Annotated in this window: 197 protein-coding genes, 24 tRNA genes and 4 pseudogenes (2 of these 225 running past the window's edge); 96 read left to right on the top strand and 129 right to left on the bottom strand. The window is 72.7% G+C overall.

Annotated features, from left to right (window positions below; genetic code table 11):
* On the top strand, positions 1 to 672 hold the 3' portion of the coding sequence (locus O7600_RS28220) for a transposase (RefSeq protein WP_281591389.1). Its footprint begins 225 nt before the window's first position; the window shows 672 of its 897 coding nt (coding positions 226-897); its start codon lies beyond the left edge, outside the window; the stop codon is at positions 670 to 672.
* 133 nt (positions 673 to 805) lie between these two features.
* Here the strand turns inward: O7600_RS28220 and O7600_RS28215 are convergent, their stop codons facing one another.
* The gene (locus tag O7600_RS28215) at positions 806 to 1,567 is read right to left on the bottom strand and encodes a hypothetical protein (RefSeq protein WP_281591388.1); all 762 of its coding nucleotides are present in this window, start codon (positions 1,565 to 1,567) and stop codon (positions 806 to 808) included.
* Between the two features lie 476 nt (positions 1,568 to 2,043).
* On the opposite strand from O7600_RS28215, the gene O7600_RS28210 reads away from it, so the two are divergent.
* The 3 genes from O7600_RS28210 to O7600_RS28200 all read left to right on the top strand — a co-directional run bounded on the left by O7600_RS28210 (position 2,044) and on the right by O7600_RS28200 (position 4,858).
* On the top strand, positions 2,044 to 2,505 hold the full coding sequence (locus tag O7600_RS28210) for a DUF5984 family protein (RefSeq protein WP_281591387.1): 462 nt from the start codon (positions 2,044 to 2,046) through the stop codon (positions 2,503 to 2,505).
* Between the two features lie 214 nt (positions 2,506 to 2,719).
* Positions 2,720 to 3,550: a M23 family metallopeptidase gene (locus O7600_RS28205; protein ID WP_281591386.1), complete on the top strand. Its 831-nt coding sequence runs from the start codon at positions 2,720 to 2,722 to the stop codon at positions 3,548 to 3,550.
* A gap of 126 nt (positions 3,551 to 3,676) precedes the next feature.
* On the top strand, positions 3,677 to 4,858 hold the full coding sequence (locus O7600_RS28200; RefSeq protein WP_281591385.1) for a low temperature requirement protein A: 1,182 nt from the start codon (positions 3,677 to 3,679) through the stop codon (positions 4,856 to 4,858).
* A 97-nt stretch (positions 4,859 to 4,955) separates the two neighbouring features.
* Here O7600_RS28200 and O7600_RS28195 read toward each other — a convergent pair.
* The 29 genes from O7600_RS28195 to O7600_RS28055 form a co-directional block, all read right to left on the bottom strand.
* Positions 4,956 to 5,039, bottom strand: a tRNA-Tyr gene (locus O7600_RS28195).
* A 15-nt stretch (positions 5,040 to 5,054) separates the two neighbouring features.
* A tRNA-Val gene (locus tag O7600_RS28190) sits at positions 5,055 to 5,126 on the bottom strand.
* A 14-nt stretch (positions 5,127 to 5,140) separates the two neighbouring features.
* Positions 5,141 to 5,214 (bottom strand) — tRNA-Asn (locus O7600_RS28185).
* Position 5,215: 1 nt separating this feature from the next.
* A tRNA-Glu gene (locus tag O7600_RS28180) sits at positions 5,216 to 5,289 on the bottom strand.
* Positions 5,290 to 5,295: 6 nt separating this feature from the next.
* Positions 5,296 to 5,367 (bottom strand) — tRNA-Val (locus O7600_RS28175).
* A gap of 70 nt (positions 5,368 to 5,437) precedes the next feature.
* Positions 5,438 to 5,509 (bottom strand) — tRNA-Lys (locus O7600_RS28170).
* Between the two features lie 47 nt (positions 5,510 to 5,556).
* Positions 5,557 to 5,629: transfer RNA gene (locus O7600_RS28165), tRNA-Arg, on the bottom strand.
* A gap of 1 nt (position 5,630) precedes the next feature.
* Positions 5,631 to 5,707 (bottom strand) — tRNA-Ile (locus O7600_RS28160).
* A 27-nt stretch (positions 5,708 to 5,734) separates the two neighbouring features.
* A tRNA-Asp gene (locus O7600_RS28155) sits at positions 5,735 to 5,806 on the bottom strand.
* 1 nt (position 5,807) lies between these two features.
* Positions 5,808 to 5,884: transfer RNA gene (locus O7600_RS28150), tRNA-Ala, on the bottom strand.
* Positions 5,885 to 5,889: 5 nt separating this feature from the next.
* A tRNA-Leu gene (locus tag O7600_RS28145) sits at positions 5,890 to 5,963 on the bottom strand.
* Between the two features lie 10 nt (positions 5,964 to 5,973).
* Positions 5,974 to 6,047 (bottom strand) — tRNA-Met (locus tag O7600_RS28140).
* Between the two features lies 1 nt (position 6,048).
* A tRNA-Leu gene (locus O7600_RS28135) sits at positions 6,049 to 6,124 on the bottom strand.
* A 6-nt stretch (positions 6,125 to 6,130) separates the two neighbouring features.
* A tRNA-Gln gene (locus O7600_RS28130) sits at positions 6,131 to 6,202 on the bottom strand.
* A gap of 54 nt (positions 6,203 to 6,256) precedes the next feature.
* Positions 6,257 to 6,329: transfer RNA gene (locus O7600_RS28125), tRNA-Gly, on the bottom strand.
* A gap of 15 nt (positions 6,330 to 6,344) precedes the next feature.
* Positions 6,345 to 6,417, bottom strand: a tRNA-Glu gene (locus tag O7600_RS28120).
* Positions 6,418 to 6,458: 41 nt separating this feature from the next.
* Positions 6,459 to 6,531, bottom strand: a tRNA-Ala gene (locus tag O7600_RS28115).
* Between the two features lie 184 nt (positions 6,532 to 6,715).
* Positions 6,716 to 6,788: transfer RNA gene (locus O7600_RS28110), tRNA-Trp, on the bottom strand.
* A 73-nt stretch (positions 6,789 to 6,861) separates the two neighbouring features.
* Positions 6,862 to 6,993: a hypothetical protein gene (locus O7600_RS28105; RefSeq protein ID WP_281591384.1), complete on the bottom strand. Its 132-nt coding sequence runs from the start codon at positions 6,991 to 6,993 to the stop codon at positions 6,862 to 6,864.
* Positions 6,994 to 7,085: 92 nt separating this feature from the next.
* A complete protein-coding gene (locus tag O7600_RS28100; RefSeq protein WP_281591383.1) occupies positions 7,086 to 8,678 on the bottom strand; it encodes a nucleotidyl transferase AbiEii/AbiGii toxin family protein in 1,593 nt (530 codons plus the stop codon).
* Positions 8,679 to 8,737: 59 nt separating this feature from the next.
* Entirely contained in the window at positions 8,738 to 9,319 is a 582-nt protein-coding gene (locus tag O7600_RS28095) for a dihydrofolate reductase family protein (RefSeq protein WP_281591382.1), read from the bottom strand.
* A gap of 69 nt (positions 9,320 to 9,388) precedes the next feature.
* Entirely contained in the window at positions 9,389 to 10,228 is an 840-nt protein-coding gene (locus O7600_RS28090; protein WP_281591381.1) for a helix-turn-helix domain-containing protein, read from the bottom strand.
* An 85-nt stretch (positions 10,229 to 10,313) separates the two neighbouring features.
* Positions 10,314 to 11,339, bottom strand: a complete 1,026-nt coding sequence (locus O7600_RS28085; RefSeq protein ID WP_281591380.1) for a hypothetical protein — start codon at positions 11,337 to 11,339, stop codon at positions 10,314 to 10,316.
* 50 nt (positions 11,340 to 11,389) lie between these two features.
* Complete coding sequence (locus O7600_RS28080; protein ID WP_281591379.1) at positions 11,390 to 11,899, bottom strand: DUF664 domain-containing protein; 510 nt, start codon at positions 11,897 to 11,899, stop codon at positions 11,390 to 11,392.
* Between the two features lie 78 nt (positions 11,900 to 11,977).
* On the bottom strand, positions 11,978 to 12,151 hold the full coding sequence (locus tag O7600_RS28075; RefSeq protein WP_281591378.1) for a hypothetical protein: 174 nt from the start codon (positions 12,149 to 12,151) through the stop codon (positions 11,978 to 11,980).
* A complete protein-coding gene (locus O7600_RS28070; protein WP_174526179.1) occupies positions 12,148 to 12,366 on the bottom strand; it encodes a hypothetical protein in 219 nt (72 codons plus the stop codon). The genes O7600_RS28075 and O7600_RS28070 overlap by 4 nt, the downstream gene beginning before the upstream one ends.
* 434 nt (positions 12,367 to 12,800) lie before the next feature.
* Entirely contained in the window at positions 12,801 to 14,012 is a 1,212-nt protein-coding gene (locus O7600_RS28065; protein ID WP_281591377.1) for a helix-turn-helix transcriptional regulator, read from the bottom strand.
* A gap of 250 nt (positions 14,013 to 14,262) precedes the next feature.
* Positions 14,263 to 14,391 carry a GNAT family N-acetyltransferase gene (locus O7600_RS28060; RefSeq protein WP_281591376.1) on the bottom strand — a complete coding sequence of 43 codons (129 nt, stop codon included), beginning with the start codon at positions 14,389 to 14,391 and terminating at the stop codon, positions 14,263 to 14,265.
* An 84-nt stretch (positions 14,392 to 14,475) separates the two neighbouring features.
* A complete protein-coding gene (locus O7600_RS28055) occupies positions 14,476 to 14,832 on the bottom strand; it encodes a hypothetical protein (protein WP_281591375.1) in 357 nt (118 codons plus the stop codon).
* 14 nt (positions 14,833 to 14,846) lie between these two features.
* Between O7600_RS28055 and O7600_RS28050 the strand changes: the two genes are divergently transcribed.
* Entirely contained in the window at positions 14,847 to 15,695 is an 849-nt protein-coding gene (locus O7600_RS28050) for a hypothetical protein (RefSeq protein ID WP_281591374.1), read from the top strand.
* 83 nt (positions 15,696 to 15,778) lie between these two features.
* Here O7600_RS28050 and O7600_RS28045 read toward each other — a convergent pair whose 3' ends face one another.
* Together O7600_RS28045 and O7600_RS28040 are read right to left on the bottom strand one after the other, a co-directional pair.
* Positions 15,779 to 20,230, bottom strand: coding sequence for a hypothetical protein (locus tag O7600_RS28045; RefSeq protein WP_281591373.1), 4,452 nt, complete (start codon positions 20,228 to 20,230; stop codon positions 15,779 to 15,781).
* Positions 20,227 to 20,649, bottom strand: coding sequence for a hypothetical protein (locus O7600_RS28040; protein ID WP_281591372.1), 423 nt, complete (start codon positions 20,647 to 20,649; stop codon positions 20,227 to 20,229). Before O7600_RS28040 ends, O7600_RS28045 begins: the two co-directional genes overlap by 4 nt.
* A gap of 201 nt (positions 20,650 to 20,850) precedes the next feature.
* On the opposite strand from O7600_RS28040, the gene O7600_RS28035 reads away from it, so the two are divergent.
* From O7600_RS28035 to O7600_RS28015, 5 genes are all read left to right on the top strand, one after another.
* Positions 20,851 to 23,121: a glycoside hydrolase family 44 protein gene (locus tag O7600_RS28035; RefSeq protein ID WP_281591371.1), complete on the top strand. Its 2,271-nt coding sequence runs from the start codon at positions 20,851 to 20,853 to the stop codon at positions 23,119 to 23,121.
* A gap of 169 nt (positions 23,122 to 23,290) precedes the next feature.
* Positions 23,291 to 23,731, top strand: a complete 441-nt coding sequence (locus tag O7600_RS28030) for an SgcJ/EcaC family oxidoreductase (protein WP_281591370.1) — start codon at positions 23,291 to 23,293, stop codon at positions 23,729 to 23,731.
* Between the two features lie 133 nt (positions 23,732 to 23,864).
* Positions 23,865 to 24,749: a methyltransferase domain-containing protein gene (locus tag O7600_RS28025; protein ID WP_281591369.1), complete on the top strand. Its 885-nt coding sequence runs from the start codon at positions 23,865 to 23,867 to the stop codon at positions 24,747 to 24,749.
* Between the two features lie 37 nt (positions 24,750 to 24,786).
* Positions 24,787 to 25,710, top strand: coding sequence for an AEC family transporter (locus O7600_RS28020; RefSeq protein WP_281591368.1), 924 nt, complete (start codon positions 24,787 to 24,789; stop codon positions 25,708 to 25,710).
* Between the two features lie 135 nt (positions 25,711 to 25,845).
* Complete coding sequence (locus O7600_RS28015; protein WP_281591367.1) at positions 25,846 to 27,306, top strand: hypothetical protein; 1,461 nt, start codon at positions 25,846 to 25,848, stop codon at positions 27,304 to 27,306.
* Positions 27,307 to 27,571: 265 nt separating this feature from the next.
* Here O7600_RS28015 and O7600_RS28010 read toward each other — a convergent pair whose 3' ends face one another.
* Positions 27,572 to 28,111 (bottom strand): DinB family protein, encoded by a 540-nt coding sequence (locus O7600_RS28010; protein ID WP_253866601.1) that lies wholly within the window; start codon positions 28,109 to 28,111, stop codon positions 27,572 to 27,574.
* A gap of 229 nt (positions 28,112 to 28,340) precedes the next feature.
* Complete coding sequence (locus O7600_RS28005; RefSeq protein WP_281591366.1) at positions 28,341 to 28,697, bottom strand: nuclear transport factor 2 family protein; 357 nt, start codon at positions 28,695 to 28,697, stop codon at positions 28,341 to 28,343.
* A 225-nt stretch (positions 28,698 to 28,922) separates the two neighbouring features.
* Here O7600_RS28005 and O7600_RS28000 point away from each other — a divergent pair, with 225 nt between their 5' ends.
* Positions 28,923 to 30,026 carry an FUSC family protein gene (locus O7600_RS28000; protein WP_281591364.1) on the top strand — a complete coding sequence of 368 codons (1,104 nt, stop codon included), beginning with the start codon at positions 28,923 to 28,925 and terminating at the stop codon, positions 30,024 to 30,026.
* 49 nt (positions 30,027 to 30,075) lie between these two features.
* Here the strand turns inward: O7600_RS28000 and O7600_RS27995 are convergent, their stop codons facing one another.
* The 3 genes and pseudogenes from O7600_RS27995 to O7600_RS27985 all read right to left on the bottom strand — a co-directional run bounded on the left by O7600_RS27995 (position 30,076) and on the right by O7600_RS27985 (position 32,334).
* The gene (locus O7600_RS27995) at positions 30,076 to 31,047 is read right to left on the bottom strand and encodes an ABC transporter permease subunit (protein WP_281591363.1); all 972 of its coding nucleotides are present in this window, start codon (positions 31,045 to 31,047) and stop codon (positions 30,076 to 30,078) included.
* Positions 31,044 to 31,942 (bottom strand): annotated as a pseudogene (locus O7600_RS27990) (ABC transporter ATP-binding protein). Before O7600_RS27990 ends, O7600_RS27995 begins: the two are co-directional and overlap by 4 nt.
* Positions 31,939 to 32,334 (bottom strand): GntR family transcriptional regulator, encoded by a 396-nt coding sequence (locus O7600_RS27985; RefSeq protein ID WP_281591362.1) that lies wholly within the window; start codon positions 32,332 to 32,334, stop codon positions 31,939 to 31,941. Before O7600_RS27985 ends, O7600_RS27990 begins: the two are co-directional and overlap by 4 nt.
* A gap of 247 nt (positions 32,335 to 32,581) precedes the next feature.
* Here O7600_RS27985 and O7600_RS27980 point away from each other — a divergent pair, with 247 nt between their 5' ends.
* Entirely contained in the window at positions 32,582 to 33,145 is a 564-nt protein-coding gene (locus O7600_RS27980) for an NYN domain-containing protein (RefSeq protein ID WP_281591361.1), read from the top strand.
* A 29-nt stretch (positions 33,146 to 33,174) separates the two neighbouring features.
* Here O7600_RS27980 and O7600_RS27975 read toward each other — a convergent pair whose 3' ends face one another.
* Positions 33,175 to 33,501 carry a TraR/DksA C4-type zinc finger protein gene (locus tag O7600_RS27975; RefSeq protein WP_091579045.1) on the bottom strand — a complete coding sequence of 109 codons (327 nt, stop codon included), beginning with the start codon at positions 33,499 to 33,501 and terminating at the stop codon, positions 33,175 to 33,177.
* Between the two features lie 9 nt (positions 33,502 to 33,510).
* A complete protein-coding gene (locus tag O7600_RS27970) occupies positions 33,511 to 34,491 on the bottom strand; it encodes a YafY family protein (RefSeq protein WP_281594291.1) in 981 nt (326 codons plus the stop codon).
* A gap of 56 nt (positions 34,492 to 34,547) precedes the next feature.
* Between O7600_RS27970 and O7600_RS27965 the strand changes: the two genes are divergently transcribed.
* On the top strand, positions 34,548 to 35,288 hold the full coding sequence (locus tag O7600_RS27965) for an alpha/beta fold hydrolase (protein ID WP_281591360.1): 741 nt from the start codon (positions 34,548 to 34,550) through the stop codon (positions 35,286 to 35,288).
* Positions 35,289 to 35,372: 84 nt separating this feature from the next.
* Here the strand turns inward: O7600_RS27965 and O7600_RS27960 are convergent, their stop codons facing one another.
* From O7600_RS27960 to O7600_RS27950, 3 genes are read right to left on the bottom strand one after another with little or no spacing between them, the layout of a single operon-like run.
* On the bottom strand, positions 35,373 to 35,462 hold the full coding sequence (locus tag O7600_RS27960) for a limonene-1,2-epoxide hydrolase family protein (RefSeq protein WP_281591359.1): 90 nt from the start codon (positions 35,460 to 35,462) through the stop codon (positions 35,373 to 35,375).
* Positions 35,463 to 35,467: 5 nt separating this feature from the next.
* Positions 35,468 to 35,584, bottom strand: a complete 117-nt coding sequence (locus O7600_RS27955) for a nuclear transport factor 2 family protein (RefSeq protein ID WP_281591358.1) — start codon at positions 35,582 to 35,584, stop codon at positions 35,468 to 35,470.
* Positions 35,585 to 35,595: 11 nt separating this feature from the next.
* On the bottom strand, positions 35,596 to 36,699 hold the full coding sequence (locus O7600_RS27950) for an aldo/keto reductase (RefSeq protein ID WP_281591357.1): 1,104 nt from the start codon (positions 36,697 to 36,699) through the stop codon (positions 35,596 to 35,598).
* A 130-nt stretch (positions 36,700 to 36,829) separates the two neighbouring features.
* On the opposite strand from O7600_RS27950, the gene O7600_RS27945 reads away from it, so the two are divergent.
* On the top strand, positions 36,830 to 37,435 hold the full coding sequence (locus O7600_RS27945) for a TetR/AcrR family transcriptional regulator (RefSeq protein ID WP_281591356.1): 606 nt from the start codon (positions 36,830 to 36,832) through the stop codon (positions 37,433 to 37,435).
* A 746-nt stretch (positions 37,436 to 38,181) separates the two neighbouring features.
* Here O7600_RS27945 and O7600_RS27940 read toward each other — a convergent pair.
* Positions 38,182 to 44,697, bottom strand: a complete 6,516-nt coding sequence (locus O7600_RS27940; RefSeq protein ID WP_281591355.1) for an RHS repeat-associated core domain-containing protein — start codon at positions 44,695 to 44,697, stop codon at positions 38,182 to 38,184.
* A gap of 266 nt (positions 44,698 to 44,963) precedes the next feature.
* On the opposite strand from O7600_RS27940, the gene O7600_RS27935 reads away from it, so the two are divergent.
* Positions 44,964 to 49,400: an FG-GAP-like repeat-containing protein gene (locus tag O7600_RS27935; protein WP_281591354.1), complete on the top strand. Its 4,437-nt coding sequence runs from the start codon at positions 44,964 to 44,966 to the stop codon at positions 49,398 to 49,400.
* Positions 49,401 to 49,855: 455 nt separating this feature from the next.
* On the opposite strand, the gene O7600_RS27930 is transcribed toward O7600_RS27935, so the two are convergent.
* Positions 49,856 to 50,011 carry a hypothetical protein gene (locus O7600_RS27930; protein WP_281591353.1) on the bottom strand — a complete coding sequence of 52 codons (156 nt, stop codon included), beginning with the start codon at positions 50,009 to 50,011 and terminating at the stop codon, positions 49,856 to 49,858.
* Between the two features lie 1,787 nt (positions 50,012 to 51,798).
* Between O7600_RS27930 and O7600_RS27925 the strand changes: the two genes are divergently transcribed.
* From O7600_RS27925 to O7600_RS27915, 3 genes and pseudogenes are all read left to right on the top strand, one after another.
* Complete coding sequence (locus tag O7600_RS27925) at positions 51,799 to 52,116, top strand: hypothetical protein (protein ID WP_281591352.1); 318 nt, start codon at positions 51,799 to 51,801, stop codon at positions 52,114 to 52,116.
* 635 nt (positions 52,117 to 52,751) lie between these two features.
* Positions 52,752 to 52,994, top strand: a pseudogene (locus O7600_RS27920) (tyrosine-type recombinase/integrase); the annotation flags it as partial.
* A 745-nt stretch (positions 52,995 to 53,739) separates the two neighbouring features.
* On the top strand, positions 53,740 to 54,000 hold the full coding sequence (locus O7600_RS27915) for a hypothetical protein (protein ID WP_281591351.1): 261 nt from the start codon (positions 53,740 to 53,742) through the stop codon (positions 53,998 to 54,000).
* 48 nt (positions 54,001 to 54,048) lie between these two features.
* Here the strand turns inward: O7600_RS27915 and O7600_RS27910 are convergent, their stop codons facing one another.
* Complete coding sequence (locus O7600_RS27910) at positions 54,049 to 54,885, bottom strand: hypothetical protein (RefSeq protein WP_281591350.1); 837 nt, start codon at positions 54,883 to 54,885, stop codon at positions 54,049 to 54,051.
* Between the two features lie 265 nt (positions 54,886 to 55,150).
* Between O7600_RS27910 and O7600_RS27905 the strand changes: the two genes are divergently transcribed.
* Positions 55,151 to 55,444: a transposase gene (locus tag O7600_RS27905; RefSeq protein ID WP_013289120.1), complete on the top strand. Its 294-nt coding sequence runs from the start codon at positions 55,151 to 55,153 to the stop codon at positions 55,442 to 55,444.
* A gap of 11 nt (positions 55,445 to 55,455) precedes the next feature.
* Positions 55,456 to 56,355 carry an IS3 family transposase gene (locus tag O7600_RS27900; RefSeq protein ID WP_281590201.1) on the top strand — a complete coding sequence of 300 codons (900 nt, stop codon included), beginning with the start codon at positions 55,456 to 55,458 and terminating at the stop codon, positions 56,353 to 56,355.
* Between the two features lie 3 nt (positions 56,356 to 56,358).
* Here the strand turns inward: O7600_RS27900 and O7600_RS27895 are convergent, their stop codons facing one another.
* Positions 56,359 to 57,459, bottom strand: a complete 1,101-nt coding sequence (locus tag O7600_RS27895; protein WP_281594290.1) for an IS30 family transposase — start codon at positions 57,457 to 57,459, stop codon at positions 56,359 to 56,361.
* A gap of 307 nt (positions 57,460 to 57,766) precedes the next feature.
* Complete coding sequence (locus O7600_RS27890; RefSeq protein ID WP_281591349.1) at positions 57,767 to 58,966, bottom strand: helix-turn-helix domain-containing protein; 1,200 nt, start codon at positions 58,964 to 58,966, stop codon at positions 57,767 to 57,769.
* Positions 58,967 to 59,273: 307 nt separating this feature from the next.
* Between O7600_RS27890 and O7600_RS27885 the strand changes: the two genes are divergently transcribed.
* Both O7600_RS27885 and O7600_RS27880 read left to right on the top strand, forming a co-directional pair.
* Complete coding sequence (locus O7600_RS27885) at positions 59,274 to 60,023, top strand: XRE family transcriptional regulator (protein WP_281591348.1); 750 nt, start codon at positions 59,274 to 59,276, stop codon at positions 60,021 to 60,023.
* A gap of 199 nt (positions 60,024 to 60,222) precedes the next feature.
* Positions 60,223 to 60,645 carry a hypothetical protein gene (locus O7600_RS27880; protein ID WP_281591347.1) on the top strand — a complete coding sequence of 141 codons (423 nt, stop codon included), beginning with the start codon at positions 60,223 to 60,225 and terminating at the stop codon, positions 60,643 to 60,645.
* A gap of 202 nt (positions 60,646 to 60,847) precedes the next feature.
* Here O7600_RS27880 and O7600_RS27875 read toward each other — a convergent pair whose 3' ends face one another.
* Entirely contained in the window at positions 60,848 to 61,645 is a 798-nt protein-coding gene (locus O7600_RS27875) for a hypothetical protein (protein ID WP_281591346.1), read from the bottom strand.
* A gap of 149 nt (positions 61,646 to 61,794) precedes the next feature.
* A complete protein-coding gene (locus O7600_RS27870) occupies positions 61,795 to 62,481 on the bottom strand; it encodes a hypothetical protein (RefSeq protein ID WP_281591345.1) in 687 nt (228 codons plus the stop codon).
* Positions 62,482 to 62,622: 141 nt separating this feature from the next.
* Between O7600_RS27870 and O7600_RS27865 the strand changes: the two genes are divergently transcribed.
* The gene (locus O7600_RS27865; RefSeq protein ID WP_281591344.1) at positions 62,623 to 63,102 is read left to right on the top strand and encodes a hypothetical protein; all 480 of its coding nucleotides are present in this window, start codon (positions 62,623 to 62,625) and stop codon (positions 63,100 to 63,102) included.
* 149 nt (positions 63,103 to 63,251) lie between these two features.
* Here O7600_RS27865 and O7600_RS27860 read toward each other — a convergent pair whose 3' ends face one another.
* Both O7600_RS27860 and O7600_RS27855 read right to left on the bottom strand, forming a co-directional pair.
* Complete coding sequence (locus tag O7600_RS27860; RefSeq protein WP_281591343.1) at positions 63,252 to 63,668, bottom strand: carboxymuconolactone decarboxylase family protein; 417 nt, start codon at positions 63,666 to 63,668, stop codon at positions 63,252 to 63,254.
* A 192-nt stretch (positions 63,669 to 63,860) separates the two neighbouring features.
* Complete coding sequence (locus O7600_RS27855; RefSeq protein ID WP_281591342.1) at positions 63,861 to 64,229, bottom strand: cyclic-phosphate processing receiver domain-containing protein; 369 nt, start codon at positions 64,227 to 64,229, stop codon at positions 63,861 to 63,863.
* A 566-nt stretch (positions 64,230 to 64,795) separates the two neighbouring features.
* Here O7600_RS27855 and O7600_RS27850 point away from each other — a divergent pair.
* The 3 genes and pseudogenes from O7600_RS27850 to O7600_RS27840 all read left to right on the top strand — a co-directional run.
* Positions 64,796 to 66,352 carry a replication initiator gene (locus O7600_RS27850; RefSeq protein WP_281594289.1) on the top strand — a complete coding sequence of 519 codons (1,557 nt, stop codon included), beginning with the start codon at positions 64,796 to 64,798 and terminating at the stop codon, positions 66,350 to 66,352.
* Positions 66,349 to 66,489, top strand: a pseudogene (locus O7600_RS27845) (DNA-binding protein); the annotation flags it as partial. The gene O7600_RS27850 and the pseudogene O7600_RS27845, both read left to right, overlap by 4 nt.
* A pseudogene (locus O7600_RS27840) lies at positions 66,472 to 66,675 on the top strand (site-specific integrase); the annotation flags it as partial. The pseudogenes O7600_RS27845 and O7600_RS27840, both read left to right, overlap by 18 nt.
* Before the next feature lie 78 nt (positions 66,676 to 66,753).
* Here O7600_RS27840 and O7600_RS27835 read toward each other — a convergent pair.
* Together O7600_RS27835 and O7600_RS27830 are read right to left on the bottom strand one after the other, a co-directional pair.
* Positions 66,754 to 66,825 (bottom strand) — tRNA-Val (locus O7600_RS27835).
* A 50-nt stretch (positions 66,826 to 66,875) separates the two neighbouring features.
* Entirely contained in the window at positions 66,876 to 67,406 is a 531-nt protein-coding gene (locus O7600_RS27830) for a TIGR02611 family protein (RefSeq protein ID WP_172967823.1), read from the bottom strand.
* 273 nt (positions 67,407 to 67,679) lie between these two features.
* On the opposite strand from O7600_RS27830, the gene O7600_RS27825 reads away from it, so the two are divergent.
* A complete protein-coding gene (locus tag O7600_RS27825) occupies positions 67,680 to 68,111 on the top strand; it encodes an SsgA family sporulation/cell division regulator (RefSeq protein ID WP_053653619.1) in 432 nt (143 codons plus the stop codon).
* Between the two features lie 84 nt (positions 68,112 to 68,195).
* On the opposite strand, the gene O7600_RS27820 is transcribed toward O7600_RS27825, so the two are convergent.
* Entirely contained in the window at positions 68,196 to 68,972 is a 777-nt protein-coding gene (locus O7600_RS27820) for a glucose 1-dehydrogenase (protein ID WP_281591340.1), read from the bottom strand.
* 157 nt (positions 68,973 to 69,129) lie between these two features.
* On the opposite strand from O7600_RS27820, the gene O7600_RS27815 reads away from it, so the two are divergent.
* From O7600_RS27815 to O7600_RS27800, 4 genes are all read left to right on the top strand, one after another.
* Positions 69,130 to 70,047, top strand: a complete 918-nt coding sequence (locus O7600_RS27815) for an AraC family transcriptional regulator (RefSeq protein WP_099161880.1) — start codon at positions 69,130 to 69,132, stop codon at positions 70,045 to 70,047.
* Between the two features lie 7 nt (positions 70,048 to 70,054).
* Positions 70,055 to 70,510 carry an Rrf2 family transcriptional regulator gene (locus tag O7600_RS27810; protein WP_098745685.1) on the top strand — a complete coding sequence of 152 codons (456 nt, stop codon included), beginning with the start codon at positions 70,055 to 70,057 and terminating at the stop codon, positions 70,508 to 70,510.
* A gap of 234 nt (positions 70,511 to 70,744) precedes the next feature.
* Positions 70,745 to 70,918, top strand: coding sequence for a DUF4236 domain-containing protein (locus tag O7600_RS27805; protein WP_064498970.1), 174 nt, complete (start codon positions 70,745 to 70,747; stop codon positions 70,916 to 70,918).
* 120 nt (positions 70,919 to 71,038) lie between these two features.
* The gene (locus O7600_RS27800) at positions 71,039 to 71,557 is read left to right on the top strand and encodes a potassium channel family protein (protein WP_281591339.1); all 519 of its coding nucleotides are present in this window, start codon (positions 71,039 to 71,041) and stop codon (positions 71,555 to 71,557) included.
* On the opposite strand, the gene O7600_RS27795 is transcribed toward O7600_RS27800, so the two are convergent.
* Positions 71,523 to 72,419: a hypothetical protein gene (locus O7600_RS27795; protein WP_281591338.1), complete on the bottom strand. Its 897-nt coding sequence runs from the start codon at positions 72,417 to 72,419 to the stop codon at positions 71,523 to 71,525. The two genes, O7600_RS27800 and O7600_RS27795, sit on opposite strands and share 35 nt — an antisense overlap.
* 48 nt (positions 72,420 to 72,467) lie before the next feature.
* Entirely contained in the window at positions 72,468 to 72,989 is a 522-nt protein-coding gene (locus tag O7600_RS27790; protein WP_091579101.1) for a VOC family protein, read from the bottom strand.
* A 50-nt stretch (positions 72,990 to 73,039) separates the two neighbouring features.
* Here O7600_RS27790 and O7600_RS27785 point away from each other — a divergent pair, with 50 nt between their 5' ends.
* Complete coding sequence (locus O7600_RS27785; protein WP_281594288.1) at positions 73,040 to 73,510, top strand: MarR family transcriptional regulator; 471 nt, start codon at positions 73,040 to 73,042, stop codon at positions 73,508 to 73,510.
* Between the two features lie 48 nt (positions 73,511 to 73,558).
* Entirely contained in the window at positions 73,559 to 75,115 is a 1,557-nt protein-coding gene (locus O7600_RS27780) for a tetratricopeptide repeat protein (protein WP_281591337.1), read from the top strand.
* A gap of 4 nt (positions 75,116 to 75,119) precedes the next feature.
* On the opposite strand, the gene O7600_RS27775 is transcribed toward O7600_RS27780, so the two are convergent.
* On the bottom strand, positions 75,120 to 76,511 hold the full coding sequence (locus O7600_RS27775) for a HAMP domain-containing sensor histidine kinase (RefSeq protein ID WP_281591336.1): 1,392 nt from the start codon (positions 76,509 to 76,511) through the stop codon (positions 75,120 to 75,122).
* A complete protein-coding gene (locus O7600_RS27770) occupies positions 76,508 to 77,164 on the bottom strand; it encodes a response regulator transcription factor (RefSeq protein ID WP_091579106.1) in 657 nt (218 codons plus the stop codon). Before O7600_RS27770 ends, O7600_RS27775 begins: the two co-directional genes overlap by 4 nt.
* 95 nt (positions 77,165 to 77,259) lie before the next feature.
* Between O7600_RS27770 and O7600_RS27765 the strand changes: the two genes are divergently transcribed.
* Together O7600_RS27765 and O7600_RS27760 are read left to right on the top strand one after the other, a co-directional pair.
* Positions 77,260 to 78,402, top strand: coding sequence for a sigma-E factor regulatory protein RseB domain-containing protein (locus tag O7600_RS27765; protein WP_281591335.1), 1,143 nt, complete (start codon positions 77,260 to 77,262; stop codon positions 78,400 to 78,402).
* A 172-nt stretch (positions 78,403 to 78,574) separates the two neighbouring features.
* The gene (locus O7600_RS27760; protein ID WP_281594287.1) at positions 78,575 to 80,860 is read left to right on the top strand and encodes an AAA family ATPase; all 2,286 of its coding nucleotides are present in this window, start codon (positions 78,575 to 78,577) and stop codon (positions 80,858 to 80,860) included.
* Between the two features lie 55 nt (positions 80,861 to 80,915).
* Here O7600_RS27760 and O7600_RS27755 read toward each other — a convergent pair whose 3' ends face one another.
* The gene (locus O7600_RS27755; RefSeq protein ID WP_281591334.1) at positions 80,916 to 81,338 is read right to left on the bottom strand and encodes a hypothetical protein; all 423 of its coding nucleotides are present in this window, start codon (positions 81,336 to 81,338) and stop codon (positions 80,916 to 80,918) included.
* Between the two features lie 276 nt (positions 81,339 to 81,614).
* Between O7600_RS27755 and O7600_RS27750 the strand changes: the two genes are divergently transcribed.
* Positions 81,615 to 81,992, top strand: coding sequence for a hypothetical protein (locus O7600_RS27750; RefSeq protein ID WP_281591333.1), 378 nt, complete (start codon positions 81,615 to 81,617; stop codon positions 81,990 to 81,992).
* Positions 81,993 to 82,057: 65 nt separating this feature from the next.
* Here O7600_RS27750 and O7600_RS27745 read toward each other — a convergent pair whose 3' ends face one another.
* The 7 genes from O7600_RS27745 to O7600_RS27715 form a co-directional block, all read right to left on the bottom strand.
* Positions 82,058 to 83,026 carry a sporulation protein gene (locus tag O7600_RS27745; protein ID WP_281591332.1) on the bottom strand — a complete coding sequence of 323 codons (969 nt, stop codon included), beginning with the start codon at positions 83,024 to 83,026 and terminating at the stop codon, positions 82,058 to 82,060.
* A 159-nt stretch (positions 83,027 to 83,185) separates the two neighbouring features.
* A complete protein-coding gene (locus O7600_RS27740; RefSeq protein WP_281591331.1) occupies positions 83,186 to 84,076 on the bottom strand; it encodes a lysylphosphatidylglycerol synthase domain-containing protein in 891 nt (296 codons plus the stop codon).
* The gene (locus tag O7600_RS27735) at positions 84,073 to 85,209 is read right to left on the bottom strand and encodes an endonuclease/exonuclease/phosphatase family protein (protein WP_281591330.1); all 1,137 of its coding nucleotides are present in this window, start codon (positions 85,207 to 85,209) and stop codon (positions 84,073 to 84,075) included. The genes O7600_RS27740 and O7600_RS27735 overlap by 4 nt, the downstream gene beginning before the upstream one ends.
* Positions 85,206 to 86,240, bottom strand: coding sequence for a glycosyltransferase family 2 protein (locus O7600_RS27730; protein WP_281591329.1), 1,035 nt, complete (start codon positions 86,238 to 86,240; stop codon positions 85,206 to 85,208). Before O7600_RS27730 ends, O7600_RS27735 begins: the two co-directional genes overlap by 4 nt.
* Before the next feature lie 4 nt (positions 86,241 to 86,244).
* Positions 86,245 to 87,237, bottom strand: a complete 993-nt coding sequence (locus tag O7600_RS27725) for a UbiA prenyltransferase family protein (RefSeq protein ID WP_281591328.1) — start codon at positions 87,235 to 87,237, stop codon at positions 86,245 to 86,247.
* A gap of 34 nt (positions 87,238 to 87,271) precedes the next feature.
* Positions 87,272 to 88,312 carry an NAD-dependent epimerase/dehydratase family protein gene (locus O7600_RS27720; protein WP_281591327.1) on the bottom strand — a complete coding sequence of 347 codons (1,041 nt, stop codon included), beginning with the start codon at positions 88,310 to 88,312 and terminating at the stop codon, positions 87,272 to 87,274.
* Entirely contained in the window at positions 88,306 to 89,628 is a 1,323-nt protein-coding gene (locus tag O7600_RS27715; RefSeq protein ID WP_281594286.1) for an aminotransferase class III-fold pyridoxal phosphate-dependent enzyme, read from the bottom strand. Before O7600_RS27715 ends, O7600_RS27720 begins: the two co-directional genes overlap by 7 nt.
* Before the next feature lie 360 nt (positions 89,629 to 89,988).
* Here O7600_RS27715 and O7600_RS27710 point away from each other — a divergent pair, with 360 nt between their 5' ends.
* From O7600_RS27710 to O7600_RS27700, 3 genes are all read left to right on the top strand, one after another.
* Positions 89,989 to 90,741: an AfsR/SARP family transcriptional regulator gene (locus tag O7600_RS27710; protein WP_281591326.1), complete on the top strand. Its 753-nt coding sequence runs from the start codon at positions 89,989 to 89,991 to the stop codon at positions 90,739 to 90,741.
* A gap of 153 nt (positions 90,742 to 90,894) precedes the next feature.
* The gene (locus O7600_RS27705) at positions 90,895 to 91,287 is read left to right on the top strand and encodes a YciI family protein (protein WP_281594285.1); all 393 of its coding nucleotides are present in this window, start codon (positions 90,895 to 90,897) and stop codon (positions 91,285 to 91,287) included.
* A gap of 2 nt (positions 91,288 to 91,289) precedes the next feature.
* On the top strand, positions 91,290 to 92,546 hold the full coding sequence (locus O7600_RS27700; protein ID WP_281594284.1) for a sigma-70 family RNA polymerase sigma factor: 1,257 nt from the start codon (positions 91,290 to 91,292) through the stop codon (positions 92,544 to 92,546).
* 30 nt (positions 92,547 to 92,576) lie between these two features.
* Here the strand turns inward: O7600_RS27700 and O7600_RS27695 are convergent, their stop codons facing one another.
* The gene (locus tag O7600_RS27695) at positions 92,577 to 93,110 is read right to left on the bottom strand and encodes a hypothetical protein (protein ID WP_281591325.1); all 534 of its coding nucleotides are present in this window, start codon (positions 93,108 to 93,110) and stop codon (positions 92,577 to 92,579) included.
* A gap of 332 nt (positions 93,111 to 93,442) precedes the next feature.
* A complete protein-coding gene (locus tag O7600_RS27690; protein WP_281591324.1) occupies positions 93,443 to 94,831 on the bottom strand; it encodes a cellulase family glycosylhydrolase in 1,389 nt (462 codons plus the stop codon).
* A 363-nt stretch (positions 94,832 to 95,194) separates the two neighbouring features.
* Here O7600_RS27690 and O7600_RS27685 point away from each other — a divergent pair, with 363 nt between their 5' ends.
* Complete coding sequence (locus O7600_RS27685) at positions 95,195 to 96,157, top strand: TIGR03557 family F420-dependent LLM class oxidoreductase (RefSeq protein WP_281591323.1); 963 nt, start codon at positions 95,195 to 95,197, stop codon at positions 96,155 to 96,157.
* 222 nt (positions 96,158 to 96,379) lie between these two features.
* Positions 96,380 to 97,015, top strand: a complete 636-nt coding sequence (locus O7600_RS27680) for a GAP family protein (protein ID WP_281591322.1) — start codon at positions 96,380 to 96,382, stop codon at positions 97,013 to 97,015.
* Here the strand turns inward: O7600_RS27680 and O7600_RS27675 are convergent.
* The 6 genes from O7600_RS27675 to O7600_RS27650 form a co-directional block, all read right to left on the bottom strand.
* Entirely contained in the window at positions 97,012 to 97,806 is a 795-nt protein-coding gene (locus O7600_RS27675) for an endonuclease/exonuclease/phosphatase family protein (RefSeq protein ID WP_281591321.1), read from the bottom strand. The genes O7600_RS27680 and O7600_RS27675 overlap by 4 nt on opposite strands.
* A 4-nt stretch (positions 97,807 to 97,810) precedes the next feature.
* A complete protein-coding gene (locus O7600_RS27670) occupies positions 97,811 to 99,301 on the bottom strand; it encodes a phosphatase PAP2 family protein (RefSeq protein ID WP_281591320.1) in 1,491 nt (496 codons plus the stop codon).
* 77 nt (positions 99,302 to 99,378) lie between these two features.
* Positions 99,379 to 100,380: a YihY/virulence factor BrkB family protein gene (locus O7600_RS27665; RefSeq protein ID WP_281591319.1), complete on the bottom strand. Its 1,002-nt coding sequence runs from the start codon at positions 100,378 to 100,380 to the stop codon at positions 99,379 to 99,381.
* The gene (locus tag O7600_RS27660; RefSeq protein ID WP_281591318.1) at positions 100,373 to 101,380 is read right to left on the bottom strand and encodes a diacylglycerol kinase family protein; all 1,008 of its coding nucleotides are present in this window, start codon (positions 101,378 to 101,380) and stop codon (positions 100,373 to 100,375) included. Before O7600_RS27660 ends, O7600_RS27665 begins: the two co-directional genes overlap by 8 nt.
* 91 nt (positions 101,381 to 101,471) lie before the next feature.
* Positions 101,472 to 102,047, bottom strand: coding sequence for a Clp protease N-terminal domain-containing protein (locus O7600_RS27655; RefSeq protein ID WP_281594283.1), 576 nt, complete (start codon positions 102,045 to 102,047; stop codon positions 101,472 to 101,474).
* Positions 102,047 to 102,283, bottom strand: a complete 237-nt coding sequence (locus O7600_RS27650; protein ID WP_073836364.1) for an HTH domain-containing protein — start codon at positions 102,281 to 102,283, stop codon at positions 102,047 to 102,049. The genes O7600_RS27655 and O7600_RS27650 overlap by 1 nt, the downstream gene beginning before the upstream one ends.
* A 104-nt stretch (positions 102,284 to 102,387) precedes the next feature.
* Between O7600_RS27650 and O7600_RS27645 the strand changes: the two genes are divergently transcribed.
* The 6 genes from O7600_RS27645 (at position 102,388) to O7600_RS27620 (ending at position 108,934) form a co-directional block, all read left to right on the top strand.
* On the top strand, positions 102,388 to 103,188 hold the full coding sequence (locus tag O7600_RS27645) for a PP2C family serine/threonine-protein phosphatase (RefSeq protein ID WP_098745718.1): 801 nt from the start codon (positions 102,388 to 102,390) through the stop codon (positions 103,186 to 103,188).
* 67 nt (positions 103,189 to 103,255) lie between these two features.
* Entirely contained in the window at positions 103,256 to 103,822 is a 567-nt protein-coding gene (locus O7600_RS27640) for a TetR/AcrR family transcriptional regulator (RefSeq protein WP_281591317.1), read from the top strand.
* Positions 103,819 to 104,643 carry an oxidoreductase gene (locus O7600_RS27635; protein WP_281591316.1) on the top strand — a complete coding sequence of 275 codons (825 nt, stop codon included), beginning with the start codon at positions 103,819 to 103,821 and terminating at the stop codon, positions 104,641 to 104,643. Before O7600_RS27640 ends, O7600_RS27635 begins: the two co-directional genes overlap by 4 nt.
* A gap of 66 nt (positions 104,644 to 104,709) precedes the next feature.
* Positions 104,710 to 105,540: a universal stress protein gene (locus O7600_RS27630; protein WP_281591314.1), complete on the top strand. Its 831-nt coding sequence runs from the start codon at positions 104,710 to 104,712 to the stop codon at positions 105,538 to 105,540.
* 128 nt (positions 105,541 to 105,668) lie between these two features.
* Entirely contained in the window at positions 105,669 to 108,071 is a 2,403-nt protein-coding gene (locus O7600_RS27625) for a phosphoketolase family protein (protein ID WP_281591313.1), read from the top strand.
* On the top strand, positions 108,068 to 108,934 hold the full coding sequence (locus tag O7600_RS27620; RefSeq protein WP_281591312.1) for a universal stress protein: 867 nt from the start codon (positions 108,068 to 108,070) through the stop codon (positions 108,932 to 108,934). Before O7600_RS27625 ends, O7600_RS27620 begins: the two co-directional genes overlap by 4 nt.
* Positions 108,935 to 109,134: 200 nt before the next feature.
* Here the strand turns inward: O7600_RS27620 and O7600_RS27610 are convergent, their stop codons facing one another.
* Positions 109,135 to 111,483 (bottom strand): heavy metal translocating P-type ATPase, encoded by a 2,349-nt coding sequence (locus O7600_RS27610; protein WP_348651363.1) that lies wholly within the window; start codon positions 111,481 to 111,483, stop codon positions 109,135 to 109,137.
* 170 nt (positions 111,484 to 111,653) lie between these two features.
* On the opposite strand from O7600_RS27610, the gene O7600_RS27605 reads away from it, so the two are divergent.
* Together O7600_RS27605 and O7600_RS27600 are read left to right on the top strand one after the other, a co-directional pair.
* Entirely contained in the window at positions 111,654 to 112,664 is a 1,011-nt protein-coding gene (locus tag O7600_RS27605) for a nitroreductase (RefSeq protein ID WP_281591311.1), read from the top strand.
* A 93-nt stretch (positions 112,665 to 112,757) separates the two neighbouring features.
* The gene (locus tag O7600_RS27600) at positions 112,758 to 114,425 is read left to right on the top strand and encodes a GAF domain-containing sensor histidine kinase (protein WP_281594282.1); all 1,668 of its coding nucleotides are present in this window, start codon (positions 112,758 to 112,760) and stop codon (positions 114,423 to 114,425) included.
* Positions 114,426 to 114,431: 6 nt separating this feature from the next.
* Here O7600_RS27600 and O7600_RS27595 read toward each other — a convergent pair whose 3' ends face one another.
* Positions 114,432 to 115,070, bottom strand: a complete 639-nt coding sequence (locus O7600_RS27595) for a response regulator transcription factor (protein ID WP_091096280.1) — start codon at positions 115,068 to 115,070, stop codon at positions 114,432 to 114,434.
* Positions 115,071 to 115,253: 183 nt separating this feature from the next.
* On the opposite strand from O7600_RS27595, the gene O7600_RS27590 reads away from it, so the two are divergent.
* The 3 genes from O7600_RS27590 (at position 115,254) to O7600_RS27580 (ending at position 120,289) form a co-directional block, all read left to right on the top strand.
* Positions 115,254 to 116,228, top strand: a complete 975-nt coding sequence (locus O7600_RS27590; RefSeq protein WP_091579194.1) for a nitroreductase family protein — start codon at positions 115,254 to 115,256, stop codon at positions 116,226 to 116,228.
* Positions 116,229 to 116,284: 56 nt separating this feature from the next.
* Positions 116,285 to 119,221, top strand: coding sequence for a BTAD domain-containing putative transcriptional regulator (locus O7600_RS27585; RefSeq protein WP_281591310.1), 2,937 nt, complete (start codon positions 116,285 to 116,287; stop codon positions 119,219 to 119,221).
* Between the two features lie 66 nt (positions 119,222 to 119,287).
* Positions 119,288 to 120,289, top strand: a complete 1,002-nt coding sequence (locus tag O7600_RS27580; RefSeq protein ID WP_281591309.1) for a hypothetical protein — start codon at positions 119,288 to 119,290, stop codon at positions 120,287 to 120,289.
* A 160-nt stretch (positions 120,290 to 120,449) separates the two neighbouring features.
* On the opposite strand, the gene O7600_RS27575 is transcribed toward O7600_RS27580, so the two are convergent.
* On the bottom strand, positions 120,450 to 121,451 hold the full coding sequence (locus O7600_RS27575) for an NAD-dependent epimerase/dehydratase family protein (protein ID WP_281591308.1): 1,002 nt from the start codon (positions 121,449 to 121,451) through the stop codon (positions 120,450 to 120,452).
* Between the two features lie 997 nt (positions 121,452 to 122,448).
* Here O7600_RS27575 and O7600_RS27570 point away from each other — a divergent pair.
* Positions 122,449 to 123,000, top strand: a complete 552-nt coding sequence (locus O7600_RS27570) for a hypothetical protein (protein WP_281591307.1) — start codon at positions 122,449 to 122,451, stop codon at positions 122,998 to 123,000.
* Between the two features lie 58 nt (positions 123,001 to 123,058).
* Here the strand turns inward: O7600_RS27570 and O7600_RS27565 are convergent, their stop codons facing one another.
* The 3 genes from O7600_RS27565 to O7600_RS27555 all read right to left on the bottom strand — a co-directional run bounded on the left by O7600_RS27565 (position 123,059) and on the right by O7600_RS27555 (position 125,035).
* Positions 123,059 to 124,705 carry a PKD domain-containing protein gene (locus O7600_RS27565; protein ID WP_281591306.1) on the bottom strand — a complete coding sequence of 549 codons (1,647 nt, stop codon included), beginning with the start codon at positions 124,703 to 124,705 and terminating at the stop codon, positions 123,059 to 123,061.
* Positions 124,706 to 124,878: 173 nt separating this feature from the next.
* Positions 124,879 to 124,950: transfer RNA gene (locus O7600_RS27560), tRNA-Val, on the bottom strand.
* A gap of 12 nt (positions 124,951 to 124,962) precedes the next feature.
* Positions 124,963 to 125,035, bottom strand: a tRNA-Gly gene (locus tag O7600_RS27555).
* 147 nt (positions 125,036 to 125,182) lie between these two features.
* Here O7600_RS27555 and O7600_RS27550 point away from each other — a divergent pair.
* Positions 125,183 to 125,425 carry a DUF6458 family protein gene (locus O7600_RS27550; RefSeq protein ID WP_281591305.1) on the top strand — a complete coding sequence of 81 codons (243 nt, stop codon included), beginning with the start codon at positions 125,183 to 125,185 and terminating at the stop codon, positions 125,423 to 125,425.
* An 86-nt stretch (positions 125,426 to 125,511) separates the two neighbouring features.
* Here O7600_RS27550 and O7600_RS27545 read toward each other — a convergent pair whose 3' ends face one another.
* Positions 125,512 to 126,330 carry an isocitrate lyase/phosphoenolpyruvate mutase family protein gene (locus tag O7600_RS27545; protein ID WP_281591304.1) on the bottom strand — a complete coding sequence of 273 codons (819 nt, stop codon included), beginning with the start codon at positions 126,328 to 126,330 and terminating at the stop codon, positions 125,512 to 125,514.
* A 70-nt stretch (positions 126,331 to 126,400) separates the two neighbouring features.
* Here O7600_RS27545 and O7600_RS27540 point away from each other — a divergent pair, with 70 nt between their 5' ends.
* The gene (locus tag O7600_RS27540; protein WP_281591303.1) at positions 126,401 to 127,381 is read left to right on the top strand and encodes a helix-turn-helix domain-containing protein; all 981 of its coding nucleotides are present in this window, start codon (positions 126,401 to 126,403) and stop codon (positions 127,379 to 127,381) included.
* A 49-nt stretch (positions 127,382 to 127,430) separates the two neighbouring features.
* Here the strand turns inward: O7600_RS27540 and O7600_RS27535 are convergent.
* The 3 genes from O7600_RS27535 to O7600_RS27525 all read right to left on the bottom strand — a co-directional run bounded on the left by O7600_RS27535 (position 127,431) and on the right by O7600_RS27525 (position 127,696).
* Positions 127,431 to 127,505: transfer RNA gene (locus O7600_RS27535), tRNA-Val, on the bottom strand.
* 13 nt (positions 127,506 to 127,518) lie between these two features.
* Positions 127,519 to 127,589: transfer RNA gene (locus tag O7600_RS27530), tRNA-Cys, on the bottom strand.
* A gap of 34 nt (positions 127,590 to 127,623) precedes the next feature.
* Positions 127,624 to 127,696: transfer RNA gene (locus tag O7600_RS27525), tRNA-Gly, on the bottom strand.
* Between the two features lie 276 nt (positions 127,697 to 127,972).
* Here O7600_RS27525 and O7600_RS27520 point away from each other — a divergent pair.
* The gene (locus O7600_RS27520; protein ID WP_281591302.1) at positions 127,973 to 128,575 is read left to right on the top strand and encodes a TetR/AcrR family transcriptional regulator; all 603 of its coding nucleotides are present in this window, start codon (positions 127,973 to 127,975) and stop codon (positions 128,573 to 128,575) included.
* A 76-nt stretch (positions 128,576 to 128,651) separates the two neighbouring features.
* On the opposite strand, the gene O7600_RS27515 is transcribed toward O7600_RS27520, so the two are convergent.
* A complete protein-coding gene (locus tag O7600_RS27515) occupies positions 128,652 to 129,842 on the bottom strand; it encodes an alkane 1-monooxygenase (protein WP_281591301.1) in 1,191 nt (396 codons plus the stop codon).
* A 282-nt stretch (positions 129,843 to 130,124) separates the two neighbouring features.
* Here O7600_RS27515 and O7600_RS27510 point away from each other — a divergent pair, with 282 nt between their 5' ends.
* Positions 130,125 to 131,483: a glycosyltransferase family 2 protein gene (locus tag O7600_RS27510; RefSeq protein WP_281591300.1), complete on the top strand. Its 1,359-nt coding sequence runs from the start codon at positions 130,125 to 130,127 to the stop codon at positions 131,481 to 131,483.
* A 6-nt stretch (positions 131,484 to 131,489) separates the two neighbouring features.
* Here the strand turns inward: O7600_RS27510 and O7600_RS27505 are convergent, their stop codons facing one another.
* Positions 131,490 to 132,332, bottom strand: coding sequence for a hypothetical protein (locus tag O7600_RS27505; protein ID WP_281591299.1), 843 nt, complete (start codon positions 132,330 to 132,332; stop codon positions 131,490 to 131,492).
* A 189-nt stretch (positions 132,333 to 132,521) separates the two neighbouring features.
* Between O7600_RS27505 and O7600_RS27500 the strand changes: the two genes are divergently transcribed.
* Both O7600_RS27500 and O7600_RS27495 read left to right on the top strand, forming a co-directional pair.
* The gene (locus O7600_RS27500; RefSeq protein ID WP_281591298.1) at positions 132,522 to 133,190 is read left to right on the top strand and encodes a 50S ribosomal protein L11 methyltransferase; all 669 of its coding nucleotides are present in this window, start codon (positions 132,522 to 132,524) and stop codon (positions 133,188 to 133,190) included.
* Positions 133,191 to 133,199: 9 nt separating this feature from the next.
* Entirely contained in the window at positions 133,200 to 134,363 is a 1,164-nt protein-coding gene (locus tag O7600_RS27495; RefSeq protein ID WP_281591297.1) for a cytochrome P450, read from the top strand.
* A 90-nt stretch (positions 134,364 to 134,453) separates the two neighbouring features.
* Here the strand turns inward: O7600_RS27495 and bioD are convergent, their stop codons facing one another.
* Complete coding sequence (bioD, locus tag O7600_RS27490; RefSeq protein ID WP_091579249.1) at positions 134,454 to 135,179, bottom strand: dethiobiotin synthase; 726 nt, start codon at positions 135,177 to 135,179, stop codon at positions 134,454 to 134,456.
* Positions 135,176 to 136,321 carry an 8-amino-7-oxononanoate synthase gene (locus O7600_RS27485; RefSeq protein ID WP_281591296.1) on the bottom strand — a complete coding sequence of 382 codons (1,146 nt, stop codon included), beginning with the start codon at positions 136,319 to 136,321 and terminating at the stop codon, positions 135,176 to 135,178. The genes bioD and O7600_RS27485 overlap by 4 nt, the downstream gene beginning before the upstream one ends.
* A 144-nt stretch (positions 136,322 to 136,465) precedes the next feature.
* Between O7600_RS27485 and bioB the strand changes: the two genes are divergently transcribed.
* The 3 genes from bioB to O7600_RS27470 are packed head-to-tail and all read left to right on the top strand — an operon-like array spanning position 136,466 to position 138,194.
* On the top strand, positions 136,466 to 137,461 hold the full coding sequence (gene bioB, locus O7600_RS27480) for a biotin synthase BioB (RefSeq protein ID WP_281591295.1): 996 nt from the start codon (positions 136,466 to 136,468) through the stop codon (positions 137,459 to 137,461).
* 7 nt (positions 137,462 to 137,468) lie between these two features.
* Positions 137,469 to 137,684: a hypothetical protein gene (locus O7600_RS27475; protein WP_281591294.1), complete on the top strand. Its 216-nt coding sequence runs from the start codon at positions 137,469 to 137,471 to the stop codon at positions 137,682 to 137,684.
* 3 nt (positions 137,685 to 137,687) lie between these two features.
* Positions 137,688 to 138,194: a GNAT family protein gene (locus tag O7600_RS27470; RefSeq protein ID WP_281591293.1), complete on the top strand. Its 507-nt coding sequence runs from the start codon at positions 137,688 to 137,690 to the stop codon at positions 138,192 to 138,194.
* A 77-nt stretch (positions 138,195 to 138,271) separates the two neighbouring features.
* On the opposite strand, the gene O7600_RS27465 is transcribed toward O7600_RS27470, so the two are convergent.
* Both O7600_RS27465 and O7600_RS27460 read right to left on the bottom strand, forming a co-directional pair.
* Positions 138,272 to 140,713, bottom strand: coding sequence for a non-reducing end alpha-L-arabinofuranosidase family hydrolase (locus tag O7600_RS27465; protein ID WP_281591292.1), 2,442 nt, complete (start codon positions 140,711 to 140,713; stop codon positions 138,272 to 138,274).
* A gap of 231 nt (positions 140,714 to 140,944) precedes the next feature.
* Entirely contained in the window at positions 140,945 to 143,812 is a 2,868-nt protein-coding gene (locus tag O7600_RS27460; protein WP_281591291.1) for a glycoside hydrolase family 9 protein, read from the bottom strand.
* 431 nt (positions 143,813 to 144,243) lie between these two features.
* Here O7600_RS27460 and O7600_RS27455 point away from each other — a divergent pair, with 431 nt between their 5' ends.
* Positions 144,244 to 145,809 carry an aldehyde dehydrogenase family protein gene (locus O7600_RS27455; RefSeq protein WP_281591290.1) on the top strand — a complete coding sequence of 522 codons (1,566 nt, stop codon included), beginning with the start codon at positions 144,244 to 144,246 and terminating at the stop codon, positions 145,807 to 145,809.
* A 178-nt stretch (positions 145,810 to 145,987) separates the two neighbouring features.
* Here O7600_RS27455 and O7600_RS27450 read toward each other — a convergent pair whose 3' ends face one another.
* Together O7600_RS27450 and O7600_RS27445 are read right to left on the bottom strand one after the other, a co-directional pair.
* Positions 145,988 to 147,130: a GNAT family N-acetyltransferase gene (locus tag O7600_RS27450; RefSeq protein ID WP_281591289.1), complete on the bottom strand. Its 1,143-nt coding sequence runs from the start codon at positions 147,128 to 147,130 to the stop codon at positions 145,988 to 145,990.
* A gap of 80 nt (positions 147,131 to 147,210) precedes the next feature.
* Positions 147,211 to 147,915 carry an amino acid-binding protein gene (locus O7600_RS27445; protein WP_281591288.1) on the bottom strand — a complete coding sequence of 235 codons (705 nt, stop codon included), beginning with the start codon at positions 147,913 to 147,915 and terminating at the stop codon, positions 147,211 to 147,213.
* Positions 147,916 to 148,065: 150 nt separating this feature from the next.
* Between O7600_RS27445 and O7600_RS27440 the strand changes: the two genes are divergently transcribed.
* Together O7600_RS27440 and O7600_RS27435 are read left to right on the top strand one after the other, a co-directional pair.
* Entirely contained in the window at positions 148,066 to 149,139 is a 1,074-nt protein-coding gene (locus tag O7600_RS27440) for a phosphotransferase family protein (RefSeq protein ID WP_281591287.1), read from the top strand.
* Positions 149,140 to 150,351, top strand: a complete 1,212-nt coding sequence (locus tag O7600_RS27435) for an acyl-CoA dehydrogenase family protein (RefSeq protein WP_281591286.1) — start codon at positions 149,140 to 149,142, stop codon at positions 150,349 to 150,351.
* A gap of 30 nt (positions 150,352 to 150,381) precedes the next feature.
* Here O7600_RS27435 and O7600_RS27430 read toward each other — a convergent pair whose 3' ends face one another.
* From O7600_RS27430 to O7600_RS27405, 6 genes are all read right to left on the bottom strand, one after another.
* Positions 150,382 to 151,428, bottom strand: coding sequence for a LacI family DNA-binding transcriptional regulator (locus O7600_RS27430; protein WP_281591285.1), 1,047 nt, complete (start codon positions 151,426 to 151,428; stop codon positions 150,382 to 150,384).
* Between the two features lie 83 nt (positions 151,429 to 151,511).
* Entirely contained in the window at positions 151,512 to 152,945 is a 1,434-nt protein-coding gene (locus O7600_RS27425) for a GH1 family beta-glucosidase (protein ID WP_281591284.1), read from the bottom strand.
* Positions 152,942 to 153,838: a carbohydrate ABC transporter permease gene (locus O7600_RS27420; RefSeq protein ID WP_099161935.1), complete on the bottom strand. Its 897-nt coding sequence runs from the start codon at positions 153,836 to 153,838 to the stop codon at positions 152,942 to 152,944. The genes O7600_RS27425 and O7600_RS27420 overlap by 4 nt, the downstream gene beginning before the upstream one ends.
* A gap of 9 nt (positions 153,839 to 153,847) precedes the next feature.
* The gene (locus O7600_RS27415; protein ID WP_099161936.1) at positions 153,848 to 154,828 is read right to left on the bottom strand and encodes a sugar ABC transporter permease; all 981 of its coding nucleotides are present in this window, start codon (positions 154,826 to 154,828) and stop codon (positions 153,848 to 153,850) included.
* A 121-nt stretch (positions 154,829 to 154,949) separates the two neighbouring features.
* Positions 154,950 to 156,269: an extracellular solute-binding protein gene (locus O7600_RS27410; RefSeq protein WP_281591283.1), complete on the bottom strand. Its 1,320-nt coding sequence runs from the start codon at positions 156,267 to 156,269 to the stop codon at positions 154,950 to 154,952.
* A 212-nt stretch (positions 156,270 to 156,481) separates the two neighbouring features.
* The gene (locus O7600_RS27405) at positions 156,482 to 157,027 is read right to left on the bottom strand and encodes a plasmid pRiA4b ORF-3 family protein (RefSeq protein WP_281591282.1); all 546 of its coding nucleotides are present in this window, start codon (positions 157,025 to 157,027) and stop codon (positions 156,482 to 156,484) included.
* Between the two features lie 150 nt (positions 157,028 to 157,177).
* Between O7600_RS27405 and O7600_RS27400 the strand changes: the two genes are divergently transcribed.
* The 10 genes from O7600_RS27400 (at position 157,178) to O7600_RS27355 (ending at position 168,940) form a co-directional block, all read left to right on the top strand.
* Complete coding sequence (locus O7600_RS27400) at positions 157,178 to 157,963, top strand: pyrimidine reductase family protein (protein ID WP_281591281.1); 786 nt, start codon at positions 157,178 to 157,180, stop codon at positions 157,961 to 157,963.
* A 274-nt stretch (positions 157,964 to 158,237) separates the two neighbouring features.
* Positions 158,238 to 159,986: an ATP-binding protein gene (locus O7600_RS27395; RefSeq protein WP_091579317.1), complete on the top strand. Its 1,749-nt coding sequence runs from the start codon at positions 158,238 to 158,240 to the stop codon at positions 159,984 to 159,986.
* A 12-nt stretch (positions 159,987 to 159,998) separates the two neighbouring features.
* A complete protein-coding gene (locus O7600_RS27390) occupies positions 159,999 to 161,147 on the top strand; it encodes an exonuclease SbcCD subunit D (protein WP_281591280.1) in 1,149 nt (382 codons plus the stop codon).
* Entirely contained in the window at positions 161,147 to 163,621 is a 2,475-nt protein-coding gene (locus O7600_RS27385; RefSeq protein ID WP_281591279.1) for an SMC family ATPase, read from the top strand. The genes O7600_RS27390 and O7600_RS27385 overlap by 1 nt, the downstream gene beginning before the upstream one ends.
* Positions 163,618 to 164,580: a hypothetical protein gene (locus O7600_RS27380; protein ID WP_281591278.1), complete on the top strand. Its 963-nt coding sequence runs from the start codon at positions 163,618 to 163,620 to the stop codon at positions 164,578 to 164,580. The genes O7600_RS27385 and O7600_RS27380 overlap by 4 nt, the downstream gene beginning before the upstream one ends.
* Positions 164,580 to 165,437 carry a fused MFS/spermidine synthase gene (locus O7600_RS27375; protein WP_281591277.1) on the top strand — a complete coding sequence of 286 codons (858 nt, stop codon included), beginning with the start codon at positions 164,580 to 164,582 and terminating at the stop codon, positions 165,435 to 165,437. Before O7600_RS27380 ends, O7600_RS27375 begins: the two co-directional genes overlap by 1 nt.
* An 82-nt stretch (positions 165,438 to 165,519) precedes the next feature.
* Positions 165,520 to 166,221, top strand: coding sequence for a sigma-70 family RNA polymerase sigma factor (locus tag O7600_RS27370; RefSeq protein WP_091579334.1), 702 nt, complete (start codon positions 165,520 to 165,522; stop codon positions 166,219 to 166,221).
* Entirely contained in the window at positions 166,218 to 167,000 is a 783-nt protein-coding gene (locus O7600_RS27365; RefSeq protein WP_281591276.1) for a zf-HC2 domain-containing protein, read from the top strand. Before O7600_RS27370 ends, O7600_RS27365 begins: the two co-directional genes overlap by 4 nt.
* Before the next feature lie 202 nt (positions 167,001 to 167,202).
* Complete coding sequence (locus O7600_RS27360; RefSeq protein ID WP_281591275.1) at positions 167,203 to 167,856, top strand: hypothetical protein; 654 nt, start codon at positions 167,203 to 167,205, stop codon at positions 167,854 to 167,856.
* A gap of 169 nt (positions 167,857 to 168,025) precedes the next feature.
* Positions 168,026 to 168,940, top strand: a complete 915-nt coding sequence (locus O7600_RS27355; RefSeq protein ID WP_091579346.1) for a DNA-3-methyladenine glycosylase — start codon at positions 168,026 to 168,028, stop codon at positions 168,938 to 168,940.
* A gap of 4 nt (positions 168,941 to 168,944) precedes the next feature.
* Here O7600_RS27355 and O7600_RS27350 read toward each other — a convergent pair whose 3' ends face one another.
* Entirely contained in the window at positions 168,945 to 169,451 is a 507-nt protein-coding gene (locus tag O7600_RS27350) for a DUF1990 domain-containing protein (RefSeq protein ID WP_281591274.1), read from the bottom strand.
* A 48-nt stretch (positions 169,452 to 169,499) separates the two neighbouring features.
* Here O7600_RS27350 and O7600_RS27345 point away from each other — a divergent pair, with 48 nt between their 5' ends.
* On the top strand, positions 169,500 to 169,985 hold the full coding sequence (locus O7600_RS27345; protein ID WP_281591273.1) for a GNAT family N-acetyltransferase: 486 nt from the start codon (positions 169,500 to 169,502) through the stop codon (positions 169,983 to 169,985).
* On the opposite strand, the gene O7600_RS27340 is transcribed toward O7600_RS27345, so the two are convergent.
* Together O7600_RS27340 and O7600_RS27335 are read right to left on the bottom strand one after the other, a co-directional pair.
* A complete protein-coding gene (locus tag O7600_RS27340) occupies positions 169,960 to 170,382 on the bottom strand; it encodes an SRPBCC family protein (protein WP_281591272.1) in 423 nt (140 codons plus the stop codon). The genes O7600_RS27345 and O7600_RS27340 overlap by 26 nt on opposite strands.
* Before the next feature lie 112 nt (positions 170,383 to 170,494).
* Positions 170,495 to 170,707, bottom strand: a complete 213-nt coding sequence (locus O7600_RS27335) for a hypothetical protein (RefSeq protein WP_281591271.1) — start codon at positions 170,705 to 170,707, stop codon at positions 170,495 to 170,497.
* Between the two features lie 135 nt (positions 170,708 to 170,842).
* On the opposite strand from O7600_RS27335, the gene O7600_RS27330 reads away from it, so the two are divergent.
* Positions 170,843 to 171,955: an ATP-dependent DNA ligase gene (locus tag O7600_RS27330; protein WP_281591270.1), complete on the top strand. Its 1,113-nt coding sequence runs from the start codon at positions 170,843 to 170,845 to the stop codon at positions 171,953 to 171,955.
* A 34-nt stretch (positions 171,956 to 171,989) separates the two neighbouring features.
* Positions 171,990 to 173,579 carry an alpha/beta hydrolase gene (locus O7600_RS27325; protein WP_281591269.1) on the top strand — a complete coding sequence of 530 codons (1,590 nt, stop codon included), beginning with the start codon at positions 171,990 to 171,992 and terminating at the stop codon, positions 173,577 to 173,579.
* A gap of 60 nt (positions 173,580 to 173,639) precedes the next feature.
* Here O7600_RS27325 and O7600_RS27320 read toward each other — a convergent pair whose 3' ends face one another.
* Positions 173,640 to 174,092 (bottom strand): potassium channel family protein, encoded by a 453-nt coding sequence (locus O7600_RS27320; protein ID WP_281591268.1) that lies wholly within the window; start codon positions 174,090 to 174,092, stop codon positions 173,640 to 173,642.
* A 71-nt stretch (positions 174,093 to 174,163) separates the two neighbouring features.
* Here O7600_RS27320 and O7600_RS27315 point away from each other — a divergent pair, with 71 nt between their 5' ends.
* Positions 174,164 to 174,616 carry a GNAT family N-acetyltransferase gene (locus O7600_RS27315; RefSeq protein WP_281591267.1) on the top strand — a complete coding sequence of 151 codons (453 nt, stop codon included), beginning with the start codon at positions 174,164 to 174,166 and terminating at the stop codon, positions 174,614 to 174,616.
* Positions 174,617 to 174,634: 18 nt separating this feature from the next.
* Here the strand turns inward: O7600_RS27315 and O7600_RS27310 are convergent, their stop codons facing one another.
* The 7 genes from O7600_RS27310 to ligD all read right to left on the bottom strand — a co-directional run bounded on the left by O7600_RS27310 (position 174,635) and on the right by ligD (position 185,288).
* Positions 174,635 to 175,348, bottom strand: coding sequence for an ABC transporter ATP-binding protein (locus O7600_RS27310; RefSeq protein ID WP_281591266.1), 714 nt, complete (start codon positions 175,346 to 175,348; stop codon positions 174,635 to 174,637).
* On the bottom strand, positions 175,348 to 176,340 hold the full coding sequence (locus O7600_RS27305) for an ABC transporter ATP-binding protein (protein WP_281591265.1): 993 nt from the start codon (positions 176,338 to 176,340) through the stop codon (positions 175,348 to 175,350). The genes O7600_RS27310 and O7600_RS27305 overlap by 1 nt, the downstream gene beginning before the upstream one ends.
* A complete protein-coding gene (locus tag O7600_RS27300) occupies positions 176,340 to 179,054 on the bottom strand; it encodes an FtsX-like permease family protein (RefSeq protein WP_281591264.1) in 2,715 nt (904 codons plus the stop codon). Before O7600_RS27300 ends, O7600_RS27305 begins: the two co-directional genes overlap by 1 nt.
* Positions 179,055 to 179,094: 40 nt before the next feature.
* Positions 179,095 to 182,256: an ABC transporter permease gene (locus O7600_RS27295; protein WP_281591263.1), complete on the bottom strand. Its 3,162-nt coding sequence runs from the start codon at positions 182,254 to 182,256 to the stop codon at positions 179,095 to 179,097.
* A 163-nt stretch (positions 182,257 to 182,419) separates the two neighbouring features.
* Complete coding sequence (locus O7600_RS27290; protein ID WP_281591262.1) at positions 182,420 to 183,112, bottom strand: DUF559 domain-containing protein; 693 nt, start codon at positions 183,110 to 183,112, stop codon at positions 182,420 to 182,422.
* Between the two features lie 370 nt (positions 183,113 to 183,482).
* On the bottom strand, positions 183,483 to 184,232 hold the full coding sequence (locus tag O7600_RS27285; protein ID WP_281591261.1) for a hypothetical protein: 750 nt from the start codon (positions 184,230 to 184,232) through the stop codon (positions 183,483 to 183,485).
* Between the two features lie 27 nt (positions 184,233 to 184,259).
* A complete protein-coding gene (gene ligD / locus O7600_RS27280; protein WP_281591260.1) occupies positions 184,260 to 185,288 on the bottom strand; it encodes a non-homologous end-joining DNA ligase in 1,029 nt (342 codons plus the stop codon).
* 47 nt (positions 185,289 to 185,335) lie between these two features.
* On the opposite strand from ligD, the gene msrB reads away from it, so the two are divergent.
* Positions 185,336 to 185,746 (top strand): peptide-methionine (R)-S-oxide reductase MsrB, encoded by a 411-nt coding sequence (gene msrB, locus O7600_RS27275; protein WP_281591259.1) that lies wholly within the window; start codon positions 185,336 to 185,338, stop codon positions 185,744 to 185,746.
* Positions 185,747 to 185,752: 6 nt separating this feature from the next.
* On the opposite strand, the gene O7600_RS27270 is transcribed toward msrB, so the two are convergent.
* On the bottom strand, positions 185,753 to 186,028 hold the full coding sequence (locus O7600_RS27270) for an isoamylase early set domain-containing protein (RefSeq protein WP_091579420.1): 276 nt from the start codon (positions 186,026 to 186,028) through the stop codon (positions 185,753 to 185,755).
* 153 nt (positions 186,029 to 186,181) lie between these two features.
* Between O7600_RS27270 and O7600_RS27265 the strand changes: the two genes are divergently transcribed.
* The 5 genes from O7600_RS27265 to O7600_RS27245 all read left to right on the top strand — a co-directional run bounded on the left by O7600_RS27265 (position 186,182) and on the right by O7600_RS27245 (position 189,694).
* Positions 186,182 to 186,442, top strand: a complete 261-nt coding sequence (locus O7600_RS27265; protein ID WP_091579424.1) for a Prokaryotic metallothionein — start codon at positions 186,182 to 186,184, stop codon at positions 186,440 to 186,442.
* A 58-nt stretch (positions 186,443 to 186,500) separates the two neighbouring features.
* A complete protein-coding gene (locus O7600_RS27260; RefSeq protein WP_281591258.1) occupies positions 186,501 to 187,079 on the top strand; it encodes a redoxin domain-containing protein in 579 nt (192 codons plus the stop codon).
* A 1-nt stretch (position 187,080) separates the two neighbouring features.
* Complete coding sequence (locus tag O7600_RS27255) at positions 187,081 to 188,004, top strand: cytochrome c biogenesis protein CcdA (RefSeq protein ID WP_281591257.1); 924 nt, start codon at positions 187,081 to 187,083, stop codon at positions 188,002 to 188,004.
* 9 nt (positions 188,005 to 188,013) lie between these two features.
* Complete coding sequence (locus tag O7600_RS27250) at positions 188,014 to 188,460, top strand: GNAT family N-acetyltransferase (RefSeq protein ID WP_281591256.1); 447 nt, start codon at positions 188,014 to 188,016, stop codon at positions 188,458 to 188,460.
* Positions 188,461 to 188,575: 115 nt separating this feature from the next.
* The gene (locus O7600_RS27245) at positions 188,576 to 189,694 is read left to right on the top strand and encodes a lytic polysaccharide monooxygenase (RefSeq protein ID WP_281591255.1); all 1,119 of its coding nucleotides are present in this window, start codon (positions 188,576 to 188,578) and stop codon (positions 189,692 to 189,694) included.
* Positions 189,695 to 189,786: 92 nt separating this feature from the next.
* Here the strand turns inward: O7600_RS27245 and hemQ are convergent, their stop codons facing one another.
* The 3 genes from hemQ to hemE are packed head-to-tail and all read right to left on the bottom strand — an operon-like array spanning position 189,787 to position 192,991.
* Complete coding sequence (gene hemQ / locus O7600_RS27240; protein WP_174531047.1) at positions 189,787 to 190,488, bottom strand: hydrogen peroxide-dependent heme synthase; 702 nt, start codon at positions 190,486 to 190,488, stop codon at positions 189,787 to 189,789.
* Positions 190,485 to 191,891 carry a protoporphyrinogen oxidase gene (gene hemG, locus O7600_RS27235; RefSeq protein ID WP_281591254.1) on the bottom strand — a complete coding sequence of 469 codons (1,407 nt, stop codon included), beginning with the start codon at positions 191,889 to 191,891 and terminating at the stop codon, positions 190,485 to 190,487. The genes hemQ and hemG overlap by 4 nt, the downstream gene beginning before the upstream one ends.
* Before the next feature lie 8 nt (positions 191,892 to 191,899).
* Positions 191,900 to 192,991: a uroporphyrinogen decarboxylase gene (gene hemE / locus O7600_RS27230; protein WP_281591253.1), complete on the bottom strand. Its 1,092-nt coding sequence runs from the start codon at positions 192,989 to 192,991 to the stop codon at positions 191,900 to 191,902.
* A gap of 173 nt (positions 192,992 to 193,164) precedes the next feature.
* On the opposite strand from hemE, the gene O7600_RS27225 reads away from it, so the two are divergent.
* The gene (locus O7600_RS27225; RefSeq protein WP_091579455.1) at positions 193,165 to 193,731 is read left to right on the top strand and encodes a DUF3000 domain-containing protein; all 567 of its coding nucleotides are present in this window, start codon (positions 193,165 to 193,167) and stop codon (positions 193,729 to 193,731) included.
* A gap of 78 nt (positions 193,732 to 193,809) precedes the next feature.
* Here the strand turns inward: O7600_RS27225 and O7600_RS27220 are convergent, their stop codons facing one another.
* Together O7600_RS27220 and O7600_RS27215 are read right to left on the bottom strand one after the other, a co-directional pair.
* Entirely contained in the window at positions 193,810 to 194,613 is an 804-nt protein-coding gene (locus O7600_RS27220; protein ID WP_281591252.1) for a hypothetical protein, read from the bottom strand.
* A 52-nt stretch (positions 194,614 to 194,665) separates the two neighbouring features.
* Positions 194,666 to 196,099, bottom strand: a complete 1,434-nt coding sequence (locus O7600_RS27215; RefSeq protein WP_281591251.1) for a trypsin-like peptidase domain-containing protein — start codon at positions 196,097 to 196,099, stop codon at positions 194,666 to 194,668.
* Between the two features lie 234 nt (positions 196,100 to 196,333).
* On the opposite strand from O7600_RS27215, the gene O7600_RS27210 reads away from it, so the two are divergent.
* The 4 genes from O7600_RS27210 (at position 196,334) to O7600_RS27195 (ending at position 201,995) form a co-directional block, all read left to right on the top strand.
* Positions 196,334 to 197,656 (top strand): ribonuclease D, encoded by a 1,323-nt coding sequence (locus tag O7600_RS27210; RefSeq protein WP_281591250.1) that lies wholly within the window; start codon positions 196,334 to 196,336, stop codon positions 197,654 to 197,656.
* Between the two features lie 118 nt (positions 197,657 to 197,774).
* Positions 197,775 to 198,968 (top strand): thiolase family protein, encoded by a 1,194-nt coding sequence (locus O7600_RS27205; RefSeq protein ID WP_281591249.1) that lies wholly within the window; start codon positions 197,775 to 197,777, stop codon positions 198,966 to 198,968.
* Positions 198,965 to 201,022: a 3-hydroxyacyl-CoA dehydrogenase NAD-binding domain-containing protein gene (locus tag O7600_RS27200; RefSeq protein ID WP_281591248.1), complete on the top strand. Its 2,058-nt coding sequence runs from the start codon at positions 198,965 to 198,967 to the stop codon at positions 201,020 to 201,022. The genes O7600_RS27205 and O7600_RS27200 overlap by 4 nt, the downstream gene beginning before the upstream one ends.
* A gap of 184 nt (positions 201,023 to 201,206) precedes the next feature.
* Positions 201,207 to 201,995 carry a hypothetical protein gene (locus O7600_RS27195; RefSeq protein WP_281591247.1) on the top strand — a complete coding sequence of 263 codons (789 nt, stop codon included), beginning with the start codon at positions 201,207 to 201,209 and terminating at the stop codon, positions 201,993 to 201,995.
* Positions 201,996 to 202,050: 55 nt separating this feature from the next.
* On the opposite strand, the gene O7600_RS27190 is transcribed toward O7600_RS27195, so the two are convergent.
* The 4 genes from O7600_RS27190 to O7600_RS27175 all read right to left on the bottom strand — a co-directional run bounded on the left by O7600_RS27190 (position 202,051) and on the right by O7600_RS27175 (position 207,237).
* Positions 202,051 to 202,437 (bottom strand): VOC family protein, encoded by a 387-nt coding sequence (locus O7600_RS27190; RefSeq protein ID WP_281591246.1) that lies wholly within the window; start codon positions 202,435 to 202,437, stop codon positions 202,051 to 202,053.
* Between the two features lie 227 nt (positions 202,438 to 202,664).
* Positions 202,665 to 205,205 carry a malectin domain-containing carbohydrate-binding protein gene (locus tag O7600_RS27185; RefSeq protein ID WP_281591245.1) on the bottom strand — a complete coding sequence of 847 codons (2,541 nt, stop codon included), beginning with the start codon at positions 205,203 to 205,205 and terminating at the stop codon, positions 202,665 to 202,667.
* Between the two features lie 207 nt (positions 205,206 to 205,412).
* Entirely contained in the window at positions 205,413 to 206,570 is a 1,158-nt protein-coding gene (locus O7600_RS27180; RefSeq protein ID WP_281591244.1) for a HAMP domain-containing sensor histidine kinase, read from the bottom strand.
* Position 206,571: 1 nt separating this feature from the next.
* Positions 206,572 to 207,237, bottom strand: a complete 666-nt coding sequence (locus tag O7600_RS27175) for a response regulator transcription factor (protein ID WP_099161975.1) — start codon at positions 207,235 to 207,237, stop codon at positions 206,572 to 206,574.
* A gap of 158 nt (positions 207,238 to 207,395) precedes the next feature.
* On the opposite strand from O7600_RS27175, the gene O7600_RS27170 reads away from it, so the two are divergent.
* Positions 207,396 to 208,589: a C39 family peptidase gene (locus tag O7600_RS27170; RefSeq protein ID WP_281591243.1), complete on the top strand. Its 1,194-nt coding sequence runs from the start codon at positions 207,396 to 207,398 to the stop codon at positions 208,587 to 208,589.
* Here the strand turns inward: O7600_RS27170 and O7600_RS27165 are convergent, their stop codons facing one another.
* Both O7600_RS27165 and O7600_RS27160 read right to left on the bottom strand, forming a co-directional pair.
* A complete protein-coding gene (locus tag O7600_RS27165; protein WP_281591242.1) occupies positions 208,590 to 209,882 on the bottom strand; it encodes a PQQ-binding-like beta-propeller repeat protein in 1,293 nt (430 codons plus the stop codon). It abuts the gene before it with no gap.
* Entirely contained in the window at positions 209,879 to 211,126 is a 1,248-nt protein-coding gene (locus tag O7600_RS27160; RefSeq protein ID WP_281591241.1) for a PQQ-binding-like beta-propeller repeat protein, read from the bottom strand. The genes O7600_RS27165 and O7600_RS27160 overlap by 4 nt, the downstream gene beginning before the upstream one ends.
* A 91-nt stretch (positions 211,127 to 211,217) precedes the next feature.
* Between O7600_RS27160 and O7600_RS27155 the strand changes: the two genes are divergently transcribed.
* Positions 211,218 to 213,071, top strand: coding sequence for a hypothetical protein (locus tag O7600_RS27155; protein WP_281594281.1), 1,854 nt, complete (start codon positions 211,218 to 211,220; stop codon positions 213,069 to 213,071).
* Positions 213,072 to 213,167: 96 nt separating this feature from the next.
* Here the strand turns inward: O7600_RS27155 and O7600_RS27150 are convergent, their stop codons facing one another.
* Together O7600_RS27150 and O7600_RS27145 are read right to left on the bottom strand one after the other, a co-directional pair.
* Entirely contained in the window at positions 213,168 to 214,955 is a 1,788-nt protein-coding gene (locus O7600_RS27150) for a hypothetical protein (RefSeq protein WP_348651362.1), read from the bottom strand.
* A complete protein-coding gene (locus O7600_RS27145; protein ID WP_281594280.1) occupies positions 214,913 to 216,682 on the bottom strand; it encodes a hypothetical protein in 1,770 nt (589 codons plus the stop codon). Before O7600_RS27145 ends, O7600_RS27150 begins: the two co-directional genes overlap by 43 nt.
* 297 nt (positions 216,683 to 216,979) lie before the next feature.
* On the opposite strand from O7600_RS27145, the gene O7600_RS27140 reads away from it, so the two are divergent.
* Together O7600_RS27140 and uppS are read left to right on the top strand one after the other, a co-directional pair.
* Positions 216,980 to 218,173, top strand: a complete 1,194-nt coding sequence (locus O7600_RS27140) for a hypothetical protein (protein WP_281591239.1) — start codon at positions 216,980 to 216,982, stop codon at positions 218,171 to 218,173.
* A gap of 31 nt (positions 218,174 to 218,204) precedes the next feature.
* Positions 218,205 to 219,017: a polyprenyl diphosphate synthase gene (gene uppS, locus O7600_RS27135; protein WP_281591238.1), complete on the top strand. Its 813-nt coding sequence runs from the start codon at positions 218,205 to 218,207 to the stop codon at positions 219,015 to 219,017.
* Positions 219,018 to 219,333: 316 nt separating this feature from the next.
* On the opposite strand, the gene O7600_RS27130 is transcribed toward uppS, so the two are convergent.
* The 5 genes from O7600_RS27130 to O7600_RS27110 all read right to left on the bottom strand — a co-directional run bounded on the left by O7600_RS27130 (position 219,334) and on the right by O7600_RS27110 (position 226,456).
* Positions 219,334 to 219,831: an N-acetyltransferase gene (locus O7600_RS27130; RefSeq protein ID WP_281591237.1), complete on the bottom strand. Its 498-nt coding sequence runs from the start codon at positions 219,829 to 219,831 to the stop codon at positions 219,334 to 219,336.
* A gap of 95 nt (positions 219,832 to 219,926) precedes the next feature.
* A complete protein-coding gene (dxs, locus tag O7600_RS27125) occupies positions 219,927 to 221,873 on the bottom strand; it encodes a 1-deoxy-D-xylulose-5-phosphate synthase (RefSeq protein WP_091579513.1) in 1,947 nt (648 codons plus the stop codon).
* 48 nt (positions 221,874 to 221,921) lie between these two features.
* A complete protein-coding gene (locus O7600_RS27120) occupies positions 221,922 to 223,064 on the bottom strand; it encodes an anhydro-N-acetylmuramic acid kinase (RefSeq protein ID WP_281591236.1) in 1,143 nt (380 codons plus the stop codon).
* Positions 223,065 to 223,127: 63 nt separating this feature from the next.
* Entirely contained in the window at positions 223,128 to 224,366 is a 1,239-nt protein-coding gene (locus O7600_RS27115; protein ID WP_281591235.1) for a TRAM domain-containing protein, read from the bottom strand.
* Positions 224,367 to 224,395: 29 nt separating this feature from the next.
* Positions 224,396 to 226,456 carry an APC family permease gene (locus O7600_RS27110; protein ID WP_281591234.1) on the bottom strand — a complete coding sequence of 687 codons (2,061 nt, stop codon included), beginning with the start codon at positions 226,454 to 226,456 and terminating at the stop codon, positions 224,396 to 224,398.
* 158 nt (positions 226,457 to 226,614) lie between these two features.
* Here O7600_RS27110 and O7600_RS27105 point away from each other — a divergent pair, with 158 nt between their 5' ends.
* On the top strand, positions 226,615 to 227,280 hold the full coding sequence (locus tag O7600_RS27105; RefSeq protein WP_091579521.1) for a TrkA family potassium uptake protein: 666 nt from the start codon (positions 226,615 to 226,617) through the stop codon (positions 227,278 to 227,280).
* A gap of 3 nt (positions 227,281 to 227,283) precedes the next feature.
* Entirely contained in the window at positions 227,284 to 227,973 is a 690-nt protein-coding gene (locus O7600_RS27100; RefSeq protein WP_174530510.1) for a TrkA family potassium uptake protein, read from the top strand.
* 15 nt (positions 227,974 to 227,988) lie between these two features.
* Here the strand turns inward: O7600_RS27100 and O7600_RS27095 are convergent, their stop codons facing one another.
* Positions 227,989 to 228,561 carry the 3' portion of a DUF3159 domain-containing protein gene (locus O7600_RS27095; protein WP_281591233.1) on the bottom strand. The gene runs 108 nt beyond the window's last position, so the window shows 573 of its 681 coding nt (coding positions 109-681); the start codon falls outside the window, past its right edge; it ends in the stop codon at positions 227,989 to 227,991.

Genomic DNA, 228,561 nt, shown 5'->3' with positions numbered 1-228,561 from the left:
CTGCGTCTGGCCATGCCCCACGAGGCATTGGCCCTGCTCTACGGCGTGGACCGCTCCACCGTGTCCACCGCGGTCCGCCAGATCCGGCCGCCGCTGGCCAACCGAGGCTTCGCCACCCCGTCCGGACAACGACTGCACACCCTGGCCGACGTCTTGGCCTACGCCGCCGCCGAAGGACTCACCGTCCGCTTGGACGGCACCGAGATCCAGGTCCGCCGGCCCAAGGCCAACCGGCCCGGCCGGCGGGTGTTCGTATCCGGCAAGAAGAAACAGAACACGATCAAAGCCACCGTCGCCTCCGACGCACACGGCCGGCCGCTCTGGGCTGGCGCCATCCGCCCAGGCCGCCAGCATGACCAAACCGCCGTGCGTACCGAAGGCATCGACGACCTCCTCGACGCCTACCCCGGCGTGCAGTACCTGGTTGACGACGGCTACCGCGGCCTCGCCCGCCCCACCACCAAAACCGAAAAGGACGCACCGCCCAACGAGATCGCCGCCTACGAGGCCGTCCGCAAAGCCCAGTCCTCACAACGCATCCCCGCCGAACACGCCATCGCCGCGATCAAATGGTGGCGCACCCTGCAACGCTTCACCGGCCGCCGCGACGCCCTACCCGAAACCATCCGCGCCGTCACCAGCCTGGCGAGCGACCGCGCCGCCACCCGATGAACCCACCACAGCACCCACCTCAATTGATGCCCCGGTCGTTATGTCTTGCCGGGCCTGTACCCGCGAACCCATGGGAACCGGCACCCATTCTCGTGGCAGCTCTTCGCCCGGGTTGACGGCCGCCGCTGTACTGTCAATCCCCCGCCAACGGCGTCTGCTGCCGCAGCGCTCTGCGGAAGTGCACTGCCAGGAGCAGGCCGCTGACGATGATCACCGACCAGACCACCGTTAGGGCCGGTACTTCGAACCGGTCCTGGCGGTCGGTCCCGTACAGGACGGAGACGATGACCAGTGAGCCAACAACAGCTATGAAACTACCTCTGAACAGCCACCGGATGGCCCGCTCGATCCTGGACGGCCCTGCGACCACGGCAGCGACGGGCAGTAGGGCGGCGCCCATCATGAGGTACCCAAGGTCTTCAAGCGCGATAAACACGCCGTTGGAGTTGTACTGCGTGAGCATGCTCCAGCCGTCGGTGTGTCCCTTGACGAGACTCGGCTGCATGACGGTTACCTGAAGAAAGTAGTCAGTGAGCAGCACCGTCGACGCTGGGACGGCCAGTGCCAGTCCGATCAGGCTGAAGACCTTCCTGCTTGCGGGCGCGAGTTGGTGCAGGCAAGCGATGAGAGCGACGAACAGCAGCGCCAGCAGCATCGCCGGATACATCCACAGGTAATCCTTGGGGAAGCGCCCGGCCACGACATCGTCAGTGAACGGGTAGGTGACACATGAACCAGGGCAGTGAGGACCGGAGATGGGCACGGCCGTCAGGGCCAGCCCGAAACTGACCGCCGTTGTCACTGCAATGAGAACGGCCACCCAGAACCCGAGGCGGTAGGCAGCGCTATCGACGGGGCCAGCGTCGGCGTCATGGATCGCGGTGGATATCATCACCGTGCGGTTCCCCTTTTCAGCGCGGGAGTCGCTGTATGCGGAGCATCACTGGGACTCCAGGCTCCCGGCAGGCGGGCCGGGCCAGCCATCCCGAGCCCGGCGCTGAGGCTGGCCGGGGCCTGTGTGTGCCACGCCAGGATGGGACGTCCGCAGTCATCATCCTGCCGGTTCTCCACGTCTGCTCTGCTCCGCGTCATCGTCGCTGTCCGTGGTGGGACGGCAAAACACAGTAGATCACCGCCACACTGCCTGCGGCAGAGACCATCGGCCTCCGCGCAAGGGCCGGATGTCCCCCCAGACCTTGAACCTGCCGAGCGTGAGCGCCGGGTCCTCGATGTACTCACTGCGAAGGCATCCCCTGTCGTACACACGAGTACGGACACGGGCCGCCAGCCGTCCACAGGACCACAGACAGTGCGGGGTTCCACACTCCACTGCCCGCCAACCCGAAACCCCAGGACAGCCGTGCAGGCGACTTGCGCGACCACCTGTTGGACGACTGCCCACCGCGCCGCCACCCGCTGAACCCACCACCAACACCCACCTCAATTGGTCCCCTGGTCGTTTGGCGTACCACGCGGGGCGACGGCGACGAGATCACCGTGGACTGGCGGCACGAGGACGACGGCGAGATCGGCTTCACCGCCGGGCCCGCGGTTCGACTCCGCTTCCCGACCACGGCGTACCTCGAGGCCGTGCGCGCCCTCGACCGCGAGCTGATGGACGCCACGGGGCAACGGGTCGAGGAGCTGGAACGCCGCGGCGGGCTACCGGGCGTGGACCTCAATCTCGTCCAGTTGAGGCGGGAGCACGAGGACCGGCGGCGTTGGCTCTCCCGGAACCTCGACCGCCTGGCGACGACTGACTGGGCCGTTGTCCGCCACGGCGCCCACTTGCTGCTCGGTCACGGTCGACGCACCGACACCCGAACGGGCTAGAGGCCGGTCGCTGATGGTCAACTCGGGCCAACGAACCCACGGCGCAGGTCGAGCTCGCACATGTCCACGCCCTCGTAGCGGAACAGCAGGCCGCCGCAGACGGGCCGGACGCCCGAGGGCAGCGTCAGCGTTCCGCATAGGTGACCGTGCTCGCGGAGGGGCCGGAGCGCGAAGGACTCTTGCCCTTTGCCGCGGCCGGACCTACCTTCCATTGATGATCCTCAGTGCAGAGCCGGGTCACGACCCGCCTCGGGGCGTTGGCTCCGGCCACCTGCGCCCCGAGGACCTCGGCGGCATCGCCTACCTGCGCGGGCTGTCGAGACGGGGCTTCCTCACCGGCGCCGCGTTGGCGGCGTCCGGGGTGTCGGCCGCCTTCGTCCTGCTGCCCGACTCCGCTCGGGCCGCCGGCAGCTACCTGCGGCCCTGCGGCGATGTGCGGATATCGAGCTCGTGGCAGGACCACCGGAACCGGACGCCGCCCTCGGGGGAGCCGGGCACCGACTACGCGGTCGGCACCGACACTCCCGTCCGGGCCGCGGCGACCGGCACGATCCGCCTGGTGAAGACCGACACCTCCACGGCGACCGGGCGCGTCGTGGGGATGGCCCACGACGACGGCAACTACACCCGGCATCTGCACCTGTCGACGATCGCCGTCTCCCCCGGCCAACGCGTGTCGCGCGGCCAGACGATCGCCTACTCCGGCGCCTCGGCCAACGGCAGCGACTCCGGTGTCGGACCGCACGTGCACACCAGTCTCTGGCTGAACACCGGCAGCCCGACGAACTTCGGCGCGACGGTGGATTTCGAGAACCACGTCGGCGACGCCGCCAACCCGAGTTCCCCCGACCAGGAGGTAGATGACGTGTTCATCGCGAATGTGCGAGGCAACTGGTACCTCGTCGTCCCCCAGGGCACCGCCAAGCCACGGGCAGTGGTCCTCGGTGGCGACAGCAACGCCGCCGCCTCCGGCCTTCCCGTCCTGAACTTCACCTGGGATCCGTCGATCAACGCGCTGCGGGCGGCGGTCGACGGCATCGGCTGACGCCGCCCGGCACGTCACGGAAGCCACCGCCCTACCGCACCCGACCCGTCGGGAGGCCCGCAGCAGCCGCTGCCGCATGTCAGAATGCCCCCAAACCTGGAGCAGAGCTGCAGAACGGGCGAGCCGATGACGACAGGCAGGGCGGCCGAGCTGCTGCGCAGACCCGGAGGTCCGCAGCGGGCCACATTCCTGGAACTCTTCTTCGACCTGGTGTTCGTGCTCGCGCTCGCCCTGCTCTCCCGCAGCCTGGCCGAGGATCTCGGATGGAGCGGCGCCTTCCGGGCACTGGTGCTGTTGGGCGCCATGTGGTGGGTCTGGTCGAGCACCGCGTGGCTGACCGACCGGACCGACCCGCAACGACCGGTCATCCAGGCGCTGGTCATCACGACCATGGTCGGCAGCCTGGTCATGGCGGCCGCGGTCCCCGAGGCGTTCGGCGACACCGGCCTGATCTTCGCGGGCGCCTACGTCGCCGTCCAGCTCAGCCGCGGGATCGTCCTCACCGCCGTTCTGCGCGGCCACGAGCTGCAACGCAACGCCATGCGCGGGCTGTTCTGGTACGGCCTGTCGGCGCTGCCGTGGATCGCGGGGGCGCTGGTGCACGGTACGGCGCGGGGCGCGCTGTGGGCACTCGCGGTGGTCCTCGACCACACGGCCGGCAGAATCGGCTTCCCCACCCCCGGCGCGGGGCGTATCCCCGGCCGTGACCTCGTCATCTCCGGCGAGCACCTGTCCGAGCGCTACCGGCAGTTCTTCATCATCGCTCTCGGCGAACTGATCCTGGTCACCGGACTGGCGCTGAACGGCAGCGGCTTCGCACCCGCCGGGGCTGCCGCGTTCGCCGTGTCGATCACCACCACCGTGCTGCTGTGGCGGATCTACATCTACCGCGCCGGCGAGGTCCTGGCGGAGGCGATCGTCGCGTCCGCCGACCCGGTCCGCCTCGCCCGGTCGGCGTCCTACACCCACCTGACCATGGTGGCCGGCGTGGTCGTCACCGCCGTCGGCGGCGAACTCGTCATCGCGCATCCGCTGGGACACACTCCACCGGCCTGGATCGCCGTCCTCCTCGGCGGACCCGCGCTGTACCTGGCCGGGCGCGCCCGCTTCGAACACGCGGTGTTCGGCCGGGTGTCCCGGTCCCGACCGATCGGCGTGCTCGCGCTGGCCGTCCTGGCGCCGGCGATGCTCCTCGTGCCGCCGGTCGTGGTCGCGGCCGCCGCCGCCGTCGTGCTGACCGGGATCGCCCTGTCCGACGCGCACCGTGCCCGCGGACTACCACCCGAGCCGCCGTCACCGCCGGACTAGCCATCGGCGTCGGATACGGCGCTTCGGCCGCTCGTCGCGGAGGCGGCGCGTCGCTACGCCAACAGTGGATGGCCGGGTGGAAGCACCCGCAAAGGCGTGGGAGCGGAGAGATTCGAACTCACTCAGCGCGAACGCACCGGCTTTACAGGCCGGCCCACCTCACCGTCGGTGGCGCGCTCCCTCGGCCGAAGGCCGGTGCCCGCGGAAGGTGTCGAACCTCCGACCCCCTGGATGTGAACCAGGTGCTCTTCCGTTGAGCTACGCGGGCGTACCCCTCCATCGCTCCGGCGACTGGACTCGAACCAGTACCTGTACGGATCAACAATCCGCTGCCCTACCGTTTGGGCGACGCCGGAATGGTCGCGCGTGCGGGACTCGAACCCGCTTCACCAGCGTGAAAGGCTGGGGGCCTACCCATGACCGAACGCGCGTCCGTGTGCCCCGAGCTGGTGTCGAACCAGCGGCCTTCGGCTTGTCGAGCCGACGCTCCCCCGCTGAGCTACCGGGGCGAGGCGGGATTCGAAACCCGCGATGTCGGGCCCACGACCGACAGCTGGGGCGGCCTGGACCACGACTTCGTGCCTCCGGGGAATTCCGACATCCCGACCCGCCGGTTAAGAGCCGGCTGCTCTTCCTCTGAGCTACGGAGGCGTGCGGTGAGGGAGGGAGTCGAACCCCAGAGGCCTCGTCTCGATGCGTGCCCCCGGCGCGATTCGAACGCGCGACCCCTGGATTCGTAATCCAGTGCTCTGTCCGCTGAGCCACGGGGGCATGGTGTCGTCGGGCGGGCTCGAACCGCCGACCCCCTCCTCATCAGGGAAGCGCTCTGACCAGCTGAGCTACGACGACCTGGCGGCTCGGCCACCTCTCCGTGCGCGCCCCGTGCCGGGATCGAACCGGCGACCCTCCGCTCGACAGGCGGATGCTCTCCCACTGAGCCAACGGGACCTGGTGGAGTCGGGCGGAGTCGAACCGCCGGCCTCTTCGGTGCGAACGAAGCGCTGCTACCACCTGAGCTACGACCCCATGCGTACCCGGAGCGCGATTCGAACGCGCACTGTCCCCGTCCTGAACGGGGTGCCTCCTGCCGTTGGGCTACCCGGGCATGTACTGCGTGCCGACGCCCGGCCTCGAACCGGGGGCCTCTCCGTCATGAGCGGAGCGCTTTGGCCAGCTGAGCTACGTCGGCGTGGTGCCCTCGGCGCGAGTCGAACGCGCACTGGCGACGTCCTCAACGTCGGGCCTCTGCCGTTGGGCTACGAGGGCGTGGCGCTCCCGGGCCAGGATTCGAACCCAGCTCTCCGCATCCAGAGTGCGGCGTCTTGCCGACTAGACGACCCGGGAAGGGTGGCCGGCGGGTCGCGGTCCCGCCGGCCGGTTTCGGCGCTGCTTTCTGCGAGCGGCCGGCGGGCATCGAACCCGCTTTTTCGGTTTGGAAGACCGACGTGTCCGCCGAGTTCACCACGACCGCGTGGCATGTTCTGCGTAGGCCGTACGGGACTCGAACCCGTAACCGTCCGGCTGAGAACCGGATGAGCTGCCAATTGCTCCAACGGCCCGTGAAAGCACCCTCCCCGGTTGCCGGGAGGGCTTCCGATCGTGGAGAAGAGGGGAATCGAACCCCTGACCTCCGCCCTGCCGAGGCGGCGCTCTACCAGCTGAGCTACAACCCCATGGTCCGGGACCAGCGAGTCGAACGCTGTTTCTCCCGCTCCCGAAGCGGGCGGGTTACCGTCTCCCTCGTCCCGGAGGGTATTGCCCCCGGCCGGCCCGTGCGGGCGCCGGTCGGGGTCTTTCCATGCCATCCACTGTGGAGTTGAGAACCAACGACGCCTCCGGCCGCGGCCGGGACGAAAGCAGGGGCGACAGGATTCGAACCTGCGGCCTTCGGTTTTGGAGACCGGTGCTCTACCAGTTGAGCTACGCCCCTATGCGGTTGCCCGGGTAACGAAAAAGCCGCCCTGTCCCGGTCGGGGTGGGCGGCTTGTCAGCTTTCGCTGGCGCTATTCGCGCCGCCACCCCGGCTTCCAGTTCTGCTCGCTCGCGCACAGATCGTGGGCTCGCCCGATCGCACGCAGCACGACACCGCCGCGCGGCATGAGCCGCGTGGTTTCGGTGGAGGCGTACTGCTGCACGGGGAACTCCCTGGTTCGATCCGGTTGACCTTGCCGTTTTACGGTAAGGCCGACGTCCGCGGAAGGCAAAGGATATTCCGGAGCGATGCTCATCAACCTCGTGGGGCGTGCGACGCTCGGTCCAGGGCGATGGCCAGGCGGCGTCTCCATGCCTCGGCGTCGCTGGTGACATCGGGATACTCGTCGACGAAGTTGTCCCAGTCGACGTCCCAGGCGAGCACGGAATCGGCCGTGAAGTCGTCGGCTTCGGCCCCGAGTTCCGGCCGCAACAGGTCGCGTACGAGTTCGAGGTCCACTGCGGTGTGCTCGGCGAGCAGCACGGCGTCGTAGAGATCCTTTCCCTGCGGGTACATGTCGGTGGCGAGCCACATGAGTTTCCACGCCAACGACATCTCGGCACTCGCCGCCCTCAGGGGGCGGTCGACGCCGTCGAGCCGGATCGTGGTGGGTTGCAGGGGAAGGTGTTCGTTGAAGACGAAGTCGACCTGCACTGATGCGGTCAGGCCGGCGTCGGTGACGCACGGGAGGACCAGGCGTCGTCCGTCGGCGCGTTCGTAGGTCCAGATGTCGCTCGTCTGCACGTGGTCCGGGTCGAGGCCGGCGCCCGGCCGGGCACGCAGGGCGGCAAGGATGCCGGCGAGCATGGCCTCGGCCTCGACGCTCTGGGCGCTCATCGAGGGTGGGGTCACCACGAAGTCGACGTCGCCCGGCTCCCGGGCGGCGGGTCCGAACCATGCGGACATCGTGACGCTGCCCCGCAGGACCAGGTGGGCCGCCCACGGTGTGTCAGCGATGACGTTGAGCATGTGTCGCATCGCGGTACGACGGGCGGCGTACCACCGTCGACCCGCATCGGGATCGGTGAAGACCGGTTCGCCCGCGCGGTAGGCGTTGCCGTACTGCTTCAGGGCGGGGTCGAACGCGGCCCGTTGCCGTAGGCCGGGCCGGACCGGCAACGGCTGGTAGGTGTCGGGATAGCCAGGGGTGCCGGCGGGCGCCGAGCGCATCCTCTCTTCCCTGGCCAGATGCGATGCGCTTGGCCGGGACTGCGTCAGCCAGCCGGCGTCGAGTTCGGTCCGGTCGTCGAACACGACGTACTCCTGCTCGACGGCGAGCACTTCCCAGCCGGAGCCCCGCAGGGCCGCGATGAGAGCATCCAACCGGGCCCGGGCGCTGTCCCGCCCGATCCGGTGGCACCGCTGGGTGACGAACCGCTCCTGACGTCCGTCGTCGCGTGCGCGGCGGGCGTTGCGGGACAGCCGCGCGCCGTGCTGCTCGGCCACCGCGGTCACTGCCACCAACGTAGGAACGCCTGCGGGAAGCAGTAGCTTGACGTGGTGTTCGAAATACCGCTCAGCGGGCTGCGCGAGCGCCTGCTCGTCGGTGACCGGAACGCCGGCGGACCACGGGGCGGCCTCGATCTTCGTCCGCACGATGTGCAGACCGGCTGCCCGCAGCCGTGTCCTCCACCGCTCGGCGGCATCACGCTGCTGGTGCAGAGAACCCGAGCCCACGAGAGTGATCATCGGCTGGGACGCGACGCGGCCCCGGTCCAGCAGGACATGCGTGTACTTCAGCCCGTGGTGCTCGGCGAAGTCCGCCAGCTTGCCGGCGTCTCCCTCGTAGGCGGTGAGGTGGACCTCGAAGTCCCCACTGACGTCGCTGGTGAGACCCGGTTCGGACACGCCGTCACGGTACGCGCACGCCTGCCGTGGCGGCCATCAGGATCCACCCGATCGGGTCGTCAGCGGCGGACCCGGTAGCGCAGGTGAAGCACCCGGCTGCCCTGGACCACCTCGTCCGGCCCTTCCAACAGGTGCTGCGCGTCGACCGACCCGAAGAAGCGTTTACCCGACCCGAACACGACGGGTACGACGTCCATGCGTACCTCGTCGACCAGGCCCGCGGCCAGCACCTGTCCACCGACGTCACCGGCGGCGACCTCGACCGTGCGCTCCCCCGCCAGCTCCTGCGCCTTGGCCACGGCCGCCTCCACGCCGTCGACGAAGTGGAACGGCGCGTCGGGGTCCCAGCCCTCGGGCGCCGGCCGGTGCGTCACGACGACCACGTGGTCGATCCCGCCCGGAGGCTTCCCGTCCCAGCCGTCCGTCAGGTCGAAGACGTGCCGGCCGACGACCGTCACCCCGATCCGGTCCCAGTACGGCCGGGTGTAGTCGTAGGACGTCTGGGACACCGTCAGCCCGCCGCCGGCGTCCAACGGGACGTCACCACTGGTCAGCCACTCGAACAGCGGCCCGGGCTGGTCGTTCTCGTCCGCGACGAAGCCGTCGACCGACACCGAGCTGTACATGACCACTGTGCCCACGGGGGTCTCCTCTGCTCGGGGACGGACGCCTCAAACTAACGTGTCGTGGGCTGCCGCTCTTGTAGGAAATCAATCGGCCGGCAGCGGCCAGCCGTCCAGCACGTGACCGGGATGTTCGCGCAGGAACCGCCGCCGGACCTCGACGTACCGGGTCGGCGTGAGCCCGGTGAACGCCCGGAACTCGTGGCCGAAGTGGGCCTGGTCGAAGTAGCCGGCGCGACCGGCGAGGTCGCCCCAGTCGACCGGTTCGGCGGGGTCGATCGAGAACACGGCGGTGGCGAAACGGTGGGCGCGGGCCAGCCGCTTCGGCGTGACGCCGACGAGGTGCTTGAACCGCTGCGCCAGATGGGTGCTGCTGACCCCGGCTGCCACGCTCAGGTCGCCGATGGCGACCGCTCCGCCGGCCGCCGCGATGACGCCGCTCGTCCGGCTTACCAGCCCCAGCCCGGCGGTTTCGCCCAGCCGTCGCGTCAGCTCCTCCTCGAGCAGCGTCAGCATCTGCTGCGGCCCGGCCGCCGTGGCCAGCCGGTCTCGCAGTTCCGCGACGGCGGGCCGGCCCCAGACCTGCTCGATCGTCACCGGCCGGTCGCACAGCTCGACGGCGGGCATCGGCAGGAACGGCGCCAACCCCCACGGCTTGACGTGCGCGCCGACGGATCGGGTCCGCGGTGGGTAGCTGAACTCCAGCGCCCGGGTGGGCGTGGTGACCACGCAGCCGTCGGCGTACTCGGCCGTGTCGATGTCGGCGCCGGCGCGGATGCGGAACGGCGCCCCGAGGTTGACGATGAGCAAAGCCGCCGGCATCGGCGGCAGCGTCAGCCGGGCGTACGGCGGCGCACCCTCCAGGTAGTAGAGGTCGTCGATCAGCTCGTCCAGCGGCGGTCGCGGCACTCGGGACACGTACTCCACGCCCACAGCATCGCCGACATCGCGCGCCGTGGCGGTCCAGCCGCGCCGCCGCCGGGGCACGTCGTCGGGGGCCGCGTTCGGTGGTTCACGCCTCGGCGAGGGTGACCCGGACGGCGAGCAGGTCCCCGGCGGCGTCGCGATCGACCTGGACCGGGAAGACCCCGTCACCCCAGCTGGTCATCGCGAACAGGATCTGCGCGTCGCCGAGGGTCAGGGTCCCGCTCTCCGTGTCGCTGGCCCGCACCTGGCGCATCACCTCCCAGTGGTGCGAGTGCGGCCGGAAGTCCACCGCCAGCTTGCGACCGGGCTCGGCGTCGCGCCAGGCCTGCACGGTCGTCGCCCGCCGCAGGGCCGAGCGCAGCGGCAGGTCCGTCCAGCCGTAGCTCCCCTCGTCACCCGGTGCGGCCAGCGGTTCGGCGGTGAACTCCCGGGCCGCCGTCGGGGCGTCGACACCCCAGAACGCGACGTCGGCGAGACCGTCCAACGGCTCCTCGTGGCGCCACGACGCGAGTGCGTCGGCGTCGGCGAAGGCCAGCCGAGCCGCGTCGACACCCACCATGCCTGCGTCGACCGTGGTGGCGACGGGCGCGTCACGGACCCGGACGATGATCTGGGACCAGCCGTCCCACGGCCCGTCGGACCGTTCCGCCCGCACCGGGACGGTCCCGGCGGGAAGACCGTCCACCGCCACCGCGGGCATCCCGAAGACCCGGAAACCCGGTTGGCGTTCCTCCGCGCACCGCCGCGCCCGCTCCCGGTGCGGCACCTGCTGGTGCGCGCGCTCCACCGCAGCCGTCCACCCGTGCTCCCGGCAGTGATCGCCGAACCGTTGCGCCCACCCGTCGCCGTGTGAGGCGGGAATGTCGTAGTGGTACCGCCCGGGCCGTACCGGGAACGACGCCCCCGCCGGCTCGGCGTCCGCGCCGACCACCGCGTAGTCGGCGGACCCGGCGACCTCAGCGAGCAGGTCCGGATCCTCGAATCCCAGACCGCGCGGGTCGAGCTCGTTCGGCGGTCTGCTTCCCGACCACATGCCCAGCATGCCGCCGTCGATGATGACGAGTTGGCCGGACGGGCACCGAACCTCGCCGAGCGTGACGATCTCTCCCATGGCGCGGCAGTCTATGCAGCCGCCGGCACGAGCAGGGGCGACTGAGCGCGCTACTCGCCGACCGGCCCACCGGCGAGCTCGGCTACGACGTCGAGGTGCCCGAGGTGACGGGCGTACTCCTGCACGAGGTGGAACAACACGCGTTCCAACGTCGCCGGCGCCGCGCCGTCCCACCTCGGACCGGGAGCCCCCACCGTCGTCAGGTCGTTGCTCGCGACCACGGCGGCGGTGCGCGCTCCCTGGGCACGGAGCGACGCCGTCAGGCTGTCGCGTGTCTCGTCGGGCGCCACGTACCACCGGTCCCCGCGCCGGTCGCCCCAGGGTTCGGCGATCTGGTTGCCCTCGAATCCCCACTCGATCCAGCGAAGCTCGACGTAGCGCAGGTGTTTGAGCAGTTCGAGGGGGGTCCACCCGGAGGGAAGCCGGCTGCGCCGCACCTCGTCGTCGGGTAGGGCGTACACCTTGGACAGGAGGGTCTCCCGGAAGAAGTCCAGGTATCCCAGGAAGACCTCGTCGCGTCCCGATGCGGGAGTCGTCGGTGAGGGGAAGGGCAACGCCATGTCGCCATTGTCCGCCTGCCGCGCCTCCGGTGTCGGCGGGGCCGTAGATGATCACGCTCGTGGCGGCTTCTGCTGGTGTCAGACAAGCCGCTGGATGCGTACTCTCGGCCGCTCGTTGCGGAGGTGGCCGTGCTTGTGCTGGCGTACCTGCTCGTCCCAGACCTCCTGGTCGTAGTCCGGGTCCGGCGGGATCCACCGGTGCGAGCCGTCGCTGTAGTGGAACCGCTCGTCGCCGGCCCGCAGGATGCTCACCGCAGCCACCCCAGGAAGCGGCGGTGCAGCAGCCCGGCCGGCACCCAGTGCAGGTCCTCCGCCGCCCGGGCCAACTGCGCACCCATGTACAACGCCAGCGACACCCGCGCGCCCGCGAACTCCGCCCGCAGCTCCCGCCGCCGCGTCTCGCACGGCCAGGGAGCCGCGCACCCACCACAACTCCACACCGGCAGCACCGGACCGTGGGTGCTCACCCGCGACCTGCGAGCAGGGTCGCGGTGAGCAACCGCGCCTGCCGGCTGGTCATCTCCAGGTCCCGCAGGTGTACGCGCAGGATGCGCTGCTCCTGACCCCTCACCGCTCCTCCCCCGGCCAGTGCGCGGCACCGATCGGAACGCGGTGCCGGACCCGGCACGGCAGTTCGGCGCCACAGCGGCACACCCACCGCCACCGCCGCCACGACCACGCCGGCCGATGCCGCCGCGCGAGAGTCAACGCCGTTGCCGAGAGGTACTCGTCGTACGAGACGCGCCGCACGTAGCCTCCCCGTCGTCACGAGGGCGGCCCTCCGTCCTCGAAGCTGAGAGGGACGCGGCGACCAGGCGACACCCGCACCGCCCGCCGCATCCCGTGAGCAGCAAGCTACGGTGTGTGGCGGGGCGGAACGGGTAGGGTTCGTACCCCTGTGTCAGGACAGGAGCCCGACCTTTACTGCGAGGTCGCGGGCCTCGTCGCGGGTGGGGCGCGGGCCGTCGAGCAGGTCCACGGTGATTTGGCGGGCGTACCCGTTGAAGCGAATCGTCTCCGGGGCCGACTCGTACGCCCGCCGCAGCGTCGCGACGGCCGTCTCCCGGTCGCCCTTGCCGTAGTGCGCCCGCGCGATTTCGATGAGGTGGCGAGCCCGTCGCGGCCGTGACGGGATGGCCGACGAGTCATGGCGGCGGGCCTGCCGCACCGCCTCGCCTGACTTCTGCAGCTCCACCGCGACCGTCACCGCGTGAGCGCCCATGATGACCCGGGAGAACGAGGTCTGCGGCTGGTAGAACTCCTGCGGCAGGCGTTGCGCCACGCCGTCGGCGCGATCCCAGTACCGCCAGGCCCGACCCTCCTCGCCGGCACGGGCGGCGGTGTAGGCCGCCTCGAAGTTCAGCGCCCCCCACAGAGCCAGCAGGTTCGTGTTCCCGTCGGCGATGCGCGGCTCCAGGGCCGACAGGACGTCCAGCGTCACCGCCGTCGCGGTGTCCCAGTCCCCGGCGTCCCGATGCACCTGGCACAGGAACCACCCCGCGACAGCCAACGCCTCCGGGTCGCCGGACTCCTGCGCCGCCACCATCGACCGGTCCGCGACCCGCCACAGCAACTCGGCAGCGGGCTGGTAGGCGAGGAACATCTGCGTCAGCCCGAATGTCTCCGCCACCAGGGCCTGCGCCTGCCGACGCTCTTCCCCCTCGTACGCCAGGGCGGCGCGCTGCACGTCGCGCAGCAGCCCCGGCAGCAACCCGCCCAGCACCGTACGGTGATCGGACGCCTGGTGGCGGGCCCGCCATGCCGTCGCAAGCCGGTCCCGCAGGCTCGTCAACGACTCCGCGGACGTCTCGCCGGAGAGCACGAAGCGGTTCACCGCGTCCCGAACGGAGGCCAACGCCGGATGCTCCGGCCCGTTGACCACGGCGGACCGGTCGCTCAACTCACCGGCCAGCACCGACACCTCGACCTTCAGGGCGCGCGCAATGCGATCCAGCATGTGGATGCGAGGCGGCAGGATGCGATCGGTCTCCACCGCCTTGACCCACTCGGCGCTGCGGCCCACCAGGCCGCCGAGCACCGCGCGGGTCTTCCCGGACCGCTCCCGGTAGACCTTCAACCGCTGCCCGAAGGTCAGTTCCGGCATGGATTCCATCCTGAACCTCCTCGTGGCGCGGACGCGCCATCGGCACCTGGGCGCCGTCCACCAACGCTACCGAGCAGCCCGTGCTCCCATAACCCCTCACACGCCGTCGCGGGCGTCCGATCCGGTCAGCTCGGCCGGCGCTCGACGCCGTATCCGTCCGCCATCGGAGCGCGACGCCTCGACTTACAGGTCCATCGCGCACCCGGACCCGGCGGCCGGTGTCCGGCTGCACCGTCTCTCGCTCCAGCGACATGCCCAGCTAGACCATCACCCGCGCGGACGCCTCGTTGCCGACGACGTGAATGCTGACCAGTCGCCGCACGTCCAGCTCGGCACGCGTGTGGGCGACCACGGCCCGAGCGGCCTGCGTGGCCAGGCCCCGGCGCACGCGGCAGTCTGGTCGGTGCCGGCGATGGCGGCTCCCCCCACTGTGACCGGACCACCGATTCGCGGGCGGGCCGACCGGCCGGTGTCAGTGGCGCCTATGGGGGGCGTCGATGATGTCGGGGCGCAGCAGATGGCCGAACCCGGCGCGGTCGAGGCGGCCGACCAGGCCGTCACGGTCGGTGCGCAGCGCGGCGGCGGAGGCGTCCAGGTCCCAGTCGGTCGCGGCGAGCTGGGACAGCAGATGTCCCCAGCGGGTCTGCGCGGCCGACAGGCGGAACGTCTTGAGGTAGGCCGTCCGGCCGTCCTCGTCGGTGATGGTCTCGCCGATGTGGTTCTCGGCGTCCGGGTGGAAGGCGGGCAGGAACCGGGACAGGGTGAACCGGCCCATCCGGCGTACCGGGGTGACGGTTTGACCCTCCGCGTTCAGCAGCCCGTCGCCCATGACCGCGTGCTGGGTTGCGCGAGGCGCACCGGCTGACCGGTGAACGCATCGCCCTGCTGCCGGAGTTGTCGCGTGACGACCCGTCCGCCGGTGTGGAGATCGTGGACGCCGTGCACATGGCGGCGACCTGGGCGATCGCCGCCGGGGATCTGCCGACCGCGCTGGTCGCCGCCGAACGCATCCACCAGGACGACCTGGTCAGCAACCATCCTTACGCCTCGGCGAGCAAGCTGATCCCGGCTCTCGTGTTGACGGGGCAGTTCAACGAGGCGCTGCGGCACAGCGAGGCGATGTGGGCGGGTTGGTGTCGGGCGGGCCGCCCGCCCGCCCCCTGGCTGTGGCTCGCCGTCCTGACCACCGCGCTCGCGTGCGGCCTGCTCGGCGACGGTGAGCGCTTCGGCCGGTGGCGGGCTCGGGCATTGGAGGTGACCGGCCTCGCCGCCCCCGAGCAGGTGCCGAACTTCGTCGCGTTCCGGGCCTTCGTGGACGCCCGGGTAGCCGTGCACACGCCGAGGCCACACGATGCCACGACGCTGGTCGAGCGCGTCTTCGGCAACGACTCGCTGGGCCGGTACGGGCCGTACGCCCGCGCTGCCGTGGCCGAACTCGCGGTGGTCGCCGGGCTGCCCGACGCGGCCGACCGCCTCGCCGAGGCCGCGCCGGCCGGCGCCGAGAACGACTGGGCCGCGGCCTGCCTGCGGCGGACCGCCGGCCGGCTGCACCAGGACGAGGACGCGCTCGCCGCCGCCGTCCGGGACTGGGAACGCATCGACGCCAGGTTCGAACGCGCCTGCACCCTGGTGCTGTTGCCCGGGCGGGCAGCCGACGGACGGGCGGAACTGGTCGAACTGACCCGGCGGTGACGGCCGTACGCCGTTCTCCGCGTCGAGCGGATCCGCGTCTACGGTGGCCGACACCCCGTTCAGCGCCGGAAGGGCTGGGTCAATCAGCCGCAGGGCGCCTCGTACGGCAGCCCCGGCACGTACGTCGACCACTCAGCCCGGCTGATGCGGTCACCGATCCCGTCGCACAGGCCCGGGGCGACCCGGTCGGCGTCGAGGTCCCACAGGTTGGTGGTCATGCCCGAGGTCACCACGGCGAGGGTGGCGCCGTCGGGGCTGAACCCGACGTTGTCGGCTGACGTCCCGGCCCCCACGCCGTACTGGAAGGTCGGGGTGCTGGCGTCGGTGAAGTCCCAGACCGCCAACCATTCCGGACTGGAGTATGGCTGCCCGGAGTAGTCGGGGAAGGCGACCGTCCGACCGTCCGGGCTGATCGCCAACCGGTTGGGGTTGCTGCCCGTCCTGCGGAGCGTGCTCCGCGGTTCGTCACCCAGGCCGTCCCTGCTCACCGGCCAGGCGCGCAGCGTACCCATGCCGTCCCCGACGAGGAGCAGGCGCCCGTCCGGGCGGAACACCCCGTTGGAGATCGAGGAGCCGGCGGTGAGCATCAGCCGGTCCCGGGGGGCGGGACGGCGGGAGTCGGCGAGGTCCCACAGCGTCGCCGACTCCGAGGCGAATGTGGCGAGCCACCGTCCGTCCGGGGCGAAGGCGAGGTTCCACGCCTCGACGGGCAGCACCGCGTACCGGTGGGGACGACGAGGGTCCGAGATGTCGTAAAGCTTCACCGTCGGCGGAGGTGTGCCCTTGGGCCGGTATTCCGAGTTGTCGGCGACCGCCAGTGTGCGCCCGTCCGGGCTGACGGCGAGGGCGATCGCTCCCAGGCTGAGACCGCCCACCTCGGACAGCGACACCTCCAGGTCGTCGGTGCGGCGCAGCCGGACCCGCAGGCCCTCGTCCGCCGGCTCGGCGACGGCCAGGAGCGTCCCGTCGGGACTGAACGTGACGCCGCTCACGGCGCCGAAGCCCCGGGGGTCGTTGGTGGCCCGGCGGATTCGTGGCGTGCGCCGGTCGGTGAGGTCCCACACCTGGGTGCCCACTCCGGCGATCGCCAGCAGGGGCGGGCCGACCGGGTTGAATGCCAGGTTGACGCCGAAGCCGTATGGGGCCAGCGGCATGCTGGCAAGGGCACCCGGCCGCCAGACGTTGGCCGTCGACCACAACTCGACCCCGTTGGCACCCGCGTGCAGGACCTTGTCCGACCGGCTGAGATAGGCCACCGACTGCCCCTTGTGTCCGATCAGCCGTGCGGCGTCGACGAGCTCGCCATCGACGTTCTTGGCCGGGTCGGGCTCGATGAACCGCCAGAGCTGCACCTCACCTCCGCAGCCGACGGCCAGCATCGCGGCGTCCGCGCGGAAGGCCAGTCCCTTGATGTCGCCGCAGATGAACCGCGTTCTGCTCTCGGTGACGGGTCGGGGCCTACGGGCGTCGTCCAACGCCCACACCCGGATCTGCTCCCGGCCGCTGCCGCAGCAGATCATGGCCAGATAGCGGCCGGTCCCGTCGAAGGCGAGCCGGTCCCGCCACTCCGGGCCGGCACCGAACGTCCGTTCGGACGGGACCCGGTCGAGGGGAGTGCCGGCGAGCGTGGTCAACGGGCGCACCCGAGCCGGGTCGGTCAGGTCCCACAGCGTCACCCTGCCGTCGCCGGTGACGGTGGCGAGCAACCGTCCGTTCGGCGCGAACGCCGCCGACTCGATCCAGGTCTTGTGCTTCGGAAAGCCCGGCAGCGGGCGCGGCGCCTCGGCGGCGCGGACGTCCCAGGCCCGGATCGTGCCCGCCGAGGTGCCGACCACGAGGATCTGCGCGTCGGGACTGAAGGCCACCGTGTTGACCGGTTCGTCGGCCAAGGGCAGCACGGCCGCCGGCCGCGTCCGGGTCGGGCCGTCCACGACCCAGAGCCGGACCTGGTGGCCGTCGCCGGTGTCCGGGTCGCGATCGTCCTCCGGCCGGACGGCGGCAGCGAGAAGGTTACCGCTGCGGGTCAGGGCGATCGGGCCGCTGCGGACGTCGGGAATGGCGCCTCGCCCGCCGGAGCGCAGGTCGCGCAGGGCGATGGCGTTGCCGGTGCTGATGGCGAGCAACCGCTCGCCGGCATCCACGGCAAGGTCGACAGCGGGCGCGCCGGCGTTGTAGACGCCGGGCAGTTGTTGTGCCGTGAAGACGGCCGCGGCGCCGACCCGCGGGTCCACGCGGTGGGCGACCAGACCGAGTTGCCGGGCAAGGCCGGGCTGGCTGCTGCGCAACGCTTCCACCTCGGTGGTCAACAGCCGGGCCAGCGCCACGTCGCGTTCCCGTACCGCCTGCCGTTGAAAGGTGAGGGCTCCGATGCCACCAGTGGTGGTGAGCAGCAGCAACACCACCAGGGTCGCCAGGACCGCTCGGACGCGCCGGGCGCGGCGGCGCTCCTGCCGTTCGGCGGCGGCGAGGAAGTCTGCGGACTCCGGCTCCAGGCTCGGCAGCAGGCCGGTACCGGCCGCCCGATCGCGCACCCCGGCCAGCTGGTTGCCCCGGTAGAGCAGCGACGGGTCCCGGCCGCCGCCCACCCAGCGGGCCGCATCAGCGGCGAGCTGCTGGCTGGTGCGGAGCCAGTCCCGGTCGGCGTCGATCCACCGGCCGAGCAGCGGCCAGGCGTGCAGCAGGGCCTCGTGGCTGAGCCGTACGGTGTCCCGGTCGACGGTGACCAGCCGGGCCCGGGTGAGTTGGTCGAGGGCTCGCTGGGCGGCCTGTTCGTCAGATGCGGCGCGGAGCAGGACGACGCGGTCGGTGGGCCGGGCGGTGTCCGCCGTCTCGTCACCGACCTGGACCAGGCGGGGCAGCATCCGCCGCGCGGCTGCCTGCGCGGCGGGGTCGAGCTGTGCGTACGTCTCGTCGGCGGTGCTGGCGACCGCCTGGGCGATACCTCCGGTCGCTCGGTAGCCGACGACGGTCATCCTGCTTCCCGACCGCCGCCGCCAGGTAGCCCAGAGGGCATGCGCGAGCAGCGGCAGGGCCCCTGCCGGAGGGCGGGCGAAACCCCCGGCGCCCAGCTCGTGCAGCATGAGGTCGGCGAGTCCGTCGTCCTGGATCAGCCCGACGGCGGCGGCGGGCCGCTCGATCGCCGCGCGCAACTCGTCGGTGCTCATGGGTTCCACCAGGAACTGGTTCTCGCGCAGCGCGGCCGCGAGGTGCGGATGTTCGGCCGCACGGCCGTAGAAGTCGGCGCGCAGGGCGAGCACCACTAGAGAGTGGACCGCGAGGGCAGCGAGCGCCCCCAGGAAGACGTGCTGCTCGGTCTCGTCGGGGCAGAGGGTGAAGAGTTCCTCGAGTTGGTCGACGACGACGACGAGCCGTGCGCCTGGCCGGTCGGCGAGCAGGTCGACGGCCAGCTCGGCGGCCTGCGCCGGGTCGGCCCGGAGCCGTTCCGCCGTTCCGGTGCTGCCGGCGGCGCCGAGGCGGGCGACCAGCCGCTCCACGGGTTGGTCACCGGGGGTGAGGACGATCGACGGCCAGGAGGCGGCCTGACGCAGTGGTGGCGCGCCGGTGTGCAGTGCGGCGAGCAGTCCGGCATGCAGCAGCGAGGTCTTACCCGTGCCGGAGGCGCCGACGAGCACAAGCGGCTGGCATTCGTCCACCGACTCGGCCGCGGCCGTCAGCAACCGGGCGGTCGCCTCCTCACGACCGTAGAAGAGCGGGGCCTCGTCTACGGAGAACGCCTCCAGGCTGGGATACGGGCAGGGTCCGGCCGCCGGCGGTTCCTCCTCCCGCGCCACCGTCTCGGGTTGCGCCACGTTGGCGGCGATGAGCAGGTCACCGGAGCGGCCGGCCGCCTGCCGCTGGGGCAGTGGCGCCTGTCGTGCCCGCAGCGTGCGAAACAGGTAGTCGTAGACGTCGTCAAGGCGCAGCTGCGCCGGTCCCCGCGGGTCTCCCTGGTCGAGCAGTTCCATCAGGGCGCCGCTGAAGGTCGTGTAGGTGGCGTCCGCCGGCGCGAGGGCGAGCCTCTCGGCCGAGGTCATCAGGTAGACACCCTGGGCTGCGGGCATCGTGAACGTCGGCGCCTGTGCCGGCCGGCTGCCGTGTACGTCCGCACGGCCGGAGAAGCAACAGTCGAGTACCACTACCACCGAGGTGGCCGCGCAGTCCGTCACCACCTCGCGGATCGCGCCCACCGGCAGCGCCTGGTGGGCGGTCAGGCCGGGGGTCAGTCGGTCGGTGTCGGTCGCCGCCAGGTGCAACTCCCCGTGGGGACCGATCAGGCCGTGCCCCACGTAGTAGATCACCAGGACCGTGGTGGCGGCTGATGCCGTCTCGGCGATGGCGGTGGCCATGGCGTAGGAGGTCGGCGGGTCCAGAACCATGCGGACGAGCTCGGGCTGCACGCCGCAGCGTGTGACCAGGCTGTCCCGCAGCGCCGGCAGGGTGCGGGCCACGGCGGGCACCGAGTTCAACAGGGGCCCGCGATGGGTGGCGGTGCCGAGCAGCAGGACCCGAACGCCGTCACCGGTCAGGTCTGTCACCGGTGTGTTTCATGGGCATCGATGGTCGACACCTGGGCCCGACTCTCCGGGGCACGCTCGTCGAGCAGCGCCGTCAAGGCCTCGAACTGGGCACGCAGTGCGACGCCGTCGAGACTGCGGACCCGCGTCGCGGACAGCTCGACGGACGAGCCGTCCGATCTGGTCAGCTTGACGGTGACGTCGCTGCGTCGCTCACGGAGCCACGACAACAGGCTGCCGGCGACGACCGTGGCGACACCGCCGGGTGCGAGGATCAACACCAACGCCTCGATCAGGGAGCCCAGGGTGCCGGGCACCGGTGGACGCTCGACAGCGTCCACCCTCCCCCGCAGCTCGCCCTCGGCTCGAAGCCAGTGCTGCAAAGACCGTAGCTCGTCGTCGACGGCCTGCCCAGACAGACCGACCACTTCCACCCGCATGCGCCAGCACCCCCGCCGTCAGGCACCCGGACATCCGAGATCCTACCGTGACGCCTCAGCTACCAGAAGTACGCGAGCGGCGGGAACCCGGTCGAATCGACGCGCATGCAGGGTCCCGCATTGACTCGGGACCGGGAAGGCGCAAGCCTATGGAAGCGCTCCCATCGTCGAGCTTCTATTCGCGTGAGGGAAGGAATGCTCGTGCGTCCCACCACCGCACTGCTCCCGGTCGTGCTGGCCACGGCCCTCGGCGGCCTGGCCCTGCCGGAACCCGCCCTGGCCGCGGCCGGCCCGGCGCTGGCCGTCGACACCACCGCCGACCGGCACCCGATCAGTCCGTACGTCTACGGCATGAACTTCGCCGACGAGGCCCTCGCCCGGGAGCTGCGGCTGCCGGTGCACCGGTACGGCGGCAACGCCACCACGCGCTACAACTTCCGCAACGACACCACCAACCGGGCCTCGGACTGGTACTTCGAGAACATCCCGAACGACAACCCGAGTCCGGCCGATCTGCCGAAGGGCTCGGAGACCGACCGGTTCGTGCAGCGGAACAAGGCCACCGGCGCCGCCACGGTCATGACGGTGCCGATGCTCGGGTGGATCGCCAAGGACCGGGCGAAGGCGTGCGGCTTCAGCGTGGCCACGTACGGTCCGCAGCAGTCCACCGACCCGTGGGCGCCGGACTGCGGCAACGGCAGGAAGCCCGACGGGAGCCTGGTCACCGGCAACGACCCGGAGGACACCAGCGTCGCGGTCGGTCCGGAGTACGCGACCGACTTCGTCAACCACCTCAAGGGGCAGTTCGGCGCCGCCGCCGACGGCGGCGTCCAGTTCTACAACCTGGACAACGAGCCGGACCTGTGGCACTCCACCCACCGCGACGTCCGCCCGACGGGCCTGGGCTACGACGAGCTGCGTGACCGCACCTACGCGTACGCCGCCGCGATCAAGGCCGCCGACCCCGGCGCGAAGACGCTCGGTCCCGTCGGCTGGGGCCTGAACTCGATCTTCTACTCGGGGCTGGACCAGGACACCTGCTCGCGCACCGGATGCTGGTCGAACCCGCCGGACAGGGCCGCGCACGGCGGCCAGGACCTCGGCCCGTGGTACCTGGACCGGATGCGCGAGTACGAGCAGCAGCACGGCACCCGGGTCCTCGACTACTTCGACGTGCACCTCTACCCGCAGCAGTCGGGTGTGTTCGGTGACGCGGCGGGCGACGCCGACACCCAGGCGCTGCGGCTGCGCTCGACCCGCCAGCTCTGGGATCCGACGTACACCGACGAGAGCTGGATCAACCAGCCGGTCCGCTTCATCCCCCGGATGCGGGAACTGGTCGACCAGCACTACCCGGGCACGAAGATCGCGATGACCGAGTACAACTGGGGCGGCCACGGGTCGCTCAACGGCGCGCTCGCCCAGGCCGACGTGCTCGGCATCTTCGGCCGCGAAGGGCTCGACCTGGCCACCCTCTGGACCGCGCCCGAGGCCGACCAGCCGGTGGCCAACGCCTTCCGCATCTACCGCGACTACGACGGCAAGGGCGGCGCGTTCGGTGAGACCTCCGTCAGGGCGACCAGCTCCGACCAGGGCAAGCTGGCCGTGTACGCCGCCGAGCGCACCGCCGACAAGGCGCTGACCCTGGTCGTGGTCAACAAGACCGGCGACGACCTCACCAGCCCGCTCACGCTCACCGGTGTCTCCGCCGACACCGTCCAGGTCTACCGCTACAGCGAGGCGAACCTCGCGGGCGTCGTCCGGGAGGCCGACCAGCCGGTGACCGCCGGCGGCCTCACCGGCACCTTCCCGGCCAACTCGATCACCCACCTGGTGCTGCCGCGCGGTACCACGCCCGGCGACACCACGGCGCCGACCGCCCCCGGCAGGCCGACCGCCGGCACGGTCACCGCCGACAGCGTCGCCCTGACCTGGACGCCGTCCACCGACGACACCGGCGTGACCGGCTACGACGTGCACCGGGTTGACGCCACCGGCACGGTGAAGGTGGGCAGCGCCACCGGCACCTCGTACACCGTGGGCGGGTTGACCCCGGACACCTCGTACACCTTCGCGGTCACCGCGCGTGACGCGGCGGGCAACGTCTCGACGGCCTCGCCCGGCCTGACCGTGCGGACCGCGCCCACCGCCCCGACCGGCCGCTGCGCGGTCGGCTGGACGGCGAACAGCTGGCCCGGCGGCTTCACCGCCACGGTCACCATCAAGAACACCGGCACCACCGCCATCGACGGCTGGAAACTCGCGTTCGACTTCCCCACCGCCGGCCAGAAGATCGGCCAGGGCTGGTCGGCCACCTGGAAGCAGGACGGGACCAGCGTCACCGCGGAGAGCATGACCTGGAACGGCAGGCTCGCCCCCGGCGCCACCACCAGTATCGGCGTCAACGGCACGTGGAGCGGCACCAATCCGGCGCCGTCCGCCTTCACCCTCAACGGTCAGCGCTGCGGCTGACCTGAGGCGACTCTGCTCCGCCGGCCGGACCGGCGGAGCAGAGTCGGACAGGTCCAGCTCCCCGGCCGCGAGTGCGCCGGGAGCGGCCGGCGGAGATCGGCATCGACTACTGCGTCCACGATCGCGTGAACCGCGTTAGCGCCGCTCACGGCCGGGGTAGGACAGGTCAATGACGACCGACCAGGCGAAGCAGGAGCTGCGGGAGCTGATCGAGGAGCGCGTGGCGGCAGTGGCGCGCCGCGATGCCGAGGCGCTTGCCGCCCAGCAGGCCGCGGACGTGCTGGCCTTCAACGTCCTGCCCCCGCTGCGACTACGGGGCGCCGACCAGGTGGCACCCCAGACCCGGGGGTGGTTCGACGCATACGCCAGCGGCCCGGGCTACGAGGTCCGGGACCTCCAGGTCGACGCCGACGGCGACCTCGGCTACTGCGCCTTCCTCTACCACGTCACCGGACGGTTGCGGTCGGGCATGGACGTCTCCATGTGGGTACGCGCCACGCTCGTGTGCCGCAGGCGCGACGGGCGGTGGGTCGTCGTCCACGACCACGAGTCGATTCCGTGGGACCCGGAGACAGGCCAGGGTTTGTCCGGCCTCGATCCCGACGCGTGACGACGCGACCGGCGCCCTGTCATCGGCACAACCGCCAGGTCGCGGTGGAGACCCATCAGACCTGTACACCACGCCCGGCCAGCCGGGTGGGCACGGGCCGGTGCGACACGCGGTCCGGCACTATCGTGACCCGATGACGACCGACAGGTGGACGAGGTGGCTGTTGGCGCGGCGAGACGGCGGCGACGCCAGCCTGCGCGCCCGGCACGCCACCGACCTCGCCGGGTTCCGCGACGGCGTTCTGGACCGGGCCGACCTGAAGCCCGACGACGTCCTCCTCGACGTCGGATGTGGGACCGGACTGATCGGGTTCGGCGCGCTCGACCGTCTCGGTCCGGACGGCCGGGTCATCTTCAGCGACGTCTCGCCGGACCTGCTCGACCAGTGCCGAGGGACCGCCGACGGCGATGAGCGGTGCAGCTTCGTCCAAGCCCCGGCCGAGGACCTCGCCGACATCGCCGACGCCTCCGTCGACGTCGTCACCACCCGGTCGGTGCTCATCTACTCCGGCCGTAAGGCCACCGCGTTCGCGGAATTCTTCCGAGTGCTGCGCCCGGGCGGAAGGCTCTCCCTCTTCGAGCCGATCAACCGCTTCGCGCTTGAGCACCGCCCGGAGGATCTGTTCGGCTGGGGTGGCACGCCGGTCGACGACCTGGTGGCCAAGGTCAGCGACATCTACCGGGGCCGGACCGAAGCGGCCGAGCGGCCGATGGTCGACTTCGACGAACGCGACCTCGTCGTCTGGGCGCAGGCCGCGGGTTTCGAGGCGATCGACCTGGAATACCGCGCCCAGCTCGACGTACCCGCCGAGCCGATCAGCGACTGGGAGGCGCTCAAGCGGACGGCCCCCAACCCCCTGGCCCCCACGTACGGCGAGGCCATTGCCGCCGCGCTGACCGGCGACGAGCACGAGCGCCTCGACGCGTGCATGACCGCCCTGGCGGCGGCCGGCACGCCGACGCGGCGCACGGCGGCCACGGCGTTCCTCCGCGCACGGCGTCCCGACCGGAACCGCTGAGACATCTCACGTGTCGCGCGCCCGACGGTGACGCCACATGAGCCTGGTGTCGGCGTTCGTACCGATCTGGGTCCTCACCGCGATCGGCTGGGCGGCCTGTCGGTGGGGCCTGCTGGGCGAGGCGGCGGCGGTGGTGCTCGGCCGCTTCGTGTTCCACCTGGCGATGCCGTCCGCCCTGTTCCTGGCCCTGTCCCGCATGCCGCTCTCCGGGTTCGCCAACCGCTCGCTGCTCGCTTTCGCGGTGAGCACGGCCGCGGTCGTCGGGCTGGGGTGGGTCGGCGCGAGCCGGCTGTTCGATCGCGCGCCCGGCGAACGGCCGATCTGGGGCATGGCCGCCGGGTACGTGAACTCGGCGAACCTCGGCATCCCGATCGCCACGCAGGTTGTCGGCAGCGTGTCGTTCCTGGCGGAGGTGGTGCTGCTGCAGGTGCTGGTCGTGACGCCGGTGATCCTGGTCGTCCTGGACCGGCACAGCGACCCGGCCGGGCGGGTACGGGTCCGTCGTATCGCCTCCCTGCCGGTACGCAACCCGGTGATCCTGGCATCGCTGCTCGGCGTCGTGTGCTCGGCTGCCGACCTGCGCCTGCCGTCGGCGGCCGACGCGTCGCTCACCCTGCTGTCGGGCGCCGCGGTCCCGGCCGCCCTGGTCGCGCTCGGCGCGTCGCTGCACCGCCCGGCCGCGAGCCGAGCCGAGCCGGCCGAACCGGCCGAGCTGGCCGTGATCACCGCGCTGAAGCTCGTCGCCCAGCCGGTCATCGCGTACGCGGCCGGACTGGCCCTGCACCTGTCCGCGCCGCAGATGCTCGCCGTCGTGGTGTGCGCCGGCCTGCCGACGGCGCAGAACACGTTCATCTACAGCCAGGAGTACGGCGTCGGCGAGGCGGTGGCCAACCGGGCGGTGGTGGTGACCACGACGCTGTCGCTCGTCACCCTGGCCGCGGCGGCGTCACTGCTCGGATAGGTCCGTCAGCAGCCGTCCCGACGACGGAACCGACCCGACCGTGGCGACCGCCTTGCCCCGCGCCGGCCGGGACGGCAGGCTTGGCAGATGTCCGCGGGGAGGGCACACCGTCGTCTGCCGACCCTCCGGCGCACCGTGACGCACCCCGCTGTCTGGTCGGTGCCGGCGATGGCGCTGCTGGTGTTCGTGGCGATGCCGTTCAACGACGGGTTCTACAGTTTCTGGGTCAACTACGACGCGCAGGGTGACGCACAGCAGCATGAGCTGCTCCACACCACGCGCATCTTCCGATACACCTCCGGCGTCCTGTGTGGGCAGGCGTTGGCGTTACTGGCCGGCGCCGCCCTCGCCGTCCGGAACACGCAGGCGAGGGCGCTGGCGGCGGCGATCCCGCTCGCGGTGCTCCTGGCCGGGGTGGCCGTCGTGGTCGCGTACCCGCTCGCCCGGGGTCGCGAGGGCATCTTCTTCGCGACCGGGGCGCTCGACGAACCGGTCCTGGTGCGGGTCCTCCTGAGCGAGGTGGCCGCGTACCCGCTCTACGCCGCCGCCGGCGTCGGCCTCGGCACGCTGCTCGGGGGGCGCCTGCGGCGACCCGCGGCGCGCTGGCCGCTCGTGCTCCTGTTCCTGCTCGGCTGGTTCGTCGCCACCCTGACCGGGCTGCTGCAGGACGACCGGTTCGAGGCGCCGTCCGGGCTGTTGTGGGTCGTCCCGCCGATCGCGGCCGGCACGGCAGTCGCGTTGGCCGGACTGTCGACGGATGTCTGGGCCGTACCGCCCGTGGCGGTGGGCGACTGGGGGCGCGGCGCCGGCGCCGCGCTGCTGGTGAGCGCCGCCGCGTACGCCCTGGGGTTGAACCTGTTCGCCCGGGTCCGAACAGGGCCACGAGGTCGGCAGGCGGGGACGGTACTCTGCGGCCTCGTGAACGCCTTGCTGCGACGGTTCGTCGAGCTCGTCGAAGCCGACCTGACAGCCGCCGGCTTCGTCCGCCGAGGGCTGGTCTTCCGGCATTTCCACCCAGAGGGCAACGGGATTGCGCTCGACATCCAACGCACCGCCACGCTGGGGGGTGAGGTCGAGTTCTTCATCAATGTCGGGGTGCTGCTCGCACCGCACCTGCGGTACCTCTTCGGAAAGGACGATCCGCTCCGCGACGCGACACCGCACCACGGCGTCTGGCGTCATCGCCTGGTGGCGACCGACGACGGCGCGGCGATGCCCGACCACAGGTTCTCGCTGTCCGCCCAAGCCGACGTGGAACGTGCCGCCGCCGTCGTGCGGACCTGGCTGGCGCGGAACCTGCCCCGCATGGAGAGCTGGCTGGGCGACGTCGAGGCGATGCTCGCCGCCATCGAGGAGGACCGCGAACGAGCCGCCCAGGCCCGCGCCGAGCAACTCGCCTCCGGCCGGTGGCGGGCCGGCCGTTGGCCGGACGGGACGTGGAGCGGCGCCGTCATCCGCGCCTACGCGCACGCCGAACGCGGCGACGTGGAGGCAGTCGCGGCCGAGACCGCGAGCTGGCGCGTCGGCGGCCCCGACTCGTTGGCCGCCGACGCGCTGGCGATCGCCCACCGGCGTCGTGCCGATCGGCAGGGATGACCGTCGACGTCGGATGCGGGACCGCCCGCCGACGGCGATGATCCGTGCAGCTTCATTCAGGCGCCGCCCGAGGACCCTGCCGGCGTCACCCCGCATCCACCGTCGAGCGGCGATCGCGGTACGGGCGGACGCCTGTCAGTCGCGACGGCCGTCGCTCAGGTGCAGGTCGGCGGCGTGACGATGCTCGATTCTGCTTCACCGCCGTTCCTCGCGGTGAGGTCGCACCCGGACGGCGCTCCTTTCGCTGACCCACCGCCCCGATGGGTCACAGGCCGGTTCGCCCATCGATGCACTCGCGCAGAAGGTCGGCGTGGCCAGCGTGCCGCGCATACTCCTCGATCACATGAAGAAGTACGTCGCGCGTGGCGTGGCTGCCACCGTCGGCCGGTACCTCGCGGCCCAGGTCGGCCTCCTCAAGGGCGTCGAGCCATTCATCCGCCTTGGCGATCTCGGCCTTCCAGGTGGCGAAGGCGTCCTTCACCACCGCCGGGTCGGGGTCCGCGCCCCCGAAGTCCCAGTCTGGGTCGTCCTCGTGCTGGTAGAGGCACGGTGCGTCGGTCCGCCCTTGCAGCACACGCTGGAACCAGTGGTTCTCCATCTGAGCCAGATGGCGGACCAGGCCGAGCAAGCTCAGGGTGCTGGGCGGCACCGAGCGTCGACCGAGCTGCTCGGCGTCCAGTCCGTCGCACTTCATCTCTATGGTGAGACGGTAGTTGCCGAGGTACTCCCGGTAGGTCGCCTTCTCGCCGACGGGCTCACCGAAAGTCCTGGGATCGTCCCCGGGGGCGGTCCACAGTTTACTCACGGCGCCACCCCATCGTGAGCGGACCGCACCGGTCAAGCGAGTTGCGGTGCACCAACCTCGACAGCCGTTGAAGGAACCGATCGCCGCTCGCTCATCGCTGGAAGCGGCCTCGTCGTGCCGCGTGCGCCGGCGGAGCTTGATACTTCCTTCTGGAGGAAACACAGCAAAACATGATTCGCTGCCCAGTGAGGGCAACGCCGTGGCCACACCGAGGACCCGCCGAACAGGCTCACCGGACCGGGGCGAGGGTGGCGGCCAACACCCGCCAGTTGCCGTCCTCACGCACCCACAGCCGGGTGTAGAGCAGCCGCGCGGACACCACGGCACCGCCCTGAACCGCATCGACCACAGCGACCGTGCGGGTTACTCCGGTCTCACCGTCTTCCTGGACGTCGAGCGACTCCTCCACCAGGTTGGTGATGCGCAGGGCCCCCGAGCGGTAGCTCTCCAGGTCATCGTCCTTCGAGAAGATCGACCCGTCCGGTCCCGCAGCCACGACCCGGGGGTGTAGGAGCGCGTCGAGGGAATCGACATCGCCGCCGCGCTGAGCGGCTTGCAGCTGCCGTTCCGCAGCATGGAGACCCATCCACCGATCCTCTCCAGCGCCCCGCACCGGGACAAGGGGGTTCGCTCGCGGCAGAACGCCACCGCAACATGATCAAACACGGCGCGTTCGCCACCACGACGTGCGCGGCCGGTCGGCCGCCCGCCACCTGAGCGATTGAGCAGGTCACGGGCGGGGTAGTGGGCTTCCTCGCAGAAGATCGATCGGCGGCCGGTCCCGGTCCGCCCGGCGAGAGGACCACCACCGGTGCGGACATGGGGGCGCGGCGCCGTCGCGCGGTTGCGGGGCGACGGGATGACCGTGGTCGAGCTGACCAGCGCCGCGGTGGTCGCCTGGATCGTGGCGGCGGTGGTGATCCGGCACCCTGACCCGTTCTTCGCCCCGACCGCCGCGCTCGTCGTGCTCGGCGAGTCCCGCGGGCGACGGCTGCGGCAGACCGTCGAGATCCTGCTCGCCGTGGCCGCCGCCGTGCTCGCCGCGGAGCTGCTGGTGTACGCGCTGGGCCCCGGCACCGGCACGGTCCTGCTGGTGCTGGTGCTGACCACCACGACGCTCGTGGTCATCGGGGCCCGCCGTGCCCTGGTCGTGCAGGCCAGCGTCTCGGCCATGTACCTGGTCGTGGTCGCCGCGCCCAGCGGGACGCTGATGCCGTTCCGCTTCGTCGACGCGCTCATCGGCGGCGCGGTGGCGCTGGCCGCCAGCCAGGTGATGGCCGCCCGTGACCCGCTGGAGCCGCTGGTGGCGCAGGCCCGGCGCAGCTACACCGACCTGGCCGACCTGCTCGACCAGGTGAACGCGGCGCTGCGCAGCTGCGACGAGGACGCCGCCCGGGACGCGCTGGACCAGGCCCGGCAGGTGGACGACTGCGTCGCCCACCTGCAGTCCGCCGTGCTCGCCACCGGCGAGACGCTGCGGCTGGGACTGCGCCGCCGGCACCTGGGCAAGCTCGTCGAGGTGGAGGCGACGCTGCGGCAGCTCGACTACGCCGCCCGCAACATCCGGGTGCTGGCCCGGGCCGGCGTGACCCTGACCCGCCGGCACACCGCCACACCGCCGGAGCTGGCCGCCGCGATCAGCGCGCTGACCGCCGCCGTACGGTCGGCCGGGGAGGCTCTGGCCCGCGACCTCAGCGGCGCCGACGCGGACCGGCACGCGCAGCAGGCCGACGCGGCGGCCCTGGAGGCGGTCCGGATCGCCGCGGGCCTGCTGCGGACGGACCCGCCGCTGCCGGTCACCATGATCGTCGGACAGATCCGGGCAACCGCGATCGACCTGCTGCGCGGCGTCGGCCACGACGACACGACGGTGCTGGACCGGGTGGACGAGGCGCTCGGTCTGAGCCGGGCCTGACGCCCGGACGCTGGGTCAGGCTTCCCCGGAGCGATCCTCGGTGAGGGCACTAGACCATGCGGCGCCGCACCCGCCACGCCACCACCCCGATCAGGACCGCCGCGACGGCGACGAACAGGGCCGCCTCGATGAGCTGGAACGTCCAGAACCGGTCGGCCGGGTGGTAGACCCCGAACTGCTGGATGCCCCGCTCGTGCAGGAACTGGTTGAGGTTGGTGCCGGCCCGGTCGGCGGCGCCCTCCAGTTCGGCGTACTCGGTGCCGCTCAGCCTGCGCCCGGTCGCGTCCGCGTAGCCGTGGTCGATGGTCCAGTCGGCGAAGCTCGGCAGGTGCCCCGCCTGGTCCGCCGCGCCGCCGGCGGGGACCGGCTCCATGCTGGTCAGCGGCGTGGCGTACGCGGGACGGGCCAGCAGCGCCACCGACATCCGGGCGGCGAGGAACGCCCCGAACGCGACGCCGAACGCGGGCAGGCTGCGCCGCAGGATCGCCCCGGCGGCGGTGGCGACGCCGAACGCGAACAGCGCGTACGCCACCGGGACGAGTCCCTCCAGGTCGAAGGCGTCGTACTGGAACCGTCCTTCCCACGCGTCGAACGGCTGACGGAACCAGGTGAGCACCGCGGTGAACATCCCGGTGATCGTGACGGTGACGCCGGCCAGTGCCGCGAGCTTGGCCGCCAGCCAGCGCATCCGCGGGACGGCCTGCGTCCAGGCGAGCTGCCAGGTGCCGTCCTCCAGTTCGCGCGCGAGCAGCGGCGCGCCGAGGAACGCACCGATGACGACGGGGACCAGGTAGAAGGCGGCCAGGAGGTTCTCGACGTAGCCGTACTCCTCGTCGAGCCGGCGGAAGGACGCCGCGCAGGCGTCGTTGCCACCGACCTGTCCCGCACAGCGGGCGGCACCGCCGGGGAACAGGTCGTGGGCCTGCGTCCCGAGCACGAGCAGGGCGACGCCGAACACGCCGGCGAGCAGACCCAGGACGCAGACCTCGGTCCGGTGCTGGCGCCAGATCAACCACGTCACGCCGCCACCCCCGACGTGACCGCGGCGCTCGGCTCGGCCGGCCGGCGCAGGTACGCCAGCACGAGGTCCTCCAGCGCGACCGGTCGGGCCTGCCACCCCGGCGCGGCCGGGAGCCCGCCGTCGCGTACCAGCAGGGTGGTGTGCCGGTCGCTGTGGACGGCCTCCACGACGGCCCCGGCCCGGTCGAGGTCGGTGGCCGTGCGCGGGCCGACGAGCAGCCGGTGCTCGGCGAGGAGGGTGTCGATGTCACCGGTGAGGGTGACCCGGCCCTGGTTGAGCACGACCAGGTGGTCGCAGACGCGCTCCAGCTCGTGCACGACGTGGGAGGAGAACAGGACGGTCACCCCGCCTTCGGCCACCGCGCCCATGAGGACCTGGAGGAACTCGTGCCGGGCCAGCGGGTCGAGGCTGGCCACCGGCTCGTCGAGGACGAGCAGGTCCGGGCGCTTCGCCAGGGCCAGGGCCAACGCGACCTGGGCCTGCTGCCCGCCGGAGAGCGTGCCGGCCCGGCGGTCGAGCGGGATGCCCAGCTTCGCCAGCCGGCGCTCGGCCAGCCCCTGGTCGAACCGCAGGTTGCAGGCCCGGCCGAAGCGAAGCAGCTCGGCGACGGTGAAGCGCTTGTACAGCGGATGGTCCTGGGCCAGGAACCCGACCCGGGACAGCGTCTGCGGGGTCTGGCGGTGACGTCGTGGCCGAGGACCTCCACCGTGCCGGTGCTCGGCGCCAGCAACCCGACGACCAGGCGCAGCAGCGTGGTCTTGCCCGCGCCGTTCGGCCCGACCAGGGCGATCACGCCGCCCGCCGGCAGGGCAAGGGTGCAGTCGCGCAGTGCCCAGCCCTTCCGGTAGCGCTTGCCCACGCCGGCGGTGCGCAGCGCGAACCCGGTCGCTGTCACGCCACGTCCTCATTCCTCGTCTGCTGGTGGACGGAGGCGAAGATCGCGTTGACCGCCTGTTCGTCGAGGCCGGCCGCGTAGGCGCGGCGCAGCCAGGCCGCCAGGCCGCGGCGCAACGACGTGTACGTCGACGCGGGCATCGCGGCGGACTGCTGCTCGTTGACGAACGTGCCCTGGCCGGGCCGGCCGGTGACCAGGTTCTCCTGCTCCATCTGCCGGTAGGCCTTGGCGACGGTGTTCGGATTGATCGCCAGGTCCTCGACCACCTCGCGGATGAGCGGGAGGCGGTCACCGGGTTGGAGGAAGCCCAGCAGCACCGCCTGGCGGACCTGCTGGACGAGTTGCAGATACGGCGGCACCCCGGAGTGGGTGTCGAGCCGGAAGACGAACACGGAAGCCCCCTACTGCTTTACTAGCACCATAGTAAAGCAGTAAATGGCCGGTCAAGAACGCCGACATGCCCGCGTAGCGGCCCAGGAGCACCGAGACCGCGGCGCACACCACGAGGTGATCGGCGGATGCTGTCCGCCGGCCGGGTCGGCAGGCCATACCCTTGACCATGAGCACGGCATCCTCCGGCACGTCAGACGCTCGGGCTCGACCGGTCCGCGCTCGTTGCTCGACTCGAAAGGCACGCCCATGCCCGGCACCACCGCACCCGTCACGTACCTCATCGTGGACGGGGAGAACATCGATGCCACTCTCGGCAACAGTGTTCTGGAGCGCCGGCCGGCCCCGGCGGAGCGACCCCGGTGGGAGCGTCTGCGGGACTTCGCGCGGGACACGTGGCAGCAGCCGGTGAAGGCGCTGTTCTTCCTCAACGCCTCGGGCGGCGGTCTGCCGATGCCGTTCGTCCGGGCCCTCCTGAGCCTGGAATACCGGCCGATTCCGCTCGCCGGATCCTCGGATCAGAAGGTGGTGGACATCGGCATCCAGCGGACGTTGGAGGCCATCGCCCGGCGCCCGGGCAACGTGATGCTGGCCAGCCACGACGGCGACTTCCTGCCACAGATGGACGATCTCCTCCGCAGTGATCACCAGGTCGGGATCGTCGGGTTCAAGGAGTTCCTCAACGCCGGCTTCGCCGACCTGCCGGGCCTGCAGGTGTTCGACATCGAGGAGGACGCGGGCTGCTTCACCAACGTCCTTCCCCGGGTACGCATCATCGACCTGGAAAGCTTCGACCCCGAGCGCTTCCTGTAGGCCGACAGCATCCGCGGACCCCTGACGGCTTACGCGCATTTGATACAGAAGCGGGCGAACGGCCGGGCGGCGAGCCGTTCCTCGCCGATCGGCTGCCCACACCGTTCGCAGACGCCGTAGGTCGCCGCGTCCACCCGACGCAGCGCGTCGTCGACGTCGGCGATCCGCTTCCGCGCCCCGGCCAGCAGCGCGGTCAACTGGGCGCGTTCGAAGCCGATGGTGGCGCCCTCCGGGTCGTGCTCGTCGTCGGCATTCGAATCCCGCGACGCCAGGAACAGCGCCTGCAGATCCTGGGCCAGCGTCGCCGCCTCGGCCTCCGCCCTCGCGCGCAGCCGCAGCAGTTCATCCCGGACCATCCGGGCAGCCTAACGGCCGCCCGCCCGCACGTCGTCGGCGTCGGTGTCGGTGAGCAGGCGGGTGGCCAGGGCGCGTACCTCGTCCCTGAGTTCCTGCGGTCGGTCGATCGTGAACGGCCAGCCGAGCCCGGCGAGCATCTGCGCCGCCCCGTCGAGCCGTTCGGCCCGGGTGGTGAGGCGCACTCCGCCGGGCACCTCGGTCAGCGCGCCGACCGACGGCGGGATCCGTCGCCGCGCCTCCTCCAGGCTGGTGTGCAGGACCACGGAGATGTCGTGCGCGTACGGCACGGCCGCCATACCGGTGAGGACCTGCGTGGTGGGATCGAAGCCGGCCGGGACGTCGAACCTGCCCTGGGTGGGGCGGACCGTCCCGATCCGGTCGAGCCGGAACGTCCGCACGGCCCCACGGTGGTGGTCGTGACCGGTGACGTACCACCGGCCGGCGTGGAAGACCAGCCCGTACGGGTCGAGCTGCCGCTCGCCGGACCGGCCGCGCCAGCTGGTGTAGGTGATGCTCACCGGTTGCTGGTGTCGGGCCGCTTCGGCGAGCACCAGCAGCACCTCGATGCCGGGCGGGGCGGACCTGCGGATCGGTGCGGTGAAGTCCACGGTGCCCAGCAGCGAATCGATCCGCCGGGCGAGGACGGCCGGCAGCACCCGGCGGATCTTCGCGGTCGCGCTCTCGGCGGCCGCGCCCTCCGTGGTGACCAGCCCCGCCCGGGTGGCGGCGACGAGCCCGAGCATGACGGCGACCGCCTCCTCGTCGGTGAGCATCAGGGGCGGCAGCTTGTATCCGGGCGCGAGCCGGTACCCGCCGTAGCGACCGCGCCGGGCCTCGACCGGGACGCCGAGGTCGGCGAGGTGCGCGGCGTAGCGGCGGACCGTGCGCTCGTCGACGCCCAGCCGACCGGCCAGGTCAGCGACGGTGAAGCCGCCACCCGCCTGGAGGATCTCCAGCAGCGCGAGCACCCGCGCGGTGGGCCGGGCCAAAGTTCGACTCCTCATCCGGGCGGAATCTGTCCGGTATTGATCGTAGCGTGGCACGCATGACGACATTCGTACTGGTTCCCGGGTTCTGGCTCGGCGCGTGGGCCTGGCGCCCGGTCGCCGCCGCCCTGCGTGGGCAGGGCCACGAGGTGTATCCGCTGAGCCTGACCGGCCTGGGCGAGCGCGCCCACCTGGCCCGCCCGGACACCGACCTCGACGTCCACGTCACCGACGTGGTCAACCTGCTGCGCTACGAGGACCTGCACGACGTGGTCCTCGTCGGGCACAGCTATGCCGGCGCGGTGGTGACGACCGCCGCCGCCGACCGCATGACCGACCGCATCGCCCAACTGGTCTTCGTCGACACCGGCCCGCTACCCGACGGGGCGGCGAACGACGACTTCAACCCACCCCAGGAGCGTGACCGCAACGCGGCGCTGGTCGCCGAGCACGGCGACGGCTGGCGGCTGCCACCCCCGCCGTGGGCCCAACTGGCGGCGGCAGCAGGTGTCGACGACTCGGTCGTCGCGCTGCTCGACGAGCGGTCGGTGGCCCAACCGTGGGCGACCGCCACCAGCCCGGTGCGGCTCACCGGGGCGTGGGAGAAGCTGCCCCGCCTCGGCGTGCTGTCGAGCTTCAGCGCCGAGCAGGCACGCGGGATGGCCGCCACCGTGCCGCTGTGCCGGCACATGGCCGGCGACTCGTGGCGGTACGAGGAACTGCCGACGTGGCACTGGCCGATGCTCAGCCGACCGGCCGAGCTGGCCCAGATCCTGCACGACGCCAGGCCGACGGCATAGCCTGCGCGTGTCGTCCCCCAGAAGGTTGCGGCCCGTGGCCACGAGACCCGGCGGCGGGTTCGTGGCCACGGGCACGTGGGTGGGTCAGCCGCTGACGAGCTTGCTGGCGTACTGCGGGTTGGTGTAGTCCCGCCAGGCGGCGATCTTCCCGTCCCGGATCTCGTAGATCGCCATGTTCATCACCGGCGCCAGTGGAACACCACGTCGGGGTGCAGGTACGGGGCGAGGCGGTCGGCGTCTCTGGTGTTGAACGCCTCGACGAACTCACGAACGAGGGTGTCCTTGTTCGGTGCCATGTCGGGTTCCTTCACGTGGTGGGGTGGGTGGCGCCGTTGAACACCGGCGGGGCGTAGCCGGCGGGCTTGTCGCCGATACCGAGGCCGGGGCTCACCACCCAGGACTGGTACTGCGCGGTGAACATGCCGTACGGCATCCCCAGGTCCGGAGCGCTGGCCTCGTCGAGCCGGCGGCGGGCGTCGGCCGGGATCTCGAAGTCGAGCGCGCCGAGGTTGCTGGCGAGCTGTTCGGGGCTGCTCGCCCCGATGATCACCGAGGCGACGGCGGGCTGGGTGGCCACCCAGTTGATCGCCACCTGCGCCATGCTGCGGCCCAGGTCGGCCGCCACGCTCTCCAGGGCGTCGATAACCCGCCAGTCGCTCGGGCTGATCGCCCGGCCCACGGCGTCGGGGTTGGTCAACCGGCCCGTCCCGCTCACGCCCTCGTGGGTCCGTCGGTACCTTCCGCTGAGCAGGCCGCCACCGATCGGGCTCCATGCGGTGAGCCCCATGCCCAGGGTCTGCGACATCGACACGAACTCCGCCTCGATGCCCCGGCTGACCAGGGAGTACGGAAGCTGTACGTTGATCATCGGGGCCAGGCCGTGCGCCTCGGCGTAGCTCTGCGCCCGGGCCGCGTACCAGGCCGGCACGTCGGAAAGCCCGGCGTACCGGATCTTGCCGGAGCGCACCAGGTCGTCGAGGGTGTGCACGACCTCCTCGACCGGGGTGATGCGGTCCCACGTGTGCAGCAGGTACAGGTCGATGTAGTCGGTGCCGAGCCGGCGCAGTGACGCCTCCACCGCCCGCATGAGGTGCTTCCGCCCGTTTCCGCTGGCGTTGGGGTCGCTCGGGTCGACGGTGTTGGTGGCCTTGCTGGTGAGCACGAGCCGTTCGCGGACGCCGGCCCGGTCGATCAGGCGGCCGAGGATCTTCTCGCTCTCCCCGGCGGTGTAGAAGTCCGCCGTGTCGATGAGATTCCCGCCCGCCTCGAGATACCGGCGGAAGATCGGCTCCGCCTCCTCCTCGGTCCGGCCGTACGCGGCGTGGAACCCGCCGACGCCGAAGTTCATGGTGCCCAACGCCAGCCGACTCACCCGCAGGCCGGACCGCCCGAGCAGGTAGTAGTGGTTCATCGTCGCGTCCTCCCGATCATCTGTCGGCCCCGTGCGAGCCGCGTGTCGCAGACCTTTGCTCGCCAAAAATGGACCTGCAAGTCCAGAAACCGAGCTAGGGTCGGACCGCAGACCCAGATCAGGAGGTCCCATGACACGGGCGTTGACCCGCAAGGGCGAGGCGACCCGGGCCCGCATCGTCGCCGGCGCGGCCGCCGAGATCCGGGAGCGCGGCGTCGACGAGGTACGCCTCGAAGACGTGATGGCCCACACCGGCACCAGCAAGGGGCAGCTCTTCCACTACTTCCCGGACGGGAAGGAGGAGCTACTGCTCGCGGTGGCGCAGCACGAGGCCGACCAGGTCCTCACCGACCAGGAGCCGATGCTGAGCAACCTAACGAGTTGGCCGGCCTGGCTCGCCTGGCGTGACAGGCTCATCGAGCGGTACCAGGCACAGGGGGTGAAGTGCCCCCTCAACGGTCTGCTCGGCCAGACCGGCCGGCGGGCACCCGGCGCGCAGGCGATCGTGACGGGGCTCATGTGGCGCTGGCAGAAGGCGATCACCGACGGCATCCGGCACATGCAGTCGACCGGCGACATCGCCCCGGACCTCGACGCCGACCGGTCCGCCGCAGCGCTGCTCGCCGGCATCCAGGGCGGCGTACTGCTGCTGCTCAACACCGGGAAGACCGACCACCTCGAAGCCGCCCTCGACCTCACCATCGAACGCCTACGCGCCGGCGCACCCGCCAACTGAGGGTCTGGCGGAGAAGCCCGTTGCTGGTAGTCACGGTGACGTGCTTGCTACCTACCTATCGATGACAGGAGGTACTGGGATCGAACCAGTGACCTCTTCGGTGCGAACTCTCGGCGAGCCGATCGGAGCGGTCTCGACGCGAGGTCACACGGCCTGCTGACGCGCCTCTCGGCTCGGTTCGGCTGGCACGGTTGCTGTACTTCACTGCTGTACTTCTTTTCCGCCCGTAGCGCTGCTCAGCGACCCCGAGCGTGGCAGCGAGCTTGGCGATCGTGGCCGGGGCGCGCGGGTTCGCGGGCAGCCTCGGCAAGAATGTCCCGGGCGACAGGCCGGTGCGTGATCTCAGCCGGTGCGGTGCGCTCGCCCTCGGTCGGTTCAGAAATGATCTATTCGGTCACCCGATCCAGCTCAGCCCGGTAACTCCTGACCGCTTCCGGCTCTTGATCAAAATACCGCTCCCAAAAGCCAGGCCGCGAGACGAAATCCGGACCGATCGACAATGAGCCGTTAGCGCCTACAACAACCCAGTTATCGGGTATCGCGTCGTTGACGATTTCGAACATTTCAGAGTCCCACAATGCAGGAGTGAGCAGCTCCCTGCCAAGAAGCCTATATTCCGTCCTACCAGTCCTTGAGATCTCAATACAGAAGACTCGGTATAGCTCTCCTACAGCAATAGATGGGTGACTGTCTACAACCTGCCGGCTAGCAGGGCTAATAATTTTCGAGCATCTAACGATCATAACTCACCTCGCCACATTATAGACGATCTTTGCGTCTATAGAATAATTGGTGGCACCAGTTACCGGATTGTGATAGAAGTGCACCTGGAACGGACCGTCCAGGCTGTCATAAGTTTGGCTGGTATACTTTCCCCAATCTGATATGTCGCTTCCATCTGCCGTTAAAGCCTCGATCACCTTCGGGTTATTCAGCTTGTCGCCGCCAATGATTCGTCGACTTCCGGCGATGACATCAGGGTGAAGCTTACCGGCACCCTTGAAGATCGCAAAGGCACCCTGACGCTTAAGCTGATCCGCGAGTCGTACGCCGTTTGCAGCATTATCCGCCCGACTTGCCGCCCGGCTGACGTCCTCAATCCCATCCGCAGCCGCCTTGAACTCCTTGAACGCCTTACCTAGAGGCACGACGGCGGCGATGCCAATGAGCGCTGCACCCCAATGACCCTGTTGCGCGTCATCCGCCGCCAGCCCAACGGCACAAGGAGCACCAACATACGGAACCCAACTGCAAGCTTCAGCATCGGAGCGAAGCTGCTGGTGGGCAATCTGGCCACAGGTCCTCGGCAGGGATTCACAGAACTGGCGATGGGCGTCCTTCAGCTCCGGGCCTCCGTCACCCCAAGCGCTCGGAGAAGGCCTAGAGCCAGGCCTAACGCGCCCACCACCAGAGCCAACGTTCGGAGAGGGCGCAGGACCGGGACGTTGCGGACGAGCGGCGGAAGGCGTCCTAGGCGGACCTTCGCACGCGTTAACTGACCCCATGCAAGGAGGAACATAATTGCCGCCTCCATCGTTAATCCATATCAGCCCCGTCGGGTCACTGAATGTAACCGGCGAGTTGTTGGAGTACGCGTATCCGTTCCATTGCTGAGGATCGGTCGCACTCATCAACGGATCGACGCTTATGAAGCGGCCGGTGGAGGAATCGTATTCCCGGGCGCCAAGTCGAATCAAGCCAGTTCTCGCATTTACGGGTTTGTTCAGGAAGCCATGGTTGTCGGGAGACGCGACAGCCACACCTCGGTATTTCCCATAGGGGGCGTACTGCCGCCACGTTGGAAGTTGGGCGGTGTTATTCAAATAAAGGGTGGGGGTTCCCTGCGTATCAGCAAGGGCGAAGGTGTAGCTGATGCCGGTGCCGGTGCGGAGAGCGGTGCCGCCGCCCGGAAATGGGTAGGAGCGAACCCCGGCGACAACTTGCGTGGTGGTGTTAAGGGTGTGTTGTTGACCGTTGGGCAGGTAGAGGGTGACGCTGCCGGGGTCCTTCTGGAGTAGCAAGTTGCCGGCCGCGTCATACAGGCTGTTGCTGGTGCCAGAAGCGTTGGCGATGGAGGTAAGTTGCCCGGCGTTGTTCCAAGTGAGGGTTTGACTTCCGTTGTCGGCGTTGCGGGTGATCATGTTTCCGGCCGTGTCGTAGCCGTAGGTGGCGGAGCCGGTGGTAGAGCCGGTGGTGGAGGTGGAGGTCAGGGTATGGGGTTGGCCGGTGTTGTTGCCGTTGTAGGTGTAGTTAGTAGTGGAGTCAGTCGGGCCGGTGAGGTTGTGTTGGGTTTCGCCACTGCGGTTGCCCAGGCTGTCGAAGGTCCAACTGGTCCAGTAGGCGCTGTTGCCGCCGATGGTGTTGCCGACCATGGTGTGGTTGGCGGTGGTTGGCGCGACGGTGCAGTTGTCGGTAGCGGTCCAGGCTTCGGTGAGGCGGCGTAGCTGGTCGTAGGTGTAGCACTGCGTTTCGGCCGCGGCACCGTCGAGGCGGGTGCTGATGTGGCGGGTGACGTTGCCGACGAGGTCGTAGTCGTAGTTCTGCTTGTCGACGTCGCCAGGGTTGGTGGGTGTGCGGGTCACCAGTTGCTGCTTGAGGCGGCCGGTGTGTTCGTCGTAGGTGTTGATGATAGATGCCTGGTTAGGGGCAGAGCCGAGGGTTTGACTGTTGATTCGGCCGTAGGCGTCTTGGGTGACGGCATTGAGGTAGCCGTTGAGGCCGCCGAAATGGTCAACCTGGTCGAAGGCGTCGTAGCCGTACAGGACCGTTTCGCTCGGCAGGCCGCCCTTGTTTGGATAGATGGTCTTAAGCGGGAGCCCACTGTTGGGGGTGTAGATGTGAGTGAAGACGTAATCCCCGGCGAGGCCGCCCTCGGTCGGAGGGACGGTGACCGTCTGCCCAGTGGGTGCGCCGAAAGCGTTGAATCCCTTGACCTGGGTGGTGTAGGGCTGGCCGTTCCAGAAGGCGGTGGCGGTGGTGAGCTGCCCCTTCGGGTTGGTCATGTTGGCGACGGCGCTGTTGGAGTTGTCGTAGAACAGGGCGGTGAGCTGGTTGCTGGCCGACTGGGCCGTGATGGCGGCGGCGTAGCTTGCGGTTTTGCGGTTGAGCGCGTCGTAGGTGTACGAGACGGTTTTGCTGCGTGAGTCGGTGGACTCGGTGAGGTTGCCGTTGCCGTCGTAGGTCATGCCGGTTGTCTCGCCGGCGTCGGGGTCGTCTTTGCTGGTGATCTGGCCGAGCAGGTTGTACTGGGAGGTCCATGGGTTGCCGGCGTTGTCGGTGAGGGTGGACTGGTTGCCGTGGCCGTCGTAGCCGTAGGTCGAGGTGAGAGCGGTCCCGCCGGTGGTGGTGAAGGTGCCGGTGAAGGTGTCGCTGGGTGTGTTGAGTGTCGGCCGGCTGGTGTACTCGAGGAGTTGGCTCTTGCGGCCGAGCGGGTCGGTCACGGTGGTGGTGGCGGTGCCGCCGAGGGGCGGGACGACGGTGGTGCGGTCGCCGTTGTAGACGGTGGTGGTGCTGGAGACGACGAGGTTGTCCTTGGCCTGCTTCACGATGACGGGGCGGCCGAGGCCGTCGTAGGTGGTGAAGGTCTGGCTGGGCACCGTGGAGGGAAGCCCGGGGGCGGTGACCGGGTTGTCGATGGTGGGCGTGGCCTTTGGGTCCCACCAGCCGTTGTAGGTGCCCTCTGTCCAGCCCCGAGTGTCGTAGAACGTATCGGTGATCAGCCGCCCGCCCTGCGAGGTCGCGGCTTGGGTCTGCCGCGGGCGCAGTTGCGCATCGTAGATGACGATCGACTTGAGGTAGCCGTTGAAGTCGTTGGCCCGCTCGGTGGTGGTGGCGGTGATCCCGGTCTTCGAGATGTCGTAGGTGAACTTGTAGTTCGCCGGTGCGGTGGTGGCGCGGCCGTTGAGCCAGACGGCGGTCACTCGGCCGAGGGCGTCGTACTTCTGGTTGGTGGCGATGGTGTTGACGTCGGTGGTGGTGAGGGCCAGTCCTCGGCGTGGGCTGATCGTCGTGGTTTGGCTGTGGCCGAGCGGCTTGGCGACGGTGGTTGCTGTGGTGAGGCCGACGGTGTTTTCGGTGTAGGTGGTGGTGGTCTTGTTGCCGTTGCCGTCGTAGGTGTCCTTCGCCCGGCCGTAGCTGTCGTAGGTGGCCCGTGCGGTGGTCTGCCACGTGTAGGCGCCGCCGGTGTAGTCGGCTGCGGTTCGGGTCATGGTTACGTTGCCCGCGCTGGGGGTGGTCTGCGGGAACGTGGTCGACCAGGAGGTGTCGTCGTAGAAGGTGCGGGTGCGGGAGACCACCTTCGCCGGCCGGGGTACCGTGGTTGGCGCGCTCAGGGTGTTGAGGCTTCCGGGTTCGGAGGCGGGCGTCCCCGCGGTGTAGCCGGCGCAGGCCACGGACACGGTCTCGGTGTCGCTGATCAGTCCGACAAGGTTCTTGCTCGTGTTCTTCGGCGCGTAACTGTTGGTGGTGCACTGGTCGTATGCGGTGTTGGCGGGAACCGTGTGGCTGTAGGTGGCCTTGACCAGTCCGAAGGTGGGTGAAGTGACGGTCGCGTCATAGCTGGTGTCGATCTGGGTGACCCGCCAGGTGGTCGATCCGCCCGAGGTGATGGCTTGCCTGTTCTGCACGAGGACGGGGGCGGCCCAGTTCGCGGTCAGGTCCGGCAGCCCGGCCCGGGTGCGGGTGGCCGAGGACGCGGACACCCAGTAGGCGCTGATGGTGGAGTTGTCGACCGCGCCGCCCTCACCCACGTACTGGCTGTTCTCCAATGGCTGGCCGGCGAGTTGGTCGATGTCCTCGTGGGTGCCGCCGGTGGAGTCGGTGAGGGTGACGACCGCGCCGCCGTTGTTGCGGGACATTCCTCGGTGGTAGAGCGTGGTGGATTTGGTGCGCCGGTCGTTGACGCCGTCGCCGGTGAAGGTGTGCACGGTGCCGTATCCGCGGAACTGGCCGTAGGTGCGGTGCTTGGGCTTGATCAGTTCGTTGTCGTCGTAGTGCCATGCCAGATCGCCGGGGTAGGCGTAGCTGGTGAACGTGCCAGCGGATCCGCCGGTCGGGTCGGTGGCGCTGACACGGGTGACGGCGTACTTGTTGAACCAGTCGAGGATCGGGGCGGTGAGACCGTCCGGCGTCCACCGGACCGGGTAGCAGGAGGTCGTGTTGGTCGCCGGGTTCAGGGTGACCGGGGTGGCACAGGGTTTGGTCCGCTCGTAGGAGACGGTGATGACCGAGCCGGTCTCGGTGGTGATGGACTCGAGTCGGTGTCGGTTGAACACCGGGTAGCCGTCGGTGAGTGCGACGCGGTTCTGCAGCCGGATGCTGCCGAAGGACACGGGGGGCAGGGATATGGGTGCGATCGAGCCGCCTGCGGTTGTGTCGTGTCCGGTGCGGGTGATCGAGTCCAACCACAGAGTGGCTGAGGTGCCGTCTTCGGGATCCGGCATGGTGTGGTTCAGGGTGTAGGAGTCGACAGGCATGTGCTGGGCGCTGCCCGTGTCGTACTGCTTGGTGGTGATCGAGGCGAGGCGGACGGTGGAGAAGAACGACGGGCTCCACGAGGAGCAGGTGGCGCCGGAGGCGCAGATCAGGTCGTATGGTACGTCGAGCCAGTTCGCCTTGGTTGAGGCGTTGAGCGGGGTGCAGGTGCCTGACAGGCACCGGTCGTCGACGTTGAATACGACCTGGTTCGGGACGGTGCCGTAGGCGTTGCCGGCGGTGAAGCCGTAGTCGATGCGCTCGAGGTAGCTGTCCCGGACGTAGGAGTCCATGGTCGCGCCCTGGTTACGGCCGTAGAAGTTGGTGGCCTGCTTGTAGTAGTAGGCCATGGCGTTGCCGTGGACGTCGGTGACGTAGTCCAGGTTCCACCGGCGTGCCATGGTGCACACCGATGAGGTGAACCCGGCGGACTTGTAGCACGGTCCGGACGGGTGCGGTGAGTAGACCGGGACGGTGTCGACCGACTTCGTGGTGGGCTTGTTCGAGGTCCAGCCCGGGAGTTGGTTGCGGCCGAACTCGTAGACGGTGCCGTCGCGAGTGGTCAGGCGCCAGTAGTCGGTGTCGTGGGTGCCGGATCCGTTGTTGGTGTTCATCTCATGGGTGATGACCTCGCCGTTGTCGGAGGTCGGCTTCCACACCCGCTTGCCGGCGTCCCACACCAGCGCGAACGTGGAGCCGTTCAGCGACATGTTGAGGATCGGGCCGTCGTAGCAGAGGTCCTTGGTCTTCTTCGGGGAAGTGATGCCTTCCGGGTCGTCGTCGCAGGAGATGAACGACTGCTCGACGTAGGACTGCGGTGTGGACCAGCCGTCACCGACCCAGGAGGCTTGGGCCTGAGTGGAGGCGGTCTGCCCGTCGACGCTGCTGGAGTTGTACGACAGGGCCACATCCGGCGCCAACCCGGTGGCTGCCGGGGGCACGGTGACGGGGTAGCTGTAGGTGAACGCGCCGGAGCTACCGCCTCCGCTCCACGACCCGGACGGCTTCAAGTCGCTGGCCGCGTAGGTGCCCGCACCGTTAGCGGTGGTGCCCGATGCCGCCGCCGCGGCCAGCACCATCGGCGCCGCCGCGCCCGCCGTGCGGTCGCTGGAGGAGGCACCGGTCAGGGTGACCTCCGCCGACACTGTGCGCGCCTGCGCATCGTTGGTCGACTCCAGCGGCGTGGTGGCCCGGCAAGAGGCCAACTGGGGTGTCGTGAGCGCACAGGCCGGCAGCCGCACCAGCTTCAGTCGGGATCCGTAGTTGCCGCCGTACGCCTCGGCGAAGCCGGCGTAATCCACACCGACGCGAGCCTTGCCCGATCCCTGCCCCTGCGGATACACGGCCAGCAGCACACCGGCGACGCCCGCCCGCTGTGCTGCAGCCTGGTCCAGCACCCGCACGTCCGCCTTCGGCGGCCCCGCGTAGCGGCCCCCCGCGGTGGCCGGGCGCACCCACACCGGAGCACCCCCAGCGCGTGCGGCGGTCGAGGGGACCCCGCTCGATGCGGACAGCGTCACCGAAGCCGTGGAGGCAGCAGGCCACCGTGTTGCGGTGGGCCTGTAGCTGCTCTTGGCCGCGTTCCGCGGGGTGGTGAAGTGCGACGGGATCGGCTTGACACCGTTGACGGCGCGTCCCGGGAACGGCTTCGGTGGCGCGGTCGGCTGCTGTGCGGCGGCGTAGGCGGGCACCGACGACCCAGCGATGACGCAGGTCATCGTGACGCACAGAGCAAGAACTCCGCGCAGTCGTCTGCGTGCCTGCCCGCGCTGAAGACTCGGCACAGTCATCGCCACCTCACTCGGTCAAGGGAATCGCCGGACGTCCATGGCTGAGACGTCCGCACGGACTCTCGCACGCAAGGTCAACTCCCCATCGACCCCAAAGATCACGATGAGGTAACGATGGCCTCCTCCAGGTTTGGACAAAGGGACATCGCCCATCGGGAACGAGGCAATTCACCTCGATCAACTGGTTCCCCCGCCGCCGTGACGACGCCTAAGGTCGGCCTCCGACAAGCACAGGATCCCGACGGGGAACAAAGGCGGTTGACTGAATGCGTACGAATCCTGGCCGCACCGCGCGCGCACGCGCGATATCGGTGCTGGCCGCAGCTGGCCTGCTGATGACGACGGCGGCCACACCGGCGGCAGCCGATGAGCCGCCCTTTCTGGCTCCACCACAGCCGCTGACATCAGGGCGGGTGACGGTCGACCAGGCCGTGGCGCAGGCCCGCGCATCGGGCAAGCCGGTGGAGGCGACGGGTGCGGCTACGGCGACGGACACCGTGATCGGCAACCCGGACGGGACGGTCACCGCCAGCCGTTCGGCCCTGCCGCAGCGCAAGCGGGTCGGTGAGACGTGGCAACCCCTGGATGCGACGTTGGTGCGCAACGGCGACGGCACCTGGTCCTCGGCCGTCGGCTACGGCCAGGTACGGCTGTCCGGAGGGGGGAGCGGCCCGCTGGCGACCATCGGCGACTCAGGCCTGTCGATGTCGCTGACGGCTCCCATGCAGTTGCCCGAACCGACCGTGTCCGGGCCGACCGCCACCTACGCGAACGTGTTGCCCGATGTAGATCTGCAGGTAACCGCGGATGCTCGGGGCGCGTTCTCCGAGGTCTTCGTCGTCCACACACCCAAAGCAGCTGCCAACCCGGCCCTCGCTAACTTGTCGATGGGCACGAGGACCACTGGTATCACCCTGTCGACGGACGGCGCCGGAAATATCACCGGCACCGACCGTAGCCGGCAGGTCGTCCTGACCGCTCCGGCGCCACTGATGTGGGATTCCACCACCTCGGCCCCGTCGTCGACCAGCAAGACGGCGGTCGCGGCAAGCCGTGGGGGTAGCCGTGCCACGTCGACCAGCGCCGGGCCCGCACCGACCGCGCGGACCGCGCGGATCCGCACCGCCCTCACCCGCGGCAAGATCCGCCTGACCCCGGACAAGAAGCTGCTCACCGGACCGAAGACTGTCTACCCGGTGTTCATCGACCCTACGTTCACCTGGTCGTCGTCCGGCTCGGACAATGATGGCTGGACGACAGTTGCCAAGCAGTACCCGAGCACGAACTACTGGAAGAAGACACCGGACCCGTACGGGCGTATGCAGGTCGGCAACGCCGGGTCGATCCTGTCCCGCACGTTCATCAACTTTCCGATCGCCACCTCGGTGTTGGCGGGGGCGACCATCAACACCGCCACGCTTAAGATCACCGAAACGTACGCCTACTCGTGTGACGCCCGTAGGGTCGACCTCTACGCTCCCGCCACGACGCTGAAGGCGTCGAACGCCACCTGGGACTACTGGAGTGGGCAGAGCCTCGGTTCCGTGATTACCCACCAGAGTGTGGCCCACGGCTACAACTCGTCCTGCCCCGCCAAGGGCGTCTCCTTCGACGTCAAGAGCACCATCCAGGCCAACGTGTCAGCTGGCAAGAAGCTGCAGACGTTCGCGCTGCGCGCCTACGACGAAACCGACACCTACAGCTGGAAAGAGTTCCTCGAGACAAGCCCTACCCTGGCCATCACCTACAACCACAAGCCGAACAAACCCTCCGGCCTGACGACCTCCCCCGCTACCTCCTGCACAACCGTCGTCACCATCGGCGACGGCAACGTGACGCTGTACGCGCCGGTGTCCGACCGCAACGGCGGCGTGCTCGGCGTCCGGTTCGAGCTGTGGAAGACCAGCTCCCCCGGGACCATCCTCGTCACTTCCGACCCCAACCTGTTGACCTACGGCTCCGGGTCCACCGCCGTCCGCAAGGTCAGTGTGGATACGCTGCGTGCCGCGGCGGGCGGAGCCATCACCCAGTTCTCCTGGCGCGCCCAGGCCACCGACTTCAACCAGACCAGCGACTGGTCGAGCACCTGCAGCTTCAAGTTCGACCCCACCCGCACCGGTGCGCCGGACCTGCCCACCCCAGCCGAGGGCAGCACCCAGATCGGCAAGTCGTTCCCCATCACGATCTCGCCGCCGACGACCGGAACGACGCCGAGTGGTTACCTGTACCAGCTCAACGCCGGCCCGCCGAGCAACCTGCCCGCCACCAACGGCAGCCTCACGATCAACATCACCCCGACCCGCTTCACCAACTCGCTGACCGTGACGAGCCTGTCCCCGGGTGGCAACATCGGCGACAACGCTGTGGTCACCTTCAACTCTGCACCAGCCGCCTTCGCCGCCGACGGTGACTTCACCGGAGACGGCAACGCCGACCTGGTCACCGCCGGCGCCAAGAACGGTCTCCCACCCGGCCTGTGGCTCGGCGCCGGGGCCGGCAACGCCGGCGTCAACCGGATCGGCACCAACATCGGCGCCAAGGGCAACGGCGTGTTTCTCACCGGACGCCCCAGCGACTTCAACGGCGCGCAGATCCTGCCCGGACGCTTCGCTGGCCAAGGATTGCAGGACGTCCTCGCCTACTACCCCACCGGCGCCCACGCCGGGGAAGCGGTCATCCTGCGGGGCAACGGTGACGGCTCCACCATCCAGGCACAACTCGACGGCACATACGCCGGCATCAACGCCGGCACATTCGTCGACAACCAAGCCCTCAACCCGCTGCAACTGGCCAACGCCGGACACCGCAGCGGCCTCGCCTACCCTGACCTGATCGGCATCGCCGGCGACGCCAACGGCTACTACCTGAACTACTACCCCAACTCCGACGGCATCGGCGGCTACGGCCAGGTCGACACCCTCGCCGCCCAGACCACCCCCACCGGCGGCTACGACTGGAACACCTGGACCATCACCTCCGCCCAGACACAGGCCGGCACCGACCTGTTCCTCTGGCAGGCCACCACCGGAAAGCTCTACCTCTGGAACAACCTGACCTACGACAACGACGGCACCACCTACACCCTCCACTACACCCAGCACCTGCTGAACAACAGCTGGAACACGGGTAAGGCCCTGACCCTGCAGGGCAGTGACATCGACGGCGACGGCACCGGGGACCTCTGGAGCATCGACGCGTCCGCGACGGTGACACCATGGCTCGTCACCGGCATCACCACCGACGTCGGGGTGATTACCGCCTCCACCAACCGCGCGGTGATCACCGCCGATCACGCCTGGCCGTTCAACAACGCCGACGGCGGACCTGTCAGCGGCACCAACGTCGCCAGCGATGACGTCAGCACCCTGCCCGCGACAGGAACGGGCAACGCCGCGTGGAACAGCGGCGACGTGTTCAGCCCCAATGTTTCCCTCGACGGCACCAACAGCACCCTCGCCACGGCCGGTCCGGCGGTGCTTACCAACGCCGACTACACCGTCAACGTCTGGGTCAAACCCACCGCCACCGGCGGCACCGTCATCTCACAGGACGGCGTCAACACCGCAGGATTCAGGCTCTGGGCCGAGGCCTCCGACGCCAGCTGGCGAGTCGGCATGCCGCGCACCGACGCCACCACCGCCACCTGGGACACCGCCGCGGCGGCAGCAGCGAGCGTGCAGCTCGGCGTTTGGACCCGCCTCACCGTCTCCTACCAGAGCACATCGGGACGACTCGGCCTCTACGTCAACGACGTCAACGTCGCCACCGCCGTCCACCCCAGCGGATGGAATGCCACCGGCCCACTGCGCATCGGCGCGCACAAGAACGGAACAAGCAGCTACACCGGCTACCTCCAGGGCCAGGTCAGCGAGACCCTCGCCTGGAAGAGCAACGTCAGTCCCGCTCAACCCATCCCCGCCGGCCCCCGACGCGACTTCAACAGCGACGGCTACCCGGATGTCATGGCCCGATACAGCCCGAACAAGAACATCTTCCTCTACAAGGGCAACGGCGCCATGTTCAACCCCAGTTACACCACCATCGGCGCCGCCTGGTCAGGATTCGACATCATCTTCTCTCCCGGCGACTTCGACGGCGACGGCATCACCGACGTCATCGCCCGTTACACCCCCACCAAGGAGCTTTACCTCTACCGAGGCACCGGTAGAGGTAACTTCCAGACCGGGTACACGATCATCACCTCCAGCATGGCCGCCTTCGACACCATCTTCTCCCCCGGCGACTTCGACAGCGACGGAGATGCCGACATCATCGCCCGCAACAGCACCACCAAAGAGCTCTACCTCTACCAGGGCATCGGAGACGGACGAGTCCAAAGCGGCTACACCGTCATCAGCTCCAGCTTCGCCGCCTTCGACAAGATCTTCTCCCCGGGCGACTTCGACGGCGACGGTCACCCGGACATCATCGCCCGCATCAACACCACCAAGGACCTCTACCTCTACCGAGGAAGCGGCAGCGGTCGCATCCTGTCCGGGTACACCATCGTCGGCTCGAACTGGAGCAGCTTCAACCACATCTTCTCCGTCGGAGACTTCAACATGGACGGCAACACCGACGTGATCGGCCGCTACAGTCCCACTGGCGACCTCTACCTCTACCAAGGCAACGGCACCGGCCGGTTCAAACCCAGCTACACCATCATCGGATCCAACTGGTCAGCATTCGACCTCATCTTCTAACTGAACGTTCGGGGGGCGGCGCATCAAGCGAAGCCCGCCCCCCGAATACCTTGCAACCGGCTGCAGGAGGCAACGCGGTCCGTACGCTCTGCACCGCAGAAGCCCTTGGTGGGCGATTGCCCTCGTCCCAGCCGGCTGCTGTCAGCGCTGCTACTGGCGGTGGGGTCAAATCTATGCGTCGGCAGGCAAGAGCTTCAGCGCCGGGCGCGGTTCCGCCGGGAGCCCTGACCGAGCTGGCTCGGGCCACTCCGGGAGGTCGTTCAGGTCACCACCGAAGGCCGCGTCATGCAGCTCTGGCGGTGCTGGTGTCATGAAGAACTGGGTGGTTGCTTCGTGGCGCTCGGCACGGAGAGCCGAGCCAGGCCGAGGCAGTTGGCGAGGCCTGGCATCGATCATCTCGCCAGATGTCCTGTTGATGACCATGGCGAAGTCGGCGCTCGCAGCGACGATCCTGTCTACCGCGCGGCCTCGCCGTTCTGATCGGCGACAGGGAGAATCTCCCCGACCAGGACCAGCAAGCCACCTACGACCGCGCCAAAGAGAGCCGTCAACGCCTCCATGAACGCGATGATGACCCGCCGGAGCAAAGGGCGAAGGGCCAGCTTGCCCACGCGGCACGTAATACCCGGGCGGACGGTCAGACCTTGAGGCGGAACCTAGACCGGCTCGTCCCTGCTTGGTCGGTGTGCTGCTCACGCTCTTTCCTGGGCTCACGTCATTGATGGCTGGTTGCCGAAGTTTCACACTGTCTTGTGCCCCGTGTGTGCCCCGGCAGACTGCCTGACCTCCAGGCAACAATCACGGCGGGCCCACTTGCGGCTTCCTTGCCTCTGGCTGCCGGGTATGGTCCGGGCTCGTCCGGGCTCGTCCAGTGGTGTCCGACCCGATCGTCACCCAGTTAGTCACCCACGTCCCGCAGCACGGCTTCGGCCTCGCGCAACATGTCCTGTTTTAGTTGGGCACGTTCTAGTTGCGCGCACTCCGTCGCACTGTCCTCCCACGGGGTTGACCTAGCATAGAGACGTTTACTGATGTACGGTGATCTCTAGTTGGCGCGTGCGGCAGCCGCCGATCGACTACCGCCACTATGCCAATAAACGGGGCTCGTCCATTGTACCGATTCCGCGCACAATTTATTGGAAGAGGCGAGAATGACGGCACAGAGATTCGTGTTAGCTTCGGCCTGCGCAGTCGCAACCTTCCTGGCTGCGCCCACTGCCGCCACTGCGGCGGCACCAACGTCGCCAACCGGTCCGGCCGCGTCGAGCGTGGATGCCGGTGGCGAGTTTTCCGTGAACTACACCTTCTGCGCTACGGGCCGGGTCGAGTCCTGGGCGACCAATCTGCCGATCCGGACCGCCCCATCCACGACGGCAGAGCTGATCACAACGGCGCAGCCTGGATACCAATATAACTGCTCTGGGTACGTACTCGCTCAGTCAGTCACCGCCTGCGGCTACAGCGGTGGCTTCTGGGTGAAAATCGCCTTCGCCACCCGAGTCGGTTACACATACGCGCAATGCATGAATGACGTTTAGGCCGCTACTTTCCTATGGCATGCTCGCAACAACGATCTCATTTGATTACTCCCATTGAGGAGTGGAGCGTTCGTCGGCTACAGCTGCGGCTGCGGTTTGCGGTAGTCGGGTCGGATGGAACCTCGTGGCCTGTTCGAGCCACGAGATCCCACGATTGAGGGTCCACCGGAAGTCGGCCGCGCGGTCGGTGGTCCACTGCGCGAATGTCCGCGCGTGGCTTATCAAGCTCTTATAGCTGGCGCGCCTGGTCTACATATCAACGGCTGGGTCGCCATCACTGTCTGCCGTCGACCCGCCCTGTTGGGGAGCGGACCGCCGCCCGGCCCGCCTCGTCAGGACGGCCTTGACGCATGTTCGGACCCTGGCGGGTCGGGCGGTGGTCTGCTCGGCTTGCCCGGGTCGATGGCAGGCGGGATGGCCTACCGCAACCACCCACGGACCGTGACCCGCCGGCGGTGCCCCGGCCATCCTGGAGCCGGAGCGCCCCCGCCGGAGGCGCAGTCACCGCAACCCCGCGACCGCCGCCAGCTCGCCGACGCAGCCGGCGTGCGTTCCCCTACGCCGCGCGGGCTTGTGGCCGCGCGGCCCGGCCGGCTGCCGGCCTCTTACCGGTCAACGGCCTGTCGTGCTGCGGCGGCCCCTTGGGCTTCCCGCTTCCGCGCCAGCCGCCGGGCGTGTTGCGTGGCCGGAGTCGGAGCGCCAGCGGAGCGACGGATGCGCGCCCAGGCGACGGCGCGTGCGGCCCCGTTGCGGGCCGCCTCGATCGATGCAAGAGAAGTTCGTCGATGTAAGGCAAGTTCTCCCACTCGGCCGGCGGGCGGCCGGCGACCGGCCTGTCCTCGCCCTGCAAAGATGACGGCATGGACCGTTTCGAGGGCCGATGCTGGCTGGACTGGTGGGCGAACTCCTCCACCCTGCTCGACAGCGTCGAGGTGGCCATCGTGATTGCCGCCGTCACCGGCGACTGGGAGGCCGACGGTCGCTTGGTCGGCGAGAGCGACGAGGACAGCGAGGCGTTTGCATTCCTGTGCGAACTCGACCCCGTCTTCACGCTGCGATTCGAAGACGAGAGCGCTGTCGCCGTCACCGTGCATCCCACGGATGGGCATCGCCGCTTCAGCCTCACCGAGTACACCGGTCCGCTCCAGCGATCGGTCGTCGACCGCATCGCTCTGTAGGCCACGCCGAACTTCATTGGCTCGAGAGCAGTTTCACGACACGTTGACGTGTCGGGACCCGGTGCTACTCTGACACTTGTCGAGCACGCCAGCGCGGCCTTCCTGCCGGATCGCTGGACTCGACTGCGGAGACGCCGAGCGGCCTTCCTGCCGCTGACGCGGGCCACGTCCCGCCAGCTTCCGATCACACCGGCCGCTACGCCGGTCCCCCGAATCCGCTAAGCGGCCCAGCACGGCCTTCCCTGACGTCCACGATGGCCCGGGTTCGCACCGCTCCACGGCTGGGGACGGCCGACGGCAACCCGCCGGATGCCGGCATTCCAGGCTCCCCACCCGTGCCAGCCCTGAATTACCAAAACCAGGAGCGAAAGGACATGACCCATCGGCGGGAAGTGGCATCACCACGACTCCGCCCTCCGGCGTCAGCCGCCCTCTCGGCGGTGCCAGGAGACACGACGAACACCACCAGCGGACAGGCGTCCACGGCTGGTGGTGCTTCGTCTCCCGTCCCTGCCACCCCCGCAAGAGGAGACAGCCATCTTCACCACCTACCGCCCCGGCCTCGCCGCTGGCCGTGACGCCCAGGTCCTGCACCGCGCCGCTGCGCCCGAGTTCTCCGGCTGGCTGGAGCACACCCGCGCAACTTCCAACGCTCCTGGCAGACGAGGTGCGAGAAGGCAGGCGTCAGACCGATTACCGTCCACGACGCCAGGCGCACCTGCGCCACACTGCTCGCCGACCTCGACGTCCACCCCAGAGTCGCCATGCAGGTGCTGAGGCACGCCCGCTTCTCCGTGACGATGGAGATCTACACCCAGGTATCGACGAAGGCGACCAGAGACGCACTCAAACGCCTCGGCGACTCACTCGCGCAATGAGCGGTCTGCTGTACTTAACTGCTGTACGACAGCAGAAAGGCCACCTCCCAAAGCCGGGAAGTGGCCTTTGACCTGCGTGGGCGATACTGGGATCGAACCAGTGACCTCTTCGGTGTGAAGCAGGACGCCGCACGGTCTTTGACCTACGGAAACGCAAAGCTGCGCGCAGGGAGGGTGCAGTTGGATGCGGGCCAGCTACCGTTCGGGGCGGTTCAGCGCCGTTCAGGACACCCTGTTGCTCCCAACCTGCTCCCCCGATCAGAGGCCCGCGACCTGGTTGATGCCTCCAGGCTGTGCCGGACCGTCCTGCACGTCGTGCGTCAGACTCCGTGGCCGATTGCTCAAGCCGTCCTAGTGACGCCAACGCCCGCTCAGCAACCGTTGGCCCAACTGCTCCCGATCCGCTCCCACGGCCCCGGTTGTCAACTCGACAAGCTCAGACATGCCGAGCCTTCTCAGCGGCAGACGCGTGCACAAGGGCCGGCCTCAACAAAGCGTGGGGACGTCCGCTCCTGAGATGCGCCTTCGGCGCGCGATGCCGGATGATCCCTGCGTGGAGATCATCCATCTGCTCCGGGCGGGAGTGACCAAACCGCACTCAGATTAGGCGGCCAGTGCCACCTGGCTGGCCATGGTGTACGCCAGCACCAGGGCAGTCGGCGGTGTGGTCACCACCTCGGTCGAGGAGCCGAGGACCGGCCGAAACCACTACAGGGTCGGTGTGCGACTTCGTGATGGCAGACCCATGAGCATCCTCTTCAACGCTGCGGCATTCCTGGTCGCTGGAGCCGAACGACAAGATCCCCATATGGTCAACGCGGTGTTCGTTGACGTTCCCGGCGGGGAGATCTACCGCCGCGCAGCGCTGCGGCTCGCCACCACGGCAGAGCTGAATCAGCCGCTTGAAGACCGGCACCTCAGTCTTCTTGCCGAAGAAGAACGCAAGGATATCGCCTACCACCAACCGAGTCGGCTCGGTGACCTGCTCTTCAACTGGTTAGACTGAGTCGCCCCTCCGCGCTGGCCATGCGGCATGTGCGCGCCTCGGGCGGCCCTACGGTGCCTGCTCGACAAACGTGTCGTCGAACGGCAGTTGATCGGCGCCGAGATCGGTTCGGATGCTGCACCGGTACCTAAGCAGGTCGATCCGGTCCGCGTCGTTCAGGTCCCGGTTCGGCTGTCTCGACGGATCGGCGTCGACGTTGTAGTACAGGTGGCCCTCGGCGATGTAGTCGCGACGAAAATCCGTACTCCACTGGGAGTTGTGACCCCAGCCGTGGGATGGATCCACCACTCTGCGGTTGCACCGCCACCAGGCCCAGTACAGCGCCGATCGTGCCGCCACGTCGGCGTCGAGGTGGTGAGCGCCGGCCCGGACCGCCACGCCAGCTCGGGCCACCAGCATGCTGCCGACGATCGCGCCCGGCCAGAATTCGCCGATGACGCTTGGCGGCTCGTCGGCGTCGTCGCTGACCTGCACCGAGACGATCTCGTGGAAGAACGGGTGGAATGACGACTCGGCCAGCGGTGCCGCCCTGATCGCCGCGCGAAACGTCGACCATGCCGACGTTCCCGGAATGGTGCCCCGCCACCACGGCTTGCCGCTGGTCCAGTCCAGCAACTGCGGATCGGAGTTGCCCGGTTGAAAGGCCGACAGCAGCACATCGACGATGCGACTGAACGCGTACAGCCCTTCCAGGGCCGTGTAGTGGTTGCCCTCGCGCGGAACACTCACCCGACGGCTGTCTGGACGGCCCAGCTCGTGCAACTCGGCTACGAGGTGAGGACGCCTATCTAGCCAAGGCTGCAACACCTCGCCACCCCAACCCGCAGCCGGACCATCCCGCAGCTCGACGAACAAGTCTTGGAACTCCCACAACGTCGACGGCACGCCGCGCACGGTAAGCCACCCGCACCGCGGCGACAACCGACTTCTGACAGGACGTGGCCGGCATCGCAAGGCCGGTGCGCGGGCGGATTCGAGTAGTCGTCGCAACGGTGACGGTCATTAGCATGCCAGAGCGGTGTGGAAGACCTCGGCCGGAGTGCGCCAGCCGAGGATCTTGCGGGGCCGGTTGTTGAGACGTCGCTTGAAGTGACCCCCTGAGACCGGACACCTCCTGACTTGGCATCCTGCCGAGGAGGAGGAAACCGCTGTGGCTCGACAGAGCAAGTACCCCGAGGAGTTCCGCCGCCAGGCCGCGGCGTTGGTGCTCGACTCCGGTCGCACGATCCGTGACGTGGGTCGGGAGTTGGGCGTCAACCACGAGACGTTGCGCAACTGGGTCGACCGGATGCGGCAGGAACGTGACGGCGGCCGGCCCAGCGACTTGGCCGCGGATGAGCGGGCTGAGCTGGTGCGGTTGCGGCGTCAGGTCGCGCAGCTGGAGCTGGAGAAGGAGATCCTGAAAAAAGCCGCCGTCTTCTTCGCACGCGAGACGGAGCGGTGAACCGTGCCGACGTGTACCGGTTCATCGACGCGGAGAAGACCTCCTACCCGGTCCGTCTGCTCTGCCGGCTGCTCGGCGTCGGTCACAGCGCCTTCTACCAGTGGCTCCGAGCCGGCCGGCACCATGCCGCCGACCGGCATCGCCAGGACCAGCATCGGGTCGAGGTGACCCGGCAGGCGTGGTCGGAGCATCGAGGCGTCTACGGCGCCCGCCGGCTCACCGCCGAGCTCCATGACCGCGGCCACCGGTGGAACCGCAAAGCGGTAGCGAGACTCATGCGCCTGGCCGGCATTGAGGGCGCCCACCGCCGGCGACGCGGCAAGCCCCGCCGCAAGGCCGCAGCCACCGCGACCGCGCCGGACCTGGTCCAGCGCCAGTTCACGGCGACCGCCCCGAACAGGTTGTGGGTCGCGGACATCTCCTACCTGCGCACCTGGGAAGGCTTCCTCTACCTCGCCGTCGTGGTCGACACCTACTCCCGCCGCGTCGTCGGGTGGGCGATGGCCGACCACCTGCGCACCGAACTGATCCTCGACGCGGTCGGCATGGCCATCCAGCACCGCCGACCCGCCCGCGACCAGCTCATCCACCACTCGGATCGCGGAAGCCAGTACACCTCGTTCGAGTTCGGCCGCACCCTACGCTCCTGCGGCGTCCTGGCCTCCATGGGCTCGGTCGCCGACTGCTACGACAACGCCATGGCCGAGACGTTCTTCGCCACCCTTAAAACCGAACTGGTCTACACCCGCGCCTGGCCCAGCCGTCACGAGTTGGAGATGGAGGTCTTCTCCTACATCGAAGGCTTCTACAACCCTCGCCGCCGACACAGCCGTCTAGGTAACGTCAGCCCCGACACCTACGAGAAGATCCACCAAGAGCCCCTGACAGACATCGAGGTGTCCGGCCGATAGGGGTCACTTCAGCTCGACAGCACGGAGATCGGCTGCGCTGTGCTGGGACAGGTCGGTGCGTTTTGGGAAGTACTGGCGCAGCAAGCCGTTGGTGTTTTCGTTCGTGCCGCGCTGCCAGGGCCGGCCGGGATGGGCGAAGAACACTCCGTCGCGAAGCAGTGGAGCGATCTGCTGGTGGTAGGCCATCTCCGCGCCTTGGTCCCAGGTGAGGGTGAGGCGGACGGGCTCCGGTAGTTCTGCCAGCATCGTGAGCAGCGCATCGCGAACGGCCTCTGCGGTGCGGTCGACGGGCAGGTGCACCAGTCGCAGGTAGCGGCTGGTGCGATCGACAAGGGTGGCGATCGCCGACTGGTTCTGCCGGCCGACGATCAGGTCGCCCTCCCAGTCACCGACACGAGTGCGACCCAGAGCGGCTGCCGGTCGATGCTCGATCAGCAGCCCGGGAGCGACGAACCGACAACGGCGCTGGTCTGGGCGGCGGCGCCGCTTCCTCAGCGGTCGGCCGGTGCGCAGCCGGCGGGTGAGTTGGCGGCTGAGTCCGCTCTTGCCGCCGCGGTAGAGCGCTTGGTAGATCGTCTCGTGACAGACGTGCCACGACCGCTGGTCGGGATAGGTCTGGCGAAGCCACGCGGAGATCTGCTGCGGGCTCCAATCCTCTTCGAGTTTGGCCTGGACAACGGCCCGCAGGTCGGCGTCGGCGAGCAGTCGCCCGCCCCGCGGACGGCGGGCCCGCTGCCGGGCCCGCGCGTGGGCCAGGTCGCCGTCATATACGCCGCGGTCGTGCGGACGCACGTTGCGGCGCAGCTCTCGGCTCACCGTCGACGGTGAGCGGCCCAACTGCTCTGCGATCGCCCGGATCGTCCAGCCCTGCCGTCGCAGGGTGGCGATCCGCTGCCGCTCCAACAGCGACAGGTACCGGCCCGACCGGACATCGTCCGCCAGCCAGGCTGGCGGCACCCCGCCATTCTCGGCACGCCACCGGTAGCCCGTCTTGCGGCCGATCCCCACGAGGCGGCACGCCTCGAACGTCCCTACTCCGGACTGCAGCAGCCGCCAGTACTCCGTCTCCAACTCGAGCCTGCGCTTGCGCCCTCGTCGTCCCATCAACACGCCTCACATGATCAGGTGTGTTGCGACAAGTACTGGAACCCGCCCGGAACCACGGGGTCAGTTTTCAGGCGGAGCCGACACATGGCCGTCTTAACCGGCGTCAGCGGCCTTCCCGACGACAGCCGGCACCGGCCAGGCGGGTAGTAGCGAAGGCTGACCTCTTCGATGTGAAATCTCGGCGAGCAGGTTGGATCGGGCTCGATGCGAGTTCAAACGGCCTGCTGAGGCGCTTTTCGGCCTGGTTCGGCTGGCACGGTTGCTGTACTTCACTGCTGTACTTCTCATCCGCGTGTAGCGCTGCTCAGCCGACCCCGAGCGTGGCGGCGAGCTTCGCGATCGTGGTCGGGGCGCGCGGGTCGCGGACAACCTCGGCAATGATTTCCCGGGCGACAGGACGGTGCGTGATCTCGGCTGGCGCGGTGCGCTCGGCCTCGGTCAGCATGCGAGCCGCGTTGCCCACGTCCCCGGCATGCAGGTGGGCGCGAGCGACGTCGAGCAGGTGCGCGGCGCGGTGCTCGGCGGGCAGCCAGCGCCAGCCGGAGCGCGTGGTGGCCTTCTCGTGACAGGCAATCGCCTCGTCGGTGTCACCGTTCTCCACGGCCACGGCGGCGCGAGCCACGTCGACGGCGGTCGGCCCGAAAGCGGTGCGGTGATGATCGCACCCGTCGCCGACCTGCTCCGCCATGCCGGCGGCCTCGTCGAGCAGGTCGCCGGCGGCGGATTCGTTGCCGTCCTGCGCCGCCGCCAGGCTGGCTTGAATGAGCAGGGTCCCGCACAGGGACAACTCCGCCGATGCGCCGTCGTCGATCACCGGCGGAGCGATCCGGTACGCGGCACTGAGCATCACCGACCTCGCCTCCCGAGCCCGCCCGAGCGCGCGCAACACCTGACCGAGTTGCACGGCTGCGCCGGCCACCAACTCCCGATCACCGGTGGCGGCAAGCATCGCCCGATCCACGGCCAGCCACGCCAGCTCAGCGTCACCGAGCTTGACCAGCAGCGCAGCGGTGACCCGATACGCCTCCACCAACGATGCCCGGCCCGATTCCGGGGCCTCGGCGTGGGTGCGCTGCGCGTTGACAAGCAAGGTGGGCGCCCGGTCGATCACCTGCGAGTACCGGGCGTACTGAAACGTCGTCCACGCGTACCCCACATCCCGCAGCATCCGATCCACCGGCACCACCGGACCGCCCACTGGCTTGCCCAACGGGACCTCGTAGCGGGACAACGCCGCCCTGATCCGCTCGACGCCGTCGCCGCTACCCGTCGCCTGGGCCGGGGCGGCGTCCTGGCCGACAAGCGCGGCGGTGTCGATGCGGAGCACCCGGGCGATCTCCTGGAGAGTGGAAAGCTTGTCCAGCGACCGGACGCCGCGCTCGACCTTGTCGACCCAGCTCTTCGACTTGCCAAGCCGGTCGGCGAACACCTGCTGCGACAACTTCCGCCGACCCCGCCAGTACGCCACCCGCCGCCCGACCGGCAACAGCTCAACGCTGCCCACGACGCCACCGCCGATCCGGTACGGCTCGCGTGGTCTCCGCCACTGGAGTTCGGTCCGCCTCCGCCTCGGCTAGAAGCCGCCGCTTCGCCGCCTCGCGCTCGGCCGCCTGGATCTGCTCGCCCCGGCTTACCGCCGACTCATCGCCCTTACGCGGCATCCCCACACCTCCGCCAGTAGAAGCGGCGGCACGTCGACCGTCGCGAATCCACAGTGACGTCGAGATGTCATCTACTGCGACGGCACAACTGCCGACAATCAGGCCACTTGGCCGGCGACATTAGGGCGACACAGCGCTATGGTGGCAGTCATGGCCGCCCCCAACACCGCCCTGCGGGCCGTCCGCACCGGAATGCGCATGAGCCAGGACGACTTCGCTCGCGCTCTCCAGGCCGCCGGCCACCGCGTCGGCGAACCCAACGACGCCAACAAGAGACTCGTCCAGCGATGGGAGTCCGGAGCAATCGCCGCACCCCGCCCCGTCTACGCCCGCGCCCTGGAGGTCGTCACCGGGCTACCCATCTCACTGCTCGGCTTCGACGCGGTGCCCGGCGGGCATGTCGCCGACGACGAACACGGGGGCCATGACCTGACCTCTCCCGTTTCCAGCCTGGCCACACCGACACCGACGTCCAGGCCCACCACGACCCACCAGTCCTACGAAGGCGTGTGGCTCAGCCGCTACCAGTACTACTCCAGCGGGCGGGGAGACTCCTTCGCCGGACAACACTTCGTGGTGCTGCTTCAGCATGGCGATCGGCTCACCGCGCGCAGCCTTCCTGGCTCTGCGTCATCGTCTCTCTCGCTGGACCTGACCGTGGACGGTGCCGTCGTCACCGGCACCTGGGTGGAGCAGACCGACCCCACCGGCTACTACCGGGGCGCCCGATACCACGGGGCAATCCAGCTCATCGCCGAGCCGACCGGCCGGCGGATGGCCGGAAAGTGGATCGGCTTCGGCAAGGACATGGACGTAAACACCGGCCCGTGGGAACTCGTCTTCCGCGACGCCTCGACGTCAAAGGCAACGCTTGATCGCTACAACACGTCGGCGACGTAGGTCGCTGCTGGTCCGGGAGCCCTTGACCCCTCGCTTGTGAGTTCTGGGCGCATCGTCCGGGCTGGTCCGCATGTGTCTGTGACCTCGGGCAGAGGTCTGCCGCTGTCCGACTGAGCCCCTTTACGTCCGGCCCGGTTGCTGTCGCCGTTGCTGTCGAGCGCAACAAGGCATCCGCTGTTGCGGCCGGTAGCCTCCGAGCGTGCGATACCTCAGCCGGTCCTTCCTCCTTGGCACCCTTCAGCGCAGGAAGGAGGTCGAGCAGTTTCTCGGACCCGCCACGCTGAAGGGCATCGAAGGCATCCGCTGGGTCTCGATCTGGCCGTGGCAAGGCGGCTACAACCTGTCAGTCCATGACGTGCAGGACCTGGACGACGAAGACTCCCGGGACCTGTCGGTGTTCCCGCCGCTTGACCCAGAAGGCGAAGACGACCCCGGACCTGGCCGCGTCATCGGGCACGTGCAGGACCCGGCCGAAGCGCTGGAACTGGCAGAGCGCACGACCGGGGCATCGCCGCACCGTTGGGTCAACCACGGGGTTGCCGGAGAGGACTATGCGGACTTCGTCCGAGCCAGGAAACCTGACTCAGACCTTGAAGCGGAACTTAGACCGGCTCACTCGTGACCTGCGGCGGCCTGGTCAGCACGCTGGTCGCGCGCTGGCTCGGCTTGCCGTAGCTGCTGGCTGCTTGCCGACGTTTGACGGTGTCTCGTGCCCCCAGCGTCCCCCAAACTGGCCTGCCAGAGCCCGCCGCCCCCGGCGTTAACACACACGGTTGAGGAAGGGTATTGCGCCTGCTGGTACAGCTCATCTCCTAGCAGGACGATCACCAGGCGACATCCTGGCGACGCGCTCGATCGTTCCGCGCATGTTCCGGATCTTGTCGGCTGCGCTGAAAGTCAACTACCTCTCCGACGAGTTCGTACGCCGAGATACGCAGTCTTTCGACTTTCTTGGCAAGTAGACGGCGCGGTGGCTGGAACATCTGCCACAGAGGGAGCCGGAAGGCTGCGACCGGTCCGTGGATACCCCGACGGTCGCCGAGGTCGTGGAAATACCCCGTCCAGAGGTCTCGCTCGCCGTTAGTACCGCGAGATCTTGACGTCAGTTGGATGTGCCCTTGGTATTGAGAGGGTAGCGGTTCACGTGTCACACCTTGCGCAATCATCGTAAAGATCAATGAAAGCCGTCGGTTACCCGTCCAAACGGTCTCACTGTGCCATTCCCCCCGAAACACCAGCTTTGATCCATCTACGTAGTAAGCCAGAGCCTCGTTGATCTTGATTTCATCGGGCGTGTGATGGATGCGAAACCAACCCGTGACAGGAAGATCTCCTTGATCGGTGCGAGCAAGGAGGAAGTAGAGCCAGAGGCCCCGGCGACACTCGGACCTCGGCGAGAAGGGCCATACCAGGCGGTGGAACAAGAAGATCGATAGCCAAGTCAACGCCACCACGGCAATTGGCACGCTCAAACCCAGCAGCATCTTCCGGCCCACTGAATCAGGCGCGAGCCCGAGGTAGTCAGCCGCGTTGCCGACGTACGCGTTGAAGTCGATGTTGAAGCCGACCACAACAGCCAGCGTGGCAAACATCAACTCAACCGGCCGCCTGTTTCCTCTCATACCGTCAATGTAAAGTCGCTAATCCACGTTCGGCGATGCATGACCTTGAACTCGTGCGTCCGGGCATGGGCAAACGCCCGATCCGCCCCCGTGGCGCGCCGGACCCCATGCCGGTCAGGGTGTCCAACCTGCCGGCCGTGGGGGCAAATCTATGCGTCGGCAGGCAAGAGCTTCAGCGCCGGGCGCGGTTCCGCCGAGAGCCCTGATCGAGCTGGCTCGGGCCACTCCGGGAGGTCGTTCAGGTCACCACCGAAGGCCAACACCGTCTGGGCAGATAGATCGCAGGCGGCTTGGATGAAACCTTCTGCGCCCATGAGCCGCATCGAATGGCCCCCGTTCGCCAGCGTCCACAGTGCGCCCGAAGCGTTCGACGCCGCCCGCGGATCCTGACCGTGGCTGAGCAGGTCGCGGAGTTTCTTCATATCCGCCAGGTAAGCACCGAGGGACTGCTTGCCGGCGAACACGGCCCACCTGGATCGATTGCCAGCTCCGGTTCCCTGGACCCGCGTCCGCACACCCCAGTCGTTCGTGAAGAGCTTGACGCCATATAGTTCGCCAGCTTGGTGAAGCTTGTCCGGATTCAGCGGCAGTGCGCGCGGACTCGTGGGATCGCGGAGGACGTCGTTGAAGAACGCTTCGACGGCCGCATAGGACATGGTGAAGATCGCCCAGCGGAGCGCATACTGCTTGGTGGAACGCCCCAGCCGGCGACCGTCGCGGCCGCTCAGCTCATCGATGTCGCGGTGCAGTGTGACGAGCAGCGTCGGGTTCGTCAGTCCCGCAGCAAGCGACTCCGCGGCTTCGATCACGAGGGAAAGGCGCGCATGAGCAGGCACGCCTTAACACTATCGACGACGCCGGCACCCAGCCGGAAGCGCAGTCTCACGGTGATGAGGAACTGTTGTCGATCCTGCCTCCACAGCCTCAAGAACGATGAGGGTGATCTTGACTGCCGTGCCTCCAGCAGCGGCGTGGTCATGGTCGCCTGGCAGAAGATCGCCCTCGGGCGCGTCCACGCCGGCAAGACCGTCACCATCACCGTCTCGGACACCGAGCTGGCGATCGAGTGCGACGACGGCATACGCACCGTCCGCCGCATTAACCAGCGCCCCGTCACCCGCATCAATGCCCCCCCCGAACGGCCGCATCCCATGTCTAGATCAACAGCGATGCAACACGCACCCCGCGCGCAGCTGGGCTGCCTCAGCACGGGCAGCTTCCGCCTCCGCGCGAGCATCACCGCGATCCCCCTCGAACAGCAGCACCCGGGACAGACCGTCCAACGCCTCAGCCATGGCTTCCCGCCACTCGGCCAGGTCACAGGGATCCGCAGGATCAGCAGGGCGCATCGAGCGCACCCGGCGAAGTTCCCGCGTGGCGGCCTTCAGGGGGTCAGAAACCATCAAAGGTCTTCTCTCACCGCAAAGCGACCCCGCAAGGTCGTGTCAACAACCTAGACCCAAGGTCAAACATGTCCTGGGACGGATTCGTTGTCCGGTCTCGGGACCTGCGTGACACATCGGTATCAGGACCTGCGTGACACTCCGCCGAGCGTTGGTGGAGTTGTCCGTGACTGCCGGATCGTGCGAGCATGAAAACCCGTACCTTAGCGTTCCGGGTCCTCTGCGAAGACCTGGGCCGCGACCTGGTAGCCGTCGAACGCGCGTGCTACGCCGGCGTAGACCGCGACCTGAAGGAAGACTTCGGCGATCTCTTCCTTGGTGGCGCCGGCATTGAGCGCGATGCGGAGCTGACCGCGTAGCGGCTCCAGGACGCCGAGTGTTGCCGCGATGGTTACAGATACCAGTGCCCGCGTCTGCGTATCTAGGTGCTCGGTGCGCGGCCAAACGTCGCCGAAGGCGTGCATCGTCGCGATCCGCTTGAAGTCTGCGCCGTTAGCTGGCTCACCAGGGGTAGCGCCAAGAAAGCGCTCCAAGCGGAAGCCCAGCAGGCGCTCAGCCGTGTCCAGCGCGGCGGCGTATCCCGGGTCTGTCGCCGCCGTTGCCTCATGGTCCGTCGCCATGATGCTTACTCTTCCATCTATCAGGGCAAAGAAGGCGAGAACGGGCACTTCGACCGCAGCTGAAGGCCACCCAGACATAGCCAGGTGCAAGTGAGATCATCTAGCCGGATGTGTAACGGATCAAGTGACAGCAATCCGTAACGCATCAAGTGGAGCCCGACAGGCCGGCAGCCGGCTGGCTTCCCCAGGCCGCTACTCGGCCTCGGCCAGGTAGCCGACGAACGGTGAGCCAGCCGCAGAGCGCACGTTGTAGCCCCAGCGACGCAACGCCTGCATGATCTTTCCAGCACCGGCGGGGTTCGCTGAGTGGACGTACACGACGCCGATATCGAATGGACCCTCCTCAAACGCGGCCCGCTCCAACACCTCGACGACCGGCCAGATCGTGTCGTCCTCGCCGAGGTCGTGATCCAGCCAAAGCTCGTCCAATCGCTGTCCGCGGTGTCGCTCCAGTGCCTCGATGCCCTCCCTGCTGGTGCGCGCAACGTGTGCCACCCGACCATCAAGAAACGAGCGCAGGTCATCAACCAGCACGACGCTCGGCATCTTCTCGGCAACCACGGCACCATCCTTGAGCCAGCACGCCGCCATCGCCACCGCTATAAGGCCTGCGCTTGGCACGAGACTACGACGGGTTGACGTGTCGGTACGCGGTGCTACTCTGGCGCTCGTCGAGCACGCCAGCGCGGCCTTCCTGTCGGATCGCTGGACTCGATTCCGGAGATGCCGGACGGCCTTCCTGCCGCTGATGCGGGCCACGCCCCGCCGGCTCTCGATCCCACCGGCCGATATGCCGGTTCCCCGAATCCGCTGAATGGCTCAGCACGGTCTTCCGTGCCGTCGACGATGGCCCGGATTCGCTTGCCCCACGGGTGGGGGCAGCCTGCGGCAGCCCGCCGGATGCCGATATCCCAGGTTCCCACCCGTGCCGGCCCACTCATCAGGTCAACGAGCGTGAAAGGACATGACCGATCGGCGGGAAGTGGCACCACCACCATTCCGCCCTCCGGCGTCAGCCGCCCTCTCGGCGGTGCCAGGAGACACGACGAACACCACCAGCGGACCCACGTCCACGGCTGGTGGTGCTTCGTCACCCGTCCCTGCCACCCCCGCAAGAGGAGACAGCCATCTTCACCACCTACCGCCCCGGCCTTGCCGCCGGTCGTGACGTCCAGGTCCTGCACCGCGCCGCCTCACCGGAGTTCTCCGGCTGGCTGGAGCACACCCGCCCCGCCGGCGGCTGCTCCCGTCCGGTCCGCCTCACCGGCACCATCGCCGCCGTCGACCGGAACACCGGCCGTGTCACCGGCCGGCTGCACACCGACGAGCTGCCCGACCGGACGCTGTCCAAGGCGTGCGGCAACCGACGCGAATCGGCGTGCCCGGACTGCGCCTGGGTCTACCGGGGCGACGCCTACCAAGTCGTCTGTCGCGGCCTGACCGGAGGCAAGGGCGTCCCCGCATCGCTCAGCCTGCACCCGGTCGTCTTCGCCACCTTCACCGCGCCATCCTTCGGCCCGGTCCACCATCGTCACGTCCGACGCCACACCTACCGCCACCGGCAGCGCTGCGACTGCCGACCCGCCCCCTGCCGCGCCCGCAGCAACGCCGGAACCTGCCCGCACGGAGAGCCCACGTCGTGCTTCGCCCGCCACGACGCCGACGATCCGCGGCTGGGCCAGCCGTTGTGCCTGGACTGCTACGACCACGCCCACCAGGTCGTCTGGAACTACTTCTCCGGCGAGCTGTGGCGGCGCACCAAGCAGGCCATCGAACGCCACCTCGCCACGCTCTGCCGTCGACGCGGTATCCCGAAGGTCGGCATCGTCACCGCCTCCGGCAAGGTTCGCTGGATGCCGCCCGTGCGGGTGTCCCACGGCAAGGTCGCCGAGATGCAGCGCCGCGCCGCCGTGCACTTCCACGCCCTGCTACGCCTCGACGGCGTCGACCCCGACGACCCGGAGGCCCTCGTACCGCCACCGGACGGCATCACCGTCGACGACCTGGAGGCCGCTGTCCACGCCGCCGCCCGGCAGATCACCGTCACCACACCACCGCGCCCCGACCGGGCCGAAGGCTGGCTGGTCGCCTGGGGCGAGCAGGTCGACGTCCGACACATCAACGGCACGACCGGTGAGCTGACCGACGGCAAGGTCGCCGCGTGCCTCGCCAAGTACGCCACCAAGGCCACCGAAGCCACCGGCCACTCCTCCACCCGACTCATGCCGGCCACGATCGACGACTACGCCGACCCCGGAGGCGACCACGTCGCCCGCCTCATCGACGCCTGCTGGCACCTCGGGAGGCCCACCCACACCGACACGACCGGCGGCGCCGCAACCACCGACCACCGTCAAGACAGCCTTGACGCCAAAGCGAACGCTTATGCCGGACTACGCCGCTGGGCACACATGCTCGGTTACGGCGGCCACTTCCTCACCAAAGCCCGCCGCTACTCCGTCACCTTCGGCCAGCTCCACGACACCCGCATCACCTACCGCCGGGAAGAAGACGACGAATCGGCCGACACGATCACCGTCGGCACCCTCGCCTACATCGGCTCCGGCTGGCTCACCGAAGGCGACGCCCTGCTCGCCAACACCGCCGCGAGGCAGCGCCGCGAGAGCAGACGCATCGGCCGGAAAGAACTCGCCCACGAGACGTGGCTGGGGGTGACCGCATGAGCCGAGACCTCACCCCGCGCTGGTACTCCCCGGCCGAGGTCGCCGTCCTGCTCGGCTTCGGCGTCTCCAAGGTCAAGATGAAGATCGCCACTGGCGAACTGCGCTCCATTAAGGACGGCAAAGCACGCGTCACGCCGATCACCGTGCACGACGCCAGGCGAACCTGCGCCACCCTCCTGGCCGACCTCGACGTCCACCCCAGAGTCGCCATGCAGGTGCTCAGGCACGCCCGCTTCGCGGTAACTGTGGAGATCTACACGCAGGTCACATCGACAAAGACGAGAGAAGCACTCAAGCGCCTCGGCGACTCCCTGCGCCGCTGACGAGAACTGCTGTACAAAGCTGCTGTACGGCAGCACAAAGGCCACCTCCCGAAGCCGGGAAGTGGCCTTTGACCTGCGTGGGCGATACTGGGATCGAACCAGTGACCTCTTCGGTGTGAACGAAGCGCTCTCCCGCTGAGCTAATCGCCCTCAGCGCGCATGACTCTACCCGATCGAGGGCCCGGACCAAAAACCGGGTCTCAGTGCGTCGCGAGGTAGTGCATCGCCCGCGCCACCACGTCGATGCCGAGGCTGTACTTGAGCGACAGCCACACCACCACCGACACGAAGACCAGGCCGACGGCGCCGAGCACGAAGCGGACGCCGAGCGACCTGCTGGTCACCCAACGCGTCCAGGAGTTGACGTGTCGGCGGGTGAACGCGAGCAGCCGGCGGGCCCAGTGGAACTCGACGGCCCAGACGCCGAGGCCGGCGATGACCAGCAGCCAGCCGGGGCCGGGCAGCGGGATGAGGGCGATGCCGACGGTGACCACGAGGGCGCCGAGGATGCCGATGAAGACCTTGAGGGCGACGCGGCCGGTGGGGTTGGCGCGGATCAGCTCCAGGGTGGTGTGCAGGCGGCCTCGCCAGCCCCGCCTGCGCTCCGCCAGAGCGCCCTGCGAACGCCCGTCGACCGACACCTCGTACCCCCGCCTTTTGGCTGCTCGGGCCGCACCTTTCGGCGATTCGGCCCTGGTCCGCGCCGTCACCGAGGAACCCCTCGTGACCATTTCCACCCCCAGTGTCGCCCGGGACCGTCACCCCTGCTGACGACTGGACGTTACCGGAGTAAGTCGACGACTGAACCACCCGTTGCCGGGCGGGACGACGGAGTGGGCGGAACCGGAAATCCTACAAGGGTTCTCACGTTCCCGAAGGCTTTCCGACCCCCTTCCCACCACTGGGTGAAGTCAGCGTATGGCGGAGCGTAGCCAGGAGCAGCACCTGAGTATGGGAAAAGCGGGACACGCGCGTTCCGCAGCGGTGCCGGGGGGAGAACGTCCATGAGTGTCATCCGACCGACGACCGTAGAGGTCGAGACGTCGCTAAGGCTCGTCGCGCCTGACGCCACCGCCTTGCCGGTGCGTGCCAGCCTGCGTTACGACCCTGCTGACCCGTATGCGGTCCATGTCCTGTTCCATGCCGAGTCCGCCGGCGGCGAGGCGGTGAGCTGGTCGTTCGCCCGCGAACTGCTGGTCACCGGGCTCGACGAGCCGGCCGGCATCGGCGACGTCCGGGTCTGGCCGTGGGCCACCCCGCGCGGCGACTTCGTCGCGCTCGCGCTGTCGTCCCCGGACGGCAACGCCCTGTTCGAGGTCCCGCGCAGCGTGCTGGTGCGCTTCCTGCGGCGGACCTACGTCGTCGTCCCGCGCGGCCGTGAGGCCGAGCACCTGGACGTCGACACCGCGGTGACCCGGCTGCTCGCCGGGCGCTGACACGGCAACCACCCGGGGCCGCGCGGATCTGCCGAGTCCGCGCGGCCCCGGGCCGTCTCACCCCCGGGGTACGCCGCCGCGCGCTCAGCCGTGCGTGGTGATCCCGCCGTCGACCGGGATGACCGCGCCGGTCAGGTAGGCGCCGGCGCGCGACGCGAGGTAGATCGCGGTGCCGGCCATGTCCTCGGGGCGCCCGATCCGGCCCAGCGGCACCTGCTGCTCGATGGCCGCGCGCGACTGCGGGTCGTCCAGCGCGAACGCCATCATCTTGCTCTCGAACGGGCCGGGCGCGATCGCGTTGACGGTGATCCGCCCGCCGGCGAGCTGGTGGGCCAGGCTGCGGGTGAGCATGTGCACGGCCGCCTTGGTGGCCGAGTAGGCGTACACCTCCATGAACGGCACCCGGATGCCGTCGATGGACCCGATGTTGATCACGCGGGCCGGGTCGTCGTCGGCGGCGGCGGCGCGCAGTTCGGGCAGCAGCGCGGTGGTGAGCCGGAAGACGGCCTTGACGTTGACCGCCCAGAGCTTGTCGAACGCGCCTTCCGGGTATTCCTCCAGCGGCGCGCCCCAGGTGGCGCCGGCGTTGTTGACCAGCACGTGCACCCGGTCGTGGCGCTGCCGCACTGCCTCGGCGAGGGCGAGCGCGCCCTCGTCGCTGCCCAGGTCCGCCGGGATGGCCTCGCAGTGGCCCTCGGCGGAGAGTTCCTTGGCCACCGACTCGCACACGTCGGCCTTGCGCGAGGAGATGACGACCCGGGCGCCGGCCCGGACGAAACCGCGGGCGATCATCAGCCCGATCCCCCGCGAGCCGCCGGTGACCACCACCGTCTTGCCGTCGACCGAGAACAGATCCGTCATGCCCATCCCATCGCCGTCGCCCGGGCCGCGGACCGGTCCCCCGGCCCGGGCCTTACCGATCGGTAACCTAACCGCCGGGCGTACGCGCCGACAAGAGCGGCCCGAGCGGGGCGAAAGCGTCGAGATGCAACGTGCCGCCGGGCCGGTTACCGTCGGGATGATGGTCACTACCGGTCAGCCCTCCCCGGCCACCCGCACCGGCCTGTCGGAGCCCCGCCTCGGCACCGACGAGATCGTCACCGGCGCGCTCGACGACCTCACGGCCGACCGCGGCTGGCCCCGGCCCGTCCTGCTCGACCGGGACGTGTTGATCCTGGTCACCCACGGACACGGCACCGCCGAGCTGGACTTCCGGGCCGTGCCCTGCCGGCCGGGCACGCTGCTGCGCGCCCACCCCGGCCAGGCGCTGCGCTGCGTCGGCACGCAGCTGGACGCGACGGTGGTGAGCTGGGGGCCGGACGCGCTGCGCGGCCTCGACGTCGACCCGGACGCGGTGCCGACGCACCGGCAGCTCGCCGGCGAGGACGAGGACGCGGTGATCGGCGAGGTGAGCCAGCTGGCCGTGGACGCCGACCGGCACGCGCTGGTGCCCGCCGCCGCGGCGCTGCTGCGCCACCAGCTCGCCGTGCTGCTGCTGCGGCTGAGCCTGCTGCCGCACCCCGACCGGTCGCCCGCGCCACGGGCCGAGGCGGAGACGTTCCGGCGGTTGTGCCGAGAGGTGGAACGCGGTTACCGGGACACCCGCCGGGTCGAGGACTACGCCGCCCGGATCGGCTGCTCGGTGCGTACCCTGACCCGGGCCTGCCTGGCGGTGACCGGCCGCAGCGCCAAGCAGGTGGTGGACGAGCGGGTCGCGTTGCAGGCCTGCCGGCTGCTCGCCGCCACCGACGAGCCGATCGCCCGGATCGGCCGGCGGCTCGGTTTTCCCGAGCCGACCAACTTCGGGCGCTTCTTCACCCGCGAGGTCGGGGTGAGCCCGGGCGCGTTCCGGGCCGGCCGGGAACGGCCGCTGCCCGTCCGTCTGGTGCGTCCCCGCCCGCCCGCCGACTCCCCCGCGCCGGCCGGCCGGGCATGATGGCACTGTGCAGATCTCCGCGCGCGGTGACTACGCGGTCCGGGCAGCCCTGAGCCTGGCCACCGCATACCCCACCCTGCTGTCCACCCAGGCCATCGCGGCGGAGCAGGACATGCCGCGCAAGTTCCTCGAAGCGGTCCTGGCCGACCTGCGCCGGGCCGGCATCGTCCGGGCCCAGCGTGGCGCCGAGGGCGGCTACACCCTCGCCCGCCCGCCGCGCGAGACCACCATCGGGCAGGTGTTGCGCGCCGTCGACGGCCCGCTCGCCGGGGTTCGCGGGCTGCGCCCGGAGGAGACGCGGTACGAGGGAGCGGCGGAGAACCTGCCCCGGCTCTGGGTGGCGGTGCGCGCCTCGGTGCGCCGGGTGGTCGACGAGGTGAGCCTGGACGAGCTGGTCAGCGGCCGGCTGCCGGCGCACGTGCGCAAGCTGACCGCCCAGCCGGACGCGTGGGAGCCCCGCTGACGCGCCCAACTGCTGTCGATCGGTGCCGAGCGCGAGCGGTTCGGCCAGCAGGACGATGTCGTCGCCGGCGTCGATCCGCCGCGCCACCCGGCACAGGAGCAGAGCTGACGCGTCGCCGATGAGCGGCACCCCGAAGGGCCCGTCCGTCCAGTGCGGATCCGACCGGGTTTCGCGAAACGTCGATCCGGGCATGTTCGATGCCGCAGAGGCAGGGAGACGAAGGAGGCACCCCCGATGGGCGTCCAGTTCCGCAAGCGCAAGAAGTACGGACCGCTGATCCTCCACTTCACCCAGAACGGGTTCTCCTCGTGGAGCATCAAGATCGGTCGTTGGTCCTGGAACTCGAACACCCGCGCCCACCGCGTGGACCTTCCGGGGCCGCTCTCCTGGAAGCAGGACAAGGCCTGACGGTTCGCGGACCGTTACGACGAAGGGGACGCCGGCGGTTCGCCGGTCGTCCCCTTCGTCGTCCGGGCCGGGTTCGCCGTTCGGCCGCCGACGGTGACCCCGCGACGGAACAATCGCGGCATGGTGGACCTGACCCCGCGGCGGATGCGGCGGCGGGCCGTGGCGGCCTGCGCGCTGATGCTGGTCGGCTACTTCCTGGTGCCGGTCGAGCCGGACCCGAACGGGCTGCGGCTGGCCCTGCGCTCCGCCGGCACGCTGCTGCTGGTCGCCGTGGTCGCGTTCCTGGTCACCGGCCAGGTCCGCCGCCAGCTCACCCGCGACCAGCCGACCGGCCGGGAGGAGGACCGGGCGCTCACCCGGCTCGCCGTCGCGCTGATCGCCGGGCTGCTGGTCTTCGCGTTGGCCGACTACGTGGTGGCGGACACCCGGCCCGGTGAGTTCGTCGGGTTGCGCACCCGGATCGACGCGCTCTACTTCGCGCTGGCCACGCTCACCACGATCGGCTACGGCGACGTGCACGCCCAGGGGCAGATCGCCCGGGTGGCCGTCTGCGCCCAGATGGTGTTCAGCATCGGGGTGGTCGCCACCGGCGCGTCCGTGGTGGTCAAACAGATGACCCAGCGGTCGGGGCGACGCTGATCCGCACGTCGCCGCCGAGCCGGCCGTGCTCCGGGTCGCGGGTCACCGCGCCGGCGGCGAGCATCGAGGCCAGCGCCCGGTTGGCGTCGGCGGGCCGGTAGACGGTGTCCGTCGCGGCGAAGCGGCGCAGCTCGCTGACCGTCAGCGGGCCGGAGCGCTCCAGCTCGGCCAGCAACTCGCGCCGCAGCGGGCCGGGCTCGGGCTCCAGCGAGATGTCGAGCAGCCGGCCCTGCGGATCGGCCGGGTCGCGGTAGCGCACTCCGGCGTACTCGTCGACCGCCCAGAGCGCCTCCTTGACCGCCTCCAGGCCCCGGTCGGAGCCGGTGGCGTAGCCGAGCAGCCGGGCCGGCCCGTCCCCCACCAGCTCGACCTCGGTGACCAGCGGGAAGCCGGCCGCGGCCAGCGCCGGGCGCAGCGACCGGCCGGGCGCGGTGACCAGCAGCAGCTCGGCCGGGCGGCCGGACGCGGCGGCGGCCAGCAGCGCCGGGTCCGGCTCGGCGCCGTCGACGAGGGTGAACAGCGGCGCGCCCGCCGCCCCGGCCGCCTTGAGCGCCACCGGCAGCCGGTCCGGCGAGCCGGGCACCACGTGCACGGCGACGTCGCTCGGCAGGTCGGCCTCGGCGGCGCCGAGGCGCGCCGGCAGGTCCGGGTCGGCGTCGGCCAGCACCAGCACGGTCAGCCGCCGCCCGCGCAGCCGGTCGGCGAACTCGGCCACCACCCGCAGCGCCGCCTCCGCGCCGACGGCGGAACCCCCGGCGTACGCGAGCGCGAGCGTGGCCCGTCGGGCCCGGTGCAGCGCCGCGGGGAGCCAGTGGTCGAGCTGGCGGACGAGCAGCTCGCGCAGGACGGCGTCGGTCGACATGGTGCCGTTTCTACCGCACCCGGGCGGCGTCGTGGCCGCGTACCCCGGTCAGGCCGGGACGGAGATGCCCACGCCGCCGCGGGTCTGGCCGCCGTAGCGCTGCCGCTCGCGGTCCAGGTCGAGCCGGCCGATCCGCTTGCGGGCGGCGAGCGCGGCGTCGTCCAGCAGGGCGGCGGGGACGATCCAGACGATCTCGAACTCCAGCCCGTCCGGGTCGCGGCCGTAGAGGCTCTTGGTGGTGCCGTGGTCCGACGTGCCGACCAGCGCGCCGGCGGCGGCCAGCCGCTCGGCGGTGGCGCCCAGCTCGTCGAGCGTGTCCAGCTCCCAGGCCAGGTGGTAGAGGCCGACGGTGGCCCGGCCGGCCTGCGACGCCCCGGCCGCCGCGCCGATCTCGAACAGCCCGAGGTCGTGGTCGTTGGTGGAGTCGGGCGCCTGGAGGAAGGCGGCGCCGCGGAAGCCGTCCGGCGTCATCGGGACCCGGCGGAAGCCCAGCACGTCGCGGTAGAAGGCGACGCTGCGCTCCAGGTCACTGACGTAGAGGACGGCGTGGTTGAGCCGGTGGATTCCCATGGCTCCGACGGTACCCCAGTTTGGTTGAGCGTTCAACAACCGGCGTTATGATGGTCGTCATGACCCGGTGGCTGGAACCCGACGAGCAGCGGACCTGGCGCGCCTTCCTCGCCGCCTCCCGGGCGCTGATGGAGACGCTCGACCGCGAGCTGCAACGCGACGCCGGCATGCCGCACGCCTACTACGAGATCCTGGTCCGGCTCTCCGAGACCCCCGGCCGGCGGCTGCGGATGAGCGACCTGGCCGACGCCACCGGCTCCTCGCGCAGCCGGCTCTCGCACGCCGCCGCCCGCCTGGAGGCCGCCGGCTGGATCCGCCGGGAGGACTGCCCCACCGACCGGCGCGGCCAGCTCGCCGTGCTCACCGACGACGGCTTCGCCACCCTGGCCGCCGCCGCCCCCGGCCACGTCGAAGGGGTACGCCGGCACCTGTTCGACGCGCTCAGCCCGGCCCAGGTCGACCAGCTGCGCCGGATCAGCGAGACGCTCGCCGCCCACCTGACCGGATCGGGACCAAACTGATCCACTCCGGGGGTTGTACTTACCGTCGCCGGATGAGCACGATGGGGCGTGTCCTCCGGCTTCGCTGACCTGACCGTCCAGGCGCACCACCTGGTGTCCGAAGGCGACCTGACCGGCGCGCAACGGCTGCTCGCCGACGCGCTCAGCGACGCCGACCCCCGCCCCGCCAACGCCTCCCCCGAGCTGGCCGAGGCCGCCGGCTTGCAGGCCCGGCTACTGGTCGCGCTCGGCGAGCCGCACTCCGCCCGGGGCTGGGCCGCGTTCGCGTACGCGGCCACCACCCGACTGTTCGGCCGCGCCGACGAGCGCACCGTCACCGCCGCCGCCACCCTGGCCGCGGTGCTGCACCGGGTCGGCAGCGACGCCCGGGCCGCCCGGCTCTACTCCGACGTCATCATCGAGCTGACCGCCCGCGACGGGCCGGAGTCCCAGCGGGTGCTGGCCGCCCACGCCGACCTGGCCACCGTCGAATACGCGCGCGGCCAGTGCGAGGTGGCCCGCGACCGGCTCCAGGACGCGTGGGAGCTGCACCGCGAGGTCTACGGCGACGGCCACCCCAGCGGCATCAAGATGCTGGCCAAGCTCGGCGCGATGGAACGCGACTGCGGCCGGTACGCCGACGCGCACGAGCACCTGGCGCTCGCGGAGGACCTGTGCCGGGCGCACCTGGACTCCGACGACCCGCTCGCCGCGCAGGTGGCCGGGCTGGCCCGGGCCGCCGCCGACCCGGACCACGTCTGCCCCGCGCCCGAGCCGCCCGCCCCGGAGCCGCCGGTGGTGCCCGCCGCCCGCGTTCCCCCGCCCGCCGAGGGTCCCCCCGACCTGCCGCCCTACTCCCCGCCCGCGCTCGACGACCCGGTCGAGACGCCGCTCTACCACCCACCGGGCCGGGGCGCCGACGCGGCGCACGTGCCCACGCCCCGCACTCCGCCCGAGGCCGACGGCGACGCGTTCGACGACTACCCGTGGCCGCCGGACGACCCGGTCGACCGGCCGTGGCGGCCCGGCGAGGACGCGCTGCCCCCGACCGTGGTCGGGCTCACCGACGACCCGCCGCCGGGCGTACGCCGGGTGCCGCCGGCCGACCCGCCCGGGCCGCCGTCGCGCTACCTGCCGGTGCACGTGCCCCGGCCACCCGCCGCCGAGCCGCGCGCCCGGCCCTGGCTGCCGCTGGCCGTGCTCGGGGTGGTGGTGGCGCTGCTGCTCGGCACCATCGCGGTGATCGCCGGCGTGTCCCGGGTGGACGACGCCCGCGACACCCCGCCGCCGGCGTCGAGCGGCCCGCCGGCACCGAGCCGGCCCGTCCCGACCACGCCGCCGGCCGCCTCCCCGGGCACCCCGCCCGGGCGGCTCGCGCTCACCGACCGGCGCGACAGCATCGTGCTGAGCTGGACCTACCCGACCGGCGCGGAGGGCCCGGTGGTGATCGCCGGGGGCCGCTCGGGCCAGCCGCAGGGCACGTTCGCCACGCTGCCGGCCGGCTCCACCGACTACATCGCCTACGGCCTCGACCGCACCACCGACTACTGCTTCACCGTGGCGCTCGTCTGGTCCACCGACAGCGTCGCGCGGACCGGGCCGGTCTGCACGAAACGGCGCCGCTGACGCCTCACTCCGGGTCCGGTTCGGCCAGCGCCGGCAGGCGTACCGTCGCCCGCAGCCCGGGCGCGACGGCGCCCGGCGTCGCGTCCGTCAGCTCCACCGTGCCACCCGCCCGGCGCACCAACTCGCGCACGATGGCCAGGCCGAGGCCCGCGCCGCCGGCGTCGCGGGCCCGCGCGTCGTCCAGCCGGGTGAACCGGGCGAACACCCGCTCCCGGTCCGCCGCCGGGACGCCCGGCCCGTCGTCGGTCACGGTGACCAGGTGGTACGCCCCGGCCGGGCCGGTCACGGCCAGCTCCACCGCGCCGTGCGCGTGCCGCAGCGCGTTGTCCACCAGGTTGACCAGCACCCGGCGCAGCTCCCCCGGATCCCCCTCGACCCACCACGCCCCGTCCGGCACGACCAGCCGCACCGGCGGGGACGGGTAGCGGGCGGCCACCACGCGCAGCAGCCCGCCCAACTCCACCGGACCCACCGGCGACGGTCGCGCCACCTGCTCGTCGAGGCGGGCCAGCAGCAGCAGGTCGTCGACCAGGCGGCCCAGCCGTTCGGTGTCGGCCAGCAGGTCGTCGGCCACCGCCGGCCAGTCGGTGTCGCCGCCGAGCCGGCGGGCCACCTCCAGCTCGGTCCGCATGTTGGTCAGCGGGCTGCGCAACTCGTGCGCCGCGTCGGCGACGAACGCCCGCTGCCGGTCCCGGGACGCGGCCAACCGGTCCAGCATGTCGTTGAGCGTCACCGCGAGCCGGTGGATCTCGTCCTGCCCGGCCGGGACCGGCAGGCGTTCCGTCCCCGCCCGGCCGGTGATCTCGGCGGCGCCGCTGCGCAGCTCCTCCACCGGGCGCAGCGTCGCGCCGACCACCCGCCACGCCACCACCGCCAGCCCGGCCACCAGCAGCGGGAAGCCGACCAGCAGCAGGTTGCGCACCACGTGCAGGCTGTGCCGGACGTCGGAGAGCGACTTGGCCACCAGCACCGTGCGCGGCTCCTGGGGCGTGCCGGCCGGCACCGTCACCACCCGCACCGGCCCGGACATGCCGACCCGCTGCCCGTCCACCACCAGCCGCTGCCGCTGCCCGGGCCGCAGCTCGTCCGGGCCGAGCATCGGCACCAGGCGGTCCGCGTCGATCGACGCGGCCCGGATCCGGGCCTGCCCGTCGACCACCTGCACCCGCAGCTGCCCGCCGGCCACCGGCAACGGGTCCGGCAGCGCGTCCTCGGCGGTGAGCAGGGCGACCGCGTCGGCGGTGCGCAGCGCCTCCTCGTCCACCGACCGTTGCAGCGTCCAGCCGAGCGCGCCGAGCAGCAGCGCGCCGCCGAGCGCGAACCCGAGCACCAGCCCGAGCACGCCCAGCGCCAGCAGCCGGGCCCGCAGTCCCAGGCGGCGCAGCGGGCGGATCACGTGGCCAACCGGTAGCCGGCGCCCCGGACCGTCTCCAGCCGCTCCCGGCCGATCTTGCGGCGCAGGTAGCCGACGTAGACCTCCACCGCGTTCGGCGCGGTGTCGACCGAGGCGTCCCAGACGTGGTCCAGCAGCTCGGTCTTCGACACCACCTCGCCGGCCCGGCGCATCAGGTAGTCGAGCAGCGCGTACTCGCGGCTGGTCAGCACCACCTCGACGTCGTCCCGGGTGACCCGCCGCCGGGCCGGGTCCAGGCGCAGGTCGCCGACCGTCAGCACGGCCGGCCGCCGGGGCGCGCCGCGGCGCAGCAGCGCCCGCAGCCGGGCCAGCAGCACCACGTACGAGAAGGGCTTGGTCAGGTAGTCGTCGGCGCCGCAGTCCAGCCCGTCGGCCTGGTCGTACTCGCCGTCCTTGGCCGAGAGCATCAGCACCGGCAGCCAGCGCTGCTCGGCGCGCAGCCGGCGCACCACCTCGTAACCGGAGAGGCCGGGCAGCATCACGTCGAGGATCATCGCGTCGTACTCGCCGTGCCGGGCCGCGTCCAGCCCCTCCGGGCCGGTGCCGGCCACGTCCACCACGAAGCCCTCCGCGGACAGGCCCCGCCGCAGCGCCGCGGCGAGCCGCGTCTCGTCCTCCACCACCAGCAACCGCACCGGTCCAGGGTGCCACCATGGGGTCACCCGTAGGGGATCTCCTCAGCGTCGTCACAGCGACGATCGCGCAGCATGGAGCGCAGGAGGTGCACACTATGTCCGTGATGAAGAACTGCGCCGTGCTGCGCTGGCTGGTCCCGGTGACCGCGGGGGTCGCCGTGATCGGTGGTGGCGCCGCCGTCGGCACGTTCGCCGCCGGCGCCGACCCGGCCCTGCCGCCGCGCAGCGCGGCCCAGCTGCTGGAAGACCTGCGTACGTCCCGCCTGGACGGGCTCTCCGGCACCGTGGTGCAGCGCGCCGACCTCGGTCTGCCGCCGATCGCCGCGCTCGCCGGCCAGGCCACCGGCAACCAGCTCGCCGGCCTGGTCTCCGGCACGCACACGCTGCGCGTCTGGTACGGCGGCGAGGACCGGCAGCGGCTCGCCCTGGTCGACACGCTCGGCGAGCAGGACGTGCTGCGCAACGGGCGCGACGTCTGGACCTGGAACAGCCGGGAGAACACCGCCGTCCACCGGAAGCTGCCGGCCGACGGCAAGGACCTGGCGTCCGCGCCGGCCACTCCGGCCGACGCCACCGAGCAGGCGCTGGCCGCGATCGACCCGACCACGGCGGTGACCGTGGGCCGCTCGGCCACGGTGGCCGGGCGGGACGTGTACGAGCTGGTGCTCACGCCGCGCGACAAGGCGTCGCTGGTGCACCAGGTGCGGATCGCGTTGGACGCGAAGGAGCACGTGCCGCTGCGCTTCGAGGTGCTCGCCGACGGCGCCGACGAGCCGGCGTTCGAGGTGGCGTTCACCCAGGTCGACTTCCGCACCCCGGACGCCGACCAGTTCCGCTTCAACCCGCCGCCCGGCGTCAAGGTCACCGAGGCGCCGGCCGACGAGCGGCCCGGGCCGGCCGGCCGGATGCCCGGTGCGCCGGGGGCCGGCAAGGCCACCGGCGGGTCGGACGCCGACCGCCCCGACGTGCGTACGGTCGGCACCGGCTGGACCACCGTGGTGGTCGCCAAGCTCGACGAGGCGCTCGGCGCGGGTGCCGGCGGCGCGAAGGCCGGCAAGGACGCGCCGGACGCGGAGATGCTGAGCCGGGTGCTCGGCGACCTGCCGAAGGTCAGCGGCGACTGGGGAAGCGGCCGGCTGCTCAGCGGCAAGCTGTTCAGCGTGCTGCTGACCGACGACGGCCGGGTGCTCGCCGGGCTGGTCACGCAGGAGCGGCTCTACCAGGCGGCCAAGGGCTGAACCGCCGCGCTCGCAGGCCCGGTCGGCGGACGTCGACCGGGCCTGCGAGCCGTGTCCGGGCTTGGTCGGGTGGCGGGCGACGCGCTATCTTTCTCAGTTCAGGCACAAAAAAGGAATGGCTATTGAATGCCATTCCTGCGGCAATTTTAGTCAATGAGGAGCCGGCTTGTCAATGCACTCCGACGTGGCGGGTGACCTGCACCAGGACGACGAGGTCGGTCGCGAGCAGGAGTACGTCTCGATGCTCTACGACCGGCTGGACGGCATGCGGGACCAGGCCGCCCGCAGGCTCGACGAGGAGTTGCGCCACACCGGCGGCACCCAGCAGGCGCGGTCGCAGCGCGACGCCACCGTCGCGATGTACGCCGACCAGGTCGAGCAGTTCTCCGCGGTCGAGTCCGGCCTCTGCTTCGGCCGCCTCGACGGCGACGACGGCACCGCCCGCTACATCGGCCGGATCGGCATCTTCGACACCTCCGGCGACTACGACCCGCTGCTGATGGACTGGCGCGCCCCGGCCGCCCGCCCGTTCTACCTGGCCACCGCCGCCAACCCGCAGGGCGTACGCCGGCGGCGGCACCTGCGTACCCGCGAGCGCAAGGTCACCGGGCTCAACGACGAGGTGCTGGACATCACCGCCGCCTCCCCCACCGCCCACGAGGAGGTCACCGGCGAGGCGTCGCTGCTCGCCGCGCTCAACGCCGGGCGTACCGGCCGGATGCGCGACATCGTCGAGACGATCCAGGCCGAGCAGGACCGGATCATCCGCGCCGACCTGCCGGGCGTGATGGTGGTGCAGGGCGGGCCGGGCACCGGCAAGACGGCGGTGGCGCTGCACCGGGCCGCCTACCTGCTCTACACGCACCGGCAGCAGCTCTCCACCCGGGGCGTGCTGCTGGTCGGCCCGAACGCCACGTTCCTGCGCTACATCTCCCAGGTGCTGCCGGCGCTGGCCGAGACCGGCGTGCTGCTGCGCACCCAGGCCGACCTCTTCCCCGGGGTGCACGCCCGGCGCGCCGAGCCGGCCACCACCGCCGCGCTCAAGGGCCGCGCCGTGCTGACCGAGGTGCTCGCCGCGGCGGTCCGGGACCGGCAGTGGGTGCCGACCGAGCCGATCGCGATCGAGCTGCCCCAGCGCGAGGTGCTCACGCTCGACCCGGAGACGGTCCGCCAGGCCCGCGACCGGGTCCGCCGCACCGGCCGGGCGCACAACCTGGCCCGCGCGCTGTTCGACATCGAGATCGTGCACGCGCTCGCCGACCAGGTGGCCGAGCGGATCGGCGCGGACCCGCTGGGCGGGGAGAACCTGCTCTCCGAGGCCGACCGCGCGGAGATCCGCCGCGAGCTGCGCGAGGAGCCGGAGATCCGGGCCGCGCTGGACGAGCTGTGGCCGGTGCTCACCCCGCAGCGCCTGCTCGCCGACCTGTTCGCGTCGCCGGAGCGGATCGCCGCCGCCGCGCCGATGCTCACCGACGCCGAGCGGGCCGCCCTGCACCGGGAGCCCGGCGGCTGGACGCCGGCCGACGTGCCGCTGCTGGACGAGGCCGCCGAACTGCTCGGCGAGGACGAACGCGCCGCCGCCGCCCGCCGGGAACGGATCCGCGCGATGGAACGCGAGTACGCCGAGGGCGTGCTGGAGATCTGGCGCGGCTCCCGCTCGATCGACGTGGAGGACGAGGCCGACGGCGGTGAGATCCTCGGCGTGACCGACCTGATCGACGCCGCCCGGCTCTCCGAGCGGCAGGAGGAGTCCGACCGGCTCACCACCGCGCAACGCGCCGCGGCGGACCGGACGTGGGCGTTCGGGCACGTCATCGTCGACGAGGCGCAGGAGCTGTCGCCGATGGCCTGGCGGCTGCTGATGCGCCGCTGCCCGAGCCGGTCGATGACCGTCGTCGGGGACGTCGCGCAGACCGGCGCGCTGGCCGGCACCCCGTCCTGGGGGGAGGCGCTGGCGCCGTACGTGGCGGACCGGTGGCGGTTGGAGGAGCTGACCGTCAGCTACCGCACCCCCGCCGAGATCATGGCGGTCGCCGCCGACGTGCTCGGCGAGATCGACCCGGCCCTGCGCCCGCCCCGCTCGGTACGCGCCACCGGCGTACCGCCGTGGGACCGCACCGTCGCGGCGGCCTCGCTGGTCGACGCGCTGGTCGAGGCGACCGCGCGGGAGGCCGCCGGGCTCGGCGACGGGCGGCTCGGCGTGATCGTGCCGACCGGGCGGGTGACCGAGCTGGGCGCCGCCGTCGTCGCGGCGCTGCCCGAGGCGGCCGTCGGCGAGCAGCCGGAGCTGGCGAACCGGGTGGTGGTGCTGACCACCGAGCAGGCCAAGGGGCTGGAGTTCGACTCGGTGCTGGTGGTGGAGCCGGAACGGATCGTGTCCGAGTCGCCGCGCGGGCACAGCGACCTCTACGTCGCGCTCACCCGCGCCACCCAGCGCCTCGGCGTCCTGCGGACGTAAGGAAGGGCCCCTCCTTAACGCATCCGGTAGAGGAGGGGCCCCTTCTTAACAACTGTCAGCCCGGGTTGGCGCCCTCGTCGGTGAAGTTGCCGACCTGGGCGCCGCTCGCCGAGGCGTCACTGGTGGAACCGCCGGCCGGGGTGCTCATCCCACCGGTCGTGGCGTCCCCGGTGGTGGTCGGCGCCACCCTGCCCGGGTGCCGCTCCGGCTGCCGGGCCACCCGCCGCACGCTGGCCGGTCCGGCGGTGCCGCCGGTCGTGGTGACCGCGCCCTGGCCCCGGGTGGGACCGCCGTCGCGCAGCACGGTCGGGTCGACCGGAACGTGCGCCGGGTCGTCCGGATCCGACTCCTGGATCATCCGCTCCACGTCGGTCTGCGGCACGGTGACCTCGTCGAGCGCGCCTTCGCCGTACACGCCGCCGGCGACCCGCTGCTCGGCCTGCCGGGCGGCGTCCTGCCGCATGTCGTCCTCACGCACGTCAACCACCTCGTCGCTCCGGTGTCGGGTGTCAGTGATGCGTGCCCGAGGGCCGGTGGCTGAAACCGGCAGGCCTCCGGTGGCGCCGGATACACGCCCGACTGTCCGTTTCCCCGCAGGGGCGACGACGGCCGGGCGCCCGGCGGTTAGCTTGTCTCCGGGGTCGGGTAGTCGGAGGGTGCCCCCGCCACAGAGCGCGAACCGTGCCGTGGCCGACCTGCGGTAGCGGGGCGAGGGTGTGCAGGTAACGACTCATCAAATCCTGAGGAGGACCAGATGAGCACGCAGGCTGCATCCACCAGGCCGATGAACCGGCCGATGTCCGACGTCCAGAACCGGGCGAGCATGCAGGACACGTCGACCCGTCAGATGCCGTCGATGCACGACGGCCACCGGGAGCCGGCGCCCAGCCCGGGCACCGAGACGAAGCAGGCGTTCCTCACCACCGAGTTCTGGGTGTACGCCGCAGCCGTCGCGGTCGTCGTGATCGCCGCGTTCTGGCGGGGCGCCGCCACCAACGGCCTGAACATCAACAACCCGAACCAGGCCTGGTGGTACCTGACCGCGCTGACCGGCGCGTACCTGGTCAGCCGGGGCCTGTCGAAGGCGGGCAGCGCGCGTCGCTCCGGCAAGGAGCGCCGAGGCCGGCACTGACCCGCACGGTCACACCAACGGCGACGCCCCCGGGACCTGCGTCCCGGGGGCGTCGTCGCGTGCCGTCACTCCTCGCCGAAGTCCCCGCCGTCGTCACCCTCGAAGGCGTCCTCGAGCATCTCGCCGGCGACCAGACCGCCGGCCACACCGAGCGCGGCGCCGGCCATCATGCCGCCCATCCCGGCGCCCCGGTGACCGTGGTGTCCCGGGTAGCCGTGGTGGCCGTGCGGCGCGCCGAAGCCCTGGGCGCGCAGGCCGCCGTAGCGGGACGTGGTCTCGCGCAGCCAGCCGTCGACCACCTGGGTCCAGTCGGTGCGCGCGGCGTCGCTGTGCGGGATCGAGTACCGGCCGAAGGCGTCGTGCCCGGCGCTGAGGAAGCCGCCGCGCTTGTCGCACTCCAGGATCACCTCGACACCCTGCTGGCTGGTCACGAACGTCAGCTCGACCTCGTTGACCGTCTGCGCGTACTGCGGCGCGGCGAAGAACTCGATCTCCTGGTAGAACGGCAACGTCTGCGGGACCCCGTAGATGTGGCCGCGCTCCAGGTCGGCGTGTTTGAACCGGAAGCCCAGCGCCTGGAAGGCGTCCAGGATCCGCTCGTGGATCGGCAGCGGGTGCACCGACACCTGGTCCAGGTCGGACTTGTCCACCGCCCGGGCCACCGCCAGTTCGGTGCGCAGGCCCATGGTCATGCCGCGCAGCCGCTGCCCGTAGACGTCGGTGACCGGGGTCTCCCACGGCACCGGCATCTGGAACGGGATGGCGAGCTGCTGCTTCGGGGCCAGCTCGAACGCGCCGCTGACCGGCATCCGGTGGAACTCCATGATGCCGGCGTACTCGGTGTCGCCGCCCTCGATCTCGACCCGGGTGACCAGGCCGAGGGTGATCTGCTCGATCCGCGCCGGAGCGTCGCCGCCGACCAGGTTGACGTGCCCGTCCAGGGCCAGGCCGGGCCGGGTGTTCGGGTTGGTCAGCACGGTGTCGACGCTCGGGCCACCCACGCCGAACGCGCTCAGCATCTTCTTGAAGACCATCGCCACTCCGCTTCCGCCGTAGGCGCGCTCCACCCTGGAGCGCGCGGGCCGTGCAGGGCACCCTAATGGAGACGACTGGGAAGTGGCTGAAAGCGGACGGGCCCGGGGGTCGTCGGTCCCGAACGAACCCGACGGCCCCGGGTGGGGGCCGACGGCGGCTCACCGCCGCTGTGCGGGTTCCACCGGTAGCAACTGCCGTGCGGCCAGCACGGCGACCCCGGCGGCGACCACGTCCGCGCAGGTCATCAGAGCACGACTCAACACCACCACCGTCAGGCCCCCGGCCGGCCCGACGACGCCGACGAGCATCGCCAGCAGCACACCGTCGCGGGCGCCGATTCCGGCGGGAAGCACCACCGCCACCATCCCCGCCACGGTGGCGAGCGCGAAGGCGCCGATCAGCAGCGGGGCGGAACGGGCCGGCACACCCAGCGCTCCCGCCAGGACGACGACGTGCAGACCAGTGATCATCCAGCCGGCCGCGGTCAGGGCAAAGGCGACGAGCATGCTCCGGCCCGGGATCGCCAGCCCGAACCGCTGCCTCCGGCGGTGGACGACGGTCGCCAGCAGAGCGGCGAGCGCTCCGGTGGCCACCAGCACCGACACCGGGATCGCGGCCCCGACGAGCGGCAGCAGGGCCGGCAGACCGACGGCGAGTCCGGCCAGCACCGACACCACCACACTGCCGAGAAAGGTGACCGCGAGCCGGGTCGCGGGCAGGTTCAGCGACCGGGCCAGGTCCGCCTGGGCGACCGCCGGCCAGAGACCACCGGGCAGGTACTTGGCGAGCCCGGACACGAAGTACAACCGGGTCGCCGGCCGCAGGGCGACCGGCACGCCGACACCGGCGAGCAGGGTGTGCCAGCCGAGCATGCCGAGCCAGAGTCCGGCCAGCGCGAGCGCCGTCGCGAGCAGACAGCGCGCCGCTCCTACCGCGGCCACGCCCGCGACGAGGTCGGATCGGCGCGACCAGAGCTGCCACCCGATCACACCGAGCACCACGGCGTAGACGATCGCTCGGACGCCGGACGCGAGCTGCCCCCGCTTCACCGGGCCGCCGCCACGGACACCAGCACCCGCTGGAGGCGGTGGTCGGACAGGCCGGCCGGGTCGACGAGCTCGTAGCGACGGGCGGTGAGGCCACCCGCCGTGAAGGCCCAGTCGAGTCTCCACAGCGCCGTGCCCCCCGCCGGCCAGGACACCGGGTACCAGGAGTCGCCGGCAGCCGCCGCATCCGTCATCCGGTCGGGGATCCTGCCCATCTCCCCCATCGCGGAGGTGGTGTTGAAGTCGCCCGCGACGAACGTCGGCGCCCGGTTCCCGGCCAGTTCCCGAGCCAGGCCGGCGTACTGGAGGTTCCGGTTGTGCGCCTTCTCCCGCACGGCGCGGTAGAAGGCGGCCCGCCACGGGGCACGCGCGACGTCGAGCTGCACCGGAATGTGCACGTTGTAGAACGACACCACCCGGTCGTCGACGCGAAGGTCGGTCCGCAGGATCTTTGCCCGCTCGAACTGCTCCTGCCACCCCACCTCGGTGTCCTCGTCCGCGGCGTACCGGTCCGGTGGTACGAGCGGCTGACCGACCACCGGGAACCGCGACAGGGTGATCAACTCGCCCCGGATCACGATGTGGTAGCCGGGAAATGCCGCCCGCAGGCGGGACACCTCGTCGATCCTGGTCACCCGCTGCTCCGACTGGTCGAAGTGGATGTACTCCTGCAGCAGGTAGACGTCCGCCCGTTGGGAGCGGAGGAAGCCGATGAACCCGCCGTGGTCGTCGTCCTGGTCCCAGTACTCCGTGTTCCACGACACCACGCGTACCTCCCGGTGTCCCGCCCCCGGACGGGGACCCGCCAGCTGCACCCCCAGCAGAGGCAGCGTCACCGCCACCGCGGTGACCGTCGCGAGCACCAGTCGGCGGGTGGCCGTCCGCAGCACCAGCGCCAGCGCCAGAAGCACCGCCGGCACCGCGACGAAGAACACGGGTGGGATGAGGTCCACCAGCAACCAGAGCCAGAACCGCCCGCTCAGCGCGTAGTGCAGGACGCAGAAGACCAGCCACAACCCGGCGGTGACACGCAGCGCCCTACCCGTCGTCGCGTGCCGGGGCCCCGGCGCGCCTGCCGGGCGACCATCCTCCGGGCCGGGTCGGGCCCGGTCCTGCACGAGGCGCTCCGCGCTCATGCCCCGCTCACCGCTTCTTTCGGCCGCACCGTCTCGTCGTACAGCTCCCGGAAGCGCCGGGAGACCGACCACTGCGCGACGCCCGCGACGAGCCCGCACGCGATGGTGATGTTGGCCAGGTACTGCATGAGTGCGAAGAAGGCCAGGAATCGGGCGCCGCGTCGTCCGTTGACGAACCGGTACATGCCGAGGTCTGCCTGTACCGACACGCCGATCAGCCCGACCGGCACGAGCACCCCGAGGGGGCCGACGAAGAGCGGTAGGAGCAGGGCGGGCACCGAGCTGATCGCGGCGACGCATCCCCAACCCCGGGTGGCGGTCTCGAACCCCTTCGCGAACCGGCGGCGCCGGGCATACAGGGGGATCCGCAGCCGGGTGCGGTGGAACACCTTCCGAAGCAGCAGCCCGAGCGTGGCGTCGTGGTCGTGCCGCCCGCTGATCCGAGCACTGAGTACGAGGTCGTAGCGCTGTGACACGCGGTGCCCGTAGTCGGCGTCCTCGGTCTGCTTGAGGGCCGGGTTGAAGGGGCCGACGTCGTCGAAGACGGTGCGCCGCATGGCCGTCATCGCCGGATACATGTTCGACACCCGGCCCTCGGAACTTGCCTGCCAGTAGTGCAACTGGAGGCCCCGGTACTCCTCGACACGGCTGTCCAAGACCAGGGGTTCGGGGTGGTAGACGCCGCACACCGCCCCGATACGGGGGTCGTCCGCCAAGATCCGGACGGCGTTGGCGATCGCGTCCGGTTCCAGCGCGACGTCCGAGTCGAGAAAGAAGAGAACCTCGCCGGAGGAGTGCTCGACGCCGACGTTGCGACCGGCCGCGCAGCCGCTCGCACGCCGAGCGGTGCGGAGCACCCGAGCACCCATCCGCTCCGCGACGGCGACGGACTCGTCGGTGCTGTGGTCGTCGATCACGATCACCTCGACGGCGGGATACGTCTGCCTCGCCAGGGCTGCCAGGCAGAGCGCCAGGGAACGGGCGTAGTTGAAGTTCGGAATGACCACGGAGACCAACGGGACCGGCTGCATGTCGTCACGTCACTTTCTGCACGAGCGCGTGGAAGAGATCGGGGTATCGGGCGAGCATGGTGAGAGTGGCGAGGCAGCAGACCCACGGCGCGACGTAGGCCACGGTGACCCGGTCGTGCACGAGGGTACGAACCGGGTCACCCCCACCGCTGTGGACGACGACCACCTGCAGGTACCGGAAGAGCACCAGGAGCGCCATCGGCGCGGATACCAGCGCCGCGAGCGACGCGTACCGCCCGAGCGGCATCTCCGCGGTGAGATAGAACAGCAGGGCCGCGAAGACCAGCGCCGCTGTCAGGCCCAGCAGGAGGTCGAGAAACGGCAGCGAGTAGCCCCGCAGGGAGGGTCGGTGGTGACCGCCGGAGGCGGTGATCTCGCTTCGGCGTTTGCCCAGCACCAACATCAGACACAGCCCGAGCAGACAGATCGGGAGCCAGGTCGAGACGGCGTGGCCGATGGTCGCGTAGCCCTGGGCGAGCCTGAGCTGAAATCCGAGCGCCACGATGAAGACGTCCAGCAGAGCGACGTGCTTGAGTCCGGCCGTGTAGGCGATGTTGAGCACGAGGTAGCACAGGAGAGGCCACCACTGTGCGGCCGGGGTGGCCGCGAGCAGCAGAACCAGTACCACCGCCAGGGCTGCTGCGAGTGCGCCCGCGGCGGGTACGGATATCCGACCCGACGCGACGGGGCGCAGGCGTTTGACGGGATGGAGGCGGTCACGGTGCCGGTCGAACACGTCGTTGCCCACGTAGACCAGGGCGGACGCGACGACGAAGAGCAGTACCGCCCGGCAGATCTGGCCGATGTCGTTCAGCCGCCAGGAGCCGGCGTCGATCAAGGGGAGGGGCACCACCAGCACGTTCTTGAGCCACTGGTGGGGTCGGACCAGCCGTAGCAGGTCCCGGAGCAGGCCCGGCGGCCGGCCGGCCACGACCGGCGGAACCGGCTCCGGCGCCGAGATCCCGGTCGAACCGGCTGTCTGGTCGAGGATTCGCACGTCGTTCTCCCTGTTGGGTGTCGGCCGTGCCGGATCAGAAGAAGACCTTGGCCGCGGAGAGGAGTCCCTGCCGCCACGGCTCGCGGCTGGTCAACCCGGCCGGCCGCGCGGCCCCGCCGGTGTGGTTGGCCCGCCACCACCGGTAGGTGTCCAGCACGGCGTCCCGGTTGGACAGCCGCGGCCGGAAACCCAGCCCCGCCTCCGCCTTGGCGATGCTGACGTACGAGTCGGCCATCAGCTTGTGCAGCAGCCGCCCGTACACCGGTGAGAGGCGGATGCGTTCCAGCCCTCGCAGCACGGTCAGAGCCGGTCTCGCCGGCACCGACACGACCCGACGCCCGTGACCGGCCGCGTCGAGGACGGCCTGGAAGTCCTCCCGGATGGTGCCGAACTCGGCCGCCGCGAGGTTGTACGTCTCGCTGGCCGCCGGGCCGTCGACGGCCAGGGCCGCGACGATCCCGTCGAGCAGGTCGTCCATCGCGAGCATCTGGATGCGGACATCGCCGCGACCGAGCACCGGGAAGTGCCGCCCCTCCTCGGCCCACTCGAAGAGCATCGCGAACAGACCCATCCGGCCGGGTCCCAGGAAGGTCTTCGGCCGGAGAATCGGCACCAGCCGCTGCGGCGTCCGGTAGCTCTCGACGATCTGTTCGGCCTCCGCCTTGGCGGCGCTGTAGGCGTCGACCGGGGCACGGGGGTGGTCCTCCGTGGTCGGCACCGAGGTGGGCAGGCCGTAGACCGCTGTGGACGAGATGTGCACGATCCGCGGTACGTCGGCTGCCGCGGCGGCGGCCATGACCGTCCGCGTACCGTCGACGATCACCGACCGGATCAACTCCGGCCGGTAGGTCGGCAGTGCTGCGGCGGTGTGCACGACGGCGTCCATCCCCGTGAACACGGCGCCCATGGCTGCCTCGTCGCGGATGTCGGCGATGGTGTGGACGGCTCCGGCAGGTGGCGCGTCAACGGGACGCAGGTCCACCCCGTGCACCACGACGGCCTCCTCGGTGAGCCGTCGGACCAGATGAGAACCGAGCATGCCCGCCGCGCCGGTCACCGCCACCCGGCTCACCACTGGGACACGACCTTGTCCCGCACGAAGGCCCCGAGCAGGCGCGGCAGGCCGCGGGCAAGGGTGGCGTCCAGTGCGTCGAGGAAGTACTCGACCTCCTGGGCACCGGCCACCAGAGGAGGAGCCACCATCAGCGGGTTGGCCCCGTTGGGGCTGTAGTACGTCATGATGTCGTGCTCGCGGTAGAGGTGAGCGATGACCGACAGGGTGATCAGCTTGGTCCGGAACATCGGGTCGTGGGAGAAGCCCGGCGCGAGCCTGCCCGCGATGTCGAGGACCCGGGGTCCGCCGCCGAGGAACACGCCGTGCAGGGCGCCCACACCGCGGACCGTCTGCACGACGTCGGGGTGAGCCTTGGCGATCTGTTCGAGCCCCGGCGCAAGGGACGCCTCCAGCGCCCGCGCCCGTCCCGGGTAGTCGTCCTCGACGACGATATTGACGGCTTCGAGCGCGGTGGCGGTCTCCTCGCCGAAGCCGTAGTAGGTGGTGCTGTGCAGGATGACGTCCGTGAGCCGGTCGTAGGCCCGCCGGAAGACAGGCTCCCGCGCGGTATAGCCGGAGATCGAAGCCTTGCCGCCGCCGAGCGACTTCGAGTAGGTGAGGATGTCCGGCACCAGCCCCTCGTGGCGCATGAAGAAGAACAGCGAGCCGGTCTTGCCCCATCCTGTGTAGATCTCGTCGAAGATGAGAATGATCCCCTCTTCGTCGCAGAGGCGCCTCAGGTCGCGCAGCGCGTCCTCGGACCAACCGGCGAGTGTGGAGGCGCTGAACGGTTCGACCAGGATGGCGTACACGTCGCTCTGCCCGCCGGCGGTGCGGTGCTCGGCGACCAGGCGGCGCACGGCGGCGGCGTCACCGTAGGGATAGACGACGATTCCGGGCAGACCCGGAAACTGGAACGCGTTCTCGGTGGAACCGGTGAGGCTGCCCGCACCGAGCGTCTTGCCGTGGAAGCTGATGTCGGCTCTCAGGATTTTGTTTCGCTTACCGCCGTGGTATTTGTAGGCCATCTTGATGGCGCCCTCGTTGGCCTCGGCACCCGAATTCGGGAAGTACGAGATCGAAAGGTCTCCGGGGAGCAGCTCGGCGATGTTGTGGCTTAGGGCGCCCAGGAACGGCGAGAAGAAGGCCTTGTGCACCTCCATGCGGCGGGCCTCCCCGAACCGCTGACGGGCGGCAATTACCCGAGGGTGGTTGTGCCCATGATTGAGCACACCCACACCGCCCGAGAAGTCCAGCACCCGCCGCCCGTCCCGCATGGTTATCCAGGCACCCTCGGCGGAGGCGACGAGCTCCCGTCCGAAACCGAAGGAGGTCATGAGCGAAACTTGGCTCCTGCTGACGAAGCGCTTGTAGAACTCCTGCACTCGCCGTGTGTCAAGCCGGTCGACGTCATCTATCCCCAGCAACTGCGGCATGCGGTCAGCCTCCCCGAGTCAACTTCGAGCAATCTCTTGCCGTCAATATATCGGGGTCTGTGTGTAATAGTTCTGTACGCACACTGGACTACGGACCGTAACGGCAGCGCGGGGGCGGCATCGACGCCCGAGGACGCCCAATCACAGCCCCACGGAGGCAGAGATCTGTGATAGGCATGTTTATGTATAGGCGGCGACAGCTTGGCGAGATGGATGGCCGACGGGAGAAGCTGAACTGTGCCTGCGTTATCGATCAACTTGTTGGGGCTCATCGAGGTCAGACAGGAGAACCGTCGCATTCACGCCGGGCCGAACCGGCAAAAGGAGTTGCTGGCGGCATTGGCGCTGCGCTGCGGAACTCCGGTGAACACCGGCCAGATCGCGGTCGACATGTGGGGTGCCACGCCGCCGGAGACCTCGGAGAACCTGGTGCACACCTACGTGGCACGCCTACGCAGGTTGCTGGAGCCGAGCGTTCGCGGGCGCCGCTTCACCATGCTGCGCTCGACGCCCGCCGGTTATCTGCTGGACGTCGACGCGACGGCCGTCGACGCCCACCGTTTCAAGCGGCTGCTGGACGACGCCGAGCTCGCCCGCAGACACGGCAGACCGGCGGAGGCCAGCAGGTTGCTGAACGCCGCGCTGGCGTTGTGGCGCGGCGATCCGCTGGTCGGCATGACGGGTCCGCTGGCCGCGGCCGAGCGAGACCGGCTGTGCGAGCTCCGACTCGATGCGTTCGAGGACCTCATGGAGCTTCGGCTGACCAGCGGCGACTGCCACCACACGGTGTCGGAGGTACGCCAGATGCTCGCCGGGCATCCGCTGCGGGAACGACTCTGGGAGCTGCTGATGCGCGCACTGGCCCTGTCGTCTCGTCGAGCCGAGGCGCTCATCGCCTTCCGGGAGGCCCGCTCAACCCTCGTCGACCAGGTCGGCATCGAGCCGGGAGCCTCCCTGCGCCGGCTGCACGAGCAGTTGTTGAATGCGGAGAGCTTCGTGTCGGACGCGGCATGACCGGTCGCGACCGGTCGGTGACGCCGAGTTACCGTCGCGGCGGACGCGGTGGAACGGTCCGGACGGATGTCGAAGGGCGGGGTGGCAGCTTCTACCGGAGGGTGGAAGCACCGACAATCGGTGCTCGGGCGTGAGGAGCGAATCGTGAAGTACATGCTGCTGATGCAGTTCAGCGCCGCCGGGGCCGAATTCCCGTCCGTCGACACCTGGACGCCGGAGGAGTTCCGCGCGCACATCGACTTCATGGGCGAGGTCAACGCCAAGCTCGTGGCCGACGGCGAGTTCGTGCAGGGCGAGGGGCTGGGCGGGCCGCAGCAGGCCCGGATCGTCCGGGCCGGCGCGAACGGCGCGCCGGTGGTCACCGAGGGCCCGTTCGCGGAGACCAAGGAGTTCCTGGCCGGCTTCTGGATCGTCGACTGCGAGACCCCGCAGCGGGCGACCGAGATCGCCGCGTTCATCTCCACCGCGCCCGGCCCGGGCGGACGGCCGCTGAACATGCCGATCGAGGTGCACCCGGTGATGTCCGGCCCGCCGCAGGAGATGTGACGCTGACCGACCACGCCGTCGAGGACCTGCTGCGCGAACTGGCGCCGCAGGTCCTCGGCGTGCTCGCCCGCCGGTTCGGTGACTTCGCCACCGCCGAGGACGCGGTGCAGGAGGCGTTGCTGGCGGCGACCCGGCAGTGGCCCGCCGAGGGGGTGCCGGAGCATCCGCGCGGCTGGCTCACGCAGGTCGCGTACCGACGGATGATCGAGCTGGTGCGGGCCGAGACGGCCCGGCGCGACCGGGAGGAACGCGCGGCCCGGCGCTCCGGCGACGACCGGCGGACCGCGCCGGCCGCCGACGAGCCGCTGACCGGCGAGCGGGACGACACGCTGGTGCTGCTGTTCCTCTGCTGCCACCCGACGCTGAGCACCCCGTCGGCGATCGCGTTGACCCTGCGCGCGGTGGGCGGCCTGAGCACCGCCGAGATCGCCCGTGCGTTCCTCGTCCCCGAGGCCACCATGGCGCAGCGGATCAGCCGGGCCAAGCAGCGCATCCGCGACTCCGGGCTGCCCTTCCGGATGCCCGAGCCGGCGGACCGGCGGGCACGCCTCGCCGCCGTGCTGCACGTGCTCTACCTGATCTTCACCGAGGGGCACACCGCGAGCCTCGGCGACGACCTGCGCCGGGTCGACCTCTCCGAGGAGGCGGTCCGACTGACCCGGGAGATGCGCCGGCTGCTGCCCGACGACAGCGAGGTGGCCGGGCTACTCGCCCTGATGCTGCTCACCGACGCACGCGCCGCCGCCCGTACCGGCCCGTCCGGTGAGTTGATCCCGCTGGCCGAGCAGGACCGCTCCCGCTGGGACGCCGCCGCGATCGCCGAGGGGACGGCGCTGGTCACCGCCGCGATGGCCCGGGGGCCGGTCGGGCCGTACCAGCTCCAGGCCGCGGTCGCCGCGCTGCACGACGAGGCGCCGAGCGCGGCGGACACCGACTGGCCGCAGATCCTCGCGCTCTACGGCGTGCTGGAGCGCCTCACCGGCAGCCCGGTGGTGACGCTCAACCGGGCGGTCGCCACCGCCATGGTGCACGGCCCGGCCGCCGGCCTGGACGCGCTCGCCGGCCTGGCCGGTGACGCCCGGCTGGCCGGCTCGCACCGGCTCGACGCGGCCCGCGCCCACCTGCACGAGATGGCCGGCGACCGCGACGCCGCGGTGCGCCTCTACCGCGACGCCGCCGCGCGGACCACCAGCCGTCCCGAGCAGGAGTACCTCCACATGCGCGCCGCCCACCTGGCCACGCCACCCCCTCGGCCCTGAGCCAGGAGTTCGCGTCGGACTGCTGGGTCGTCAGGCGGTGGGGCGGGGGGTGGTGGCGTCGCGCAGGGCCAGGGCGACGGTGGCGAACAGGGCCGCGCCGCAGCCGACGCCGGAGACCAGGGCGACCGTGGCGGCGCTGCCGCCGAGCGCGTGGACCAGGAAGCCGGCGATGCCGAGCGCGGTCATCACGGCGCCGAGCCAGTGGTAGCGCGGCATCCGCCAGACCGCGGCCAGGCCGAAGAAGTGCACACCCACCACCACCGCGACCCAGGCGACCGCCACCTCGGGCCGGTCCAGCACGTTGTTGATCACGGACAGGCCGCCGAAGAGGGCGACCGCCTCCAGCGCCACCACGAGCCAGTAGCGGCGGTCCATGAAGCCCGCCGCCTCCCGCTCCGGGGCGGGCGTCTCCCGACGGGCCACCCGGAACAGGCCGACCAGGAGCAGCGCGGCCACCAGCAGGCCGGCCACCCGCACCACGAGCGGCCACGGCGCGGCCAGGCCACCGCTGTTGACCAGGACGAAGACGGTCCCGAACGAGATGGCCACGAGCGAGCCGATCACGAGCCCCGACGGTCGTCCCCTGGTCCCCGGCGTGCTCATCGTTTCCCCTCCCGACGGTCGCGCCGGCCGGTCGGCCCGGCGCGCGGCAGATCGTACGGCAGGGCGGACCTGCCGCCGGCCGGCCCACCGGCCACTCGCGAGCACGGAGCCCGACCGGCGGTGCCGGGCGAGGACCTGCGGCGCCTACGAAGGTTGATGACGAGGGCGGATCGGGGTGTCCGGTCGTCCGCGTCGGCGCCGCCGTCGGCCCGATGAGGCGGGGGCACCGACGTGACGGTGGGACGACCGGGTGGCCGGGCCGCAGCGGGCCCGGCCACCGGCGTACGGATCGGTCAGCTCGCGGCGCAGGTCACCGCGGGCGCGACGTTGGTGCCGTTCCAGCTGGCGATGAAGCCGAAGCTGGTGCTGGCGCCGGCGCCCAGCCGGCCGTTGTAGTCCACGTTGCGGGCGGTGTACGCCGACCCGCTGTTGCTGACCGTGGCGTTCCACGACTGGCTGACGGCCTGGCCGTTGGCGAACGTCCATTTCGTGGTCCAGCCGGTGATCGCGGCGGACCCCGCGGTCACCTTGACCTCGCCCTGGAAACCGCCCTGCCACGAGTTCACGACGGTGTACGTGGCGGTGCAGCCACCGGCCGGCGGGGGCGTCGTGGTCGGCGGCGTGGTCGGGCTGGGGCTGGTGGTCGGGCTGGGGCTCGTCGTCGGGCTTCCGCTGGTGGTCGGGCTGGGCGAGCTGCCGGCGAAGACGGACGCCTCCCGGGCGGTCGCGGCGATGCCGTTGGCCCCGTTGAAGATGCGCTGGCCCCAGCTGGTGAGCTGGGCCGGGTTGAAGCCGGTGGTCATGTCGAGGTACTCGACGCCGCCGCCGTTGCCGCTCCACGACCAGCCCAGGTAGCCGATGCCGTTGGCCTGGCTGTAGGACATGATCGCGTCCTCGTCGGGGTTGCCGTCGGAGTGGTTGAACCCGAACTCACCGACCACGATCGGCAGCCCGGCGGAGCGGAACCGCCCCAGGTAGTCGCTGACCTCGGCGGCGGTGTCGAAGACGCCGTACATGTGGATGGAGAAGACGGTGTTGCGCTGCGGGTCGGCGGTGAACACGGTGCCGGCGTTGTCGCGCATGGTGAACGACCAGTCCTGGCCCCAGTTCGGCGCGTCCACCATGATCGTGTGGGTGAGGCCGCCGGCGCGCAGCCGCTTGATCGCGTTCGAGGTGTCGGTGGTCCAGGCGCTGTAGCCCTGGTTGCCGAACGGCTCGTTGCCGATGTTGACGATGACGTACTTCTCCTGGCCCTTGAGCACGTCGGCGATGCTCAGCCAGTAGTCGGTGGCCCGGGCCAGCGTGGTGGCGGCGCCGTCCTCGCCGTAGCCGGTGGTGTCGTGCACCTCCAGCACGCAGATCAGCCGGTTGGCCTTGCACAGCGAGATCACGTTGGCCACGTCGGCGGCACTGTTCTTGGTCCAGCGGTCGCCGCTGGCCAGCACCACCCGGACCGTGTTGGCGCCGAGCGCCTTGATGTTGGCGAACGAGCTGGTCTGCTGCGGGTACCAGGTGTGCGCGTGGTTCACCCCGCGCATGACGAACTCGGTGCCGTTGGCGTCGTAGAGCCGCCCGTTCGAGACGGAGAAACCGGCGGCGGCGTGCGCCGGCTGCCCGAAGGCGAAGACGGCGGCGAGGGCCGTCAGCAGGGCGGCGCCCGCGACGGAGAGCAATTTCTTCATGGCTGTCCTCAGGGGAAGGTGTCACCCCGTGCCCGAGCGGGGGTGCGGTGATGGTGACGAGGCGGTGGCGGCTGAGCCCGACAGCCGCGCCCGTGACTCCCGGCGGACGCCGGCATCAGCGTAGGCCGATGGGACGCGGAAGGCAACCGGTTAAGTCCTGCGGCGGCCCGTGCCGTCACGGGCCGCCGCAGGGGCGGTCATCCCCACCACAGGATGGTGCGCCGTCCCGGTCTGAACCGGTTAAGCCGGACTGTAGGCAGCATCCGACGCGGCGTCAAGACGGTCGCCCCGGGAAGCGGACACCCGGGTTGATCCGCCTCCGGCGGGGTATCCGGAGACGATCCACCCGGAAGGAGATGCGCCATGGTGAACGTCGGCTACACCCTGATGTGCGAGCAGGCCGGCCCGAAGGAGCTGGTGGACCACGCCATCCGCGCCGAGGCCGCCGGCTTCGACCACCTGGTCATGTCCGACCACTACTACCCCTGGCTGGAGTCGCAGGGCCACTCGCCGTACGCCTGGTCGGTGCTCGGCGCGGTCGCGCACGCCACCAGCCGACCCGAGCTGCTGTCATTCGTCACCTGCCCGATCCGGCGCTACCACCCGGCGGTGGTGGCGCAGAAGGCCAGCACCATCGGGGTGCTCTCGGACGGTCGGTTCACGCTCGGCCTCGGTGCCGGGGAGAACCTCAACGAGCACGTGGTGGGCGGGTGGCCGCACGTGCAGCAGCGGCACGAGATGTTCGAGGAGGCGCTCCAGATCATCCGGCCGTTGCTCAACGGCGAGACGCTGACGTTCTCCGGCAACCACTTCGACGTCCCCGACGCGTACGTCTGGGACCGGCCGGAGCGCCCGGTGCCGATGGCGGTGGCCGCGTCCGGCCGGCAGTCGGCCACGCTGGCCGCCGAGTACGCGGACGCCATGATCGCCACCGACCCGCTGTCCCACCTCGTCGACATGTACGACGAGGCCGGCGGCGCGGGCCGTCCCCGCTACGGGCAGGTCGCCATCTGCTACGGCCCGGACGAGGCCGAGTGCCGCAAGATCGTGCACGACCAGTTCCGCTGGTTCGGCATGGGCTGGAAGGTCAACGCCGACCTGCCCGGCCCGGACGCGTTCGCCGCGGCCACCCAGTTCGTCCGCGAGGAGGACGTGGCCGAGGGCATCACCTGCGGGCCGGACGTCGACCGGCACGTCGAGGCGTTCAAGAAGTTCGTCGACGCCGGGTTCACCCACGTGGCGCTGGTCCAGGTCGGCGGCGACAGCCAGCCGATGTTCCTCGACTGGGCGCAGGAGCAGCTGCTGCCCCGACTGCGCGAGCTGTGACCCGTTCGGGCGTTGCCGCGGCGCGCGGCAACGCCCGACCCTGCCCGGAGGAGCTGACGTCATGCGTATCGGAAACACCGAGATCCGGCCCGCCGGCGGCGGGTTCGGCTGTCTTCTGATGATCCTTTTCTCGATCGTCGCCTCGGTGGTGCTCACCGTGCTGCTCAACCTGGTCCTGTAGAACCGGCCGCACCCGCAAACGGGCGGCCACAGAATGTGGTCATGAACCTGCTGACCGTGTTGCCGCTGGCCCTGGTGATGGTGGCCGGTCCGCAGCTGATCAGCGCGGTCTTCCTGGCCGCCAGCCGCGACCCGAGGCACAGCTCGGTGGCCTACCTGGCCGGCGCCGCGCTGGGCGTGCTGGTCCCGCTGACGGTCTGGTACGGCGTGTTCCGGCTGGTGCGGCACACCGCCGGCAACGGGACCAGGGACAGCGGCAGCCGGCACCTGATCGACTGGATCGTGCTGGCGCTGCTGCTCGTCCTCATGGTGATCACGTTCCTCAGGCGCAGACGGAACCAGCCGCCGGGCTGGATGCGCAGGCTGGAGGACCCGAAGCCCGCGTTCGCGTTCGGCCTGGGCGTGGTGCTCTTCCTCGCCATGCCCAGCGACGAGGTCACCATGGCCTCGGTCGCGGGCGGCCTGGCCGGGCACGACAAGCCGTGGTGGCACCTGCTGCCGTTCCTGGTGCTGACCGTGCTGCTGCTGGCGCTGCCGCTGCTCGCGCTGGTGCTGCTCGGCGGCCGCGCCGAACGGATGCTGCCGAAGGTGCGCGACTGGTCCAACGCCCACTCCTGGATCATCAGCGAGCTGGTCATCCTGATCTTCGTGGCGATCGTCGGGTCCGACCTGGCCTAGGGATCGAGGTCCAGCTCGACCACCACCGGGTAGTGGTCGGAGGCGTCGTCGGCGTCCCCGCCGCGCACCACCCGCACCGCGTGCGCGCGCCCGGCCAGCGCCGGCGTGGCGAGCAGGTAGTCCAACCGCATCCCGGCGAACTCCGCGCCGCCGTGGCGCGTCGGCACGGTCCACCCGCCCGGCTCGTCGCCGCCGGATCGTGGCCAGAGGTCGACCAGACCGCCGTCGAGCAGCCGGGCCACCGCCCGGGTGTCGACCGTCCGGCCGTCGCGGCGCAGGTGCCGCCGCCGGTACGGGGTGGCGAGCCCGGCCATGCGCGCGGTGTGGTCGACGGCCGGTTCCAGCGTGTTCAGGTCACCGGCGAGCAGGGCCAGTTCTCCCCCGGTGCGCCGCACCGCCGCCGCCAGCCAGTCCGCCTCCATGCGCCGCCGACCCCCGGAGTACGGGTCGAGGTGGGTGCTGAACACGGTCAGCGGCCCCGCCCCGGTGGCCACCTGGACCCGGGCGGTGGCGTGGTGGAACGGTCGGCGCACCCGACCCGAACGCAGAACCCGCAGTGGTGGCCGGACGAGCACCGCCACCGGCTGGCCGAAGCAGGACCGGGCCAGGTACGGCGCCAGGCCCATCCGCTCCGCCAGCCCGGGCAGCGTCCGGTCCAGGCCGCGCAGCTCCTGCAGCGCCAGCACGTCCGGGCGTTGCGCGGCGACGACCGAGACGATCCGGTCCCGGCGGTCGGTGCCGTCGCGGTCGCGACCGCCGGTCCGGATGTTCCAGGTCATCACCCGCAGCATCGGGTCAGTCCGGCCGGCCGGCCTTGGCCAGCTCGTCGTCCAGCTCGTCCACCTGCTCGGACTCGATCGCCGGCCGGTTGCCCTGGTGCACGTCGGCGTTCGGCCGGATCACCCAGTAGAGCAGCGACAGCCAGAGCGTGCCGAGCAGGATCGCGCCCATGAAGTCCGTCGGGTGGTGCATCCCGCGGTACATCCGGGACGTGGCCACCCCGACCGGCATGATCACGGCCATCGCCACGAACAGCCAGCGCCACCACCGGTCGGTGCGCGGGAACACGATGATCGCCATGGCGGCCCAGAGACAGATGGTCGCCGCGATGTGCCCGGACGGGAAGGACGAGGTGGGCATCTGCCCGTCCAGGTTCTCCACCGGCGGGCGCGGGCGCTCGACCACCCGGGCGGTGGCCAGGAAGAGGCTCAGCTCGCCGAACATCGCCAGCACCACGAAGAGCACCGGTCGCCAGCGCCGCCACACGGCCAGCACGATCGGGCAGAACACCAGCGAGACCAGCAGGATGGCGTGGGTGTCGCCGAACTTGCTCCACCACCAGCTCAGCCCGGTGAGCGCGTCGGTGTGCCGGGCGGCGAACCAGCGCGGCACCTCGGTGTCGAGGGTGGCGAAGAAGGTGCCCTTGGCGTGGTAGCTGACGTACATCCCGAACGCGTACAGCGCGCCGAAGACGATCACCCAGCCGACCAGCAGCTCGGCCACCGCCGAGCGGGGGTGCTCCAGCACCTTCTCCTCGGCCGGGGCGGGCGCGATCTCCTCGCCGGCCTCGGGCTCCAGGCCCTCGGTCAGCGGCGGCACCGGCCGGCCGCGCTCGCGCCGCCAGAGCCGGAACGCGTACGCGGTGACGCCCAGCCAGGCCGCGCCGAGCAGCCAGCCGCCGAGCACGTCCGAGACGAAGTGCACGCCCAGCGCGATCCGGGTCAGCCCGACCAGGAAGATCAGCACGGCGGCGATGGCGATCGCCGGCTTGCGCCACCGCGGCGACACGGCCGGCAGGAACACCAGCAGCAGCGCGCCGTACGCGACGAACGAGCCGAGCGCGTGACCGCTGGGGAAGCTGTTGCCGGGGGCGCTGGCCACCGGCACGTCCACCACCGGGCGCAGCCGCCCGACCAGCGCCTTGAGCGACGGGTCGAGGACCAGGCCGCCCACGCCGGTGACGATCAGGTAGACCGCCAGCCGCGACTGGCGGCGGATCAGCAGGCCCACCACGGCGATGGTGATCAGCCAGATGAGCACCGGTCGGCCGCCCAGGTCGGTGATCGCCTGGAGCACGGTGACCAGCGGGCCGTGCGGCGCCACCAGATTGTTGAACCACTCGGCCGCCTCGTGGTCGGCCTGCTGGAGCGGGCTCCAGCGGAACCGGACGAGCATGAGCAGCACACCGAATGCGACTCCCGCGCCGGCCACCGCGAGCAGGCCGACCAGGCTCCGCTCGGCGAAGTGGCCGAGCGGCCGGCGCCCGGTTTCCTTGACCGCGGTCACACCGCACCTCCCTCGTTCTTCTGCGAGGCGCGCTGTACCCGATCCGCGTGTCTCGTACACGCCGCACCGGCGCGGCGTCAGAGCGCTGTCATCTCACCGGTGTCGAGCAGCTCCTCACGCTGCGCCTCCGGCTCCCACAGGTCCGGCTGGGCCGGTTCCTCGACCCCGATCCGCATCGCCTCCAGCTGGGCGGCGAAGGCCAGCCCGCCGAAGAGCGCCATCCCGGTGAGGTTGGCCCAGAGCAGCAGCGCCATCATGCCGGTCAACGCGCCGTAGGTCTGGCCGAATCCGCCGCTGTACTTCACGTACGCGGCGAGCAGCAGGCTGGCCAGCCACCACAGCGCGATGGCGATGCCGGCGCCGAAGAAGAGCCAGGACAGGCCGGGCTGCTTGCGCCGGGGCGCGTGCCGGAACAGCACCGCCACGGCGAGCACGGTCAGGCCGAGGCTGAGCGGCCACCGGACCACGTCCCACACCACGGTGGCGACGTCGCCCCACTCGTAGTGGCGGCGCACGGAGTCGCCCAACGCGCCGCCGCCGACCAGGATCAGGAAGCCGAACAGCGCGGGTACGCCGGCGAGCAGTGCGAGCACCGTGGCGCGCAGGTATTTGGGGAAGGCCGGGCGGTCCCGCTCGACGCCGTAGATCCGGTTGGCGCCGCGCTCGATCTGCGCCATGGTGGTGGTCAGGGCGACCAGCCCGGTGATCAGACCGAGCGTCAGCGCCAGCTCGCCGGCGTCCTCGGTGCGGTCGGTGTCGGCGAGCAGCTCCTGCACCATGGACTCGCTCTGGCCGGGCGTGATCGCCAGGACCGTGTCGGCGACGACCTTGCCGCCCTCGTCCGCGCCCAGGTCGGTGATCAGGCCGGTGAGCGCGATCAGGAACGGCACCACGGCCAGGCACAGTTGCAGGCCCAGGGCGCGCGAGTGGCTGAAGCCGTCGCCGTAGCGGAACCGGATGAAGGCGTCGCGCAGCAGGCACCAGCCGCCGTGCCGGCGCAGCGTGTGCCAGGCGTCGTCGGCGGACAGCTCGTCGGAGGTCATCAATTGGGTCTCGGGGACGAGCTTGGTGCTACTCACGGCGCGCCTCCTCGATCAGCTGCTCACCGCGCTCCGCCGCCGCGTCGGCGTCCACCGCCAGGTCGGGGTCGTCCTCCGGGCGCGGTACGCAGAGCCAGAGCGACTCGGGCCGGATGGTGGCCGTCAGCGCACGGCCTGGCTCGATCAGGTCGCCGTCGAGCTGCCGGGGCTGCGGACGGTTGCTGGCGATCTCGACGGTGCGGCCCCGGAACACCTCCATCCGGGGCACGCTGCCCCGCCGGCGCACCAGCGCCCAGCCCATGGCGAGCCAGTGGCCGAGCGTGCGCGGCGTCAGCACCGCCACGTCGAGCCAGCCGTCGTCCGGCTCGGCGTCGGTGAGCAGGCGTACGCCGCCCTGGAGGCGGCCGACGTTGGCGACCAGGACCGAGCGGGCCCGGCGGCGCAGCGGCGGGCGGCCGTCGATGCGCACCGAGACCCGCATCGGTCGGTCCCGCAGGTGTCGGGCGGCGCCGACCAGGTAGGCCGGCCAGCCGATCCGCTTCTTGGTGGTCTCGGAGGTGGAGTCGAGCATCTGGGCGTCGAAGCCCATCCCGGCCATCACCGCGAAGCACTGGTCGTCGACCACGCCGACGTCGAGGCGGCGCATCCCGCGCTCGACGGCGACCTCCAGCCCGGCGGCCAGGTCGTTGGAGAGGCCGAGGTTGGCGGCGAGCAGGTTGCCGGTGCCCTGGGGCAGCACGGCCAGCGCCACGTCGGTGCCGGCGAGCGCGGTCACGCAGGCCATCACGGTGCCGTCGCCGCCGCAGGCGAAGACGACCTCCGCCCCGGCCTTGACCGCCTCCTCCGCCTGGCCCCGACCCGGGTCCTCGACCGTGGTCTCGTACCAGGTCGGCGCCGGCCAGCCGGCGGCGTCGAGCGCGCCGTCCACGATCCGCCGGAACTCGTCCAGGTCGGCCACCTTCACCGGGTTGACCACCACGGCCGAGCGCGGGGTGCGGTTCTCCGCGGTCACCGGGCGCTTGTCGTCTGCACCGTCCACGGCGTCAGTGTGCAGGACGCGGGGCGCGGCGGCGACCCGGCGGGGCTGGACGTTGCGAGGACCGCAAACAGGTTTGGGATCCGGCCCGACCTCAGGCCGCCTCGCGCAGCGCCGCCTCGACCCGCCGCCGCAGGTCGTCGAGGTGAACCCCGGCCTCGGTCAGGGTCAGCGCGGCCAGTCCATCGCCCTCCCGGAGCAGGCCGAGCAGGATGTGCTCGGTGCCGATGTGCCGGTGGCGCAGTCGGAGCGCCTCGCGCAACGACAGCTCCAGCACCTTCTTCGCCCGGGGCGAGAACGCGCCGACGTGGGGCCGGCGACGCCACCAGCGGCGGGGGCGCGGGGCCGCCTCACGCAGCGCGTCGGGGCCGAAGGACTCCTCGATCCGGGCCACGATCGCGGCGAGGTCGATGCCGATCTCGCGCAGCGCCGCCGCGTCCGCCGCGCCGAGGCCGTCGACGCCCTGCGCCGCGTGGCGGGCCACGGCCGCGCGCAGGTCGTCGGCGGTGACGCCGGCGGCGGCGAGCAACCGGACCGCCAGGTTGTCGCGGTCGGCCAACACCCCGAGCAGCAGGTGCTCGGTGCCGACCGGGCGCCGGCCCTCGGTCCGGGCCTCGTCGACCGCGTGGTGCACGACCGCGCGGGCCCGGTCGGTGAATCGTTCGAACATCACGCCTCCCAGCTTCCGGGCACCGCCGGTCGACCGGCGTGCTTCTTGTGGACCGCCTGCCGGCTGACCTCGAGGGCGTCGGCGATCTCCTGCCAGGACCAGCCCTGTCGCCGGGCGTTGTCGACCTGGACCACCTCGAGCCGCTCGAGCAGCCGGCGCAGGGCGAGCACGGCCCGCAGGCCGACCTTGGGGTCGGTGCTGCCGGCTGCCGCCGCGAGTTCCGTCGCCTGACTCATGCTGTCAATGTAGGTTGACAACCGGCCGCCTGTCAACCCCGGTTGACAGATGACACGGCCGCGACCTGCCGATCCGCGACCCGGCCCGGTGCTACCGTCCGCTGGTGTTCCGCCGCCGTCCACTGGACCGGCCGGTCGAGGCCGCCCGCCGGCTCACCGCCGGGCGGCTCACCCTGGAGATCGCCGGGGGCAGCGTGGTCGGGCACCGCTACCCGGAGAACTACGACGTGCTGCACCTCGACCCGGAGCTGCCACTGGCCGTGGTCTGCGACGGCATGGGCGAGGGCGAGGGCAGCCGGGTGGCCGGCACCACCGCGGCGGAGACGTTCGTGGCCCAGGTCCGCGCCGGGTGGCCCGCCGTCGACGCCGCCGGGCTGCGCGCCGCCGTCGCCGAGACCCAGCGACGGGTACGCCGGGCCGGCGCCGGTCGACCCGGGCTGACCGGATGCACGCTCACCGCGCTGGTGGTCGAGCCGGACGGCGACCAGGGCTGGCTGGCGCAGCTCGGCGACTCCCGGGCGTACCGGCTGCGCGACGGGCTGCTGGAGCTGGTCACGGTGGACCACACCATGGCCTGGCTGGGCCTGCTGCACGGCTGGTGGCCGGCGGACTCCCCCGAGGCGGCGCGGGCCCGCTACCAGCTGCTGCGCTACGTCGGTCACCCGGACCGGCCGGAGCCGGACCTGCTCGCCGTGCCGCTGCGGCGGGGGGACACCTGGCTGCTCTGCACCGACGGGGTGAGCGACCAGCTCGGCTACCACCGGCTGCGCGACCTGCTCGCCGCCCGCCGGGACCCGGCACGGACCGTGCGCGCCCTGCTCGCCGCCACCCTGGACGCGGGCGGCGACGACAACGCCACCGCCGTGGTGCTGCGCGTCCACCCCGCCCTGCCCGCGCCGCGCTGAGCCTCCGCACCCCCGTGTGACCGGGGACACGTGTGACGAACTGACATTCCGTGCAAGACTTGTCAGCATGTCGAACGACCGGCTGGAGACGATCCTGACCGCCGCGTACGAGTGCTTCACCCGGCACGGGATGCGGCGCACCACCATGGACGACATCGCGGCGGCCGCCGGGATGTCCCGGCCGGCGGTCTACCAGTACGTGCGCAACAAGGACGACGCCTACCGGCGGCTGGCCGAGCGGCTCTTCGCCGACTCACTCGACCGGGCCCGGCGGGTGGCCGACGCGCCCGGCGGCGACCTGGCCGGAAGGGTGCACGACGTGCTCGCCGCCAAGCTGGAACTCACCCTCACGCTGCACCGGGACAGCCGGCACGCCACCGAGCTGCTCGACGCCAGCGGCAAGCTCACCGGCGACCTCGTCGACGCGTACACCGCCGAGCTGACCGACCTGGTGGCCGCCACGCTGGCGGACGCCGCCGGGCCGCGGGCCCGCGCGGTGGCCGACGTCCTCGTCGCGCTCACCCGCGGCCTGGAGGCCGACCTCACCGACCCCGACCTGCCCCGACGGCGGCTGCGCGACGGCGTCGCGCTGGTCGTCGCGGGCCTGCACCCACCTCAGGGAGACCACAGATGACCGCCGTCCTGATCACCGGCACCTCCTCCGGCATCGGCCGGGCCACCGTCCGCCGGCTCGCCCGCCGCCCCGACCTCACCGTGTACGCGACCGCCCGCAAGGTCGACGCGATCGCCGACCTCGCCGACGCCGGCGCCCGTCTCCTCCCCCTCGACGTCACCGACGAAGCCTCCATGCGCGCCGCCGTGGCCGCGGTGGAGGCCGCGCACGGCCAGGTCGACGTGCTGATCAACAACGCCGGCTACGGCGAGTACGGCCCGGTCGAGGAGACCCCGATGGACCGGGTGCGCGCCCAGTTCGAGACCAACGTCTTCGGGCTCGCCCGGCTCACCCAGCTCGTGCTGCCCGGCATGCGCCGGGCCGGCCGGGGCCGGATCGTCAACGTCAGCTCCATGGGCGGCCGGCTGGTCTTCCCCGGCGGCGGCTACTACCACGCCAGCAAGTACGCGGTGGAGGCGCTCTCCGACGCCCTGCGGCAGGAGGTGCGCCCGTTCGGCGTGGACGTGGCGATCATCGAGCCGGGTCTGATCCGCACCGGCTTCGGCGCGGTGGCCGCGTCCTCGCTCGGCGCCGGCGCCGACCCGACCGGCCCGTACGGTCGGATGGTCGCCGCGGTGGACGCGGCGATGGCGAAGTCCTACCGCAACCCGCTGCTCGCCGCGCCGCCGGAGACGGTGGCCCGGGTGATCGAGCGGTCCGTCGTCGCCCGCCGCCCGCGCACCCGCTACCTGGTCACCGCCGCCGCGTGGGCGATGGTGCACACCCGCCGGCTGCTCGGCGCCCGGCTCTTCGACGCGGTCAACCGGCTCCAGTTCCGCTGACCCGGTCCGGCCGACCCGGCCCCGCGACTACGGTGGGTGAAAAGCGCGGTCGGGAGGTGAGCCGGGATGGCCGCACCGAGCCACGGCGCGGTGGTGGTCGGCGTCGGCCGGTCGGCGGAGGACCTGACGGTGGTCCGGACGGCCGCCGGTGAGGCCGCGGCCCACGACCGGCCGCTGCACCTGCTGCACGCGTTCAACTGGGCCGCGTCCAGCGGACCGGCGCCGGCCGGCGGCACCCGCGTCGACGCGGAGAACCTGCTGGAGAAGGCCGGGCAGGTGGCCGCCGACGCCGCGCCGGACGTGCCGGTCAGCGGCGAGATCGTCGAGGGCTCACCGGTCGAGGCGCTGCTGCGGGCCGCCGACGCCGCGTTCCTGGTGGCGCTCGGTGACGGCGGCATGGCCAGCTGCCCCACCTGCGTCCCGGCCGACGCGCCGGCGGTCGAACTGGCCTCCCGGGCCGGCTGTCCGGTGCTGGTCGGGCGCACCGAGGCGGCGCCGCCCGGGCCGCTGCTGGTCGGCTACGACGGCTCCCCCGGCTCGCGGGCCACGCTCCGCTACGCCTTCGACTGCGCCGAACGCCGGGGGGCCCGGCTGCTCGCCGTCCGGGTGGTCGAGACCGATCGCCGCGACGGCGACGACGGCCTGCTGGAGGAGGCGGTCAACCGGCACGCCGTACGGCACCCGCGGGTGGCCGCCGCCTGCCAGACCGTCCGCGGTGATCCGGGCGAGGTCCTGCTCGACCGGTCCCGGTCGGCGCAGCTCGCGCTGGTCGGCGCGCGCGGCGACGGGCCGGTACGGTCCACACTGGGCGCGGTCAGCCAGGCCCTGCTCTACCACTCGCCGGCCCCGCTGATCGTCGTACGGGGCGTCGGCGACGACGCCGGGGACGGGCCATGACGCCCGCGCGAGGCGGGACCAACGGCCCTGACCGACCACCTCGACGGCAGGCCAGGCTGGACGCGCCGGGGACGACGACCGCGTTCCCGAGTGGCAGACGACCCCGAGCCACGAGAGGCCAACGCAGCATGGACACCGCTCTCGACCTGCACAGCCCCCTGACCGAAGACGAGCTGCGCCGGCTCGACGCCTACTGGCGGGCGGCCAACTACCTCACCGTCGGGCAGATCTACCTGCTCGACAACCCGCTGCTCCGCGAGCCGCTCAAGCCCGAGCACATCAAGCCGCGCCTGCTGGGCCACTGGGGCACCAGCCCCGGTCTCAACCTGCTCTACACGCACCTCAACCGGGTCATCGTCGACCGGGACCTGTCCGCCATCTTCGTCACCGGCCCCGGCCACGGCGGCCCGGCGCTGGTCGCCAACACCTGGCTGGAGGGCACCTACAGCGAGCTCTACCACCACATCCCCCGGGACGAGGCCGGCATGCAGCGGCTGTTCCGGCAGTTCTCGTTCCCCGGCGGCATCCCCAGCCACGTGGCGCCGGAGGTGCCGGGTTCGATCCACGAGGGCGGCGAGCTGGGATACGCGCTGAGCCACGCCTACGGCGCCGCGTTCGACAACCCGGACCTGCTGGTCGCCTGCGTGATCGGCGACGGCGAGGCGGAGACCGGCCCGCTCGCCGGCAGCTGGCTGTCCACCGTGTTCCTCAACCCGGCCCGGGACGGGGCGGTGCTGCCGATCCTGCACCTCAACGGCTACAAGATCGCCAACCCGACGGTGCTGGACCGGATCCCCACCGACGACCTGCTCGACCTGATGCGCGGCTACGGCCACCAGCCGTACGTGGTGGAGGGCGACGACCCGGTGGCGGTGCACCAGTTGCTCGCCGCGACGCTGGACCGGGCGGTCGACGAGATCGCCGAGATCCAGCGCCGGGCCCGCTCCGGCGGCGAGGTCGAGCGTCCCCGCTGGCCGATGATCGTGCTGCGGACGCCGAAGGGCTGGACCGGCCCGGCGGACGTCGACGGCAAGCAGGTCGAGGGCACGTTCCGTGCCCACCAGGTGCCGATCGCGGAGGTGCGCGACAACCCGGCGCACCTGGCCGAGCTGGAGCGCTGGCTGCGCAGCTACCGCCCGGAGGAGTTGTTCGACGCCACCGGCGGCCCGGTCGCCGAGCTGGCCGCGCTGCCCCCGACCGGTGACCGGCGGATGAGCGCCAATCCGGTGGCCAACGGCGGCAAGCTGCTGCGCGACCTGGACCTGCCCGACTTCCGGGACTACGCGGTCGAGGTCGAGGAGCCCGGCGCCACGGTGGCCGGGGCGGCCGGCGCGCTCGGCCCGTGGGTACGCGACGTGATCGTCCGCAACCCGCAGACGTTCCGCCTGTTCGGCCCGGACGAGGTCGCCTCGAACCGGCTCGGCGCCGCGTTCGAGGTCACCGACCGCGCGTTCGTCGGCCGTCGGCTGCCCGGCGACGACCACCTCTCCCCCGACGGCCGGGTGATGGAGGTGCTCTCCGAGCACCTCTGCGAGGGTTGGCTGGAGGGCTACCTGCTGACCGGCCGGCACGGCCTCTTCACCAGCTACGAGGCGTTCATCCACATCGTCGACTCGATGGTCAACCAGCACGCCAAGTGGCTCAAGGTGACCCGCAAGATCCCCTGGCGGGAGCCCGTGGCCTCGCTGAACTACCTGCTCTCCAGCCACGTCTGGCGGCAGGACCACAACGGCTTCTCACACCAGGACCCGGGCTTCATCGACCACGTGGTCAACAAGAAGGCCGAGGTCGTCCGGGTCTACCTGCCGCCGGACGCCAACACGTTGCTCTCCACCATGGACCACTGTCTGCGCAGCCGGCACTACATCAACGTGGTGGTGGCCGGGAAGCAGCCGGCGCCGAACTGGCTGACCATGGACGAGGCGATCCAGCACTGCCGCCGCGGCCTGGGCATCTGGGACTGGGCCAGCACCGACGACGACGCCGAGCCGGACGTGGTGCTCGCCTGCGCCGGCGACGTGCCGACGCTGGAGACCCTCGCGGCGGCCGACCTGCTGCGCCGCCACCTGCCGGACCTGAAGGTCCGGGTGGTCAACGTGGTCGACCTGATGCGCCTGCAACCGCCGTCGGAGCACCCGCACGGGCTGCCGGACAACGAGTTCGACACCATCTTCACCCGCGAGCGGCCGGTCATCTTCGCCTACCACGGCTACCCGTGGCTGATCCACCGGCTGACCTACCGCCGGGCCAACCACGACAACCTGCACGTGCGCGGCTACAAGGAGGAGGGCACCACCACGACACCGTTCGACATGGTGATGCTCAACGACCTGGACCGTTTCCACCTGGTCATCGACGTCATCGACCGGGTGCCCGGGCTGCGTTCGCGCGCCGCGCACCTGCGTCAGGAGATGGTGGACACCCGCCAGGCCTGCCGCGACTACACCCGCCGCTACGGCGAGGACGACCCGCGGGTCGCCGAGTGGCGCTGGATCCGGGAGACCGACCCCGCGGTGCGGAGTGCCGAATGAGCGACGACGAGATCCTGGTCGGCTACGACGGGTCCACCGACGCGTCGGTGGCACTGGACTGGGCGCTGGACGAGGCGGGCCGCTCCGGTCGGCCGGTGCGGCTGGCGTACGTCTTCGAGTGGTTGACCGTGGCCGGGTGGATCGGTCCGGGCGTGGCCCCCGGGGTCTGGCCGGACGAGACGGCCCGCCGGCAGGTCGAAGAACTGGTCCGTAAGGCGGCGGCGGACGCCGCCGCCGAGCGGCCCGGCCTCACCGTGCACGGCGAGGTCTTCGACGGGCCGCCCGCGCTGGTGCTCCAGGAACGCTCCGCCGAGGCGGGGATGCTGGTGCTCGGCAGCCGGGGGCACGGCGGGTTCGGCGGGCTGCTCGCCGGCTCCACCGCGGTGTCGGTGACCGCGCACGCCCACTGCCCGGTGGTGGTGGTGCGCGACGGCCAGGCCGCCACGTCGGGGCCGGTGGTCGTCGGCTCGGACGGCTCCCCCTCGGCGCTGCGGGCGCTCGGCTTCGCCGTCGAGCGGGCCGCCCAGCGCGACGTGCCGCTGCGGGTGCTGCGGGCTTGGGAGCCGCCCGGCGACCGCTGGGTGCCGCCGGACTTCGACCCGGAGGAGACCGCCGCGACCGAACGGGCCGCCGCCGAGGCGGAGCTGGCCCCGTGGCGGGAGAGCTTCCCCGACGTGCCGGTGGAGATCGAGGCGGTGCCCGGCAGCGCGGCCGCGCTGCTGGTGGAGGCGAGCCGGCCGGCGCAGCTGGTGGTGGTCGGCAGCCGGGGCCGGGGCGGGCTGCGCGGCATGCTGCTCGGCTCGGTCAGTCAGCAGCTCATCCAGCACGCGCACTGCCCGGTGGCGGTGGTCCGCGAGCCCTGATCCGCCGGTGCCCGGACCGTGAGGACGGTGCCTGTGGCCACCGTCCTCACGGTGCGTGAGGCCCGAGCGGGGATGGCCCTTCTCAGCGATATGACTGGGGGCACAAATATGACCAGCAGTCATATCGCTCTCGGGGCGTGTCCTCACCGCGCGGACGGCCGCGTGCCGGGACGGCCACCGCCGCACCGCCGGGGTGACCGTCAGCGGTCGGGAGACGCCTCACCGTCGGACGGGTTGAGGGAAAAGTAGTCCTCTTCCTCCTGGGCCAGGTGCAGGCGCAGCACCGCGTCCAGGCCGTAGAGCGCGGCCAGCAGGTCGGTCACCTCCTCGCGGCGCAGCCGGCCGTCCGGCGACGCGGCGAGGTGCCCGCCGATCCGCTCCACCAGCCGGGCGATCTCGACGTGCGCGCGGCTCATCGTCGAGGTCGCCTCGTCGCTGCCCAGCGGCCCGGCCAGGGCCGGGTAGAGCTGCCGTTCCTCGGCCGCCTCGTGCGGCAGCACCTCGTCGACCAGGCGCCGGTGCACGTCCCGCAGTGCCGGCACGCACCCCGGGTCGTCCGGGCGGGTGGCGACCAGGTCGGCGGTGTCCCGCAGCCGGGCCAGCACGTCCCGGACGCCGCCGTGCTCGCCGGAGTACCGGTCGAGCAGCTCCCGGGTGTGCGGGGGGACCTCGCGCCGCCGCAGGCCGCCACCGAGGGCGCGCAGCGCGTTGAGGATCACCAGCACGTCGATGCCCTCCTGGAGGAACGCGCCGGCGACCGGGGGCAGCCGGCCGGCGGCGGCCACCAGCATGGCCACCACGGCCAACCCCATCCCGACGGTGGCGCTCTGCACCGCGATGCGGCGGGCGTACCGGGCGATCTCCACGGCGTCGGCGAGCCGATCCAGCCGGTCCACGGTGAGCACCGCGTCGGCCACGTCGGCGGAGGCGGTGGCCCCGGTCGCGCCCATCGCCACCCCGACGTGCGCCTCGGCCAGCGCCGGGGCGTCGTTCACGCCGTCGCCGACCATCACGGTCACCGCCCGGGCGGACTCCTCGCGTACCCGTTGGGCCTTCTCCCCCGGCGAGCAACGCGCGATCACGTCGTCGACGCCCACGACCTGCGCCACCTGGGCCGCGGTGCGCGGCCGGTCGCCGGTCACCATGACCAGCCGGTTCAGCCCCGCCTCGCGCAGCCGCCGCACGGTGCGCCGGGCGTCCGGGCGGACCGGGTCCTCCAGCAGGATCGCGCCGAGCGGACCGTGCTCGTCGCTGACCCAGACGGTGGACAGGCCGGCCCGCTCGGCCCGCTCCCGGGCCCGGTCCGCCCACTCCGGCGGCTCGCCGGCGAGCTGGCCCACCCGGACCAGGCGGCCGTCGACGCGCCCGGTCACCCCGCGCCCCGGTTCCTCGGTCACCCCGGTCGGCTCGGCCAGCGGCAATCCCCGCTCGCGGGCCTGCCGCACCAGCGCGGCGGCCAGCACGTGCGGGGAGAGCTGCTCGACCGAGGCGGCCAGCCGCAGCACCTCGTCCCGGTCGCCGCCGGGCGCCACCACCGTCTCCGCGGCCCGGGGCCGCCCCGCGGTCAGCGTGCCGGTCTTGTCCAGCAGCAGGGTGCGGGCACGACCGAGCTGCTCCAGCGAGCCGCCGTCGCGCACCAGCACGCCCCGGCGGGCCACCCGGGACAGCCCGGAGACCACCGCTATCGGGGTGGCCAGCAGCAGGGGGCACGGGGTGGCCACCACCAGCACCGCCACCGCCCGGACGAACTCGCCGGAGAGCAGCCACGCCGCGCCGGCCAGCAGCAGGGTGAACGGGACGAACGCCGCCGCGTACCGGTCGGCGAGGCGCACCATCGGAGCCTTGCGGGCGGTCGCCTCACCGGCCAGGCGGACGATGCCGGCGTACGTGCTCTCCGCCGCGTTCCTCCGGGCCCGCAGCCCGAAGCCGGCGCCCGCGTTGACCACGCCGCTGGCCACCTGCTCGCCCGCCGCCCGGCCGACCAGCCGCGACTCGCCGGTCACCACGGACTCGTCGAGCGTGGCGGGCTCCTCCACGGTGCCGTCCACCGGCACCACCTCGCCGGGGCCGACCACCAGCCGGTCACCGGCCCGCACCGCGTCCAGCGGGACCACCTCGATCCCGCCGCCGGCGGTGCGGCGGCGGGCCTGCCGGGGCGCGCGTTCCAGCAGCGCCCGCAGGTCGCGGGTGGCCCGGCGCCGGGCGTACTCCTCCAGCGCCTGCCCGGTGGCGACCATCACGGCGATCACCGCGCCGGCCAGGTACTCCCGCACCAGCAACGCGCCCAGCAGCGCCAGCACGGCGATGACGTCGACGCCGAACTGCCGGCGCCACAGCTGCCGCAGCGTGGTCCAGACGGCCGGCACCAGGGCGACCACGGTGACCGCCGCCCACACCAGCCGGGCCGCGCCGAGCGCCCCCGCGAACCACAGCGCGGCGCCGGCCAGCACGGCCAGGGTCAGCAGGCCCAGCGGGACCCACTGCGCCCAGGGCCGCCACCGGGCCCGGGCCGGCCGTTCGGGTACGCACTCGGGCGCTTCGGTCCCCACGTGTCGATCGTCTCAGCGGCGACGCGGGCCAGGTAGGGCGAACCGGGCGAACCGACGGGTCGAAGGGCCCCGTGCGGGCCGACCGGGCATGACCGAGGATGGAGCGGGCAACCCCACCCGGGCGTCCCGGGTGTCAGGCACGATGGGGAGAGACAGGAAAGGTCGTGACGATGAGCCACGAGACGCCGGCTACCGATCGCCCGCTGACCACCGCGCTCGCGGAGGCCGCCGGAATGGCCGGCCATGCCCCCTCGGTGCACAACACGCAGCCGTGGCACTGGACGGTCCTGCCCGACGCGCTGGAGTTGCGGGTGGTCCGGGAACGGCACCTCAGCGCCATGGACCCGGAGGGCCGCCTGCTGGTGGTCAGCTGCGGCGCGGCGCTGCACCACGCCCGCACGGCGCTGGCCGCCGAGGGCTGGACCCCGGTGGTGGAGCGGTTGCCCGACCCGAACCAGCCCGACCTGCTGGCCCGGATCACCGGGCTGCGGCACACCGGCGCCGACCCCGACGCCATGCACCTCGTGCAGTGCATGCGGGTGCGGCACACCGACCGGCGGCCGGTCAGCGACGAGCAGATCCCCACCGCCGCGCTCGGCGACATCGACCGGGCCGCCACCGCCGAGGGCGTCAACCTGCAACTCCTCGACGACATGCAGAAGATCGAGCTGGCCGGCGCCGCCCAGCAGGCCGCCGCCGTCGAGGCGGACAGCCCGGAGCTGCGCGAGGAACTGGCCTACTGGGTCAACCGGGCCGGCACCGGCACCGGGCTGCCGCCGGAGGTGCTGCCCGACCAGCCGGCGCAGACCACCGTGCCGGGCCGCGACTTCGGCCACCCCGGATCGCTGCCGATCGGCCCCGGCCACGACAAGGCCGCCGTCTACGCCATCCTCTGGGGCGCCGACGACGAGCCGTTGAGCTGGTTGCGCGCCGGCGAGGCGCTCTCCGCCGCCTGGCTGGCCGCCACCCGCCACGGGGTGTCCCTGGTGCCGCTGTCCGGCGTGGTGGAGGTCGACGGCACCCGCGAGGTGCTCCGGCAGATGCTGGCCGGGCTCGGCTACCCCTACCTGAGCATGCGGCTCGGCGTGGCCGACCCGACGCACGCCGGCCCGCCGCACACCCCGCGCCTGGAGGCCGCGCAGACCGTCGACACCTCGGCGGTACGCGACCAGTTGTCCTGACGGGTCTCGTCGGCGTACGCCACCGGGCGATAGCATCGCCCGGTGGCCGCCGCACCGAACCCCCGGAACGAGCACGTCACGCCGTCGCTCGGGTTGACCCCGCTGTCCCGGGTCCGCCTCGACGAGCTGCTCCAGGAGATGCTCGACCGCGTCGGCGAGGTGGTGACCAGCCGGGAACGCCTCCGCGCGCTGCTCGACGCGGTGGTCGGCATCGGCTCCGACCTCGACCTGCGCAGCACCCTGCAACGGATCGTGCAGTCCGCGTGCGACCTGGCCGGCGCCCGCTACGGCGCGCTCGGGGTGATCGGCCCCGACCGGATGCTGCACGACTTCATCGTCCACGGGATCAGCCCCGAGCTGCACGCGAAGATCGGCGAGCTGCCGCACGGCCGGGGCGTGCTGGGCCTGCTCATCGACCACCCGAAGCCGGTGCGCATGCCGGACATCACCCAGCACCCGAACTCGTACGGCTTCCCCCCGCACCACCCGCCGATGCACAGCTTCCTCGGCGTCCCGGTGCGCATCCGCGACCACGTCTGGGGCAACCTCTACCTGGCCGAGAAGCAGGGCGCCGCCGAGTTCACCGACGACGACGAGGAGATCGTGGTCGCCCTCGCCGCCGCGGCGGGCGTGGCGATCGAGAACGCCCGCCTCTACGCGCTGGCGCACCGCCGCGAACGCTGGCTCGCCGCCGCCGCCGAGATCACCTCGGTGCTGCTCGGCGAGGTGCGCCGCACCGACGCGCTGACGCTGGTCGCCCGCCGGGCCCGCGAGGTCGCCGAGGCCGAGCTGGCCCTGGTGCTGCTCTACGACGAGGACGAGGCGCAGTTCACCGTCGAGGTGGTCGACGGCACCGACCCGGTCGCCCGGGAGTTGGTCGGCACGGTGCTGCCGGCCGACGAGACCAGCTTCGCCGGGGCGGTCACCGAGGGCCGGCACGAGCAGGTCGACGACCTCGCCGCCGCGGCGCCCTGGCCCCGGCCGGTGATCGCCGGTCCGGCGGTGGTGTCCCCGCTGGCCGCCGCCGACACGCTGCACGGCGTGCTGGTGATCGCCCACCGGCCCGACCACGGCCCGGCCGCCGACGACGACCTCGCCCTGCTGGCCAGCTTCGCCGGGCAGGCCGCGCTGGCCATGGAACGGGCCCGCGGGCAGGAGGAACGGGAACTTCTGGTGGTCCTGGAGGACCGCGAGCGGATCGCCCGCGACCTGCACGACGTGGTCATCCAGCGGCTGTTCGCCACCGGCCTGCAACTGCAGAGCGGGGCGATGAACGCCCGCCCCGAGGCGGCCAAGCGGATCAACCAGGCGGTCGACGACCTGGACGCCACCATCCGCGACATCCGCCGCACCATCTTCGAGCTGCGCACCCCGATGAGCGCGGCGCTGCGCACCGAGATCCGCGAGGCCATCGAGGTGGCCGCCGAGTCGCTGGGGTGGCGACCCGAGCTGGAGCTGGTCGGCCCGATCGACAGCGCCGTCCCGGACGAGCTGCGCCCCGAACTCACCGCCGTGCTGCGCGAGGCGCTGTCCAACGCCGTACGCCACGCGCGCGCCGACCGGGTGGCGGTGCGGGTGGCGGTGGACGCCGGCCGGGTCGACGTCACGGTCACCGACGACGGGGTCGGCTGCGACCCGGAGGCCGCCCGCAGCGGCCTGGTCAACCTGCGGGAGCGGGCCGAGCGGCTGGGCGGGGAGTTCACGCTGCGCCGGGTGGAGCCGCACGGCACCGAGCTGCGCTGGAGCGTCCCACTGGACTGACCGGGGTCAGTGGGTCTTGCCGAGCAGCCGGGTGGCCAGCACCGCCGCCTGGGTGCGCCGCTCCAGACCCAGCTTCGCCAGCACGCTGGAGACGTAGTTCTTCACCGTCTTCTCGGCCAGGAACATCTTGCCGGCGATCTCCCGGTTGGTGAGCCCCTCCGCCACGTACTCCAGGATCCGCCGCTCCTGCTCGGTGAGCGACTTCAGCTCCCGCGGCTGCTCCACGCCGCTGCGGATGCGCTCCAGCACCCGGGTGGTGATCGCCGGGTCGAGCAGGGACTGCCCCGCCGCCACCCGGCGGACCGCGTCCACCAGGTCGGTGCCGCGGATCTGCTTGAGCACGTAGCCGGCGGCACCGGCCATGATCGCCGCGAACAGCGCCTCGTCGTCCTCGTACGAGGTGAGGATCAGCCCCTTGATCGACGAGTCGACGGCCCGCACGTCCCGGCAGACGTCGATGCCGTTGCCGTCGGGCAGCCGGGCGTCGAGGATCGCCACGTCGGGGCGGAGCGCGGGGATGCGCCGCGCCGCCTCCTGGGCGAGGCCGGACTCGCCGACCACCTCGATGTCGCCGCTGCTCTGCAGCAGGTCGGCAAGGCCACGACGGACGACCTCGTGGTCGTCGAGCAGGAACACCCGGATCATCCGTCCTTTCTACCGGCTCCCCCGCACCCGCGCACGGGCCGAAGGTCCCGACCGTCCCGCGTCGCCGGGCCGGTCGGACCTCCTCAGGTGGGGACCTCCGGCCCTGCTCACGGCGCACGGCGGTGACGCACCGTGGGGGTGGACCGACCGGCCGGCCGGGCACCGCACGGAGGGAGCACGACCATGACGACCGGATACACCGTCCCGCAGCTGCGGGCCGCGGTCGCCGACGCGGTACGCGCGCCGTCGCTGCACAACACCCAGCCGTGGCGGTTCCGGCTGCACGACGGCGGCATCGAGGTCGCGGTCGACCCGCTGCGCGGGCTGCCGGCCACCGACCCCAGCGGCTGGGGCGCGCGGATCGCCTGCGGGGCGGCCCTGTTCAACCTGCGGCTGGCGCTCGCCGTGGCGGGCACCCCGGCCACGGTCCGGCTGCGCCCGTACCCGGCCGACCCGGACGTGGTGGCCCGGCTGGTGCCCGACGTGCCGCGCCGGCCCACCCCGACCGAGCAGAGCCTGTACGCGGCGATCGGCCGCCGGTTCAGCAACCGGGCCCCGTTCTGGCCCGACCCGGTGCCGGCCGAGGCCCGCTGGCGTCTCGGCGAGGCGGCCCGGGCCGAGCAGTGCTGGCTGGAACTGGTCATCGGCACCAGCGCGGTCAACGCGCTCGCCGAGGTGGCCCGCAGCGCGCACCGGGTGCTGGAACGCGACCCGGCGTACGTGGCCGAGCGGGTGGAGTGGATCCGCTCGGAGCCCTCGCCCGACGGGGTGCCCGCCGTGGCCGGCGGGCCGCAGAGCGAGCCGCAGGACCTGCTGCCGCAGCGCGGATTCGGCGGCCGCAACCGCGCCCCGGGCCGGGACTTCGAGCCGGAGCCGCTGGTCGCCGTGCTCGGCACCGCCGGTAACACCGCCACCGACCAGGTCGTCGCCGGGCAGGCGTTGCAGCGGGTGCTGCTCACCGCCACCGACGCCGGGCTCAGCGCCTCGATGCTCTCCCAGCCGATCGAGGTCCCGGCGGCGCGGGAGGCGCTGCGGCTGTCCCTGGGCCGCTTCGGCACCCCGCAGATGGTGATGCGGGTCGGGTACGGCCAGCCGGGCCGCGCCACCCCGCGCCGCCCGGTCGAGGAGGTGCTCGACCTGCCGGTCGTGCCGGCCTGACCCGCGTCACCCGACCGCAGCGACAGCGGTCGATCCGGTGGTACGGTGACGCCGGCATGGTCAAGTATCGGATCCTGGGCCCGCTCGAGGTGACCCGGGCCGGACAGCCGGTCCCGCTGCGCAGCCCCCGACAGCGGACGGTCCTGGCCGTCCTGCTGGTGCACGCCGGCCGCGTCGCCTCGCTGGACGTGCTGCTCGCCGCGCTCTGGGGCGACGACCCGCCGGAGACCGCCGTCGGCCAGGTGCAGACGCTGATCTGGCGGTTACGCGGCGCGCTCGGCGACGCCATCGACACCCGACCCGGCGGCTACCGACTCACCGTCGCCCCCGGCGACCTCGACGCCACCGTGTTCACCGCCACCGCCGCCGAGGCCGCCGAGTTGGCCGCCGCCGGGCAACCGGCCGAGGCGTCGCGCCGCTACGACGACGCGCTCGACGCCTGGCGCGGGCCGGTGCTGGCCGACGTGCGACTGCCCGCCCACCCGCGGGTCGCGGGCTTCCACGCCGCCGTGGCCGAGCTGACCGAGCAGCGACTCGCCGTCGAGCGGGACCGGATCGACGTCGAGTTCGGCCTCGGCCGGCACGTCGAGCTGATCCCCCGGCTGCACCGCATGGTGCGCGACGAACCACTCCGGGAGGAGCTGCGGGAACGACTGATGCGGGCGTTGCACCGGGCCGGCCGGCGGGCCGAGGCGCTGGAGGTCTACCGGCAGGGTCGCGCCGCCGGTGTCGCCGCCCTGGGCCTGGAACCCGGCCCGTCGTTGCGGGCGCTGCACGGGCGCATCCTCGACGGCGACCCGCTGCACGACGACGCCGGCCCGCCCCCACCCCCCGCCGCCCAGCTGCCGATGGACGCCCCCGACTTCGTCGACCGGGGCGAGGTGGCCGCCGACCTGGTGGCCCGGCTGACCGCCGGACCGGGCACCGCGCCGCGGGTCGTCGCCGTGTCCGGCGTCGCCGGCGGCGGCAAGACCACCCTCGCCGTCCACGTGGGACATCGGGCCCGGCCGGCCTTCCCCGACGGTCAACTCTTCGTCGACCTGCGTGGCGGCGGCGAGCCTCTCGACCCGGGCGCGGTGCTCGGCCGGTTCCTCCACGCCCTCGGCGAGGAACCGCGCGCCGTGCCCGCCGGCACTGACGACCGGGCCGCGCTGTTCCGCGCCCGCACCGCCGGGCGACGGCTGCTGGTGGTGCTGGACAACGCGGCCGGCGAGAACCAGGTCCGCCCCCTGCTGCCCGCCGAGCCGGCCTGCGCGGTGCTGCTCACCGCACGGCGCCGACTCACCGCCCTGCCCGGCGCCATCCACGTCGACCTGGGCATCTTCACCCCCGAACAGGCCGTGGACCTGCTCCGGCACGCCCTCGGCCCGGCCCGGGTGGCCGCCGAGCACGCCGACTGCCTGCGCGTCGCCGAACGCTGCGGCCACCTGCCGCTGGCCATCCGCATCGCCGCCGCCCGGCTCGCCGCCCGCCCGCACTGGCCGGTACGGCGGCTCGCCGACCAGCTCGCCGACGAACGCGCCCGGCTGGACGTGCTGCGCACCGGCGACCTGGCCGTCCGGTCCAGCCTGGCCACCAGCTACCAGGAGCTGACCGCCGAGGAACGCCGGCTGCTGCGCCTGCTCGGCGCGGTCAACCTGCCCCGGGTGCCACCGTGGGCCGCGGCCGCCCTGCTCGACCTGCCGCCGGCCGCCGCCGAGGAACTCACCGAACGGCTGGTCGAGGCGCGGCTGGTCGACGTCGACCCGACCGGCTACCGGCTGCACGACCTGGTCCGGGCGTACGCCGGGGAACTCGGCGCCGTGGAGGAGCCGGCCGAGGCCCGGCGGGCGGCGCTGGGCCGGCTGGTCGGCGGCTGGCTCACGCTGACCGACGAGGCGTACCGGCGTACCCCTGGCGGTTTCCGGCGGGGCGTGGCCGGCGCCGCCCCGCGCTGGTCCGGATGGACGCCGGCCGACCTGGAGGTGTTGCTCGCCGACCCGGTGGCCTGGTTCGAGGCGGCGCGCGGCCACCTCACCGGCGCGGTCCGCCGGGCCGCGTCCGCCGGGCTCGACGAGGCCGCCTGGAACCTGGCGAACGCCCTCGGCCGCTTCCACGAACTGCGGGAGCACCTGGACGACTGGGACGTCACCACCCGCCTGGCCCTCGACGCGTGCGAGGCCGCCGGCAACGAGACCGGGCGGGCCTGGCTGCTCCGCGCCCGCGGCGAGCGACATCTCAACCTGGACCGGCTGGACGAGGCGCTGCACTGCCTCGACGCGGCGCTGGCCGGCTTCGAACGGCTCGACGAACGGGCCGGGCAGGCGTTGGCGCTCCGCGCCGCCGGCACCGCGCACCGGCTGCGTCACGACGACGCGGCGGCGATGACCGCGCTGGGCCGGGCCGAGACGGTCACCGTCGAGCTGGGTGACCTGACCGGGCGGGCGCAGGTCCTGTTCGGACTCGGCGCCGCGCACCGGGTGGCCGGGCGCGCCGGCGCGGCCGAGAGCGCCTTCCGTGCCGCACTGGCGCTGTTCCGCCGCCTCGACGACCGGTTCGGTGAGGCGTACACCTCCACCAGCCTGGCCCTGGTCCTGGGTCGCGACGGCGCGGACGCGGACGCGGCCCGCCTGCTGCGCCGCGCGCTGGCGCTCTGCCGGGAGCTGGGCTACCGGCGGGGCGCGGCCATCTCCCTGGGCCACCTCGGCGACCTGCACCTGCGCACCGGCGAGTACGACCGCGCGGTGACCGAGCTGACCGAGGCGGTCGCGGGCAGCCGGGAGGTCGGTGACGGCATCGGCGAGCTGATCGCGCTGCGCCGCCTCGGGGCGGCCCACCTCGCCCTGGGCCGGCTTCCGGCGGCCCGGTCGGCGCTGCACGGTTGCCTGGCCCTGTGCCGCGAGCACGGCGAGGACCAGGAACGCGAACGGGCGCTGCGGCTGCTCGGTGAGGCCGGGGCCCGAACCGGGGACGGCGAGGCGGAGCGGAGCGCGAGCGCGGTGAGAGCGGGGTGAGAGGACCCGGCGGCCGGCGGACGGCACGGTGAGGGCCGAACCGCATCGGACCAGGGGAGGCTCCCGATGACCGACCGCACCACCACACCACCGGCCGACGCGACCGGGATGTCCCGTCGTCGGTTCCTCGGCGGCGTCGGGGCGTCCGCCGCCGCGCTGGGCGCCGGCGGCGTGCTCGGCGCCGCCACGCCGGCGTCCGCCGCCTACTACATGAAGTGGGGCGCGGTGGTCTCGCCGGGCAGCGCGACCAACAACATCGACTTCGCCCGCAAGGTGGACCTGCTGCGCCGGATGCGCCCACAGACCGCCCGGATCTCGATGTTCTGGGGCGACCCGAACCGCCGCCAGTTCAGCGACGGGCAGCTCGACGCGCTGCGGAGCACCGGCCTCACCGAAATGATCATCCAATCCTCGGAGGATCCCGACCCGGGCCTGGCGCGCCGCCAGTTGGACCTGCTGCTGCCCTACGTGGACGCGCACCCGGACACGCTCTTCGTCTGGGAGATCGGCAACGAGCCGGACTGGCACCAGCCCGACAACCCGTGGCTGGCCCGGTGGAACCGGCTGGCGACCATCCGCGACAACAAGCCGGCCCAGGACCGGGGCAACCTGCTCTGGGCGATCAACATGCCGGCCGGGCGCTGGAACGGCGACGGCTCCGGGTTCACCTTCGGCAGTTCCGGACGCTGGTTCGACGCGTTCGTCCGGGACACCGGCGACGGGCTGGGCGCGCTGCTCACCGGCCCGTACCGCCCGGACGTGGCCACCGTGCACTGCTACAGCTCCAGCTATCTGACCCGGGGCGCTGACGGCGGCGGCGAACGCAACCCGTACAAGATGATCGACTACGTCCGGGGTTGGAACCCGGGCATCAGCATGAAGATCACCGAGGCGGGCATCGACGGGGCGAAGTCCGACCGCGGCTACCGCTACGTCAACTTCGGCTCGTCCGTGGCGAACGAGACGTCCGGGCAGGTGGACAGCGTCTGCTTCTACGGCCTGCCCCCGGCCGAACGGGAGTACGGCATCTGGGAGGCCGAGGCCAGCCAGGTCGGCACCCACCCCTAGCGGCCGTGTCACGGGCCCGCCGCGGACCGGCCGGCTCCGACGACACGGACCCCGGGGCGCGCCGCCGGGTGCGACGGCGGCGCGCGAGGAAGCGGCGGGGCCGCCGGGACCCGGCCCCGCCGCACCCGGCCCCTCGACCCGGGTGACCGGCAGGTGTGCGTCAGACCGCCGGGGTGGCCAGCAGTGCCGCCTCCCGCTCGGGTGCCAGACCCACCGGCGCGCGCGCCGGCCGGCCCGCCCGGGCCGGAACCCGGCCGACCTCGCGCAGCCACCGCCAGGTGTCGGCGACGGTCTCGGTGACCGGCCGGCAGACCAGACCCGCGGCGTACGCCCGCTCGACGTCGCGCTCCTGCAACCAGCGGTACTCGTGCCCGCGCGGCACCCAGATCGGCAGGTCGTTCCACGGCTCCACGCCCGCCGCCAGGATCGGCTCCGGCTGCGTCCAGCGCAGCGTCGCGCCCGACCCGGTCACCGCCACCGCCGCGTCGAGCAGCTCACCCATCGTCGCGTGCCCGGTGCGACCCACCACGTTGTACGCCCCGCCGACGCCCTCGACCCCCCGATCCAGCATCCACACCGCCAGGTCGCGGACGTCGACGTACTGCACCGGGAGGTCCCGCGGCCCCGGCGCCAGCACGTCGCCGCCCCGGGCCACCCGGTGCAGCCACCACGGCAGCCGCCCGATGTCCTCCCCCGGACCGAGGATCAGGCCGGCCCGCACCAGCAGCGCCCGGTCCCCGAACCCCCGCACCGCGGCCCGCTCCCCGCCGGCCTTGTTCCGCGGGTAGTCACCGTCGTCCGCGTCCGGCTCAGCCGCCACGGTCGGCGCCTCCTCGCCGGTGCCCAGTCCGACCGGCGGCGCGTACACCGAGCCGCTGGAGACGTAGACGTAGTGCGGCACCGCCCCGGCCAGGGCCCGCGCCGCGTCCCCGACCGCCCGGGGCGCGCCGTCCCAGGTGTCCACCACCAGGTCCCACTCGCCGCCGGCGAGCGCGGCCAGACCGTCCGGCGCGGTGCGGTCACCCCGCAACCGGTGCACGCCGGCCGGCACGTCCCCGTGGATCCCCCGGTTGAACACGGTCACCGACCAGCCCCGGCGCACCGCCTCGGTCACCACCGCTCCACCGACGAATCCCGTACCACCCAGCATCAGCAGTCGCATGCGTCCCAGCCTGCCCGCCGGTCCCCCGTTCCGGACAGCGCGTCTGCCAACGGCAGAACAGGAGATCGCGCCCGCCACCCGCTCCCACCGGGCGATGACGTCTCCCGGTCCGGGCGGCGTGCATCCCGGGGGCCTGCGGCACCGGCACCTGCCCGGCCGTCCGCCGTCTCCTGACCGACGCCCCTTCCGGGCCCGATGGCGGGTTGATCAACTTCATCGCGGGAGGTGGCAGCATCACGGCCCGCCACCTCCCCGGCCTCGCGGCCCATCCGTGCGCGCAGGCGGGGATTTGTGTCGAGTGTCCGTGTCCTGTGGGAGATCTTGGAAGTTCGGTGCCCCCTGAGGGCCGCCCTCGCCGGGCTGTGGGAGGGAAGGGGGCGCAGACGTCCCTCCGGTGGAACGGGGTGGGTGTCTCCCAGGCCGGGACACACCCATGGCGTTCCACTGACGAGGGCAGCGGGCGGTGAGTGGAACGTGGTGGGTGTCTGCGGAGCCGGGAGACACCCATGGTGTTCCACTGGCGGGGTTGTCGGCCGGTGGGTGGAACGTGGTGGGTGTCTGCGGGGTCGGGATGCACGCGTGGTGTTCCACTCACAGCGTCGTGCGGCCGCGGGTGGGTGTCTACGTTCCCCGTTGCACCCATGGGGTTCCACCCGTTCGCGTGGACTGGGGTGGGTGTCCGGTTCGGTGGTGGTGGGCGGCACCCCGGGTGTGGAATCGCCGCAGGCTCGGCCGCGTTGTAGACGGGTGAACGACCGAGCAGGCGAACACCCCCGAGCCGCCACCCCGCCCCCGGCGGGAATGACGGCAGGCCGCCGGTCGTTACACATCATCCCGGCGCCGCGTGCGGGCCCCCCGCCCCGCGAGCCTGCCGGACACCCCGGCCCCCGTGAGCTGGCCCCCCGGCTCCACGAGCAGCCGGATCCCCCCAAGACTTCTTCGCGCGCCTGACGGTGCCCACACCCCCGGTGTGTTGACCCCCGAATGGAGCCCCCTCATGAACACGATCCTGCGTAAGAGCATCCTGGGTATCGCTGGTCTGGCCTTCACCGGTGGCGTGTTCGCCGGCCCCGTCGCCGCCCACGCCGACACCCCCGCCCACGCCGCCGGTAAGCCCGTCGCGGTCGCCTCCGTGCAGGGTGAGCAGTCGACCATCACGCTGAACGACGAGCAGACCGCCAACGCCAAGGCGATCATCGCCGCGACGAAGAAGGCCGGCCTGCCCGAGCGGGCCGCGGTCATCTCGATCGCCACCGCCCTGCAGGAGTCGAAGCTGGAGAACCTCGGGCACCTCGGCGACCGCAATGACCACGACTCGCTGGGCCTGTTCCAGCAGCGCCCGTCCAGCGGTTGGGGCACGCCGGAGCAGATCACCGACCCCGAGTACTCCACCCTGGCCTTCCTCAAGGGTCTGAAGCAGGTCGACGGCTGGGACAAGATGCCCCTGACCGACGCCGCCCAGACCGTGCAGGTCTCCGCCTACCCCGACGCGTACGCGCAGTGGGAGAAGCAGGCCACCGACATCGTGGCCGAGCACTGGAACAAGTAACACCGAAGGCCGGCACCCCGAAACCGGGGTGCCGGCCTTCGCGCGTACCGGAAAGGGGTCAGGCCGGCGGCAACACGAACGTCCACGTGGTGGTGGTCGTGCTGGCGGCGGCGGCCGTCGCGGTCAGACCGCCGTAGCTGCCCACCGGCACGCTGCTGCCCGAGTCGGCGAGCAGCCCGGTCACCCGGCCGCCGCCGCTCTGCGAGCTGTTGCTGCGGACCGCGACGCCGGCCGGCGGGGTGAGGCTGGTGGAGGTGCCGTCGCCGTGCAGCCAGTACGACACGGCCCAGCTCTGCGCGACGGTCACCGGCGCGTACGGCGTGATCCGGCTGGCGCTGCTGGCCGGGTCGGTGGCCCGGGCGAAGACCGGCGCGCCCGGCCGGACGCCCCGGTACGCGGCCACCACCAGGTTGCCCTTCGCCTGACCGTCGAGGGTCACCTTGACCGGCGTCCCCGCGTCCCCGGCGACCGCGGTCTTCGACCAGGCGGTCGTGGTGGCGAAGCCGCCGTCGAGCCGGTCCAGGCGGGTCCAGCCGGTCACCCCGGTCGGCTCGCCGGTGCCGGTGTGGGTGTTCTGGCTGAGCAGGAGCAGCAGCGTGTCACCCGGCTGCACGGACGCCGGGACGGTCACCGTGTGGCTGGTCCAGTTGGTGTTCGCGGTGGCCTGGCCGACGAAGGAGATCCGCTCGGCGACCGGCGCGACGGTGACGTCGACGGTCGCCGTGCCGGTGGCGCCCCGGTCGTCGGTGACCGTGAGCGTGACCGGATAGGTGCCGGCCGTCGCGTACGTGTGGGAGGTGGTCGGCACGGAGACGGTGTCGGCGGTCCCGCCGTCGCCGAAGTCCCAGCGGTGGTCCTGGATCGCGCCGTCGGCGTCGGTGGAGCCCGCGCCGGAGAACGTGCACACCAGCCCGGAGCAGGACGGCGCCAGGTCGGCCACCGGCGCCTGGTTGGCCGGACCGCCGGAACCCTTCAGGATCTTGATGTAGTCGATGTCACCGGCGAAGTAGTCGCAGGTGACCTTCGTGCCGTCGCACTGGCTCTTGCCGCCGACGGAGACCTGCCACGTGTTGGCGATGGTGCCGGTCGGCCCGTTCAGCCGGCTGGTCCGGACGCCGTCGACGTACATCTCCACGTACGCGGACGTGCGGTTGCAGGTCACCGTGTGCCACTGGCCGTCGGCGATCGACACTCCGGTGTAGCCGGTCCGCGAGGCGCCGTCACCGCCCCGGAACAGGCACCTCGGCTTGCCGGCGGGCGCCTCGAACTTCCAGTAGCCGCCGACCGCGTTGCCCTGTCCCTTCTGGAGGATGTTGCCGAAGGAGTGGGTGGTGCGGTAGCGGATGGTGACCGAGAAGTCCCCGGCGTCGGGGTTGAAGTCGGTGCTGTGCGGCACCAGGTCCACGTGCTCCGGCACGTACTCCTGGTCGGGCGGCGAGTGGGTGGCGAACCGGTGCCCGGTGGCGCCGGCGTAGAGCGCGCCGGTGACGACCTCGCCGCCCACCGCGCCGTGCCGGCCGTTGCCGCTGCTGTCCCTCAGCACGGTCGACGACGCCGGCTCGTCCATGCTCCAGAACGCCACGGTGCGGGTCGCGGTGGCCTGCGCCGGCGCGGCCCCCACCGTCACCCCGGCCGCCGCGACGACCACCGCCACGCCCAGCCGGGCGGCCGTGCGCCGCCATCGTCCCTGCCCGATCGTCCCCATGTGACCGCCTCCCTGCGTATCGGGCCTCACCCTGACACGCGGCGGTCGAGCGCTCCATAACCCGCACGGTGGACCCGTACCGGGTCCTCGGTGGAAGGGGGTGACCGATGTGGCCGGTCTTGTCCGGCCGGTGGGAGATGTCCGCCGGTCGAGCGGCGGTCGGGGAGAACGAGTGGGCGATACTGGGTTTGAACCAGTGACCTCTTCCGTGTCAAGGAAGCGCGCTCCCACTGCGCCAATCGCCCGGGCGGTTCGCGAGCGGACGACGGGATTCGAACCCGCGACCCTCACCTTGGCAAGGTGATGCGCTACCAGCTGCGCTACGTCCGCGTCGTCTCCGGCTGCGCCGGCGACGGGGGAAACTCTACCCGATGCCAAGATCGCCCTGCGGCAGCCCCCCGGCCACGGTGATTGCGCTGCTCGACGCCGGGGTACTGGGCGATGCGACAGCACAACCATCCCCCGAAGGAGGCTGTCATGGGTATCGGTACGAGCATCTTCCTGATCGCGGTCGGCGCGATCCTCACCTTCGCGCTCAACGCCAACGTCGGCGGGGTCGACCTCGACGTCGTCGGTTGGATCCTGATGGCAGCCGGCGTGCTCGGCCTCATCATGACCACGCTGGTCCGGGGCCGGCGCCGCCAGGTGGTCACCACCACCGAGCAGCCGGTCGAGTACCGCCGGGTCGAGGAGCGCCGGGACGTCGCCCCGCCGATGTGAGGCGAGCCGGGGGCCGACGGAGCTGATCGGTCCCCGGACCGGCCCGGACGGGGGCGCCAGGTGGCGCCCCCGTCCGCGTGCCGGGATCAGTCCCGCATCAGCTCGTTGATCGTCCCGTAGTCGAGCGCGTCGGCCAGCGCCCCGTACGTGCCGTCGCCGAGGGCCTCCACGGCCGCGCGCCGGGCCACCGCGTACGCCGCCTCGGCCACCGCCGAGCCGAGGCTGACCCGGGCCACCCCGAGACGGGCCAACTCCGCCACCGACGGCGCGCCCGGCCCGGCCAGCACGTTCAGGGGCGCGGGGATCGCCGCCACCAGCGCCGCCACGGTCTGCGGGTCGACCGTCCCCGGTACGAAGACACCGTCCGCGCCGGCGGCCAGGTAGGCCTCGGCCCGCGCCACGGTCTCCGGCACCCCACCGACGCCCCGGAGGAAGGTGTCCACCCGCGCGTTCAGGTACAGCGGAACGCCGGCGCGGTCGGCCGCGGCGCGGACCGCGGCGAGCCGGGCGCACTGCTCGTCGACCGGACGCAGCGGCCCGCCGCCGTCGTGCCGGGCGTCCTCGACGTTCACCCCGACGGCGCCGGCCGCGAGCACCGCGGCGACGGTCTCGGCGACCTCGTCCGGGTGGTCGCCGTACCCGGACTCGATGTCGGCGGTGACGGGCAGCCGCACCGCGGCGGCGACCCGGCGGATCACGTCGACGGCGGTCTCCCGGGCGAGCGCGTCGCCGTCGGGCGCGCCGCGACTCCACGCCACGCCGGCGCTGGTGGTGGCGACCGCGCGGGCGCCGGCGTCGGCGACGATCCGGGCGCTCGCCGCGTCCCAGGCGTTGACCAGGACCAGCGGCTCGCCGGGCACGTGCAGGCTGCGGAACTGTCGGGCTCGGATGTGCTGTTCGTTCACCCGGTCAGTCTCGGCCGGGGTCGGCCGGTCGCCGTATTGTTTCAGTCCTGGCTGAAACGAAGGGGGCGGTGTGGTCGCGATCGGCCTGTCGGCGGGCGCCGTGGCACGGGTCCGGTTCGCGCTGTCCGGCCTGTGGGAGGTGGTGGCCGGGGTCCGGGTGCTCCGCGACCCCGGCCGGCACGCGATCCACCTGCCCTGGGCCGCCCGGGTCCGGCCACGGTTGGCCGACGCGGGGCTGCTCGATCCGGAGGCCGGCCTGCTGTGGCGTCTGGTGCCGGCGGCCCCGGGCTACCTGCCGGACTTCCTCACCCCGCCGCCGGCCGGCCTGGACCCGGACCTGACCGAGGAGTTGGCCACGCTGCGCGCCACCCGGCCCCAGGTGGTCCGCGCCCACCTGGACCTGCTGCCCGGTCCCCGCCCGGCGGTGGTGGCCGCCCTGTACGCCGATCCGGTCGCCGGGCTGGCCCGGCTGGCCGCCGAGATCGACGCGTACTGGCGGCTGGCCGTCGCCGACGACTGGCCCCGGATCCGGGCGGTGCTCGACGCGGAGGTCTTCCACCGGGCCCGCCGGATGGCCGAGGACGGCACCGCCGGCCTCCTGAACGACCTGCACGAGTTGGTCCGCTGGGAGGGCGACGCGCTGCTGGTCAGCCAGCGGCACTGCCCGGCGCCGGACGTACCCGAGGGGGGTGGTCTGGTCCTGGTGCCCTCGGTGTTCGTCTGGCCGTCGGTGCTGAGCATCGCGGCCGGGGACGTCTCCCAGCTGGCCTATCCGGCGCGCGGTGTCGGCACGCTGTGGGAGACCCCGGCGCGCGCGCCGGACGCGCTGGGCGCGGTGCTGGGCCGGGGTCGGGCGCGGCTGCTGGCGGCGCTGGACGCGCCCCGGTCGACGACGGAGCTGGCCCGACGGACCGGGCTCTCCCCGGCCGGGGTGTCGCAGCACCTCACCGCGCTGCGGGCCGCCGGCCTGGTGGTGACCCGGCGACAGGGCCGGTCGCTGCTGAGCAGTCGGACCGCGGTGGCGGAGGCGTTGCTGGGCGCGTCGGCCTGAGCGAGGGAACGAGAAAGGCCGTGTCGAGTGTCCGACACGGCCTTTCCGATGGTGGGCGATACTGGGTTTGAACCAGTGACCTCTTCCGTGTCAAGGAAGCGCGCTCCCACTGCGCCAATCGCCCTCGTCAACTGCCGAGGTGGAGACGGGATTTGAACCCGTGTACACGGCTTTGCAGGCCGTTGCCTCGCCTCTCGGCCACTCCACCGAGGTTGCCCCCGACATGCGTGGCGGCATCTCCGAGCGGACGACGGGATTCGAACCCGCGACCCTCACCTTGGCAAGGTGATGCGCTACCAGCTGCGCTACGTCCGCACGCCCCCGGTTGTTTTCCGGTGACGGATGAGAACTTTAGCCGAGCCCGGGAACGGTTGCCAAATCGGGTCCCCTCCCGGCGCGTCCGCGCGGTGCACACCGAACCTCTCGTAGAGCTTCCTAGGAGCCTGGGCAAGCAGCGGCGGAGTCGGCCGAGAAGCGTGCCCACCTGCGGATCCAGCCCGGCGGGTGGAGTGTCCGGCATCCGACTGTCCCACCGCCGACCGGCCGCTCCGGTAACTCCTCGTGGTCATTCGGATGGGTTACGGTAACCGCGTGACGAGACGTGCCGCCGAGATCCGCCTGGACGCGCTGCTGCGCACGGCCTGCGAGGTGATCGCGGAACGAGGGCTCGCCAACACCCGCACCGCCGACGTGGCCGAGGCCGCCGGGGTGAGCCAGGCGCTGGTGTTCTACCACTTCGCGACGAAGGACCGGCTGCTCGCGCAGGCCTTCGCGTACGCGGTGGAGCAGGACCTGGCCCGGCTGGACGCGGTGCTCCGCTCCTCCGCCCCACCGTTGGCGAAGCTGCGGCGGATGCTCCGGCTCTACGCGCCGACCGGCCGCTCCACCTCCTGGTCCATGTGGATCGATGGCTGGTCCGAGTCGCTGCGGACGCCGGAGCTGGAGAAGCTCTCCCGCCGGCTGGACCTGCGGTGGCGGCAGGACCTGGCGTCGGTGATCAGCGACGGGGTCGCCGACGGCACCTTCGACTGTCCCGACCCGGCCGGCGCCGCCTGGCGGATCAGCGCGGTGATGGACGGCCTGGCGGTGCAGCTCGCGGTGCACGAGCGGGTGATCACCCGCCGGCAGATCGCCGAGTGGATCCGCCTGGTCGCCGCCCGGGAGCTGGGCCTGGAACCCGGCCAGCTCGACTGAGCCCTCCCCGCCGGGGAGACGTCGCTCAAGGAGTTCGCGCCCGCGTCGTACCGGAACGCGGACGCGAACTCCTTGATCACCCCTGGGGGCGCGGGGTGGGTGCGGGGGGTGCGGTAGGGGACACCGGCCGGGAGCGGCGGGTGAGGCGGGCACGGGCCGGCGGGTGGACGTTGGCGGCGGAGAGGTCGCCGTCGTAGTGGGCCAGCACGCGGTGGTCCATGATCCGGCGCCAGAGCGGGGGCACCAGCGCGGCGACCACCATGGTGGCGTAGCCGGCGGGCAGCTGCGGCGAGGCGTCGAAGCTGCGCAGTGTCTGGTAGCGGCGCAGCGGGTTGGCGTGGTGGTCGCTGTGCCGCTGGAGCTGGAAGAGGAAGACGTTGGTGACCGTCCGGTCGCTGTTCCAGCTGTGCCGGGGATCCACCTTCTCGTGGCGGCCCGCGGCGGTGCGCTGCCGGGCCAGCCCGTAGTGCTCCAGGTAGTTGACCACCTCCAGCAGGGAGAAGCCGACCACCGCCTGGAGGACCAGGAAGACCAGCACGCCGGGGCCGAACGCCACCGCCAGCGCGGCGTAGAGCAGCACGGTCATGGCCCAGGCGTTGAGCACGTCGTTGCGCCACGTCCACGGGTTGCGGCCGCGCAGGCGGAACCGCCCGGTCTCCAGCCGCCAGGCCGAGCGCAGGCTGCCCCAGACCGTCCGCGGCCAGAACGCCCAGTACGACTCGCCCAGCCGTGAGCTGGCCGGGTCCTCGCAGGTGGCGACCCGGGTGTGGTGGCCGCGGTTGTGCTCGACGTAGAAGTGCCCGTACCCGGTCGGCGCCAGGGCGATCTTGGACAGCCAGCGCTCCGCCTTCTCCCGCTTGTGGCCCAGCTCGTGCGCGGTGTTGATGGCGATGCCGTCCACCACCCCGACGGTGGCGACCAGGCCGGCGGCGGCCCACCAGGAGAGCCCGCCGCGGGCCCACACGGCGCAGCACAGCACCAGGGCGGCGTACTGGGCGGGCAGGTAGAGGTAGGTGAGCCAGCGGTAGTAGCCGTCCGCCTGCAACGCCGGCACCGCCTCGTCCGGCGGGTTCTCCCGGTCGTCGCCGATCAGCAGGTCGATCACCGGGATGAGGCCGAAGACCACGGCGGGCGTGAGCCACCAGGCCCACCCCGCCCCCGTGGCGTGCCAGACCGACCAGGCCACGAACGGCAGGACCGGGACGAGCAGGGCCAGCGGCCAGAGCGGCTTGCGGGTGTCCCGCCACGGAACGGTGTCGGTGCGCATCAACGGACTCCGATCGGTCGACTCCTGAACCGACTGTGGCAGCCGTCACGCACTTTTACAAGGGTGAGTTTTTTGTAAAGCGGATCACCCCTAGCGACCCCTACCTTCAGTGACGGTTAACTATGCGTACGGTTATCGTCGGACCATCCCGGAGAGCGCTCCCGGCCCCACCCCACGGCCGGTCCTTCCCGCACGCCCGCGCCGGCGGCCCGCAACGCACCCGCCGCGCCCGTGGCCCGGCGGCGCACGCCCGCCGCGGTCCGACGAACGGAGACCGAACGCATGTCGCTGCAGACCACCGGCACCCCCGAGCTGAGCGTGGTGATGCCGACCTTCCAGGACCCGCACTGCCTGGAGCTGACCCTGCGGGCGCTGACCCGCCAGACCCTTCCGCCGGACCGCTTCGAGGTCGTCGTGGTGCGCGACGGCGGATCCCCCGACGGCTACCCGGAGGCGCTGGCCGCCGGCGCGGGCCTGCGCCTGCGGCTGGTGGAACTCGCCGAGCGACGCGGCCGCGCGGGCGTGCGCAACGAGGGCGTCCGGCACGCCGCCGCGCCGCTGCTCGTCTTCCTCGACGCCGACTCCTGGTCCCTGCCCGACCTGCTGGAACGGCACCTGGCCCACCACCGGGAGCCGGGCCACCCGGAGGTGCTGATCGGGCGCCGGGACGACATCGGGCTGGCGCACCTGCCCGCCGTGCTGCGCGACGACCCGGCCGCGATCCCCCGCCTCTCCCCGCACGGCGGCGACATGCGGTTCCCTCCCGACGGCGTGCCGGACCAGCGGCGGGACTGGCTGGAGGTGGGCTGGACCGTCGCGTACACCCACAACATCTCGCTGAGCCGGGAGCTGTTCGACCGGGTCGGCGGCTTCCGCGAGGAGTTCGCGCTGAGCTACGGCATGGAGGACATCGAGCTGTTCTACCGGGTGGACCGGGCCGGGGCGAGCTTCGGGTACGACGACGACGCCCGCGTCGTCCACCTGCCGCACCACCGCAACATGGGTCGCAACTGGGCCGAGATGATGGCGAACACGCGCTCGATCACCGCGCTCTACCCGTGCCTGGAGTGGGAGTTCCTCAGCGTCATCGTCGGCCCCGAGGCGGTCAAGCGGATCCTGCACTTCCGCTCGCTGGTGCGCGCCTGCGTCGAACGGTCGACCTGCGCGATCGGACCCGCCGTGGCCCGGCTCGCCGACCGGCTCCCCGGCCCCCGGGTGCTCTGGGTGGGCACCGGGTCCGCCGACGCCGCACTGAGCGCGTCCGCGGTGACCTTCGACTACGCCGCGCCCGTCGGCCCGACCAACTTCCACCTGATCGGCCTCGCGCCGCCGCTCCCGCCGGGCAGCCTCGACGCGGTGGTCAGCGTGGACTTCTGGCGCTACCTGCTCTGGCCGGAGCTGTGCCAGTTCGTCAACTCGTCGCTGCTGCTGGCCGGCGAGGTGCACCTGGTCGCCACCGACGCGAGCGCGCCGCAGATGTGCGCCACCGACGCGGACACCCTGACGTACCTCGGTCGGTCGCTGGCCGCGGAGTTCGCCGTCGAGCGGCAGGAGGTCGAAGGGCTGGGCACGGTGTTGTCGCTGCGGCCGGCGGCGACCGTCGGCGCGCCCGCGTACGCCGGGGCGGCGGCGTCCGGCTGAGGCCGGTCAGCGCCAGCGTCGCCGGGTCCGCCGCCGCTCGAACGACGGCGGCAGGTCCTCCTCCACCCCGTCGGCGGTACGCAGCAGGCGGCGCATCCGCAGCAGAAGTCCGGCCCCGAGGAAGAGCAGCAGGCCACCGAGCAGGAAGGCGGCCTGCACCACACCGAACCCACCGGTGGCGGCGACCGGACGGCCGGCCGCGCCCGACGGTGGCGGCTCGACCACCGCCGCGTCGGTCGGCTCCTCCGTCACCGCCTCCTCGGTGGCCGGCTCCTCGCCGGCCGGGTCGGTCGGCTCGGCGCCCGTCGGGGTCGGCTCGGGCGTCGGCTCGGCCGCCTCGCCCACCACCTCGCGCGAGGCGGTCCGCCGGGCCAGCAGCCGCGACTGCGGGTCGTACGCCTCCGCGGCGAAGCTGACCCGGCCGCGCCCGACATCCTCGGCGAAGGCCACCCGGTAGCGGGCGGTCACCGTGCGCCCCGGACAGAGCACCCCCGGGTCCAGTTCCCGGTCGGTCAGCCGGGCGGTGTCACCGTCGGCGCGGATCTCCAGCGGGAACGAGCCGGTCTCCTCGACCCGGTCCACCTTCACCTGGTCCAGCCGCAGGCCGTCCACCCGCAGCAGCATCGACCAGCGCACCTTGACGCACTCCGAGCGGGCGCCCCGGTCGGACCGGGACACCACAGCGGAGAGCGTCTCCACCCGGTCGCCGGCGGTGAACTCGTCGGGCAGGCCGCTCAACTCCGTGGAGAACGCGGCCGCCGCCCGTGCCGGCGCCGCCCCGCCGTAGCCGGCTCCCGCCAGACAGGTCAGCACCAGCCCGATCCGCAGCGCGTGCCGCCACCCGCTCACCACGCCTCCCTCACCTCGGTCGTATCCACCCGCAACGCTAGGAGCGGGCCCGGCCGCCCGGTAGACGGGCGTGTTCGCACCGGTCGTCAACATCGGGGGCCCCTTTCACCGAGGGTGGTGAACCGGTCACCGCCGACCGGCGACACGCCCGGGATCGGCGCGTCGACCGCGGTGGGACACAATCGGTCGGTGTCCGAGCTGTCCGCCGCGTTCGTCCGCCTGCACGCCCGCCTGGCGCCGGTCGCCTTCGTCCCCGAGGTGCGGTTGCACCAGGCCGACGAGCCGATCGGCCTCTGGGAGCTGACCGAGGGCGAGTTCCACAGCGCCCAGCCGCCGCCGTTCTGGGCCTTCGCCTGGGCTGGCGGCCAGGGCCTGGCCCGCTACGTGACCGACCACCCCGAACTGGTCGCCGGCCGCCGGGTCCTCGACCTGGCCTCCGGCTCCGGCCTGGTCGCCATCGCCGCCGCGCGGGCCGGCGCGGCCGCCGTCCGGGCGGTCGAGGTGGACGAGCGGGCCGTCGCGGCCGTCGCGCTCAACGCCGAGGCCAACGGGGTACGCGTCGACGCCGAACTCGGCGACATCCTCGACTCCGACGCCGGCGACGCCGAGGTGGTGCTGGCCGGGGACGTCTTCTACAGCGAGGCGATGGCCCGCCGGATGCTGCGCTTCCTGCTCCGGGCCGCCCGGGCCGGCGCGCGGGTGCTGGTGGGCGACCCGGGCCGGGCGTTCCTGCCCCGCGAGCGCTTCCACGAACTGGCCGCGTACGACGTGCCGGTGTCCGAGGCGCTGGAGAGCGTACGGGTGAAGCGCACCACCGTCTGGGAGCTGGACCCGAACCCGCCGGGAGCGCGCCGGTAGCGTCGGCGCGTGCTGTTCCGGGGCTGGGGGAGGTCCGTCGACGGACCGTGGCCGGACCTGGCCACCGTGGTCGACCACGTCGGCGTGCCGCACCTCGTGGTGACCCGGCACGCGCTGGTGCGCCGGGTGCTCGCCGACCCGGTGACGTTCCGGCCGGACAACGCGCTCGACGCGGTGACCCCGATCCCGGTGGCCGCGCTGCGGGTGCTCGCCGGGCACCGGTTCCGGTTGCCGCCGACACTGGCGAACAACGGCGGCGCCAGCCATCCGGAGATCCGGGGCATCGTCGCCGACGCGCTGCACCCGCAGCGGGTGGCCGCCCAACGTCAGTGGCTGACCGCGCTGGTCCGCGAGCGGGTGGCCGGGCTGACGGCCGCGCTCGACGCCGGCCGGCCGGTCGACCTGTACGCCGATCTCGCCGCCGACCTGCCGCTGTTGGTGCTGGCCCGGCTGGTCGAGCTGCCGGACGCGCCGGTCGGCGCGGTCAAGGACTTCGCCCGGGCCGCGCTGGAGCTGTTCTGGGCGCCGCTGGACCCCGCCCGGCAGCTCGCGCTGGCCGCCGAGGTGGGCCGGTTCCACACCGTGCTGCGCGGGTTCGCCGCCACCGGGGGCGGGCTCGCCGCGCGCCTGCGTGCCGCCGGGCACTCCCCCGACGTGGTGGTCGGCGCGCTGTTCTTCCTGCTCGTCGCCGGCCAGGAGACCACCTCGCAGTTCCTCACCCTGCTGCTGCACCGGCTCACCGGCGAGCCGGCGGTACGGGCCGGGCTGCGCGCCGGTGAGATCGGCGTGGACGACGTGGTCGAGGAGGGGCTGCGGCTGGAGCCGCCGATCGTCACCTGGCGGCGGGTGGCCGCCGTCGACACCACGCTGGGCGGGACGCCGGTGGCGGCGGGCACCAGCGTGGTGGCCTGGCTGGCCCGGGCCGGCCGGGACCCAGCCGTGGTCGACGCGCCCGGCGAGTTCCGCCCCGGGCAGCCCGGCTCGCGGCGGCACCTGGCGTTCGGCGCCGGCCCGCACCGCTGCGTCGGCGCGCAACTGGCCCGGATGGAGGCCGCCGTGGTGGTCGCCGAGGCCACGCCGCTGCTCGACGGCGTGACAGTGGTCCGTCCACCGTGGTGCCCGGACAACCTCACCTTCCGGATGCCGGACGCGTTCGTGGTCCGCCGCGCCTGACCGCCCGGCGTTCCGCGCCTGACCGCGCAGTGTTAAAAGGGGGCCCTTCCTCTACCGGAGGCGTTAAGAAGGGGCCCTTCCTTACGCAGGTCAGGTCTCCTCGGCCCACGCCCGCCAGTCGTCGAGCACCCCGTAGAGGGCGGGGGTGAGCCACCCGGGGGCGGACCGGCGGAACACGCCCGGGTCCATGCCGCCGGCACCGGCCGGGACCGCGCCGAGCAGGTTCGGCACCAGTTCGGACAGGTTGAGCCAGTGCACCAGCTCCGGCTCCGCCGGCCAGGCGCCGATCACCACGCCGGCCGGGACGGCCCGCCGCTCCAACGCCTCCAGCGTCAGCGCGGTGTGGTTGAGCGTGCCCAGCCCGGCCCGGGTCACCACCACCGCCGGCGCGCCCAGGGACACGGCCAGGTCGGCCACCGTCCAGGGCTCGCCGGACGGACGCAACCCCATCGGCACGAGCAGCCCGCCGGCACCCTCGACCAGCACCAGGTCGTGCTTGTCGGCCTCCTCGCGGATCGCGTCGACCGCGGTGTAGAGCTCCAGCGGCGGCAGCTCGGCGACCCGGGCGGCGGCGAGCGGGGCGAGCGGGTCCGGGTAGCTGGCCAGCGTCCGGCCGGTGAGCGGGGCGGCCAGCCGGGTCACCGAGTCGACGTCGCCGGGCTCACCGGTGGCCGTACCGGTCTGGCCGGGCTTGACCACCGCCACCCGCAGGCCGGCGGCCTGCGCGGCGGCGGCGACGGCCGCGGTCACCACGGTCTTGCCGATCTCGGTGTCCGTGCCGGTCACCAGCACCGGTCCGGTCCAGCCGTCGCTCATGAGACCTCCCGCGCACACGCCACGATCACGTCCAGGGCCCGGGCGAAGTCGGCCCGGTCCACAGCGGCGCCGATGGTCAGCCGCAGCCGGGACCGGCTGTCCGGCGTGGACGGGGGTCGGAAGCAGCCGACCGCCACACCCCGGTCGCGGCAGGCGGCGGCCCAGGCGGTGGCCGCCTCCGGGCCGGGCGCGGTCACCGACACCACCGCCGCGTCCGGGGCGGAGACCGACAGTCCCGCCGCGCCCAGCACCCGCACCGCGAGCGCAGCCCGGTCGGCCAGCTCGGCGCGGAGCGCGTCCCCGGCACGGGCCAGCCGCACCGCGGCGCGTACCCCGGCCGCCACCGCCGGCGGCAGCGCGGTGTCGAAGATGAACGTGCGTCCGGTCTCCACCAGGTGCCGGACGAACTCGGCCGGCCCGGCGACCACGCCGCCCGCCCCGCCGAGCGCCTTGGACAGCGTCGCCGTGACCACCACGTCCGGCGCGCCGGCCAGCCCGGCGGCGGCCACCCCGCCGGCCCCGGCCGGACCGGTGACGCCGAGCGCGTGCGCGTCGTCGACCAGCAGCAGCGCGCCGTGCCGGCGGGCCACCGCGTGCAGCCGCGCGAGCGGGGCCAGGTCGCCGTCGACCGAGAAGACCGACTCGGTCACCACCACCGCCGGTCGGCCCGGCGCGGCGGCCAGCGCCGCCTCCACCGCCGCCACGTCCGCGTGCGGCGTCACCACCGTCTCCGCGCCGGAGATGCGGCAGCCGTCGATCAGCGAGGCGTGGTTGTGGGCGTCGGAGACGAGCAGCGTACGCGGCTGCGTCAGGCCCCGAACCGCGGCGAGGTTGGCCAGGTAGCCGGAGGAGAACACCAGCGCCCGGTCGACACCGAGCCAGCCGGCCAGGTCGTCCTCCAGCGCGTGGTGCAGGTCGGTGGAGCCGCGCACCAGGCGCGACCCGGTGGCGCCCAGCCCGTACCCGGACAGGGCCCGCGCGGCGGCGGCGGTGACCTGCGGGTGGGTGGCCAGGCCGAGGTAGTCGTTGCCGGCCAGGTCGACCACGGCGTCGTCGGCGGCCCGCGGGCGCAGCGTGCGGGTCAGACCGGCCCGGGCCCGCAGCTCGGCCCGGCGGTCCAGGGCCGCCAGCCAGTCCGCCACCTGCCGTCCCCTCCCGCCGACTCCCCGCCCCGCCGGGCGCTTCCGCGGGGCGAAGTTACCACCCGGGCGGACCGCCCCGGCGTGGCGCGGTCCCGGCTCGCCAGCGGTTTCCCGGTGTCTCGGCGGCCTGTTAGGTTACGAGCCATGCCAGAGATCCTCGACCAGGCCCGGACCCGGGTGCTGGAGAACGGCGTCGGCCTCGACGAGGCCGGCATCCTCGCCGTGCTGAACCTGCCCGACGAGCACCTGCCCGCCGCCCTCCAGCTCGCCCACGAGGTCCGGATGCGGTGGTGCGGCCCGGAGGTCGAGGTCGAGGGCATCGTCTCGCTGAAGACCGGCGGCTGCCCCGAGGACTGCCACTTCTGCTCCCAGTCCGGCCTGTTCACCTCGCCGGTGCGTTCGGTCTGGCTGGACATCCCGGCGCTGGTCGAGGCCGCCAAGCAGACCGCGGCGACCGGTGCGACCGAGTTCTGCATCGTGGCCGCCGTGCGCGGCCCGGACGCCCGGCTGATGACGCAGATGCGCGAGGGCGTGGCCGCCATCCGCGCCGCCGTCGACATCCAGGTCGCCGCCTCGCTCGGCATGCTCACCCAGGAGCAGGTCGACGAGCTGGTCGAGATGGGCGTGCACCGCTACAACCACAACCTGGAGACCTGCCGCTCCTACTTCCCCAACGTGGTCACCACGCACTCGTGGGAGGAGCGCTGGGAGACGCTGCGGATGGTCCGCGAGTCCGGCATGGAGGTCTGCTGCGGCGGCATCCTCGGGCTCGGCGAGACGGTCGAGCAGCGCGCCGAGTTCGCCGCCCAGCTCGCCGAGCTGGACCCGCACGAGGTGCCGCTGAACTTCCTCAACCCGCGACCGGGCACGCCGCTGGGTGACCGTCCGACGGTCGAGGGCAAGGACGCGCTGCGGGCCATCGCCGCGTTCCGGCTGGCCATGCCGCGCACCATCCTGCGCTACGCGGGCGGCCGTGAACTCACCCTCGGTGACCTCGGCACCCGCGACGGCCTGCTCGGCGGCATCAACGCGGTCATCGTCGGCAACTACCTGACCACGCTGGGTCGGCCGGCGACCGACGACCTGAAGCTGCTGGACGACCTGAAGATGCCGGTGAAGGCGCTCTCGGCGACCCTGTGAGGCAGCGGTGACCGAACTCTCCCCCGTCACGGCCCTCCCCGCCGTGCTCTGGTGCGACAGGTGCGGCGAGTCGGTGGCGGCCGGGCCGCACCCGGCGTGCGCGGCGGCCCGGGCGCTGGAGCCGCCGCGCTGGTGCGCGTCCTGCCGGCGGCGGATGAAGGTGCAGGTCGTGCCGACCGGCTGGTCGGCGGTCTGCGTCGAGCACGGCGAGCGGCGGGGCTGAGGCGTGCTGCGGGGACGGGCGGTGACGCTGCGGCCGGCGACGGACGCCGACGTGCCCGCGCTGGCCGCGATCCGGGCGACCCCGGAGGTGCGCCGCTGGTGGCGCGGCGGCGACGACCTGGCCGGGGCGGTCCGCGCCGACCTGGCCGACGAGGCGCTCGCCGTCTACGCGATCGAGCACGAGGGCCGGTTGGTCGGCGCGATCCAGTGGTATGCCGAGACCGACCCGGACTACCGCCACGCCAGCCTGGACATCTTCCTCGACCCGGCGGCGCGCGGCGCCGGGCTGGGCGGGGACGCCGTCCGCACGCTGGCCCGGCACCTGGTCGACGAGTACGGCCACCACCGGTTCACCATCGACCCGGCGGCGGCGAACACGGCGGCGATCCGGGCGTACGCGAAGGTGGGGTTCCGCCCGGTGGGCATCATGCGCCGTTACGAGCGCGGCGTGGACGGGCGCTGGCACGACGCGCTGCTGATGGACCTGCTCGCCGAGGACCTGCCCGGCTGAGTCAGCCCGGCGGTCCGGTGACGGCGTGCCCGGCACCGCACGGGTGCCGGGCACGCTTTCCTCGAACGGTGTGGCGCCTAGCGCTGGAGGGTCAGCACCGCCGGCCGCCACGGCAGCAGGTTGTAGTCGCCTCCCGCACTCGGGTTCTTGCCCTGGTAGAGGAACTGGAGGTTGCAGGCGTCGACGGTCTTGGTCTGGTCGGGGTTGGTGCGGACCAGGTCACCGTGGCTGATGTCGTTGGTCCAGGTCGCGCCGCTGTTGGCCTTGCCGGCGAACGGGTTGCTCTCGCTGGCGGCCTGCGGGGTCCACGTGCCGTTCAGGCTGCTGGACGTGAACGACCGGAAGTAGCGTCCCTGGCTCCCGATCGCCTCGACGATCATGAGGTACTGGTTCTGGCCCGCCACCTTGTAGACCTCGACGCCCTCGAACAGGTTGTTGGTCGAGTCGGTCATGATCGTCGTGTAGCTCGAACCGAAGCTGCCCGGGAAGTTCCCGAGCGGCATGCTCGACCGGTAGATCTTGCCGTTGTCCCCGGCGAAGAACAGGTACATGTTCTGGTCGTCGCCGATGAGCGTCTGGTCGATCACGCCGTACGGGGCGTCGGGGAGCGTGGCGGTGGAGAGCGTCTGCGCCGAGGACCAGCCGTTGGCGTTCGTCGGGTCGCTCGACGTCTTGTAGCTGAACGAGGTCGGTCCCCACTGGTACGCCAGCACCCAGATGTTCTTCGGCGCGAAGTAGAGCAGCGTGGGCGCCACCGTGCCCTGGCTCATTCCGGTCTGACTGGCCGAGGCCATGTCGGACCAGTTCGTGAACAGGCTGAAGTTCATCGAGCCGTACTGGCCGCTGCTGTTGACGTTCGACCCGTAGACGAGGTGCTTGCCGTTGTAGACCACGTTGGTGAAGTCCTTGAGCGAGACCCAGCCGTTCTGCGGGTTGGTCAGCGCGCCGGTCGACGACCACCGGTAGGTCGACGGGAGCGCACACCCGCCCGGCGGCGGCGTCGTGGTCGGCGGCGGCGTGGTCGGGGACGGCGAGGTGCCACCACCGAAGTCGGTCCGCCACTGCTGGTTGGCCTGCCCGTGGCAGTCGTAGAGCTGGATCTGCTGGCCGTTGCCGGTGCCCCAGACGTCCAGGCACCGGCCGGACTGCACACCGCTGATGGTGCCGTTGGCGTTGACGTTCCACTGCTGGTTCGACTGGCCGTTGCAGTCCCAGATGATGATGGCGGTGCCGTTCCCGGTGGCCGCGCCGTTCGCGTCGAGGCACTTGCTGCCGTAGACCATCAACTGCTTGCCGGCGGTGTACGTCCACTGCTGGTTCGACTGGCCGTTGCAGTCCCAGAGCTGGACGCGGGTGCCGTTGGTCTGGGTGGCGTTGGGCACGTCGACGCACCGGCCCGACTGCGCTCCGACGATCCGGCCGGCGCCACCGCTGGGCGGCGGTGCCGTGGTCGGCGTCGTGGTCGGCCCGGAGGTCGGGGCGGCGGCGTTGAGGGCGTTGAGGACCGAGGTGTACGCGGCCTTCTTGTTGCCGCCGCCGTCGAACAGCAGCGGGTTCTCGTTCGAGCGCCAGGAGTCGCTGTCGCGCACGCCCCACACGGTGATGCCGATGCAGCGCGGCACGTTCATGCACGCCTGGGTCAACCCGGCGTACTGCGAGGTGGAGGCGTTGGTGACGTCGACCTCGGTCAGCGCCACGTCGACGCCGAGCGCGGCGAAGCTGGACAGTGTGGTCTGGAAGTTGCCCGGCAGGGAGCTGCCGCCGGTGAAGTGGGTCTGCAACCCGACGCAGTCGATCGGCACGCCCCGGGACTTGAAGTCCTGGACCATCCGGTAGACACCCTGCGTCTTGCCGTAGGACCAGTTCTCGATGTTGTAGTCGTTGTAGCACAGCTTCGCCGACGGGTCGGCCGCCCGCGCGGTGCGGAACGCCACCTCGATCCAGTCGTTTCCGGTGCCCTGCAGGTTGGAGTTACGGCGACTGCCGTCCTCGTTGAACGCCTCGTTCACCACGTCCCACGCGGCCAGCTTGCCCCGGTAGTGACCCATCACCCCGTTGATGTGATCGATCATCGCCTGACGCAGGTTCCCGCCACTGAGACTCTGCATCCAACCCGGCTGCTGCGCGTGCCACGCGAGAGTGTGACCTCGAACCTTCAGGCCACGCTGCGTCGCCCAGTTGTAGATCTGGTCCCCGGCGGAGAAATTGAACTGACCCCGCTGCGGCTGCGTCGCGTCCGGCTTCATCTCGTTCTCAGCCGTGATCATGTTGAACTCACGCGCCGCGATCGTGCTGTACGTCGAGTCGTTCAACCGGTTCGCCGCGATCGCCGTGCCGAAGTAGCGACCCGACTGCGCCGCCGCCGCACCGAGCGTGCTCGCCGCGGCGTTCGCCGACGGCATCACGACCGCGACCGCGGCGGTGGTCACGACGCCGACCACGCCGGCGAGCAGCGCTCTGACGGCGGGCGACCGCCGCCGCCTGTTCCCGCCACCGGGAACGGATGGGCTGATTGCCACCTTGGCCTCCTCACTGGCCCGCACCCGGGCCGTCGGAGTGCCTACGACCGGACGCCCTGGTTAGAGATCGATCAACATCGATGCTTACATCGAGTCCCGGTCCGGGACAACAGGTTTCGGAAAAGTTTCGGAAACGTGTGCCCGGGCCCCCGGTCCCGCGCCGCGGGAGAGGCGGCGTGGCGTGGTCGGCCACCCGGGTACGGTGACCGACCACGCCCGCCGGCCCGGCGCTCAGGAAACGGCGCAGGCGACCCCGTTGAGGGTGAAGGCCGACGGCCTCGGGTTGGTGCCGGTGTGGGTGCCGTTGAAGCCGAAGCTCGTCGACGCGCCCGGGGCGAGGGTTCCGTTGTAGGACAGGTTCGACGCGGTCACCGCCGCCCCGGTCTGGGTGACGTTCGCCGACCAGGCCTGCCCGACCTTCTGCCCGCCGCTCGGGAACGTGAAGGCCAGCGTCCAGCCGTTGATCGCCGTGGTGCCGGTGTTGGCGACGGTGATGTTCGCGGTGAACCCGGTGTCCCAGGTGTTCGCCGTCCAGGTCACCGCGCAGCCGCCGCCGGTCGGCGGCGCCGTGGTGGTGACCGTGACCGGCGGCGAGGCCGGCGAGACGTTACCGGCCGCGTCCACCGCGACCACGGTGAAGGTGTACGCGGTGGAGGCGGTCAACCCGGTCACCGTCAGCGTGGTGCCGGTGGCGGAGCCGACCAGGACGGTCCCGCCCCGGTAGACGCGGTAGCCAGTGACGCCGACGGCGTCGGTGGCCGGGCCCCAGGTCAGCGTCAGGCCGGTCGGGCCGACCGCGGAGGCGGTGGGCGTGCCGGGCGCGGTCGGCGGGGTGGTGTCCGGCGCCGGGGCGGCCGGCGTGGTGACGGTCAGCGCCGCCGACGACGCGGACCGGTTGCCGGCGCCGTCGAGCGCGCGCACGGTGAACTGGTACGTCCGCTCCGGGGCCAGCCCGGTCACGGCGAGGGTGGCCCCGGTCGAGGCGGTGACAACCGGGTCGGCGCCAGCCGAGGTACGGGTGACCTCGTAGCCGGCCAGGCCGCTGCCACCGGTGTCGGTGGAGGCGGGCCAGGTCAGGGTGAGGCCGGTGGACGTGACGGCGGAGGCGACCGGGGTGCCGGGGACGCTCGGCGCGGTGGTGTCCGGAGTGGCCGGGCCGGGCTCCTCGCCCCAGACGCGTACGCCGCCGGAGTACAACGGCACCTTGCGGTTCGGCCCGGCGGTGGCCTGGTACGACGGGTCGTTCGTCGGGTCCCAGGTGCCGCCCTCCGGCACGCCGATCTTGAACTGGACCTCCATCCGGTGCTGCGACTGCCCGGCCGGGGCGATGGTGTAACCGGTGCAGTCGACCTCGACGTACCAGATGTCGCCGGAGAACTGCTTGGCGGTCGACGGCGACGGGCAGCCCTGGGTGTAGCCGGGCGTGACCGTGACCGGGCCGGAGCCGTCGGGCCGGAAGTAGTAGCGGAACTTGCCGGTGGTCAGCGCCCGGGCCGGGAACGCCGACTTGTTGTAGATGATCGCCTTCAGCCCGGTGGCCCGCGGCTCGGCCTGCATGACCGTGGTCTCCACGGTCAGCTCGTCCATGTCGGGCGTCTCGGCCGACGGGAAGCCGGCGCGCGGGCTGCCGCCGTACTCGTTGGTCAGCCTGGCCAGCGCGGAGGTGAAGCCGGCGTTGTAGTCGGTGGCCACCTCGTTCATCACGTAGTCCGACCGGCTGTCGGTGTACGCGTCGTTGGCCGCCGACGGGCCGCCGACCAGCGCGCCGTAGAGCACGTGCCGGGTCTCGGTGGGCACGGTCTGGCTGTCCCACCAGGAGCCGTGCGCGGTGCGGTGGTGCGGGTTCTTCGGCGAGTTCGCCCCGAACCCGATCATGTAGCTGGAGTTACGCGGGTTGTCGCCGAGCGCGTAGTCGACCTGCCGGACGGCGAAGTCGTGGTAGCGCGTCTTGCGCGTGGCGTCGGTGGTCCGGTCGCTGTAGACCAGCGCGGCGAACGCGGTGTTGGCGGCGTAGCGCAACGCGCCCCAGGAGTCGAGCACCGCCATCCCGCCCGGCGAGTACGGCACCTTCTGGCCGTTGACGCCGACGGTCCAGTAGTCGAGCCACCGGTTGGCGTCGTCGACGTACTTCTGCTTGCCGGTCAGGTTGGCCAGCAGCACGTACGCGCCGAACTGCTTGTTGTCCCAGGCGATGGTCCACTTGTAGGAGCGGGTGGTGGACTGCGGCTCGGTGCCGAGCCGGTCGTACTCGCTCTCGGCCTTGGCCAGGTAGGTGGCGTCGCCGGTGGCCCGGTAGAGCCAGATCGCGCCCCAGACCAACTCGTCCTGGTAGCCACTCCACGACTTGTAGAACGACGCCGCGTCGGTGATGCACTCGCTGTAGCTCTTCCGCACCGTGTCGGCGAACGTGTAGAGCTGCTTGGCGTGGCCGAGCAGTTTGTCCGCGTAGGCGGCGTCGGTGGGCCGGAACACCAGGGACGAGGCGGCCATCGCGGCCGCCGTCTCCCCCGCCAGGTCCGCACCGCCGCAGCTCGCGTCGATCTTGTACGCGGGCCGCGCCATCGGCATCACCTCGGCCGGACCCCACCACTTGTGGTCGTCGTCGCCCTTGCCCACCTGGCCGTAGAGGACGTTCGGCGCGGGGTGCGCCTTGACGAAGTAGTCGTTGACGAAGCGCAGGTTGTTGAGCAGGTGCGTCAGCTGGCCGGAGGCGACGTACCCGTCGCGGTACTCGACCGCGCCCCAGGCGAGCATGGTGGCGCTGAACGCCATCGGGAAGCCGAACTTCACGTGGTCGCCGGCGTCGTACCAGCCGCCGGTCAGGTCGACGCCGACGTCGGCCCCGTCGGTGAGCCCCGAGTCGCCGCGCCAGGAGACCCGGTTCCAGGAAGGCTTGCGGCCGGACTGCTGCGCCTCGTAGAAGAACAGCGACTTCTGCAACGCCTCGGCGTAGTTGAAGGCGGGCGCGGCCTGTGCGGCGGCAGGCGCGGCGGCGGCCGGGAGTGGGGCGACGGTGGCCAGCGCGGCCACCAGCGCTGCGCCGGCGGCGAGCCACCGGCGGGACGGGCGACCGCGCGGCGGCGGGGTCGGTCGAAGCATGGCGAGCTCCTGTGGAGGGTGCCGCGTGGCGGCCCGAACCGGCGGGGACGTGCCGCCCGGGCCGCCGCGCGGCGGTGGTGGTGGGGTGGACCGTGGAGGCGCGGGAGCGCTCCCATGGATAAGCGACAATGTAATGGCGTGCGCGGCGGTTTGGGAAGACGGACGGCGGCCGGACCCGGGCCGCCCTACCCATCGGTAACCCCGATGGAGATGAATCACATCATCGATGTTCATGGATTATTTCAGGGCGAATTCGCAGCTCAGGCCCGGTCCGTAAACGCCCGCAGCGAACGCGGAGGCCGACGGGAAGCGGCCTCGCGTCCTGGCATACGAGCGTACGGTTGCCCGCCCGATCGGCTCCGCGGGACAGTACGCCTCACCAGCGGTGCCATCGACGCCGCCGCTCCCCCGGACAACCTGAGGAGATCGCGATGGCCCTTCGACTCGCCGACGGCACCTCCTGGTCCGACACCCTCGCCCGGGCCGTGGCCGCCACGCCCGAGGCCTTCGACACGAGCGCCGACGGCGGCGCCACGCTGCACAACCTCGTGGAGGGCCAGTGGCGGGCGCTCGGCACCCCCACCGCGGTCCGCAGCCCGGTCGACAACACCACGCTGGTGAACCTGGCCCGGCTCGACGCCGACGCCGCCCGGGCCGCGGTCGCCCACGCCGCCGCCGCGCACCGGGAGTGGGCCCGGACCCCGCTGGCCGAGCGCACCGCCCGGGTCACCGACGCGCTCGACGCGCTCACCGCGCACCGTGACCTGCTCGCCCTGCTGCTGGTCTGGGAGATCGGCAAGCCGTGGCGGCTCGCCTGCGCCGACGTGGACCGGGCGCTCGACGGCGTGCGCTGGTACGTCGGTGAGATCGAGCGGATGCTCGCCGACGGCCGCGAGCCGCTGCCCGGCCCGGTCAGCAACATCGCCTCCTGGAACTACCCGATGAGCGTGCTCGTGCACGCCGAACTGGTGCAGCTCCTGGCCGGCAACGCGGTCATCGCCAAGACCCCGTCCCAGGGCGGCGCGGTCTGCCTCACCGTCGCGCACGCGCTGATGCGCCGGGCCGGGCTGCCCGCCACGCTGGTCTCCGGCAGCGGCGAGGAACTGTCCGAGGTGCTGGTCCGCGCGCCGGAGATCGGCGCGGTGGCGTTCGTCGGCGGGCGCTCCAACGGCGGCAAGGTCGCCGCGGCGCTGCTCGACTCCGACAAGCGGCACTTCATCGAGCAGGAGGGCCTCAACGCCTGGGGCATCTGGAACTTCTCCCAGTGGGACACGCTCGCGGCCCACCTGAAGAAGGGCTTCGAGTACGGCAAGCAGCGCTGCACCGCGTACCCCCGGTTCGTGGTCCAGCGGGACCTGGTCGACGAGTTCCTCGACATGTACCTGCCGGTCGTCCGCTCGGTCCGCTTCGGCCACCCGCTCGCCGTCGGCGACGAGTGGTCGGCCGGCGACCCGCTGCCGGAGCTGGACTTCGGCCCGCTGATCAGCGCGGCCAAGGCCGACGAGCTGCGGCGCAAGGTCGACGAGGCGGTACGCGGCGGCGCGGTGCCGCTGCACCGGGGCAAGCTCGACGGGGCGCCGTTCCTCGACGGGCAGGACACCTCGGCGTACGTGGCCCCCGCCGTGCTGCTGGCCCCGCCCGGCCGGTCCCGCCTGATGCACGCCGAGCCGTTCGGCCCGGTGGACACCATCGTCGTGGTGGACACCACCGACGAGCTGCTGGCCCAGATGAACGCCTCCAACGGCGCGCTTGTCGCGTCGCTGGCCTGCGACGACGAGGAGCTGGCCGGCAAGCTGGCGGTCGACCTGCAGGCGTTCAAGGTGGGCATCAACAAGCCCCGCTCCCGGGGCGACCGGGACGAGCCGTTCGGCGGCCGCGGCGCTTCCTGGAAGGGCGCGTTCGTCGGCGGCGACCTGCTGGTCCAGGCGGTCACCGTGGGCGGCGACCGACGCCTGTACGGCAACTTCCCGGACTACAGCAGCTACCCGGCCACCTGAGCCGTCCCGACACACGAACGGGGCCCCCGCACCGGGGGCCCCGCCGTGTCACCGTCCCCCGCATCGGGAGTCGGTCCGGGTGGCGCACTGGGCGCCGGTTGCGGCCGTCCGGTCGTGCCCCTCGGGCGCGCCGCGCCGTTGCGGCTCACCTCCGTGGTCGGACCGGACGACCGTCAGCTCAATCCGAGCGCTGCGCCGGCACGACCACACCGGCACCCGCCCCGCGACCGGCCGTCACCGGTCCGCCGGTCACCGCGCCCGCCGCACCGCCGGCCGTCGGCCACCCGGCCGACGCCGGGACCAGCGGGAGCGTCGCGGTCAGCACCGCGCCGTCGCGCTCCACCGCCACCGGCCGGTCCAGCCGGCGCAGCGTCCGCAGCATCGGCGTGTTCTCCGCCTGCACGTGCAGCAGCACGGCGGCGAAGCCGGCCCGGTCGGCGTGCCCGACCAGGCGGCGCAGCAGCGCCGAGCCGAGACCCCGGCGCTGCCAGTCGTCGCGCACCAGCAGCGCCGCCTCGGCCTCGTCCCCCTCGCCGAGCAGGTTGGCCATGGCCACGACCGGCTCCGCCGCCCCGCCGGAACCCGCCGTGGCGAGCACTGTCACCCCCCGGGCCGGCTCCAGCAGCCGGCGCAGCCGAGCCGGCGACGGGTCCGCCGCACCGCTCAGGTAGCGCCGCTGCCGGCTCCGCGAGGAGCAGGCTGTGTGCAGCTCGCGTACGGCCGGCACGTCCTCGACGGTGGCCGGCCGCACCGTCACCTCCGCGCCGTCCGGCAGCACCAGCGTGACCCGGTCGACGTCCCGGCGGGCCAGCGTCGCCGCCAGCTCGACCAGGGCCTGTGCCCGGGCGTACTCGGCCGGGGTGAAGCTCGGCTCCCGGCGGCGCAGCTCGTAGCCGCCGCCGGCCGGGTCGGTGAGCAGCATGGTGGTGCCGCCCACGCCGCCGGGCGCGGCGGCCGGGGTCGGGCGCCAGGTCACCGCGTCGGCGCCGAGCAGCGTCCGCAGCGTCGCGCCGGCCGCCTCCGGGTCGCGCACCAGCCGGCCGGCCAGGCCGAGCACCCGGGTCGGCTCGTCGGCCAGCCCGCGCGCCTCGCTGCGCGCCACCCAGCAGTCCCGGCCCCGGCCGCGCTCCACGGCGGCCCGCAGCTCGGCCTCGGTGACCTGCTCGGGCGCGTCGACCAGGAAGTCGTCGACCGCGCCGACCTCGGTGGTGTGCACCTGCACGGTGAGGATGTTGACCCCGCGCAACGCGAGGCTCGCCGTGAGCACCGACAGGTAACCCGGCCGGTCGTCCACGGTGGCTCGGATCCGCCAGAGCGCCATGGTTGTCTCCCTTCCTCACCCCCGACCTTGCCGGCCGCCTGTTGCGCTCCCGTTGCCCCCGGGTGACGCGGCGCGACCGGTCAGGTGATGGTGGTCACCGGCGGCGCGCCGACCAGGTCCAGCCGGTCGCCGAGGATCACCGCGCTGGCGCGGACCAGCTGGGCGAGCCGGTCCACCTCGGTGGAGTGGAACCCGGCGGCCGCGAGCGGTTCGCTGTGGTCGCGGGCGACCACCAGCACCAGGCCGGCCCGACCGAACGGCGCGACCGCGTAGTGGTGCCCGTCCGGCGCGGTCAGGGCGCGGGCCCGCAGCGGGGTCACCTCGGGCAGCCGGGGCGGGCTCGGGGCCCGCCAGCTCGCGTGCCCGACCGTGGCCGTGCCGCACCCGCCGCTGCGCGACGCCCAGTCCAGCGGGACCACGGCGGCCACCGCCCAGTCCGCCGCGAGCAGCCCGGGCACGGCGTCCACGAGCGTGGCCACCCCGTCGGTCGGGTTGGCCGCCACCTGGGCGAGCAGCTCGGCGTCCTGGCCGGTGGTGGTGGGCGCGCCGATCGCCCGCCACACCCCGTCCACCCGGACACCGGGGATCGCGGCCAGCCCGGCGAGCAGCCGCTCCACCCGCGCCGCGCCCGGCCAGACCACGGTGAAGTCGTCGACCGCCCGCCCGCCGAGCCGTTCCAGGACCACCACCTGCACGATGTCGGCGCCGGAGACGCCGAGTGTCCGGGCCACCTGGCCGAGCGTGCCCGGTCGGTCCGGCAGGGTCACCCGAACTCTCAGCAGCATGTCTGATCCCCTCCGCTCGGCGGGCCGGCTCGACGGCCGGCAGGCTGGGGCCCAGCCTGCCGGCTGACCATTTCGCCCCCGTTGCAGCGGCATGTCCCGGCGGGAAAATCCGACCTTGACAAGAAAGCTGAGCTGCCATCAACTATTCGGATGACCGATCCGGCCGTCGACGCTGCCCGGCCCCCGACCGGTCCGGCCCCACGCGGGCTCGACCTCGACCGGCTCGCCGCCCACCTCGCCACGCACCGGCCGGATCTGGCCGGGCCGCTCTCGGCGCGGCTGATCGCCGGCGGCAAGTCCAACCTGACCTACCTGCTGCGCGCCGGCGACCGTGAGGTCGTGCTGCGCCGGCCGCCGCTCGGTCACGTGCTGGCCACCGCGCACGACATGGCCCGCGAGCACCGGGTGATCTCGGCGCTCGCCCCGACCGGGGTGCCGGTCCCCGAGGCGCTGCTGCTCTGCCCGGACGACAGCGTGATCGGCGCGCCGTTCTACCTGATGGCGAAGGTCGACGGTGAGGTCTACCGGCGGCGGGAGCAGACCGACGCGCTCACCGCCGACCAGCGGCGTGACCTGGCCCTGGCGATGATGGACACGCTCGCCACCCTGCACCGGGTGGAGCCGGCCGAGGTCGGGCTGGCCGACTTCGGCCGACCGGAGGGCTACCTGGCCCGGCAGGTCCGCCGCTGGGCCGGCCAGCTGGACCGCTCCCGCAGCCGCCCGCTGCCCGGCATCGACGAGCTGCGCGACGCGCTGGCCGGCAGCGTGCCGGAGGGCGCGAACGCGGGCCGGATCGTGCACGGCGACTACCGGCTGGACAACCTGCTCGCCACAGTCGGCCCGGTGGCGGTGCGGGCCGTGCTCGACTGGGAGATGGCCACGCTCGGCGACCCGCTCGCCGACCTCGGCCTGCTGCTGACCTACTGGGACGTGCTCGGCGACAGCGACCAGGCCGAGGGCAACCCGGTGGCCGACGGCATCGGCCCCCGGGCCGGCTTCCCCACCGGCGCCGAGCTGATCGAACGCTACGCCGGCCGCAGCGACGTGGACGTCGGCCCGCTGCACTGGCACGTGGCGCTCGGCTGTTTCAAGCTGGCGGTGATCTGCGAGGGCATCCACTACCGGCACACCCTCGGGCAGACGCTCGGCGAGGGGTTCGACCGGATCGGCGAGATGGTGGCGCCGCTGGTCGCGCACGGTCTGCACGCGGTGAGGGAGAAGTAGATGGAGTTCGCGTACGACGACCGGACGATCGAGCTGCGGCAGCGGCTGGAGGCGTTCCTCACCGAGTGCGTCTACCCGGCCGAGCCGGTGCACCACGAGCAGGTGCTCGCGGCCGGCGACCCGTGGGCCCGCCCGCCGGTGATGGACGAGCTGAAGGCCGAGGCGCGGGCCCGGGGCCTGTGGAACCTGTTCCTGCCCGACGCCCGCTACGGCGCCGGCCTGACCAACCTCCAGTACGCGCCGCTGGCCGAACTGACCGGTCGCAGCCCGCACCTGGCCCCGGAGGCGCTCAACTGCGCCGCGCCGGACACCGGCAACATGGAACTGCTCGCCGAGTTCGGCTCGGACGCGCAGCGGGAGCGCTGGCTCGCGCCGCTGCTGGCCGGCGAGATCCGCTCCGCGTTCTGCATGACCGAGCCGGAGGTCGCCTCCTCGGACGCGACGAACATCGCCACCCGGATCACCCGCGACGGCGGCGACTACGTGGTCGACGGCCGCAAGTGGTGGTCGTCCGGGGCGATGGACCCGCGCTGCGAGATCTTCATCGTGATGGGCAAGACCGACCCGGACGCCGACCGGCACCGCCAGCAGAGCATGATCCTGGTCCCCCGGGACACCCCGGGCGTGACGGTGCGGCGCGGGATGACGGTCTTCGGCTACAGCGACGCCCCGCACGGCGGGCACGCCGAGATCGACTTCTCCGGCGTCCGGGTGCCGGCGGAGAACCTGGTCGGGGCCGAGGGCACCGGCTTCGCCATCGCCCAGGCCCGCCTCGGTCCCGGCCGGATCCACCACTGCATGCGGCTGGTCGGCATGGCCGAGCGGGCGCTGGAGCTGCTCTGCCGACGCGCTCTCGACCGGGTGGCGTTCGGCCGCCCGCTCGCCGAGCAGGGCGTGGTGCGGGAGTGGATCGCCGAGTCCCGCGTTCGGATCGAGCAGGCCCGCCTGCTGGTGCTCAAGACCGCCTGGCTGATGGACACGGTCGGCAACAAGGGCGCGCACACCGAGATCCAGGCCATCAAGATCGCCACCCCGGCGATGGCCGAGTGGGTGATCGACAAGGCGATCCAGGCGTACGGCGGGGCCGGCGTCAGCCAGGACACCCCGCTCGCCGCGCTCTGGGCCCAGGCCCGGACGCTGCGCCTGGCCGACGGCCCCGACGAGGTCCACCGGGCGTCCCTGGCCCGCCGCGAACTGCGCCGCTGGTCCTGACCGCCCCGGCCGCCCGCGCGGCGGTCAGGGTCAGGCGGAGGCGCGGTGGATGAGCTCGGTGTCCAGCAGCACGTGCGGCGAGGGCACCTCGTCGCCCCGGATGCGGGAGACCAGCAGGCGGGCCATCTGCCGGCCCATCTCCTCCACCGGCTGGAACACCGTGGTCAGCGGCGGCTCGGCCTGGCGCGCGATCGGGGCGTCGTCGAAGCCGATCACCGCCACGTCCTCGGGGACCCGCCGGCCGGCCTCGCGCAGCGCGCGCAACGCGCCGAACGCCATCAGGTCGGACGCGACGAAGACGGCGTCCAGGTCCGGGCAGGTCTCCAGCAGCCGGCGCATGGCGGCGGTGCCGCTGCCCTCGCTGAAGTCCCCGTACCCGATCAGGCCGGGGTCGACAGTGCCCCCGGCGGCCCGCACCGCCTCCTGGTAGCCGGAGAGCCGCGCCAGGCCGGCGCCCATGTCCTGCGGGCCGGCGATGGTGGCGACCCGGTGGCGCCCCTGGGCGAACAGGTGCTCCACCGCCTGGCGGGCCCCGCCGACGTTGTCCACGTCGACGAACCACGCCGGCTGCGCGTTCGGGTGCAGCATCCGGGCCGGCCGGCCGCCGAGCACCGCGGGCAGGCCACGCTCCTCCAGCAGCGTGGGCAGCGGGTCGGAGTCGTGCAGGGAGAGCAGCAGCACGCCGTCGACGTGCTGGTTGGTCAGGTGGTGCTCGACCCGCTCCCGCTCGATCGGCGACTGCACCATGGCCAGCCAGAGCTGCATGGGCGTCTCCACCAACCCGGAGCTGACGCCCCGGACGATGGCGGCGAAGAACGGCTCGGTGAAGACCCGCTCCCCGGACTCGGAGACGACCAGCGCCACCGAGTCGGTCCGCTGGGTGACCAGCGCCCGGGCGGCCCGGTTGGGCACGTATCCCAGCTCGGCGATGGCCTGCTGGACGGCGGCCCGGGCCTCCGGGCTGACCTGCGGCGAGCCGTTGACCACGCGGGATACCGTGCCGCGCCCGACGCCGGCGCGGGCCGCGACCGCGTCGAGGGTCGGGCGCCCGAGCGAGCGGGTGCGCTGCGTTGTCATCGTCTGTGCTCCTCCGACGGTCGGGCGGGCCCGGCACCGATTGAGGCGTCGGTGCCGGGCCGCCCGTTACTGGCTGGCCCAGCTTATTGTGCGGCCAGGCCGTTGCGTCGGATCACGTCGGCGTACCACCTGGCGCTGGACTTCGCGATCCGGGCCTGGTTGTCGTAGTCGACGTAGACCATGCCGAACCGCTTCGTGTAGCCCCAGGCCCACTCGAAGTTGTCCATCAGTGACCAGGCGAAGTAGCCCTTGAGCGGCACCCCGGCCTCGATCGCGGCGTGCGCCGCGCGCAGGTGCGAGGCGAAGTAGGCCAGCCGGTCCGGGTCGTCCACCTGGCCGTCGACCACCGTGTCGACGAACGCCGACCCGTTCTCGGTGACGTAGAGCGGCAGGTCGGTGTACTCCCCGTGCACCCGCTCCAGCGTCTCCACCAGGCCCGGGGCGTCGATCTCCCAGTCCATGTCGGTGACCGGCACGCCACGGGTGACGAACCGCACGTCCTCGCTGCCCGGCCAGCAGGACGGCGCCCGCCAGTAGGGCTCCGGCTCCGCGCCCTCGACCGGCGCGGCGACCACGTGCCGGCTGTAGTAGTTGACGCCGACCATGTCCAGCGGGGTCGAGATGGTCGCCAGGTCGCCGTCGCGGACGTGCCCGAGGTCGGTGATCCCGCGCAGGTCGGCGATCAGGTCCGCCGGGTACGCGCCGCGCAGCACCGGGTCCAGGAAGAACCGGTTCGCCAGCGCGTCGATCCGGCGGGCCGCGTCGGCGTCCGCCGCCGACCCGGAGGCCGGGGTGACCGGGTAGAGGTTCACCGTGATGCCGAGCTGCGCCTGCGGGCGGGATGCCCGCACCGCCTGCACGGCCAGGCCGTGCCCGAGCATCAGGTGGTGCCCGGCCCGGACCGCGTCCGCGCCGTCGCTGCGGCCCGGCGCGTGCACGCCGGAGCCGTAGCCGAGGAACGCCGAGCACCACGGCTCGTTCAGCGTGGTGAAGTACGTCACCCGGTCGCCGAGCGCGTCGGCGACCAGCTGCGCGTACTCGGCGAACCGGCCGGCGGTGTCGCGGGCCGGCCAGCCGCCGGCGTCCTCCAGCGGCTGGGGCAGGTCCCAGTGGTAGAGCGTCACCCACGGCTCGATGCCGTGGCCGAGCAGCTCGTCGACCAGCCGGTGGTAGAAGTCCATCCCCTCCTGGTTGACCCCACCCGCGCCGCCCGGCTGCACCCGGGGCCAGGACACGGAGAAGCGGTAGGACCGCAGCCCCAGGTCGGCCATCAACCGCACGTCGTCCGGCATCCGGTGGTAGTGGTCGCAGGCCACGTCGCCGGTGTGCCCGGCCACCGTCCGACCCTCGGTGTGGCTGAAGGTGTCCCAGATCGACGGCGTACGGCCACCCTCCGCCGCGGCGCCCTCGATCTGGTACGCGGCGGTGGCCGCGCCCCAGAGGAAACCGGGCGGGAAGGTCAGGGCCGGGCCCTCGTCGAGGACGCCGACGGCGGGCGGGCTGGCTGGGTTGCTCACGACTTGACGGCGCCTTCCATGATGCCGCCGATGATCTGGCGGCCGAACAGAACGAACACGACGAACAGGGGCAGGGTCGCGATCAACGTACCGGCGAAGATCTGCGAGTTGTCGGCGAAGTAGGCGGTGTTGAGGCTGCGCAGCGAGATCTGGACGGTGGGGTTGGACGGGTCGGCCAACACCACGAACGGCCAGAAGAACTGGTTCCACTGTTCCATGAAGGTGAGCAGGCCGAGCACCGCGGCGGCGGGCCGCAGGGCGGGCGCCACCACGTGCCAGTAGACCCGCCAGGTGGAGCAGCCGTCCACCCGGGCGGCCTCGATCAGCTCGTTCGGGACCGCCTGTTCGGCGTACTGGCGCATCATGAAGATCCCGAAGCCGCCGATGAGGAACGGCACGGTCACCGACGGCATGGTGTTCAGCCACTCGAGCTTGGCCATCAGGATGTAGAGCGGGAGCACGCCGAGCTGGATCGGCACCATCATCGAGGCGAGGATGATCAGCAGCAGCGCGTTCTTGCCCCGGAAGCGGAGCTTGGCGAACGCGAAGCCGGCCAGCGAGCCGAAGAAGACCGTGGCGACGGTGATCGTCCCGGAGACCAGGAACGAGTTCAGCAGCCCCTTGACGATGTTGGCGTCGCCGTTGGCGAGCACCCGCTCGATGTTCTCGCCGAGCTTTCCGCCGGGCAGGAACGGCGGCGGCCAGGAGTTGGCCGCGTCGTTCGTCCGGGAGGCGATCACGATCATCCAGTAGAACGGGAACAGCGACAGGATCACGCCGAGGACCAGGCCGAACCAGGTGAGCGGGCTGGCCTTCCAGAGCCGCTCGGCCTGGTGGGTGGCCTTCGCCGGCGCGGTCGGCCGGGTGGGTGGGCGAAGCGTGGTGGTCGTCATCTCGTCACCTCACTTGTCGGAGCTGATGCGGCGGGCCAGCAGGTAGTTGACCGTCGACATCAGCGCGATGAGCACGAAGAGCACGAGCGCGACCGCCCCGGCGTACCCCCACCGGAAGCGCTGGTTCATCACGTCGAGCAGGTACATCGTGATGGTCTGGAACTGCCCCTCCGAGCCGCCGGAGAGGCCGCCGGAGCCGCTGGTGAACAGCAACGGCTCGGTGAAGAGCTGAAGCCCGCCGATGGTCGAGATGATCAGCGTGAAGATGATCGTCGGACGCAGCTGCGGGACGGTGATCGACCAGAACTGGCGCCGCCGGGAGGCCCCGTCCAGCGCCGCGGCCTCGTACATGTCCTTGCTGATCGACTGCATGGCGGCCAGGTAGATCAGCGCGTTGTAGCCGACCCAGCGCCAGTCGACCATGGTGGAGATGGCGAACCAGGAGGCGAAGCGGTTCGCCCGCCAGTCGATCGGGTCCAGGCCGATGCTGTCGAGCAGCCAGTTGACCAGGCCGAAGTCCTTGGCGTAGATCATCGAGAAGATCAGCGCGACCACCGCGGTCGAGGTGATGATCGGCATCGCGATGGCCATCCGGAAGAACGTCTGCGCGCGCAGCTTCCGGTTCAGCGCGTTGGCCAGCATCAGCGCCAGCAGCAGCTGGGGCACGGTGGAGAGCACGAACATGCCGAACGTGTTCACCACCGCGTTCCAGAACTGCGGGTCGTCGGTGATCAGTTCGACGAAGTTGTCCAGCCCGACGAACGAGATCGTCGAGTTCAGCGGGGACCGGTCGGTCAACGCGATCCACACCGTGTACGCGATGGGATACGCGCTGAACACCGCGAAGATCAGGAAGAACGGCAGGACGTACAGGTAGGGCGAGTACTTCAGGTCCAGCTTGGTCGCGGAGGCGGCGCGACGGTGCGCGGGACGGGCGGCGCGCGGCGGACCGGGCTCGGGCGGCGCCGTGGCGTGCAGGTCGAGGCTCATGGGGAGTCCTTCTCCTCGGCCGGCGTCACCCGCCACACGGGCGACGCCGGGCTCTGCGGGCACCGCGGGTGGCGCCGGCAGCGCGGGGCTGCCGGCGCCACCCGCGGGCGGCTCAGCCGGGTCACTTACCGGCAGCCGCACCGTTCTTCAGGGCCGCCTGCCACTGGTCGTCGGCCGACTTGCCCTGCTCGACGGCGCGCAGCGTGTTCTCCACGGCGGTGCGGACCGCGTTGTTCTTCGGGCCGAGGTAGACCGGCTTCAGGTCGGTGGCGCCGGCGGCGAAGATCTTGCCGACCGGGGCCTTGCTGAAGTAGTCGTTGGTCGAGTCGGCCACGGCCGGGTCGGTCAGCGCCTGCGGGTTCGACGGCAGGTTGCCGACCGCCTTGAACGCGCCGATCTGGCCCTGCGCGCTGGTCAGGAACTTGGCCAGCTCGGCGGCCTCCTTCTGGTGCTTGCTCGACTTCGGCACGCCGAGGAAGGAACCGCCCCAGTTGCCGCCGTTGCCCGGGGCCTTGGCGACGTCCCACTTGCCGGCCGCCGCGTCACCGGCCTGGCCCTTGATGACACCGGTCATCCACGCCGGGCAGGCGATGGTGGCGAAGGTGCCGTTCTTGAACCCGGCGTTCCACTCGTTGGAGAAGGACTGCAGGTTGTTCGACAGCCCGGCGGCGATCATCTTGGTGGTCAGCTGGTAGGCCGCCTGCACGTCCGGGTTCTGGTCGATGACCATCTTGTTGCTCTTGTCGTAGTACGTGTAGCCGGTGCCCTGGCCCGCGATCTGCATCAGCACCACGTTGTAGAAGTTGGTCGCCGAGTCGACGAACTTGTGCTTCTTGTCGGCGGCGGCGAACTTCTGGCCGGTGGCGATGAACTGGTCCCAGGTGGGCCAGAGCGCGCCGACCTGCTCGCGGTCGGTGGGCAGGCCGGCGGCCTTGAACAGGTCGCTGCGGTAGCACAGCGCCATCGAGCCGACGTCGGTGCCGAGGCCCAGCACCTTGCCGTCGGGGGTGGTGCCCTGCTCCCACTTCCACGGCAGGAAGTTGCCCTTGAGGTCGTTCGCGCCGTGGTCGGCGAGGTTCACGAACTTGTCGGCCTGCGCGTAGAACTGGACGATGGTGCCCTCCTCCAGGGCCACCACGTCGCCGGCGCCCGACCCGGCGGTGATCTGCTGGGTCAGGCGGGTGTTGTAGTCGCCCAGGCCGAGGCCCTTGCCGCGCTCCTGGATCTTGACGTTCGGGTGGTCGGCTTCGTACTGCTTGTACAGCTCTTCGTAGCCGAAGCCCTGGTCGCCGAAGACGTCGACGACCAGGGTCACCGGACCGCTGCTGTCGCCGCTGTCCGACGAGTCGTCGTCGCTGCCGCAGGCCGTGGCGGTGGCGAGCACCATGGCGGACGCGAGCGCGATGGCCGCGAGCTGCCGACGGCGGATTGGGACGCTCATCCGAGACCCCTCTTTCGGTGGTGAGGCGATATCTGTGTGGTGGGGGGTGCGTGTCGCGCGAACCGGAGGAGGCAGGGATGAGACCGACGCCACTCGCGGGAGCGCTCCCATGAGATTGCCGGCAGGTGTCAGGGGTGTCAATAGACCGGTGGGAGCGTTCCCATTTCGTTACCGCGCCATCCCCCGGGACGGGAATCCCAGGGGGCGCGCGGTCAGCAGCAGCGACGCAACAGGACGGTCGCGCGGTCCGGATCGAACCCGGCCGGGTCGAACGCCGGACCGGCCCACTCCCGCATCGCCTGGTGCTCGGGGTGCGCCGGATCGGCGAGCGCGGCCAGCAGGACGGCGTAGCCACCCGGGCCGCCCACGTCCTCCGGCGGGCAGGCCCGCTCCCCGTCCAGGCAGACCGGGTAACGCTCGTCCGGGTCGGCGGCGCAGACGTCCTCCACCACCAGGTCGTGCTCCCACCAGTCGCCGAAGTCGTAGGTGTAGCGGAACCGGTCGCCCTTGCCCACCACCGCGTCCAGCCGGACGTCCAACTCGTCGCGCAGCGCCAGCTCGCCGTCCGGATCGGGCTCGCCGTACTGGCGCCCGTCGACGTCGAACGAGTGCAGGTGGCAGTCGCGCCAACCCATCGCGTGCTGGAGCACCCGGTGCAGCCGGTCCAGGGTGTAGCCGCCGGGCACCAGCACCCGCCGCCACACCGGCGGCCGGACCCCGGCCAGCGACACCATCAGCTGGAAGATCTGACGCGACACGCGGTCCCATCCTTCCTCGGCATAGGCTGCCGGCATGATCTGCCGAGCCTGCCGGGAGCGGCGGCACGACGACTGTCCTGGCCGGAAGTGGTGCGACTGCCAGCACCGTACCGCCGAACCCACCCCTCCGGTCACCGGTCCGGCCGGCGAATGAGCGTCGGAAGCCCGATCGAACGGATCTGGCCCGCACCCGTCACCGGCGCGCTGACCGACCCGCAGCTCACCGCGCTCTACGGCCGCGCCGACCACCCGCACCTGCGGGTCAACTTCGTCGCCAGCGCGGACGGCGCGGTCACCCTGGACGGCTACTCGGCCGGGCTCTCCGGCGAGCCGGACAAGCGCGTGTTCGGGCTGCTGCGGATGCTCTGCGACGGCCTCCTGGTGGCCGCCGGCACGCTGCGCCACGAGGGCTACCGCGCGGTCCGGCTGAGCGCCGAGCGACGGGCCTGGCGTCGCGAGCGGGGGCTGGCCGAGTTCCCCACCCTGGTGGTGGTCTCCGGCTCGCTCGACCTCGACCCGGCCCAGGCCTGCTTCGCCGACGCCCCGGTCCGGCCGCTGGTGCTCACCCGCTCCGGCGCGGAGGCACCGACCGGACTGACCGAGGTGGCGGACCTGCTGCGGTACGGCGACGAGCGCGTCGACCTGGCCGCCGGCCTGGCCGAGCTGCGCCGTCGCGGCCTGGGGCAGGTGCTCTGCGAGGGTGGCCCGCACCTGTTCGGCGCGCTCACCGCGGCCGACCTGGTCGACGAGCTGTGCCTGACCGTGGCGCCGCTGCTCGCCGGCGCCGGACCCGGGCGGATCACCGCCGGGGACGGCAGCGTTCCGCGCCGCCTGCCGCTGCGGCACGTGCTGGCGGCCGGCGACGGCACGCTGATGCTGCGCTACGCCCGCGACCCGGGCGACCCGCCGCCCGCCGGAGCCGCACCCCCCGCCTGAGCCGCCCTCCCGCCGGCTGGCGACTCGCGGCTGGCGGCGGGCGGCCACCGCAGCGACCGACCCGACCGGGTGGAGAACAGCCGCGCCCGTTCGGCCGGGACGCCGTCGAGGCGGACGGAACGGCACGTACCGTGGTCGGTCGGATCCGGGCGGCGACCGCCGGGCGCACGGCCGGCGTGGCGTCCGCCGCGTCGCGTGGCAACCTGTCGCATCCCTCGGGCAGGATGCACGACGTGCACCGCCAACGGTACGACCAGCCGACCGGAGACCGCCGATGACCGACGACCAGCTCGACGGGCCCGGCGAGGGGGTCGGCCGGGTGCTCGGCACCGCCGACGCCACCCCGCTCACCTTCTGGACGGCCGTCGCCCCCGGCAGCTACCTGCAACTCGACGACGTGGTGGTGACCCGCCGCGAGCTGCCCGACCGCGAGCCGGTGACCATCGCCGGGGTGGTGACCCAGGTGCGCGCCCGGCACGAGGGGGCGCAGTTCGACTCCGACGTCTTCGCCATCGCCGACGGCACGCTGCCGGCGCAGGTGCAGGAGGCCGCCGAGGTCACCACCACCCGGGTCGACCCGGAGTTCTACGTCCCGCCGACCCCCGGCGCGGTGGTGCACCGGGCCGAGGGTGACGCCCGGGCCCGGGCGCTGCACTTCGACCGGATGGAGCGGCGGATCCCGATGGGGATGGGCCGCGACGGGGTGCCGGTCTACCTCAACGCCGACTTCCTCGACGGCACCCGGGGCGCGCACGTGTCGATCTCCGGCATCTCCGGTGTCGCCACCAAGACCAGCTTCGCCACGTTCCTGCTCTACTCGGTGTTCCGCTCCGGTGTGCTCGGCGGCGACGCGGTCAACGCCAAGGCGCTGATCTTCAACGTCAAGGGCGAGGACCTGCTCTTCCTTGACCACCCGAACAGCCGGCTCGACGACCCGACCCGGGCGGCGTACGCGAAGCTCGGCCTCGACGCCGGCGCGTTCCCGGACGTGCGGGTCTACGCGCCGCCCCGGGTCGGCGACTCCTCCGGCACCCCCGACGTGAGCAGCCGGCTCACCGGGGTGGACAGCTTCTACTGGACGCTGACCGAGTTCTGCGCCGACCGCCTGCTGCCCTACGTGTTCGCCGACGCCGACGACGAGCGCCAGCAGTACACGATGGTGGTCCACTCGGTCGCCGCCCACCTGGCCCGGTACGCCCAGCCCGCCGACGGCGGGGTGAGCATCGACGGGGTCCGCCTCGGCTCCTACGCCGACCTGGTCGACCACGTGGTCGAGCAGCTCAACGACGACGAGACCCGGGGCGACTGGGCCGGCAGCGCGGTCGGGTTGGGCACCGTCAACGCGTTCGCCCGCCGGTTGATCGGCAGCAAGAAGGACCTGGGCCGGCTGATCCGCGGCGATCTGGCGACCCGCCGCCCGCACTCGATCAACACCGCGGAGAGCGCCCAGGTCACCGTGGTCGACCTGCACAACCTGCCGGACCGCGCGCAGCGCTTCGTGGTCGGCGTGACGCTCAAGAGCGAGTTCGAGCGCAAGGAGAAGGCCGGCACCGCCAAGCCGTTGCTCTTCGTCGTGCTCGACGAGCTGAACAAGTACGCCCCGCGCGAGGGCTCGTCGCCGATCAAGGAGGTGCTGCTCGACATCGCCGAGCGGGGCCGCTCGCTGGGCGTGATCCTGGTCGGCGCGCAGCAGACCGCCAGCGAGGTCGAGCGGCGGATCGTCACCAACTCGGCGATCCGGGTGGTCGGCCGGCTCGACCCGGCCGAGGCGTCCCGCCCGGAATACGGCTTCCTCCCGCCCGCCCAGCGCCAGCGGGCGCTGCTGGCCAAGCCGGGCACGATGTTCGTCAACCAGCCCGACATCCCGGTGCCGCTCTGTCTGGAGTTCCCGTTCCCGGCCTGGGCCACCCGGGTCTCCGAGGCGGGCCGCGCCCCGTCGGAGACGCTACGGTCGATCACCCAGGCCGCCGACCCCTTCGCGGTGGTCGGTTCCGGCTCCTCCGACGACGACATCCCGTTCTAGGCGGCACCCACCATGAAGATCCTGCACACCTCGGACTGGCACGTCGGCAAGGTCCTGAAGGGGCAGTCCCGGGCCGAGGAGCACACGCAGGTCCTCGCCCAGGTGATCGACATCGCCCGGGACGAGCGGCCCGACCTGGTCATCGTCGCCGGTGACCTCTACGACACCGCCGCGCCGACGCCGGAGGCGACCCGACTGGTGACCCGGGCGCTGACCGCGCTGCGGCGTACCGGGGCCGACGTGGTGGTGATCGGCGGCAACCACGACAACGGCGCGGCGCTCGACGCGCTGCGGCCGTGGGCCGACGCCGCCGGCATCACGCTGCGCGGCAGCGTCCGGGAGAACCCGGCCGAGCACGTCGTCGACGGGGTGACCCGCGACGGCGAGCGGTGGCAGGTCGCCGCACTGCCGTTCCTGTCCCAGCGCTACGCCGTCCGGGCGGTGGAGATGTACACGCTCACCCCCGCCGAGGCCAACCAGACCTACGCCGACCACCTCGGCCGGGTGCTCGGCAAGCTGGCCGAGGGGTTCACCGAGCCGGACCGGGTGCACCTGGTCACCGCCCACCTCACCGTGGTCGGGGCGAGCACCGGCGGTGGCGAGCGGGACGCGCACACCGTGCTCGGCTACGCGGTGCCGGCCACCGTGTTCCCCGGCAACGCGCACTACGTGGCGCTGGGCCACCTGCACCGCTCGCAGCGGGTCGTCGGGCCCTGCCCGATCCGCTACAGCGGCAGCCCGCTCGCTGTCGACTTCGGTGAGCAGGAGAACGTCGGCTCGGTGACGATCGTGGAGGTGACCGCGACGACGGCCGCCCGGGTCCGGGAGGTGCCGGTGCCCGGCGCGGTGCCGCTGCGCACGGTGCGCGGCACCCTCGCCCAGCTCGCCGAGATCGAGCCGCCGGAGGGCTGGCTGCGCGTCTACGTCCGGGAGCAGCCCCGGGCCGGGCTGCGCGAGGAGGTGCAGGAGCTGCTGCCCCGGGCGCTGGAGATCCGGATCGACCCGGAGCTGGTGCCGACGCCGGGCAGCGGCACCCGCACCGCCCAGCGGGCCGGCCGCTCGCCGCGCGACCTGTTCGCCGACTACCTGGGCAGCCGCGGGCACGCCGACGAGGACGTCCGGGAACTCTTCGACGAACTGCTCGAGGAGGTCGACCACTGATGCGGCCGATGCGACTGGACATGGCCGGCTTCACCGTCTTCCGCGACGAGACCACGGTCGACTTCACCGACGCCGACTTCTTCGCGCTCGTCGGCCCGACCGGCTCCGGCAAGTCCACGGTGCTCGACGCGATCTGCTTCGCCCTCTACGGCACGGTCCCCCGCTGGGGCGGCGCGCGAGGGCTGGCCAACGCGCTGGCGCCGTCGGCGACCGAGGCGCGGGTCCGGCTGGTCTTCGAGTCCGCCGGCGACCGTTACGTCGCCACCCGGGTGGTCCGTCGCGACGGCCGGGGCACGGTGAAGACGGCCAACGCCGGGCTCCAGCTCATGCCGCCGGGGTTCGACGTCACCAAGCTCGACACCGGGCTCAGCCCGGAGGACCTGGGCGAGGTGGTGGCCGGCACGCCGGCCGAGATGGAGCAGGCGGTGCTGGACGCGGTCGGGCTGCCGTACGAGCAGTTCACCTCCTGCGTGGTGCTGCCGCAGGGGCAGTTCGCCGACTTCCTGCACGCCAAGCCCGCCACCCGCCAGCAGATCCTGGTCAACCTGCTGGGGCTGGGCGTCTACGAGGAGGTCCAGAAGAAGGCGGTCGAACGCGCCGGGCAGGCCGAGGCGAAGCTGGAGGCGGTCGACAAGATGCTCGGCGGTCTCGCCGACGTCGACGACGACCGGCTGGCCGAGGCACGGGGCCGGGTCGAGCGGGTACGCGAGCTGGCCGGGGCGGTCGCGGCGGCCGTACCGGAGCTGGAGCGGGCCCGGGCGACGGCGGGTGAGCGGGCGGCGGCGCTGGCCGACCTCGACGCCGAGCTGGGCGTGCTGGACGGGGTGCGGGCGCCGGCGGGCATCGCCGAGCTGGCCCGCGCGGTGGCCGCCGCGCGGGTGGCCGCTGACGAGGCGGCCGCCGCGGTGGGGCTGGCCGAGGAGCGGGAGGAGAAGCTGCGCGGCGAGCTGGCGGCGGCCGGTGACGAGAGCGCGCTGCGCCTGCAGCTGCGGGCGTACGGCGACCGGGATCGGCTCACCGGCGAGGCGGCGACGGTCCGCGCGGCGGTGGAGGCGGCGCGGGCCGAGCACGACGCTGCGGTCGCGGCGCTGGCCTCGGCGCGGGCCGACGCGGAACGGGCCGAGGTCGAGCTGGAGGCGGCGTTCCGCGCGCACGAGGAGGCGAAGGCCGCCGACCAGGCGGTGGCGCTGCGGGCGCACCTGGTCGACGGCGCGCCCTGTCCGGTCTGCGAGCAGGTGGTGTCGACGGTGCCGGCGGCGCCGAAGGGCTCGGCGGTGACCCGGGCGATCGCGGCCGGCAAGGCGGCTCGGGTGGCCAGCGAGGCCGCCAAGCGGGTGGTGCAGGAGCGTGACGCCGCCGCCCGTGACCTGGACCGGGTGCTGCTGCGCGCCCGGGCCGAGCACGACCAGCTCGGGGCGCGGTTGGCCGAGCTGGACGGGCAGCTCGCCGACGCGCCCGCGCCGGACGCGCTGCGCGGGTCGCTGGCCGAGCACGCCCGGCTGCGGGCGGGGCTGGACGAGGCGGCCGGTGCGGTGCGGGCGGGCCGGGAGGCGGCCCGCCGGGCGCGGGGCGCGCTCGACGGCGCGCAGGACCGGTTGCGCCGGGCCTGGCGTGACTTCGACGCGGTCCGGGACGGGCTGGCCCGGTTCGGGCCGCCGGCCGCCGACCGGGACGACGTGGCCGCGGCGTGGGCGGCGCTGGCCGGTTGGGCGGGCGAGCAGGCCGACCGGCGGCGCGCCGACCGGGCCGGGCTGGCCGCCTCGGTGGAGGCGGCGGGGCGGACGGCGGCCGAGGTGGCCGACCGGATCGGCGCGTTGTTCACCGCGGCCGGGCTGGACGCGCCGGACGACCCGCTGCGCGACGTCGCGGTGGCGGTGGAACGGGCCGAGGCGGAGGTGCGCCGACTCACCGAGCGTCGTGAGCAGGCCGCCGACCTGCGCGAGCAGCGGGCCGGCCACGAGCGCCAGGCGCGGGTGGCCCGCGCGCTGGCCGGGCACCTGCGGGCCAACAACTTCGAGCGCTGGTTGCTCACCGAGGCGCTGGACCTGCTGGTCGACGGCGCGTCGCGGATCCTGCGGGAGCTGTCCGGCGGGCAGTACGACCTGGTCCACGACAAGGGCGAGTTCTTCGTGGTCGACCATCACGACGCCGGGCTGCGGCGCGGTGTGCGGACGCTGTCCGGCGGGGAGACGTTCCAGGCGTCGCTGGCCCTGGCGCTGGCGCTGTCGGAGCAACTGGCCGGCATGTCGACCAGCGCCGCGAGCCTGGAGTCGATCGTCCTGGACGAGGGCTTCGGCACGTTGGACGCGGCGACGCTGGACACGGTCGCGGCCACGCTGGAGAACCTGGCCGCCCGGGGTGACCGGATGGTGGGTGTGGTCACCCACGTGCCGGCCCTGGCGGAGCGGATCCCGGTCCGCTTCGAGGTCCGCAAGGACGCGCGCACGGCCCGCGTCGAACGGACCGGCCTGTGACCCCGAAGTTCTTCGTCGACACGTGGGACCCGGCGTACGGCGCGTCGTTCGAGGCGGCGGGTGGGTCCGGTCCGGCCGCGCCGAGCAGCGCCCAGGTCGACGCGGACGTCGAGCTGCCGGCGACCGACTGGCGGGCGATCGACGCCCGCCCGGACGTGCGCGCGCCGGATGTGGTGCTGCTGGTCGACGGCGTGCGCCGGATCGACGCCAGCGTGTGGACCGCCGAGGAGGACGGCGGCTCGTTCCCCGGCATCGCCGCCTCGTACGCCGCCGGGGTGGTCCGCTGCGACCTGGACCGGGGCGCCGCCGAGCTGGCCGGCGCCCGGGTGGGCCGGGGGCTGTTCACGGCCAGCCCGTCGGCGCAGGACGTGGTGGCCGGGGCGATCCGCTACCCGGTGCACCGGGTCTCCGGCACCGGCGAGCTGAGCAAGCTGCCGGCCGCGGTGCAGGCCCCGCTCACCGCGCTGGAGGTGGCCGTCTCGGACGCGGTCCGCACCGACGGCGACCTGCTGGTGGTGGACGGTCCGCTGCGCAGCCGGCGGAACCTGCCGCGCACGCTCGGCTACATCAAGACCCAGCACAGCCAGTACCTGGACGCCCGGCTCACCGCGGTGGTGACCGGGCTGGCGCCGGGCCAGCGCTGTCCGGTGTTCCGGCTGGGCACGGCGTGGGGCGGCTGGTCCTGGTACCTGCGGCTGCCGGTGGCCGCCGGGGCGCCGTGGGCGGGCATCGTGCGGATGGAGTGCTCGGCCGACCTGACCGTCCCGGAGGCGGTCGCGCTGGCCGACCTGTCGCTGGTCACGCTGCCCCGGTTCGCGTCCACCCCGTACAAGGACCCGCGTGCCCCGCAGAACCTGGTGCCGATCGCCGGGCTGGAGCGCCGGCTGCGCGGGATGCTCGGCGACGCCCGGCTGCTGCACCGGGTGCTCACCGGGGCGGCGCGCGGGATCCGGCGCTGATGGGCCGGCGACGCGACGACGACCGGGTGGTGGCCGACGTCGACACCGGCCGGGCCGAGCTGGTGCCGGACCGGGACCGCCCGGGCTCCTGGACGCTGCTGCTGGACGGCGCGCCGCAGTCCCACGTGGACCTGGGCGACCCGACCCACCTGGAGTTCGAGTACGTCCGGCGACTGGCCGCCGCGCTCGACGTGGTGGCGCCGGCGGGCACGCCGCTGCGGGTGCTGCACCTGGGCGGCGGCGCGCTCACCCTGCCCCGCTACGTGCAGGCCACCCGGCCCGGCTCGACGCAGCGCGTGTCCGAGGTGGACGGCGCGTTGGTGGACCTGGTCCGCCGTGCCCTGCCCTGGCCGTCCGACCCCCGCCTGAAGGTGCGGGTGGCGGACGCCCGCGCGACGCTGACGTCCAGCCGGGACGGGGCGTACGACGTGATCGTGGCGGACGTGTTCGCCGGCGCCCGCACCCCGGCGCACCTGACCTCCGTCGAGTTCGCCGCGCAGGTGGCCCGGGTGCTCGCGCCCGACGGCTGCTACCTGGCGAACATCGCCGACGGGCCGCCGCTGCGGCACGCCCGTGGGCAGGTCGCCACCGTGCGTACCGTGTTGCCCCGGGCCTGCCTGGTGGCCGACGCGGCGGTGCTGCGCGGCCGGCGGTACGGCAACCTGGTGCTGGTGGCGTCCCGGGTGGAGCCGCCGGTGCCGGAGCTGACCCGACGCGCGGCCGGCGACTGGTTCCCCGGCCGGGTGGTGGCCGGCGCGGACCTGGACCGGTTCGCTGGCGGCGTCGCGGTGGTGCGCGACGCGGACGCCGTCGACTCCACTCCGCCGCCGCCGGGAATTTTTTCGGTCGATCGTTGATCCGATCGGCGGGTCGCTGCGTATCACCGGGCGGCCATGCCCGTGGGGGGCCGGCTGATGTCATTGGACACCGGAGGTCTGCATGCATGCGGTGGCGGCCGGCTGGCACGGCGAGGTGGCGAGGCCCGAGTGGATGTTCGCCCGGGCGCAGCCACACTCGCGCGCGTCGCGCTCGGGACGGGGGGTCGACGCCCGCCCCGCGGATCGCCAGAATGACCCGGTGCCGCCGCGACCCGCCCCCGGACGCCACCAGGCGACCTCCGCCGAGGCCAGCCACTCGGACCAGCTGATCCGGCTGCTCTACGCGGAGCACGCCGGGCCGCTGCTGATGTTCGTGATGCGGCTGACCGGCGGGGACCGGCAGCGCGCCGAGGACATCGTGCAGGAGACGCTGCTGCGGGCCTGGCGCAACGCGCACCGCCTCGGCGTGCAGGGTGGTCAGGGCTCGCTGCGGCCGTGGCTGGTGACGGTGGCCCGGCGGATCGCGATCGACGAGCACCGCAGTGAGCAGGCCCGGCCGGCGGAGACGTACGACCGGGACCTGACCGCGTTCGCGGAGGCGGACAGCACCGACCGGGTGTTGCGCACGATGACCGTGGCGGACGCGCTGCGTACGCTGAGCCAGTCCCACCGGGAGATCCTGGTGGCGACGTACTTCCGGGGTCGTACCGTACCCGAGGCGGCCGAGGAGCTGGGCCTTCCGCTCGGCACCGCGAAGTCACGGGTCTACTACGCGCTGCGCGCGCTGCGCACGGCTCTGCAGGAGAGGGGGGTGACGGAATGAGCCGGGCCGACCACATGGACGTCGCCGCGTACGCGCTCGGCGTGCTGGACCCGCAGGACACGGAGCGGTTCGAGGAGCACCTGGCCACCTGCTGGGCGTGCGCGGCGGAGTTGGAGACGATGGTCCCGGTGGTGGGGCTGCTCTCCGGCATCGACGGCGAGGCGATGGCCGCGCTGGAGCAGACCCACACCGACCCGGCGCTGCTGGACCGGACGCTGGTGGCCGTGCGGCGGGACCGCCGGCGTACCCGGGTCCGGCAGTTGCTGGCCACGGCGGCGGCCGTGGTGGTCTTCGGCGGCCTGAGCGGCGTCGCGGCCGGCATGCTCGGCGACGACTCGCCGCCGGTGCCCCAGGCCGAGCCGACGCCGCCCGTGCCGACCTCGGCGCCGAGCAGCGGCCCGGCCGACCCGAACGCCCCGGGCGTCGGCGGCGACAAGGAGATCGAGGGCGAAGAGCACAGCGCCACCGACCCCGGCACCGGCGTGCAGACCACCATGTGGCTGGCGAAGAAGGAGTACGGCACGCAGATCGCGGTGCAGCTCGGCCGCCTGCCGGGGCCGCGCACCTGCCGGCTGGTGGTGGTGCGCAAGAACGCCACGAGCGAGGTGGTGTCCACCTGGTCGGTGCCGGGCAACGGCTACGGCACCAACCAGAACCCGCTCACGTTGCAGTTGAGCGCGTCCACCTCGGCCCCGCTCGGCGACATCGAGAAGGTCCAGGTGCAGTCGGTCGACGTCAACGGGGTGGCGAGCCCGCTGGTGACCGTCTCCGACCTCTGAGTGCACCGCGCCGACGGCGCCGGGCGGCCTGACCGCCTGGCGCCGTCGCGTCGTTTTCGTTCCGTCCCCTCGCGCTGCCGCACGCGCGCCGGGACGGAACGGTTCAACGGGTCCACTGTGAAATGGACCACCGTTTTGACTTCAACCTTGACAGCGCCGCTGCCCGTACTACCCGACGAACTGCCAGAATCGAGGAGGGCACGTGGCACACCACAAGCGGACGACCGTCATCGTCGCGAGCGCGATGGTCGCACTGACGGCCTGCGCCCCCGCGGGCTACAACGGGGCGAACTCGGGCGCGGCGGAGCCGGTGGCCGTCGCCGCGGCCGAACCGACCGCGGCGGCCGAACCGGAGGCGTCGGCGGCACCCGAGGCGCCCGCCGCCGACCAGGCACCCCCGTCCGACGTGAAGCTCACCGACGAGCTGGTCGGCAAAAAGCTGCCCCGGATGGGCCAGGTCGTCACCGACCAGGACGGCTGGGTGCTGTACCGGTTCGACAAGGACTCGGCCGACCCGGCGCAGTCCAACTGCGTGGACAAGTGCGCCGAGGTGTGGCCGCCGGCGCTGACCGACGGCAACCCGCAGCTGCAGGGCGTCTCGGACGACAAGGTCGGCACGGTCACCCGACAGGACGGCACCCGGCAGATCACCATCGGGGACTGGCCGGTCTACCGCTACATCGGGGACAAGAAGCCGGGCCAGTGGAAGGGCCAGGGCGTCGGCGGCACCTGGTTCGTGGTCGACCCCAACGGCAAGAAGAACCTGACCTGCCTGCCGACCGGCACGCCGAAGCCGGTCGCCCCGCCGGCGTCGGGCGACGGCGACTCGGGCGGCGGCTCGACCTACTCGTACTGACGCACCTGTTCACGGTGACCGGTCGCCGCCGGGGAGGGCGCGGCCGGTCACCGTCGTGGACCCGGAAGGCGGGGCGTACCGGCATCGCCCCGCCTTCCGGCACGAGCACCGCCGCGCCCCGAGCGGCGGTGTCGGCCGTCACGGCCGGGCCGCGTGGCAGAGTGGCGGGGTGACCTCGCCCGCCGCCCGCCGGACGCTGCGCCCTCCGGCCGGCTACCGACTGGCCGCCTCGGTGCGCGCGCTGACCTTCAGCCCGTACGACCCGTGCGCGCGGATCGCCGCCGGGAGCTTCTGGTGGGCCACCCGCACCCCGGACGGGCCGGCCACCCTGGCGCTGCGTCCGGAGGCCGGCGACCTGGTCGCCGAGGGGTACGGGCCGGGCGCGGCGTGGGTTCTCGAGCGGGCCGACCGGGTGGCCGGGCTGCGCGACGACCTGACCGGGTTCGCCGCGCTGGCCGCCGCGCACCCGTTGGTCGCCCGGCTGGCCCACGAGCACCACGGGCTGCGGATGCCCGCCACCGGTCAGGTCTTCCCCCGGCTGCTGCGGGCGGTGTTCGAGCAGAAGGTCACCGGCAAGGAGGCCTACCGGGCGTACGCGGCGACCGTGCGGCACTTCCGCGAGGCGGCGCCGGGCCCGCTGCAACCGCTGCTGCTGCCGCCCGAGCCGGCCGCGGTGGCGGCCACGCCGTACTGGGTCTTCCACCCGTTCGGGGTCGAGCAGCGGCGGGCCGACACGCTGCGGCGCGCCGCCGCCGTAGCGGACCGGCTGGAACGCTGCGCCGACGCGGCCGAGGCCACCCGCCGGCTCACCGCCGTCCCCGGCATCGGGCCGTGGACCGCCGCCGAGGTGGTGCGGATCGCGTACGGGGACCCGGACGCGGTCAGCGTCGGCGACTACCACGTGCCGAACACGGTGGCCTGGGCGCTGGCCGGGGAACCGCGCGGCGACGACGCCCGGATGCTGGCGCTGCTGGAACCGTTCCGGGGGCACCGGGGTCGGGTGTGCGTGCTGCTGGAGGCGGCCGGGATCCAGGCGCCGAAGTACGGCCCGCGCGCCCCGATCCGTTCCTTCGCCCGCTACTGACCGCTCACCGGCGGGCGCACAGCCGGCGCAGCGTACGCCCCAACCACCAGGCGTACCCCAGTTGGAAGCCCCGGGTGACTGGGCCGGCGGCGCGCACGTACCAGCGGGCCGGCCGGCTGAACGCGGTCACCTCGAACCAGGTGCCGTCGGGGCCCCGGGTGACCAGGAACGCCTCCTCGCCGATCTCCGGGTGCCCGGGCAGGGTGCCGTAGCCGAACCCGGCCCGGTCCGGCTCGTCCACCGTCCAGACCACCTCGGTCGGCCCCCAGAGCCGCGCCGGGCCGACGCCCAGCCCCGGGGTGACCCGGACGCCGGGGGCGGCGCGCGGGGCGTCGGTGCGCATCACCACGCCGGCGGCGCGGTGCAGCCGCCAGCCGAGGACCGCGTCCGCCGCGAGCGGGAAGCCGCCGTCGGGCAGCCGGACCCGGTGGCGCAGGTGGTGGTAGCCGGCCGGCAGGTCGCCGCCGCGGGTCGCACCCACCTCGGCGTACGTCAGTTCGGACCTCTGCACACCCGCCAGGGTACGACCCGCCCGGGCCGGTTGTGGTGAGCTGTGCCGGTGACCGACGTGACCATCGCCCCCGCCGTCGTCGCCGACGCCGGCGAGATCCTCACCGTGCAACGCGCCGCCTACCTGGTCGAGGCGCAGCGCTACCGGGACGTGTTCCTGCCCCCGCTCACCGAGACGCTGGACGAGGTCCGGGCGGCGCTGACCGGCCCGGACGTGGTGCTCGCCGCCCGCCGCGGCCCCCGCCTGGTCGGCTCGGTGCGGGCCCGCATCGACGGGGACACCGCCCACGTCGGCCGTCTCTCGGTCGCCCCGGACCAGCAGGGACACGGCGTCGGCGGCCGGCTGCTCGCCGCGGTCGAGCAGGCCTGCGCCGGCCGGGTGGCCCGGTTCGCGCTGTTCACCGGCGCGCAGAGCGCGGAGAACCTGGGGCTGTACGCCCGGCGCGGCTACCGGGTGGTGACCCACCGCCCGGACGAGAACGGCAACGGCCTGGCGGTGCTGGAGAAGCTCAGCCCCGCTCGCAGCGACGCCTGAGGCCGTCCGCCTCCTGCCGCAGGTAGCGGCGCATGGTCGAGCCGCCGAGCAGCCCGACCAGCCCGGCCAGCGGGCCGCTCTGCGTCAGCGTCAGCTCGGCCCGGGTCCGCCCGTCGGCCAGCCGCACCAGGCGGTGCTCGCCCCGACTGCGCACGCCCGGGCTCGCGGACTCCCAGACGAACGCGTACGGCGGGTCGATCTCGGTGACCCGCCAGACCGCCGGCCGCAGCCGGGGCTGTGTCAACCGGGTGGTCGAACCGAGGGCGAGCGGGCCGGGCTCCAGGCGACGGGCGGCGGTGACCGAGGGCGTCCACTCGGGCCAGCGCTCGACGTCGCTCTGCACCGCCCAGACCTGGTCGACGTCGGCGGCGATCTCGACGGACTCGACGAACCGCATGGCGTCCCTCCCCCGTGGACAGTTCGCCCCACCCTACGCCCGCCCAGCCGCCCGCCGGATCCCGCACGGCTGACGTCGGGGGCGCCGGCGGCAGCCCGGGGCGGCCGGCGGGTCAGGCGGCCTCGTGGAGGTCGGCCAGGCCGACCGGGGCGTACCGGCGGAGCAGCCGTTCCAGCTCGGTCACCGAGCCGACCTCGCCGACGACGTTCGCGCCGCCGCCGTGCTCCGGCGGGTAGCGGTGCGCCAGCCGGTAGCGGTAGCGCCCGCGCACCAGCTCGACGCTGACCCGCCAGCGCCCGCAGCATCCGCAACTCCACTCCGGCACGCCGCGACGGTAGCTCTGACCTGCGGTTCCATCATCCGGGCGGCGGTGACGAACAGGGCCGGGGCGGGACACGCCGCCCGGCGCGGGTGGTGATCTGGCTCACCACCGTCGGTGGGGTCTGGTTGACTGGTCGCCGTGGACCTGCCGATCAACCCCCCGGTCGAGCCGATGCTGGCCAAGAGCGTGGCCGAGCTGCCCACCGATCCCGGCCTGACGTACGAGCCGAAGTGGGACGGCTTCCGCTGCATCATCTTCCGCGACGGCGACGAGGTCGAGCTGGCCAGCCGGGGCGGCAAGTCGATGACCCGCTACTTCCCCGAGGTGGTCGAGCAGGCGCTCCGCCAGCTCCCGCCCCGGTGCGCGGTCGACGGCGAGCTGATCGTGATCCGTCGGGACGGCCCCGGCGGGCAGCCGCGGCTCGACTTCGAACTGCTGGCCCAGCGGATCCACCCGGCCGCCTCCCGGGTGAAGCTGCTGGCCGAGACCACCCCGGCCGACTTCGTCGCGTTCGACCTGCTCGCGCTGGACGACGAGCTGCTCACCGACCGGCCCTACCCGCGGCGCCGGGAGCGGTTGGAGCGGGCCCTGGCCGGGGTCCGCCCGCCGGTGCACGTGACGCAGGTGACCACCGACCCGGAGACGGCCCGGCGCTGGTTCGAGGTGTTCGAGGGCGCCGGGCTGGACGGTCTCATCGTCAAACCGGCCGACCTGCCCTACGAGCCGGGCAAGCGGTTGATGGCCAAGGTCAAGCACGCGCGCACCATGGACGCGGTGGTGGCCGGCTTCCGCTGGCACAAGTCCGGTCCGGTGGTGGGCTCGCTGCTGCTCGGCCTCCACGACGACGGCGGGGTGCTGCACCACATCGGTGTCAGCTCCTCGTTCACCATGGCCCGCCGCCAGGAGCTGCTCGACGAGTTGGAGCCCTATCGCGAGGTGGGTGGCGGTCACCCGTGGGTGCACGGCGACCACGAGCGGGGGCAACGCATCCCGGGCGGGGTGAGCCGGTGGACCGGCGGCAAGAACCTGGAGTGGGAGCCGTTGCGCCCCGAGCTGGTGGTGGAGGTGGCCTACGACGCGATGGAGGGCGACCGGCTGCGGCACACCGCCCGGTTCCTGCGCTGGCGGCCCGACCGCGACCCGCGCTCCTGCGACTACGGCCAGCTCGACCGGCCGATCCGCTACGACGTCGACGAGGTGCTGCGCGGGGATCCGGCGGCGACGGTGAGCGACGCCACCGGCCGGGCGTAGCCTGGCGGTCGACACGATCATGGAAGGCGCCCACGTGACAGGCTTCCCCGACCGGACCCGCCGGTTCCGCCCCACGCTGGCCGCGTTCGTGGCCGCGGTGGTCCTCACCGCCGGCTGCACGCTGCCGGCGTTCGCCCCGCGCGCCGAGAGTGAGGGCGAGGCGGCCCCGCCGGGCAGCGCGCCCACCTGGCGGTCCTGCCCGGAGGTGCCCGACGAGCTGGTCGGCCGGGGCGCGGCCGACATGCGTTACGAGTGCGCCCGGATCGCCGTGCCCCGAAACTGGGGCACCGGGGCGACGACCGGCGCCACCGCCGGGCCGGGCACCGGCGAGACGTTCGAGATCGCGCTGATCCGGATCCGCTCCACCAAGCAGCGCGACCGGATCGGGTCGCTGGTGGTGAACCCGGGCGGCCCCGGCGCGTCGGGCGTCGACACGGCGGTCTATCTCTCCTTCGGCCCGGCGTTCGGTGGTCTGCCGACCGCGGTCACCGACCGGTTCGACATCGTCGGCTTCGACCCGCGCGGGGTGGCCCGGTCCAGCCCGGTGAAGTGCATCCCCGACGCCGACCTGGACGCCAGCTTCGGCTACGCCCCCGACCCGGAGAGCCAGGCGTCCTTCGACGGCCTCGTCGACCTCAACCGGCGCATCGGTCAGCGGTGCGGCGCCAAGTACGGCGACCAGCTGCCGCTCTACGGCACCGAGCAGGCCGCGCGGGACATGGACGCGGTCCGCGCGGCGGTCGGCGACGACAAGCTCACCTACCTCGGCTACTCCTACGGCACCCTGCTCGGCGCCACCTACGCCCAGCTCTACCCGCAGCGGGTGCGGGCCCTGGTGCTCGACGGCGCGGTCGACCCGCGGCAGAAGCTGATCGCCGGGTCGGAGAGCCAGGCGAAGGGATTCGAGCGGGCGTTCGACAACTTCTCCCGGTGGTGCGCGGCGAACGCCGGCCGCTGCCCGATCGCGCCGGACGCCCGCGGCGCGGTCACCGCCGCGATCGACAAGGCCACCACCTCCCCGGTACGCGGCCAGGACGGCCGGGAGGCCACCGCCGGCTGGGTGTTCTACGCGGTGATCTCCTCCCTCTACACCGAGCAGGGCTGGCAGGAGCTGGCCGGGGCGATCGACGACCTGCGGGGCGGCGACCCGGACGGGGTGTTCAAGCTGGCCGACGCGTACGCGGGTCGCGAGGACGACGGCCACTACTCCAACCTGTTCGACGCCAACCTGGCGGTCAACTGCGCGGACGAGACCGAGAAGCCGACCCGGGAGAAGGTGCGGTCGTTGCAGTCGCAGTGGCGGCAGAAATACCCGCTGTTCGGTCCGGCGCTGGCCGTGGGGATGCTCGGCTGTGTGGAGTGGCCCGGCGGGCGCGACCCCTACCCGACCGGGCGGGCGACCGGCGCGCCGCCGATCCTGGTGGTCGGCACCACCGGCGACCCGGCCACGCCCTACGAGCAGACCGCCGCGCTGGCCTCGATGCTGGGCGTCGGTCGGGTGCTCACCTGGGAGGGCGAGGGGCACACCGCCTACCCGCAGACCTCGTGCGTGACCGCGGCCGTCGACGCGTACCTGATCTCGCTCGCCGTTCCCCGGGAGGGGCTGCGCTGCCCCGCCCGGTGACGGCGCGGTCCACCGGTGGTGGGCGCCGCGCAGCCGGTCGGCACGGCTGCGCGGCGGGCCTCACCGGCGCCGGCGGCGGCGGTCGCCGGGCGCGACCTCGGGCAGCACGACGCCCTGCCGGGCGGCCATCTCCTCGACCAGGACCCGCAGCCGCCGCACGTCCGCCTTCAGCTCCTCCTGCTCGGCGTGCTCGAACGCGTCGTCGTCGACGATCAGCCGGCTGGCGAAGTGCGCGGTGATCAGCGGGATCACCAGCAGCACCATGGTGGAGATGAGCAGCGCGGCCAGGACCCGGCCGCCGAACGTGGTCGGGGAGATGTCGCCGTACCCGACGGTCGACGCGGTCACCACCGCCCACCAGACCGAATCCGGGGCGCTCTTGTGCTCGAAGTGGCTGTAGAGCACGCCCGCCACCACGATCATCAGCAGGTACGACGTGATCAGCGTGCGCGGCGAGTTGGCGAACCAGACCAGGCCCCGGTAGATCCAGCGGAACGGCAGCAGGAGGTCCATGGCGTCATGCTGCCCGGTGCCGGCAAGCGCCGCATGCCCATCGCCCGGTGTCGCTGTGCCAGGCTGCCGGGGTGACCGATGTGATCTTCCGGGACGCCACCCGGGCCGACCTGCCGGCCGTGCTCGCCCTGCTCGCCGACGACGTGCTGGGCCGCGACCGCGACCTCCCCGAGGTGGACGCCGCCTACGAGCGGGCCTTCGCCGACCTCGACGCCGACCCCCGTAACCACCTGGTCGTCGCCGAGGTCGACGGCGAGCCGGCCGGCTGTTTCCAGCTCACGTACATCCCCGGGCTGGGCCGGCACGGCGCGGAACGGTGCCTGATCGAGTCCGTGCGGGTCCGCTCCGACCTGCGCGGCCGGGGGCTGGGCCGGGTCATGATGCGCTGGGCGATCGACCAGGCTCGGGCCCGCGGCTGCGCGTTGGTGCAGCTCACCACCGACAAGCAGCGCGCCGACGCGCACCGGTTCTATCGCGGCCTGGGCTTCGTCGCCAGCCACGAGGGCATGAAGCTGGCGCTCTGACCCGGCCGGCGGGACGGATCAGTCGACCACCAGCCGGCCGTCGCGCAGCGTGAGGGTCCGGTCGGCCATCTCGATCAGCGCCGGGTCGTGCGTGGCGACCAGCGCGGTCATGCCCCGGGCGTGCACCACGGCCCGGAGCAGGTCCATGATCGAGCGGCCGGTCTCGGAGTCGAGCTGGCCGGTCGGCTCGTCGGCGATGAGCAGGTCCGGCTCGTTGGCCAGTGCCCGGGCGACCGCCACCCGCTGCTGCTGCCCGCCGGACAGCTCGTACGGGCGCTGCGTGGCGTGCCCGCCCAGCCCGACCAGCTCCAGCAGCACCGCCACCCGCTGCTCCCGCTCGGCCGCCGGCACCTTGGCCAGCCGCAGCGGCACCCCGACGTTCTCGGCCGCGGACAGGATCGGCACCAGCCCGAACGTCTGGAAGACGAAGCCGACGGTGCCCCGGCGCAGCGCCAGCAGCTCCTTCTCCCCGGCGGCGCTGACCTCGCGCCCGGCCACCTCGATCCGCCCTGCGTCCGGCCGGTCCAGGCCGCCGACCATGTTCAGCAGCGTGGTCTTGCCGGCGCCGGAGCGGCCCCGCACCGCGACCAGCTCGCCGCGCCGGGCGGTGAACGACACGTCCCGCACGGCGTGCACCGCGTGCTCGCCCCGGCCGAAGGTGCGACTCACCCCCTCGACCCGTACCACGTCCTCGACGCTCGTCGCCGGCAGCACCACGGTCTGCTCGGTCATCACTCACTCTCCTCGGCGTGCGTCCGGTCGCCGGGCCGCACCTCGACGTGGTCGGGTTCCAGGTTGAGCCGGACCCGGTCCCGCAGCGACAGCGCCTCCACGAACGGCGCCGGCAACTGCATCCGGCCGGTCCGGTCGAGCACCGCGTACTCCTCGCTGACCAGCTCGGTGCCGCCGTCGGCGGTGACCCGCGCGGTTCGGCGTACCTCGGAGGCGGTCCGCCCGTCGCGGATGGCGACGGTCCGGCGGACCTGCCCGGCCACGGCGTGGTCGTGGGTGACCACCACGATGGTCACCCCCAGCTCGGCGTTGATGGTGCGCAGCGCGGCGAACACCTCCGCGCCGGTGGCCTCGTCCAGCTCGCCGGTCGGCTCGTCGGCGAAGAGGATCTCCGGGTCGTTGGCCACCGCCACGGCCACCGCGCACCGCTGCTGCTCGCCGCCGCTCATCTGCCCCGGTCGACGGTCCGCGCAGTAGCCGACCCCGACCAGGTCGAGCAGCCGGCGCGCCCGCTCCCGCCGCTCCCGCCGGCCGCCGTGCCGCCCGGCCAGCTTCATCGGCAGCTCCACGTTCTCCACCGCGCTCAGGTACGGCAGCAGGTTGCGGCCGGTCTGCTGCCAGATGAAGCCGACCATCTCCCGCCGGTACGCCAGCCGCTTGGAGTGCGACAGGGCGAGCAGGTCGTAGTCGGCGACCCGGGCGATGCCGGCGGTCGGCGTGTCCAACCCGGACAGGATGTTCAGCAGGGTGGACTTGCCGGAGCCGGAGGCGCCGACGATCGCGACCAGCTCACCCCGGTCGATGACCAGGTCGAGTCCCTGCAGGGCGACGACCTCGACGCCCTCGGTCTTGAAGATGCGGACCAGGCCGTCGCAGACGATGTGCCCGCGCAGGCGGTCCTCTCCGCCGGCGCGCTCGGCCGCCCGGCGGGCGGCCTGCCGCTGGAGCGCGGCCAGGTCCGGCACCGTCGCGGTGCTCGCGGTAGTGGTCATCAGCTCTCCTCTCCGAGCCGGAGCGCCTCGCCGAGGCGCGTCCGACGGTTGTTCAGGGCCTCGACGACGATCGCGAAGCCGAGGGCGACCGCACCGAGCACGACGACGCCGACGACCAGGCGTGGTTCGAACGCCACCTCGACGGGTGCGCCGCCGGTGAAGGCGGACAGGCCGAGCACCGGATTGAGCAGGAGCGGCAGCAGCGCCCCGACCACCGCGCCGGTGACCACCGCCACGCCGACCAACGGACCGAGTTCCACCAGCAGCAGCCCACGCGACTGGCCCCGGGACAGGCCCAGCGTGCGCAGCTGGGACAGTGCCTGCCCCCGGGCGCGGGCGCCGGCCAGTACCACGAACGCGACGGCCAGCAGGCCCAACGCCGTTCCGACGACGGCGCCGGCGGTGAAGCCAAAGCCCAGGACCGCGTTCACCCCGCCCTCGCCGACCTGCCGACGCGCCTGGGTCCAGGTGGTCACCTCGACGTCGAGCGGTTGTTCCCGTCCGACGATCGTCCCCTCCCGCGCGAAGCGGCGCTGCCCCTCGTTGCCGACCCGGCGCAGCTCCGACACGTCGAGCCGGTCGCCGGCCACCAGGAAGCCGGTCGGCGTCACGTCGGTCGTCCGGCGGGGCAGTTGCTGCCACGGCAGGACGACGAACCGGGTCGTCTCGCCGCGCAGCAGCGGGAAGCTGTCCGCCCGCGCGGCCACCCGGAACTCGTACCGCTGCCCCTGCACACCGACGAAGGCGGAGCCGTCGCGGCCGGCGGCGGCCAGATCCGCCGCGACCGCCGGCGACACGACCGCCGGCAGCGGTCCCGCGTCGCCGCTGCCGAGCAGCGCGTCCGGCACCCCGACCGGCACGTCGGCGTCCCGGACCAGGGCGTCCAGCTCCGGCCCGTTCACCAGCAACACGCTCACCTCACCGACCCGCAGGTCGGTGCCGTCCTCGTCGGTGGCGAGCCGTTGGCCCGCCTCCTGCAGGATCGGGGAGGCCCGCCGTACGCCCGGCAGCCGCGCCAGCTCCGCACCGGTGTCCGGGGCGAGCCGCTCACCCCGGATCAGCCCGTCCGCCGGCACCTGCCGCGCGGCCACCCGGTCCCGGCTCGCCTCCACCCCGGCGGCGACCACACCGCAGAAGGCGGCGCTGGCGACCGCCAGCACCACGACCACCAGCGGTGTGGTGACCACGGCGCGGGCGCCGCGCGCGGAGCCGAGGAAGGCGACGCTGCCCCGGGTCCGGGCGGCCAGTCGGCCGAGCAGTCGCAGCGGCCACGGGTACAGCCGGATCGTCAGCACCGCCGCGGCGACCGCGAGCAGCACCGGAACCGACACCAGGAGCGGGTCCACCACGCCCGGCACCAGACCACGCCGGCGCAGCAGCAGCACGCCGATCACGGCGAGCAGCACCAGCCCGGCCTCCATGGTGATCCGTCGGGCGGACGGACGCATGGTCACCAGGTCCCGCCGCTGCGCGACGCCGGTCGGCAGGGCGAGGGTCGCCAGCGGCAGCGCCAGGACGATCAGCAGGGTGGCGGCCACGGCGGCGGTGGGCACCGACTCCGCGGCCGGGCCGGGCGCGAGGTTCCCGAGCGCGAAACCGGCGACGGCTGCCGGCAGCAGCACCAGCAACGACTCGGACAGACTGCGCCGGGCTCCGACGAGGGCGGTGCCGCCGCGCGCCCGCAGCAGGGTGAACTCGGTACGCCGGCGGCGTACGGTCAGCCCGGCCGCCAGGATCACCAGGCCGGCCAGCGCGCCCAGCGCGCCGGTGGCGGACACCGCGAGAACCGTACGGACGGACGCCACCTGGTCCTGGAACTGCCGAAGCGGGATGTCGAGCCCCTGGGTGAACGCGCGGCCCTGGGCCTGCCGGCCCATCCGGTCGATGTCGCCGATGAGCCGGTCCGCGTCCACGGCGTGGATCCCGCTCGCGCCCATCCGGTAGCGCCAGGCGAACCGCAGGCCCCACCCGTCGGCGGAGAGCCGGTCCAGCGTCGCCTGGTCGACCACGCCGAGCGCGACGAACGGTTGCCCGTCGCCGGGCGGCTCGATGACGCGAAGTGCCTGGGGCAGCCCGTCCCAGAACCCCCCGGCACGGTCGCGGGGCTCGTAGACGCCCACCACCAGCGCCCGGACCGGATCCGGGGCGCCCTCGGGGGTCGCCGACTGTGGTCCGGCGAGGGTGAGCCTGCTGCCGACCCGCAGGTTCAGCTTGCCGGCCACCTCGGCGGCCAGCGCGATCTCCACCGGGTCCTCGGCCGTGGCCGTGGGGTCCGGCCAGCGCCCGCCGGTCAGGCGGCCCGCCTCGGCGACGCCCGGCATGCTCCGCAGGCTCAGATCGACCAGGAGGTTCCGCGCGGCGAGGTCCGGCCCGGTCAGCCGGCCCGGGTCGGTCTCCGCGGTGAACCACCGCTGGTCGACCAACGCCCGCACCGGCGGCGGCATCTCGTCCTGCAGCCGCGGCAGGTCGGCCGCGAACGCCTCCATCAGGGACGTGCCGTTACCCGCGTTGAAGATCGTGTCGGTCGCGTACGTCACGTCGCGGACGGTGGCCGGCTGGCTCCGCAGGAAACTCTGCAGGCCCGCCTCGGTGCGTCCGTTCACCAACCGCGGCACGCCGGCGATCAGCGCCAACGTGACCGCCGCCAGGGCGGCGAGCAACAGGAACTGTCCGCCGTAGGCACGGACCCGGCGGGCGACCGCGCCGATGCTCATCGTGCCTCCTCCACGTCGCGGGCCGCCCTGCTCCAACCGGTCACTGGTCTCCCCCGATTCGCAGCTGTGCCGCCGCCACCCGCTGCCGGATGCCGAAGGCGATGAACGCGCTGAAGGCCAGCGCCGCAAGCAGAAGGCCCGCCGCGGTGAGCCCGACCGGCAGCCACGGCAGGACGAAGGCCGCCTCGGGCACCGGCCGGGTGGCCGACGGGGTGAGGATGACCAGCGGGGCCATCGTCACGCCGACACCGGCCCCGAGCATCAGCCCGACGCCGACCCCGATGCCCGCCAGGAAGGTCTGCTCGGCCAGCAGCGCCCGGGCCAGCAGGCGGGGCGTGGCGCCGAGCGTGTGCAGGACGGCGAACTCGCCCAGGCGACGCCGGGCGGTGGCCCACACGTCCACGAGGAGCCCGACGAGCGCCAGCAGCACCGCGCCCAGCGCCGCGACGAGCAACCCCGTGCGGGCCCCCTGCCAGTACGGATCGGCCGCGGCCCGGTCGGCCGTCTGGCGCCGGTCGAGGACGGTCACGCCGTCCAGTTCCCCGGCCGCCTGCCGGACGCCGTCGTCGTCGGCGCCGAGCCACCACTCCTGCACCGGCCGCACGGCGCCGCTCTCGCGGATCAGCCAGTCGGTCGCCGCCGGCATGTCCAGCAGCACGCCCTCGCCGGTGGCGGAGGGCACGGCGTCCACCTCGCCGGCCACGGTCACCGGCAGCGACACCCCCGACAGCGAGAGGGTGACCGTCTCCCCGGGGCGCAGGCTGAGCGCCTCGCGCACGCCGGGGGTCAGCAGCGCGGGGACCGGACGGGCCTCGCCCGTCGGCACCACGGCGAAGCGTGAGGACTCCTGGTACGCGAACTGCCCGCCGGCCACCAGCACGACGTCGTTCTCGACGGTGAGGCCGGTGGCCGTGGCGTCGACCCTGGTCCTCGGGCCGGCCGCCGCCCCGATCGCCTTCCAGTCGGCGCCCAGGGACAGCGGCCGGGCCGTGCCGGCGGCGTCGACCACGCGCAGGTCGTTCACCCCGAGTCGGTACGCGGTCCCGGCCACGTCCCCGCCGTCGACCTCGAACCCGGCCAGCCGCAGCTCACCGGCGCCGGGGAGCGGGATGCGGAACGGCACCCGTCGACCCGACTCGTCCCCGGTGCCCACCGGCAGCCGCAGGGCGAGTCCGTCCGCGCGGGTCACGAGCAGCCACACCTGCACCCGCTGGGGGGAGACGGCGTCACGTACGGCGGTGCGGAGCGTGCCGGTGATCGACCGGGTGCCGTCGGGCAACGCGACTCCCGGGGCCGGGCCGCGTGCGCGGACCATCCGGTCGAACAACGCCGGCACCGGCACCGACGTCAGTCGGTCGTCCAGCCGCACCACGCCGGCGGCACCCGCCGCGTCGAGGCTGACCACCGTTGCGGGCAGGTCCGCCCGGCCGACCCGGATCTCGTCCCGCCACCCGGGAAGGGCCGCCCGGACGCCCGGCAGCGCCGCGACCTCCGCCGGCCGACCGGGCGGAGCGACCCCGCCGCGCTCGGTCAGCCGCAGATCGGCGCCGACCACGTGGTCGGCCTGGTCGACCTGGGAACGCTCGCCGGTGGCCACCAGCGACCAGGCCAGCGTGCTGCCGCCGACCGCGAGGGCGAGCAGCAGCACCGGGCCGGCGTGCGGGCGGCGGCCCGCCTGCCACATGCCCAGAATCGTCGCGGTCCACAGCCGGCGGTCGACGAACCGTTCGGCGAAGCGGGTCGCTGGCGGCAGCAGGCGCAGCGCCACCACGGCGCCGGCGAGGACGCCGAGCGTCGGCGCGGCGACCAGCAGCGGATCCATGCCCAGTCGTCCGGCCGCGCCCGAGATCGGCGACGAGTACTGCCGCAGCTGGGTCCAGGCGAGCACCGCGAAGCCCACGAGCACCAGATCCAGACTGGCCCGCTGCACGGCGGCGGACCGGGTGGGCCGCGACCGGGCCGCCATGTCGGCGACGTAGGTGCCGGTGCTCCGCAGCGTCGGCGCGACCATCGCGACCAGGCATCCGGCCCCGGTCAGCGCGGCCGACAGCCAGAGCGCCGTGAGGCCGCCGTCGGCGGACGCGCCGACCCGTTGCAGGGCGGCGTCGGCGACCAACGGGCCGACCACGGCCGCCGGCAGCACGACGAGCGCGGCCTCCCGGGCCGCGAAGCCGGCCAACTGGTGTCGGGCGGCGCCACGCGCCCGGAGCAGGGCGGTCTGGTTGCGCCGGTCGGCGTGCAGGAGCGCGGCCACCAGGATCAAGGCGTACCCGCCGAGCACCACGATCAGCAGGACCGGCGTGGCCAGCGAGGACCGGCCCACCAGGTCGGCGCCGGCCGCCCGCCCGAGCAGCCGGTCCATCGCGGTGACGACCTGGGCGGAGTCGCCGAGCCCGGCCGCCGCCGGCACCCCGGCGACGGTTGCCGGGAGCGCGTCCCGGACGTCCAGCAGCCGGCCCTGGCCGGCCACACTGGCGAGGTCCGGGCGCACCACCCACCACGCGGACACCAGGCTCGGAAAGGTCCTGGTGAAGTCCGCCGGGTCCAGCACGAACGGGCCGTACGAGGTGTCCGAGGCCGGGGCGCTGCCGGCGCCGACACCGGGCGCCAACTGCCAGTAGGCCTCCGTGGCGTCGCGGGGTCGCCAGGTGCCGACGAGCACCACCTCGCCGGCCCGGTCGGTGCTCCGGTCGAGCATCGGCACCCGGTCGCCGACGGCCATGCCGAGCGCGCCGGCGACCTTTTCCGGCAGCGTGACCTGGAGTGGGCGGGCACCGGCCACCGGCCACGCCCCGGCGGTCAGCTCGGCGTGCGCCGCGAGGTCGTCGAGGGTGGCCAGGTTGGCGAAGACGAGATCGTCGTCCTGGGGCCTCGGCCCGAGATCGCCGGTGAGTTGCCGCCCCGAGCCGTACCGGGCCCCGTACACGTCGACCCGGGCGCCACCGAAACCGTCGGCGAAGCCGTCACGGACCTTCCGGTCGCGCTCCGCCGCCTCCGCGGCGTCACGTCCGGCGGGGCCGGTCAGCAGCAGGCTGCGCTCCTCCAGCGGGGCGCCGTTGAGCAACGCCTGCTGGCCGGCCTCGACCGCCCTGCGGTTGTACTCGGTGAGACCGGCCACCAGGGCGATCGCGACCAGCGCCGCGGCGATCGCGGCGACCAGCAGCCCTCGCGCCGCCCTGGCCCGCCTCCATACCAGTCTCATCCGACCCCTCCCGTGGCCCCCGACGGGCCGATGACCAGGAAGACCGCTGAAGGGCCGGAAAAGGTTCGCGCCCGTTACATGATCGTTATCCCCGCCACCTCCCGCTGCCTCCCACCTTCCCAGCCCTTTCCGTCGCCTAGGAGGTGCGGCAGGGCGGGGCGGATCACGGAGCGGCGAGAAGGAGGGTGCGGACGGCACCCAGGATCCGCTCCGGTCGACGGTAGAGGTCGGCGGCGGTGTAGACGCGCATGCGCCAGCCCTGCTCGGCCAGCCAGTTGAGGCGGGCACGGTCGTGGTGCAGACGGTCCTGGTCGAAGTGGGAGCGGCCGTCGTACTCCACGCCGACCCGCTGCCTGCGGTAGCCCAGGTCCAGACGGTAGATCCCCGTGACGTCGTCGGGTACCCAGAGTTGCGGCTCCGGTGGCGGGAGCCCGCCGTCGATCAGCAGCAGCCGCAACTGGCTCTCCTGCCGGCACTCCGCGCGCGGATCGGCCAACTCGACCAGTCGATCAGCCTGGCGCACCCCGCGCAGGCCGACATGGGACGCGACCTCTGTCCGCAGCTCGTCACGACCGCAGGCGCCCACCCGCAGGCAGAGATCCAGCGTCGGTAGCGCGTCCGCCCGGCGCGTCACCCGGGCCAGATCGACGGCGCAGCGGGCGGCCGACGCGCACGGTATCCCGGCAATCTCCACGACCTCGCCGATCGGTAGGACGCTCTGGTGCACCGCCACGCCCCGGATGGTCGGCACCGCGCCGCCCGCCGGCACGATGACCTGCACCAGCTCGCTGAGCACCGCGCCGAACCGGTGCAGCCCGGCGCCGGTGTGGAATCCCGCCACAGCGTGCGGGGGCAACCGCCGGAACATCGCCCGCAGCCGGCTCGTCTCGTCGTCGGCGTACCCGTAGACACCCGCGCGAGCCGGCTCAGCCGCCCCGCCTCCACCCGGTGGCGGATCGCGCCCCGACTCAGCCCACCCGCCAGCAACTCCCCGTACCCCCACACACGAACACTGTCCCGTCCCGGCCCCGCCCCCGTCCGCCCCTGTGGACAACCCCGCCGCTCGCACTCGATCCGCTCCCGCCCCTTCGTCGACCTTGGAGTTATGGCACCTCAGAAAAGTCGTAGAAGGGGCATCAGAGGCGCCACAACTTCAAGATCGACGACCAGGGCCGGGAAGGCGGGTCACCCGTCGTACTGGTGGGGTGCCGTGCGGTCGGGTTCGGTCAGTCGGTGAGCAGCGTGGCGACGTCGCCCCCGGCGCGGAGCCGGTCGATCAGGTCGAGCACGGCCGGCGGGCCGCCGTGCGCGTCCACCCACCGGTGGACCCGGCAGGCGGCTCGGGCGTACACCTGCTCGTCGGCCCCGGCGGCCCGCAACCAGGCGTCCAAGGTCTCCGGCAGCGGCCCCGGCGAGGCGTCGCGGCAGCGGTCCGGCTCGGTGGGCGGCAGCAGGTAGCGCCGGTCGTCGGCGACGAGGACGGCGAGACCCTCGTCGAACCACTGGGGAACGTCGCCGGCCCGGGCGCCGAGCCGTACGTGGAACTCGACGTGCGACAGTTCGTGCGCGGCGATCACCGGGTCGATGCCACGGGGCGAGAGCATGAGCGCCTGGTCGAGGATGGCGACCCCCCGCTCGCCACCGCCCCCGATCCGCTCGTAGCAACCGGGGGTGAAGCAGGCGAGCACCGTCGGGTCGCTCCGGCGCCCCCGGTAGAAGTCGTCGACCCGCCGGGTCGCCGCGTCGTACACGTCGACGAGCCGCTGCCGGTCGGCGTCCGACCGGCCGGGTTCGACATAGAGGCGGTCCCGCACCGGCACCATCCCGTAGCAGCGGGGGCAGGTGGTCGCGGCGACCGAGGGGTAGGCCCGGACCAGCACCGCGCCCGCGACGAGCAGCAGGACGACCACCCCGGCCAGGGCCCACGGCCAGCGTCGCCGTCGTCGGCCCGGCGCTCCCCTTCCCCCGGCTCTCATCAGCGGCCTCCTTCGTCGACGGGCGGCTCAGGGGCGCGGGCGGTCGCGGTCCTTGGAGGGCTGGACCCGTTTCGGCTCGCCGGGCATCTTGGGGTATTCCGGAGGGTAGGGCAGGTCGCCGAGGCCGTCGGCGGCGTCCCGCTCGGCCCACTCCAGCAGCGGGGTGATGTCCCACGGCGCGTCGTCGATGCCGGCGTGCGGGTCGCCCCGCTCGGCGAACCGGGCCGGCACGGTGCCCAGGTGGAAGTCGTCCGGGTCGACCTCGGGCAGCTCGTCCCACTCGACCGGGGTGGAGACGGTGGCGCGGGCGTTGGCCCGCAGCGAGTATGCGCAGGCGATGGTGCGGTCGCGGGCGGTCTGGTTGAAGTCGACGAAGACCCGCCGGCCCCGCTCCTCCTTCCACCAGGCGGTGGTGACCAGCTCGGGTCGGCGTCGTTCCAGCTCGCGGGCCAGCGCGATGGTGGCCCGGCGCACCTCGACGAAGGTCCAGCGCGGTTGGATGCGCAGGTAGACGTGCACGCCCCGACCACCGGAGGTCTTCGGCCAGCCGGGCACCCCCAGCTCGTCGAGCAGCCCGCGCAGCTCCCCGGCGGCGGTCACCGCGTCGGCGAAGTCGGTGCCGGGCTGCGGGTCGAGGTCGACGCGCAGTTCGTCCGGCCGGTCGGTGTCGGCGGCGCGCACCGGCCACGGGTGGAACACGACAGTGCCCATCTGCGCCGCCCAGGCGACGTGCGCGAGGTCGGCCGGGCAGAGCTCGTCGGCCTTCCGGCCGCTGGGGAAGCTGATCTCCGCGGTGCGGATCCACGGGGGTACGCCGCGCGTCGGCACCCGCTTGGAGAAGAACATCTCCCCCTCGATGCCCTCGGGGAAGCGTTGCAGGGTGGTGGGCCGGTCCCGCAGGGCCCGGGTGATCCCGTCGCCGACCGCCAGGTAGTAGTGGAAGACGTCCGCCTTGGTGAAGCCGCGCTGCGGGAAGATCACCCGGTCGGGGCTGCTGAGCCGCACGGCCCGCCCGGCGACCTCGATCTCCTCGACGGCGCTTCTGCTGCCCGCCATCAGGCGACCCTATGCGATGGCACCGACGGCCGACGTACCGTTGACGGGTGAGTCTTTCCGACAACGAAGTGCCCCGCACCGAGGACGAGTGGCGCGTCCGCCTGAGCCCGGAGGAGTTCCGGGTGCTCCGGGAGGCCGGCACCGAGGCGCCCTGGACCGGCGAGTACGTCGACACCAAGACCCCGGGCGTCTACCACTGCCGGGCCTGCGGGCTGGAGCTGTTCCGCAGCCAGGACAAGTTCGACTCGCACTGCGGCTGGCCGAGCTTCGACGACGCCATCCCGGGTGCGGTCAAGGAGATCCCCGACAACACGCTCGGCATGCGGCGCACGGAGATCCGCTGCGCCCGGTGCGACAGTCACCTGGGGCACGTCTTCGAGGGTGAGGGCTTCACCCCGAAGGACACCCGGCACTGCGTCAACTCGATCTCGGTGCGGTTGGAGCCGACCGGCGGCTGACCGCGCTCAGAGTCGCAGCAGGCCGCCGGCCTCGTCCACCTGGTCGGCGGCCTCGTCGTCGAGCCAGACGCCGCCGGTGGCGAGGTAGCGGAAGCGGTACTCACCCGGGCCGAGCCGCACGGTCACGGTCCGGGTGCCGTCACGGCGCGGCACCAGCTCGTGCCGGCCCGGCTCCCACCCGTTGAAGCAGCCGACCACGCTGACGGTGCCGGCCGGGGCGTCCCGCGGGAGCGAGAAGGTCACCCGGGTCTGGTTGCCGAAGAGCTTGTTGCGCTTGATCACGGATCCTCCGGAATTGCAGCGGTCACCACAGTCAACGCACGACACGCCGGGAGCGACTCGCCGTCGGGCCGGACCAGGTTCGCCCGTTCCGGTTGCCCGGGTGTGTCGATCACGCGACCCTGGGGTGACAGGTCCGTTTTCGGAGGGTTTCGCATGGCTACTTGTGAAGTTTGCGGCAACGACTACTGGATGGCGTTCGAGGTGCGCACGGTCGACGGGTCCCGGCACACGTTCGACTGCTTCGAGTGCGCGGTGCACAAGATGGCGCCGGTGTGCGAGCACTGTCAGATCAAGATCGTCGGGCACGGCGTCGAGGTTTCCGGCCGCTTCTTCTGCTGCGCCCACTGCGCGCGGGCGGTCGAGGGCGACCAGGGCGCCGAGATCCGCGACGCGGTCGGCGCCCGCCCCGCCTAGAGCGGCCGTAAGTGGGCAGTAAGGGTTGCCGCCGGTCGGGCCCGGTTAGCATCCGGCCATGCCCGCCACCGGATCGTCGCTGCTGCCACTGACACTGACCGCCGTGCTCGCCCTCGCCGGCTGCGCCGGGGCCGACCGCCCGGCCGCCGAGCCGGCCCCGGCCACCCCGAATTCAGCGCCCACGACACCCGCCGGGACGACCGCCGCGCCCACCGCCTCCGCCGCCGCGCCGGTCCCCGCCGTGCTGGACTTCACGGTACGCACGATCGACGGGAAGCCCTTCGCCGGCAGCGCCCTGGCCGGGAAGCCGGCCGTGCTGTGGTTCTGGGCGGCCTGGTGCGGCCGCTGCCGGGGCGTCGCCGGGGACGTGGCCGCGCTGCGCCGGGACCACGCCGACCGGGTCAACCTCATCGGGGTGGCCGGGCTGGGCAGCGGCGACGAGGCGATGCGGCGGTTCGCCGGCGACACCGGCATCGCGGAGTTCCCCAACCTGGCCGACGACGAGGGTGAGGTGTGGCGCCGGTTCGGCGTCCGCAGCCAGGAGTGGTACGTGCTGCTGGACTCCGCCGGCCGGGTGACCCACTCCGGCGCGCTGTCCCAGGCGGAACTGCGCCGTCGCGTCGCCGGGCTGGCCTGACATGCCCGACGCCCCCTACGGCCTGGCCCTGGCCGCCGGCCTGCTCGCCGCGGTGAACCCGTGCGGCTTCGCGCTGCTGCCCGCGTACCTGTCGGTGCTGGTGTCGGGCGAGGGCCCGGCGGCCGCCCGGGGGTCGCTCGCGCCGGTGGGCCGGGCGCTGGCCCTGACCGCCGCGATGACCGTCGGCTTCGTCGCGGTCTTCGGCACGTTCGGCCTGCTCGCCGGCCCGGCCGCGGACGCGGTGGCGCGTCGTCTGCCCTGGGTGTCGGTGCTGATCGGGGTGGCGCTGGTGGCGGCCGGCGTCTGGCTGTTCACGGGCCGGCAACTGCCGACGTTCACCCCGCGTCCGGCGGCCGGTCCCGCGGTGCGGGCCCGGTTCGGCTCGATGGCCCTCTTCGGCGCGGCGTACGCGGTGGCGTCGCTCGGGTGCACGATCGGGCCGTTCCTGGCCGTGGTGGTCGCCGGTTTCCGCGCCGGCAGTCCGCTCGCCGGCATGGGCCTCTTCGTGGCGTACGCCCTGGGCATGGGGTTGGCGGTCGGCGCCGCCGCGCTCGCCGTGGCGCTGGCCCGGGAGTCGCTGGTCCGGCGCACCCGCCGCGCCGCGCCGCTGCTCGGCCGGCTCGCCGGCGTGCTGCTCGTGCTCACCGGCGGCTACGTGGCCTGGTACGGCTGGTACGAGGTGCGCCTGTTCGCCGGCGGCGGCGCGGACGACCCGGTGATCGCCGCGGCCGGCCGGGTGCAGGGTTGGGTGAGCGACGGGTTGGCCCGCCTCGGACCGTGGGGGGTGGCCGCCGTGGTCGCCGCCCTGGTGGCGGTGGGCGTGGTCGGCACCGTGGCCCGCCACGTCGGCGCCGCCCGCTCCGCCGGGGTCGCCGCGCCGGCGCGCACCGACGTCGAGTCCACCGCCGAGGTGGACGCGACCTAGCATCGCGGGATGCCACCGTCCATCGACTCACACGTCGCGGCGTTCAGCGAACTGGACGCCCGCACCTTCCACGACCTGCTCCGGCTGCGCATCGACGTGTTCGTGGTCGAGCAGTCCTGCCCGTACCCGGAACTCGACGGCCGGGACGTCGAGCCCGGCACCCGCCACCTCTGGCTGACCCGTGACGGCGCCGTGCTGGCGTACCTGCGGATCCTGGCCGACCCCGACGGCGTGGCCCGGATCGGGCGGGTGGTGGTGGCGCCGGCCGCCCGCGGCGCGGGCCTGGCCGGCGCGCTGATGGCCGAGGCGCTGGCCGAGGTGGGCGACCGGCCGTGCGTGCTGGAGGCGCAGACGCACCTGGTGGCGTTCTACGCCGGGCACGGCTTCGCGGTCGACGGCCCCGGCTACGTGGAGGACGGCATCCCGCACACCCCGATGCGCCGGAATCCCAACTAATTGACGTCTATCGCTTTCTGTGGCAGCGTGCGGACGGAGCCGCCACGCGGGAGAGGGCAACTCCCGACAGTCCGGGCGTCGGGCACCGACATCCCCACCACCCCGGAGGCTTCACATGTCCACTCCGTACCGCCGTCGCGTCCCGCTCGCGGCGGCGATCCTCGGCGTCTGCGCGGTCGTCGCGGCGCTGCTCACCACCGCGTTCTCCGGCCCGGCCGCGGCGCACGGGTCGGTGGTCGACCCGGCGTCGCGCAACTACGGCTGCTGGCAGCGCTGGGGCAGCGACTTCCAGAACCCGGCGATGGCCACCCAGGACCCGATGTGCTGGCAGGCCTGGCAGGCCGACCCGAGCGCCATGTGGAACTGGAACGGCCTGTTCCGCGAGGGCGTCGCCGGCAACCACCAGGGCGCCATCCCGGACGGCCAACTGTGCAGCGGCGGGCGCACCTCCGCCGGCCGCTACAACGCGCTCGACACGGTCGGCGCATGGAAGACCACCTCGATCTCCAACAACTTCCGGATCAAGCTGTACGACCAGGCCAGCCACGGCGCCGACTACATCCGGGTGTACGTGACCAAGCAGGGCTTCAACGCGTTGACCACACCGCTGCGCTGGAGCGACCTGGAGCAGGTCGGCCAGATCGGCAACACCCCGGCCAGCCAGTGGACGCCCGAGACGTCGGGCGTGTCGATCCAGGTGCCGGCGAACGCGCCGGGTCGCACCGGCCGGCACATCGTCTACACCATCTGGCAGGCCAGCCACCTGGACCAGTCCTACTACCTGTGCAGTGACGTGGACTTCGGCGGGGCCGGCCCGTCGCCGACCACCACGCCGACCGCGTCGCCCACCTCCTCGCCGACCACCACGCCCACCTCTTCGCCGACGGGCGGCCCGACCACGCCGCCGAGCACGCCGAACCCGGCCGGGGGCTGCACCGCGACCTACCAGATCACCGGCCAGTGGGGCGGCGGCTTCCAGGCCGAGGTGAAGGTGACCAACGGCAGCGGCTCGCCGATCCGCGGCTGGTCGGTGAGCTGGAACTACCAGAACGGGCAGCAGGTCAGCTCGGCGTGGAACGCCACGGTGGCCACGAGCGGAACGCTGGTCACGGCCCGCAACGTGTCCTACAACGGTGCGCTGGCGCCGGGGGCGAGCACCTCGTTCGGCTTCACCGGCACCACGACCGGCACCAACCCGGTGCCGGGCATCCTCTCCTGCACCACGACCGCCTGACCCCCCGCGGTAAGGAGGGGCCCCCTCTTAACACGTCGGTGTTAAAAGGGGGCCCCTCCTCTACCGGAGGCGTTAAAAGGGGGCCCTTCCTTTCACACCAGGCAGGTGACGATGTCGGCGATCGGGCGGCGCCGGCCGGTGTAGAACGGGATCTCCTCGCGGACGTGCCGGCGCGCCCCGGAGGCCCGCAGGTCGCGCATCAGGTCCACGATCCGGTGCAGTTCGTCGGCCTCGAACGCGAGCATCCACTCGTAGTCGCCGAGCGCGAACGACGCGACCGTGTTGGCCCGCACGTCCGGGTAGCCCCGGGCCATCTTGCCGTGCTCGGCCAGCAGCTCGCGCCGCTCGGCGTCGGGCAGCAGGTACCACTCGTAGGAGCGGACGAACGGGTAGACACAGAGATAGGCGCGCGCCTGCTCGTCGGCCAGAAACGCCGGGATGTGGCTCTTGTTGAACTCGGCCGGGCGGTGCAGCGCCATCTGCGACCAGACCGGGGTGAGCGCCCGGCCCAGCGTGGTCCGGCGGAACCGCAGGTACGCGTCCTGCAACGCGTCGCTGGACGACGAGTGCCACCAGATCATCAGGTCCGCGTCGGCGCGGAGGCCGGCCACGTCGTAGGTGCCCCGGATCGTCACGTCCTTGCCGGCCAGCTCCGCGAAGAGCGACTCGACCTCGTCGACGACGTTCTCCCGCAGCGAGGGCAGCGGGCTGGTCGCCCGGTACACCGACCACATGGTGTAGCGGATGGTCTCGTTGAGCTCCCGCAGCCGCGCCGCGTTGGTCTGCTCGGTCATGCTGCCGATCCTCCCAGTGCCGTGATGATCTCTTCGGCCGCCGTCTCGCCGGAGCGGACGCAGACCGGGATGCCGACGCCGTCGTAGCCGGCGCCGGCCACCGCCAGCGTCGGGTGGGCGGCGCGCAGCGCCGTCCGGACCGCCGCCACCCGGTCGGCGTGCCCCGGGGTGTACTGCGGCAGCGCCCCGCCCCACCGCTGCACGTGCCGGGCCACCGGGGTGGGCAGCGGCGCGCCCAGCACCGCCGACAGCTCCCGGTGCACGGTCGCGGCCAGGTCGTCGTCGGGGAGCTGGAGCGACGTCTCGTCGCCGTAGCGGCCCACCGAGGCGCGCACCAGCGCCAGCCCGTCCGGCCGGCGCAGGTGTCCCCACTTGGTGGTGAAGAACGTGGACGCCTTGATCAGCAGGCCCTCGGCGGCCGGCACCAGGAAGCCGGACAGCTCCGGCAGGTCCGGGCCGGGCAGCGCCAGGGTGACCAGGGCGACGCTGGCGTAGTCCAACGCGCCGACGGTGTCCGCCTCCGTGGGCGCCGCGCCGGCGAGCAGCCGGGCGGCCGGTCGGGCCGGCACCGCGAGCAGCACCGCGTCGGAGTCCACCTGCTCGGCGTCCCGGGTCGGCCCGACGGTGATCCGCCAGCCGGTCGGGGTGCGGCGCAGCTCGCGTACCGCCGCGTCCCGGCGGATCGTCGCCCCGCTGGCCCGCGCCGCGGCCTCGACCAGCGTGCTCAGCCCGCCGGCGAGGGTGCCGAAGACGGGGGCGCCGGGGGCGCGCGGCGCGGCGGCCTGCGCCGCCCGTACGGCACCGACGAGCGTGTGCTCGGCGCGGGCCGCGCGGGCCAGCGCCGGCATGGTGGTGACCAGGGAGAGGTCGTCGGCCCGGCCGGCGTAGACGCCGCCGAGCATCGGGTCGACCAGCCGGTCCACCACCGCGTCGCCGAGCCGCTCACGGACCAGCGCCCCGACCGCGACGTCCTCGTCCGGCGCCAGCAGCGGGCGGCCCGCGTCGCGGTCGGCGTCCGCCGGCCGCGCCACCGCCGCCACCTTCTCCAGATCCCCGGGTACGCCGACCAGCGTGCCGCCCGGCACCGGGCGCAGTCCGCCGTCGACCAGCAGGGCGGCCTGCCCGACGGTCGGGTGCACGATCGAGGCGTCCAACCCGAGCCGGCGGGCCAGGGTCACCGCCGCCGACTCGCCGCCGGCCGGGTCCCGCATCAGGAACGATTCGGCCCCGAACTCGACCGGGCCGCCGGCCAGCTCACCGGTGCGCAGCTTGCCGCCGAGGCGGCCGGACTGCTCGTACACGGTGATCTCGGTGCCGGCGGGCGCGCGGTCGCGCAACCGGACGGCGGCGGCCAGCCCGGTGATCCCGCCACCGACGATCGCCACCCGCCACGGTCGCGCCACGGCTCCTCCTAGCGGGCCGGTCGCGCGGACAGCTCGTGCACCAGCGCGACCACCCGGGTCAGCACGTCGGGGTCGGTCTCCGGCAGGACGCCGTGGCCGAGGTTGAACACGTGGCCGGGGGCGGCCCGCCCCTGCTCGACGATGCGCCGCACCTCGGCCTCCACCACCGGCCACGGGGCGAGCAGCACGGTCGGGTCGAGGTTGCCCTGCACCGCCTTGTCCGGCCCGATCCGGCGGGTGGCCACGTCCAGCGGCGTACGCCAGTCCACGCCGACCACGTCGGCGCCGGCCTCGCCCATCGCGCCGAGCAGCTCGCCGGTGCCCACCCCGAAGTGGATCCGGGGCACCCCGGCGTGCTCCAGCCCGCCCAGCACGTACGTCGAGTGCGGCAGCACGAAGCGGCGGTAGTCGGCCTCGGAGAGCGCGCCGGCCCAGGAGTCGAAGAGCTGCACCGCGGAGACGCCGGCGTCGATCTGGACCCGCAGGAACGACAGCGTCACCTCGGCCAGCCGGGCGCAGAGCGCGTGCCACAGCTCCGGATCGCCGTACATCAGCGCCTTGGTCTTCGCGTGGGTCCGCGACGGCCCACCCTCGACCAGGTAGCTGGCCAGCGTGAACGGCGCGCCGGCGAAGCCGATCAGCGGGGTGTCGCCCAGCTCGGCGACGAGTTGCCGCACCGCCTCGTCCACGTAGGACACCTCGTCGCGGCCGATCGGGGAGATCCGCTCGACATCGGCCGCGGTCCGCACCGGCTCGGCCACCACCGGGCCGGTGCCGGGCACGATGTCCAGGTCGATCCCGGCCGCCGCCACCGGCACCACGATGTCGCTGAACAGGATCGCCGCGTCCACCCCGTGCCGGCGGACCGGCTGGAGCGTGATCTCGGTGACCAGTTCGGGCCGGCGGCACGACTCCAGCATCGGCACGCTGGCCCGGATCTCCCGGTACTCCGGCAACGACCGGCCGGCCTGGCGCATGAACCAGACCGGGGTGTGCGGGCCCGGCTCGCGCCGGCAGGCGCGCACGAAGGGCGAGTCGGCCGGCCCGCCGCGGCGGGGTTCTCCGTCTCGGGCGGCAGTGCCCGTGGTGTCGGTGGTCATCGCGGCAATCGTGCCACGCGCCCCGGCGGCGCCCACGCTCACCGTCCGCATTTGTGACGTAGAAGGAAGGGCCCCCGCTTAACGCCTGCGGTAGAGGAAGGGCCCCTTCTTAACCGTCGATCACCCGGCGCGCCGTCACGCGCGGCACGGCGGGGGCGGCATAGGCTGCCCGCATGGCCCCCCCGATCGCGCTCCCGGAAACGTTCGCTCGCGCGGTCGCGGGGCTGCGGTCGGCGACACCCCGCCCGGAGATCGTGCTGGAGGAGGTCGGGGCCCCGCAGCGCCTGGCCCCGTACGCGTTCGCCCTCTCCGCCGCGGTGCTGCGCGACGACGACGAGGTGGCCACCGGGCGGCTGATCCTGCTGCACGACCCGGCCGGGCACGAGGCCTGGCAGGGCACGCTGCGGCTGGTCACCTACGTCACCGCCGAGCTGGAGGTCGACCTGGCCAGCGACCCGCTGCTGCCGAGCGTGGGCTGGACCTGGCTGACCGACGCGCTGGACGCGCAGGGCGCCGGGCACCGGGCGATCGGCGGCACGGTCACGCAGACGCTCTCCACCCGGTTCGGCGAGCTGGCCGGGCCGCCCGCCGCCGGCGACATCGAGATCCGTGCCTCCTGGACGCCGCTGCGCGCCGACCTGGCCCCGCACCTGCTCGGCTGGTGCACCCTGCTGGCCTCCACCGCCGGCCTGCCGCCGCCCGGCGTCACGGCGCTGCCCCGCCGCGCCGGTGCCGCCTGACCCGCAAACCACGAGGTCGACGGCGGTCCCGGAGATCCAGAACGCCGCCCACCTCGTGGTCGATCGGGTGAAGCGCGGTCAGAGGTAGTTCTCGGCCTCGTCGCAGACCTTGTCGAGGCCCTTGTTGGCCGCCTCGAAGCCGGCCTTGTCGCCGCGGGACGCCGCCGTGATCGCGGTGGTCAGCTTGTCCAGGCAGTTGGCGATGACCTTCTTCTGCCGGGCCTGCTCGTCCCGGTCGTTCTTGGTGCCGGTGAGGTCCTGCTCGGTGTCGGCGAGCCGCTCCTGCACCGTCTTCAGCTCACCCCTGAGCTTCTCGATCTCCTGCGAGTTGGCCGCGATCGTGCCGTCGCGCTGGCTGACCTGCCGCTCGGCCTTGTCCAGCTTGCCGTTGGTGGTGACGTAGAGGCCGGTCATCACGCCGCCGAGGACCAGGAGCAGGCCGGCGACGATCCCCAGGATCAGCGCCGTCCGTCCCCGGCCCCCGCCGGCCGGCGCGCCCGCCGGCGGACCGAACCCGGTCGGGGTGTACGGCGGCACGGCGCCGGGCGGCCCGGACATCGGCTGCGGGCCGTACCCGGGTCCGGAGACCGGCGGGGCCGACATCGGCGGGTAACCCGGACCGGAGACCGGCGGCGCGGACATCGGCTGCGGCCCGTACCCGGGTCCGGAGACCGGCGGCGCCGACATCGGCTGGCCGGGGGCCGGGACCGGGGCGGCGCCCGGCGCGTACTGGCCCGGCACGGGCGGCTGCTGTCGGGTCGGGTCGGGCTGGGCCGGCCCGTACGACGGGGGCGTGGCCTGGCCCCCGTACGGGTTGCCGTAGACCGTGCCGCCCGGCGGCGGGGGCGGGTTGTCCCCCGCTCCGATCGGTGGCTGGGACATGTCGTTCCTCCAGATGTGCTGAGCCCCCCGTGGGGCGACCCGGACCGATCGGTCAGCAGAGCTTGAACCGGTCGCAGGCGGTCTTGATCGGCACCGCCAGACCGATGCCCTCGGCGTCGCGGGCCTTGGCCGTGGCGATGCCCACGACCTCCTTGGAGCCGTTGATCACCGGGCCACCGGAGTTGCCGGGGTTGATCGGCGCGTCGAACTGGATCACCGGGCCGGAGCCTCCCTCGTCCTTGCGGAACGCGCTCACCACGCCGGTGGTGACGCTGTCCTGCAGACCGAGCGGCGCGCCGACCACGACGATCTGCTGGCCGGACTTGACCGGCGTCCGCGCCGCGACCAGGCCGCTGAACTTCGCGGTGGTCCGCAGCTGCGCCAGGTCCTTCTCCTTGTCCGTGGCGACGATGGTCGCCTCGAACCGCTGGTCGGTGCGCTCCAGGAACACCTTGCGCTCGCCGGCGGTGAAGACGGCCTCCACCACGTGGAAGTTGGTGAGCAGCGTGGTGCCGCCGCCGGCCGGCGCCTTGCCGACCGCAAACGCGGTGCCGGTGAACTGCCCGGCCCGGACCCGGAACACGCTGGGCAGCACCGCGCTCGCCACCGCCTCCGGGTTGAAGGCGGCGCCGGCCTGCTTCTCCAGGCTTCCGGCGCGCTGCTCCAGCCCGTCCAGCCGGCGGGCGTCGGCCCCCTGCGCCTCGGCCGTCCGCCGGTCGGCGGCGGCGAGCCGGTCGTCGAGCCGGTGGATCTGGTACGCCTGCACGCCGGTGACCACGGCCAGCACGCCGGCCAGGACCAGCGCCACCACCGGCAGCCGGCCGCGCCGGCCGGACCGGTCCGGGTGCGCGACGGGCGGCACGCCGAACCCACCGGGCGCCTGACCCGGGTACGCCGCATACCCCGGCCCCGACGCCGACTGCCCCGAATACGCCGGCCCGGAGGCGGGCTGGCCCGGGTACGCCGGTCCCGAGGTCGGCTGCGCCGGATAGGCCGAACCCGACCCCGACTGCCCCGGATACACCGGGCCCGAGGTCGGCTGCCCCGGGTAGGAGGACCAGGAGGCCGGCTGGGCCGACGAGGAGGGCCCCGGGCTCGGCTGCGCCGGGTAGGACGCGCCGGCGGTCGGGTGGGGCGCGGCCGGGGTCGGTTGGACCGGCACGACGGACGCCCCCGCGCGGGCCGACGGGTGGGCCGTACCCGGGAGGTCGGGTCGGCCGGGATACGTCCCGCCGGCGGGCCGGTGACCGGCGTCGTACCCGGGCTGGCCCGCCGGGTCCGGGTAGGTGGCGCCGGACGCCGGCCGGTATCCGGCGGCCGCGTCCCGGGCCGGATCGGGGCCGGCGGTCGCGGGGGGCGGGGCCGGATGTCCGGGGAACGGGGTCGCCGCGCCGGGCGGGGCCATCCGCGGGGGCAGCGGCCCCGGCCGGTCGGCGGTGCCGTCACCGTCCCGCCCCGGCTCGCCGGTTCCGTACCCGCCTGCCATGATCGTCCGTCCTCCCCGTCGGCTCCGCCGACGACCGCCGACCGCCCGTCCGGCGGCCATGCGCCGCTCACGGCCCGATGGACCGTACCGGCGGGAACGGGGTTTGTCTCCCCCGTTGTCCGACCCTCTCACGTGCGCGCAAGGCGGCCCCTTCCGGACACCTGACGGACATCCCGCCGACACGCGCCCGACCGGCTGCGCACGCCGGATCGTCCGGCCTACTAGGGTTGTCAGGTGACCGACGAACCACCCCTGCGCCGTCGGGCCGCCGAAAGCCGTACGGGAGAGGTGTCCCCACATCCGTCGTCGGCCGTGCCGGAGCCGGCGGACGCGGGGACCGAGACCGACGCGGGCGCAGCCGTCCCGCTGACCGCCCCGCGTGAGGGCACGCCCGCCCCGGTGGCCACCCCGGCCGAGCTCGACGAGGTCGTGGCCCGCTTCGCGGCCGGCACCGGCCCGGTGGCCCTGGACGCCGAACGCGCCTCCGGATACCGCTACAGCCAGCGGGCCTACCTGGTGCAGTTGCGCCGCGAGGGGGCCGGCACCGCGCTGGTCGACCCACTGCCGCTGCCCGACCTGTCCGCGCTCGACGCGGCCATCGCCGAGGCCGAGTGGGTGCTGCACGCGGCCAGTCAGGACCTCGCCTGCCTGGCCGAGGTGGGGCTGCGCCCGCGCCGGCTGTTCGACACGGAACTGGCCGCCCGGCTGGCCGGGTTCGAGCGGGTCGGCCTGGCCGCGCTGACCGAACAGCTACTCGGCTTCAGCCTGGAGAAGCACCACTCCGCCGCGGACTGGTCCAGCCGGCCGCTGCCGGAGTCCTGGTTGACGTACGCGGCGTTGGACGTGGAGCTGCTGGTCGACCTGCGCGACGCGCTCGACGAGGAGCTGGACCGACAGGGCAAGTCCGGCTGGGCGGCGGAGGAGTTCGCCGCGCTGGTGCGGGGCGGCGCCCGCCCGGCCCGGGTCCGCGCCGAACCGTGGCGCCGCACGTCGGGCATCCACCGGGTCCGCGGCGCCCGCGCCCAGGCGCGGGTGCGGTCCCTCTGGTACGCCCGGGACCAGATCGCCGCCCGGCGGGACGCCGCCCCGGGCCGGGTGCTTCCGGACTCGGCCATCGTGGCCGCCGCCGAACTGGACCCGAAGGACGAGAAGACGCTGCTGACGCTCCCCGGCTTCGGCGGCCGGTCGGTGCGCCGGCTGGCGCGCACCTGGTTGGCGGCGTTGGACGACGCACGCCAGCTGCCGGACGACGCACTGCCGGTGAGCCCGGCGGTCGAGGGCCCGCCCCCGCCGCACCGGTGGGCGGAGCGCGACCCGGTCGCGGCGGGCCGGCTGGCCCGCTGCCGGGAGGTGGTGGTCGGCACCGCGTCGACGCATCGGCTGCCGGCGGAGAACCTGGTCGCGCCCGACTCGATCCGCCGGTTGGCGTGGCAGCCGCCGGAGGAGATCACCGACGCGACGGTGGCGGAGACGCTGCGGACGTTCGGCGCCCGGGAGTGGCAGCTCGGCCTGCTTCTGCCCGCGCTGACCGAGGCGCTGCGCGTCCCGTCGTCCTGACGTTCATCCCCCGTGTGGCCCGGCCTGGTGTGGGACGGGCCACACGGGGGGTGGTGACGCGCTTGGTTACTGGCGAGTAGCATCCGGGGAAATGCCAGTGCCGGTCAGGAGGCTCCAAGTGCCCCGTGAAGTTCGGGATGTCGTCTTCGTCGACGGCGTCCGTACCCCGTTCGGCAAGGCGGGTGGGATGTACACCAACACCCGCGCCGACGACCTGGTGATCCGATGCATCCGTGAGCTGATGCGCCGCAACCCGCAGCTGCCGCCGGAGAAGGTCGAGGAGGTGGCCATCGCCGCCACCACCCAGATCGGCGACCAGGGCCTGACCATCGGCCGCACCGCCGCCCTGCTGTCCGGCCTGCCCAAGACCGTGCCCGGCTTCGCCATCGACCGCATGTGCGCCGGCGCGATGACCGCCGTCACCACGGTGGCCGGCGGCATCGCCATGGGCGCCTACGACGTGGCCATCGCCGGCGGCGTCGAGCACATGGGCCGCCACCCGATGGGCGAGGGCGTCGACCCCAACCCGCGGATCGTCGCGGAGAAGCTGGTCGACCCGTCCGCCCTGGTGATGGGCTCCACCGCGGAGAACCTGCACGACCGGGTCCCGCACATCACCAAGGAGCGCACCGACGCGTTCGCGCTCGCCTCCCAGCAGAAGACCGCCAAGGCGTACGCCAACGGCAAGCTCCAGGGCGACCTGGTGCCGGTGGCCGTGCGCGACGCCGAGGGCGGCTGGGGCCTGGCCACCGTGGACGAGGCGCCCCGGGACACCTCGATGGAGAAGCTGGCCGGTCTGAAGACCCCGTTCCGGCCGCACGGCAAGGTCACCGCGGGCAACGCGGCCGGCCTGAACGACGGCGCGACCGCCGCGCTGCTGGTCGCCGAGGAGACCGCCCGCGAGCTGGGCCTGCCGATCGGCATGCGGCTGGTGTCGTACGGCTTCGTCGGCGTGGAGCCGGAGGTGATGGGCGTCGGCCCGATCCCCTCCACCGAGAAGGCGCTGCGCATCGCCGGCCTGAGCATCGACGACATCGGCCTGTTCGAGCTGAACGAGGCGTTCGCGGTGCAGGTGCTCGCGTTCCTCGACCACTTCGGCATCGCCGACGACGACCCGCGGGTCAACCCGTGGGGCGGCGCGATCGCCATCGGTCACCCGCTGGCGTCCTCCGGCGTCCGGCTGATGACCCAGCTCGCCCGGCAGTTCGCCGAGCACCCCGAGGTCCGCTACGGCGTCACCGCCATGTGCATCGGCATCGGCATGGGCGGCACCGTGATCTGGGAGAACCCGAACTGGGAGGGCGACAAGTGAAGGCACCGAACGAGGTCGTCACCAAGGCGCTGCTGCGCGCGGTGAACGTACCGGGACTGGACCGGCCCGCCGCCCTGATCACCCTGGACAACGGGTTCGACCACACCAAGCCGAACAGCTTCGGCCCGGGCGGCCTGACCAGCCTGGACGAGGCGATCACCGCCGCGCTCGCGGCGGAGCCGTCGTTCATCGCGGTCACCGGCAAGCCGTACATCTTCTGTGTCGGCGCGGACATCACCAGCCTCCCCCAGCTGGCGGACCGCGAGCAGGCGCTGGAGGTCGGCCGGCTCGGCCACCGGGTCTTCGCCCGGCTCAAGGACAGCGCCGTGCCCACCTTCGCGTTCGTCAACGGCGCGGCCATGGGCGGTGGCCTGGAGCTGGCGCTGCACTGCCACTACCGGACGCTGTCCGCGGGCGCGGCGGCCCTGGCGCTGCCCGAGGTCTCGCTCGGCCTGGTGCCCGGCTGGGGCGGCACCCAGCTGCTGCCGAACCTGATCGGCATCCCGGCCGCCACGCAGGTGATCCTGCAGAACCCGCTGATGCAGAACAAGATGCTCAAGCCGAAGCAGGCCGCCGAGATGGGCATCGCGGACGTGCTGCTGGAGCCGGCCGACTTCCTGGAGCGGTCCCTGGAGTGGGCCGCCGGCGTGGTCCGCGGCGAGGTCACGGTCACCCGGCCCGAGGTCGACAAGGACATGTGGGCGGGCGTGCTCTACTTCGCCCGGCAGACCCTCGATGCGCGGCTGCACGGCGCGGTCCCGGCCGCGTACAAGGCGCTGGACCTGTTGGAGACCGCGAAGGACGCCGACTTCGCCACCGGCACCGCCGCCGAGGACGAGGCCCTCGCGGACCTGGTCTTCTCCGAGGAGCTGCGCAGCGGCCTGTACGCCTTCGACCTGGTGCAGCGGCGGGCCAAGCGCCCGGCCGGCGCGCCGGACAAGGGCCTGGCCCGGCCGGTCACCAAGGTGGGCATCGTCGGCGCCGGCCTGATGGCCAGCCAGCTCGCGCTGCTGTTCGCCCGGCGGCTCCAGGTGCCGGTCGTGCTGACCGACCTGGACCAGTCCCGGGTGGACAAGGGCGTCGGCTACGTGCACACCCAGATCGAGAAGGCCGTGAGCAAGGGCCGGATGGACAAGGGCACCGCGGCCAAGCTCTACGGCCTGGTCAGCGGCTCGGTCGACAAGTCCGTGTTCGCCGACGCCGACTTCGTCATCGAGGCCGTGTTCGAGGACCTGGGCGTCAAGAAGCAGGTCTGGGCCGAGCTGGAGAAGATCGTCAAGCCGGAGGCGGTGCTCGCCACCAACACCAGCTCGCTGTCCATCACCGAGATGGCGGCCGAGCTGGAGCACCCGGAGCGGGTCGTCGGCTTCCACTTCTTCAACCCGGTCGCGGTGCTGCCGCTGCTGGAGATCGTCCGCGGCGAGCGGACCGACGACGCCACCCTCGCGACCGCGTTCGCGGTCGGCAAGCAGCTCAAGAAGTCGTCGGTGCTGGTCAAGGACGCCCCGGCGTTCGTGGTCAACCGGCTGCTGACCCGCTTCCTCGGCACCGTGTTCGCCGCCGTCGACGCCGGCACCCCGCTGGACGTGGCGAACAGCGCGCTGGACCCGCTGGGCCTGCCGATGCGTCCGCTGGCGCTGCTCCAGCTGGTCGGCCCGGCCGTCGCCTACCACGTGGGCGGCACGCTGCACGAGGCGTTCCCGGACCGGTTCGCGGTCAGCGAGAACCTCAAGCGGATCGCCGACTCGGGCCAGCCGATCGTGGTCGACGACCAGATCAACGACGAGGTCGCGAAGCTGCTCGTGGTCGGCGACCAGCCGCTCACCGCCGAGCAGGTCCGGCAGAACGCGCTCGACGCGCTCGCGCAGGAGATCCGGCTCATGCTCGACGAGGGCGTCGTCGCCGAGGCGCAGGACATCGACCTGTGCATGATCCTCGGCGCCGGCTGGCCGTTCCACCTGGGCGGCGTCACGCCGTACCTGGACCGGACCGGCACCTCCGAGCGGGTGACCGGCAAGCGGTTCCTGCCGCGCGGCGCGGCCAGCCTGCGCTGACCGACCGGGACATCGATCGCGGTGGTCGGGCCGCCCCTCGGGGCGGCTCCGGCCACCGCGATCGGCGTTGCGGGCCCGGTCACGGCTGGGTTCCGGTTTCGTCACACCGGCCTTGGGCGGACAGCGGCACGTCGGTGGTCATGGCTACCATCACGCGTCCAGAATCTTCACAGGAGCTGCCTTCATGTCCCAGCCGCCGTCCAATCCCTACCCCGGCAACTACCCCCCTCCCCCGCAGCAGCCCGGCGGCTACCAGCCGCCGCAGCAGCAGTACGGCGGCGGCTACCCGCCGGCTCCGCAGCAGCAGCCGCAGTACGGCGGTGACTACCCGCAGGTCCCGCAGCAGCCGCAGTACGGCGGCGACCAGCTCGGCGCCCCGGTGCCGCCGAAGAAGAAGTCCGGGGTCGGCAAGATCCTGCTGATCGTCCTCGCCGTCGTCCTGGTGCTCTGCGTCGGTGGCGGCGTCGCCTTCTGGCTCGCCGCGGGCGACGACGTCAAGGACGTCGTCACCGCCACCAAGACCCGGGTCGTCGAGCCGACGACGCTCGGCGGCCGGCCGAAGGTGAGCCAGCCCGAGCTGCAGAGCGCCGCGCTGCAGATGAAGTCCGAGTTCAGCAAGGACGTGCCGAACGCGACCAGCACGGCCGGCGCGTTCTACGGCGACCCGGCCAAGAAGGACCTGGTCATGATCGCCGGCGTCTCCGGCGTCATCGCCGACCCGAAGAAGGAGATGGCGGACGCCATCACGGCGATCACCCCCGAGCTGGGCGCCAAGGAGTTCAAGACGGTCGACGCCGGCCCGCTGGGCGGCGACGCCAAGTGCGGCGACGGCAAGACCGAGGGCATCCCGGTCGGCGTCTGCATCTGGGTCGACAAGGGCAGCCTGGGCATGGTGGTGATCTACTTCAAGTCCGCCGCCGAGCTCCAGTCGGAGTTCGTCTCGCTGCGCGGCGAGATCGAGAAGCAGGACTGACACCGCTCGCACACCGGGCCCCCGCCGACGGCGGGGGCCCGGTGCCGTTTCCGGGTCAGGACGACGCGGCCCGCTCCGCCGGGCTGCGGCAGACGCAGAACTCGTTGCCCTCGGGATCGGCGAGCACGACCCAGCCGGTGCCGTCAGGTCGGCGGCGGTCGGCGACCACTGTGGCGCCGAGGTCGCGCAGCCGTACGACCTCCTCGTCCCGGGTGCCCTCGGCCGCGTGCAGGTCGAGGTGGAACGCGCCCTTGCCGTGGCGCTCCTCGGCCCGGACGAAGAGCAGGTCGGTGCCGTGCCCGTCGGGCGCCACGAGGACCGCCTCCGGGTCACCGGGGTGGTCGTCGTCGTGCAGCTCGCGGTCGAGCACGCGGCCCCACCAGCTGGCCAGCGCGTACGGGTCGTCGGATTCGACGGTCATGCAGTGCATCCGTGCGCTCACGGTGCATCCTCCAATGGGGAGTGCGCCCCGCCGGAGTGCGAGGTCAGCGGGGAACGCGGGGCGCGGGACGGTTCGGAACGGACATCACCACACCCCCTTCCACACTCGGCTGACGTCATGATCCTTCCACCCTCCACCGCCCCCTGACAAGGAAGGGCCCCTTGTTAACACCCGGGTGTTAACAAGGGGCCCTTCCTCTGCCTGAGGCGTTAAAAGGGGGCCCTTCCTTACGGGCCGACGAAGACCGCCTTCGCCCGCCAGTCGACGCCGTCGACCGCCGGACCGCTGCGCACCGTGAACGTCGCGGTCGGCGCGCCGTTCGCCCAGTCGGTGGCCGACAGGTCGCCGGTGTTGCGGTTGACCTTGTAGAGCGTGCCGCCCGAGACGAAGACCCCGCCGGCGTCGACGAGGCCGCCCGACCCGGCCACCGTGAACCGGTCCGCGCCGACCACGCCGCTGTCCGGGGTGAACCAGCGCCAGAACAGGCCGCTCTGCCCGGCGAGCGTGTAGTAGAGCCGCCCGTCGAGATGGAACATCCCGGTCACGTTGGGGATCTCCGCGTAGAAGCCGGTGGTCACCCCGACGTACGTCTGCCCGGCCGGGCCGGAGTCGGTCTCCACCGTGTCCCAGTAGGCGTCGTGGTAGGGGTCGACCAGCGCCGGCGCGCCGAACGTGGTCCCGTCGAACGTGCGTCGCCAGAGCGCGCCGTTCAGGCCGTAGAAGAGCGTGCCGCCGACCCAGAACGCACCCTTGACGGTGGACCAGGCGGTGGCGTCCGGGTTCGCCACCGGCGTCGCCGCACCGACGGTGGTGGCGCCGTCGTACGGCCGGGCCTGGACCTCGTCGCCGGTGCCGGCCGGCGGCGCCCCGGTCTTGACGATCTCGACGCCGTCGACCAGCGGGTTCTCCACCACGTGCCGGAACTCCAGGTCCACCGTGCCGTCGCTGACCACGGTGAACTCCCGCATGGTGCCGACGTTGTGCCCGACGCTCGCGGACAGGTCCAGGTCGTCGAGGACGGTGGCGCCCTCCAGCGCCACGTCGAACACACGCTTGCCGGCGGTGCCGGTGCCGTCGTAGCGGTTGGCCAGGTAGAGCCGTACCTGGACCTCGGTCCCGGCGGGCACCGGGAACTGCCAGGTCATCTCCGGGGCGGCGGCCGGGTCGTACCGCTCGTCGCTGTAGAGCGCGGCCGGGGTGCCGGCCGGCACCGTCGCGTCGAGCGTGCCGACCGGCGCGAAGCCGGCGGTGGCGCTGCCGCTGTTGTGGTACGGGCTCGGGTTGCCGCCGTCGTCGGCCGCCCAGTCCGGTCCACCGTCGGTGGCGGCGACCGCGGGGCCGCCGGCGTTGACCCGGTAGAGCACGTTCGTCAGCTTCGGCACGCCGGCCTGGTAGACCCGGCCCGGCAGGGTCGCCGAGGTGGTCGGGTGCGGGGCCGCGCCGCCGGCCAGCGGGAAGAACGCGATCCGCTCCCGCCGGTACTGGAAGTTGCCAATCCACGACGTGTCCCCGCCGACCCAGAGCCCGGTCGGGGTCACCAGCATCTCGGTGGCCCCGACGCCGCGCGGGTGCCGGCCCGGGTTCCAGGACAGCGGCAGGCCGGTACGCGGGTCCAGCGCGGCGATGCTGGCCCGGCCGACCGCGCCGGCCCGGGCGTTGTCGGCGCCGGTGCTGTTGTTCAGCCAGCGGAAGTGCCCGCCGACGTAGACCGCCTGTTCGCTGACGCCGACCGACAGGAACGTGTCGCCGCCGGTGTAGTCCACCCAGGTCGGTTGCTGGTCCGGGCCGGTCGCGGCCGCCTCCCACCGCGCCGCGGCGTCACAGAGCGTGCCGCCGAACGGCGAGCCGGTGGTGACCACCACGAAGTAGCTGCTGTCCGGGGCGAACGCGATGTCACGCATGTACGAGTCGAACGCCTGCCACTTGCAGCGCGGCGTGTACCGGCTGGTGTTCCAGTCGGCCACGGTGGCGGCGGTGGCGCCCAGGTCCAGCTTGACGATCTGGTCGTGCAGCACCCCGTCGGCCTTCTTGAAATTGCCGATCACCACGAGCGTCGTGCCGTCCGGGGAGACCGCCAGCTTCTCCGGGCCGACCCCGGCGTTGGACCCGCTGACCCCGTCGTAGTTGTGGTGCTCGGTCAGCGCGGTGGTGAGGTAGCCGTCGAGCGCGCCGGTGGTGGCGTTGAGCGAGGCCAGGCCGCCGCGCGGGTTGCTGTTGCCGGCCGTGGTGAAGATGCCGCCGACGAGCAGCCGGTCGCCGACCAGGGCGATGTCGTTGACCAACCCGTTGAACGCCGGGCCGGTGAAGCTGGTGACCAGCGCGCCGGTGGCCACGTCGAGCAGGGCCACCTTGCGCCGGGTGACGCCGTTGACGGTGTTGAACTTGCCGGCGACGTAGACCGTGCCGGCGGTCGGGCCGGCGACGACCGCGTACACCTCGTTGTCGACCACGGGTACGAACGCGGTGTCCACGGCGCCGGTGGCCTTGTCGAAGGCGAGCAGGTAGTTGCGGGTGATGTCGACGTCGGACCCGCGGTTCTGCACCCGGATGAACGAGCCGGCCGCGATGATCTTCGTGCCGGCGTCGTGGATCGCGTCGACGCTGCCGTCCACGATGTCCGGCGAGGCGGTGGAGGGGACGGCCTTGACCACGGTGGTGTGGTCGGGCGCGGCGTTCGCGGGGGCGGCGGGGGCCAGGCCGGCGGCGGTGAGCGCGACCGCGGCGAGGGCCGCGAGGGCCCGGCGGCGCGGGGCGGAGGGGTGGGTCACTGGCAGCTCCGTGAGGTGAGCGGGGTGAGGCGTGTCGCTCCGCTCACCCTGGGCCACCGCTCAGCCGTCGTCCAGCGCCGGGCAAGCTTTCTGACCGACCACCGCGTCGCCACGGCCGAGCACCCGTCGCGGGCGGGCGGGACAGCCGGGCCGGGCCGCACGAAAAGGTGGGGACCCGTGGCCGGCCGGGCGGCGCGGGATCGGCGGTCAGGTGGCCGCGGGCGGGTCGGCCGACGGAAGTGTGACCGTCACCTCCAGGCCGCCGCCGGGCTGGGCGACCGCCTTCACCGTGCCGCCGTGCGCGTCGCAGACGGCCCGCACGATGGACAGGCCGAGGCCGGAGCCACGGGCGCCGGTGCGTTCCTGGCCGCCCCGCCGGAACGGCTCGAACAGCCCGGGCACCTCGGCCGGGGCGACCTCGAAGCCGGTGTTCCCCACCACCAGCCAGGACCGCTGCCCGTCGGTGCCGGTGCGGACCCACATCCGACCGTGCAGGTGGTTGTAGCGGACCGCGTTCTCCACCAGGTTCCCGGCCAGCCGGTCGAGCAGCCCCGGGTCGCCGACCACCGGCGCCGGCCGCAGCGAGGTCTGCACCCGCAGGCCGATCCGCTCGACCTCGCGGGCGACCGCGGAGAGCGCGTTGGCGGCGCCCACGGCGAGGTCGGTCTCCGCGCGCCGGGCCAGCCGCCGGCCGGTCTGCGCCTCGCTGCGGGCCAGCACCAGCAGCGCGTCGACCAGGCCGTTGGCCCGTTCCGACGCCTCCCGCACCACGCCGGCCATCCGCCGGTACTCGGCCAGGTCGGCGTCGTCGTCGCTGAGCGTCACGTCGATCTCGGTACGCATCACCGCGAGCGGTGTGCGCAGCTCGTGCGAGGCGTTCGCGACGAACCGCTTCTGCGCCTCGAACGCGGCGGTGATCCGGTCCAGCATCGCGTCGAACGTCTCGGCCAGCTCGGCCACCTCGTCGTCCGCGCCGGACCAGCCGATCCGCTCGTCCAGCGTGGTCTCGCCGAGCCGGCGGGCGGTGGCCGTGACCTGGTGCAGCGGGCGCAGCGCGCGCCCGGCCACCAGGTACGCCCCGGCCACCCCGACCACGCCGACGGCCAGCAGCGCCAGCAGCCCCTTGACCAGCAGTTCCTGGGAGGCGGCGTCGACCAGTTGCCGCTGCCACTGCCCGGCGTTGAGGGTGCGGCCGTCGGTGAGCACCACGGTGGTGCCGGGCAGCAGCTCGTCGGTGGGACGCAACGCGTCCCGGACCAGCAGCCAGGCCAGCAGGACCAGGATCGCCCCGGCGCCGACCAGCAGCACGCCGTTGAGCAGGGTCAGTCGCAGCCGCAGCGTGGGTCGCACCCGCCGCGTACCCATGTCAGGAGACCCCGCCGACGCGGTAGCCGGCGCCGACCACGGTGTCGATCAGCGGCGGGTCGCCGAGCTTCTTGCGCAGGGTCATCACGGTGACCCGGACGATGGTGGTGAACGGGTCGGTGTTGGCGTCCCAGACCCGTTCCAGCAGTTCCTCGCTGGACACCACCGCCCCGCGCGCCTTGAGCAGCTCGGCGAGCACGCCGAACTCCTTGTTGGTGAGCTCCAGCGGCACCCCGCCGCGGCTCACCACCCGGCGGGCCGGGTCGAGTTCCAGGTCGGCGACGGCCAGCACCGGGGGCGCGGCCGGGGTGGCGCGCCGGCCCAGCGCCTGCACCCGGGCCACCAGCTCGTCGAAGGCGAACGGCTTGGCCAGGTAGTCGTCGGCGCCGAGCTGCAACCCCTCGACCCGGTCGGCGACGGTCCCGCTGGCGGTGAGCATGAGCACCCGGGTCAGCGCGCCGGAGGCGGCCAGGTCCGCGCAGATCCGGTCGCCGTGCACGCCGGGCAGGTCGCGGTCCAGGATCACCACGTCGTAGCGGGTCACGAACGCCGCCTCGTGCCCGGCGTTGCCGTCGTAGGCGACGTCCACCGCCATCCCGCGCTTGCGCAGCCCGCGCGCGATCGCGTCGGCGAGGTTCCGCTCGTCCTCGACCACCAGTACCCGCATCCCGGCCTCCCGCCTCGTGACCTCCCACAACCTACTGGCGGGGACCAAACGGCCGGCACGCGCCGCCGTTGCAGAAAACCTTCGGGTACGCGATGCTCCCCGACAAGAATCGACCAGCGCGCCGGCCGACGGCCGGACCCGAGCCGAGCGGAGCCCCGATGACCGCCGTCCACCCCGGCCGGGACGTGGCGTACCACCGGTTCCGCTTCCCGGCGGACCGGGACCGGGGCCGCGTGGACGGGCTGCGCGCCGAGCCGGGTGGGCTGACGCCCGACGCGAACGCCGGCACGCTGACGCACACCGATCCGCACTCCGGGACCACCGTCGACTACGCCGCGGGGACGTGGACCTCCCCGGTGGTGCCGGTCGGCTTCGCCGCCGCCGAGCTGGTGCCCTCCTGGACCGCGGACACGCCCCCCGGCTGCTGGCTGCGGGTGGAGCTGCGCGGCTGGGCCGGTGACGCCGCCACCACCGGCTGGTACGAGCTGGGCCGCTGGGCGGCCGACGACAGCGCGGTGCACCGCTCGTCCGTGCCCGGGCAGGCCGACGGCCACGCCCGGGTGCTGGCCGACACGCTCCGCGTCACCGACGCGACGGTGACCGGCTGGCAGGCCCGGGTGACCCTGTTCCGCCGGCCCGACGCGCCCGCCGGCCCGGTGCTGCGCACGGTCGGCGTGGTCGCGTCCGCCGACGCCGACGCCGACGCCGGGGTCGACGGCGGCGCGGCGGAGACCGGCGCCCGGGGTCGGGTGCTGGACGTGCCGCGGTACGCGCAGCGGCTGCACGCCGGCGGGGAGACCCGCTGGGGCGGCGGCGGGGACTCCTGGTGCAGCCCCACCTGCGTGTCGATGGTGCTCGACTTCTGGGGCGCCGGCCCCACCCCGGAGCGCTACGCCTGGGTCGACCCGCCCGGCCCGCGCCCGGTGGTGGTGCACGCCGCCCGGCACTGCTACGACCACGCGTACGCCGGGGCGGGGAACTGGCCGTTCAACACCGCGTACGCGGCCACGCACGGGGTGGACGCGTTCGTCACCCGGCTGCGCTCGCTGGCCGAGGCGGAACGGTTCGTCGCCGCCGGCATCCCGCTGATCGTCTCGGCGGCGTTCACCGCCGGGCAGGTGCCCGGGCTGGACTACGACACCCGCGGGCACCTCGTCGTGCTGGTCGGCTTCACCGACGACGGCGACCCGGTGCTCAACGACCCGTACGCGCCGGACGACGAGCGGGTCCGCCGGACCGTGCCCCGGGCGCCGTTCGAGGCGGCCTGGCAGGGTGGCAGCGGCGGGATCGCGTACGTGGTGCGCCCGGAGTCGGTGCCGCTGCCCGCGCCGCCCGCGCAGCGCAACTGGTGATCAGCGGCCGACCGGCCAGATCGTCAGCCCGCCGTCCGGGCGCAGGCACACCAGCACGGTGCCCGAGTCGGCGCACTCGTCCCAGGAGCCGGGCAGCACCGCCCGGATCCGCGCCTCCGCGGCCGGCACGTCCAGCGCGCCGACCAGCGTCCGGTCCGCGCTGAGGTGACGCAGCCCGAGCAGCCCGTCGGGCGGCCGGACCGTGCCGGTGATCCGCCAGCGCCCGAGCCGGCCGAGCACCCGGCCGGTGGTCGGCTCCAGCACCCACCGGTTGAGCTCCAGGCCGACTCCGGGCGTGGCCGCGAGCAGGCGGCCGCCGACCGGGAACACCCCGAGCCACCGCTCGTCGGTCCACGCCGGACGCCCGGTCGCCGGGTCGAGCGTCCGCGCGCCGCCGACCTGGTCGCGCAGGCAGACCATGCCGGCGCAGTCGGTGAACCAGAGCCCGGCGCGCTCCCGCACCGGCACGGTCCAGCGGGCGTCGAGCCGGTCCAGCCCGTACGCGGTGACCGTGCCGGGACCGCCGTCGACCAGCAGCAGATCGGCCACCACCTGCGCGTACCGGTAGGAGACGCCGTCCGGCGCGGCCGGCACCCGCCCGGTGTGCGCCAGCGCGCCGGTGTCCGCGTCGTGCACGGCCACCCGCCCGTCCGGCGTCACCAGCACGAGCTGAGTCACCCCGTGGCCGTCCGTCCGGTAGGCCACCCCCTGGGCCGGTATCGGCAGCGTCCACCGCACCGCCCCGGAGCCCGGGTCGACGGCCAGCACGCTGCCCGCGCCGGCCGCCCGGGGACTCTCCAGCAGCAGGCCGCCGGACGCGGTCGTGACCGGGTAGCCGGGCTGCCGCCAGCGTGACGCGCCGGTGGCCGGGTCGAGCAACGTGGAGAGCGTGTCGCCGGCGCCGGCCGGGCTGCTCGTGACCAGGAGCCCACCGGCGGCGACGCCCAGCCCGAGCACGTGGTCGCCGGCGGGCAGGCTGAACCGCCAGAGCGGCTCCCCGCCGGGCAGTCGGTGCCCGGTGACCACCCGGCCGCCCCGGCCGACGGTGCCCGGCCCGTCGGCCACCATCAGCCGGTCGGCGAGGACCACGAACGCGGCTCCCTGCGGTGCGGGCACCCGCACCGGCGCCGGCCGCTTGGCCGGCGCGGCCGCGCCGGTCACCGCGAGCAGCGCCAGGCAGACCAGCGCCACCACCCGGGCGACCCGACCCGGAGGGCGCCGGGGCGACGCGGGAAGCGGCTCGTCGCCGTCCTCGCCGTGCCGCATCTCACCCAGGTCGATGAGCGCGCTCACGGCAGCCGCCGCACCGCGAAGTCGCCGTCACCGTCGCGGCACACCACCAGCGCGCGGCCGGCCGAGCAGTCCACGCCGGAGAGCACGCCCCGGACCGGCAGCCGACCGCCGGGCAGGTCCAGCTCGGCGAGAAGCAGCCGACCGCCGCCCAGCGGCCGGGTCAGGAACAGCGGGCCGCCGACCTCGCTCGGCGGGACCGCCGTCCACCCTGCGAGATCGGCGACCAGCCGCCCGTCGTCGGCGTCCAGCACCGCCAGGTGGCCGTCGTCGCTCTCACTGGCGCCGACGAGCAACCGCCCGCCGTCCGCCTTCCACACACCCGCCCATCGGTCGATGGTCCACCGGACCGCGCCGGTGGCCGGGTCGAGCCCCCACATGCCGCCGGTCTGCCGGCTGGCGCAGAGCACGCCTCCGCAGGTGTCCACATAGTCCAGCAGCGGCAGGTCGGCGGTCCACCGCGACCGGAGCGTGTCCCGCTGGTAGGCCGCGACCCCGTCCTCCCGGATCTCCAGCACCAGGTCGCCGGCGGTCAGCACCCGCCGCTGGGTGGGCAGCTCCCCCGGATGCAGGTCACGGGCGGCCAGCCGCTCGCCAGTGACCGCGTCCAGCACCACGGTCTCGCCGCTCTCCGGCACCACCAGCAGCCCTTCGACCCCCGCCGGCCCGAGGACGAACCGCAGATCCGGGGTCGCGGGGGCGGTCCACAGCGTGCGGCCGTCGGCGACCGCCACCCGGCGCACCTCCTGCGGGCCCGACCCGGTCGTCGGTTGGAGCAGAAGCGCGTCCCCGGCCGGGTAGCCGAGCGCGGGTTGCCGCCAGCTGAGCCGGCCCGTCGCCGTCTCCAGGGCCACCGTCTGCCACGCCTCGTCGGGCCCGTTCGGCCCGGCGGCCAGCACCCGGTCGCCCATCTCCCACACCGAGACGACGTCGCCCGGGCTCGGCAGCCGGCTGCGCCAGCGTTCCCGCCCGTCCCGGTAGGCGACCACCTCCCGGAGCGCACCGGGCCGCCAGTCCAACGGCCGGACCACGTACACCCGGTCACCGGCGACGAACGCGGACGCCCCGGTGCCAGCCGGCACCGTCCACCGCGCGGGACGCGCCGGTGGCGTCGCGGACGCGAGCGTGACCAGCGCCACCAGCAGCACCACCAGGACGCGGAACGGCCGGCCGACCGCACGCGGCGCCCGGCCCGGCACGTCGGACGCCGGGTCGTCCCGCAGCTCACCCAGATCGATGACGGTCACGAGCACCCCTCTCCGCGCCGCCGGACCCTCGCCCGGTCGTGACCGGACCGTGGCCGGACCGCCTGTACGATGGCCCGTCGTGGCCGTGCCGGTGGTGGACCCCTCGCTGAACTCCTCGTCCGTCGAGGTCGACACCCGCGTGTCCGACCCGCCGCGTCGGCCGCGTCGCCGACCGGCCCGTGCCGACGTGCTGGCCATCGGAGCCTATGCGCTGCTCGGTGTTCTCGTCTGCCTCAACTACTGGGGCGACGTGCAGCACCGGGTCTCCTCACACCTGCCGACCGACCACAGCTGGTTCGAGTGGCTGTTCGCGCACGGCGCCTACTCGGTGCGGCACCTGGAGAACCCGCTGTTCACCGCCCGGCAGAACGCGCCGGACGGGGTGAACATGATGGCGAACACCTCGCTGCTCGGGGTGACGCTGCCGCTGGCGCCGCTGACCATGCTGCTCGGCCCGCAGGTGATGTACGCGCTCTACCTCGGCGCGGCGCTGTCGGCGACCGCCGCCACGTCGTACTGGACGCTGTCGCGGCACCTGGTCCGCTCCCGCGGCGCGGCGTTCGTCGGCGGGGCGTTCCTCGGCTTCGCCCCGGGCATCGTGCACCACGCCAACGGGCAGCCCAACTTCGTGTCGAACTTCCTGCTCCCGCTGATCGTCTCCCGGGTGCTGCGCCTCGGCGAGCCGGGCCGCTGGCGGCGCAACGGCGTGGCGCTCGGGCTGCTGGTGGCGTACCAGATCTTCATCAACGAGGAGATGCTGCTGCTCACCGCGCTGGCCTGCCTGGTCGTCGTGGTGGCGTACGCGGTGCAACGCCCGCGCGCGACGCGGGAGCGGGCGGGCGCGTTCCTGGCCGCGATCGGGGTCGGTGGCGGGGTGGCGCTGCTGCTCACCGCGTACCCGATCTGGTTCCAGTTCAACGGCCCGCAGTCCTACCGCGGCCTGCAGGGCGGGGTCTTCCACAACTGGGGCGAGGACCTGATGGCCTTCGTCACCTTCGCCCGGGACACCGTGGCCGGGGACGAGGCGGTGGAGAAGACCATCGGGCTGACCGAGCAGAACACCTGGTTCGGCTGGCCGCTGGTGCTGGTCGGGCTGGTCGCGCTGGTGCTGCTGGCGCGCCGGTCGGTGCCGGCCCGGATCCTGGCCGTGCTGGTGGTCGTGTTCATGGTCGCCTCGATCGGGCCCACGGTGCGCTTCGACGGGGTGGAGACCGAGGTCGACGGCCCGTGGGCGTACGTGCCGGACGACCTGCCGCTGGTCGAGATGATGATGCCGACCCGACTGAGCCTGGTGGTGGTCGGCGCGGTCGGCGTGCTGCTGGCGCTGGCCTGGGACGCCCTGGCCCGCGCCGGCCGGTCGCCGGTGCCCGCCCCGCGTGCCGGCGACGACACCTCAGCGCCGGGTGCCGGGCCCCGCCGGCGGCGCGGGCTGCGCCTGGTCGGGTACGCCGCGATCGTGGCCGCCCTGCTGCCGCTGTTCCCACGCCCGCTGCCGGCGCAGCAGATCGACCCGCCGCCGCACTTCGTCACCTCGGGCGGCTGGCGCCCCTACGTGCCGGACGGCCGGACCCTCGTCCCGGTGCCGATCCCGAGCAACGTGCACGGGCTGCCGACGCTGCGCTGGAGCGCGCTGACCGGGCAGGAGTTCCCGATCCCGGGCGGCTACTTCATCGGCCCGAACGAGCGGGGCGAGGGCGTCTTCGGCGCCCCGAACCGCCCCACCAGCACGCTGATCTACTCCACCATGGACGCCGACCGGGTCCCGGAGATCACCGAGGAGAACCGCCGGCAGGCCGTCGAGGACCTGCGCTTCTGGCGGGCGTCGGTGGTGGTGCTCGGGGCGAACCCGCGCGAGGCGGTGCTGCGCGACCTGATGACCGCGCTGCTCGGCCCCGCCCAGCGGGTCGACGACGTCTGGCTCTGGGACGTGCGCGACCGCGTGTAAGGAAGGGCCCCTTCTTAACGTATTCGGTAGAGAAGGGGCCCCCTTTTAACACGGGCGCGTTAAAAGGGGGCCCCTCCTTACACGGCACCGGGTGCGTCAGCCGAGCAGGGGGCGGACGTCCCACAGGTGCCCGCCGGGCACGTCCCGGCCCGGGCCGACCAGGGCGTCCACGGTGGCGCGCACCGGGTCGGCCGGCGACGAGTCGGCCTGCACCAGCGCCGCCGCCCGCCAGTGCCGCAGGTCCTCGACCGCCTGCCGGCGCTCCACGTCGCCGACCGGCGGCACCTGGCCGGTCTCGGCGGCCCGGCGCAGCAGCAGCGAGGTGGGCCGGTCCGGCGCGCCCCAGCGGGCGGTCGGGTCGGTCGCCGAGCGCGGGCCGATGAAGTAGCCGCCGGGCGCGTCGAAGGCCAGCCCGGTGCGCGCCGACCAGAACATGGCCGGGCTGACCGCCGCCCCGGTCACCGGGGGCACCGGCACCAGCGTCCGGCCCGGCGGGACGTACGCCTGCCAGCCGCCGCCGGACACCACGGCCGGCACCGGCGTCACCGGCACCGTGCGGATCGGCGTCGGGGTGAGCGGCAGCAGCGCGGCGGCGACCGCGCCGGCCCACGGCGCCCAGGCGCGCGTGCCGGAGCGCCGGACCCGGTCCAGGGCCAACGCCAGCAGCACCCCGCACACCGGTACGCACACCAGCGCGAACCGCGCCGGCACCACCAGGTCGAGCAGCGGCACCCCGGCGAGCAGACGGTAGGGGCCGGGCACCCCGGTGTCGTGCCGGTTCAGCACCACGCTCGCGCCGAGCGACAGCAGCGCGAACAGCAGCCCGCACGCGGCGAGCGCGCGCACCAGCGGCCGACGCCACAGCCGCACCACCACGAGCAGCGCCAGCAGCGGCAGGAACGGCCCGAAGAACGAGTTCTGCTCGGTCGGGTTCGGCGACAGCAGCCCGGCGCGGTGGGCGTCCCCGGCGACGGTCTGCCGCGCGGTGGCGGTGAACGAGGCCAGGTCCAGCCGGTAGCCCAGGGTGTGGAACGGCATCCCGCTGTAGTGGCCCGGCCCGAAGAACTGGAACCACAACGGGTACGCCAGCAGCACGCCGGCGACCAGCGCGCCGATGCCCAGCCGGCGGGCCACCACCGGGACCAGCCGGCGGGCGGCGGCCCGGTCGGCCAGCGCGTACGCCCCGGCCAGCACCCCGGCCGCGAGGGCCAGGAAGACCAGCACCTCCTCGCCGAGGAAGACCTGGTAGGCGACCGCCAGCCCGAGCAGCACGCCGTCGCGGCGGACCCGGTCGGTGGCCGGCCGGAAGACCAGCGCCAGGATCACCGGCACCAGGAACTGGGCGGCCATGTGCAGGTGCGCGCCGGCCTGGGCCACCATGCCGGGGGCGAAGCCGCAGACCAGGCCGCCCACCGCGGCGGCGGCCCGGGAGCGGACCAGCCGGCAGGCGAGCAGCGCGTACCAGGCGGTGGCCGTGCCGGCGAGGCTGAGCGTCACCGCGACGAGGAACGCCGCCTGGGAGCCGAACGCCACGGTGACCGGGGTGAGCGGCACACCCAGCCCGAGCACCGAGGTGTTCGCCATCAGGTTCACCCCGTCCGGGGCGTTCAGCGCGGCGCTCCACAGCGGGTTCTCCCCGCCGGTCACCGCGCGGGCCGCCCGGGCCAGCATCCACTCGAACAGCATCTGGTCGCCGGCCTGGTGGAACAGCCGTTCCGGCCGGCGCCACTGGTCGGTGGTGAGCAGCACGGCCAGACCGAGGTAGCCGGCCACCACGAGCGCGTCGACCGGGCGGGGCCGCCACCGGCGCCGGGACGCGCGGCCGGGGCGGTCCGCCGCGGTCAGACGGAGCGGCTGGTCAGTGTCCGGACGTCCCACAACCACACGTCCAGCTCCTGCCGGCCGGGGCCGACCAACTGCTCCACGGTCCGGCGCAGCGGCTCGGCGTTCTGCTCGTTGAGCGGCAGCACCACCACCGCCGCGTTCCAGTGCCGCAGCTCGTCGAGGAAGCGGCGGCGCTGCCGGTCGTCGAGCTTCGGCGTACGCCCGGTGGACGCCACCTCCTCCAGCAGGTCCCCGATGCCGCTGGGCCGGCCGCCGAAGCGGCCCGGGTCGCCGGTGACGCCGTTGCGCGGGGCGAGGAAGTAGCCGCCGGGGATCTTGAAGTCGAGGTCGGTGCTGGCCGCCCAGCGCATCGGGTCGGTGTTGCCCATCGCCGGCACCGGCACGGAGACCAGCGTCTGGTCCGGCCCGACGTACTGCCGCCACCGGTCGGCGGTGATGAACTCCGGCACCGGCGGCCGGGTGGTGACCCGCAGCGGCATCGGCGCGATCGGCAGCAGCGCGAAGACCAGGCCGGCGGCGGTCAGCGTGCGGGCGGTGCGCCGGTCCACGCCCCGCAGCACCCAGGCGCTGCGCACCGCGTACGCGAGCAGCACCGCGACCGTCACGCCGGTGATCATGCCGAACCGGGTCGGCACCACGGCGTCCAGCAGCGGCAGCCGCACCAGCAGCTCCCACGGCCCGGTGACCAGCTCCCGGTCCCACCAGGAGATCCGCTCGCCGAGCGAGAGCACGGCGAAGAACAGCCCGGTCGCGGCCAGCGCCCGCACCACCACGTCCCGGCGCAGCCAGACCACGATGCCCACGGCGAGCAGCGACAGGCTCCAGCCGAAGAAGGCGTTCTCCTCCGAGTAGTTCGGGGCGAGGTTGACGTTGGCCCGCTCGTTGCCGCCGAAGGTGGGCGAGCCGGGGGCGAAGAACGCGGCGATGTCGTTGCCGTAGTCACGCACCGTGTCGCTGAGCCCGTGGTACGCCATCGGCCCGGCGAACTGCACCCAGAGCGGGTACGCCAGCAGCGCGCCGGCGAGCAGCGCGCAGACCGCGAGCCCGGCGCCGAGCGGTCGCCAGGCGGCGGCCCACCGCGCGCGCTGCTGCGCCAGCACGGCGAGCAGGAACACGCCCAGCGCCATGGCGGTGAAGAGCAGGATCTCCTCGTTGATGAACGCCTGGGCGGTGACCAGGAGCGCGAGCAGCGCGCCGTCGCGGACCGGGCGGGTCGACCGGGTCAGCACCAGCACCCGCCAGACGATGAACGGCAGCAGGAACTGGCTGATGATGTTCGGATGCCAGTTGGCGTGCGACAGCATGGCCGGTGAGAACCCGCAGAACCAGGCGCCGACGGCGGCGGCCGGGCGGTGACGCACCAGGTGCCGGGAGAGTACCCGGTACCAGGCGGCGGCGGTGCCGGCCAGGCCGAGCGTGACCAGCGTGACGAAGGAGACCGCCGGTCCGAACAGGAGGGTCACCGGCACCATCGGGATGCCGAGCGCCAGGATGGCGGTGTTCGCCATCAGGTTGACCCCGTCGGGGTAGTTGAACTGCTCGGTGAAGAACGGGAACTCGCCGTGCAGCACCACCCGCACCGAGTGGGCGAGGAAGAACTGCACCTGTGCCGGGTCGCTGCTGTAGAGCGCGGCCACCCGGCCGGCGGGGTCGGCCCAGATGCCGCTGGTCACCCAGATCGCGGCGAGCAGGAAACCGCCGTACACGACGAGGTCGATCCGGCGGCGCGTCCAGCGCCACCGCCACCGGCGACGCGCGGCGGGCACGGCCTCGTCCGCCGGGTCGGCGGGGGCCGGCGGGTCGGCGGGGGCCGGCGGGTCGGGCCGGGTGACCGGAGGCCGGTCGAGGGTGACGGAGCGGGGTCCCGTCGGGGCGTCGGCGGCCGGCGTCGAGGCGCCGCGGGTCTCGGCAGGCGTCACAGTCGGCGGAGTCTACCGGAGCCGGATATTGGCGCACGAATCGCGCGTCACGTTCCGCGACGAACGGGTGAGCCGGGCTCGGCCGGGCGACCGGTCGTCTCGTACCATGTGGGCTTCCGACCGACGACCGGCGAGGGGATCAGGGTGGTTTCAGCCCGCCGAGGCGCTACGACGGGCACCGCGCTGGCCGCGCTGCTGCTGGTCACGGTCGGTTGCGGACCGGTCGCCGAGCGGCAGCCGAAGGACCTGCGGGTCGGCTACGACAGCCTGGACGGCACGCTGGCGGTCTGGCCTCCGCGCGGCAGCCTGGCCCGCGACGCCGCCGCCACCGCCGGGATCACCGAGGCGGTGCGGGGCTGGCGGTCCCCGGTGGACGACCGGGTGCACGTGCCCTCCTCCGGCATCCTCTTCTCCGGCCAGGTCGCCGGTTCCGCGCTGGCGCTGGTCGCCGCGGACGTGCCCGGCGAGGCCGCCTCCTGGCTGCTGCAACTCGGCCGGGACGGGCAGCGCTGGCGGGTGGCGCACGCCACCGAGTACACCGACCCCGGCTACCTGGTCTACTCCGACGTGCTGCCGGTGCGCCAGCCCGAGGGCCGCCGCTACCTCACCTCCGCCCGGGTCGAACGCCTGCTCGGCCCCGACGGCCGGGTGCTGGGCGGCGCCGACGGCGTGACCGACCCGGTCGCCGCGCCGGCCTGCCGGGCCGTCGAGCTGACCGCGACGCTGCGGCCCACCCCGTCGCTGCCGCGCGGCCGGGCCGCGGACCGCGTCCTCGACCTGGGTACGGCCACCGAGGCGCCCCGCTACCCGCTGGTGCGCGACGAGACCGGCGCCGGCAGGCGGGCCCTGACCGGGTTGGACACCTGCGCGCTGGCCGGTGAGCGGGGCCCGTTCGGCAGCCTCCCCCGCCGCCTCGGCGACCGCGAGGCGCCCCGTTCGACGCCCGAGTCCTGGCCGATGGCGAAGATCGCGACCCGGTCGCTGGGCGAGGTGGCCCTGGGCGGCGGGGAGCCGGGCGACCTGGAGCAGCTCAGCTGGGAGACGGCCACCGGCACCATGACCGCGGTGGTCTACCGCCCCGCCGGCGGCGGAACCCCGGTGGTCTCCCCCGCCGACCGGTCCACCACGCTCCAGGCCTACCACCTGCCGGTGCCCGGGCAGCCGCTCGCGGTGCTGACCTGGCGTACCCGGGACGCCTCGTTCGCCGCCCCGCCCGGCACCACCCGCCTGGTCGACCGGCCCGGCCTGGTGGTGGTCGAGCAGACCGACGCCAAGCAGACGTTCAGCCTGGCCGGCACCGAGAAGACCTGGTACCGCTCCCTCTCCGCCCCCCGCTGACGGGCGGAGGGCCTTCCCGTCGGAGGACCCCATGGTCGAGATGATCCGTCGGTTCTACGCCCGTCGCCTACGGGCCGGACTCGTCGACGCGACGCTGCCCCGGCACGTCGCGATGGTGATGGACGGCAACCGTCGCTGGGCGCGGCAGATGGGGTTCGACGACCCGTCGGTGGGCCACCGGTACGGCGCGGCACACCTGCACGAGGTGGCCGGCTGGTGCACCGAGCTGGGCATCCGGCAGATCACCCTGTTCGTCGCCTCGGTCGACAACGTACGCAAGCGCGGCTCCGCCGAGGTCGCGCACCTGATGCGGCTGGTCGAGGACGTCATCGCCGAGCCGCTGCGGCGACCGGACAGCCCGTGGCGGCTGCACGTGGCCGGCCGGACCGACGTCCTGCCCGACTCCACCCGGCACGCGTTGAAGCTGGCCGAGGACGTCACCCGGGACCGGGCCGGCGGCTTCGACCTGACCGTGGCAATCGGCTACGACGGTCGTACCGAGATCGCCGACGCGGTCCGGCGCCTGCTGCACCGCGAGGCGGAGGCCGGGGCCACCCTCACCGACGTGGCGGACCGCCTCACCGCCGACGCCATCGGCGCGCACCTCTACACCGGCGACCGATCGGCTCCCGACCTGGTCATCCGGACCAGCGGGGAACGGCGGATGTCCGGCTTCCTGCTCTGGCGGGCGGTCCACTCCGAGCTGTACTTCTGTGACGTGTACTGGCCGGGCTTCCGCGAGGTCGACTTCCTCCGAGCCCTGCGCACCTACACCACCCGCCCCCGCCCTCACCCTCACCCCCGCGTCGATCTTGCACTTGCGGCCCGGACAAACAGGGCGTAACGGATTCCTTCTGGGCCTTAACTGCAAGATCGACGGGTGCTTGAAGGGGCGCGCGCCGGGTGTGGGTCGGGCCTTGATGGCGCGCTTGGGGTGCGGGTTTGCGGGAGAGGCGTCGATCTTGGAGTTGTGGCACCTTCGATACAGGGGCTTACCGGATATCCTGGGCGCCACAACTCCAAGATCGCGGGGACGGCCGAGGCCAGGGCCCGGCGGGCCGGGGCGAGCGGGCGGGTTGGCCAGGCAGGGCTGACCGGGCCGGACGGGCGAGCAGGGCCGGTCAAGGCAGGGCGGCCGAGCAGAGCAGGCCACGCGGACGTCAGGGGTGGTGGAGGCGCATGCCGAGATAGGGGGCGTCGGCGGGGCCGGGGCGGGTGGTGCCGTCGGGGCGCCAGCCGTGCCGGATGTAGAAGGCACGGGCCCGGGTGTTGCGCTCCCAGACCTCCAGCACCCCCACGGGCAGCGCCTCGGCCTCCAGGTGACGCAGGAAGAGCCCGTGCAACGTGCCGCCGATGCCGCGGCCCCAGCAGTCCGGGTCGACGTGGATCTGGTAGAGCTGCGCGGCGTCCACCTCGGACGAGTGCGGCGGGCCCATGGCCAGCAGACCGACCACCCGCCCGTCGACCACGGCGCAGCGGACGTGCTTGTGCGGCGCGGCGATGGCCGCCGTCCAGCCGTCCCGCTGTTCCCGGGCCAACTCCGGGTTGACGATCTCCCCGGTGGGCAGCCCGCCCGCGCCGTAGTAGGCGACGCGGGCGCGGGTGTGCAGGTCGACGATGTCGTCCAGGTCGGCCGGCGTGGCGGCACGCACGTCCATGGCACACTCCTCCCACGCAGACGGCCCCGGGGAGCCCCGGAACGCCGCTCGGGCGGCCCCGCGGGAAGCGGGACCGCCCGAGCACCGTATCCGGATCAGTTCTGCGCCGTGGCCCCGTCGGTGGCCGGGTCGACCGGCGCGGCGTCCAGGCCGGAGATCCAGCCGGTGACGTCACGCGCCACGTCCTGCGCGGTCAGCCGCAGGTCGGCCAGGATCTGCGCGCGGGTGCCGTGCGGGTGCCAGTCGGCCGGCACGCCCAGGTCCTTGACCGGCACCCGGACGTCGGCGTCGCGCATCGCCTGGGCCAGCGCGGAGCCGACGCCACCGACCCGGACGCCGTCCTCGACGGTGACCACGAGGCGGTGCCCGGCGGCCAGCTCGACCAGCTCGGCCGGGACCGGGCGGACCCAGCGCGGGTCGACCACGGTGACGCCGTAGCCCTGCTCGGCGACCCGGGTGGCGACCTCCATGCCCAGGGCGCCGAAGGAGCCGACCGCGACCAGCAGCACGTCGGTACGCGCCGATTCGGCCAGCACGTCCACCGGGCCGACCCGGCGCACGGCCGGCAGATCGGCGGCGACGGTGCCGGTCGGGAAACGCAGGATGGTCGGGCCGTCGTCGACGGCGATCGCCTCGCGCAGCTCCTCGCGCAGCGTGGCCGAGTCGCGGGGCGCGGCGATCCGCAGGCCGGGCACTACACCGAAGACCGACATGTCCCAGACGCCGTAGTGGCTCGGCCCGTCGGGGCCGGTGATGCCGGCCCGGTCCAGCACGAACGTGACCGGCAGCTTGTGCATGGCCACGTCCAGCAGGACCTGGTCGAACGCCCGGTTGAGGAAGGTGGCGTAGACCGCGACCACCGGGTGCAGGCCGCCCATGGCCAGGCCGGCGGCGGAGGTGGCCGCGTGCTGCTCGGCGATGCCCACGTCGTAGACCCGCTCCGGGTACTTGCGGGCCAGCGTGGCGATGCCGGTGGGCTCGGCCATGGCGGCGGTGATGCCGACCACGTCCGGACGCTCGTCGGCGATGCTCACCAGCTCGTTGGCGAAGACGTGGGTCCACTTCACCGACGGCGCGGCGACCAGCTGGCCGGTCTCGACGTCGAAGGCGCCGCCGGGGCCGTGCAGGCAGTCCGCCTCGTCGTCCTCGGCCGGACGGTAGCCGTAGCCCTTGCGGGTGACCGCGTGCACGATCACCGGGCCGCCGAAGTTCTTGGCCGCGCGCAGCGCCGCCTCGACCGCCGGCACGTCGTGGCCGTCGACCGGGCCGACGTACTTGATGCCCAGGTCCTCGAACATCGCCTGCGGGGCGACCGCGTCCTTGATGCCCTTCTTGACCGCGTGCAGCACCTCGAACATCGGCTTGCCGACGAACGGGGTGTTGCCCAGTGCGTCCTTGACGGTGTCGAGCACCTTCTCGTAGCCGGGGTTGAGCCGCAGCGACGACAGGTGGTCGGCGAGGCCGCCGATGGTCGGCGAGTAGGACCGGCCGTTGTCGTTGACCACGATGACCAGCGGGTTGCCGGCGGTGGCGATGTTGTTCAGCGCCTCCCAGCACATGCCACCGGTGAGCGCGCCGTCGCCGACCACGGCCACCACGGCCCGCTTCTCGCCGCGCAGCGCGTACGCCTTGGCCAGGCCGTCGGCGTAGGACAGGGCGGTGGAGGCGTGCGAGTTCTCGATCAGGTCGTGCTCGCTCTCCGCCTGGCTGGGGTAGCCGGAGAGGCCACCGCGCTGGCGGAGCTTGTCGAAGCCCTCCTGCCGGCCGGTGAGGATCTTGTGTACGTACGCCTGGTGGCCGGTGTCGAAGAGGAGCCGGTCGCGGGGGGAGTCGAAGACCCGGTGCATCGCCAGGGTCAACTCGACCACGCCGAGGTTGGGACCGATGTGCCCGCCGGTGCGGGAGACCTTCGCGATCAGGAAGTCACGGATCTCGGCGGCGAGGATGTCCAGCTGCTCGGCGGTCATCCGCTTCACGTCCTGCGGGCCGCGGACGGTGCCCAGCAGCCGACCGTGGTTGGCCGTGCCCTCTTCAACACTCATGACCGGAGAGTCTATCGGCCGCGGCACAGTCCGCAGCCGAGCCGTGGATCAGGCGGCGACCACCAGCCGGCGCGGCGGCGTCGCCCGGGCCGCCCCGAACGGCGGGCCGGCGGGGGTCCAGGAGCCGAGCACGGCGGCCCGGGAGGCGCCGGTGACCGACGGGACCGCGCCGGGCAGCCCGTGCCAGCTCAGCCACCCCAGCAGCGCGAACGCGTACGCCTCCTTGGCCTGCGCCGGCACGCCCAGCTCGTCGGTGGTGCGCAGCCGCCAGCGCCCGGCGCCCAGCGCGGCCAGCCGGGCCCGGAGTGTGGGATTGCGCACTCCCCCGCCGGCGGCGACCACCTCGGTCACCCCGTGCCGGTCACAGGCGTCGGCGACCGTGCGGGCGGTCAGCTCGGTGAGCGTGGCCAGCACGTCGTCGGCGGCCACCGGCTCGCCCACGGCGGCCAGCGCGGCGTCCAGGTAGCCGCCGTGGAACAGCTCCTTGCCCGTCGACTTGGGCGGCGGCGCGGCGTAGTAGGGCTCGGCGAGCAACCGGGCCAGCAGCGCCCGGTGCACCCGGCCGGCGGCGGCCCGCGCCCCGTCGACGTCGCAAGGGCGGTCGAGGAAGCGGCGGGCGGCGGCGTCCAGCAGCGCGTTGGCCGGGCCCACGTCGTACCCGAGGACCGGCGCCCCGGGCGCGACCACGGTGAGGTTCGCGATGCCGCCCAGGTTCAGCGCCGCGCGGGCCCCGGCACTCCCGTCGAGCAGCAGCGCGTCGAACGCCGGGACCAGCGGCGCGCCCTGCCCGCCGGCCGCCACGTCCGCCGAGCGCAGGTCGTGCAGCACGGGTACGCCCACCCGGGCGGCGACCCGGGCCGGCGCGCCGAGCTGGAGGGTGCCGCGCACCCGGCCGGCCTCGACCCAGTGGAAGACGGTCTGGCCGTGGGAGACGACCGCGTCGACGGTGCCCCCGGCCAGCTCGACGCCGACGGCCGCCGCCTCGGCGAACACCTCACCGAGCCGGTTGTCGAGCCGGCACACCGCCTCGATCGTGGTGCCCGCCGGCGGCAGCAGCGCGCCGATCTGCGCCCGCAGGTCGTCCGGGTAGGCCAGCTCGCGGTGCCCGAGCGGCCGCAGCCACAACGTGTCCCCGTCGAGGGTGAACTCGCCCGCCGCCACGTCCACCCCGTCGTACGAGGTGCCCGACATCAGCCCGACGATGTGCAAGGAAGGGCCCCCTTTTAACGGATCCGGTAGAGGAAGGGCCCCCGCTTAACGCGCCGGGGGCAGGAACAGGCCGACCAACTCGACGTGCTGGGTCATCGGGAACAGGTCGAACCCGCGCAGCGCGGCCAGCCGCCAACCCGCCTCGGCGAACGTGTGCACGTCCCGGGCGAAGGCGGCCGGGTCGCAGGCCACGTACGCGACCGCGCGCGGCCCGGCGGCCACCACGCCGCGCACCACCGGGGCGCCCGCGCCGGAGCGCGGCGGGTCGAGCACCACCAGGTCGACCGGGCCGGTGATCCGGCGCCGGGCCAGCGCGGTCTCGACCCGGGCCGCGACCACCTCGACGGCGGGCAGGTCGGCCAGGTTGGTCCGGGCGGCGGCCACCCCGTCGGGCGCCGACTCGACCACCGTCACCCGGGCCCCGTCGACCCGACCGGCGAGCGCGGCGGCGAACAGCCCGGCCCCGCCGTACAAGTCCCAGGCGCTCTCGCCCGGACGCGGGTCGAGCAGGTCGAGCACGGCGCCGACCAGGGCGTCGGCCGCCGCCGGGTGCACCTGCCAGAAGCCGGCGGCGGGCAGCGTGAAGGACCGCCCGGCCGCCGTCTCCCGGACCCGCTCCGGCCCGCTCACCGCCGTGGCGACCCCTTCGGCGTACGCGACCACGGCGACGTCCCCGCCGGTGCTGGCGACCGTCTCCACCGCGTCGGCGTCCGGCCAGCGCGCCCCGGTGGGCGGCAGCACCGGCAGCTCCTGGATCGCCGGGTGGGCGATCAGGCACCGCTCGATCGGCACCACCTCGTGCGAGCGGTGCTTGAGCAGCCCGGCCCGGCCGGTCGCGTCGACCGCGTAGCGGACCCGGGAGCGCCAGCCCAGCGGCCCGCCGGGCAGCGCCTCGACCCGGACGCCGAGCGCGTCGACCTGGGCGTCGGTGAGCCGACCCAGCCGGGTGAGCTGCTCGCGCACCACGGCGACCTTCCAGTCGAGCTGGGCCGCCGGGGCGACGTGCTGAAGGTCGCAGCCGCCGCACGCGCCGGGCCGGGCGTACGGGCAGGGCGGGACGACCCGGTCCGGGGAGGCGTCGAGGATCTCCACCGCGTCGGCGCGGGCGAAGCCACGGTGCAGCTCGGTCACCTCGGCCACCACCCGCTCGCCGGGCAGCGCGTGCCGGACGAAGACCACCTGGCCGCCGACCCGGGCCACGCAGTGCCCGCCCGGCGCGACCGCGTCGACGGTCAGCTCGACCCGCTCGGCCTCCTCCAGCCCGGGGCGTTCCGGCGCGTTCACGACATCACCTTTCGTTCGCGACCGCGCGCTCACGGGCGGCCGCCCGACTCGTCGGAGGGCGCGGGGGCGGCCGGCGGCACGGTCGGCGGCAGCGTGCTCTGCGGCGCCACCCGGGGGCCGCGGGCCGGGCCCCGGCTGAGCGTGGCGTCGAGGCGGTCCAGGTTCTTGCTGGCGGTGGAGGCGAGCTGCCAGGGCACGCTGGTCACCATCACGCCCGGCTCGAACAGCAGCCGGCCCTTGAGCCGCAGCGCGCTCTGGTTGTGCAGCAGGTTCTCCCACCAGCGCCCGACCACGTACTCGGGAATGAAGACGGTGACCACGTCGCGGGGCGACTCGCGGCGGACCGAGGCGACGAAGTTGAGGATCGGCCGGGTGATCTCCCGGTACGGGGAGTCGATCACGGTCAGCGGCACCGGCAGCTCCCGACGCTCCCAGTCGGCCTGGAGGTCCCGGGTGTCCTTCTCGTCCACGTTGACGGTCACCGCGGTCAGCGTGTCCGGCCGGGTCGCCCGGGCGTACGCGACGGCCCGCAGGGTCGGCTGGTGCAGCTTGCTGACCAGCACGATGGCGTGGTTGCGGGCGGGCAGCACGGCCCGCTGCTCGGTCGGCTCCAGCTCGGCCGCGACCCGGTCGTAGTGCCGGCGGATGGCGAGCATGACCACGTACATCACCGCCATGGCGACGATCGCGATCCACGCGCCGAGCAGAAACTTGGTGACCAGCACGATGATCAGCACGATGCCGGTCATGGCCATGCCGAACGTGTTGATCGCCCGGGAGCGGATCATCCGCCGCCGGGCCTCCGGGTCGCGCTCGGTGCGCAGGTGCCGGTTCCAGTGCCGGATCATGCCGGCCTGGGAGAGCGTGAACGAGACGAAGACGCCGACGATGTAGAGCTGGATGAGCCGGGTCACCTCGGCCTGGAAGCCGATGATCAGCACCACCGCGAAGACGGCGAGGAAGACGATGCCGTTGGAGAACGCCAGCCGGTCGCCGCGGGTGTGCAGCTGGCGCGGCAGGTAGCGGTCCTGGGCCAGGATCGAGCCGAGCACCGGGAAGCCGTTGAACGCGGTGTTGGCGGCCAGGAACAGGATCAGCGCGGTCATGCCGGCGACCACGTAGAGCAGCACCGAGCCGCTGCCGAACACGGTCTCGCCGAGCTGCGCGGTGACCGTCTTCTGGACGTACCCGGCCGGGCCGCCGACGATCTGCGTCGTCGGGTCCTCGACGAACTGCAGGCCGGTCCGGCGGGCCAGCAGGATGATGCCGACCAGCATGCTGACCGCGATGGTGCCGAGCAGCAGCAGCGTGGTCGCCGCGTTCTTCGACTTCGGCGACTTGAACGCCGGTACGCCGTTGGAGATGGCCTCGACGCCGGTGAGCGCGGCGCAGCCGGACGAGAACGTGCGCAGCAGCAGGAAGATCAGCGCGAAGCCGGTAACGCTGTGCTCGGCGTGGATCTCCAGGCCGGCGCTGGGGGCACGCAGGTCGTCGCCGAGCACGAAGATCCGCACGAAACCGGTCAGCAGCATGCCGCCGATGACGATGACGAAGCCGTAGGTGGGGATGGCGAACGCGGTGCCCGACTCGCGCAGGCCGCGCAGGTTCATCGCGGTGAGCAGCACGACCGCGCTGACCGCGATGAGCACCTTGTGGGTGGCCACGAACGGCACCACCGAGCCGAGGTTGGCCACACCCGAGGAGACCGACACGGCGACCGTGAGCACGTAGTCGACGAGTAGCGCGCTGGCCACCGCGAGGCCGGCGCGCGGCCCGAGGTTGACCGTGGCCACCTCGTAGTCGCCGCCGCCGGAGGGGTACGCGTGCACGTTCTGCCGGTAGCTCGCCACCACGGTGAGCATCACCACGACGACGGCGAGCGCGATCCACGGCGAGAAGAAGAACGCCGAGGCGCCGGCGATGGAGAGCGTCAGCAGGATCTCGTCCGGCGCGTACGCCACGGAGGAGAGCGCGTCGGACGCGAAGACCGGCAGCGCGATGCGCTTCGGCAGCAGGGTGTGCTGCAGGCGGTCGGACCGGAACGGTCGACCGAGGAGGAGTCGCTTCAGCAGCGAGGTGGGTCGGGCCACAGCCGCCAAGCGTACGGCCACCCGCCTCGGGACGGTGGGGTGGCTGATCACCCCCGCGCGCGGCCGCGCGGTACGGTTCGGTGCCCCGTCGCGGGCGGGGACGTGGCAGGCTCGCAGACGACGGGTCGGCGGGCGGCACCGTGGGAGGAGCGGACACCGTGCATGTCGTGATCATGGGCTGCGGTCGGGTCGGGTCGACCCTGGCCCACAGCCTGGAGTCCCGGGGGCACTCGGTGGCGGTGATCGACCAGGACGCGGACGCGTTCCGCCGACTCGGGCCGGACTTCGCGGGCATCACGGTCACCGGCGCCGGCTTCGACGGCGAGGTGCTGCGTCAGGCCGGCATCGAGCGGGCCGACGCCTTCGCCGCGGTCTCCAGCGGCGACAACTCCAACATCATCTCGGCCCGGCTGGCCCGCGAGACGTTCGGCGTCTCCCGGGTCGCGGCCCGGATCTACGACCAGCGCCGCGCCCAGGTCTACGAGCGCCTCGGCATCCCCACCGTGGCGACGGTCCGGTGGACCGCCGACCGGATGCTGCGGCACCTGGTCCCCGAGGGCAACGTGGAGATCTTCCGCGACCCGACCAGCACCGTGTCGATCATCGAGGTGCCGGTGCACAAGGACTGGATCGGCCGGTCGCTGCGACAGCTGGAGGAGGCCGTCGGCGCCCGGGTGGCCTACCTGACCCGGTTCGGGATCGGCACCCTGCCCACCGCCTCCACCGTGGTGCAGGAGGGCGACCAGGTCTTCATGCTGGTGACCGACGACATCACCGCGTCGGTCACGTCGGTGGCGGCGACGCCGCCGGAAGGGGGGCACTGAGCCATGCGGATCGCCATCGCCGGCGCCGGCAACGTGGGCCGTTCGATCGCCCAGGAGCTGATCGACAACGGCCACCAGGTGATGTTGATCGAGCGGCAGCCCAAGATGCTGCGGCCGGACCGGGTGCCGGCCGCAGACTGGGTGCTCGCCGACGCGTGCGAGCTGGCCAGCCTCGAGGAGGCCAACGTGGCCGGCTGCGACGTGGTGGTGGCGGCCACCGGCGACGACAAGGTCAACCTGGTGGTCTCGCTGCTGGCCAAGACCGAGTTCGCGGTGCCCCGCGTGGTCGCCCGGGTCAACCGGGCGGAGAACGAGTGGCTCTTCACCGAGCAGTGGGGCGTGGACGTCGCGGTCAGCAAGCCGCGGGTGATGGCGGCGCTGGTCGAGGAGGCGGTCACCGTCGGCGACCTGGTCCGGTTGATGACGTTCCGGCAGGGCGAGGCGAACCTGGTCGAGATCACGCTGCCGCCGACCGCGCCATACGTCGGGCAGCCGATCCACGCGGTGCCGCTGCCCCGGGACGCGGCGCTGGTGGCGATCCTGCGCGGCAAGCGGGTGCTGGTGCCCACCCCGGACGACCCGATCGAGGCCGGCGACGAGTTGGTCTTCGTGTGCACGGCGGAGGTGGAGGACGAGGTGCGCGGCGTCGTCCTGGGCCCGGAGAGCACCGAGCGGCACCGCGGGCGCCCCTGACGGGCGGGCGGCCCCTCAGGCGCCGGGCAGCGGGGCCGGGGCGCCCTCCCGGGTGACCCGGCGCACCACCCAGACCGTGATCAGCAGCAGCAGCGCGTACGGCGGGTAGCCCAGGGCGAGCCGGGCCACGCCGAGCGCGGTGTCCTGGTGGGCCAGGTAGAGCCCGGCCTGCACGCCGACCTTGGCCAGCCACACCACGCCCCAGAGCACAGTGAGCTGGGTGAAGGTGCGCACCAGCCTCGGGTCGTCGCGCCACTCGGAGCGGCCCTTGGCCACCAGCACCGACCAGATCCAGCCGACCAGCGGCTGCCGGATCGCGGCCGACAGCAGCAGCGCCAGCCCGTAGCCGATCCCGTAGAGAATGCCGGGCAGGTAGAAGTCGCGCTCGTTGCCGGTGCGCCAGGCGATGGCCGCGCCGATGCCGACGCCGAACAGCCCGTTCACCGCGTGCCGCACCGGCCGGCGCTGGATCAGCCGGAGCACGGCGATCAGCAGCGCCACCGCGACCGAGGCGATCACCGCGGGACGCAGCTCGCCCACCACGTTGGCGATCACGAAGACCACCACCGGGATGCTCGACTCGACCAG

Source organism: Micromonospora sp. WMMA1998 (assembly GCF_027497375.1).
Lineage (GTDB): Bacteria > Actinomycetota > Actinomycetes > Mycobacteriales > Micromonosporaceae > Micromonospora > Micromonospora sediminicola.
The sequence above is the reverse complement of the archived record's forward strand: the minus strand, read 5'-3'. Positions and strand labels throughout refer to the sequence as shown.

Excerpts from the sequence above, each read along its gene's own strand:
- O7600_RS27945 (WP_281591356.1), top strand. The coding sequence starts at position 36,830 with ATGACACGGGCGTTGACCCGCAAGGGCGAGGCGACCCGGGCCCGCATC.
- O7600_RS27215 (WP_281591251.1), bottom strand. The coding sequence starts at position 196,099 with ATGGCAGGCGGGTACGGAACCGGCGAGCCGGGGCGGGACGGTGACGGC.
- O7600_RS27860 (WP_281591343.1), bottom strand. The coding sequence starts at position 63,668 with ATGGCGACGGACCATGAGGCAACGGCGGCGACAGACCCGGGATACGCC.
- O7600_RS27580 (WP_281591309.1), top strand. The coding sequence starts at position 119,288 with ATGACCGACCGCACCACCACACCACCGGCCGACGCGACCGGGATGTCC.
- O7600_RS27800 (WP_281591339.1), top strand. The coding sequence starts at position 71,039 with ATGGTGGACCTGACCCCGCGGCGGATGCGGCGGCGGGCCGTGGCGGCC.
- O7600_RS27675 (WP_281591321.1), bottom strand. The coding sequence starts at position 97,806 with ATGCTGCGGGTGATGACCTGGAACATCCGGACCGGCGGTCGCGACCGC.
- O7600_RS27265 (WP_091579424.1), top strand. The coding sequence starts at position 186,182 with ATGGCTACTTGTGAAGTTTGCGGCAACGACTACTGGATGGCGTTCGAG.
- O7600_RS27955 (WP_281591358.1), bottom strand. The coding sequence starts at position 35,584 with ATGGCACCGAACAAGGACACCCTCGTTCGTGAGTTCGTCGAGGCGTTC.
- O7600_RS27965 (WP_281591360.1), top strand. The coding sequence starts at position 34,548 with ATGACGACATTCGTACTGGTTCCCGGGTTCTGGCTCGGCGCGTGGGCC.
- ligD (WP_281591260.1), bottom strand. The coding sequence starts at position 185,288 with ATGGCGGGCAGCAGAAGCGCCGTCGAGGAGATCGAGGTCGCCGGGCGG.
- O7600_RS28020 (WP_281591368.1), top strand. The coding sequence starts at position 24,787 with ATGAGCCTGGTGTCGGCGTTCGTACCGATCTGGGTCCTCACCGCGATC.
- O7600_RS27625 (WP_281591313.1), top strand. The coding sequence starts at position 105,669 with ATGGACACCGCTCTCGACCTGCACAGCCCCCTGACCGAAGACGAGCTG.
- O7600_RS27765 (WP_281591335.1), top strand. The coding sequence starts at position 77,260 with ATGTCCGTGATGAAGAACTGCGCCGTGCTGCGCTGGCTGGTCCCGGTG.
- O7600_RS27385 (WP_281591279.1), top strand. The coding sequence starts at position 161,147 with ATGCGGCCGATGCGACTGGACATGGCCGGCTTCACCGTCTTCCGCGAC.
- O7600_RS27885 (WP_281591348.1), top strand. The coding sequence starts at position 59,274 with ATGGCCGCCCCCAACACCGCCCTGCGGGCCGTCCGCACCGGAATGCGC.
- O7600_RS27680 (WP_281591322.1), top strand. The coding sequence starts at position 96,380 with ATGAACCTGCTGACCGTGTTGCCGCTGGCCCTGGTGATGGTGGCCGGT.
- O7600_RS27375 (WP_281591277.1), top strand. The coding sequence starts at position 164,580 with ATGGGCCGGCGACGCGACGACGACCGGGTGGTGGCCGACGTCGACACC.
- O7600_RS27420 (WP_099161935.1), bottom strand. The coding sequence starts at position 153,838 with ATGACGACCACCACGCTTCGCCCACCCACCCGGCCGACCGCGCCGGCG.
- O7600_RS27715 (WP_281594286.1), bottom strand. The coding sequence starts at position 89,628 with ATGACCTCCTTCGGTTTCGGACGGGAGCTCGTCGCCTCCGCCGAGGGT.
- O7600_RS27895 (WP_281594290.1), bottom strand. The coding sequence starts at position 57,459 with ATGGGACGACGAGGGCGCAAGCGCAGGCTCGAGTTGGAGACGGAGTAC.
- O7600_RS27130 (WP_281591237.1), bottom strand. The coding sequence starts at position 219,831 with ATGGACGTGCGTGCCGCCACGCCGGCCGACCTGGACGACATCGTCGAC.
- O7600_RS28080 (WP_281591379.1), bottom strand. The coding sequence starts at position 11,899 with ATGGCGTTGCCCTTCCCCTCACCGACGACTCCCGCATCGGGACGCGAC.
- O7600_RS27805 (WP_064498970.1), top strand. The coding sequence starts at position 70,745 with ATGGGCGTCCAGTTCCGCAAGCGCAAGAAGTACGGACCGCTGATCCTC.
- O7600_RS27225 (WP_091579455.1), top strand. The coding sequence starts at position 193,165 with ATGGCCCCCCCGATCGCGCTCCCGGAAACGTTCGCTCGCGCGGTCGCG.
- O7600_RS27565 (WP_281591306.1), bottom strand. The coding sequence starts at position 124,705 with ATGGGGACGATCGGGCAGGGACGATGGCGGCGCACGGCCGCCCGGCTG.
- O7600_RS27925 (WP_281591352.1), top strand. The coding sequence starts at position 51,799 with ATGGACCGTTTCGAGGGCCGATGCTGGCTGGACTGGTGGGCGAACTCC.
- O7600_RS27510 (WP_281591300.1), top strand. The coding sequence starts at position 130,125 with ATGTCGCTGCAGACCACCGGCACCCCCGAGCTGAGCGTGGTGATGCCG.
- O7600_RS27320 (WP_281591268.1), bottom strand. The coding sequence starts at position 174,092 with ATGGACCTCCTGCTGCCGTTCCGCTGGATCTACCGGGGCCTGGTCTGG.
- O7600_RS27430 (WP_281591285.1), bottom strand. The coding sequence starts at position 151,428 with ATGACAACGCAGCGCACCCGCTCGCTCGGGCGCCCGACCCTCGACGCG.
- O7600_RS27875 (WP_281591346.1), bottom strand. The coding sequence starts at position 61,645 with ATGAGAGGAAACAGGCGGCCGGTTGAGTTGATGTTTGCCACGCTGGCT.
- O7600_RS28055 (WP_281591375.1), bottom strand. The coding sequence starts at position 14,832 with ATGGGCGACGGGCTGCTGAACGCGGAGGGTCAAACCGTCACCCCGGTA.
- O7600_RS27250 (WP_281591256.1), top strand. The coding sequence starts at position 188,014 with ATGCCACCGTCCATCGACTCACACGTCGCGGCGTTCAGCGAACTGGAC.
- O7600_RS27305 (WP_281591265.1), bottom strand. The coding sequence starts at position 176,340 with ATGACCACTACCGCGAGCACCGCGACGGTGCCGGACCTGGCCGCGCTC.
- O7600_RS27445 (WP_281591288.1), bottom strand. The coding sequence starts at position 147,915 with ATGCTGCTGAGAGTTCGGGTGACCCTGCCGGACCGACCGGGCACGCTC.
- O7600_RS27220 (WP_281591252.1), bottom strand. The coding sequence starts at position 194,613 with ATGTCCCAGCCACCGATCGGAGCGGGGGACAACCCGCCCCCGCCGCCG.
- O7600_RS27785 (WP_281594288.1), top strand. The coding sequence starts at position 73,040 with ATGGTCGTCATGACCCGGTGGCTGGAACCCGACGAGCAGCGGACCTGG.
- O7600_RS28065 (WP_281591377.1), bottom strand. The coding sequence starts at position 14,012 with ATGGAATCCATGCCGGAACTGACCTTCGGGCAGCGGTTGAAGGTCTAC.
- O7600_RS27575 (WP_281591308.1), bottom strand. The coding sequence starts at position 121,451 with ATGCGACTGCTGATGCTGGGTGGTACGGGATTCGTCGGTGGAGCGGTG.
- O7600_RS27295 (WP_281591263.1), bottom strand. The coding sequence starts at position 182,256 with ATGAGACTGGTATGGAGGCGGGCCAGGGCGGCGCGAGGGCTGCTGGTC.
- O7600_RS27650 (WP_073836364.1), bottom strand. The coding sequence starts at position 102,283 with ATGAGTCAGGCGACGGAACTCGCGGCGGCAGCCGGCAGCACCGACCCC.
- O7600_RS27620 (WP_281591312.1), top strand. The coding sequence starts at position 108,068 with ATGAGCGACGACGAGATCCTGGTCGGCTACGACGGGTCCACCGACGCG.
- O7600_RS27635 (WP_281591316.1), top strand. The coding sequence starts at position 103,819 with ATGACCGCCGTCCTGATCACCGGCACCTCCTCCGGCATCGGCCGGGCC.
- O7600_RS27825 (WP_053653619.1), top strand. The coding sequence starts at position 67,680 with ATGAGTGTCATCCGACCGACGACCGTAGAGGTCGAGACGTCGCTAAGG.
- O7600_RS27245 (WP_281591255.1), top strand. The coding sequence starts at position 188,576 with ATGTCCACTCCGTACCGCCGTCGCGTCCCGCTCGCGGCGGCGATCCTC.
- O7600_RS28040 (WP_281591372.1), bottom strand. The coding sequence starts at position 20,649 with ATGCGGGTGGAAGTGGTCGGTCTGTCTGGGCAGGCCGTCGACGACGAG.
- O7600_RS28200 (WP_281591385.1), top strand. The coding sequence starts at position 3,677 with ATGACGACAGGCAGGGCGGCCGAGCTGCTGCGCAGACCCGGAGGTCCG.
- O7600_RS27195 (WP_281591247.1), top strand. The coding sequence starts at position 201,207 with ATGTCCCAGCCGCCGTCCAATCCCTACCCCGGCAACTACCCCCCTCCC.
- O7600_RS27975 (WP_091579045.1), bottom strand. The coding sequence starts at position 33,501 with ATGGTCCGGGATGAACTGCTGCGGCTGCGCGCGAGGGCGGAGGCCGAG.
- O7600_RS27515 (WP_281591301.1), bottom strand. The coding sequence starts at position 129,842 with ATGCGCACCGACACCGTTCCGTGGCGGGACACCCGCAAGCCGCTCTGG.
- O7600_RS27795 (WP_281591338.1), bottom strand. The coding sequence starts at position 72,419 with ATGTCGACCGACGCCGTCCTGCGCGAGCTGCTCGTCCGCCAGCTCGAC.
- O7600_RS27435 (WP_281591286.1), top strand. The coding sequence starts at position 149,140 with ATGGAGTTCGCGTACGACGACCGGACGATCGAGCTGCGGCAGCGGCTG.
- O7600_RS27655 (WP_281594283.1), bottom strand. The coding sequence starts at position 102,047 with ATGTTCGAACGATTCACCGACCGGGCCCGCGCGGTCGTGCACCACGCG.
- hemE (WP_281591253.1), bottom strand. The coding sequence starts at position 192,991 with ATGACCACCGACACCACGGGCACTGCCGCCCGAGACGGAGAACCCCGC.
- O7600_RS27820 (WP_281591340.1), bottom strand. The coding sequence starts at position 68,972 with ATGACGGATCTGTTCTCGGTCGACGGCAAGACGGTGGTGGTCACCGGC.
- O7600_RS27285 (WP_281591261.1), bottom strand. The coding sequence starts at position 184,232 with ATGAGAGCCGGGGGAAGGGGAGCGCCGGGCCGACGACGGCGACGCTGG.
- O7600_RS27685 (WP_281591323.1), top strand. The coding sequence starts at position 95,195 with ATGGTGAACGTCGGCTACACCCTGATGTGCGAGCAGGCCGGCCCGAAG.
- O7600_RS27950 (WP_281591357.1), bottom strand. The coding sequence starts at position 36,699 with ATGAACCACTACTACCTGCTCGGGCGGTCCGGCCTGCGGGTGAGTCGG.
- O7600_RS27815 (WP_099161880.1), top strand. The coding sequence starts at position 69,130 with ATGATGGTCACTACCGGTCAGCCCTCCCCGGCCACCCGCACCGGCCTG.
- O7600_RS27595 (WP_091096280.1), bottom strand. The coding sequence starts at position 115,070 with ATGATCCGGGTGTTCCTGCTCGACGACCACGAGGTCGTCCGTCGTGGC.
- O7600_RS27170 (WP_281591243.1), top strand. The coding sequence starts at position 207,396 with ATGACCGCCGTCCACCCCGGCCGGGACGTGGCGTACCACCGGTTCCGC.
- O7600_RS27585 (WP_281591310.1), top strand. The coding sequence starts at position 116,285 with ATGGTCAAGTATCGGATCCTGGGCCCGCTCGAGGTGACCCGGGCCGGA.
- O7600_RS28025 (WP_281591369.1), top strand. The coding sequence starts at position 23,865 with ATGACGACCGACAGGTGGACGAGGTGGCTGTTGGCGCGGCGAGACGGC.
- O7600_RS27760 (WP_281594287.1), top strand. The coding sequence starts at position 78,575 with ATGCACTCCGACGTGGCGGGTGACCTGCACCAGGACGACGAGGTCGGT.
- O7600_RS28005 (WP_281591366.1), bottom strand. The coding sequence starts at position 28,697 with ATGGGTCTCCATGCTGCGGAACGGCAGCTGCAAGCCGCTCAGCGCGGC.
- uppS (WP_281591238.1), top strand. The coding sequence starts at position 218,205 with ATGGTCGAGATGATCCGTCGGTTCTACGCCCGTCGCCTACGGGCCGGA.
- O7600_RS27935 (WP_281591354.1), top strand. The coding sequence starts at position 44,964 with ATGCGTACGAATCCTGGCCGCACCGCGCGCGCACGCGCGATATCGGTG.
- O7600_RS27255 (WP_281591257.1), top strand. The coding sequence starts at position 187,081 with ATGCCCGACGCCCCCTACGGCCTGGCCCTGGCCGCCGGCCTGCTCGCC.
- O7600_RS27450 (WP_281591289.1), bottom strand. The coding sequence starts at position 147,130 with ATGGCGCTCTGGCGGATCCGAGCCACCGTGGACGACCGGCCGGGTTAC.
- O7600_RS27690 (WP_281591324.1), bottom strand. The coding sequence starts at position 94,831 with ATGAAGAAATTGCTCTCCGTCGCGGGCGCCGCCCTGCTGACGGCCCTC.
- O7600_RS27365 (WP_281591276.1), top strand. The coding sequence starts at position 166,218 with ATGAGCCGGGCCGACCACATGGACGTCGCCGCGTACGCGCTCGGCGTG.
- O7600_RS27865 (WP_281591344.1), top strand. The coding sequence starts at position 62,623 with ATGGTCGCCTGGCAGAAGATCGCCCTCGGGCGCGTCCACGCCGGCAAG.
- O7600_RS28085 (WP_281591380.1), bottom strand. The coding sequence starts at position 11,339 with ATGGGAGAGATCGTCACGCTCGGCGAGGTTCGGTGCCCGTCCGGCCAA.
- O7600_RS27100 (WP_174530510.1), top strand. The coding sequence starts at position 227,284 with ATGCGGATCGCCATCGCCGGCGCCGGCAACGTGGGCCGTTCGATCGCC.
- O7600_RS27180 (WP_281591244.1), bottom strand. The coding sequence starts at position 206,570 with ATGGGTACGCGGCGGGTGCGACCCACGCTGCGGCTGCGACTGACCCTG.
- O7600_RS27120 (WP_281591236.1), bottom strand. The coding sequence starts at position 223,064 with ATGTCGGGCACCTCGTACGACGGGGTGGACGTGGCGGCGGGCGAGTTC.
- O7600_RS27830 (WP_172967823.1), bottom strand. The coding sequence starts at position 67,406 with ATGGTCACGAGGGGTTCCTCGGTGACGGCGCGGACCAGGGCCGAATCG.
- O7600_RS27605 (WP_281591311.1), top strand. The coding sequence starts at position 111,654 with ATGAGCCACGAGACGCCGGCTACCGATCGCCCGCTGACCACCGCGCTC.
- O7600_RS27705 (WP_281594285.1), top strand. The coding sequence starts at position 90,895 with ATGCTGCTGATGCAGTTCAGCGCCGCCGGGGCCGAATTCCCGTCCGTC.
- O7600_RS27750 (WP_281591333.1), top strand. The coding sequence starts at position 81,615 with ATGAGCACGCAGGCTGCATCCACCAGGCCGATGAACCGGCCGATGTCC.
- O7600_RS27570 (WP_281591307.1), top strand. The coding sequence starts at position 122,449 with ATGAACACGATCCTGCGTAAGAGCATCCTGGGTATCGCTGGTCTGGCC.
- O7600_RS27410 (WP_281591283.1), bottom strand. The coding sequence starts at position 156,269 with ATGAGCGTCCCAATCCGCCGTCGGCAGCTCGCGGCCATCGCGCTCGCG.
- O7600_RS27415 (WP_099161936.1), bottom strand. The coding sequence starts at position 154,828 with ATGAGCCTCGACCTGCACGCCACGGCGCCGCCCGAGCCCGGTCCGCCG.
- O7600_RS27745 (WP_281591332.1), bottom strand. The coding sequence starts at position 83,026 with ATGGTCTTCAAGAAGATGCTGAGCGCGTTCGGCGTGGGTGGCCCGAGC.
- O7600_RS27980 (WP_281591361.1), top strand. The coding sequence starts at position 32,582 with ATGCCCGGCACCACCGCACCCGTCACGTACCTCATCGTGGACGGGGAG.
- O7600_RS28205 (WP_281591386.1), top strand. The coding sequence starts at position 2,720 with ATGATCCTCAGTGCAGAGCCGGGTCACGACCCGCCTCGGGGCGTTGGC.
- O7600_RS27370 (WP_091579334.1), top strand. The coding sequence starts at position 165,520 with ATGCATGCGGTGGCGGCCGGCTGGCACGGCGAGGTGGCGAGGCCCGAG.
- bioD (WP_091579249.1), bottom strand. The coding sequence starts at position 135,179 with ATGAGCGACGGCTGGACCGGACCGGTGCTGGTGACCGGCACGGACACC.
- bioB (WP_281591295.1), top strand. The coding sequence starts at position 136,466 with ATGCCAGAGATCCTCGACCAGGCCCGGACCCGGGTGCTGGAGAACGGC.
- O7600_RS27395 (WP_091579317.1), top strand. The coding sequence starts at position 158,238 with ATGACCGACGACCAGCTCGACGGGCCCGGCGAGGGGGTCGGCCGGGTG.
- O7600_RS27300 (WP_281591264.1), bottom strand. The coding sequence starts at position 179,054 with ATGAGCATCGGCGCGGTCGCCCGCCGGGTCCGTGCCTACGGCGGACAG.
- O7600_RS27640 (WP_281591317.1), top strand. The coding sequence starts at position 103,256 with ATGTCGAACGACCGGCTGGAGACGATCCTGACCGCCGCGTACGAGTGC.
- O7600_RS27260 (WP_281591258.1), top strand. The coding sequence starts at position 186,501 with ATGCCCGCCACCGGATCGTCGCTGCTGCCACTGACACTGACCGCCGTG.
- O7600_RS27730 (WP_281591329.1), bottom strand. The coding sequence starts at position 86,240 with ATGCAGCCGGTCCCGTTGGTCTCCGTGGTCATTCCGAACTTCAACTAC.
- O7600_RS27400 (WP_281591281.1), top strand. The coding sequence starts at position 157,178 with ATGAGCGTCGGAAGCCCGATCGAACGGATCTGGCCCGCACCCGTCACC.
- O7600_RS27455 (WP_281591290.1), top strand. The coding sequence starts at position 144,244 with ATGGCCCTTCGACTCGCCGACGGCACCTCCTGGTCCGACACCCTCGCC.
- O7600_RS27310 (WP_281591266.1), bottom strand. The coding sequence starts at position 175,348 with ATGACCGAGCAGACCGTGGTGCTGCCGGCGACGAGCGTCGAGGACGTG.
- O7600_RS27915 (WP_281591351.1), top strand. The coding sequence starts at position 53,740 with ATGAGCATCCTCTTCAACGCTGCGGCATTCCTGGTCGCTGGAGCCGAA.
- O7600_RS27340 (WP_281591272.1), bottom strand. The coding sequence starts at position 170,382 with ATGCGGTTCGTCGAGTCCGTCGAGATCGCCGCCGACGTCGACCAGGTC.
- O7600_RS27735 (WP_281591330.1), bottom strand. The coding sequence starts at position 85,209 with ATGAGCGCGGAGCGCCTCGTGCAGGACCGGGCCCGACCCGGCCCGGAG.
- O7600_RS28030 (WP_281591370.1), top strand. The coding sequence starts at position 23,291 with ATGACGACCGACCAGGCGAAGCAGGAGCTGCGGGAGCTGATCGAGGAG.
- O7600_RS27390 (WP_281591280.1), top strand. The coding sequence starts at position 159,999 with ATGAAGATCCTGCACACCTCGGACTGGCACGTCGGCAAGGTCCTGAAG.
- O7600_RS27630 (WP_281591314.1), top strand. The coding sequence starts at position 104,710 with ATGGCCGCACCGAGCCACGGCGCGGTGGTGGTCGGCGTCGGCCGGTCG.
- O7600_RS27175 (WP_099161975.1), bottom strand. The coding sequence starts at position 207,237 with ATGCGGGTACTGGTGGTCGAGGACGAGCGGAACCTCGCCGACGCGATC.
- hemQ (WP_174531047.1), bottom strand. The coding sequence starts at position 190,488 with ATGACCGAGCAGACCAACGCGGCGCGGCTGCGGGAGCTCAACGAGACC.
- O7600_RS27940 (WP_281591355.1), bottom strand. The coding sequence starts at position 44,697 with ATGACTGTGCCGAGTCTTCAGCGCGGGCAGGCACGCAGACGACTGCGC.
- dxs (WP_091579513.1), bottom strand. The coding sequence starts at position 221,873 with ATGAGTGTTGAAGAGGGCACGGCCAACCACGGTCGGCTGCTGGGCACC.
- O7600_RS27960 (WP_281591359.1), bottom strand. The coding sequence starts at position 35,462 with ATGGCGATCTACGAGATCCGGGACGGGAAGATCGCCGCCTGGCGGGAC.
- O7600_RS27550 (WP_281591305.1), top strand. The coding sequence starts at position 125,183 with ATGGGTATCGGTACGAGCATCTTCCTGATCGCGGTCGGCGCGATCCTC.
- O7600_RS27790 (WP_091579101.1), bottom strand. The coding sequence starts at position 72,989 with ATGGGAATCCACCGGCTCAACCACGCCGTCCTCTACGTCAGTGACCTG.
- O7600_RS27440 (WP_281591287.1), top strand. The coding sequence starts at position 148,066 with ATGACCGATCCGGCCGTCGACGCTGCCCGGCCCCCGACCGGTCCGGCC.
- O7600_RS27460 (WP_281591291.1), bottom strand. The coding sequence starts at position 143,812 with ATGCTTCGACCGACCCCGCCGCCGCGCGGTCGCCCGTCCCGCCGGTGG.
- O7600_RS27590 (WP_091579194.1), top strand. The coding sequence starts at position 115,254 with ATGACGACCGGATACACCGTCCCGCAGCTGCGGGCCGCGGTCGCCGAC.